174 protein-coding genes, 4 tRNA genes, 2 pseudogenes and 1 riboswitch (1 of these 181 cut by a window edge) are annotated in these 194,178 nt (G+C 59.2%); of the genes and pseudogenes, 133 read left to right on the top strand and 47 right to left on the bottom strand.

Annotated elements, in window-relative coordinates; genetic code table 11:
• Positions 1-118: 118 nt before the first annotated feature.
• The 9 genes and pseudogenes from C4N23_RS02570 to C4N23_RS02530 all read right to left on the bottom strand — a co-directional run.
• Positions 119-418 (bottom strand): annotated as a pseudogene (locus tag C4N23_RS02570) (conjugal transfer protein TraG); the annotation flags it as partial.
• Positions 415-837 (bottom strand): PcfB family protein, encoded by a 423-nt coding sequence (locus C4N23_RS02565; protein ID WP_181567060.1) that lies wholly within the window; start codon positions 835-837, stop codon positions 415-417. The gene C4N23_RS02565 and the pseudogene C4N23_RS02570, both read right to left, overlap by 4 nt.
• A complete protein-coding gene (locus tag C4N23_RS02560) occupies positions 788-973 on the bottom strand; it encodes a hypothetical protein (protein ID WP_112143810.1) in 186 nt (61 codons plus the stop codon). The genes C4N23_RS02565 and C4N23_RS02560 overlap by 50 nt, the downstream gene beginning before the upstream one ends.
• Positions 974-981: 8 nt before the next feature.
• Complete coding sequence (locus tag C4N23_RS02555; protein ID WP_015565006.1) at positions 982-1,407, bottom strand: hypothetical protein; 426 nt, start codon at positions 1,405-1,407, stop codon at positions 982-984.
• 65 nt (positions 1,408-1,472) lie between these two features.
• Positions 1,473-2,507 carry a ParB/RepB/Spo0J family partition protein gene (locus C4N23_RS02550; protein ID WP_015565005.1) on the bottom strand — a complete coding sequence of 345 codons (1,035 nt, stop codon included), beginning with the start codon at positions 2,505-2,507 and terminating at the stop codon, positions 1,473-1,475.
• Positions 2,464-3,297 carry a ParA family protein gene (locus C4N23_RS02545; protein ID WP_097773643.1) on the bottom strand — a complete coding sequence of 278 codons (834 nt, stop codon included), beginning with the start codon at positions 3,295-3,297 and terminating at the stop codon, positions 2,464-2,466. The genes C4N23_RS02550 and C4N23_RS02545 overlap by 44 nt, the downstream gene beginning before the upstream one ends.
• Positions 3,297-4,166: a DUF6017 domain-containing protein gene (locus C4N23_RS02540; RefSeq protein WP_097773644.1), complete on the bottom strand. Its 870-nt coding sequence runs from the start codon at positions 4,164-4,166 to the stop codon at positions 3,297-3,299. Before C4N23_RS02540 ends, C4N23_RS02545 begins: the two co-directional genes overlap by 1 nt.
• A 770-nt stretch (positions 4,167-4,936) precedes the next feature.
• A complete protein-coding gene (gene lacZ / locus C4N23_RS02535; RefSeq protein WP_112143808.1) occupies positions 4,937-8,020 on the bottom strand; it encodes a beta-galactosidase, LacZ type in 3,084 nt (1,027 codons plus the stop codon).
• A gap of 114 nt (positions 8,021-8,134) precedes the next feature.
• A complete protein-coding gene (locus C4N23_RS02530; protein ID WP_112143806.1) occupies positions 8,135-9,505 on the bottom strand; it encodes an MFS transporter in 1,371 nt (456 codons plus the stop codon).
• Between the two features lie 249 nt (positions 9,506-9,754).
• Here C4N23_RS02530 and C4N23_RS02525 point away from each other — a divergent pair, with 249 nt between their 5' ends.
• From C4N23_RS02525 to C4N23_RS02515, 3 genes are all read left to right on the top strand, one after another.
• Entirely contained in the window at positions 9,755-10,633 is an 879-nt protein-coding gene (locus C4N23_RS02525; protein ID WP_112143804.1) for a helix-turn-helix domain-containing protein, read from the top strand.
• A gap of 125 nt (positions 10,634-10,758) precedes the next feature.
• Positions 10,759-11,250: a flavodoxin family protein BilS gene (gene bilS / locus C4N23_RS02520; RefSeq protein ID WP_112143802.1), complete on the top strand. Its 492-nt coding sequence runs from the start codon at positions 10,759-10,761 to the stop codon at positions 11,248-11,250.
• A gap of 280 nt (positions 11,251-11,530) precedes the next feature.
• Positions 11,531-11,779 carry a putative signal transducing protein gene (locus C4N23_RS02515; RefSeq protein ID WP_112143800.1) on the top strand — a complete coding sequence of 83 codons (249 nt, stop codon included), beginning with the start codon at positions 11,531-11,533 and terminating at the stop codon, positions 11,777-11,779.
• A gap of 108 nt (positions 11,780-11,887) precedes the next feature.
• Here C4N23_RS02515 and C4N23_RS02510 read toward each other — a convergent pair whose 3' ends face one another.
• Positions 11,888-12,205, bottom strand: coding sequence for a type II toxin-antitoxin system RelE/ParE family toxin (locus tag C4N23_RS02510; RefSeq protein ID WP_112143798.1), 318 nt, complete (start codon positions 12,203-12,205; stop codon positions 11,888-11,890).
• The gene (locus C4N23_RS02505; RefSeq protein ID WP_097775323.1) at positions 12,189-12,476 is read right to left on the bottom strand and encodes a type II toxin-antitoxin system Phd/YefM family antitoxin; all 288 of its coding nucleotides are present in this window, start codon (positions 12,474-12,476) and stop codon (positions 12,189-12,191) included. Before C4N23_RS02505 ends, C4N23_RS02510 begins: the two co-directional genes overlap by 17 nt.
• Positions 12,477-12,783: 307 nt before the next feature.
• Here C4N23_RS02505 and C4N23_RS13775 point away from each other — a divergent pair, with 307 nt between their 5' ends.
• Both C4N23_RS13775 and C4N23_RS02500 read left to right on the top strand, forming a co-directional pair.
• Positions 12,784-13,680 carry a hypothetical protein gene (locus C4N23_RS13775; protein WP_146746462.1) on the top strand — a complete coding sequence of 299 codons (897 nt, stop codon included), beginning with the start codon at positions 12,784-12,786 and terminating at the stop codon, positions 13,678-13,680.
• Positions 13,680-14,615, top strand: coding sequence for a DUF1848 domain-containing protein (locus C4N23_RS02500; protein ID WP_112143796.1), 936 nt, complete (start codon positions 13,680-13,682; stop codon positions 14,613-14,615). The genes C4N23_RS13775 and C4N23_RS02500 overlap by 1 nt, the downstream gene beginning before the upstream one ends.
• Positions 14,616-15,009: 394 nt before the next feature.
• Here C4N23_RS02500 and C4N23_RS02495 read toward each other — a convergent pair whose 3' ends face one another.
• Entirely contained in the window at positions 15,010-15,918 is a 909-nt protein-coding gene (locus tag C4N23_RS02495; protein WP_242983703.1) for a DUF4300 family protein, read from the bottom strand.
• 977 nt (positions 15,919-16,895) lie between these two features.
• Here C4N23_RS02495 and C4N23_RS02490 point away from each other — a divergent pair.
• The 5 genes from C4N23_RS02490 to C4N23_RS02470 all read left to right on the top strand — a co-directional run bounded on the left by C4N23_RS02490 (position 16,896) and on the right by C4N23_RS02470 (position 24,053).
• Positions 16,896-17,111, top strand: a complete 216-nt coding sequence (locus C4N23_RS02490; protein WP_242967995.1) for a hypothetical protein — start codon at positions 16,896-16,898, stop codon at positions 17,109-17,111.
• A 36-nt stretch (positions 17,112-17,147) separates the two neighbouring features.
• Complete coding sequence (locus C4N23_RS02485; RefSeq protein ID WP_242983702.1) at positions 17,148-18,122, top strand: reverse transcriptase family protein; 975 nt, start codon at positions 17,148-17,150, stop codon at positions 18,120-18,122.
• Positions 18,123-18,913: 791 nt separating this feature from the next.
• Positions 18,914-20,617 carry a diguanylate cyclase gene (locus tag C4N23_RS02480; RefSeq protein WP_242983701.1) on the top strand — a complete coding sequence of 568 codons (1,704 nt, stop codon included), beginning with the start codon at positions 18,914-18,916 and terminating at the stop codon, positions 20,615-20,617.
• 39 nt (positions 20,618-20,656) lie between these two features.
• Positions 20,657-21,484, top strand: a complete 828-nt coding sequence (locus tag C4N23_RS02475; RefSeq protein ID WP_112143790.1) for a substrate-binding periplasmic protein — start codon at positions 20,657-20,659, stop codon at positions 21,482-21,484.
• Positions 21,474-24,053 (top strand): response regulator, encoded by a 2,580-nt coding sequence (locus tag C4N23_RS02470; RefSeq protein ID WP_112143788.1) that lies wholly within the window; start codon positions 21,474-21,476, stop codon positions 24,051-24,053. The genes C4N23_RS02475 and C4N23_RS02470 overlap by 11 nt, the downstream gene beginning before the upstream one ends.
• Before the next feature lie 110 nt (positions 24,054-24,163).
• Here C4N23_RS02470 and C4N23_RS02465 read toward each other — a convergent pair whose 3' ends face one another.
• A complete protein-coding gene (locus tag C4N23_RS02465) occupies positions 24,164-27,112 on the bottom strand; it encodes a hybrid sensor histidine kinase/response regulator (RefSeq protein ID WP_112143786.1) in 2,949 nt (982 codons plus the stop codon).
• 5 nt (positions 27,113-27,117) lie between these two features.
• Positions 27,118-28,983 carry an ABC transporter substrate-binding protein gene (locus tag C4N23_RS02460; protein WP_112143784.1) on the bottom strand — a complete coding sequence of 622 codons (1,866 nt, stop codon included), beginning with the start codon at positions 28,981-28,983 and terminating at the stop codon, positions 27,118-27,120.
• Positions 28,984-29,425: 442 nt separating this feature from the next.
• On the opposite strand from C4N23_RS02460, the gene C4N23_RS14290 reads away from it, so the two are divergent.
• From C4N23_RS14290 to C4N23_RS02445, 3 genes are read left to right on the top strand one after another with little or no spacing between them, the layout of a single operon-like run.
• The gene (locus C4N23_RS14290) at positions 29,426-29,548 is read left to right on the top strand and encodes a hypothetical protein (protein ID WP_275539582.1); all 123 of its coding nucleotides are present in this window, start codon (positions 29,426-29,428) and stop codon (positions 29,546-29,548) included.
• Entirely contained in the window at positions 29,538-31,277 is a 1,740-nt protein-coding gene (locus tag C4N23_RS02450; RefSeq protein WP_112143782.1) for an ABC transporter ATP-binding protein, read from the top strand. The genes C4N23_RS14290 and C4N23_RS02450 overlap by 11 nt, the downstream gene beginning before the upstream one ends.
• The gene (locus tag C4N23_RS02445; protein WP_112143780.1) at positions 31,274-32,920 is read left to right on the top strand and encodes an ABC transporter ATP-binding protein; all 1,647 of its coding nucleotides are present in this window, start codon (positions 31,274-31,276) and stop codon (positions 32,918-32,920) included. Before C4N23_RS02450 ends, C4N23_RS02445 begins: the two co-directional genes overlap by 4 nt.
• A gap of 94 nt (positions 32,921-33,014) precedes the next feature.
• On the opposite strand, the gene C4N23_RS02440 is transcribed toward C4N23_RS02445, so the two are convergent.
• Positions 33,015-33,090 (bottom strand) — tRNA-Gly (locus tag C4N23_RS02440).
• A 140-nt stretch (positions 33,091-33,230) separates the two neighbouring features.
• Between C4N23_RS02440 and C4N23_RS02435 the strand changes: the two genes are divergently transcribed.
• From C4N23_RS02435 to C4N23_RS02375, 13 genes are all read left to right on the top strand, one after another.
• Positions 33,231-33,602 carry a hypothetical protein gene (locus C4N23_RS02435; RefSeq protein WP_055187680.1) on the top strand — a complete coding sequence of 124 codons (372 nt, stop codon included), beginning with the start codon at positions 33,231-33,233 and terminating at the stop codon, positions 33,600-33,602.
• Entirely contained in the window at positions 33,599-34,525 is a 927-nt protein-coding gene (locus C4N23_RS02430) for a DnaD domain-containing protein (protein ID WP_055187682.1), read from the top strand. The genes C4N23_RS02435 and C4N23_RS02430 overlap by 4 nt, the downstream gene beginning before the upstream one ends.
• A 9-nt stretch (positions 34,526-34,534) precedes the next feature.
• Positions 34,535-35,518 (top strand): ATP-binding protein, encoded by a 984-nt coding sequence (locus C4N23_RS02425; protein ID WP_112143778.1) that lies wholly within the window; start codon positions 34,535-34,537, stop codon positions 35,516-35,518.
• Between the two features lie 47 nt (positions 35,519-35,565).
• Positions 35,566-36,381, top strand: coding sequence for a M15 family metallopeptidase (locus C4N23_RS02420; protein ID WP_112143776.1), 816 nt, complete (start codon positions 35,566-35,568; stop codon positions 36,379-36,381).
• Positions 36,382-36,408: 27 nt separating this feature from the next.
• The gene (locus C4N23_RS02415) at positions 36,409-37,692 is read left to right on the top strand and encodes a M16 family metallopeptidase (protein WP_112143774.1); all 1,284 of its coding nucleotides are present in this window, start codon (positions 36,409-36,411) and stop codon (positions 37,690-37,692) included.
• The gene (gene yfmH, locus C4N23_RS02410) at positions 37,685-39,007 is read left to right on the top strand and encodes an EF-P 5-aminopentanol modification-associated protein YfmH (RefSeq protein WP_112143772.1); all 1,323 of its coding nucleotides are present in this window, start codon (positions 37,685-37,687) and stop codon (positions 39,005-39,007) included. Before C4N23_RS02415 ends, yfmH begins: the two co-directional genes overlap by 8 nt.
• Positions 39,004-40,038: a prolipoprotein diacylglyceryl transferase gene (lgt, locus tag C4N23_RS02405; RefSeq protein WP_112143770.1), complete on the top strand. Its 1,035-nt coding sequence runs from the start codon at positions 39,004-39,006 to the stop codon at positions 40,036-40,038. Before yfmH ends, lgt begins: the two co-directional genes overlap by 4 nt.
• Before the next feature lie 130 nt (positions 40,039-40,168).
• A complete protein-coding gene (locus C4N23_RS02400) occupies positions 40,169-40,426 on the top strand; it encodes a type II toxin-antitoxin system prevent-host-death family antitoxin (RefSeq protein ID WP_055187695.1) in 258 nt (85 codons plus the stop codon).
• Positions 40,416-40,748: a type II toxin-antitoxin system RelE/ParE family toxin gene (locus C4N23_RS02395; RefSeq protein ID WP_179858904.1), complete on the top strand. Its 333-nt coding sequence runs from the start codon at positions 40,416-40,418 to the stop codon at positions 40,746-40,748. Before C4N23_RS02400 ends, C4N23_RS02395 begins: the two co-directional genes overlap by 11 nt.
• A 161-nt stretch (positions 40,749-40,909) precedes the next feature.
• The gene (gene rplU, locus C4N23_RS02390) at positions 40,910-41,221 is read left to right on the top strand and encodes a 50S ribosomal protein L21 (RefSeq protein WP_035394408.1); all 312 of its coding nucleotides are present in this window, start codon (positions 40,910-40,912) and stop codon (positions 41,219-41,221) included.
• A gap of 14 nt (positions 41,222-41,235) precedes the next feature.
• On the top strand, positions 41,236-41,487 hold the full coding sequence (gene rpmA, locus C4N23_RS02385) for a 50S ribosomal protein L27 (protein ID WP_055187699.1): 252 nt from the start codon (positions 41,236-41,238) through the stop codon (positions 41,485-41,487).
• Positions 41,488-41,620: 133 nt separating this feature from the next.
• Entirely contained in the window at positions 41,621-42,904 is a 1,284-nt protein-coding gene (obgE, locus tag C4N23_RS02380; protein WP_112143768.1) for a GTPase ObgE, read from the top strand.
• Positions 42,905-42,916: 12 nt separating this feature from the next.
• Positions 42,917-43,318: a Mini-ribonuclease 3 gene (locus C4N23_RS02375; protein WP_055187702.1), complete on the top strand. Its 402-nt coding sequence runs from the start codon at positions 42,917-42,919 to the stop codon at positions 43,316-43,318.
• A gap of 75 nt (positions 43,319-43,393) precedes the next feature.
• Here the strand turns inward: C4N23_RS02375 and C4N23_RS13940 are convergent, their stop codons facing one another.
• Positions 43,394-43,561, bottom strand: coding sequence for a hypothetical protein (locus tag C4N23_RS13940; protein WP_181567059.1), 168 nt, complete (start codon positions 43,559-43,561; stop codon positions 43,394-43,396).
• A gap of 89 nt (positions 43,562-43,650) precedes the next feature.
• Between C4N23_RS13940 and C4N23_RS02370 the strand changes: the two genes are divergently transcribed.
• The 4 genes from C4N23_RS02370 to C4N23_RS02355 all read left to right on the top strand — a co-directional run bounded on the left by C4N23_RS02370 (position 43,651) and on the right by C4N23_RS02355 (position 50,331).
• The gene (locus C4N23_RS02370; protein ID WP_112143766.1) at positions 43,651-45,204 is read left to right on the top strand and encodes an RsmB/NOP family class I SAM-dependent RNA methyltransferase; all 1,554 of its coding nucleotides are present in this window, start codon (positions 43,651-43,653) and stop codon (positions 45,202-45,204) included.
• 180 nt (positions 45,205-45,384) lie between these two features.
• Entirely contained in the window at positions 45,385-46,122 is a 738-nt protein-coding gene (locus tag C4N23_RS02365) for a YebC/PmpR family DNA-binding transcriptional regulator (protein WP_055187708.1), read from the top strand.
• Between the two features lie 124 nt (positions 46,123-46,246).
• On the top strand, positions 46,247-47,953 hold the full coding sequence (locus C4N23_RS02360) for a PASTA domain-containing protein (protein WP_112143764.1): 1,707 nt from the start codon (positions 46,247-46,249) through the stop codon (positions 47,951-47,953).
• A 205-nt stretch (positions 47,954-48,158) separates the two neighbouring features.
• A riboswitch (cyclic di-GMP riboswitch) is annotated at positions 48,159-48,234 on the top strand.
• A 126-nt stretch (positions 48,235-48,360) separates the two neighbouring features.
• On the top strand, positions 48,361-50,331 hold the full coding sequence (locus C4N23_RS02355; protein ID WP_112143762.1) for a hypothetical protein: 1,971 nt from the start codon (positions 48,361-48,363) through the stop codon (positions 50,329-50,331).
• A 123-nt stretch (positions 50,332-50,454) separates the two neighbouring features.
• On the opposite strand, the gene C4N23_RS02350 is transcribed toward C4N23_RS02355, so the two are convergent.
• From C4N23_RS02350 to C4N23_RS02320, 7 genes are all read right to left on the bottom strand, one after another.
• Positions 50,455-51,933, bottom strand: coding sequence for a glutamate synthase subunit beta (locus C4N23_RS02350; protein ID WP_112143760.1), 1,479 nt, complete (start codon positions 51,931-51,933; stop codon positions 50,455-50,457).
• A gap of 13 nt (positions 51,934-51,946) precedes the next feature.
• Complete coding sequence (gene gltB / locus C4N23_RS02345; protein WP_097838818.1) at positions 51,947-56,482, bottom strand: glutamate synthase large subunit; 4,536 nt, start codon at positions 56,480-56,482, stop codon at positions 51,947-51,949.
• Between the two features lie 247 nt (positions 56,483-56,729).
• Positions 56,730-58,301 (bottom strand): hydroxylamine reductase, encoded by a 1,572-nt coding sequence (gene hcp / locus C4N23_RS02340; RefSeq protein WP_112143758.1) that lies wholly within the window; start codon positions 58,299-58,301, stop codon positions 56,730-56,732.
• Between the two features lie 128 nt (positions 58,302-58,429).
• Positions 58,430-58,954 carry a hypothetical protein gene (locus C4N23_RS02335; RefSeq protein ID WP_112143756.1) on the bottom strand — a complete coding sequence of 175 codons (525 nt, stop codon included), beginning with the start codon at positions 58,952-58,954 and terminating at the stop codon, positions 58,430-58,432.
• 3 nt (positions 58,955-58,957) lie between these two features.
• Positions 58,958-59,137, bottom strand: coding sequence for a hypothetical protein (locus tag C4N23_RS02330; RefSeq protein ID WP_055187719.1), 180 nt, complete (start codon positions 59,135-59,137; stop codon positions 58,958-58,960).
• Positions 59,138-59,255: 118 nt separating this feature from the next.
• Positions 59,256-60,608 carry an NADP-specific glutamate dehydrogenase gene (gdhA, locus tag C4N23_RS02325; protein ID WP_097838817.1) on the bottom strand — a complete coding sequence of 451 codons (1,353 nt, stop codon included), beginning with the start codon at positions 60,606-60,608 and terminating at the stop codon, positions 59,256-59,258.
• A gap of 419 nt (positions 60,609-61,027) precedes the next feature.
• Entirely contained in the window at positions 61,028-61,861 is an 834-nt protein-coding gene (locus tag C4N23_RS02320; RefSeq protein ID WP_181567058.1) for an Mrp/NBP35 family ATP-binding protein, read from the bottom strand.
• 181 nt (positions 61,862-62,042) lie between these two features.
• Here C4N23_RS02320 and C4N23_RS02315 point away from each other — a divergent pair, with 181 nt between their 5' ends.
• The 5 genes from C4N23_RS02315 (at position 62,043) to C4N23_RS02295 (ending at position 67,985) form a co-directional block, all read left to right on the top strand.
• Positions 62,043-63,650 (top strand): oligosaccharide flippase family protein, encoded by a 1,608-nt coding sequence (locus C4N23_RS02315; RefSeq protein WP_112143754.1) that lies wholly within the window; start codon positions 62,043-62,045, stop codon positions 63,648-63,650.
• 93 nt (positions 63,651-63,743) lie between these two features.
• Entirely contained in the window at positions 63,744-65,642 is a 1,899-nt protein-coding gene (locus C4N23_RS02310) for a nucleoside-diphosphate sugar epimerase/dehydratase (RefSeq protein WP_097838815.1), read from the top strand.
• A gap of 48 nt (positions 65,643-65,690) precedes the next feature.
• Positions 65,691-66,986, top strand: coding sequence for a diaminopimelate decarboxylase (locus C4N23_RS02305; protein WP_112143752.1), 1,296 nt, complete (start codon positions 65,691-65,693; stop codon positions 66,984-66,986).
• Between the two features lie 18 nt (positions 66,987-67,004).
• The gene (locus C4N23_RS02300) at positions 67,005-67,385 is read left to right on the top strand and encodes a hypothetical protein (protein WP_112143750.1); all 381 of its coding nucleotides are present in this window, start codon (positions 67,005-67,007) and stop codon (positions 67,383-67,385) included.
• 156 nt (positions 67,386-67,541) lie between these two features.
• Positions 67,542-67,985, top strand: a complete 444-nt coding sequence (locus tag C4N23_RS02295; protein WP_112143748.1) for a hypothetical protein — start codon at positions 67,542-67,544, stop codon at positions 67,983-67,985.
• A gap of 257 nt (positions 67,986-68,242) precedes the next feature.
• Here C4N23_RS02295 and C4N23_RS02290 read toward each other — a convergent pair.
• A tRNA-Gly gene (locus C4N23_RS02290) sits at positions 68,243-68,317 on the bottom strand.
• Positions 68,318-68,499: 182 nt separating this feature from the next.
• Here C4N23_RS02290 and pyrH point away from each other — a divergent pair.
• From pyrH to C4N23_RS02240, 10 genes are all read left to right on the top strand, one after another.
• Positions 68,500-69,210: a UMP kinase gene (gene pyrH / locus C4N23_RS02285; RefSeq protein WP_055187740.1), complete on the top strand. Its 711-nt coding sequence runs from the start codon at positions 68,500-68,502 to the stop codon at positions 69,208-69,210.
• Positions 69,211-69,295: 85 nt separating this feature from the next.
• Positions 69,296-69,850 carry a ribosome recycling factor gene (gene frr, locus C4N23_RS02280; RefSeq protein WP_055187742.1) on the top strand — a complete coding sequence of 185 codons (555 nt, stop codon included), beginning with the start codon at positions 69,296-69,298 and terminating at the stop codon, positions 69,848-69,850.
• A gap of 110 nt (positions 69,851-69,960) precedes the next feature.
• Positions 69,961-70,674 (top strand): polyprenyl diphosphate synthase, encoded by a 714-nt coding sequence (uppS, locus tag C4N23_RS02275; RefSeq protein WP_112143746.1) that lies wholly within the window; start codon positions 69,961-69,963, stop codon positions 70,672-70,674.
• A gap of 36 nt (positions 70,675-70,710) precedes the next feature.
• Positions 70,711-71,571 carry a phosphatidate cytidylyltransferase gene (locus C4N23_RS02270; protein WP_112143744.1) on the top strand — a complete coding sequence of 287 codons (861 nt, stop codon included), beginning with the start codon at positions 70,711-70,713 and terminating at the stop codon, positions 71,569-71,571.
• A gap of 25 nt (positions 71,572-71,596) precedes the next feature.
• On the top strand, positions 71,597-72,748 hold the full coding sequence (gene dxr / locus C4N23_RS02265) for a 1-deoxy-D-xylulose-5-phosphate reductoisomerase (RefSeq protein WP_055187747.1): 1,152 nt from the start codon (positions 71,597-71,599) through the stop codon (positions 72,746-72,748).
• 37 nt (positions 72,749-72,785) lie between these two features.
• A complete protein-coding gene (locus C4N23_RS02260) occupies positions 72,786-73,946 on the top strand; it encodes a M50 family metallopeptidase (RefSeq protein WP_112143742.1) in 1,161 nt (386 codons plus the stop codon).
• Positions 73,947-73,957: 11 nt separating this feature from the next.
• Positions 73,958-75,010 carry a flavodoxin-dependent (E)-4-hydroxy-3-methylbut-2-enyl-diphosphate synthase gene (ispG, locus tag C4N23_RS02255; protein WP_275539581.1) on the top strand — a complete coding sequence of 351 codons (1,053 nt, stop codon included), beginning with the start codon at positions 73,958-73,960 and terminating at the stop codon, positions 75,008-75,010.
• Positions 75,011-75,176: 166 nt separating this feature from the next.
• Positions 75,177-79,430, top strand: coding sequence for a PolC-type DNA polymerase III (locus C4N23_RS02250; protein WP_112143740.1), 4,254 nt, complete (start codon positions 75,177-75,179; stop codon positions 79,428-79,430).
• Positions 79,431-79,482: 52 nt separating this feature from the next.
• Entirely contained in the window at positions 79,483-79,740 is a 258-nt protein-coding gene (locus C4N23_RS02245) for a type II toxin-antitoxin system HicA family toxin (protein ID WP_055187756.1), read from the top strand.
• Positions 79,724-80,086, top strand: coding sequence for a type II toxin-antitoxin system HicB family antitoxin (locus tag C4N23_RS02240; protein ID WP_097838809.1), 363 nt, complete (start codon positions 79,724-79,726; stop codon positions 80,084-80,086). The genes C4N23_RS02245 and C4N23_RS02240 overlap by 17 nt, the downstream gene beginning before the upstream one ends.
• Positions 80,087-80,175: 89 nt before the next feature.
• Here C4N23_RS02240 and C4N23_RS02235 read toward each other — a convergent pair whose 3' ends face one another.
• Together C4N23_RS02235 and C4N23_RS02230 are read right to left on the bottom strand one after the other, a co-directional pair.
• A complete protein-coding gene (locus tag C4N23_RS02235; RefSeq protein ID WP_112143738.1) occupies positions 80,176-81,870 on the bottom strand; it encodes a DAK2 domain-containing protein in 1,695 nt (564 codons plus the stop codon).
• 29 nt (positions 81,871-81,899) lie between these two features.
• Positions 81,900-82,250 carry an Asp23/Gls24 family envelope stress response protein gene (locus C4N23_RS02230; RefSeq protein ID WP_055187762.1) on the bottom strand — a complete coding sequence of 117 codons (351 nt, stop codon included), beginning with the start codon at positions 82,248-82,250 and terminating at the stop codon, positions 81,900-81,902.
• A 421-nt stretch (positions 82,251-82,671) separates the two neighbouring features.
• On the opposite strand from C4N23_RS02230, the gene C4N23_RS02225 reads away from it, so the two are divergent.
• Complete coding sequence (locus tag C4N23_RS02225; protein ID WP_055187764.1) at positions 82,672-83,133, top strand: CBS domain-containing protein; 462 nt, start codon at positions 82,672-82,674, stop codon at positions 83,131-83,133.
• A 223-nt stretch (positions 83,134-83,356) separates the two neighbouring features.
• Positions 83,357-85,135: a Na/Pi cotransporter family protein gene (locus tag C4N23_RS02220; RefSeq protein WP_112143736.1), complete on the top strand. Its 1,779-nt coding sequence runs from the start codon at positions 83,357-83,359 to the stop codon at positions 85,133-85,135.
• A gap of 76 nt (positions 85,136-85,211) precedes the next feature.
• Here C4N23_RS02220 and C4N23_RS02215 read toward each other — a convergent pair whose 3' ends face one another.
• Entirely contained in the window at positions 85,212-85,580 is a 369-nt protein-coding gene (locus tag C4N23_RS02215; protein WP_097838807.1) for a hypothetical protein, read from the bottom strand.
• A gap of 288 nt (positions 85,581-85,868) precedes the next feature.
• Here C4N23_RS02215 and C4N23_RS02210 point away from each other — a divergent pair, with 288 nt between their 5' ends.
• From C4N23_RS02210 to groL, 12 genes are all read left to right on the top strand, one after another.
• Complete coding sequence (locus tag C4N23_RS02210; RefSeq protein ID WP_112143734.1) at positions 85,869-88,307, top strand: transglycosylase domain-containing protein; 2,439 nt, start codon at positions 85,869-85,871, stop codon at positions 88,305-88,307.
• Between the two features lie 163 nt (positions 88,308-88,470).
• A complete protein-coding gene (locus C4N23_RS02205) occupies positions 88,471-88,911 on the top strand; it encodes an ACT domain-containing protein (RefSeq protein ID WP_055187772.1) in 441 nt (146 codons plus the stop codon).
• 33 nt (positions 88,912-88,944) lie between these two features.
• Positions 88,945-90,180 (top strand): homoserine dehydrogenase, encoded by a 1,236-nt coding sequence (locus tag C4N23_RS02200; RefSeq protein WP_112143732.1) that lies wholly within the window; start codon positions 88,945-88,947, stop codon positions 90,178-90,180.
• 16 nt (positions 90,181-90,196) lie between these two features.
• Positions 90,197-91,102, top strand: coding sequence for a homoserine kinase (gene thrB, locus C4N23_RS02195; protein WP_055187776.1), 906 nt, complete (start codon positions 90,197-90,199; stop codon positions 91,100-91,102).
• Between the two features lie 59 nt (positions 91,103-91,161).
• Positions 91,162-92,358 carry an aspartate kinase gene (locus C4N23_RS02190; protein WP_112143730.1) on the top strand — a complete coding sequence of 399 codons (1,197 nt, stop codon included), beginning with the start codon at positions 91,162-91,164 and terminating at the stop codon, positions 92,356-92,358.
• Positions 92,359-92,768: 410 nt separating this feature from the next.
• On the top strand, positions 92,769-95,045 hold the full coding sequence (locus C4N23_RS02185) for a hydratase (protein ID WP_112143728.1): 2,277 nt from the start codon (positions 92,769-92,771) through the stop codon (positions 95,043-95,045).
• A 66-nt stretch (positions 95,046-95,111) separates the two neighbouring features.
• Complete coding sequence (locus C4N23_RS02180) at positions 95,112-95,960, top strand: PHP domain-containing protein (protein WP_112143726.1); 849 nt, start codon at positions 95,112-95,114, stop codon at positions 95,958-95,960.
• A 40-nt stretch (positions 95,961-96,000) separates the two neighbouring features.
• Positions 96,001-96,261, top strand: coding sequence for a TIGR03905 family TSCPD domain-containing protein (locus tag C4N23_RS02175; protein WP_112143724.1), 261 nt, complete (start codon positions 96,001-96,003; stop codon positions 96,259-96,261).
• Between the two features lie 122 nt (positions 96,262-96,383).
• Positions 96,384-98,696 (top strand): ATP-dependent Clp protease ATP-binding subunit, encoded by a 2,313-nt coding sequence (locus C4N23_RS02170; protein ID WP_112143722.1) that lies wholly within the window; start codon positions 96,384-96,386, stop codon positions 98,694-98,696.
• Positions 98,697-98,870: 174 nt separating this feature from the next.
• Entirely contained in the window at positions 98,871-99,851 is a 981-nt protein-coding gene (locus C4N23_RS02165) for a diacylglycerol/lipid kinase family protein (RefSeq protein WP_112143720.1), read from the top strand.
• A 209-nt stretch (positions 99,852-100,060) separates the two neighbouring features.
• Positions 100,061-100,348 carry a co-chaperone GroES gene (locus C4N23_RS02160; RefSeq protein ID WP_055187788.1) on the top strand — a complete coding sequence of 96 codons (288 nt, stop codon included), beginning with the start codon at positions 100,061-100,063 and terminating at the stop codon, positions 100,346-100,348.
• Positions 100,349-100,397: 49 nt separating this feature from the next.
• Positions 100,398-102,038: a chaperonin GroEL gene (groL, locus tag C4N23_RS02155; RefSeq protein ID WP_097838799.1), complete on the top strand. Its 1,641-nt coding sequence runs from the start codon at positions 100,398-100,400 to the stop codon at positions 102,036-102,038.
• A gap of 295 nt (positions 102,039-102,333) precedes the next feature.
• Here groL and C4N23_RS02150 read toward each other — a convergent pair whose 3' ends face one another.
• A complete protein-coding gene (locus tag C4N23_RS02150; RefSeq protein ID WP_112143718.1) occupies positions 102,334-102,552 on the bottom strand; it encodes a helix-turn-helix domain-containing protein in 219 nt (72 codons plus the stop codon).
• A 149-nt stretch (positions 102,553-102,701) separates the two neighbouring features.
• On the opposite strand from C4N23_RS02150, the gene C4N23_RS02145 reads away from it, so the two are divergent.
• From C4N23_RS02145 to C4N23_RS02115, 7 genes are all read left to right on the top strand, one after another.
• Complete coding sequence (locus tag C4N23_RS02145; RefSeq protein WP_112143716.1) at positions 102,702-103,652, top strand: hypothetical protein; 951 nt, start codon at positions 102,702-102,704, stop codon at positions 103,650-103,652.
• Positions 103,653-103,745: 93 nt separating this feature from the next.
• Positions 103,746-104,027 (top strand): DUF2508 domain-containing protein, encoded by a 282-nt coding sequence (locus tag C4N23_RS02140; RefSeq protein WP_097838798.1) that lies wholly within the window; start codon positions 103,746-103,748, stop codon positions 104,025-104,027.
• A 131-nt stretch (positions 104,028-104,158) separates the two neighbouring features.
• Positions 104,159-104,305: a six-cysteine ranthipeptide SCIFF gene (gene scfA, locus C4N23_RS02135; protein ID WP_015563834.1), complete on the top strand. Its 147-nt coding sequence runs from the start codon at positions 104,159-104,161 to the stop codon at positions 104,303-104,305.
• Positions 104,306-104,373: 68 nt separating this feature from the next.
• Positions 104,374-105,825 carry a thioether cross-link-forming SCIFF peptide maturase gene (scfB, locus tag C4N23_RS02130; RefSeq protein ID WP_112143714.1) on the top strand — a complete coding sequence of 484 codons (1,452 nt, stop codon included), beginning with the start codon at positions 104,374-104,376 and terminating at the stop codon, positions 105,823-105,825.
• Complete coding sequence (locus C4N23_RS02125; RefSeq protein WP_112143712.1) at positions 105,822-107,243, top strand: aminotransferase class I/II-fold pyridoxal phosphate-dependent enzyme; 1,422 nt, start codon at positions 105,822-105,824, stop codon at positions 107,241-107,243. The genes scfB and C4N23_RS02125 overlap by 4 nt, the downstream gene beginning before the upstream one ends.
• Before the next feature lie 130 nt (positions 107,244-107,373).
• Entirely contained in the window at positions 107,374-108,093 is a 720-nt protein-coding gene (locus tag C4N23_RS02120) for an ABC transporter ATP-binding protein (RefSeq protein WP_055187799.1), read from the top strand.
• A complete protein-coding gene (locus C4N23_RS02115; protein WP_112143710.1) occupies positions 108,083-109,693 on the top strand; it encodes a hypothetical protein in 1,611 nt (536 codons plus the stop codon). The genes C4N23_RS02120 and C4N23_RS02115 overlap by 11 nt, the downstream gene beginning before the upstream one ends.
• 62 nt (positions 109,694-109,755) lie before the next feature.
• Here the strand turns inward: C4N23_RS02115 and C4N23_RS02110 are convergent, their stop codons facing one another.
• The 6 genes from C4N23_RS02110 to rpmB form a co-directional block, all read right to left on the bottom strand.
• Positions 109,756-112,323, bottom strand: a complete 2,568-nt coding sequence (locus tag C4N23_RS02110; RefSeq protein WP_112143708.1) for a heavy metal translocating P-type ATPase — start codon at positions 112,321-112,323, stop codon at positions 109,756-109,758.
• Between the two features lie 41 nt (positions 112,324-112,364).
• Positions 112,365-112,748, bottom strand: a complete 384-nt coding sequence (locus C4N23_RS02105) for a metal-sensing transcriptional repressor (protein WP_112143706.1) — start codon at positions 112,746-112,748, stop codon at positions 112,365-112,367.
• A gap of 204 nt (positions 112,749-112,952) precedes the next feature.
• Positions 112,953-113,789 (bottom strand): sugar phosphate isomerase/epimerase family protein, encoded by an 837-nt coding sequence (locus C4N23_RS02100; protein WP_112143704.1) that lies wholly within the window; start codon positions 113,787-113,789, stop codon positions 112,953-112,955.
• Positions 113,782-114,552, bottom strand: a complete 771-nt coding sequence (locus C4N23_RS02095; RefSeq protein ID WP_112143702.1) for an alpha/beta hydrolase-fold protein — start codon at positions 114,550-114,552, stop codon at positions 113,782-113,784. Before C4N23_RS02095 ends, C4N23_RS02100 begins: the two co-directional genes overlap by 8 nt.
• An 18-nt stretch (positions 114,553-114,570) precedes the next feature.
• On the bottom strand, positions 114,571-114,747 hold the full coding sequence (locus C4N23_RS02090; protein WP_070099933.1) for a DUF4250 domain-containing protein: 177 nt from the start codon (positions 114,745-114,747) through the stop codon (positions 114,571-114,573).
• Between the two features lie 67 nt (positions 114,748-114,814).
• On the bottom strand, positions 114,815-115,003 hold the full coding sequence (rpmB, locus tag C4N23_RS02085; protein WP_005932647.1) for a 50S ribosomal protein L28: 189 nt from the start codon (positions 115,001-115,003) through the stop codon (positions 114,815-114,817).
• Positions 115,004-115,195: 192 nt separating this feature from the next.
• On the opposite strand from rpmB, the gene C4N23_RS02080 reads away from it, so the two are divergent.
• The 22 genes and pseudogenes from C4N23_RS02080 (at position 115,196) to C4N23_RS01980 (ending at position 134,995) form a co-directional block, all read left to right on the top strand.
• Positions 115,196-115,870, top strand: a complete 675-nt coding sequence (locus tag C4N23_RS02080) for a site-2 protease family protein (protein WP_097838790.1) — start codon at positions 115,196-115,198, stop codon at positions 115,868-115,870.
• Complete coding sequence (locus C4N23_RS02075) at positions 115,871-116,599, top strand: segregation and condensation protein A (protein ID WP_112143700.1); 729 nt, start codon at positions 115,871-115,873, stop codon at positions 116,597-116,599.
• Positions 116,596-117,132, top strand: a complete 537-nt coding sequence (gene scpB, locus C4N23_RS02070) for an SMC-Scp complex subunit ScpB (protein ID WP_112143698.1) — start codon at positions 116,596-116,598, stop codon at positions 117,130-117,132. The genes C4N23_RS02075 and scpB overlap by 4 nt, the downstream gene beginning before the upstream one ends.
• Positions 117,129-117,803 carry a DUF2953 domain-containing protein gene (locus C4N23_RS02065; RefSeq protein ID WP_112143697.1) on the top strand — a complete coding sequence of 225 codons (675 nt, stop codon included), beginning with the start codon at positions 117,129-117,131 and terminating at the stop codon, positions 117,801-117,803. Before scpB ends, C4N23_RS02065 begins: the two co-directional genes overlap by 4 nt.
• Before the next feature lie 103 nt (positions 117,804-117,906).
• Entirely contained in the window at positions 117,907-118,317 is a 411-nt protein-coding gene (gene ytfJ, locus C4N23_RS02060; protein WP_112143695.1) for a GerW family sporulation protein, read from the top strand.
• An 85-nt stretch (positions 118,318-118,402) separates the two neighbouring features.
• A complete protein-coding gene (locus C4N23_RS02055) occupies positions 118,403-119,245 on the top strand; it encodes a pseudouridine synthase (RefSeq protein WP_055187822.1) in 843 nt (280 codons plus the stop codon).
• 181 nt (positions 119,246-119,426) lie between these two features.
• Positions 119,427-120,746 carry a carboxyl transferase domain-containing protein gene (locus tag C4N23_RS02050; protein ID WP_112143693.1) on the top strand — a complete coding sequence of 440 codons (1,320 nt, stop codon included), beginning with the start codon at positions 119,427-119,429 and terminating at the stop codon, positions 120,744-120,746.
• Positions 120,747-120,803: 57 nt separating this feature from the next.
• Positions 120,804-121,178 (top strand): biotin/lipoyl-containing protein, encoded by a 375-nt coding sequence (locus C4N23_RS02045; RefSeq protein ID WP_055187826.1) that lies wholly within the window; start codon positions 120,804-120,806, stop codon positions 121,176-121,178.
• 23 nt (positions 121,179-121,201) lie between these two features.
• Positions 121,202-122,605: an oxaloacetate decarboxylase subunit alpha gene (locus tag C4N23_RS02040; protein WP_055187828.1), complete on the top strand. Its 1,404-nt coding sequence runs from the start codon at positions 121,202-121,204 to the stop codon at positions 122,603-122,605.
• Positions 122,606-122,834: 229 nt separating this feature from the next.
• Complete coding sequence (locus C4N23_RS02035) at positions 122,835-123,713, top strand: YicC/YloC family endoribonuclease (protein WP_112143691.1); 879 nt, start codon at positions 122,835-122,837, stop codon at positions 123,711-123,713.
• A gap of 30 nt (positions 123,714-123,743) precedes the next feature.
• On the top strand, positions 123,744-124,013 hold the full coding sequence (locus C4N23_RS02030) for a DUF370 domain-containing protein (RefSeq protein ID WP_055187832.1): 270 nt from the start codon (positions 123,744-123,746) through the stop codon (positions 124,011-124,013).
• 1 nt (position 124,014) lies between these two features.
• Positions 124,015-124,587, top strand: a complete 573-nt coding sequence (gene gmk / locus C4N23_RS02025; RefSeq protein ID WP_055187834.1) for a guanylate kinase — start codon at positions 124,015-124,017, stop codon at positions 124,585-124,587.
• Positions 124,588-124,609: 22 nt separating this feature from the next.
• A pseudogene (locus C4N23_RS14430) lies at positions 124,610-124,867 on the top strand (primosomal protein N' family DNA-binding protein); the annotation flags it as partial.
• Positions 124,868-125,074: 207 nt separating this feature from the next.
• Positions 125,075-126,871: a replication restart helicase PriA gene (priA, locus tag C4N23_RS02020; RefSeq protein ID WP_425349569.1), complete on the top strand. Its 1,797-nt coding sequence runs from the start codon at positions 125,075-125,077 to the stop codon at positions 126,869-126,871.
• A gap of 33 nt (positions 126,872-126,904) precedes the next feature.
• Positions 126,905-127,441: a peptide deformylase gene (def, locus tag C4N23_RS02015; RefSeq protein ID WP_055187838.1), complete on the top strand. Its 537-nt coding sequence runs from the start codon at positions 126,905-126,907 to the stop codon at positions 127,439-127,441.
• Positions 127,441-128,358 (top strand): methionyl-tRNA formyltransferase, encoded by a 918-nt coding sequence (gene fmt, locus C4N23_RS02010; protein ID WP_112143687.1) that lies wholly within the window; start codon positions 127,441-127,443, stop codon positions 128,356-128,358. The genes def and fmt overlap by 1 nt, the downstream gene beginning before the upstream one ends.
• On the top strand, positions 128,355-129,677 hold the full coding sequence (gene rsmB / locus C4N23_RS02005) for a 16S rRNA (cytosine(967)-C(5))-methyltransferase RsmB (protein WP_112143685.1): 1,323 nt from the start codon (positions 128,355-128,357) through the stop codon (positions 129,675-129,677). The genes fmt and rsmB overlap by 4 nt, the downstream gene beginning before the upstream one ends.
• 35 nt (positions 129,678-129,712) lie before the next feature.
• The gene (rlmN, locus tag C4N23_RS02000; protein ID WP_055187843.1) at positions 129,713-130,753 is read left to right on the top strand and encodes a dual-specificity RNA methyltransferase RlmN; all 1,041 of its coding nucleotides are present in this window, start codon (positions 129,713-129,715) and stop codon (positions 130,751-130,753) included.
• 15 nt (positions 130,754-130,768) lie between these two features.
• Positions 130,769-131,518, top strand: coding sequence for a Stp1/IreP family PP2C-type Ser/Thr phosphatase (locus C4N23_RS01995; protein ID WP_112143683.1), 750 nt, complete (start codon positions 130,769-130,771; stop codon positions 131,516-131,518).
• Complete coding sequence (gene pknB, locus C4N23_RS01990; RefSeq protein ID WP_055187846.1) at positions 131,511-133,376, top strand: Stk1 family PASTA domain-containing Ser/Thr kinase; 1,866 nt, start codon at positions 131,511-131,513, stop codon at positions 133,374-133,376. The genes C4N23_RS01995 and pknB overlap by 8 nt, the downstream gene beginning before the upstream one ends.
• Positions 133,377-133,387: 11 nt before the next feature.
• Complete coding sequence (rsgA, locus tag C4N23_RS01985) at positions 133,388-134,266, top strand: ribosome small subunit-dependent GTPase A (protein WP_055187848.1); 879 nt, start codon at positions 133,388-133,390, stop codon at positions 134,264-134,266.
• Between the two features lie 78 nt (positions 134,267-134,344).
• On the top strand, positions 134,345-134,995 hold the full coding sequence (locus C4N23_RS01980; protein ID WP_112143681.1) for a thiamine diphosphokinase: 651 nt from the start codon (positions 134,345-134,347) through the stop codon (positions 134,993-134,995).
• A gap of 197 nt (positions 134,996-135,192) precedes the next feature.
• Here C4N23_RS01980 and C4N23_RS01975 read toward each other — a convergent pair whose 3' ends face one another.
• Complete coding sequence (locus tag C4N23_RS01975; protein WP_112143679.1) at positions 135,193-136,752, bottom strand: peptide ABC transporter substrate-binding protein; 1,560 nt, start codon at positions 136,750-136,752, stop codon at positions 135,193-135,195.
• Positions 136,753-136,962: 210 nt separating this feature from the next.
• Between C4N23_RS01975 and murD the strand changes: the two genes are divergently transcribed.
• From murD to C4N23_RS01950, 5 genes are all read left to right on the top strand, one after another.
• Entirely contained in the window at positions 136,963-138,360 is a 1,398-nt protein-coding gene (gene murD, locus C4N23_RS01970; RefSeq protein WP_112143677.1) for a UDP-N-acetylmuramoyl-L-alanine--D-glutamate ligase, read from the top strand.
• Positions 138,357-139,121 carry a GNAT family N-acetyltransferase gene (locus C4N23_RS01965; protein WP_112143675.1) on the top strand — a complete coding sequence of 255 codons (765 nt, stop codon included), beginning with the start codon at positions 138,357-138,359 and terminating at the stop codon, positions 139,119-139,121. The genes murD and C4N23_RS01965 overlap by 4 nt, the downstream gene beginning before the upstream one ends.
• 219 nt (positions 139,122-139,340) lie before the next feature.
• The gene (locus C4N23_RS01960) at positions 139,341-140,603 is read left to right on the top strand and encodes a methionine gamma-lyase family protein (RefSeq protein WP_112143673.1); all 1,263 of its coding nucleotides are present in this window, start codon (positions 139,341-139,343) and stop codon (positions 140,601-140,603) included.
• 87 nt (positions 140,604-140,690) lie between these two features.
• On the top strand, positions 140,691-141,869 hold the full coding sequence (locus C4N23_RS01955; protein ID WP_112143671.1) for a pyridoxal phosphate-dependent aminotransferase: 1,179 nt from the start codon (positions 140,691-140,693) through the stop codon (positions 141,867-141,869).
• Positions 141,870-141,889: 20 nt separating this feature from the next.
• Positions 141,890-143,206, top strand: a complete 1,317-nt coding sequence (locus tag C4N23_RS01950) for a C1 family peptidase (protein WP_181567057.1) — start codon at positions 141,890-141,892, stop codon at positions 143,204-143,206.
• A gap of 57 nt (positions 143,207-143,263) precedes the next feature.
• Here the strand turns inward: C4N23_RS01950 and C4N23_RS01945 are convergent, their stop codons facing one another.
• The gene (locus C4N23_RS01945) at positions 143,264-144,802 is read right to left on the bottom strand and encodes a sensor histidine kinase (RefSeq protein ID WP_112143667.1); all 1,539 of its coding nucleotides are present in this window, start codon (positions 144,800-144,802) and stop codon (positions 143,264-143,266) included.
• Between the two features lie 127 nt (positions 144,803-144,929).
• Here C4N23_RS01945 and C4N23_RS01940 point away from each other — a divergent pair, with 127 nt between their 5' ends.
• The 4 genes from C4N23_RS01940 to C4N23_RS01925 all read left to right on the top strand — a co-directional run bounded on the left by C4N23_RS01940 (position 144,930) and on the right by C4N23_RS01925 (position 148,603).
• Positions 144,930-145,628: a response regulator transcription factor gene (locus C4N23_RS01940; RefSeq protein ID WP_097838769.1), complete on the top strand. Its 699-nt coding sequence runs from the start codon at positions 144,930-144,932 to the stop codon at positions 145,626-145,628.
• Positions 145,629-145,699: 71 nt separating this feature from the next.
• Complete coding sequence (locus C4N23_RS01935) at positions 145,700-145,966, top strand: DUF4160 domain-containing protein (protein ID WP_097838768.1); 267 nt, start codon at positions 145,700-145,702, stop codon at positions 145,964-145,966.
• Positions 145,967-145,978: 12 nt separating this feature from the next.
• Entirely contained in the window at positions 145,979-146,236 is a 258-nt protein-coding gene (locus tag C4N23_RS01930; RefSeq protein ID WP_055187867.1) for a DUF2442 domain-containing protein, read from the top strand.
• Positions 146,237-146,566: 330 nt separating this feature from the next.
• Positions 146,567-148,603 (top strand): FAD-binding protein, encoded by a 2,037-nt coding sequence (locus C4N23_RS01925; RefSeq protein ID WP_112143665.1) that lies wholly within the window; start codon positions 146,567-146,569, stop codon positions 148,601-148,603.
• A gap of 108 nt (positions 148,604-148,711) precedes the next feature.
• Here C4N23_RS01925 and C4N23_RS01920 read toward each other — a convergent pair whose 3' ends face one another.
• The 4 genes from C4N23_RS01920 to proC all read right to left on the bottom strand — a co-directional run bounded on the left by C4N23_RS01920 (position 148,712) and on the right by proC (position 152,385).
• Complete coding sequence (locus C4N23_RS01920) at positions 148,712-149,152, bottom strand: methylglyoxal synthase (protein WP_112143663.1); 441 nt, start codon at positions 149,150-149,152, stop codon at positions 148,712-148,714.
• 379 nt (positions 149,153-149,531) lie between these two features.
• Positions 149,532-150,794 (bottom strand): glutamate-5-semialdehyde dehydrogenase, encoded by a 1,263-nt coding sequence (locus C4N23_RS01915; RefSeq protein ID WP_112143661.1) that lies wholly within the window; start codon positions 150,792-150,794, stop codon positions 149,532-149,534.
• A 3-nt stretch (positions 150,795-150,797) separates the two neighbouring features.
• Complete coding sequence (proB, locus tag C4N23_RS01910) at positions 150,798-151,574, bottom strand: glutamate 5-kinase (protein ID WP_112143659.1); 777 nt, start codon at positions 151,572-151,574, stop codon at positions 150,798-150,800.
• A 4-nt stretch (positions 151,575-151,578) separates the two neighbouring features.
• Complete coding sequence (proC, locus tag C4N23_RS01905; RefSeq protein WP_055187877.1) at positions 151,579-152,385, bottom strand: pyrroline-5-carboxylate reductase; 807 nt, start codon at positions 152,383-152,385, stop codon at positions 151,579-151,581.
• Positions 152,386-152,720: 335 nt separating this feature from the next.
• Here proC and C4N23_RS01900 point away from each other — a divergent pair, with 335 nt between their 5' ends.
• The 3 genes from C4N23_RS01900 to C4N23_RS01890 all read left to right on the top strand — a co-directional run bounded on the left by C4N23_RS01900 (position 152,721) and on the right by C4N23_RS01890 (position 156,710).
• Positions 152,721-153,302, top strand: a complete 582-nt coding sequence (locus C4N23_RS01900; protein WP_112143822.1) for a TetR-like C-terminal domain-containing protein — start codon at positions 152,721-152,723, stop codon at positions 153,300-153,302.
• Between the two features lie 142 nt (positions 153,303-153,444).
• On the top strand, positions 153,445-155,220 hold the full coding sequence (locus tag C4N23_RS01895; protein ID WP_112143657.1) for an oleate hydratase: 1,776 nt from the start codon (positions 153,445-153,447) through the stop codon (positions 155,218-155,220).
• Positions 155,221-155,285: 65 nt separating this feature from the next.
• Positions 155,286-156,710, top strand: coding sequence for a radical SAM/SPASM domain-containing protein (locus C4N23_RS01890; RefSeq protein ID WP_112143655.1), 1,425 nt, complete (start codon positions 155,286-155,288; stop codon positions 156,708-156,710).
• A 110-nt stretch (positions 156,711-156,820) separates the two neighbouring features.
• Here the strand turns inward: C4N23_RS01890 and C4N23_RS01885 are convergent, their stop codons facing one another.
• Together C4N23_RS01885 and C4N23_RS01880 are read right to left on the bottom strand one after the other, a co-directional pair.
• Positions 156,821-158,047, bottom strand: a complete 1,227-nt coding sequence (locus C4N23_RS01885) for an AI-2E family transporter (RefSeq protein WP_242983699.1) — start codon at positions 158,045-158,047, stop codon at positions 156,821-156,823.
• A gap of 36 nt (positions 158,048-158,083) precedes the next feature.
• A complete protein-coding gene (locus C4N23_RS01880; protein ID WP_112143653.1) occupies positions 158,084-159,430 on the bottom strand; it encodes a butyryl-CoA:acetate CoA-transferase in 1,347 nt (448 codons plus the stop codon).
• A gap of 395 nt (positions 159,431-159,825) precedes the next feature.
• On the opposite strand from C4N23_RS01880, the gene coaD reads away from it, so the two are divergent.
• From coaD to C4N23_RS01835, 9 genes are all read left to right on the top strand, one after another.
• The gene (coaD, locus tag C4N23_RS01875; RefSeq protein WP_055187885.1) at positions 159,826-160,329 is read left to right on the top strand and encodes a pantetheine-phosphate adenylyltransferase; all 504 of its coding nucleotides are present in this window, start codon (positions 159,826-159,828) and stop codon (positions 160,327-160,329) included.
• Positions 160,330-160,420: 91 nt separating this feature from the next.
• Positions 160,421-161,638: an acetyl-CoA C-acetyltransferase gene (locus C4N23_RS01870; protein WP_055187887.1), complete on the top strand. Its 1,218-nt coding sequence runs from the start codon at positions 160,421-160,423 to the stop codon at positions 161,636-161,638.
• A gap of 105 nt (positions 161,639-161,743) precedes the next feature.
• Positions 161,744-162,529, top strand: coding sequence for an enoyl-CoA hydratase-related protein (locus C4N23_RS01865; protein ID WP_112143651.1), 786 nt, complete (start codon positions 161,744-161,746; stop codon positions 162,527-162,529).
• A gap of 93 nt (positions 162,530-162,622) precedes the next feature.
• Complete coding sequence (locus C4N23_RS01860) at positions 162,623-163,495, top strand: 3-hydroxyacyl-CoA dehydrogenase family protein (protein ID WP_055187891.1); 873 nt, start codon at positions 162,623-162,625, stop codon at positions 163,493-163,495.
• Positions 163,496-163,615: 120 nt separating this feature from the next.
• A complete protein-coding gene (locus tag C4N23_RS01855; RefSeq protein ID WP_055187892.1) occupies positions 163,616-164,785 on the top strand; it encodes an acyl-CoA dehydrogenase in 1,170 nt (389 codons plus the stop codon).
• 17 nt (positions 164,786-164,802) lie between these two features.
• Positions 164,803-165,597 carry an acryloyl-CoA reductase electron transfer subunit gamma gene (acrB, locus tag C4N23_RS01850; RefSeq protein ID WP_055187894.1) on the top strand — a complete coding sequence of 265 codons (795 nt, stop codon included), beginning with the start codon at positions 164,803-164,805 and terminating at the stop codon, positions 165,595-165,597.
• 21 nt (positions 165,598-165,618) lie between these two features.
• Positions 165,619-166,713 carry an acryloyl-CoA reductase electron transfer subunit beta gene (acrA, locus tag C4N23_RS01845; protein WP_112143649.1) on the top strand — a complete coding sequence of 365 codons (1,095 nt, stop codon included), beginning with the start codon at positions 165,619-165,621 and terminating at the stop codon, positions 166,711-166,713.
• 144 nt (positions 166,714-166,857) lie between these two features.
• The gene (locus C4N23_RS01840) at positions 166,858-168,378 is read left to right on the top strand and encodes a DUF3794 and LysM peptidoglycan-binding domain-containing protein (RefSeq protein WP_112143647.1); all 1,521 of its coding nucleotides are present in this window, start codon (positions 166,858-166,860) and stop codon (positions 168,376-168,378) included.
• Between the two features lie 169 nt (positions 168,379-168,547).
• Positions 168,548-169,942, top strand: coding sequence for a uracil-xanthine permease family protein (locus tag C4N23_RS01835; protein WP_112143645.1), 1,395 nt, complete (start codon positions 168,548-168,550; stop codon positions 169,940-169,942).
• Here C4N23_RS01835 and C4N23_RS01830 read toward each other — a convergent pair.
• On the bottom strand, positions 169,919-170,575 hold the full coding sequence (locus tag C4N23_RS01830; RefSeq protein WP_242983698.1) for a nucleotidyltransferase family protein: 657 nt from the start codon (positions 170,573-170,575) through the stop codon (positions 169,919-169,921). The two genes, C4N23_RS01835 and C4N23_RS01830, sit on opposite strands and share 24 nt — an antisense overlap.
• A gap of 114 nt (positions 170,576-170,689) precedes the next feature.
• Here C4N23_RS01830 and C4N23_RS01825 point away from each other — a divergent pair, with 114 nt between their 5' ends.
• From C4N23_RS01825 to yqeB, 10 genes are read left to right on the top strand one after another with little or no spacing between them, the layout of a single operon-like run.
• Complete coding sequence (locus tag C4N23_RS01825; RefSeq protein WP_055187904.1) at positions 170,690-171,469, top strand: FAD binding domain-containing protein; 780 nt, start codon at positions 170,690-170,692, stop codon at positions 171,467-171,469.
• 14 nt (positions 171,470-171,483) lie between these two features.
• Complete coding sequence (locus C4N23_RS01820; RefSeq protein ID WP_055187907.1) at positions 171,484-171,954, top strand: (2Fe-2S)-binding protein; 471 nt, start codon at positions 171,484-171,486, stop codon at positions 171,952-171,954.
• Positions 171,951-174,239 (top strand): xanthine dehydrogenase family protein molybdopterin-binding subunit, encoded by a 2,289-nt coding sequence (locus C4N23_RS01815; RefSeq protein WP_112143643.1) that lies wholly within the window; start codon positions 171,951-171,953, stop codon positions 174,237-174,239. The genes C4N23_RS01820 and C4N23_RS01815 overlap by 4 nt, the downstream gene beginning before the upstream one ends.
• Complete coding sequence (gene yqeC, locus C4N23_RS01810; protein WP_112143641.1) at positions 174,240-174,944, top strand: selenium cofactor biosynthesis protein YqeC; 705 nt, start codon at positions 174,240-174,242, stop codon at positions 174,942-174,944. It begins immediately after the preceding gene.
• Entirely contained in the window at positions 174,944-175,978 is a 1,035-nt protein-coding gene (selD, locus tag C4N23_RS01805; RefSeq protein ID WP_097838752.1) for a selenide, water dikinase SelD, read from the top strand. Before yqeC ends, selD begins: the two co-directional genes overlap by 1 nt.
• A 15-nt stretch (positions 175,979-175,993) precedes the next feature.
• Positions 175,994-176,596: a sulfurtransferase-like selenium metabolism protein YedF gene (yedF, locus tag C4N23_RS01800; protein ID WP_112143639.1), complete on the top strand. Its 603-nt coding sequence runs from the start codon at positions 175,994-175,996 to the stop codon at positions 176,594-176,596.
• The gene (locus C4N23_RS01795; RefSeq protein WP_112143637.1) at positions 176,593-177,729 is read left to right on the top strand and encodes an aminotransferase class V-fold PLP-dependent enzyme; all 1,137 of its coding nucleotides are present in this window, start codon (positions 176,593-176,595) and stop codon (positions 177,727-177,729) included. Before yedF ends, C4N23_RS01795 begins: the two co-directional genes overlap by 4 nt.
• A 1-nt stretch (position 177,730) precedes the next feature.
• Positions 177,731-177,961, top strand: coding sequence for a putative Se/S carrier protein (locus C4N23_RS01790; RefSeq protein ID WP_112143635.1), 231 nt, complete (start codon positions 177,731-177,733; stop codon positions 177,959-177,961).
• 17 nt (positions 177,962-177,978) lie between these two features.
• On the top strand, positions 177,979-179,025 hold the full coding sequence (locus tag C4N23_RS01785) for an XdhC family protein (RefSeq protein WP_112143633.1): 1,047 nt from the start codon (positions 177,979-177,981) through the stop codon (positions 179,023-179,025).
• Complete coding sequence (yqeB, locus tag C4N23_RS01780; RefSeq protein WP_112143631.1) at positions 179,015-179,830, top strand: selenium-dependent molybdenum cofactor biosynthesis protein YqeB; 816 nt, start codon at positions 179,015-179,017, stop codon at positions 179,828-179,830. Before C4N23_RS01785 ends, yqeB begins: the two co-directional genes overlap by 11 nt.
• A gap of 56 nt (positions 179,831-179,886) precedes the next feature.
• On the opposite strand, the gene C4N23_RS01775 is transcribed toward yqeB, so the two are convergent.
• Together C4N23_RS01775 and C4N23_RS01770 are read right to left on the bottom strand one after the other, a co-directional pair.
• Positions 179,887-180,438: a DUF4364 family protein gene (locus tag C4N23_RS01775; RefSeq protein WP_055187925.1), complete on the bottom strand. Its 552-nt coding sequence runs from the start codon at positions 180,436-180,438 to the stop codon at positions 179,887-179,889.
• A 68-nt stretch (positions 180,439-180,506) separates the two neighbouring features.
• Entirely contained in the window at positions 180,507-181,442 is a 936-nt protein-coding gene (locus tag C4N23_RS01770; protein WP_112143629.1) for a S1 RNA-binding domain-containing protein, read from the bottom strand.
• Positions 181,443-181,635: 193 nt separating this feature from the next.
• On the opposite strand from C4N23_RS01770, the gene C4N23_RS01765 reads away from it, so the two are divergent.
• The 7 genes from C4N23_RS01765 to C4N23_RS01735 all read left to right on the top strand — a co-directional run bounded on the left by C4N23_RS01765 (position 181,636) and on the right by C4N23_RS01735 (position 187,602).
• On the top strand, positions 181,636-181,845 hold the full coding sequence (locus C4N23_RS01765; RefSeq protein ID WP_112143627.1) for a DUF951 domain-containing protein: 210 nt from the start codon (positions 181,636-181,638) through the stop codon (positions 181,843-181,845).
• Between the two features lie 25 nt (positions 181,846-181,870).
• Positions 181,871-182,965 carry a peptide chain release factor 1 gene (gene prfA / locus C4N23_RS01760; RefSeq protein ID WP_112143625.1) on the top strand — a complete coding sequence of 365 codons (1,095 nt, stop codon included), beginning with the start codon at positions 181,871-181,873 and terminating at the stop codon, positions 182,963-182,965.
• Positions 182,966-183,014: 49 nt separating this feature from the next.
• On the top strand, positions 183,015-184,049 hold the full coding sequence (locus tag C4N23_RS01755; protein ID WP_242983697.1) for an L-threonylcarbamoyladenylate synthase: 1,035 nt from the start codon (positions 183,015-183,017) through the stop codon (positions 184,047-184,049).
• Positions 184,046-184,675: a dephospho-CoA kinase gene (coaE, locus tag C4N23_RS01750; protein WP_112143623.1), complete on the top strand. Its 630-nt coding sequence runs from the start codon at positions 184,046-184,048 to the stop codon at positions 184,673-184,675. Before C4N23_RS01755 ends, coaE begins: the two co-directional genes overlap by 4 nt.
• A 2-nt stretch (positions 184,676-184,677) precedes the next feature.
• Positions 184,678-185,250, top strand: coding sequence for a lytic transglycosylase domain-containing protein (locus tag C4N23_RS01745; protein ID WP_242983696.1), 573 nt, complete (start codon positions 184,678-184,680; stop codon positions 185,248-185,250).
• Positions 185,251-185,310: 60 nt separating this feature from the next.
• Positions 185,311-186,711: an aminopeptidase gene (locus tag C4N23_RS01740; RefSeq protein ID WP_112143621.1), complete on the top strand. Its 1,401-nt coding sequence runs from the start codon at positions 185,311-185,313 to the stop codon at positions 186,709-186,711.
• A 120-nt stretch (positions 186,712-186,831) separates the two neighbouring features.
• A complete protein-coding gene (locus C4N23_RS01735; protein WP_242852762.1) occupies positions 186,832-187,602 on the top strand; it encodes a MerR family transcriptional regulator in 771 nt (256 codons plus the stop codon).
• Positions 187,603-187,859: 257 nt separating this feature from the next.
• Here C4N23_RS01735 and C4N23_RS01730 read toward each other — a convergent pair.
• A tRNA-Leu gene (locus C4N23_RS01730) sits at positions 187,860-187,943 on the bottom strand.
• Between the two features lie 220 nt (positions 187,944-188,163).
• On the opposite strand from C4N23_RS01730, the gene C4N23_RS01725 reads away from it, so the two are divergent.
• Positions 188,164-188,955, top strand: a complete 792-nt coding sequence (locus C4N23_RS01725; protein ID WP_112143619.1) for a polysaccharide deacetylase family protein — start codon at positions 188,164-188,166, stop codon at positions 188,953-188,955.
• A 73-nt stretch (positions 188,956-189,028) separates the two neighbouring features.
• Here the strand turns inward: C4N23_RS01725 and C4N23_RS01720 are convergent.
• Positions 189,029-189,110 (bottom strand) — tRNA-Leu (locus tag C4N23_RS01720).
• A gap of 119 nt (positions 189,111-189,229) precedes the next feature.
• Between C4N23_RS01720 and spoIVB the strand changes: the two genes are divergently transcribed.
• The 6 genes from spoIVB to C4N23_RS01690 all read left to right on the top strand — a co-directional run.
• The gene (spoIVB, locus tag C4N23_RS01715; RefSeq protein ID WP_242983695.1) at positions 189,230-190,483 is read left to right on the top strand and encodes a SpoIVB peptidase; all 1,254 of its coding nucleotides are present in this window, start codon (positions 189,230-189,232) and stop codon (positions 190,481-190,483) included.
• A 117-nt stretch (positions 190,484-190,600) separates the two neighbouring features.
• Entirely contained in the window at positions 190,601-191,359 is a 759-nt protein-coding gene (spo0A, locus tag C4N23_RS01710) for a sporulation transcription factor Spo0A (RefSeq protein ID WP_055187944.1), read from the top strand.
• 175 nt (positions 191,360-191,534) lie between these two features.
• Positions 191,535-191,735 carry a 50S ribosomal protein L31 gene (gene rpmE / locus C4N23_RS01705; protein ID WP_005926533.1) on the top strand — a complete coding sequence of 67 codons (201 nt, stop codon included), beginning with the start codon at positions 191,535-191,537 and terminating at the stop codon, positions 191,733-191,735.
• Positions 191,736-191,928: 193 nt separating this feature from the next.
• Positions 191,929-192,672, top strand: coding sequence for an ABC transporter ATP-binding protein (locus C4N23_RS01700; RefSeq protein WP_112143615.1), 744 nt, complete (start codon positions 191,929-191,931; stop codon positions 192,670-192,672).
• Positions 192,669-193,541 carry an ABC transporter permease gene (locus C4N23_RS01695; protein ID WP_055187949.1) on the top strand — a complete coding sequence of 291 codons (873 nt, stop codon included), beginning with the start codon at positions 192,669-192,671 and terminating at the stop codon, positions 193,539-193,541. The genes C4N23_RS01700 and C4N23_RS01695 overlap by 4 nt, the downstream gene beginning before the upstream one ends.
• A gap of 16 nt (positions 193,542-193,557) precedes the next feature.
• On the top strand, positions 193,558-194,178 hold the 5' end (the start) of the coding sequence (locus tag C4N23_RS01690; RefSeq protein WP_112143613.1) for a DUF7088 domain-containing protein. It continues 822 nt past the right edge of the window; the window shows 621 of its 1,443 coding nt (coding positions 1-621); the start codon lies at positions 193,558-193,560; its stop codon lies beyond the right edge, outside the window.

Below are 194,178 nucleotides of genomic sequence, written 5' to 3'. Positions count from 1 at the left end.
CTATCCTCGTCGCCCACGGAAAGGCGGGAGTAAAGGGCTGTAATTTTGCTATAATCAGTCATGTGCATAACCTCCTGTGCGTCCATGTATGTGTCATTTACACTTAAAATTATGCACTCCACCGAGCAGAGCCGTACTCCATGCCGTGCCGGTACTTCTTAGCGTTTTTGCCACGCAAATAGACGGCAAGCCGTAATCCTGCGCCGCAGCACAAACCCACCAGCAAATCAAGCGGATGCAGGCTGGGCAGAGGGTTTGCAAACGCCATCGGGATGGTGCCCATCATGGACATGATCTTATCACCCAGTTCCTTGCCCTCGGCAAGCCGCCACGCTTCGCCAAAGTTGGTTGCCACCAGCCCCAGCAAAATATAGGGCAGATACAGTGCCATCAGCTTTGTCAGCTTTTTCGTGGTCACAGTCCACGCTCCTGTTCCTTATGCCGGACTTTGCCGGGGAGTTCTGCCGCCGCCTGCACCAGTTCATGCAGTTTTGCCAGCACCGAGGGGCGTTTGTCCTTGTTCAGCAGGGATGCCGAATACTCTTTGAACGCCGAGTTGAAGGCTTCTGCGTCCGGGGCTTTGAAAAAGACCAGATACCGGGGCGGCACCTCGGAGGTGTCCTTACGGATGGCGTAGTCGATGCCGTACTTTTTGGCATAGCGTTCCAGACCACGGATGCCGGTCTTGCTGATCTCCACGCTGGACACGCCCCGGTTCTGCCGCAGAAGAGTGCGGACGCTCTGCTTACCTTGGGATGCCTTGGACTGGTACAGCCGAAACGCCGCTTTAACTGCCCGCAGGACAGTCCGGGCAGACAGCTTCGTGGTGGAGATCATAATGTTGAATGTCTTTTGTTCGATTTCTTCCTGCAATTTCACCACCATCCCTTGCCGCCTGCATCAGCGCAGCCACGAAGAAGCCGCAGAGTGCGCCGAACTCAAAAAATGCGAAACCGATGAAAAAATTCAGCATAACACACCTCAGACGATGCAAATGCAGGGCAGCTTCTGATCGTCTGCCATGAGTGTAACGCTGTGGCTCGCCAGAAACTTCTGGAAACGGTACACGTCATCAATGGTAAGCGAAATGAAGTTCCCGTCCATGTTGGTGCGTACCAGAATGACCGGGCCAGTCAGGTAACGCTTGCCCGCCATCTTTAGAACCTGTGCCGGATTGTAGCAGAGCAGCAGCGAAGTGTCGGGAAGATGGATGCTGGCATCGCTTTCATCGAAGCAGGGCAGAATGTCAGGGGCTTCATCCAGAGTAATAACCGTCAGTTCCATATCCGGCGCAATGGCGGCAAAGTAGACTTCACCGGGCTTCTTGCCACCTGCCAGAATGGTGCAGATGCGCATATCAATGGTGATCTCCTCGGAACGAATCATACGAGTAGCGGTGTTGTTCATAGGCTTTTTCCTCCATGTTTGCAAAAGAAAAAGACCCAAAGTGGGTCTTGCGTTTTATCTGATTGTCAGCGTTCAGCTTCATGCTTGCGCTTTTTCATGCGCTGGTCGAGCATCTTGAGAATTGAATTTTCGATTTGTTCTGACGAATAGTTGCTCGGAAAATATTTTTTGATAGAATCGCTCCTGAATACAACTTTTTCGGTTTTACTTTCTTCCAAAAGCCCAATGATTTTTTCTTCCATCTCTCTCGGAGTAGAGCTTTCGGGAAAATATTTCCGCAGGGTATCGTTTTTGATAACAACTTTGTCCAATTCGTCCTTTTTCGGTTCACCCATCACGGCAAAGGCAACGTCATACGAGAAATGACCTTCCTGCGCCAGCTTTTTGAGCCGTTGCGCCTGTGAAAGCGATGGGGCGTTTTGCGTGTCAGCCATAGCTTCAAGAAAATCTCGCTGCTGGCTTTCATCAAGATAAGAGAGTTCCACCGCAGGGTTAAATGAGATTTTCTTTTCGTCTACCATGTCCAGCAGTTCCGGGATAAGATTGGTTAAGCGGATAAAACGGTGTACTTGGTTGCGGCTATCACCAGCTTCTTGTCCAACAATATCAAGAGCTTGCAACTTCATCCCAACTTGGGATGAAGTTAAATCTGACCTAGCACCTTGCCTTTTCAGTGCATCCAGTTTCATCTTATAGGCAAATGCCCGCTCACTCGGCAAAATCTGTTCGCGCTGAAGATTGGAATCAACCATGAGCAGAACAGCGGCATCGTCCGACATATCACGGACGATAACCGGCAGGGTTTTCAGTCTAGCAAGCTGTGCAGCGTGTTGGCGGCGATGGCCGGAAATGATTTCGTAGCCACCATCCGGGCGCGGACGAGCAATCAGCGGATTTGTGACACCCAACTGCTTTATGCTTTCTACTGTGCGCTGCATAGCTTCATCATCAAGCACCTTAAAGGGATGGTCTTTGAACGGATACAGCTCATCAATGGGAATTTGCTGTACCTGTTCGCGCTGTTCTTCCTGCCGCGTTTCTTCGGTGGAAAAAATATCATCGTAGCTGTTCAAACTGACGTTTAAGCCGTTTTTCGGCATCGGCCAACACCCCCTTTGCGATGGAATGATAGGCTTCTGCCACTTTGCCTTTCGGGTCATACTGGAAAATGCTTTTTCCGGTCGTGCTGGTTTCGGCAGCGCGGACAGAACGGGGAATTGTCTGGTCAAACACTTTCAAATGCTTTCCGTAGGCTTGCCGAATTAGATTGCTGATTTGCTGCCCATAGATGGTGCGGCTGTCCGTCATGGTGAGCAGGATGCCCTCAATTTTCAGTTTCGGGTTTATCTGCCGCCTTACTTTCTGCACTGTTTGAAGCAACTGCTCCAGCCCTTTTGCCGAAAGATATTGTGCTTGCACCGGAATCAGTGCGGAATCTGCCGCTGCCAGCGCATTGACCGTCAGCATACCGAGAGAGGGAGTGCAGTCAATCAGAATATAGTCGTACTCGCGTTTTGCGCTTTCCAACACCTGTTTCATCACTTTCTCCCGGCTCATGGTATTCACCAGAGCCACTTCCAGTCCGGCCAGTTCGATGTTGGCCGGGATAAGGTCAACGCCCTCCGCATGGTGCAGAATCCCTTCGCCGGGTGGAATACACTGGTCGTTCATGGCTTTCTGCATAAGAGTGGAGAGTGTAGTGGGCAGTGCATCCGGGTCTTGCCAGCCCATACTGACAGTAAGCGAACCCTGTGGGTCAGCGTCCACAAGCAGAACTTTCTTGCCCTCCATTGCAAGCCCTACGCCCAAATTTTCACAGGTGGTGGTTTTGCCCGTGCCGCCTTTCTGGTTGATAACGGCTATCGTTGTTGCCTTTTTGGAAATTTTCATCACCTCCGAGCTGCTAAATCATGGTTGACTTTGTTTTGATAATAGAGCTGTATTGTGGTTGGAGCATTGAATAGTGCGGCCAGAAGGTACTGCTTCATATTCCGTATCGGGGAAGTGTTCGCTGCCAGACAGTCCAGTACGAAGCGGATGTGGTCTGCATTCAACTTTTTTAGCCGACTGAGCACAACTTCGGCGGGCTTATCATCGCCAGCGATTCTTATGAGGTTACGCTTGCTGTCACAGGTGTCCACCAGCAAATCTACGATCTGATAGATGGTATCTTCATCATCCGGGTAAAGCCGGAGAAGAAGTTCTATCTCCAAAGAACGTGAAAAATATTCTTCGAGCAGTTTACGATTCTTCATTTTCTCCAATTCATCGGAAAGGATAGGATTCGTATTATTCCGCTCTGTCTTACTCTTTTTATTCTTATTACATCGTGATTTGGGCGGGTCTTGACAAGCGTTTTTAGGACTTCCAGATTCGTGATTTTCACGATTCTGGACACGCTCATTTGAAAGGTCTGACGAAAAGTTTTTCACATACACCAAACTCGGTTTGCCCAGTCCACGGCGTTTTCGTTCAATTAAACCAAAATTTTCAAGTTCCCGGAGTAGCTTGGTCGCTTTGTTGTCTGCGCAACACAAAGCCCTCTTGACATCCTCGATCGTGAAAATGATGAACACCCGGCCTTGCTTGTCGAACCATTCATTTTTAACAGAAAGGCTCATGCGGTCAAGCAGGATGCCGTAGAGTGTTTTGGCATCGGTTGACAGATTTTGAAACCGCTGCTCCTGAAACAGTGCTTTGGGGATGCGATAGAACGAAAAAAGTTTTCCGGCCTGTCCATAGAAGTAGTCGAGCGTCATACAGTTCTGTCAAGGATGAAAAAATGACGATGTTTCATTGACATGGTTGACAAATCCTCCTTATGAATAATTCGTGCAAACAAAAAAGCGCAATCTCGATTTTTGAAAATCGGAATTGCGCCATGTAACTTAGTAGGGGAGAATGGTCATTTGTCAGGGTCGGTTGACCACAATTTGACCACAAAAGAAACGAAACATCTTGACATCTAACGAAACAGAATGATAAAATAATTTTGAAATTTGATGATACTGCGTACAAGTGGTATCGGAGTGTCCATTGCGTTTTTGAGAGAAGCACAATGGGGTTCAAGAGGCCGTGAGTTCGATTCTCGCCACTCGGACCATAAATCCAACGATTTCACGTTAGAAATCGTTGGATTTTTTTATTTTTGTATACTTCAATACGTTAAAGAAAGTTTGGAGAACCATTCAAAGAAATGCTCCAAACAAAAGCGGAATACAGTTATTTTGACATAGCAACGCTACTTATATAGAGCGAAGCACTACTTATAAATAGTGGTGTCAGGAATTGAGATTTTGTGATGCCAAAAAAGACACCCTCGCTTTTGATAGGAATCTCATGCAGGGATGTCCATATCTCAATGCGAAGGTGTCTTAATAACGAGGGTCATCTCATCACGGCTACGATCTCTTTTATGATGTTTAGCAGCCGATGAAATTGTTCTGGGGAAAGATCACGGGTAATCTGAGAGAAATACTGCAATGCGGCAGTATTCATATCAACCGTTGCGCTTTTTTGCGGGCAATCATCAGATGCCACGGAACGTAAAGGTGAACTCCACAGGCTTAGTCACATCAGGAATATACTCCGGGTGGACATTGGCACCCCAGCTGTCATCGCCGCCAACGCCCATCTGCTCGCCCATAGCACGAATCACCGTGTAATGGACCGGGGGCAGCTCGTAGGGATGCTTGGCACTCTCCATTTCATGGGGGGTGTAGGGCAGCGCAGAGAAGAACATGGGCTTTGCGGCATCTGCGGTAAACAGCAGCCCGCGACCCTTGCGGTCCACTACCTTTGCCCAGCGCACAGCGGTCTTTGCACCGCACTCCTGCGGCACAAGGTACTGTGCCATGTTGTCTGCGACCTTGTTCTGGTAAATGCCCAGCTTTGCACCATGCTGACGATCCCAGTAGGTCTCCGCAGGGCCGTTTCCGTACCACTCCACCGTGTCGTAGTCAGCGTCGATCTTGAACAGTACGCCGAACTCCGGCATTGCTGCAAGTCCTTCCACCGGGTCATAGTGCAGGGTGGTCTGGATGCGGCCATCACCGAACACACGGTACTGCAGGCTGCACTCTGCTGCGGGGCTGGTCTGGAGGTTATAGAGATAGGTCACGACCACGCTGTCGGCTTCCACCTCGCAGGTGGGATTCTGGAGGATGGTGCCGCCGTGAACAGACGGAATCTCCTTGCCGATGCCCTTGGCGGTAGCGTACAGGCTTGCCAGCTTCCACTGGCCGCGAACGCCGCCCATGTTGTTGCCGCAGTCGTTGTCGGTGGGAGCGCGCCAGAAGTTGGGCCGGGGGATCTCCTGAATCATCTCCTTGCCGGCATAGCGGTAGGAAGTCAGGCCGCCGTTCAGATCGGAGAACAAAACATCGAAATTCTCACCACGGACACCGATGTTGTGTGTACCGTGCGTAACGGTAAACGGCGTGACCTTCTTGCTGGGAATGGAACGGACCACAGCGACCACACCCTGTCCAAAGGCGACTTCATGACCCTTCTTTGCCCAGCTGGTGTCCTCCTTCAAACGGAAGCTGATGGTCACTGCATATTCACCGGGGAGCGCAGGAACCATAAACGGCAGCGGGAAGCTGGAACGCTCTTCGGGAGCAACATCAATATTGGGCAGTTCCTGCTGCTGATACAGCTTTCCATCACGGTGCAGCAGAGCAACGCAGTCGAAGGCACCCGTAGAGGTGAACAGATTCTTATTCCAGACTTCGAAGCCAGAGTTGTCGATGGAAATGGCGATGTTCTGATAGCAGAACTTGACCTCCTGCATCTTGGGAGAAGGAGCACGGTCACCACCGTAGGCTATGCCGTTTCCGCTGAAATTATAGTCGGTAGGACGCTCACCGAAGTCGCCGCCGTAGGCTTGGAACCACTTGCCGTAGCGGTCTTTTTTCCAGATGGACTGGTCGATGTAATCCCAGATGAAGCCGCCCTGATAGCCGCAGTCCTTCTGGTCGGCAAGTTCCGTGTATTTGTGCAAAGCACCGTTGGAGTTGCCCATAGCATGAGAATATTCGCACTCGATATAAGGCCGCTTATCGCCCTGTGCCAGATACTCTTTAATGTCCTTCACCGTGCTGTACATATGGCTCTCGATATCGGTGGTTTCGAGGAAGCGGGGATCATTGACCACACCTTCGTAATGCACCAGACGGGTGTCATCAAAGCGGCGGACCATCTCTGCCATCTGGAGCAGGGTCTCACCACCAAACGATTCGTTGCCCAGAGACCAGATCAGAACAGCAGGATGGTTTTTGTCACGCTGGTAAGTGGAATTCATGCGGTCAAACAAGACAGCTTTCCACTCCGGCTTATCATTGGGCAAAACGCCCTCGATGCCGCGAATGCCCGACTGATGGATGTCCCATGTGCCATGGGATTCCAGATTGTTCTCTGCGATCAGATACAGACCATACTCGTCGCACAGGTCGTACAGTGCATCCTGATTCTGGTAATGGCTGGTACGGATGGCATTGATGTTGTTCTGCTTCATGGTGATGATATCCCGAAGCAGTTCCTCATGGGTGTGTACGCCCACAGCACGACCCGTAATGGAGCTGAACTCATGACGGTTGGCACCCTTGAACACGATGCGCTTGCCGTTGAGCAGCATCCGATTGTTCTTCAATTCGAACTTGCGGAAACCGACTTTCTGCCCAGTCACCTCTACCAGATGGCCTGCATCGTCCAGCAGCTCAATTTCCAGTTCATACAGAGCCGGGTCCTCTGCACTCCACAGGTGGGGGTTCTCTACCGCATGGCTGAACAGAGCAGAGCCGCCGTTCAGCGGGATTTTTTCGGAGAACACTTCCAGTTCACTGCGGCGCAGGGTCAGACGGGCTGCGCCCTTACCCTCCACCTGCAGTGCAACTTCCAGCGTGGAATGAGTAAAATCATCCCCGGCAAACAGCGTTTTGACGGATACATCTTCCAGATGCACGGTGGGGATGGCGTACAGCCACACGCTGCGGAAGATGCCGGAGAAGCGGAAGAAGTCCTGATCTTCGCACCAGCTGGAGGAAGTCCACTTGAACACCTGCACAGCAAGTTTGTTCACGCCCGGCTGGAGATGGGGAGTCAGATCGAATGCGTGTGCGGAGAAGCTGTCCTCGGTGTAACCTACATAAGACCCGTTCAGCCAAAGAGCCATGCCGCTTTCCACACCCTCGAACTCGATGTGGACGGGCTTGCCCTGCATGGATTCCGGCAGTTCGAAGTATTTTACATAGCTTGCCACCGGATTGAACCGCTGCGGGATCTCACCCGGCTGTACTTCTTCACGGCCATCCCACGGATACTGAACATTCGCGTACTGGGGAATGTCGTAGCCCTCCATCTGGATGTGTGCCGGAACATGAATGTCATCCCAGCCGCTGCAATCGTAATCCGTCTTTTCAAAGCCGGGGATGGCACTGGTGTAGTTCTTTGCGTAGGCGAATTTCCAGATACCGTCCAGCTTCAGCGCAAGCGAAGATTCTCCTGCAAGATATTCTTCGCGGGAAGCGTAAGTACGGAAACTTGCATGAGCATTCAGCACGTTTTCCTTGAAAAAGGTGGGGTCTTTTACTTTTGCAAAATCAAATGCAGCCATAGTATTTCCTCATTTACCTTTTATAATTTTATAATATTTCTCCAGCCTCCCCGGAGGAATCGCTGGATTCCTCCGGGGAACAGCAGATGAAGGAGAAATGATAATGGCTTGTTATCAGACTGCTGCACGCAGTTTTTCATTTGCTTCTTCGACCTTCATACGGGAAAGGATAAAGGTGATAACTGCATCCAGAGCAAACGGAATCACCAGATACATGATCTTCAGCATCGAGATGCAGGATTCGGGCTGGACAGCCAGCGCACTATCGAAATGGCTTGCTGCCAGCAGCCAGCCGGTGATGGCGGTGCCAAGGCCGCCGCCCAGCTTCACACCGAGAGAAGTGCAGGAGTACATCGTTCCGTCCACGCGCTTATGCTTCGTCAGCCAAGTGTACTCGGAGCAGGCTGCGATCACGGCGTTCATGTCGCCCTGCCAAGGACCCTGACCAAGAGCTGCGATTGCAGTAAAGAGCAGCATCAAGGTCACATTGCCGCTGCCCATGTAACCAGCTACAGCAACCAGTGCACGAGAAATCGTTGCCAGAGTATAGCTCATGACGTTCAGCTTGTACATTCCATTCCACTTTGCAACCAAGGTCGGGGTGAATACCAGAGCGATGATCAGAGGAATATTGACTGCCCAAGAGAACACGCCAAACAGATTCTGGTTGCCGAGAATGTAGGTTGCATAGTAGGTGCCCATGCTGATCATGGCACCGTAGATCTGCTGCAAAATGTAGGTGACGCAAATCATCATATAATATTTGTTACCAGCCAGCAGCTTTGCAGCCTGAACCAGATTGTACTTTTCGTCCTGCTCGATTTCCTTTTTGTCGGTGGTATCCACCAATTCGCCTTCCGGCAGTTCCTTCACGGAGAAAACGGAGAGGGTGTTGACAAGCAGACCGATGATGGCGTAGATGATTGCAACAGTGCGCCAACCGGCAGCACCACCGCCCAATGCCGTAACAGCACCCAGCGTGATGGACTGGATGAGCAGACTGGTGGCAAAGGCGAACATGAAACGCCAAGAACCCATCTCGACCTGTTCGGCACTGTTCTTCGTGACGAGAGCAGTCAGTGCAGAGTAAGCAATGTTGTTGGCAGTGTAGAATACAGCGTTCAGCAGAGTATATGCGATCAGGAACCATGCGTACTGTGCAAACTGTCCCAGATTGGTCGGGATGGCGAAAATTGCCACCAGCGTAATAGCACAGCCAATGTAGCCGTACAGCATCCAAGGACGGGCTTTGCCCATCTTAGAATGCGTTTTGTCAATCAGAGAGCCAAAGAAAATGTCCGTCACACCGTCCAGCAGTTTGGAAATTGCAATCAAAGTGCCGACAATACCGGGGTTCAGGCCAACGGTGTTGGTCAGATAGATCATGACGAAGGAGGACAGGAATGCATACACCACGTTGCCTGCAATATCGCCTGAACCATAGCCGACTTTATTATACCACTTTAGATAACGTTTCTCAGTCATTGTGCTTTCTCCCATCTTGCTTGTTTTGTGTGGGCGCGACCAATCTGCTGCGCACTTCAGACTGGAATCCTCATCACGCAAGTTGCCCAAATCTCTTGCGTTTCGTCTGAAAATATTATAAAATCTAATGGAGCGAAAAGACATAGACAAGATGGAACAAAATATGCACAAAATCAAAGAGTTTGTAATTTTTTGATAGAACATTTCCCAAATCACTGTAAAATCTCTGAAGATGAGGAGGACGCAGGGATGTATTTCAACTCAGGATATTTGAACAACTCCCGTTTGGATTTCAAAGACTACTCAAAGCCGCTGGTCGTAGGCAGCTGCGGCACTTATCGCTTGAAAAAACGCCCTAAGCTACCTACTTTTTGGGCAAAGGGTCGCAGAGACTATCAAATTCTCTATGTGGCATCTGGTAAAGCACACTTCTGGTTCGATGGTGTTGAGGAAGTGGTGACTTCTGGACACATGGTGCTTTATCAGCCGAAAGAAATCCAGAAGTATGTCTACTATGTAGAAGATCATCCAGAGGTGTTCTGGATTCACTTTACAGGATATGATGTCAAAAACATCCTGAACTATCACGGAATACCCTTGGACAAGCACGTTTTTTACAGCGGCACACTGCCGGATTACAAAATGCTGTTCCGAAAGATCATCCGGGAACTGCAACAATGTGAATATGGCTATGAAGACTATATTGCTTCTCTCTTCAACATCATTCTGCTTTTAGTAAGCAGGCAACAGCAGGAAAGCGAGAGAACAACTACAAGCATCCCCGAAGAAATCGAAGCCGCCGCTGCCTACTTTAACGAGAATTATAATACAAAGGTCAGTGTGGACGATTACGCAGAATCGCTGCATATCAGTACGAACTGGTTTATCCGTAATTTTAAGCAGTACATGAAAATAAGCCCTGCACAATACATCCTGTCCCTTCGGATGGTAAATGCACAAAGCTTATTGGAGAACACCGAATACAATATTGGAGAAATTGCAGAGATCGTAGGGTATGATAACCCACTCTATTTTAGCCGGGTATTCAAGAAAGAGTATGGTGTCAGTCCGGCACAGTACCGAAAGAATCTGGAAGAATCTGCTGAAAATGAGAAAGGTTCCTTATAAATAAGGAGAGTAGAACCATGCCGATAAAAAATGCGATCCACAGCCAACAAGTCTACGACCCAACGGATGAATCCATCTGGGAAACATTATAACATCAGAGAGCCAACGGCTCCAAAGGAGAAGCTATGAGTTACGCAATCGTATTCAGCAGTAAAACAGGCAACACGGAATTACTGGCAGACACACTGCACAATTACCTGCCGCAGGCAGATTGCTGTTATTTTGGCAGCCCGAACCCTGCCGCCATGGAAGCGGACACCCTTTATGTAGGCTTCTGGACGGACAAGGGAAAAGCGGATGAAAGTTCTTCGGACTTTTTGAAGCAGCTGCGGGGAAAGCAGGTGTTTTTGTTTGGTACCGCTGGTTTTGGCGGCAGCGAAGAATATTTTAACAAGATCCTGAAAGCTGTGCAGAAAGAGCTGCACAGCAGCAATACGGTGATCGGCAGCTTCATGTGTCAGGGAAAGATGCCGATGTCGGTACGCCAGCGATATGAGAACATGAAAAAACAGCCGCTTCATCTGCCCAATCTGGACGCAATGATCGAGAATTTCGACAAGGCCCTTTCTCACCCGGATGCAGATGATCTGGAGCGGCTGAAACAGGCTGTGAAGTGATTTTATGGATGCGTTCATCGGTTTGAACTTTGGTACACTCCGTATCCCTATAAGAGACATCTCTAAAATAACGACATATCGAAAATCGAATGCGGAACGATAGACGGCGGCGTTCTCATTTTCGCTTTTGCAAAATCAGAACGCCGCTTTTTTGTACCATCATTTGTGCTATCGTTTTCTGTGTACTTAACTGTCCTTGAAGATAAAAGCGACGAAGAACAATTTATAGACGCATATAATACCTACAAGCGGCTGGTCTATCATACGAGGAGGCCTCTTTATGTTAGAGCATTTTTTCAAATCGCTAGTTGCAACAGTTTCTGACCCTTACCAATGCAATCGCATCACGGATGCGTTGGCGGCAGCTGGAATTAAATTCTATTGCAAATCCAAAGATGTCAATCGGCGTAACACATTTGACCAAGCGAGAATTGGAACCCTCGGCATAAAACCGAGGTATGTCACAGAGGTGTTTGTGGACAAAGAAAATGCTGATATGGCTCTGCACATTATACATACCCTGTCATAAGCCCAGAGTTTCCCTGCGAACCAAATATTCCGATAATTTCTGACTTTTACACAGACGCAGCAAAAGGCGGTGGTCTCCCACAATAAGGGAAGCCACCGCCTTTGTTGATTATCGGACGAGCCAGCCGTAATCCTGTCTGCAATCTACCACATAATCCGCATAAACCGTATTATCTACGATCTGGAAGATGAGCATATAGCGTTTTTCAAACAAGATGAATCGGTAAGCATTTTTAGGAATGTATTCGCCTTTGAGCCACGGGCAGCGCTGCGGCATCTGCTCCAAAGATTTTGCAGACTTTTCAAATTCGACCGTAAGCCGCTCTGCTGCCGCAGGGCTGACCTGTGCCAGAAATGCAGCATGGGACACCAGCATCTGAGCGGCCCGTGCTGACACAACCACGCGGTATTTATTTTGCTGCTCCATGTCCGGCGGCCTCCTTGATCGCGCTGCGCATCATTGAAGTGACCTCGTCAATCGAATAGCCCTCGCTTCCACGCATCCGGTCCTCTTCCACGGAAAGTAGCTCCTCACGGAGCTTCAGCATTTTTTCACGGCGATTGTAGGTTTCGATGTCCATGACGACTAAATCACCCTCGCCGTTCTTGGTGAGAAAAATCGGCTCAGCGGTTTCTCTGCACAAATCAGCAATCTCGTTGTAGTTCTGGCGAATCGCTGCAGATGGACGGATATTCATAAAAGCACCTCCTGCTCCTATGTGGCCTAAACATAATAGTAAAATTCTAATTATATTATATCTATATTGTGCAATGAAGTCAATGCAGACAACTGCCACTTCGTTCTCCATTTCCACAACTTTACAACCATTATGACAACAGCAACCACGAAAACAGCTATGAACAATACCAAAGATAGTTTGTTTCTGCTTAAAGAGGAAAAATAACCTCGCTACAAAATGTACTATGCAGGCTTTTTCAAATGTGTTATACTAAACATATATTCACGCTGAGTCGATGTTTGATTTTGGGAGGATTGTACATAAAATGAGTTTGATTCATTATTTGACTGAATTTTGTGATCAAGAGTATAAACCACATTGTCAAAACGATCCCTGTCCTGATTGTACTCACCCTTCTGGGAAATGCAGTGGATCTTGTCTTAAGTGTTCGAAGCAAATCAACTATCATACAGAAGGTGGGCGATCTTTATATAACTGTCAAAATTATATCTATTACTACACAGTAAAATACTCTTGGAAATATGCCTCGGAAATCATGTATGCACTAAAAATGCTAGACTTGTCAAAATACCCACAGTATCAAATTCTGTCTCTTGGGTGCGGAAATGCACCTGATTTGATGGCTTTTGACGCACTTCGATTTACTTATAGTAATAAAAATTTTTCTTATAGAGGATATGATATTAGTGATTGCTGGCAAACTATTCATCGAAAAATCATTGATTATTCGGCAATATATCCAAATGCGACAGTTCAATTTGAAATTTCTGATGTATTCGATGGATTAGTTGTAAACAATATTTATAAATTTTCTTATAATATTGTCGTAATCAATTATTTGCTTTCTCATTTTCCAAACGAAAATCGTTCTATATTTGTCAATCAGATATTTGATGATATTATAAGCTATATCCTACCGTTTAGAGTTCCTAATTCACCCTTTCTTATCATAATAAATGATATCGATCATTGGGAAATTCGACAATATTTTGACTCTTTTATTGAAAAACTTTCAAAAGCAGGGTATGGCGAAACAGGGTCATATTACCATTTTAAAGACAGAAATTTTGAGGCTAACGATGGGTCGGCTCGTCATGAATTGAACGGAAATCTTTTTGTAATTCCAGAAGAATACAAAAAGAAGTTTCACTGCGCAATTGTTTGCACAGGCGCGCAAGCAATAATTGAGGTAAAGCCATAATGATTATAAGCGCAAGTAGGCGGACAGATATTCCAACATACTATTCTGACTGGTTTTTCAATCGTATAAAAGAAGGCTTTCTTTTCGTTCGAAATCCAATGAATGCGCATCAAATTAGCCGCATAGATTTGCGTCCTGATGTCGTAGATGGAATTGTTTTTTGGACAAAAAACCCATTGCCTATGTTGGACAGACTGGATTTATTAAAAGAATATACTTATTATTTTCAGTTCACGTTGACCTCTTACGGTGAAGATGTCGAGAGCAATATACCTTCCAAAAGCGATGTTATTATTCCCTCATTTCAACGCCTTTCAGACAAACTTGGATCCGAAAGAGTAATTTGGAGATATGATCCGATTTTTCTGAGCCAAAAGTATTCCATCGACTATCATATTCACTATTTTGAAATGCTCGCTAAAAGGCTTTCCCCCTATACAAAAAAATGCACAATCAGTTTTCTCGATTATTACCGTAACACTGAAAAAAAACTTTCAACTTTAGGCATACAACCTTTTCCAATCGAATCACAAATTTTTATAGCAAAAAAAATAAGCGAAATCGCACATTCTTACGGGTTGTCAGTTGATACTTGTGCAGAAAAAATTGATCTTCAGAATTATGGCATTCAGCACGCTCATTGTATCGATGAAAAACTATTTGAAAAGCTTTTGGGGTGTCCCCTTAAAATTGGAAAGGACAAAAATCAACGCATGGAATGTGGCTGTATAGAAAGCATAGACATTGGTGTATATAATACTTGTCGAAATGGTTGTAAATACTGTTATGCCAATTATAATAATGCTGCTGTATCCAATAATTCTAGTAAGCATGATGTTTACTCGCCAATACTTGTCGGAAACATCATGCCTACAGATAAAATAAGCATACGAAACATGAAATCATGTCAATATGGTCAGCTATCATTCGATTAAAGTCAGATAACGAAATTTAAGCTCAATTTATTTCGCTTGTCCATAGAATTTCTCAAAATTGTATAACTGTACATAAATTTTTTGAAAACTTACTGCATAATCACAGCTTTTTGCGGACAAAGCCGTTCAAAAGGAAGCGCCAACAGCACAGTCGGACACTTGACTGACTGCGCTGTTGTCAACTCCGATATTTTAGTACGCAGACTTCCTGCTGATCCTCGCCCCAAAGAACCAGTGTTCACCGCATACCTTGTCACAAGCCTAGAGTTTCCCTGCAAACATTCCGATATAAAAAAGGACGCTGCCGCCTCTGGGTGAGAGGTTGCAGCGTCTTTTTAGCATCAGAGGGCGAATGGTCTGTCAGACCGAACGGCTCTCAGCGAATTGGATACTTTTAGCTTGCGTCTTTCTGTTCGTCAAGAATGCGCCAGCCGTCCATCAGGTCTGAATTTTCCATAATAAAGGTGTGGGCAGTATCCTGTCCCCACGAGTTGTCGTATTTCAGCATCAGATAATCGCTCAACTCGGTTCGATTTTTGAACTTCAACAAGCGATACGGCTCCTGAAAAGCGACCTTTTCAACGAAATATACTGCATCCGATGTGGGAAGCATAACGCCGACATGACCGATCATAAGAGAATTGTCCGTTTCAGAGAACTGATCGTGCAGAACCACGGAGACGAGACGGATCTTATCATCTTCCGCGAAAGAGAGACCGCGTTTCTTCCATTCCTGTTGAATCGTTTTCAAATGGGTAGGGATATCGGTCGTATTGGTGGTTTTAACCGGGGCGAACAGTGCATCAAACTTTTGCCGTTCGTCGCCGCAAAGGGATTCCGGGTCAGAATCCAGTGTTTCATAGTCCATAAACAGGGTGTCCTCGGCTGAGTCAAGGTCTGCCTTGCCCGTGACAGTGATAAAATCACCGAACAGCCCACAAGCGGTAATCCGACAGTTCCAGCCGGGAAAGGTATCGTATTTTTCTGTCCATGCGTCCTGCATGGAGTAAGGATCGTATTTCAGATCCGAAGGCTTGGCATTTTCAAACCCTGTGGTGAGCCATGTCGGGTCCACAGCATTGTTGAACTTTTGCACATGATCAAAGAAGGTCTGTATCCGTAGGTCGGATACGCCGGCATCCTGCAAAAGTTTGGAAAGAAGAGCTTGCGTATCCGAATCTGCTAAATTGGAGTATTCGATTTGCTGAAGGACGGGCTGAGAGGTTTTTTGAGTGCAGCCCACTGCCAGAAACGCACTGCAAAAAAGTGCAGCGGCGCAGACAAGAAAAGTTCGACGTTTCAAAAATAGTCACCTCGTTGTGTTTTTCGGAAAATTTCTTTGAGTGCCGGAGTCTCCACCATAGGCGAAGAGAGCAACGCCGTTGGTCTCGTAACGAATGGTATCACAGATAAACAAAGAAAATCAATGACTTTTGTCGTATTTGACCATATATAATGTTGCAGTATCCATATCCCATACGGCTAACGCCCATTTGGGGAAAGACAATGCGGCAGTTTTCTGAACGATTTTCTTCATGTCGGACACAACAGGAGTATACCCAAGTTGGAATAAGAATTTTCCGTTTTTCCGAATGGAAGGTTCAAATCGCTTTCCAGATAGACGGAGGATACCAACCTGCGAAGCGCGGAGCGGCAATCCCATAGATTTCCCCATGCTGCAGTGGGAGTTTGAAGAAACGCCTCGTCCACATTATAATAGGCCGTAATCGTGATATGACATGCTACCCCCAGAGTATTCAGAGTTTTTGTTTTTACTCTGTCTACTTTAGGGGTAGCATATCAAAACGGCGAATGAAATCTTATATTATTTTTTCTGTCTACTTGACGGAGTGCACCTCACTCTCTGGGTGAAATTTACAATTTATTGTTTTCTTTTTTGACCTATTGTGATATAATTACGTCGTCAGTACGAGCGGTCAGATCAGACTTCGTTTGGCTCGTGATCAAAAAGCGGGCGGCGTCGTACCTACGGGTACAGACACATTTTTTCCGGCAGAAGTGCCATCAGCACCCGTCCACCCCGACACTGTGACACACGGACACGGCGACACAGTAGCTGGCCATGTAGCCAGTGTGTATGCGTGTCTCGTTGTGGCGGTGTATGGTGATTGGGTGTTGAGCTGAACAGTATAAAGCTGTTTGGGAAGTCGGATTTGTGCTGGTGCGAATTAGGATATAAGGCTGCAATATCTCCTTGTTATTGGCGGACGGGAAGTCCCCTCAGTTTTGGGGGCCAATAATAACAAGGAGGTGAATTCCGTGAAGAAAACGGACAAGCCAAGTGTTGTCATCAACATCTACGGTGACAATAACAAGGTTTACCTGAATGAGACTCGCTCTCATGTCCCTGCTGTCGCAATCGGCGTGATCATCGTTGCGTTGGTTGCGGTGGCCGTACTGGCTGTATCCTGCTGCTGCCCTGAACTACTTCCCGATTTTGTCCGTTGGATAATCGGTAAAGTAGTCAACAGCTAACACCAGCACATTTTAAGAATTGAGGTGTAACGCCTTTTGAAATATGCCGATTGTCCACTGTACGGAATTCAATCCAAAAAAATGTTGAAATATGTTCTACATATTAAAAATGGTGATTTATTGAAACAAGACTACGTTGTTTCAATGATTGGTCCCTATATTGATAAAACTAAAAAACCTCGACTCATTGAGCCCCCGCAGGCTGAATTGAAAACTGTGCAAAAACGAATGAAAACATTATTGGGAAAAATCCAAGTGCCCGATAATGTTTTTTCTGGTATTAAGGGAAGATCATATTCTGATAATGCTTGTCTCCATTTGGGTAAGAGTAAGCGGAACTTATACAAAATTGATTTGACCGCTTTTTTCCCCTCGATCAGTAGAGAAACAGTCTACTGTTTTTTCTTTGAAGATTTGTGCTGCTCTCCTGATGTTGCTGAGATATTGACGAATTTAACTACCGTCGACCTTAAAAAGCTCAACCAAAGCAGTCTGTTGGAAGTTTATGATTTCTTGGCTAACAAAGGGGTTAAATGCTATAACCATTTGATTTCCGGGGCACCGACAAGCCAAATCCTTTCATACTTGGTTAATCACAAAATGTTTGATGAATTGCAGTCTTTATCAGATAAAAGCAATGTGACGATGACGATTTATGTAGATGATGTGGTGTTTTCAAGCGAACATAAGATTTCATCCGAATTTAGACAATCTGTACTGTCCCTTATCAAAAAATATAATTACCAAGTATCTCGAAAAAAGGTAAAAGGATATTCCAAAACATATCCAAAATTAGTAACAGGGGTTATAATCAATAGCGAGGGCAGGGCTACAATCAAAAATGCGCTCCGAAAAAAGATTATGGTAGAATACGAGCACCTTCGCAATAATCCAGATGACATTAAGAGTCGTCAGCGGTTGCGAGGTTTGGTAACTGCTGCCCGTCAGGTTGATAAATCAGCTTATCCTAATATCCGAAAATTTGCCTTTGACAATCCTGCCAAAAGCTAAAGCCACCGCATTGAATTAAACGGTGGCTTTAGCTTTATGATTATTTTAAGATGAAAGCCTTGCTTGCTGCTTGCAAACCATTGATATTACTGGATTTCCACAGATCCTTTAATGACACTCGGGCCAAACAGAAATGATCCGAACTTGTTTCCGATAGGAGATGGGTTCGGATTATTTGTTTTCTTCGGAAAATTAGCGTTTGCGAAGCAATGAAAGCCCTAGTGGGGCTTTTAAGCGACGGAACGGCGGGTGCTGCACCAGAACGGACACGTCTCCAAACAGCTCAAATTCTTTTAAATTATTGCAGGAAGGTCAAAATCAGCTTGAAACATTTTTAACATAATGATAAAATAATAACACTACTTTCATAGGAAAATCAGCGTGCTGGAACAGACCGTCAAGCGCTTCCGCGTTACCCCCGAAAATAAATAGTGGAATCGCACGGTTTCGCAGATGACCGACACCCACGACCTAGCAGGGCCGCCCATTTGCGGCCCAGCTCTTTTTTGTGAGAGAGCAATCGTGATGAATCAATGTATTGGATGGTATTGTGTATGGAACAACAGCCAAATAAAATCCGGCCTATGTTGCTATCGGCACTTGCCCAATTGAGCGTCTGCCTGATCGTCTGGAATTTTCATATTCCAAATCCAAATATCCTGCTTTTTGTTGTTCTTTCTGCTGCGCTCGTGAAATGCGGCTATGCAGCAGGAATCGTAAGCGGCCTCATTGCATTCCTATACTCCGCGTTTTTCTTTTCTACCGACCACAGCTTTTTTCTTTACACCTCTTTGAACCTTCAAAAGCTCATCGTGATCGGCCTTGGTATCGCTGCGAACATTCTGCTGATCGGTCGTCTGCAATGGCAGTTCGAGCGCTCCAGCATGGAAAAGATGCAGGCCGAAGCCGAGGAAAAGCTTCAAGAAACAACAGAGAGCTACCGTGCAAAACTTTACCAAGATGTCTTGACTGGCACATACAACCGCCGCTACTATGAGGATATCGCATCCCGTATGGTCGGCCCGGCAGGGATCGCGCTGATCGATGTGGACGATTTCAAAATCTGCAACGACACCTATGGGCATTACGCCGGAGATATGGCACTGGAAACAGCGGCAAATGCCATCCGCTCCTGCATCCGAAACGCCGACCTGCTCATCCGCTACGGCGGGGATGAATTTCTGCTGGTGCTGCCCGGCATTCCGAGCGACACCCTGCAAGCCAAGCTGGAGCAGATCAGAGCCGCCGTGCAACAGGCTACTGTACCCGGCTATTCGCATTTTCGCCTCTCACTGAGCATCGGCGGAACGATGCAGTCCATCACCGACCCGATGGAGAATGCGGTTCGCCGTGCCGATTGGCTGATGTATCAGGCAAAGGGCCACAAGAATGCTGTCATGGTGGAGGTTCCGGGGCATAGTCTTGCAGCGCTGGAAAAACTTTTACAGAATAAATCCCAGATCCTACTTGTGGATGACTCCGCAATGAACCGCATGATGCTGGCAGAGATCTTGGGGGACAGTTACCACATTCTAGAAGCGGAAAACGGACGGGAATGCTTGGAAACATTGCAGACGGAAGCCGGGAACATTGCACTGGTGCTGCTGGACATCAACATGCCCGTGATGGACGGCTTTGAAGTGCTGAAGGCCATGAACGCCAACCACACCATTGAGGATACCCCGGTCATCATGATCTCCAGCGACGACTCCGACGCCGCGATCCGGCGCTCCTATGAGCTGGGAGCCAGCGATTACGTCAACCGCCCCTTCGATGCGCGCATCGTGTACCGCCGCGTGACCAACACCATCAAGCTGTACGCCAAGCAGCGGCGGCTGGTGCAGATGGTCTCGGACCAGATCCGCGCCCGTGAAAATAATACGGATACGCTGGTGGGTGTCCTGAGCCATATCGTAGAATTCCGCAATGGAGAGAGCGGTGCCCATGTGCGGCACATCCGTACCATTACAGAGATGCTGCTCCACCGTCTATTGGAGAACAGCAACAAGTACTCGATTTCTGCAGAACAGCAGGATGAGATCCCGCTGGCCTCTGCCCTGCATGACATCGGGAAAATCGGCATTGACGAAAAGATCCTCAACAAGCCCGGCAAACTGACCCCGGAGGAGTTTGAGGTCATGAAGACCCATAGTATGCTGGGAGCCGAGATGCTGCACGATCTGGATAATTTTGGCGAGCAGCCGCTGCTGCAAACGGCCTACGAGATCGCCCGCTGGCATCATGAACGCTGGGATGGGCGCGGTTACCCGGATGGGCTGAAGGGCGATGAGATCCCCATCAGCGCACAACTGGTCTCACTGGCCGACGTATACGATGCACTGACCAGCGAACGCTGCTATAAGAAAGCCTTTTCCCACGAAAAAGCCGTGCAGATGATCCTGAACGGCGAGTGCGGAGCGTTCAACCCGCTGCTGCTGCAATGCCTGACCGACGTGCAGACCGACCTGAAAGAAGAATTACGGCAGCATGACTGAGCAGCGGATGCAATAAAAACAGGAGAACGAAAAGCCCAAATGAAACACAGAATCTCACGCCGTGCATTTCTGCGCGGCTGCACGCTGCTGGCGGCATCTGCTGCCGTCGGCAGTCTGACTTCCTGCGGCGGAACGGACGCGAAGGACAGCGGCCTTCCGACGATCATTGTGGGGAGCGATACCTATCCGCCCTATATTTACCTGAACAATGACGGTGTTCCCGCCGGGATCGACGTGGAGATCGCCACCGAAGCATTCCGCCGCATGGGATATGCTGCCCGGTTTGAATCGATCGATTGGGAGCAAAAAACAAATCTGGTGGAAAGCGGCACCATCGACTGCATCTGGGGCTGCTTTTCCATGGATGGGCGCGAGGAGGTCTACCGCTGGGCGGGGCCCTACATGGTGAGCCGTCAGGTGGTCGCTGTGGATGCCGACAGCAGCATCCGGACATTCAGCGACCTTGCCAGAAAGACCATTGCCGTGCAGAGCACCGGCAAGCCGGAGGAGCTTTTTCTCAGCGGCTCCGATCCGCGGCTCCCGCAGACGGTGGAGGTGTTCAGCATCGAAGACCGCAACGTGCAGTACGCGATGATGGCCTGCGGCTATGTGGATGCGATCGCTGCCCATGAGACAGGCATCCTGCAATACATGAAGGACAATTCCGTGGAGTTCCGCATCCTCGAAGAACCACTGCTGGTCACCGGGCTGGGCGTCGCCTTTGCCAAAAACGACAGCCGCGGGCTGGACCACCAACTGAACGATACCTTTGCGCAGATGCGCACAGACGGCACGCTGGAGCAGATCCTTGGGAAATATCTTGAACATGCTTCGCAGTATCTGGAGGTGGACACCCTTGGCGCATAAAAACAGAACCCTCCCGGATACATGGAGATGGGGGCTCCATCTGATCGTCGGCGTGCTTTTTATGGTCGGCATCGTTTTTCTCTCAGGTTGGCGGGCACTGCGCACAACGGAGGAACGTTTCTGCCAGACCCTTGGTTTTGTCAAATCGCAATCCGCCAACTTTGAAAAGTACAACGATACGGTTGCGGCCAAAGCGCTCCGCCGCGCAGCGGTGTCGGTGCATCAGCTGGCGCAGGACCCGGCGCTGGACCTTTCCGACCCGCAGTGCCTGAAAAAGCAGACAGAGGCCCTCTGGCTCACAGGGATCTCGGTTCTGGCCCCGGACGGTACGCTCCTGTGCGAATCCACAACGAATGGCATCGGCTACGCCCGGTTTGGAGAACAGCTCAAAAATGACGCCGTTCTGGACGTTTTCTCTTACCCGCAAAAGACTTACCTGAAGCGGGTCCTGCTGGAAGATGGGTCTGCCGTGGATGTTGCGGCATATCGGGCAGAAGAAAAAGATGAGATCCTGCTTGCCTACCGCTATACCCCGGCAGAATCTGTTGAGGGAACGGCCCTGTCCATCCAGAGTATACTGGACGGCTACTCGGCTGAGACCAGCGGCACCTTGTTCATCGTGCAGGACGATCAGGTCATTGCCTCCAACCGCCCGGAGCTGATCGGGCAGGATGTTGCAGACAGTCCGCTGGTGCAGGGGATCCGCAAGGTCGTGACCGCCGAAACGCTGACCCATACCCGCGGTTGGAACGGCTCCGGCTGCTATTTTGGGATGTACTGCCATGGAAGATCGTTCGATCTCTATGCGTATACGGATGAAAGATCGGTCTTCCGGGAATCCCTTCCGGTGATCCTGATGGCGCTGGTCGGCTACATCCTGCTTGTAATGATCCTTCAGGTGCTGCGCAGACGCTCCGTGCGGGAGATGGAGCAGCAGAAGAAAGAACAGGAGAAGAAGTATCAGGCTCAGCTGGAGGAACAAAACCGCAAGCTGGAGATCGCACTCCAGCACGAGGGGGCGGCAAACCGTGCGAAGCGGGAGTTCCTGTTCAATATGAGCCACGATATCCGCACCCCCATGAACGCCATCATCGGCTTCACTTCGCTGGCTGCGACCCATATCGACAATAAGGAACAGGTGCTGGACTACCTGAAAAAGATCTCTACCTCCAGCCAGCATCTGCTTTCCCTCATCAATGATGTGCTGGATATGAGCCGCATCGAGAGCGGAAAGGTAAAAATTGAAGAAAAAGCGGTGCATCTGCCGGATCTCGTCCACGATGTGCGCTCCATCATCCAGCCCAATGTTTCGGCAAAGCGGCTGTCGCTTTTCATCGATACCATGGATGTGGAGAATGAGGACATCATCACCGACCCGCTGCGGTTGAACCAGATCTTGCTGAACATTTTGTCCAACGCCGTCAAGTTCACCCCCACAGGCGGCATGATCAGCATCCGCATTGCCCAGAAAAACGGTGCGCCCAAGGGCCGTGGCTGCTATGAGTTCCGCATCAAGGACAATGGCATCGGCATGAGCGAGGAGTTCCAGAAGCACATTTTTGAGGCGTTCAGCAGGGAAGAGAGCTCCACTGTCAGCGGCATTCAGGGCACCGGTCTGGGCATGTCCATCACCAAGAACATTGTGGACCTGATGGGCGGCACCATCGCCATTGAAAGCGAACCGGGCAAGGGCAGCGAATTCATCGTAGACCTCTGCTTCGCACTCAGCGGACAAAAGGTGGAGCCAAAGCCGCTCCCGCAGCTGGAAGGGCTGCGTGCGCTGGTGGCAGACGATGATACCGACACCTGCCTGAGCGTCAGCACCATGCTGTCCAAGATCGGGATGCGGCCGGAGTGGACGATCTCCGGCAGGGAAGCGGTGATCCGCACCCGGTACGCCATGGAACAGGGCGACGAGTTCAGCGTCTACATCATCGACTGGCTGATCCCCGATATGAACGGCATCGAGGTCGTGCGGCAGATCCGCAAGGTGATCGGGAAAACCTGCCCCATCATCATCCTGACGGCCTACGACTGGGCAGATATCGAAGAGGAAGCCCGCGCTGCTGGTGTGACTGCCTTCTGCGAAAAGCCGCTGTTCCTTTCCGAACTGCGCAAAGTGCTGGCAGAACCCTTCTGCGCAGAGTCTGCCCCCGAACCATCGCAGCCAAATGCCGCCGATCTCAAGGGAAAGAACCTTTTGCTGGTGGAGGACAATGCGCTGAACCGTGAGCTTGCACAGGAGATTTTGAAGGAAGCGGGCTTTGCGGTGGACACTGCTGAGGATGGTGAAATCGCCGTCCGGAAGATGAAGCAGGCAGTCCCCGGGCAGTACGACCTGATTTTAATGGACATCCAGATGCCCAAGATGGACGGCTACGAGGCGACGCGGCAGATCCGTGCCCTGCCGGATGCTGCAAAGGCAGACATTCCCATCTTTGCCATGACGGCAAACGCCTTTGAAGAAGACCGTCAGAATGCTTTGAAGGCCGGGATGAACGGCCACATTGCAAAACCGCTGGATATCCCGCATCTGCTGCAGGTCCTTGCAGATGTACTAAAATCATAACACCAGCCGACAAAAACAAAAGCACCCGCAGCAAACTTCGCAGAGGTTCTTGACCTCCGAATGCGAATGGCTGCGGGTGCTTTATTTTTTATGCCTGACAGGCGGTTGGGTCACAGGATCTTGTGCAGCTCCTGCACCAAGTCGCCGATGACGATGGGCTTGGACAAAAAGCCGTTCATGCCGCTTTCCATGGCGTTGCGGCGATCCTCATCGAAGGCATTGGCGGTCATGGCAAGGATCGGAATTCCGGCCAGAGCGGGATCTTTCAGAGCGCGGATCTGCCGGGTGGCGGTATAGCCGTCCATGACCGGCATCTGCACATCCATCAGCACCAGATCATAGCTGCCCGGCGCGGCGGTGCGGACCTTTTCCACCGCCACGGCACCATTTTCAGCCGTATCGACCCGGAAGCCGTACTCCCGCAGAATTTCCTGCGCGATCTCGCGGTTCAGCTCGTTGTCCTCCACCAGCAGGATGTGTCTGTCCTTGAAGTCGGCGTCCTCTTCCGGCAGAAATTCCTGCGACGCATCCGTCAGCTTCTGGCCGAGGGCACTCATCAGGGTCTCGCGCAGGTCGGACATGAACATGGGCTTGGAACAGAAGGCGGTCACACCGGCAGCCTTTGCCTCCACTTCAATATCCGACCAATCGTAGGCCGTCAGGATGATGATGGGCGTATCATCGTGCAGGCTGCGGATCTGGCGGGTGACCTCGATGCCGTTCATATCCGGCAAGCGCCAGTCGATGATATAGGCGTGGTAGACATCGCTCATCTCGATGGACTGCCGCGCGCGCAGCACCGCTTCCTTGCCGGAAAGGGTCCACTCGGCGCGCATCCCCACCTTGACCAGCATCTTTGTCACGCTGTCGCAGGTGTTGAAATCGTCGTCCACCACCAGCGCCTTCAGGCCCTCCAGCTCGGTGATCTTTTCCACCGGGCGGTGCTCGTCCTGAGTGCGCATGGGCAGACAGATGATAAACTCGCTGCCCTTGCCCTGCGCCGTCTGCACCTCGATGGTGCCGCCCATCATATCCACGATGTTCTTGGTGATCGCCATGCCAAGGCCGGTGCCTTGTATCCGGCTGACCGTGGAGGTGCGCTCCCGCTCGAAGGGCTCAAAGATCTTTTTGGCGAACTCTGGGCTCATGCCGATGCCGTTATCCTTGATGCGGAACTCGTACTGCCCGCAGCCGTGCACTTTACCGGCAAGCTGCCGCACCCGCACCGAGACTGTGCCGCCCGCCGGGGTAAACTTGATGGCGTTGGACAGCAGGTTCAGCAGGATCTGGTTCAACCGGGTCTTGTCGCAGTAGACGTCCTCGTCGGTCACATCCGTGGCGTCCATATAAAGTTCCAGCTGCTTTGCGTAAATCTGCCCGCTGACGATGGTTTTCAGGTCGTGCAGCACATCCGAAAGGTTGACTTCCACCTCTTCCAGATGGATCTTTCCGCTTTCGATGCGGCTCATATCCAGCACATCGTTGATGAGGGAGAGCAGATGGTTGCTGGATGCAAGGGTCTTTGCCAGATAATCCTTTACCCGCTCCTTGTCGTCGATATTGCTGAGCGCCAAGGTAGTAAAGCCGATGATGGCGTTCATGGGGGTGCGGATATCGTGGGACATATTGGAAAGGAAGGTGCTCTTGGCGCGGTTGGCGGTCTCGGCGGCAGCAACGGCATCGGAAAGGGCTTGGTTGATCTGTTTGTCGGCGGTGCGGTCAGACATGACAAGGATATACTTGGTTCTGCCTTCTACCTCGCTGCCCATGGCAATGATGTGGAACCAACGCAGCTCTCTGGTCTCCTGATGCAGATACGCCGCATCCCACTCGCGCTGTTCCCCGCGGGAAAGCCCCTCCAAAAAGTTCTTGTCGCGGTCCGGGTCGTTCTGGGGGACCAGTTCCGCAAGAGCATGGACATCCTGCCGGACTTTTTTCCACGGGATGCCCAGCAGACGCCCAATGTTCGGACTGACATAATCCGTCTTGGAAGTTTTTGCGTCCAGCATCAGAAAAACATCGTCCACATTCAGCGAGAGCTTTCGGAATAATTCATCCCGGTACAGGATCTCGGTGTTCTTCCGGCGCACAGTAGCACGGTTTCTGCGCACAATGAGCAGAATGACCAGCACCGCAAGGCCGAAGGCGATGCCTACCACGATCTGTATCGTATAGGACCACAGCTTATCCAGACTGGCATTGACGATGCTGACCGGGACAAGCCCCAGCATCGTCCAGCTCGGAACCTCTGTGCCCTCGTAAACCAGATAATAGCTGGTATCGCCCAGCTTTACCTTCATGTTTCCGCTTCTGCCCTGCGTAAAGGCATTGGACAGATCAAGGATCTGCTCCTCGGTAAGATCGGAGTGGTCGCGCAGCATCGCAATGAAGTTGTAGATCGTTTCCTTGCGGTTTACGGAATTGTCGATCACCACCCGCCCATCCGAGTAGATCACATAGTTGCTGGCATTGCCCTGAAAAGCAGAGTTGTCCAGCAGCCGCAGCACAGCATCGTTATAATAGGAAATGGCAATGGCATCGTAGGCAAAGCCCCGGTAGCTGCCCTGCGTTTCGGGGCAGACAAACACAAGCAGCTGGGGTTTGCCGGGCAGCGCTGAGTTCATGACGATATCATCGCCGTCGGCAAGCATTTCGTCCAGATTGGTCTGCAAGCCGAGGTAGCCGGTTTCCCCGGTCACGGTCGTATAGTTGCCGTCGTAGGAAAGGAAGTAAAAGCTGGCAAATCCGGTGTCCTGCTGCGCTTTCTCGATATACGCCTGAATCTCTGCTTCATCGGAAGTGCTTTCCAGAAAGCGGTTGTACAGATGCAGATAGGTCAGGTTCTTGCGCACCATCTGGTTCAGCATGTTGTTGGATTTGTGCAGCACTTCTTCCAGATGCGAGGTGCTTTCCTGATAGATGATCTGCGACACAAACGAGAGGTACCGGACGCAGAAGCCAGCCGCCAGAAAGACCAGCAGAAGGATGGCACAAGCGGCAGAGAGCCATTTTTGCCGGAGACGGCGGTTTCGTTTGATTTCGTGGGTTTTGTCTGCCATTCCGCTCACCTCAACGTGATGTAGTTTTCAGGTTCTGCAAGCGCTGCGCCGCCGCCGGAGACGTGATCACGCCATCTGTCTTTTACCCATGTATCTTCGGCCAAAGGTGTGCCGCCTCCGCTTGCAAGCAGCGCTTCCATCTGTTTTTCCGTGGCCAGACAGGTCACGGTAACGGTGTCGTCGTCCTTCAGCGGCTGCCCGTTCCGGGTGATGCCGGTCAGGGTATAGCTGCCGCTTGCCTCTTTTACCTCCACGGCAATGCCGCTGACCACCGGCAGAGAACCGCGGTTGAAGGGCACAAAGCCGCCCTCGCAGCCCTCCACAAAGGCGCGGACGGCCGCTTTCAGCTCGGCACCGGTCATGGTGCGCTGGCGAGACATCAGACTGTTGGGCATGATCATGGAAGCCGCCATCTTTTGGGGATAGTCCGCCTGCAGCACACTGCCGGTAAAGCTGTTGGCGGTGGCGATGAGTACATCGGTGCCATAAACGCCCCGCAGTGTGTTGGCCATAACGGAGAAGGAAGCGTTGCCGCCGTTTGCGTGGAACACGTTGGAATAGCTTTGCCCGGAGGTCAGCACGATCTCCTCATGGGCAGACCCATCCTCGGCAAGGAGTTGGGAATTGAATGCCTGATACGCTTGCGGTGCCGTGTACTCGCCCGCGATCATTTTGGAGACCACATCCTTGGAGACGGCAAAGAAATCGTTGGAGGCGATGCGGATATACATGTGGTTCTCTTCCACAACGCTGCGCACATCCTTCAGATACTCGGTCAGGCGCAGGGGGACGTTCTGGCTGTAGCTCAGCATATCCTGCCCGTCGGAGATAATGCGGTTCTGCGCCTCCTCGGAGAGCATGACGTTCAGCACCTTCATGGCTTTTTCGCGGCGCGCGGCGTCCTGCTCCAGATCACGGTTCAGGGCAACTTGGAAATAGGGGGTGGTCATGATCCACTTTTCGCCGTTCTGACTGAAGAAGGGCAGGAAGATCGTGTCGATGCCCTCGTCCCGAAACATCTTGACACCGGCAGAGGTGCCAAAGTACATGGCGACCTCTCCGTTCCGAAACATCCCGGTCACATCGTCGTAATTCAACACAAGGTCGTCTGCCGTAAGGTGGGTATCCTGAATGAACTGCGCCATCCGTTCAAATGCCCCCGGCCACACGGTGTCGTCCAGACCCATCCGTGTGGTGCTGGCAGGGTCGCTGTAAGCAGTGCGCCACTTGCGCCCTTCCGTCGTGGTAAGCTCGGCAGCGGAAAGCCCCTGCAGGGTTTCCATGCAGGTGTAGTCGTAGGTATAATCGGCGGTAAAGCCCCGGATGCCCAGCGCTTCAAACGCCTGACAGGCGGAAACAAAGCTTGCGTAATCGGTGGGCAGGGGGATATCGTATTGCTCAAAAAGGCTGCGGTTGACCACAAAGCCGTGGGCATCGGCGCAGACCGGCAGCCAGTTCACGCTGCCGTCCTCGTTTTTGAAGCTGTTGAGGTAGGCGTTGTACACAGCACCCGCCTCGTTGGTCATGGCAAGGTTCATCAAACTGTCCTTCAAAGGAGCTGCATCGTGCAGCGAGAAGCGGCAGCAGGTGATGATATCCGGCAGACCGCCGTTCTCTTGCAAAAATTTATAAAAATCCAGATCGTTGTTGCCTACGATGAACTCGATGTTCACATCCGGCAGTTGGGACTGAACATAGGGGGCATAGGTCTCGTACAGGCTGGTGCTCCACAGATACACCTGAATGGTCTGGGCATCTTCCTGCTCCTGTACCTGTTCTGGGTTTTTTGCGCCGCAGCCGGTCAGCAGGAAAAGCCCCATCGCCAGTGCTGCCAGCACGGATATCAGGCGGCGCAATGTTCTTTTGTGCATCAAATCCTTCTCCTCACAACTCTTGGTCAGCCGCCGTTTTGCGGCAAAGCTGCTGCGGCTTATGGATCCTACATCGCTGCCCGCAGGAGTGTGCGCGGTAAAACCTGCCCACGGAAATGCGTGCGTCCTGTTTTGCGGTCCCGAATACCACAAAAGGTACCTGAAAAGGCGTAGGCACAGCAGGACAGAGACATAAAAATATTCTACCACCACCATGAAGGCTTTTCAATATAATTTCATGTATTTCGTCATAAAAGCAACGTGTGTCCTGTTTCTTTGAGCCAGTGGATGCTGCTTTTTGCATCAACGCACAGGGTGGGCGAAAAACTGTGGAACAGCCGGTGTTCCTGCACCGCGCTCTTGACACACCCATCCCTTCTGGTACAATGGTTGTACCTACAACGTTGTATCTACATCATTCCAACAGATCCCGGAGGCATTTATGGACATTGCAGAGATCGAGGCGGCGCTGAAAAAGCTGTACGTCGTTTCCAAGACCGAGAGCCGGGCGGGCTTCCCGCACTTCCGGAACGCAGCAGAAGGGGAGACCACCGATGAAGCCTGAGAAAAACTTCTGCCCTGACCGGGTCCTTTCCTACTTCCGGCTGGAGTGGCTGCCGCTGGCCTTCGTGACCCTTTCGGGCCTTGTGTATAACATCGGTCTGCTGGCGACGCCGTGGTTCGAGGGCCGTCTGGCCCAGTGCCTTGCCGACATCCTCGGCGGCAGCGAGACTGCGGCAAAGATGGCGATGCTGGTGCCGGCCTACATCCTCGTCACCTTGCTGGTGCAGGCGGCGCGGTTCGTCAAGCGGTTCTACGTCCGCCGGTTCGCCAACAACATCGACCGCCGGATGAAGGGCATCCTCTACGCCAATCTGGTGCGCCAGAGCCGCGCCGCCCTCGAAAAAGAGGGGGCCGGGGAGCTGATGACCAAAGCCATCTCCGACGTGGACGACTGCGTGGAGGGAATGCGGAAATTTACCACCGAGGTCTTCGACACCGGCGTGGCGCTGGTGGGCTATGCGGTCATGCTGCTGGTGTACGATTGGCGGCTGGCCCTGCTCAGCCTGCTCTTCACGCCGGTATCCTACGTCTGCGCCGCGTGGATGAAAAAGCCGGTGCAGCGCGCCGGAGCGGCCTATAAAAAGGCGGCCGGTGCCCTGAGCGCCGCCACGCTGGATCGCGCCCAGAACGCGGTTACTTACCGCATCTACGGCTGCGAGGACGCCCGCGCGGAAAAATACGAGGACGCCCTGAACACCTACGAAAAGACCGCCGTCCGCAGCAACGTCTGGCAGTCGGCCCTGCCGCCCCTCTATCTGGCGGCGTCGGAGGCGGGCGTGCTCTTCATCCTCTGGTTCGGCGCCAAGAACGTCCTCGGCACCGGGTGGAGCGTGTGGGACATCGCGGCCTTTACCACCTTCCTGTCCTGCTTCACCAAACTGGTGGTCAAGTCCTCCAAGGCAGCCAAGCTCTTCAACGCGGTGCAGAAGGCCGAAGTCTCGTGGACGCGGATCAAGCCCCTGATGAAGCAGCCGGAACAGCTGGCTCCTCTCCGCATCCCGGAACCGGCGGATGTGACGCTGGAAAACCTCTCCTTTGCCTATGGCGGGGAGCCTGTTTTCACCGGCCTGAGCCTGACGGCCCGCCCCGGCGATATCATCGGCATCACCGGCCCGGTGGCCTGTGGCAAATCGACGCTGGGCCGTGTTTTCCTCTGTGAGGCTCCCTACGGCGGCTCGGCCCGGTTTGGCGGGACCGAGTTCTCCGCACTGACGCCCCGGCAGATCTCCGCCACCGTCGGCTATCTGGGCCATGACCCGGAGCTGAGCGCCGACACGGTGCAGAACAACGTCCTCTGCGGCAGCGAACAGGAGGCTGAACCCTATCTGGCTGAGGCTGCGCTGGACGACGAGGTGCGCCGGATGGAGCAGGGGCTGGAGACTGTCATCGGCCCCGGCGGCACCCGCCTTTCGGGCGGTCAGGCGCAGCGGCTGGCGCTGGCACGGACGCTGGCTCATCCGCGCCCGGTGCTGGTCCTCGACGACCCCTTCTCCGCACTGGACCGCAATACCGAGGACATCGTCTTCCGAAATTTGCAGGAGTACGCCAAAGATAAGGTGGTGTTCCTGATCTCCCACCGGCTGTACCACTTCCCTCAGATGCAGCAGGTGATCTTCATGGACGGCGGCAAGACCACCGTCGGCACCCACGCCGAGCTGATGGCTGCGGAGCCGGTCTACCGCCAGCTTTACGAAAGCCAGACCAGCCAGAAAGGAGGCGGGGGAGCATGAAGACCGACTGCAAAAATGGCGTGTTCACGGCCATTCGGATGGCAGCTGCGTCCCATCCGCTCCTCACGGCGGGCACGCTGCTCTGCGTGGCAGCGTCGGTGGCGGCATCGCTGCTGCCGCCGCTGCTGCTGGCCCGCGTCATCGACAAGCTCACCGCCGGCCTCCCGCTGACGTTCTGGGCCGTGGTGGCCTACTTCGGCAGCCTTGCACTGGAGGGCGGGTTCTCCTCGGCGCAGGAAAGTCTGCTGGTCCTCTTCGGCCAGAAAATGACCCACGCCCTCCGCTCGGAGATGTCCCGGAAACTGACCCGGCTGCCCGCCAGCACGCTGGCGGCCCAGAACCCCGGCGAGGTGGCGGCCCGCTTTTCGGGCGATGTGGACACTGTGGAAGCGTTGTTCACCTCCGGCATCATCAGCATGGTGGCCGATGCGTGCCGCATCCTCTCGATCCTCGCGGTCATCGCCGTGAAGAACTCCGGCCTTGCGGTGATCCTGCTGCTGGTGCTGCCGCTGTTCGCGGTGTTCACCCGCCATGTGCAGAAGCGGATGCTGGCCGCCCAGCTGGACAACCGCCGGGCCGTGGCCGCTGTTTCCGGTCAGGTGCCGGAGACGCTGCACAACATCCGCACCATCCGGGCGCTGGGGCTGGAGGACTACATGGAGCGCCGGTATGACCGCTGCATCGGGGCCGGCTACGCCGCCATGGAGCGCACCAACTTCTACGACGCCCTCTATTCGCCGGTGGTGCTGGTGCTGAACGCCGTGGTGGTGGGCATCGTCATGCTCCTGTCCGCCTCCGGCAATCCGACGGTCCTGACCTTCTTCGGCATGTCGGTGGGCACCTCGGTGGCCGTCATCAACTACATTTCCCGCATCTTTGCCCCCATCGAGAGCCTCGGCATGGAAATCCAGACCATCCAGTCGGCCATGGCGGGCGTTGAGCGGATCGATGCCTTCCTCGGCCAGCCGGAGCGCACTGCCTCTGCCGCGCAGCCCAGCGCCGGGCGGGGGGATGTGGAGCTCTCCCATGTGACCTTCGGCTACGGCGAAAAAGAAGTCCTGCACGATCTCTCCATGACGGTCAAACAGGGCGAGCAGATCACCCTCATCGGCCGGACAGGCGCGGGCAAGAGCACGGTGTTCAAGCTCCTGCTGGGCCTTTACCCGCCGCAGGAGGGCACGGTGACCATCGGCGGCGTGCCGGTGGCAGCCATCACCGACCGGGAGCGCCGCAGCTGCATCGGCTGTGTGGAACAGCATTTTGCCCGTGTACCGGGCACGGTGCTGGAGCAGATCACCCTCGGCGACCCGCAGATCACGGAAGAGATGGCAAAGCGTGCCGCCGTTCTGGCGGGCATCGACGGAGCCATCCAGACCCTGCCACAGGGCTACGGCACCCCGTGCACCGACGGCATGTTCTCGCAGGGCGAGTGGCAGCTTTTGTCCATCGCCCGCGCCGTCGCCGCCGACCCGGCAGTGCTGCTGCTGGACGAGATCACCGCCAACCTCGACGCCGAGACCGAGGCCCGCGTGCTGGAAGCCCTCCGCCGCGCCTCCGCGGGCCGCACCGTCCTCTCCGTCTCCCACCGCATCTATGAGGACCTTGGTGGAAGAACGGTGGAGATCAAGACGAGGACGGAGTGAAAAGATCTTCCTGCCGGGAAACTTTGGCTGGAAGAAAGCTCGCGCAAAAACGACAAAAAGCCCGCCCAGCATATCACTGGACGGGCTTTTCACTTGGAGCAGGATACGGGACTCGAACCCGCCGCCTACTGCTTGGGAAGCAGTCGCTCTACCGGATGAGCTAACCCTGCAAGTGCGCTATTAGTGTAGCAAAGGCGGGCGGATTTGTCAACTGTTTTTTGTGGAAGGTTTTGTCGGCGGGCAAAAAAACTTGCATTTTGCGCCGCTTGCTTTATAATGATAGTATCTGTATTGTTGGAAAGGACGCAACATGATCTTTGTGCCATTGCTGCACTACTTCAAGTGCAAAAATCTTTACAGCGGCAACGAGGCCGGGATGCGCTATCTGCTCACGCCGACGAAGCGCACCGTGCCGGACCCGGAAGGCGGGGAGGGGGCCGAAAAAGAAGAGGCCATCCTTGCAGTGGACATCTGGCCTGATCCGTGGGCGCTGGACAAGACCGATCCTGCCCTGCGCCGCCACGAGGAGTTCCCACTGAGCGACGAGGGCCGCGCAGCCGCCGCTCAGTGCTTGGAGGAAGCCTACAACGCCGAGCCGGACCGTTGGAAAAACCTCCCCTCCATCCTCGATTGTGAGCCGTGGGCCCCGCCCGCAGAGCCGGAGGAGGGCAAAGCCGAATGATCTACCGCTTAAAAGAGCAGAAGGGCGATGCCATCGCCGTGCCGCAGCTCGTGTTCGCGAAGCTGGGCATCGCGGAGGAATACAATGTGCGGGTGGCGCTGTATGTGCTGGCCACCGGCGTCACCGACCCGGAGAAGATCTGCGCGGACCTCAAACTGCGCAGCAAGATGACCGCCGAGAGCGCGCTGGCCTTCTGGGCCGGTGCCGGGCTGCTGGAGCGCTATGAGGAGAATGCAGCCCCCGGCGAAGAGCCCAGCGCCCCGGCCCCAATGACGTGGGCCGAGATCGCGGCGGCATCCCGCACCGACCCGATGATCTCCAGCCTCATCGACTGCGCACAGGCGGGGTTTGCCCGCCCGCTGACCCACAGCGAGATGGAAAAGCTGGTCAACCTGTACATCATCGACGGGTTTGCGCCGGAGACGGTCATGCTCTGCGTGGCCTATGTCGCCAGCAAGGGCAAGCGGACCATGGGCGCGGTCAGCCACGAGCTGAAAGTCTGGCGCGCCGAGGGCGTGGAGACCGGCGAACAGGCGGACACGCATCTGCAGCTGCTGGCCCTTCGTGCCCAGCGCGAACAGTATGTCAGCGGGCTGCTGGGCATTGCAGAAAGCGAGCTGACCCTCGGCGGGCGGAAAGCCATTGCCCGCTGGTACGAGGTGTACGGCTACGACGACGCCATGGTGCAGGAGGCGGCTGTGCAAGCGGGCCCCAAGCGCGATTTGTGGTACTGGAACAGCATCCTCAAAACGTGGAACGCCAAAGGTCTGCGCACCGTCCACGATGTGCGCGGGCCGGTGGCCGGGGCGGGGGCCAGTCGGAACATCCGGGTGGACCGCGAAACACCCAGTGGGAACGATTTCCTCAAAAACGCCGTCCGCCGCCGTTCGCTGCGAAAAAAATCGGACGAGACATCGCAATAAGGAGAAGCTATGCGTACCAAACGTGAACTGTATCAGGAGGCAATGCGCACCGTGGCGCTGCGGCGGCAGGCCGCCCGCGCCAACGCCGAGGATGCCCGCGCCGAGGCGGAAGCGGCCATCCCGGCCCTCCGCCATGCCGAAGAAGAGGTGCGGGTGCGGGGCGTGCGGTGTGCGCTGGCCGGAGCCTCCGGCGGGGACCGCACCGCTGCGGCCGCTGCGCTGACCAAGGCCAAACAGGAGCTTGCCGCGCTCTTGGCGTCCAGCGGCCGCCCAGCCGATGCGCTGGAGCCGCATTTCACCTGCAAAAAGTGTCAGGATACCGGTTCATTTGAGGGGCACACCTGCGAGTGCATCCACAAACTGATGCAGAAACTCCGCCGCGAGGAGATCGAGAAGCTGTCCAGCCTGTCCGTTTCCAGCTTCGACACGATGGAGCTGCGCTACTACCCCAACACAATGGACGAGAAGCTGGGGGAGCCGGTCCGGACGTACATGGGGGGACTTCTGGAAGAACTGCGTGCCTACGCAGAAGAATTCGACCGCAGCAGCGAAAGTCTGATGCTGTTCGGCAATGCGGGCCTTGGCAAGACCCATGCGGCCCTTGCCATTGCGGGCATCGTGCTGGCGAAGGACATGGACGTGATCTATGTTTCCAGCCCCGATTTTTTTGCCAAACTGGAAGCGCTGCACTTCGGCTCGGACCCCTCCGGGGAGGAGGAGACCCTGCTGCAAACGGCAGCCGGGGCAGACCTGCTCATCCTCGATGATCTGGGCACGGAATTCAACTCCAGTTTCTTCCTCAGCACCCTGTACAGTCTGCTGAACAACCGCCTCGGTGCGCATCTGCCCACCATCGTCACGACGAACATCACGGACGGGGCGCTGCTGGAGAAACTCTACACCGAAAAAATTTCCAGCCGCCTTTCCTCCTTTGTGCCCTGCCTGTTCGTGGGCAAGGATATCCGCGGCCAAAAGGCACGGGAAGAGTCATAAAACGCGGCAAACGCTGCGATACGATAGAATAAAGTGAGGAACCTTACATGAACCAACAAAGAACCCCGGCCAAACGGATGTCGTACCGGGAGTGGAAGATCCGCAAATGTCTGCGGCTGGCGCGGAACTGGGTGCTGTTTCTGGCCGCGTGCGGCGGGGCTGTGGCGCTGATGTCCACCGGCATCCTGTGGCTGCTGCCGAAAGCCCACGCCCTTATCGCGGGGCCGGTGCCCTTTGCGGCGCGGGCCTACAGCGCCGACGGATATGTGTGCGACACGGACGATGCCCGCTTGGTGGTGGTGAACGCCAACCTCCCGCTGGAAAGCGAACCGGCCCCGGAGCTGGCCGTGGCGGACGACGCCACCGGTGAACAATTGGAAACGGAGGCCGCTGCGGCTTACCGCAGCATGGCCGAGGCCGCACAGGCCGCCGGTGTGGAGCTGAACCTTGTCACGGGCTGGCAGGATGCCGACACCCGCACCGCCGCGTATGAAGCCCTGCTGACGGCCTATCAGGCCGAGAACAGCCGCCTTACCGGCGAGACGGCAGCGGCGCACACTGCGTCGCTGCAGCCCACGGCAAGCACCAGCGAGCAGGGAACCGGCTACTGCGCCGATATCCTCTCGCCGGACTGCACGGAGCGCTCGGAGGCTTTTGCCGAGACCCGCGCCTACGAGTGGCTGACCGCGTATGCCGCGGACTATGGCTTCATCCTCCGCTGGCCGGAGGAGCGCCAGAGTGCCACCGGCATGGTCTATGCACCGTGGCACTGGCGGTATGTGGGGGTCGAGAACGCCCGCGCCATCCGCGAAAGCGGCCTTTCCTTGGAAGAATTCCTCGCGCTGGAACGCGCAAAACAATAAATTTGCAAAAAATCGAAGGAGAAACCATTGAAACGAACCGAGATCGCGCCCGGCGTCCATCTGCTGTGGGACCCGGCGCCTAAATTCAACCGCTGCCGCATCAGCATCCACTTCGCCTTCCCGGCCAAGCGGGAGACGGCTACCGCCCACGCGCTGCTGCCCTTGGTGATGGAGCGCGGCTATGCGGACTGCCCCGACATGACCCAGATGACCAAAACGCTGGCCCGCCTCTATGGGGCGGATCTGACCGTGGACGCCCGGCCCTTCGGCGCGAACCATAACCTCTGTGTCAGCGCCACCGGCATCAAGGACCGCTTTGCGCTGGAAGGGGAACCGCTGACCCGCGAATACGCTGGACTGGCGCTGGGCACGGCCTTCCACCCCGCCTTTGTGGGCGGCGTTTTCGACCCGGAGGCGGTCGGCATCGAAAAGCAGATGCTCCGCAAAGCGCTGGAAGACGAAGTAAATGAAAAGCGCATCTACTGCCAGCGTCAGGCTAACCGGGAATTCTTCGGCGACAGCCCCGCCGGCATTCGGCAGGAGGGCTATCTGGAAGAGGTGGACGCCCTGACGCCGGAGGCCCTGACCGCTGCCTACCGGGAGATGCTGGAAACGGCGCAGATCGAGCTGCTGATCCTTGGCTGCGAAGAAGCGGAGACGGAGCAGGTCAAAGACGCATTGCTCCGGGAGCTTTCGGCGGTGGAACGCCGCCCGGCCCCCCTGTGCGGGAACATGGCAATGCCCCGGCGGGAACCAGCCCGGAAGGTGGAGTGCTTCGACACCGTACAGGCCAAGCTCTGTATGCTGTTCACCCTCGGTGAGCCGATGCGCCCCGACCAGATAGCAGCGGTCCGGCTTGCTATGGCCTTGTACGGCGGCAGCGTGACCAGCCGCCTCTTCCTCAACGTCCGGGAGCGGGATCACCTGTGCTACTACTGCGCGTCCAGCTTCCAGAGCTTCACGGGGAGCATGGCTGTCAACAGCGGCGTGGAGCACGCCGACGCGGCCCGCGCGGAAGCGGCCATCCTGAAGGAGCTGGACGACCTGCGCAACGGGCCCATCACCGACGAGGAACTGGAAGACTGCCGCCTGTCCCTGCTCAGCGGGATGGCGGGCATTGAGGACAGCCTTGGCGGCATCGAGACGTGGTATTATATGGAAGTGCTGCGGGGCAGCGGGCTGCAAACGCCCGACGAAGCCCGCGCCGCCCTGCGCGCCGTGACCAAAGAGGATGTTCGCGCCATTCTGCGGCAGCTGAGCCTGTCGGTCAGTTATCTGTTGACGAGAGAGGAGGGGACTGCCGATGTCTGAACTGCGCAGCCAAGCGCTTGCCGATGCCGCCGCGGATCAGTGGAAGATCCTGCCCTCCGGCCTGACCGTCCTTGTGCAGCCCATGCCGGGGTATTCCGGCACCCATGTCATCTATGCCACCCGCTTCGGCTCCATTGACCGGGACTTCCGGCTCAATGGGCGGGAGGTGCATCTGCCCGCAGGTGTGGCGCATTTTCTGGAACACAAGATGTTCGAGGATCAGGACGGCGACGCCTTTGCAAAGTTCGCGAAGACGGGGGCCAACGCCAACGCCTTTACCAGCTTTGACCGCACCTGTTACCTCTTCACCGCCACGCAGCAGCTGGACGAAAGCCTCGATGTGCTGCTGGGGATGGTGGGGCACCCCTACTTCACCGAGCAGACCATCGCCAAGGAGCAGGGCATCATCGGGCAGGAGATCAAGATGTACGACGACAGCGCCGACTGGCGGCTGATCACCGGCCTGTGTGAGTGCCTGTACCACAGCCACCCCATCCGCAGCGACATCGCGGGCACCTGCGAGAGCATTGCTGAGATCACCCCGAAGATGCTCTATGACTGCTGCGAGGCGTTCTATGCACCGGGAAATATGGTGCTGGCCGCAGCGGGCAATATCACCATGGAGCAGATCTTGGCCGCGTGCGAACGCCATGGCCTGATGGAACTCCGCCCCGAAGAGCGGGTGCAGCGGCTCTGGGCCGAGGAACCCATGACGCTGGCAGCAACGGAAAAACGGATCCGGATGCCGGTGTCAAAGCCCTGCTTTGGCCTCGGCTTCAAGGAAACGCCCCTCGCCCCGGATGATCTGCGCAGCGAGCTGCTGTACGACCTCATCCTTTGCTGCGTCTGCGGCGGGATGTCGCCGCTCTACCGCCGCCTGTACGACTCCGGCCTGACCAACCCCGGTTTCGGTGGGGAAGTGCTGCGGGTGGACGGCTGCTGCTGCATCCTCTTCACCGGCGAGAGTGACGAGCCCGACACGGTGAAACAAATGCTGCTGGGCGAGATCGAGCGGGTCCGGCGCGAGGGCATCGATCGGGAGGTCTTTACCCTCTGCAAGAACGAAAAGTACGGCCAACTGATCGAAAACCTCGAAAACGTGGAGGACTCGGCCAGCCAGATGGCGGACTTCGCCCTCTCCGGGCAGACGGTGGTGCAGCAGATCGAGGCACTTGCGGCCCTGACGGCGGACGACGCCGACGCAGCCCTGCAGCACATCTTACAGCCCGCCCGGATGGCGATGATGTACATCGAGCCGGACGGCACGGCGGACCTGCCCGAAGCAGATGACGAAGAGACGGAGGACGAAGAATGACGAATCTGGTACAATTTCCGGCGCTGGGCCTGAGTTTCACGCTGAACCGCGTGGCCTTTTCCATCGGCGGCATCAACATTTATTGGTATGGCGTCTGCATCGCCGTGGGCATGTGCCTTGCGCTGGTGTTTGCGTTCCGGCATGGCGTCGAGTTCGGCGTGGACGCCGACGCGATGGTGGATGTCATCCTCATCGGCGTGGTGATGGGCATCCTCTGCGCCCGGCTCTACTATGTGGCCTTGTCCCCCTACAATTACAGCAGCCTGTGGGACGTGCTGGCCATCCGGGACGGCGGCCTTGCCATCTACGGTGGCGTCATCGGCGGCTTTTTGTTCGGCGGCCTTGCCTGTAAATGGCGCAGGGTGCCGGTGCTGCCCATGTTCGACCTTGCGGCCATGGGCTTCCTCATCGGGCAGGGCTGCGGCCGCTGGGGCAACTTCTTCAATCAGGAGGCATTCGGCTGCAACACGACCCTGCCGTGGGGCATGTACAGCGAAGCGACCCGCGACTACCTGCTCAGCAGCGTGGTCACAGCCCCCAAGGGCGCCGTCATCGACCCGAACCTGCCGGTCCACCCTACGTTCTTATATGAGAGCATCTGGTGCTTCGTGGGCCTGTTCCTGCTGGTGAAGTATATCAAAAAGCGGAAGTTTGCGGGCGACATCGCCCTGCGCTACCTCATCTGGTATGGTGCGGGCCGGTTCTGGATCGAGGCCCTGCGCACGGACAGTCTGCTTCTGGTGCCCTCCATCGGGCTGCGGGTGTCGCAGGTGGTGGCGGCGGTGGCCGTGGTTGGCGGCATCATCGCAGAGGTCATCCTGACCAAGCGATACAAGGATGAGCCGCTCATGGTCAAGCTGGCCCTCAACAGCGAGGGCCGCACCCTCGCCGCCAAGGCGAAAAAGGCTGACCCCGCGTTCCGGCTGGAGGAAGAAGAACTTGTGGCCTCCTCGCCCCGGAAGCTCTTTGTGGAGCGGACCGAAGCCTATAATAAGCGGGTGAAGGAAGAGCTGAGCGCACAACAGCAGTAATAAAACGCTGATACAGAAAAAACAGAAGCTGCAGGGCGGAGAAGTCGGAAGGCAACTCTTGCCCTGTGGCTTTTTTTGATGTATAATAAAGCCACAAAAAGAGCCGCGAGATATCTGGGAGGGTGAATGTATGCAGATCATTCCGATGCGTGAACTAAAAAATACGGTGGAGATCGAGCGCCGCTGCGCCGAGGAGAATGGCCCGGTCTTTGTGACGAAAAACGGATACGGCCGCCTTGTGGTCATGGACATCGAGTACTACGAGCGCACCATGAAGGAGATGGAAGAGGCAAAACTCATCATGGAAGGGTTGAGAGATGTTGATGAGGGCCGCGTGGTGGATGGTCCGACGGCACTGGAAGAGATCAGGAGGGAATATGGACTGTGAATATCATTTCCAATTGACTGAACGTGCGCGGCGGGATGTGCGAGAAACGGTAAACTACATCCGAAATGAGCTTGATAATGAGAAGGCAGCAAAAACGCTGCTGGGCGACATCAACAAATGTATGGAAAAGGTCTGTGCTTTTCCTGCAAGTGGGGCATTGGTCGTGAATGATTTTCTCCCAAGGATGATAATCCGCAAGAAAGTCGTTGGAAATTATGTTCTATACTATATGGTGGAGAAGGAAAAGAAAATGATTTGGGTGCTCCGCATCGTCTATGGAGCCCGGAATATGGAAGCGGTGCTCAAAAATCTGAGCAATTGACGGCAGAGCTTGAAAAAACTTTGCCGCAATACGCAAAAACCCCTTGAAATCAGCTTGCTTTTCTGCTATACTATTCTAGCCGCTTGGTGTGGGCGCCGCAAATGGCCCCTGTAGGGGTCTGCCTTTACGACCAGCGAGTACAACGAAAAGGAATGAAACAAATGTACGCAATCATTGTTACCGGCGGTAAGCAGTACCGCGTGGAGCAGGGCGACATCGTCTACATCGAAAAGCTGGACGTTGAAGCTGACTCCGAAGTGAAGTTTGATCAGGTTCTCGCTATTGGCGAGGAGGGTTCGGTCAAGGTTGGCGCTCCTGTTGTTGAGGGCGCTTCCGTTTCTGCCAAGGTCATCAAGAATGGCAAGGGCAAGAAGCTGAACATCATCACCTATCGCGCAAAGAAGCACAGTGCTCGCCGCATGGGCCATCGTCAGCCCTATACCAAGGTTGAGATCACTGCGATCAACGGCTAAGGAGGAAAATTACAATGGCACATAAAAAGGGCGTAGGCAGCACCAAGAACGGCCGTGATTCCGCGGCTCAGCGTCTGGGCGCAAAGCGTGCAGATGGTCAGTTCGTTCTGGCCGGCAACATCCTCGTTCGTCAGCGTGGCACCCACATTCAGCCGGGTGAGAACGTTGGCAAGGGCAGCGATGATACCCTGTTTGCTCTGGTTGACGGCACTGTCCGTTTCGAGCGCGTGGGCAAGAGCGGCAAGAAGTGCAGCGTGAAGCAGTAACTTCTGCCTGAAAAACTGCAACCCAAAGAGCCGGACCCTCGTGGCCCGGCTCTTTTTGATGAAAGGAAGAAACCTCTCCGTCCATGCTTCGCATTGCCGGAGAGGTTGAATCGCTAAACATAGGAGGAGCTCTATGGCAGCACAAACCAACTTTATCGACATCGCAACCATCTGGCTCCATGCGGGCAAGGGCGGCGATGGCGCGGTGAGCTTTCACCGCGAGAAATTCGTGGCGGCGGGCGGCCCGGACGGCGGCGACGGCGGCCGCGGCGGCGACATCATCTTTGTGGTGGATGACCACCTGACCACCCTGATGGACTTCCGTTACAAGCGCAAGTATACCGCCGACGAAGGCGGCAAGGGCGGCGCAAGCCTCTGCCACGGCAAGAACGCCGAAAACCTCGTCATCAAGGTGCCGCTGGGCACCGTCATCAAGGACGCCGAGAGCGGTCTTGTCATTGCAGACCTGTCCGACCACACCCCCGTTACCGTGGCCAAGGGCGGCCGCGGCGGCTACGGCAATGCACACTTTGCCACGCCGACCCGCCAGATCCCCAAGTTCGCCAAGCCCGGTATGCCCGGCGAGGACATTCAGGTGACGCTGGAGCTGAAGCTGATCGCGGACGTGGGCCTGATCGGTTTCCCGAACGTGGGCAAGTCCACCCTTATCTCCACCATCAGCGCGGCCAAGCCCAAGATCGCGAACTACCACTTCACCACCCTCGTGCCCACGCTGGGCGTCGTGTCGGTGGGCGAAGGCGCCAGCTTCGTCTGCGCCGACATCCCCGGCCTGATCGAGGGTGCCAGCGAGGGCATCGGCCTTGGCCATGACTTCCTGCGCCATGTGGAACGCTGCCGCTTGCTGCTGCATGTGGTGGATGTCTCCGGCAGCGAGTGCCGCGACCCCATCGAGGACTTCGAGAAGATCAACGAGGAGCTGGCCAAGTTCAGCCCCGCGCTGGCTGAGCGTCCGCAGATCGTGGTGGGCAACAAGTGTGACCTTGCCACCGAGGAGCAGATCGAAAGCTTCCAGAATTATATCGAGGGCAAGGGTCTGACCTTCGTGCCCATCTCTGCCGCCACCATGCAGGGCGTGCGGGAGCTGCCGGGTCTGGTCTACAACCGCCTGAAGGATATCCCGGCCATCCCGGTCTTCGCTCCGGAGTACAAGAAGCCCGAACCCAAGGCCAACGACCGCGCCTTTACCATCAAGCGGATGGAAGCCCACGTCTGGAGCGTTGAGGCACCGTGGCTGGAGTATATCCTCGCGGGCAGCAATGTGGACGACTACGAGAGTCTGCAGTTCTTCCAGCGCCAGCTGGATGAAAGCGGCATCCTGACCGCTCTGGTGGACAAGGGCGTTCAGGAGAACGACACCATCCTCATCGGCGATTATCAGTTCGATTATATCTTCTAAGGGAGAAATACCATGCAGGAAGAAACCATCGACCCCCGCGAGCTCAACCCGCTGGCGCTGGCTTTTGTGGGCGACAGCGTGCTGGAACTGCTGGTACGCACCCGTTTGGCGCAGCATCATCGGCTCTCGGCCGGGAAGCTGAACACCGAAAAGGTCAAGTACGTCTCTGCGCGGGCACAGTTCCGCGAGGAGCAGCTGCTGGAACCCCTCTTCACCGAGGAGGAGCTGGCCGTTTTCAAGCGGGGCCGCAACGCCAGCAAGGCCAGCGTGTCGAAACATGCTTCCCCCGAAGAGTACCGCGCCTCCACCGGCTTCGAGTGCCTGTTGGGGTGGCTGTACCTCACCGGCCGGAAGGACCGTGTCGAGGAATTGTTCGACAAACTCTGGGAAGATTTTGACCCGAATCAGAAATAAAACACGCGAAAGCCCGCTGCTTTCCGCACTGGAAAACAGTGCAGGGAAGGCAGCGGGCTTTCTTAATGAGAGAGGTTACTTGTCTTCGTCATCGGCACCCTTGGTGTACTGGTTGGGGTGCTTGTGCTCGTTGGTGGCGCGGTTCTCCGTGCGGTTGTCGGTCCGATTCTCGGTGCGGTTCTGGCTCTGGTTTTTGCAGTTGTTGGTGCGGTTGCTGGAACGGTTTTCGGTACGGTCGGTCATCGTAATATCTCCTTTCGCGAGGGAGGTCGTGCCCCTCACACCCCTTAGTCTTGCCGCCGCGCGCGGCTTTATACATGGGAGGAACGTTCATGTCTACGGAATATTTTGAGCACCGGGAACGTGCGCTGCTGGGCGAGCGGTACGATGCACTGTACGCTGCCCCCAGCGAGAGCGCTGCCCGCGGCGTGACGGTCTCGGCCCTGCGCACCACGCCGGAGGCCTTTGCCGCACAGGCGGACTTCCCGGTGGAGCCGTCGCCCTTTTGCAGGGCGGGCTTTGTGGTGAAAGATGCGGCCTTCAAGCCGGGGCGGCACCCCTACCACCACGCGGGCGTCTTCTACTCGCAGGAGCCGTCGGCGTCCTCTGCTGCGCCGCTGCTGGGGGTCCGGCCGGGGATGCGGGTGCTGGACCTGTGCGCGGCTCCCGGCGGCAAAAGCAGCCAGCTTGCCGCTGCGCTGGGTGGGCAAGGGCTGCTGGTGAGCAACGAGTTCGTGGCCGCCCGCGCCGAGGTGCTCAAGAGCAATCTGGAACGGATGGGCGTGGCCAATGCGGTCGTCCTCAACGAGGATACGGGCCGCATTGCCGCCGCTCTGCCGGAATTTTTTGACCGCGTCCTTGTGGATGCTCCCTGTTCCGGCGAGGGGATGTTCCGCAAGGAAGCTGTGGCCGTCACCCAGCACTGCGAAGCGCTGGTGAAGCAGTGCGCCGAACTGGGCGCACAGATCCTCGACAACGCCGCCGCTCTCCTTGCGCCGGGCGGGGAGATGATCTATTCCACCTGTACCTTCGCTCCGGAAGAGGACGAGGGGCAGGTGGCGGCCTTCCTCGCACGGCATCCGGAGTTTGCGCTGGCCGATGTGTTCGGTCGTGTGGACTATAGCTTCGGCAGCGCGGGCGAAGCCAACCGCACCGGCGGTCTGCCGCTGGATGTGAGCAAGGTGCGCCGCATCTGGCCCTGTCAGGGCGGCGAGGGCCATTTCATTGCCCGGCTGGTCAAAGCGGGCACGCCGCGCACCCTGCCCGCGCCGGGGGAGTACACGCCCGAAGAGCAGCTCTGGCTGGCGGCAGCTGCGGAGCAGAGCAAAAAGCAGAAGCCGGGCAAGGGCAAGCCTGCCCGCGCGGAATCCAGAGATGCCCGTGCTTCCCGCCGGGAAAACGCCCGTGTCCTCCGCGAGGAAGTGCAGGGCAAGCGGGGCCGCCGGGCCGGTGACAGCGGGGCAGGGGAGAGCGCCTCTCCCGCCCAGAGCCTCGCCGCGTGGCACGAGTTTGCCGCCCGGTATTTCCCGGCGCTGGCCGACCGCCCCGCCGTCGTCCACGGCGGGGGTGTGCTGCTGCCGGTGCCCTTCCCTCAGACGGGGCTTCACGTCCTGCGGGCGGGCGTCTTCGTGGGCAGTGTGCAGAAGGGCCGCTTCATCCCCGAACACCACCTCTTCACGGCTTTCGGGGCCCGGTGCACGAACCGGGAGGAGCTGACCCTTGCCGACCCGCGGGTGACCGACTATCTGTCGGGCCGGGAGATGGCGGCCTCCACTGCGGCGGACGGCTGGTGCTGCGTTACGGTGGACGGCTACCCCCTCGGCGGCGGCAAAGTGTCCGCCGGGCGGGTCAAAAACCACTACCCCAAAGCCCTGCGGTTGCTGTAAAAGAGGCGTCAAACCCCGCTTTTTTGCTGGATTTCGTGCAGAATCCCCCGGATAAGGCTTGAACGCCGTTGGGGATTGTGCTACAATAATAGAGTTAGATTTTGTGTGCTGCCACAAGCGGGCGACCACAGCCCGTCTGCCCGCAGGCGGAGATTTTCGATAAACTTTAGGAGGTTCCCCATGTCTGGACATAGCAAATGGAACAACATCAAGCGTAAGAAGGAAAAGACCGATGGCGCCAAGGCAAAGGTCTTTACCAAGATCGGCCGCGAGATCAGCGTCGCCGTCCGTACCGGCGGCCCGAACCCGGCTTCCAACAGCAAGCTGGCTGACCTGATCGCCAAGGCAAAGCGCATGAGTGTGCCCAACGATAATATTCAGCGCATCATCAAGAAGGCTGAGGGCGGCGATAAGACCGAGTACGAGGCGATCACCTACGAAGGCTACGGTCCCGGCGGCGTTGCCGTCATGGTCGAGACCCTGACCGACAACCGCAACCGTACCGCTGCCGACCTGCGCCACTACTTCGACAAGAACGGCGGCAATCTGGGCGCTATGGGCTGCGTCTCCTTCCTGTTCAGCCAGAAGGGCGTCATCGACATCTCTCTGGAAGACAAGGATGCCGACGAGGCCATGATGGACGCTCTGGACGCCGGTGCGGAGGATTTCGATGCCGGTGAAGAGGCAGCGGAGATCACCACCGATCCGGACAACTACTCTGCTGTGGTCAAGGCCATGGAGGAGAAGGGCTACGAGATCCTGAGCGATGACCTCGCCATGGTCCCCATGACCACCACCCGCCTGACGGACCCCGATCAGCTCAAGCTCATGGGCAAGCTGCTCGACGCTCTGGAGGACAACGATGATGTCCAGAACGTCTGGCACTCTCTGGAGAACGAGGAAGACCTGCCGGAATGATCGGCGGAGACCGAATCTGAAAAATCACGAAGCCCTGCTGCTCCAACCGAGCTGCGGGGCTTTTGTTATGCCCGGAACTGTGCTATAATAAAAAAACAACACGACCACAAAAGGAGGTTTTCCCATGTCCATCATCTGCCCTTACTGCCTTTCGGAGCTGCACGAGCGCGCGGCGGCTTGCCCGCATTGCGGCGGGGTGTTCGCGGGGCGTAATCCGGCGGGCAGTCTGCCGGTGGGCACGGTGCTGGGCGGGCGGTATACCGTCGGCGAGATCGAACGGATCGACGGTGAGGGCATCCTGTACCGGGGCGCGGAGAACGTCGGGCGCTTCCGAGTGACCATCAAGGAGTATATGCCCCTGACGCTGGCGGCGGAGCGGGGGATGGACGCCACCCTGCGGCCCAAACTGGGCAGCGAGGTGCTGTTCAAGACCACCCGGATGGACTTTGCCGACCTTTACCGCTCCATCCAGCGCATCACCCCGGCCAACGGTTTGGAGGCGGTGCTGGACGTGTTCGAGGAAAACAACACCGTCTACGCCGTGATGGAGAACCCCGGCGGCGTGCCGCTGGGCCGCTGGCTGGATCAGCATCCCGGCCCGCTGCCGTCGGAGCAGGTCTGCGCCATGTTGCAGCCGGTGTTCGACGGCGTGGCCGCCATGCACCAAGTCGGCCTTGTGCACCGGGGCATCTGCCCGGAGAACATCCGGGTGCTGGAAAACGGCCGCGCCCGGCTGACCGGCTACGCGACGGTGGGGCTGCGCACGGCGGGCAGCGGCTTGCACGAGCAGCTGTACGAGGGTTACTCGGCCCCGGAGCAGTATTCCACCGCCGAGTTTGAGGGTCGCTACACCGATGAATACAGCCTTGCGGCGGTGGTCTACCGGATGGTCTGCGGCCAGAGTCCGGTCCCGGCGGCGCAGCGGCTGGTGTCGGACTCCAACCCCCGCGCCCGGACAGTGAACCCCGCCGTGCCGGAGTACTTTTCCGACGTGCTCTGGATGGGCCTGAAGCTGAAGCCGGTGGAGCGCATCCAGACCGTGCCCCAGCTCTTCAAGGCGCTGACCTCGCAGGAGTACACCGCCGAGCTGACCCGGAACCTGCCCCGCCCCGAATCCCGGTCCCTGACGCTGCCGGAGAACGACTCCAAGCAGCATCTGCTGGGTCTGCGCAATCTGCTGGCGGCAATTTTGATCCTGTTGGCGATTCTGATCCTGCTCATCGTGTGGGGGCTGGTGAATCAGGGGCTGCACACGTCGGAAGCGCCCTCCTCGTCGGTGCCGGAGCCGGAAAGCGTCGAGCTGGACGAGCCGGTGACCCTGACGCCCGACTTTGTGGGGATGGATTATGACACGCAGGTGCGCAACAATCACAAATACGTGGGCGATTACCTCTTCTATGTGACGCTGGAGTACAGCGACACGGTGGAGAAGGGCAAGATCATCCGCCAAGAACCGGCGGCGGGCGATGTGGTCGAAAAGGGCGGCACCATCAGCCTTGTGGTCAGCAAAGGCCCGCAGATGGTGGAGATGCCCGACGTCATCGGCTTCACGCAGGAGGGAGCCGTCAGCGAGCTGGAAGCCCGCGGCCTGATGCCGAGCTGCTTCATGGTGGTCAACGATGGTTCCTATGCGGCGGGCTGTGTCGTCTCGTGCAGCGCGGAAGCCGGAGCCGCCGTAGAGGTGGGCAGCGTCATCACCGTATATATCGCCGCCGACCCAAGCGTGGCGATCACCACCGAACCGCCCGCCGCCTCCGATTCCGGCAGCGGCGAAAGCGCTTCCTCTTCGGAGGAGACCGCGCCGGATGATACGGTGCATGATACGGACTAAGATTCATCGAGCGGCTGTTGCACAACTCCCTCAGTCACGGCTCCGCCGTGCCTGAAGGAGTCAGCAACAGCCCTCTTTTTTACGCCTTTTTGTTCAAACGGGACAACTAACATTCTATATTTTCGTGATAATTGCCGAAATTTTTAAAAAACCTTGATTATTTTAATCGGGGGGGGGGGTATAATGAACCAAAGACCCCGCAAAATTGAAGAACCGGCAAACCAGCCGAAAGGCTGCGACGCGAAGCTATAGGGCCTGTAAGATGGCAGCCAGTTGTATTTCATCCGCTCCCGCAGGAGCATCTTAAAGTGTCAACCAGAGCGTTGCATCCGCCAGACGGCAGGTGCGGCGCTTTTTGTTTTGCCGGGAAAAGTCTTTGGGAAAGTTTCTTTAGGAGGATGGTTATTATGAAATGTAAAAAGCTTGCATTGCGGGTCCTGTCCACAGCGGCAGTGCTCTCCATCGTCAGTTCCATCGCCGCCCCAGCCTTTGCGGATGTGTATGACCTGACCAAGGGCGATATCAGCGTTGGATTCAAAAACAATCAACAGACCGTGACACAGAAGGATGGTGATGGCAATTACGTTTCAGACGATAAGGGCGCAATCAATGATCGTCCGGATAACGACGTGGTAATTACCACCAAGGATGCCAAGACCAGTGAAGTGAAAACTGCGGACAATACCGTAAAGATTGATGCTGCTAAGGATTCCGAAGCAAACGTGACTCTGCGCGATACGAGCATTGATGTGTCTGGCAAAGAGAAAGCGGCAATCAGTATATCCGGCGACGGAAAAGTTAACCTTGAACTGGACGGTAAGAACACCGTTATCAGCGGCGATGGACACGCCGGCATTGAAAAGGGTGCTCCGGGAACTTTGACCATCAAGGACGAAAAGAATGATGATGGCACTCAAAAGACCGAAGATAAAAATGATACCGGTCACTTGACCGCAAACGGCGGTGAAGGTGGTGCTGGTATCGGTGGCAGCAAAGATAAGGCCCATACTAGAGGAGTTTCGATCACTGGCGGTGAGGTCACTGCGAATGGTGGCGAAGGTGGCGCTGGTATTGGTGGCGGTAAAAATGGCAGTTTGATCAATGCAGGTGGCGAGATTTCTGGCGGCAAGGTGACTGCAACTGGTGGCAAAGGAGCCGCTGGCATCGGCGGCGGCGAAGGCAGCTATGTGAACGGCCTTACCATTACAGGTGGTGAAGTGACTGCAAACGGCGGCGAAGGTGGCGCTGGTATTGGAAGCGGCAAAGGAAGCTGGTCGATTGATGTGAAAATCACCGGAGGTAAGGTAACTGCGACCGGTAATGGTGGCGGTGCCGGAATTGGTGGCGGTGACGGTAGTGCGGGCATGAAATTCCTTATTGATGGCAAAGATACCGTTGTAACTGCAATCGGTAATGGTGGTGGTGCTGGTATCGGCGGCGGCAACGGCAACTTCTCCGGTTCGTCCAACGCCAGCAGAATTACCGAAATCAAAAATGGCACAGTGACCGCGATTTCCAACGGCGGCGGTGCTGGCATTGGTGGTGGCAAGGGAAGCTATGCGAAAAATGACATCAAAATCACTGGCGGCACGGTAACAGCAGAGAGCCCGGATGGTGGCGCTGGTATCGGGAGCGGTAAGGATGGTTCTGAGAGTACCGCTGAGATCACGCTTGGTTCCGCAACGGATGCAAAAATTGATAGCGTGATTTCCTCGAATGATGGTTCCGCATATGCAAAAATCAAATACACGACCTCTACAGGAAATACCTACACTTCAACAGCACCCGCGGAGGAACACCGGGAAGAGCCTACCTGTGAAGCAAACGGAAAAATCTACTACACCATTACCTATATGAATGCAGAAGGGCAGACTGTGACCGAAAACTTCGATGGTGCCATTCTCACGGCAACGGGTCATAACTGGGTCGTCAATAAAGACGGCACGATGAAAGAGTGCAGTATCTGCCACAAGCAGGAAGTAATTACGCAGGAAAAATCCGACGAGACCCCCGACACCACGCCGAGCGGGGACTCCACCACCGAAACGGGCAGCACCGCAGGAGAGACCGCTTCCTATGCCCCCCTGCGGGTGGAGGGTGCCCCGGCCTATGAGCAGACCGTGAAGGACGGCCGCGTGCTGATCGCGGTCCCGGCCCAGAGCGCAAGCCTGACCGGCAGCCTGCACGCCCTGAAGGAGCTCAAGGCCAAGGGTGCCGAGGTGCTGGTGTTCCGCACTCAGCTTTGCGAGAGCACCGTCTCCATCGACACGCTGCTGGCGCAGGGCACCGATGCGACCATCTTCACCCTGACCCACACCGAAGGTGCCGCAAGCCTGACCGTGGGCGGCGCAGACCATACCGATCTGCTGAATAAATAAGCAGTCGGCAAACCGGCCGTTCGCATCGTTTCAATATCCCAAAAACAGCAGAAGCGGGAGCCTTTTAACGGGCTCCCGCTTCTGCTGTTTAGGATAGGAAAAGAGGATGGTAAGGTTGATGGCTCAGAGGTTCGTGTAGCCCATGAGGTAGCGGTCTACCTCGGCGGCACAGTCGCGGCCCTCCCGCAGACCCCAGACCACAAGGCTCTGGCCCCGGCGCATATCGCCGCAGGCAAAGACCTTCTGCACATTGGTGCGGAAGTGGTCGGTGTCCACACAGCCACGGCCCGTGAGCTGGACGCCAAAAGCATCGGCCACATAGGCTTCGCAGCCGACGAAGCCCGCCGCGATGAGGGCCAGCTGGCAGTCGTAGGTGAACTCCTCGCCGGTGGGCACCATGTTGGTGCGGCCGGTCTCCGGGTCGCGCTCCGGCTTCAGGTAGGAAATGACCGCGCCGGTCAGGTTTCCGGCATCGTCGGTCAAAAACTCTTTCACGGTGGTCTGGTACACGCGGGGGTCCTTGCCGAACTTGGCAAGGCTCTCGGTCTGGCCGTAGTCCACCTTGAGGACCTTCGGCCACTCCGGCCACGGGTTCGAGGCGGCGCGCTCCTTGGGCGGCTGGGGCATCATCTCCAGCGCCACAAGGTCGGTGCAGCCCTGCCGCAGGGCGGTGCCTTGGCAGTCGTTGCCGGTGTCGCCGCCGCCGATGACGAGGACATTCTTGCCCGCCGCGCTCAGAGCCCTGCCGTCGGCGAACTGGCTGTCCAGCAAGCTCTTGGTCACGCTGGTCAGGTAGTCCACGGCGAAGTGGACGCCCTTGGCGTCCCGGCCGGGAACATTCAGGTCGCGGGCCTTTTTCGCGCCGCAGCAGAGCACCACGGCATCGTAGCTGTTCAGGATGTCCTCTGCGGCCACGGCCCCGCCGATGTCCATGTTGGTGCGGAACTCCACGCCCTCGGTCTGCATGATCTTGATGCGGCGCTCGATGACGGATTTGTCCAGCTTCATGTTGGGGATGCCGTACATCAGCAAGCCGCCCACCCGGTCGGCCCGCTCGAAAACGGTGACAGCGTGGCCCCGGATGTTGAGGTATTCGGCCACGGAAAGGCCGGCCGGGCCGCTGCCGATGACGGCGACGCTTTTGCCGGTGCGGGCGGGGGGCGGGGCGGCGTGGAGCCAGCCCTTTGCGTAGCCCGTTTCCACGATGGCGTGTTCGTTCTCGCGGACGGTGACGCTGCTGCCGGTCACGTCGCCGCAGGTGCACGCCGCCTCACACAGGGCGGGGCAGACCCGGCTCGTGAACTCCGGGAAGCGGTTGGTGGCACGCAGCCGGTGGAGTGCCAGCTCCCATTTGCCCTGATAGATCAGGTCGTTCCACTCCGGGATCAGGTTGTTCAGCGGGCAGCCGGAGGCCATGCCGCCGATCATCATGCCCGCCTGACAGAAGGGAACGCCGCAGTCCATGCAGCGGGCCGCCTGTGTCTGCTGCTCCTCGCGGGAGAGCCAGATGTGAAATTCGTTGAAGTTTTCGATGCGCTCCAGCGGCGGAACATCGCTGCTGGTCTTGCGCGTATAATCCATAAATCCAGTGGTCTTGCCCATGATGTTCCCCTCCTTACTTCTTCTTCTGCACAGCGTAGAATGCTTCGATCTGTGCCTGTTCGCCGTCGAGGCCGCGCTCCTCCATGGAGGCGATCACCCGCAGCATCCGGTCGTAGTCGTAGGGAAGGACCTTCTTGAACTTGGGCAGATAGTCGCTGAAATGCTCCAAGATCTCCTTGCCGCGAGGGGAGCCGGTGGCTTCCACGTGCTCGCGGATGAGTTCTTTCAGGGTGGCAACGTCGTATTTGTGCTCCACGGGTTCGAGGCTGACGGTCTCTTTGTTCACCCGCTGGTAGAAATCCCAGTTCTCGTCCAGCACGTAGGCGATGCCGCCGGTCATACCGGCTGCAAAGTTCTTGCCCGTCTGGCCGAGGACGACGACAGTGCCGCCGGTCATATACTCGCAGCCGTGGTCGCCCACGCCCTCGACAACGGCGGTGGCGCCGGAGTTGCGGACGCAGAAGCGCTCGCCGGCCACGCCGCAGACAAAGGCCTTGCCGCTGGTGGCACCGTACAGGGCCACGTTGCCGGTGATGATGTTCTCTTCGGGTTTGTAGAGGATGCCCTCCGGCGGGCGGACGATGATCTTGCCGCCGGAAAGGCCCTTGCCCATGTAGTCGTTGCAGTCGCCGGTCAGCATCAGGGTCAGGCCGTGGGGGATGAACGCACCGAAGCTCTGGCCGCCCGCACCGCTGCAGTTGGCAGTGTAGACATCATCGGGCAGGGAATCGCCGTATTTGCGGGTGATCTCGCTGCCGAAGATGGCACCGAAGGCGCGGTCGGTGTTGGAGACGTCCAGCGTCACGCTCTGGGGCGTTTTGCTGTTCAGCTTGAACTTCTTCATCAGCACCTTCATGTCGAGGGTGTTTTCGAGGTGGAAGTCGTAGGTGTCGGCGGGCACAAAGTGGATGTTGCTGTTGGGGATGGCGGGGTTGTGCAGGATGCAGTCGAGGTTCATCTTGGCCGTGCGGCTGCCGGGGGTGCTGGGCTTGACATGGAGCAGGTCGGTGCGGCCCACCAGTTCGTCGATGGTGCGGACGCCGAGTTTCGCCATATACTCCCGCAGCTCCTGTGCCACGAAGGTCAGGTAGTTGATGATGTATTCCGGCTTGCCCTTGAAGCGCTTGCGCAGCTCCGGGTTCTGGGTGCAGATGCCCATGGGGCAGGTGTCGAGGTTGCAGACCCGCATCATGACGCAGCCTTCGCACATCAGCAGGGAAGTGCCGAAGCCGAATTCCTCCGCGCCCAGCATACAGCTGATGGCCACATCGCGACCGGAGAGCAGCTTCGAGTCGCTCTCGATGCGGACGCGGCTGCGCAGACCGTTCAGGATCAGGGTCTGGTGGGTCTCGGCGATGCCCAGCTCCCACGGCAGACCGGCGTTCTTGATGGAGGTGCGGGGTGCCGCGCCGGTGCCGCCGTCGTAGCCGGAAACGAGGATGACCTGTGCGCCGCCCTTGGCAACACCGGCGGCAATGGTGCCGACACCGGCCTCGCTGACCAGCTTCACGTTGATGTTGGCGTGGCGGTTGGCGTTCTTCAGGTCATAGATGAGCTCGGCCAAGTCCTCGATGGAGTAGATGTCGTGGTGGGGCGGGGGAGAGATCAGGCCCACACCGGTGGTGCTGTGGCGGGTCTTTGCGATCCACGGGTACACCTTGGCGCCGGGCAGGTTGCCGCCCTCACCGGGCTTTGCGCCCTGCGCCAGCTTGATCTGGATCTCCTCGGCGGAGACGAGATACTTGCTGGTGACGCCGAAGCGGGCGGAGGCCACCTGCTTGATCTTGGAATTGCTCTCGCTGTGGTAGCGCTCTTCGGGTTCGCCGCCCTCGCCGGTGTTGCTTCGGCCGCCCAGACGGTTTAGTGCGATGGCGATGGTCTCGTGGGCCTCGCTGCTCAGCGCGCCGTAGCTCATGGCTGCGGCCTTGAACCGCTTGACGATGGCCGACACCGGCTCGACCTCCTCGATGGGGATGCCGCCGTTGGGATCATAGTTGAAGTCCAGCAGACTGCGCAGATGCACGCCCTCCTCGCCCATGTTGTCCACGGTGCGGGTGAAGTCCTTGAAGGCTTTGTAGTCGCCCGTGAAGCACGCTTTCTGGAACAGGTGGATGGTCTGGGGGTTGAACAGGTGCTCTTCTTTGCCGCTGCGGAACTTGTGGGCACCGCCGTCGGAAAGCTCCATGTTGATATCCAGACCCAGCGGGTCGAAGGCCGCGTTGTGCTGCGCCTCGACGTCGGCCTGAATGTCCTCAAGGTCGATGCCGCCCACCCGGCTGACCGTGCCGGTGAAGTACTTGTCGATGACTTCCTTCGAGATGCCGACAGCCTCGAAGATCTGGCTGCTCTGGTAGCTCTGGATCGTGGAGATGCCCATCTTGGAGGCGATCTTCACGATGCCGTTGAGGATGGCCTTGTTGTAGTCGTCCACGGCGGCGTAGTAGTCCTTATCCAGCAGACCCTGATCGATGAGCTGGCCGATGGTCTCATGGGCCAGATAGGGGTTGACGGCACAGGCACCATAGCCCAGCAGGGTGGCGAAGTGGTGCACCTCGTGGGGTTCGGCGCTTTCCAGAATGAGGGCCAGCGCGGTGCTTTTCTTGGTGCGGATGAGGTACTGGGACACTGCGGACACCGCCAGCAGACTGGGGATGGCGACATGGTACTCGTCGATGTCGCGGTCGGACAGGATGATGATGTTTGCCCCGTCCTTGTAGGCGCGGTCCACTTCGAGGAAGACGCGGTCGATGGCCTTTTCGAGGCTGGTGTTCTTATAGTAGTTGATGGAAACGGTCGCGACCTTGAAGCCCGGCACATTCATGTGCTTGATCTTGAGCAGATCGGTGGAGGTCAGGATCGGGTTGTGGACCTTGAGCACCTTGCAGTTCTCGGGCTTGTCCTCCAGCAGGTTGCCGTGGGCACCCACATAGACGCTGGTGGAGGTGACGACCTTCTCGCGGATGGCGTCGATGGGGGGATTCGTCACCTGCGCGAACCGCTGCTTGAAGTAGTTGAACAGCGGCGGGTGCTGGCCGCTCAGGACCGCCAGCGGGGTGTCGGTGCCCATGGCGCCGGAAGGCTCCGCACCAAGCCGGGCCATGGGCAGGATGAGCTCCTTGACCTCTTCGTATTTGTAGCCGAACACCTTCTGCAGCCGGGTCAGCTCATCGCCGGTGTAGTTCGGCACCTTGATGTTCGGGATCTTCAGGTCTTTCAACTGGACGAGGTTCCGGTCGATCCACTCGCCGTAGGGTTCGCGGCTGGCGTAGTATTCCTTCAGGTTTTCGTCGTCCACCACTTCGCCCTTGACGGTATCCACCAGCAGCATCTTGCCGGGGCGGAGCCGATCCTTGACCTCGATCTCCGCGGGGTCACAGGGCAGCACGCCTACCTCGGAGGAGAGGATCATCCGGCCGTCCTTGGTGATGTAGTAGCGGCTGGGGCGCAGACCGTTGCGGTCCAGCACCGCGCCCACCACGTCGCCGTCGGAGAAGAGGATGGCCGCCGGGCCGTCCCAAGGCTCCAGCATGGTGGCGTAATACTGGTAGAAATCCCGCTTTTTCTGGCTGATGTGCTTGTTGTTCTCCCAAGGCTCCGGGATGGTGATCATGACGGCCAGCGGCAGGTCCATGCCGTTCATCACCATGAACTCCAAGGCGTTATCCAGCATGGCGGAGTCGGAGCCGGAGGTGTTGATGATGGGCAGGATCTTGTTCATGTCGTCCTGCATGATGGGGCTGGAGATGGACTCCTCGCGGGCCAGCATGGCGTCCGTATTGCCCTTGATGGTGTTGATCTCGCCGTTGTGCAGGATGAAGCGGTTGGGGTGGGCGCGCATCCAACTGGGGTTGGTGTTGGTCGAAAAACGGCTGTGCACCATGCCGATGGCGGATTCGTAGTCCTCGTCCTGCAAGTCGAGGTAGAACAGGCGCAGGTCGTGGACGAGGAACATCCCCTTGTACACGATGGTGCGGCTGGACAGGCTGGGCACATAGGTGCCGTTGCTGGCTTGTTCGAACACCCGGCGGATGATATAGAGCTTGCGGTCAAAGTCGATGCCCTTGCTCACCTTGGCGGGCTTTTTGATGAAGCACTGCCAGATGGAGGGCATACAGTCGCGGGCTTTCTGGCCCACGGCGTCGGGGTTGACGGGCACCTCGCGCCATGCGAGGAACTCCAGCCCTTCCTTGCGGGTGACCAGCTCGAACAGCTTCATAGCCTGTGCCCGCAGATGCTCGTTCTGGGGGAAGAAGAACATGCCCACACCGTATTCGCGTTCGTTGCCCAAGGAGATGTTCATCTCGTCGGCGACTTTGGAGAAGAACTTGTGGCTGATCTGTAACATGATGCCTACGCCGTCGCCGGTCTTGCCCTCAGCGTCCTTGCCGGCGCGGTGCTCCAGACGCTCCACGATGGAGAGCGCATCGCTGACGGTCTGGTGGCTTTTGCGGCCCTTGATATCCACCACCGCGCCGATGCCGCAGGCGTCGTGCTCGAACTGGGGATCATACAGGCCGAGAGGCGTGGCGTTTTCCGTAAATTTTTCCATTGCCATTCCCATCCTTGTTCTCTAAAATGAAAATCCTTCGGCTGCGGCACCTTCCGCAGCGCATCCTCAAAACACGGAAAAACAAAAAAGACGCCCCAGATGGGCAGACTCTGCCCATCTGGAACGCCTTTGTTCCGTTACCTCTTATTATACTGACGGCTGAAAAATTTTCAAGCGACAGTTGCGCCAAACGTAAAAGCCAAAATTCCGCCCTTCTTGTGCGGTTTGATGGAGAGGTGAAAGTGTTTCACTTCGAACCAAGGATCGCGTTCAGGTCTTCCTCCGGGGTGGTCACAGCCATGAGGCCATACTTCTCCTGCAGCACCTTCACTACGCCCGGCGAGAGGAAGGCGGGCAGGGTGGGGCCGAGTCGGATGTTTTGAATGCCCAGCGCCAGCAGCGCAATGAGAATGCAGACGGCTTTCTGCTCGAACCAGCAGAGCACGAGGGAAAGGGGCAGGTCGTTCACGCTGCACTGGAAGGCATCGGCCAGCGCCAGCGCGATCTGGATGGCGCTGTAGGCGTCGTTGCACTGGCCCACATCGAGGATGCGGGGCAGCCCCGCCACCGTGCCAAGGTCGAGATCGTTCAGCCGGAACTTGCCGCACGCCAGTGTCAGGAGGACGGTATCCGGCGGGGTGAGCTTCGCAAACTCGGTGTAGTACCGGCGGGAGGGGCGGGTGCCGTCGCAGCCGCCCACAAGGAAGAAGTGCCGGATCTGCCCAGCCCGCACCGCAGCCACGATCTCGCCCGCGTGGGAGAGGACGGCATTCCGCGCAAAGCCGGTCACGACACTGCGTCCGCCGTTCATGCCGGGCATGGCGGTGTCTTCCTTGTAGCCGCCCAGCTCCAAGGCTTTGGCGATGAGGGGTGAGAAATCCCGGTCCGGCCCGATGTGCTGGATGCCGGGGTAGGAGACGACCGAGGTGGTGTACACCCGGTCGGCGTAGCTGGCCCGCAGGGGCATGATGCAGTTGGTGGTGAACAGGATGGGCGCGGGAATGTCCTCAAACTCCCGTTGCTGGTTCTGCCACGCGGTGCCGAAGTTGCCCTTCAGGTGGGGGTAGCGCTGCTTCAGCTCCGGGTAGCCGTGGGCGGGCAGCATCTCCGAGTGGGTGTACACGTTGATGCCTTTGCCCGCAGTCTGTTCCAACAGGCATTTCATATCGTAGAGATCGTGGCCGGAAATAACGATGAAGGGCCCTTTCTCGATGACCAGCGGCACCTCCACCGGTTCCGGCTGGCCGAAGGCACCGGTGTTGGCGGCGTCCAGCAGCTCCATGCAGCGGTAGCTGGCCTCGCCGGTCTTCTGCACCAGCGCCCAGAGTGCGTCGATGGAGCACTCGCTCCCGATGGCTTGCAGCGCCTCACAGAAAAAGCGGTCCAGCTCCGGGTCGATGCGGCCCAGCACCCGCGCGTGGTAGTTGTAGGCCCCCATCCCGCGCAGACTGAACAGCACGAAGGACTTTAGGCTGCGGATGTCTTCGTCCGGTTCGTGCCAGAGCTTCTGCATATCGTAGTCGAACCCGATGCCGGGGCACGCGGCGTGGACGGTCTCGGTCAGTTGGTCCACAGTCTGCGGGTCAAAGTTTACGTTGGTGATGGTGGTGAACAGCCCTTCCATCAGCAGCAGGGCCTGTTCCGGGGCCGGGGCCCGCCCTTCGCCGACAAGCTGCCCGGCGTAGGAGATGAGTGCGCCGGTCAGCCGGTCCTGCGCCGCTGCGGTCTCGGCGCTTTTGCCGCAGACCCCGGCTTTCCCCGTACAGGCCGTGCAGTTGGCCGCTTGTTCACATTGAAAACAAAACATCGCTTCGTCCATTTCAAAGCCCTCTCTTCGTTTGATGTGGTCAGTATGGACGGGGTGGCGGGGCTTTATACAGGCCGGGAGGGGCAGGACAGCGGATAGATACAAAAAGAGCCGCGCTCTTGCGAACGCAGCTCCTGAATTTAATAATCGAGCGGGAGATATAATGGAATGCACTCACCCTCGCCTTCGCTCAGGCTGAAAGTCAAGTCGTCGTCAAGGTCAAGGAAATCGTGTTTGCGGTATAGATGCTCACCGGCTTCAGAAGAGGCCAGTGTTACAACAGCGGCGCCTACAAAGCCCTCCCGAATTTGTTCGATACGGTCAAGACATTCGATCAATAAATAATCACCGAGATAAAGATTGGTGCCGTCAGGCATCTGCCCTTGAAATTGATGCTGCGCACGCTCATCCAGTGCAAAATAACCGATATGGATTGCGCCGCCGGATTTTACCCGAAAACCATTTTCTAGCTGATCCACAGAACCGGCACTGATGTTATAATAACCTAAAATACAGTCGTTTGCTTCGGTCAGATAAACATAAGTCTTGCCGATGCTGGAGTTTAAAGCATCCGGACTGCGTAAAAACAGATTAAGATAGGGATTGCCGCAATCAAAATTTCGTGCTAATGGTGTGAGCGTGTGAGTGTACTCCACAACATTCATGACTTATTTTTCACCCGGCCCCTGAATTTTGAAAACAATCTTACCATCGGTGCTTTTTGAGGCGGAAAGCGGATGCGACAGGCAATAATTTCGAATCTCCATGGCCTCTTTGGAGGGAACACGCTTTTTCAAAATTTTCTTCTTGCTGCAAAATGTGCCATTGTACGGTACAGTGTAATTCATGCTTGGCACCTCCTGTCTATCATTGTGCTTTTATTATAAACGATACACCGCACTTTGTCAAACACACAAAAAGAGCCGCGCTCTTGCGAACACGGCTCTTGAAAATGCTATGGAACAATTAGTAGGTGATGCCCTGTGCCATCATAGCGGTAGCAACCTTCAAGAAGCCGGCGCAGTTTGCACCGACCATCAGGTTGCCCTCGGAACCGGCGGCAACGGAAGCGTCATAGGAAGCGTGGAAGATGCCCTCCATGATGCCCTTCAGCTTTGCATCGACCTCTTCGAAGGTCCAGCTCAGACGCTCGGAGTTCTGGCTCATCTCCAGACCGGAGGTTGCGACACCACCGGCGTTGGCTGCCTTTGCGGGTCCGTACAGAACGCCGTTGGACAGGTAGACCTCGATGGCCTCCGGGGTGCTGGGCATGTTAGCGCCCTCGCAGACGACGGTGCAGCCATTCTTGACCAGAGCCTCAGCGGACTCCTTGTTAATCTCGTTCTGGGTCGCGCAGGGCAGGGCAATGTCGCAGGGGACAGTCCAGACCTTGCTGCAATCGGCAACATAGGTCGCACCCTCGTGGGTCTCGGCATACTCCTTGATGCGGCCGCGGCGGACTTCCTTCAGATCCTTGACGTAAGCCAGATCGATGCCGTTGGGATCGTAGACATAGCCATTGGAGTCGGACATGGTGACGACCTTGCCGCCCAGCTGGGTTGCCTTCTCGCAAGCGTAGATGGCGACATTGCCGGAACCGGAGATGACCACGGTCTTGCCGGCGAAGCTGTCGTTGCGCATGCACTTCAGAGCCTCAGCGGTGAAGTAGCACAGGCCGTAGCCGGTAGCCTCGGTACGAGCCAGAGAACCGCCGAAGGTCAGGCCCTTGCCGGTGAGCATACCGCCTTGGAAGCTGTTGGTCAGGCGCTTGTACTGGCCGAACAGGTAACCGACCTCGCGGCCGCCGACACCGATATCACCGGCGGGGCAGTCCACGAACTGACCGATGTGGCGGTACAGCTCGGTCATGAAGCTCTGGCAGAAGCGCATGACTTCCATGTCGCTCTTGCCCTTGGGGTTGAAGTCAGAACCGCCCTTGCCGCCGCCCATGGGCAGGGTGGTCAGGCTGTTCTTGAAGGTCTGCTCAAAGCCGAGGAACTTCAGGATGCCCTGATTGACAGAGGGGTGGAAGCGCAGACCGCCCTTGTAGGGGCCGATGGCGCTGTTGAACTGGATACGGTAGCCGCGGTTGACCTGAACCTTGCCCGCATCATCGACCCAAGGCACACGGAAGGTGATGATGCGCTCCGGCTCCACCAGACGCTCGATCAGGCCAGCCTTCTCGTATTCGGGGTGCTTCTCCACGACGGGCTGGATGCTCTCCAGAACCTCGCGGACAGCCTGCAGGAATTCGGGCTCGTTTGCATTGCGCTGAGCCAGACCATCATAAACACGTTTCAGGTATTCATTCGTCAACATAATCGAATACTCCTTTTCCCATTTATACTTTCACCCGTTCTGTCCCAATATCACAGAACGCTTTACCATTATAAAGCTTTCTGTACGGATTTACAAGAGAGCGGAACCAGAAAATCTTTCAAAAAAACAGAAGAAAAGATGAACCTACTTCACAAAAACATTTCGCTCTCCCGAAAAACTGCGTAACATCTTGCTTTCTATAGCAATTCAACTTTTTAATGCAACAGCAACAACGTTGAATTGCATATCGCAACTATGCTGTTTGAATGTTGCGCTAATTTCTTGACTTGCGATAATGCTTCACCGTGGGCATAGGAGCCCAACAGGAGCACATCATTGCATCATGAAATGAGCGGAAAGCAAATAAAAAATCCCCTGCGTGCTCAAGAGGAACACGGACAGGGGAAGGAACGATTGCTTTACTTCTTCAGCAGCTTCTCACAGGCGTCGGCGGCACCTTCCAGATACTGACCGGGATAGGTCTCGATCAGACCGGCGTCGGACAGGGAGGCCAACTGGGGGTCGATGGGGCACTTGGCCAGCACGGGCAGGTGGTGCTTGGCGGCGACCTCGTCCACATGGCTGTCGCCGAAGATGTTGATGTGCTTGCCGCAGTCAGGGCAGACGACATAGCTCATGTTCTCGACGATGCCGAGCATGGGCACCTTCATCATCTCGGCCATATTCACGGCCTTGGCCACGATCATGCTGACCAGTTCCTGCGGGCTTGCCACGACCACGATGCCGTCCACGGGCAGACTCTGGAAGACGGTCAGAGGCACATCGCCGGTTCCCGGAGGCATGTCCACGAACAGGAAATCGACGTCCTTCCAGACCACATCGGTCCAGAACTGCTTCACCGCACCGGCGATGACAGGGCCGCGCCAGACGACGGGGTCCTCTTCGTTCTCCACCAGCAGGTTGATGCTCATCACGTCGATGCCCATCCGGCTCTGGATGGGCCAGCAGCCCTTCTCGTCAGCCATGGCGCGGCCATGGATGCCGAACAGCTTCGGGATGGACGGGCCGGTGATGTCGGCGTCCAGAATGCCGCAGTGGTAGCCGCGGCGGGCCATAGCACAGGCCAGCAGGGCGCTGGTCATGCTCTTGCCGACGCCGCCCTTGCCGGACACGACGCCGATCACTTTCTTGACACTGCTGTTGGGGTTGGGGGCGTCATGCTGCGGGGCAGCATCGCGGGAAGAACATGCTGCCCCGCAGTTGGAGCAGTCATGGGTACATTCTTCGCTCATACTCTCATAAGGCCGGGCCAGACAGGGGCAGCGGCCTTTCCTCCTTCGTTGATGTTTGGACAAAAAGTCTTGACCGGCTCCTATCATATCATAAAACTAGGAAAGAAACAACCCACGGCCCAACTCATATTTTGCAAAGCCGCCTTCATATAGTAAAAGCGAAGATGGGGGAGGTGGGGCAATGCGGCAGAGCTACCTGAAAAACGCAGCCTTGCTCACGGGGGCGGACATCGTGCTCCGGCTGGCAGGGATGGGGTTGCGCATCTGGCTGGCCAACGCCTTGGGCGGCGAGGGGATGGGCCTGTACCAGTTGGTGCTGGCGGTGTATTCGCTCTTTGTCACGCTGGCGACGTCCGGCGTTTCGGTGGCGGCCACCCGCCTGATGGCCGAGGAGCTGAGCCGCAGCCGGGCCGAAGCACGGGGGATGCTGGTGCGTCTGCTGGGGGCGGCGCTGCTGCTGGGCAGTGCAGCGCTGGCCGCTCAGTTCGGGCTGGCGGTCTTGGCCGCAAAATGGTGGCTGGGGGATGTCCGGGCCACTGGGGCGCTGCGGGTATCGGCCTTCGGGATGCCGTGGATGGCGGTCTCGGCGGTGCTGCGCGGCTTTTTTATTGCGCGGCGGCGGGTGTCGCCCAACGTGGTGAGCCAGCTGGCCGAGCAGACGGTCCGGATCGGGGCCATCTGGTTCGCCCTGAGCCGGGGCGCGGCGCTGGACGTGGGCGGCAAATGCACCGCCGTCCTCGCGGCAACGGCCCTGAGTGAAGCCGTCTCCTGCGGGATGATGGCCCTGTTTTACCGGCAGGAGGCGGTATCCGCATTCGGTGCGGGCCCTGCCCGACGCCCGGCGGACCCGGCGAAGCGGCTGTGGGAGATCCTGTGGCCGGTGGAGGGCGGGCGCTGCCTTGCCAGCGCGCTCCATACCGCCGAAAACATGCTGGTGCCCGCGTGCCTGACGGTATATCTGCTGGCTGCCGGGGGCCGCAGCGCCGCCGTGGCCCAATACGGCAATTTGAAAGGTATGGCCCTGCCGCTGCTGACCTTTCCCTTCGGGCTGCTGGGGAGCTTATCCGTTCTGCTGATGCCGGAGATCACCCAAGCCCACATCCGGGGCGAGAAGAAGCGGCTTTCGGCTTTGCTGGACCGGATGCTGCGGCTGACGGGTTACTTCTCTGCGCTGGCGGGGGCGGTGTTCTGGGTGTGGGGCGGCCCGCTGGCAGACCTTCTGTACGGAGAAAACGGGGCCGAGGCGGGCTTTTATCTGACAGTCCTCGGCCCGGCCATGCCGCTGATGTACCTTGAAAGCATGGTGGACGGCGCAATGAAGGGGATGGGAGAGCAGAAGGCCGTCTTCCGCTACAGCCTGTGGGACGCTGTGCTCCGCATTGCGGGGGTCATGCTGCTGCTGCCCCGCTTCGGGATGCGGGGCTTTCTCTTCGTCATTCTGCTGTCCAGCGTTTATACCTGTCTGGCGAACACCGGGCGGCTGCTGCGCGTCAGCGGGGTGCGCCCGGCGGTGTGGCGCTGGCTGGGGGCTCCGGTGCTGGCGGCAGCCGTCTCGGCGGGGGCGGGGATGGTTTTCCGGGAAATGCTGGCAGCGTGGTCTGCCGGGGAGCTGCCGCTCCGTCTCGCCGCGCTGGCCGCGGGCGGCGGCGGGATGGGGCTCGTCGGGGCTGCGGCGGCGTGGCCGCTGGGCCTTGGGGAGGAAGTGCGGGCCATCCTTGGTGCGGAAAAAGCGGGGAAATCCGCCCGAAAGATGAAATCTTCTGGACACAGCGGCGGGAAACGAGTATAATACAATGGATACCATGGCGGAACAGGCTCTTTTCTGCCGCTGTGGCGAATAAACCGGCGCCGGACAAGACGCCGAAGGTAAAGAGGACTTTTTGTGAAGGATATCAAAAAAATCACGCCGCAGGTCTGGCTGCGCCGGGCGATTCTGGTGGTGCTGGATGCGGCGCTCATCCTGTTCAGCTTTTACTTTGCGCTGCTGCTCCGTGCCGATGGTGCGGTGGAAGCGGCGTGGTGGCCCCATAACCGGGCGCTGCTCTATGATAATCTGCCGTGGATCGTGGCCCTTTACCTCATCAGCTTTCTGGTGGGCGGGCTGTACTCGACCTTGTGGAAGTACGCGGGCGAGCGGGATCTCATCCGCCTCGGCGGCATGATCGCCGTGCCCACCGGCATCGTCTATTTCGTGAACCACGGCCTCATCCACGGCGTGCTGTTCGACTCCGCCAACGCGATGGCAGCGGTGCTCATCTTTTTGCTGGTGGGCGGGAGCCGTCTGGCGTGGCGGCTCTTCCTGAACCATCCCATCGGCGAGCGGATGCGCGGTGTCCCTGCCAAGGACCCCAACCGCCCGGTGCTGATCGTCGGCGCGGGCGAAGCCGGTGCGTGGGCCATCAATGTCTGCAAGTCCAACGAAAGCTATGGCCATCCCGTCGTTGCCGTGGACGATAATCCCGCCAAGTTCGGCCAGACCATCCACGGCGTGCCGGTGCGGGGTACGCTGGAGCAGATCCCGCAGATCTGCGAAAAGTACAACATCCACAGCATCATCATCGCCATCCCGACGCTGGGGGGCAGCAAGCTGAACCATGTCATCGACCTCTGTGTCTCCACCCACTGCGCGGTCCAGATCTTGAGCGACCCGCAGCTGGTCGGGGCCGGCGCACCGCAGCAGGAGGCATTCCGCGAACTGAACACCGCCGACTTCCTCTCCCGTGAGGAGGTCACGCTGGATATCGGGAAGATCTCCGGCTACCTGACCGGTAAGACCGTCCTCGTCACAGGCGGCGGCGGGTCCATCGGCAGCGAGCTCTGCCGTCAGGTCATGCGGTTCCAGCCCGGCAAGCTGCTCATCTTCGATATCTACGAAAACTGTGCCTACGAGCTGCTGATGGAGCTGCAGCAGAAGTACGGCCGGGATATCCCGGTCACGGTGCTCATCGGCTCCATCCGGGACAAAAAGCGCCTCGATGAAGTGTTCGAGACCTATCACCCCACCGTGGTCTTCCACGCAGCGGCCCACAAGCATGTGCCGCTGATGGAGGTCAGCCCGGCGGAGGCGGTCAAGAACAACGTCCTTGGCACCAAGAACCTGCTCACCAGTGCCAGCGAGCACGGGGTGGAGCGGTTCGTCCAGCTCTCCACCGATAAGGCCGTCAACCCCACCAGCGTCATGGGCTGCACCAAGCGCATCTGTGAAATGCTGATCCAGACCTTCGCGGGCAACACCGACATGAAGTGTGTGGCTGTCCGCTTCGGCAACGTGCTGGGCAGCCACGGCAGCGTCATCCCGCTGTTTGAGGCGCAGATCAAAAAGGGCGGCCCCGTCACCCTGACCGACCCCAACATCGAGCGCTACTTCATGACCATCCCGGAAGCGGCTCAGCTCGTGCTGCAGGCCGGTGCGCTGGCTGAGAGCGGCAGTATCTACGTCCTCGATATGGGCGAGCCGGTCAAGATCATGGATCTTGCCAAGCAGCTGATCCGCTTTTATGGCTATGAGCCGGGCGTGAACATGGAGATCAAGATCGTGGGCCTCCGCCCCGGCGAAAAGCTCTACGAAGAGCTGATGATGGACGAGGAGCAGGACAAGATGCGCCGCACCGAGCACAACAAGATCTTTGTGGCTCCGCCGCGCCAGATCGACCTTGCCGACTTCTACAGCCAATTGCAGACGCTGGCCGCTGCGGCAGAACACAACGACGAGGGCGTGGTGAAGCAGCTGGCGGAGATGATCCCCACCTTCACCCCCACCCGCAGCAACCTCAAGACCTGAACCCGCACCGCACGGCGGTGACGCTATAGAATAAGAGGGAAGTATATTATGGAAAAGAAACCGTTTCTGACCGAAGAACAGGCGCAGGAGATCATTCAGGATGTTCCTACCCCGTTCCATGTCTACGATGAAAAGGGCATCCGCGAGAACGTCCGCCGCATCAATAAGGCCTTCAGCTGGAACAAGGGCTTCCGGGAGTATTTTGCCGTCAAGGCGCTGCCCAACCCCATCATCCTCCAGATCCTGAAGGAAGAGGGCTGCGGTGTGGACTGCTCCTCTCTGACCGAGCTGATGCTCAGCGAAGTCTGCGGCTTTACCGGCAGCGACATCATGTTCTCCTCCAACCAGACCCCCGTGGAGGACATGAAGAAAGCCTATGAGCTGGGCGCTTACATCAACCTCGACGACGCCACCATGGTGGACTTCCTCGACCGTGTGGCCGGTGTGCCGGAGAACATCTTCTGCCGCTACAATCCGGGCGGAACGTTCCAACTGGGTGCGAGCGAAGAAGGCTTTCAGGTTATGGACAAGCCCGGCGACGCCAAGTATGGCATGACCGAGGAGCAGATGATCGACAGCTATAAGAAGCTGATGGCAAAGGGGGCCAAGAACTTTGGCATCCACGCCTTCCTTGCCTCCAACACCATCTCCGATGCCTATTATCCGGAGCTGGCGGGCATCCTGTTCCAACTGGCCGTCCGGGTCCAGAAGGCGACCGGTGCCCACATCTCCTACATCAACCTGTCCGGCGGCGTCGGCATCCCGTACCGCCCGGAGCAGACCGAAAACGACATCATGGCCATCGGCGAGGGCGTCCGCAAGAAGTTTGAGGAGATCCTCGTCCCCGCCGGGATGGGCGATGTGTCCATCTTCACCGAGATGGGCCGCTTCACCACCGGCCCCTACGGCGCACTGGTGGCAACGGCCATCCACGAGAAGCACATCTATAAGGAATACATCGGTCTGGACGCCTGTGCAGCCAACCTGATGCGCCCGGCCATGTACGGCGCTTACCATCACATCACCGTGTTGGGCAAGGAGAACGCCCCCTGCGACCACAAGTATGACGTGGTCGGCGGCCTGTGCGAGAATAACGATAAGTTCGCCATCGACCGGATGCTTCCCAAGATCGACATCGGCGACCTGATCTACATCCACGACACCGGCGCTCACGGCTCGGCCATGGGCTATAACTACAACGGCAAGCTGCGCAGCGCCGAGGTCCTGCTCTGCGAGGACGGCTCCCACCGTCTCATCCGCCGCGCCGAGACCCCGCGCGACTACTTTGCAACGCTGGACTTCCTGCCTATGATGAAGCCCCTGTTTGAGGAGTACGACGACTAAACACGGACGAGGTGCGCTATGTTTTTCGGATTTCAATTGACCTGCGGCCTGATGATGGTCTTCTACGGGTATTCGGTCATGAAGAACCCCCGTGTCTGGGGCGACCAAGGCCGACAGGCGGTCAAGGCGGAGAACTTTGCCGAATACTGCCGCCAGAACGGCCTGTTCTTCCTGAAAGCGGGCTGCATCATGGCAGTCATTGCCGCGCTGGATGCACTGTTCACGCTGGACGCAGTGCTGTACGTTCTGCTGTACCTGTTCGGGTTGGCGTTTTCTTTCTCCCCGCTGGTCAGGTGGTGCCGCGAGAACGAGGGCTTCTCGTGGCCGTGGCCCCATGTGGAAAGCGAGAAAAAGCGGATCAGGAAGCTGCGAAAAGAACAAGAAGACCAGAAGAAGTGAACTTCTGGTGAAAAGCGCGCACACGATGTGAAAACCATCGCTGTGCGGTGCTTTTGCGTCTGCACGGAAAAGTTTCGTCTCTTGACAGAAGTTTCCACTGCCTCTATAATGAAAGAAAAGACGACCTTCGTACCGTATCATTCTGGAGGTAGAACAATGATGACTTTGACCTATCCTGAAAATTATGCACTCCTCACCATGGAGGAAATGACGTATACCACAGGCGGCGATGCCGAAGGCAAAAACAAAGGCAGCTGGGTCCGGACGGCATTCAATATCGGCATGGGTGCGCTGGCAGCAGTGAGCATCGTGAAAGCCGTCGGGAGCGCCATCAGCAGCGGCTCGATCACCGGCCTGATGGCAACGGTGTGCGGCCTTGGCACGACTGTGCTGGGTTACCTGAACATTTCCAGCATCGGTGCCATCGCCGGCCAGATCCAGAAGGCCTATCCGGAGCAGTACCCGGAAGAGGGCACCACCCTCAACGGCACCCTGATCCGGGATTCGGCCCTTGTCTACTTCTCTTCGCCCATCGGCGCTCTGCTGGGCCTCGCCAATATCGGCACGGCCGCCGGTTATGTGTACTGCATGCTCAAATGAGCGGAACTAGAACCATAAGATGACCCCACCCCCGGCGCGGAACCTTCTGCGCCGGGGGTGATTTTGTACACGGTGGAATGATTGCATTTTTCGTGGGAATGAGATGTACGAATGGTACAAACTGATGCCGTATAAAATTACATATACCAAGCGCATGCAAGGAACAACGGGTCGGTTCTGAGTTAGTTGCTGTTAAGCTTAAAACAAAAATCCCACACTGTGCCAATCAGAACACAGTGTGGGATTTTTTGTTTGCATGGAGCGGGCAATGGGAATCGAACCCACCTCCTCAGCTTGGAAGGCTGATATACTAGCCGATGTACGATGCCCGCGAATGCAAGAGATAGTATAGCAGGTTTTACGCGAAATGTCCAGAGAAAATTTTACTTTTGCGCTGTTTGGCGGGACAAATTGCTTTTTCTGTTTACAATACCGGCATTTTATTGTAAAATAGACAGGAGAAACAAAGCTGCCGGTCAAGGCGGCACAAATATTATAGGTGGTGTATTGAATTATGGCATTGAAATATCAGCGTATCCTGCTCAAGATCAGTGGTGAGGCCCTTGGCGGCGAGAAGGGCACCGGCTTTGATGAGCCGACCATGGACGCCATCTGCGGCGGCGTCAAGAAGGCACACGACCTCGGCGTGCAGATCGGCATCGTTGTGGGCGGCGGTAACTTCTGGCGCGGCCGCTCCAGCGGCAAGATGGAGCGTACCCTCGCCGACAAGATCGGGATGCTGGCGACCGTGATGAACGCGCTGGCTGTTTCCGACAAGCTGGAGCAGCTGGGCGTGCCCACCGAGGTGTTCACCTCCATCACGATGCCGCAGGTGGCCCCGGCCTTTACCCGCAAGGACGCACTGCGCGCCATGGAAGAGGGCAAAATCGCGGTCTTCGGCGGCGGCACGGGCAACCCCTTCTTCTCCACCGATACGGCCACCGCACTGCGCGCTGTGGAAGTCTCGGCGGACGTGATGTTCAAGGCGACGATGGTGGACGGCGTCTACGATAAGGATCCCCACAAGTACCCTGACGCCAAAAAGTACGATACCCTGACCTTCACCAAGGTTCTGGAAGATCAACTGGCCGTCATGGACGGCACCGCTGCCACCCTCTGCCGGGACAACAAGCTCCCGATTCTGGTCTTCGATCTGGCTGAACCGGACAACATCGCGAAGGCCGTGCAGGGCGAGAACGTTGGTACGCTGGTCTACGAGGGCTGAGCATAGCCCGCAGCCCATTACAATAGAATGAAACAGGCGGCACCCGCAGCCTGTGCAGAATAAGTACAAACAGGAGACAAGGACAATGAGCAGCAACACGAAGGCATTTGAAGAAAAGATGAAGAGCACGGTCGAGCATCTGAACCGTGAGCTGGCAGCCGTTCGCGCAGGCCGTGCGAATCCCGCCGTTCTGGACAAGGTGAGCGTGGATTACTACGGTGCCCCCACCCCGATCCAGCAGGTCGCATCCGTGGCCGTCAGCGAGGCCCGCACCCTGACCATCACCCCGTGGGACCGCACCCTGCTGCGCGCCATCAGCAAGGCCATTATGGCCAGCGATGTGGGCATCACCCCCATTGATGATGGCTCGACCATCCGCCTGAACTTCCCGGCTCCCACCGAGGAGCGCCGCAAGCAGCTGGCAAAGGAAGTCTCCAAGCTGGGTGAGGACGCTAAGGTGGCGACCCGCAACATCCGCCGCGAGGCCATGGATAAGGCCAAGGCCATGAAGAAGACCGGTGAGCTGACCGAGGATACCCAGAAGACCATGGAAGAGGATGTCCAGAAGCTGACCGATAAGTATATCAAGATCATCGATGCAGCCGTTGAGGAAAAGCAGAAGGAGATCATGTCCGTCTGATCGCCGCGGCGAGTGGAACCCTTCAAAGTGCCGTGTGCTGGACGTAGTGCGCGGCACTTTTTGCCGACCGGCAGGGGAAAAGATCCTTTGCCGCAGATAGGAGAACAACAATGGAACATCCCAAAGAATTCGCCGAGGGCCTTTCCATCGGCATCATCATGGACGGCAACGGCCGCTGGGCCAAACAGCGCGGTCTGCCCCGCACGGCGGGCCACAAAAAGGGCGCAGCCGTTTTTCAGGATATCGCAAACTACTGCGATGAGCTGGGCGTGTCGTCGGTGTATTTCTACGCCTTTTCGACCGAAAACTGGAAGCGCCCCCTCGAAGAGGTCAACGCCATCATGAAGCTGTTCGGCGAGTATCTGCTGAAAGGCTTCAACTATAAGGACCGCAACATCCGCATGAAGTTCATCGGCGACCGCACGGCGCTGGACCCCAAGCTCCAGAAGCTGATGAATGAGCTGGAAGAGGACTCCGCGGGCAAGACCGGCATGACCCTGAACATCGCGGTCAACTACGGCGGCCGCCCGGAGATCGTCCGCGCCGCGCAGCAGCTGGCTGCCAAAGCGGTGGCAGGGGAGCTGAAGCCCGAAGACATCACCGAAGAGATGATGTCCGACGCCATGTACACCACCGGCCAGAAGGACCCGGACTTCATCCTGCGCCCCAGCGGAGAGAAGCGCCTGTCCAACTTCATGCTCTGGCAGGCGGCTTATTCGGAACTGGTGGAAATGGACGTTCTGTGGCCTGATTTCACCCGTGACGACCTCGATGCGGCCATCATGGAGTTCAATAAGCGCTCCCGCCGGTTCGGCGGCATCTAAACCGCCCCGGCAAACAAAACCAAGGAGAAACACTGTATGAAAACACGAATCATAACCGCAGTCGTGGGCATCCTCGTCCTCATCGGCGTGCTGTTCACCTTCGACACGATGGTCTTCAACCTCGTGGTTGCGGCCATCACCCTCATCGCTATCCATGAGATCTATACGGCTCTCGGCTTTGACAAAAAGGATTGGCTGCTGTACGCAGTCACGGTGCCATACACTTTGCTCATCATGCTGTCCAGCTACTCGGTCTGCCGGGCGCTGGTCATGCCGGCTTCCTTTTTGCTCGTGCTGTTCTATGCCATCTACCTCGTGGTCCGCAACGGCACCGTCAGCTTTGCGAAAACCAGCGGTCTCGTGATGTTTTCGGGCATCGTGATCTTCTGCTTCTATTCGTTCGTCCGGCTGAAGGAATTGCTGCCTGTGGAAAAATACGGCTATGATGCGATCTTTTTCATCCTGCTGAGCCTCTGCTTCGCATGGGGCGGCGATACCTGCGCCTACTTCGCGGGCCGCGCCTTCGGCAAGCATAAGCTCTGCCCCGTGGTCAGCCCCAAAAAGACGGTGGAAGGTGCCATCGGCGGCGTGCTGGGCACGATGGTCTGCGGCGTGGCCGTCACGCTGGTCTACTCCATCGCAGCCGACCGGATGGAGGCGTTCACCCGCTCCAACATCGGCGTCTCGATGTACGTTGTCATTGCGCTGCTGGCCTGTGTGGCGGCGGTACTTGGCATTTACGGAGACCTGTTCGCCAGCGTCGTCAAGCGCCAGTGCGGCATCAAGGATTACGGCACCATTTTCCCCGGCCACGGCGGCATTCTGGATCGTTTTGACAGCGTGATGTTCATTGCGCCCTTCGTCACCATGGTCATCATTGCCGTCTTCTATCGCTGATTCGCTCATTTTAGGAGGAAACACGATGTCTAAAAAAATTACGCTTCTGGGCTCCACCGGTTCCATCGGCACGCAGAGTCTGGATGTCATCCGCGCACAGGGCTATGAGGTCTTCGGTCTGTCGGCCCACAGTCATGTGGATAAGATTCTGGAGCAGATCGAGGAATTTCACCCGAAATACGTCTGTATGACGAACCCCGATGCCGCCGCCAAGCTGGATGCCGCGCTGGCGGGCCGCGCCAATGCGCCCAAGCTGCTGACCGGCCCGGAGGGCCTGAAGGAACTGGCGGCCATGGATGGCCCGGACGTAGTGCTGAACAGTGTGGTGGGCATCGCCGGTCTGGGGGCCAGCCTGACCGCTATCGAGAGCGGCCACGACCTCGCCCTTGCCAACAAGGAGAGCCTTGTCACCGGCGGCCATCTGGTCACGCAGGCGGTGGCAAAGCACGGCGTCAAGCTGCTGCCCGTGGACAGCGAGCACTCCGCCATCTTCCAGTGCTTGCAGGATAAGGAGAGCGCCAAGAGCCTGACCAAGATCCTGCTCACCGCATCCGGCGGCCCCTTCTTCGGGATGAAGACCGAGGAGCTGCGGGGCAAGACCAAGGCCGACGCCCTGAAGCACCCCAACTGGAACATGGGTGCGAAGATCACCATCGACTCCGCCACCCTGATGAACAAGGGTCTGGAACTGATCGAAGCCGTCTGGCTGTTCGGTCTGCCCCCGGAGAAGATCCAGATCGTCGTCCAGCGCCAGAGCATCGTCCACTCTGCCGTCCAGTACAGCGACAACTCCATCATTGCGCAGCTGGGCGTGCCCGATATGCGCATCCCCATCCAGTACGCGCTGACCTACCCGGCCCGTGTGCCGGGCGTGGTGCCGGAGCTGGATTTCACCACCCTCAAGATGCTGACCTTCGATGTGGCAGACGAAGAGACCTTCCGCTGCCTTGCGGCCTGCAAAAAGGCCATCAAGAAGGGCGGCCTTGGCCCCTGCGCCGCCAATGGCGCCAACGAAGAAGCCGTCAAGCTCTTCCTCGAAGACAAGATCGGTTTCCTCGACATCGGCCGCTTGGTGGAAGCCGTCGTGGACAGCGACAGCTTCGGCGGCAGCTACACGCTGGCCGACGTGTATGAGTGCGACAAGATGGCCCGCGCCTTCGTGCGCAGCCACCTGTAAGCATATCCGGCGTACTATATAAATTTTTGGAGAAGCTATGTCTTTTATCATTACCCTTTTGGCTGCGGTGTTTGTGTTCAGTGCGGTGATCGCCATCCATGAATTCGGCCACTTTGCGGTGGCCAAACTCTGTGGAGTGCAGGTCAACGAGTTTTCCATCGGCATGGGGCCGGTGCTGCTCAAAAAGATGCACCACGGCACCCAGTACAGCCTCCGGGCCCTGCCGGTGGGCGGTTTCGTCGCGCTGGAAGGGGAGGAGAGCCCGGAAAGCCAACAGGCCGAAGGAGAGGAACGCTCGGATCTAGAAGAGCAGCCTCTCAGCCAGCGCTCTGGCGCGGACGGCTCCCCTGACGGGGGAGCCTCAAAAGAGGAGGAACTTTCCCAGCCCACCGGCAAGCCCCTCAACGAGGCTCCGGTCTGGCAGCGGGCGCTCATCATGGCAGCGGGTGCCTGTATGAACTTTCTGCTGGGTTTTGTGGTCATGGCGATCGTGCTTACGGCGCAGAACGAGCCTATCACCAGCCGGGTCATCTACGCCGTCGAGGACGGCGCGCTCTGCGGCCAGACGGGTCTGGAAGCGGGGGACAAGGTACTGGCCGTCAACGGCCGCCGCTGCTTTGTGGCCAACGATATGCTCTATGAGCTGATGCGCACCGAGGATTACTCCGCCAGCTTCACCGTCCTGCGGGACGGCAAAAAGGTGGAGCTGCCTTGCGTGCAGTTCGACACATGGCAGGACGAGGACGGCGAGACCCACATGAGCCTCGGTTTTACGGTCTACGGCATCAGAAAAACGCCGGTCAACGTGATAAAAGAGGCGTGGAACAGCGTGCTCTATTATGGGCGCATCATCTTCACCTCGCTGATGGACCTGCTGCGCGGGCGGGAGAGCATCAACGACCTGTCCGGCCCGGTGGGCATCGTGACGGCCATCGGTCAGGCGGCCAGCTACGGCTGGCAGGACCTGCTGGAACTGCTCGCGCTCATCACGGTCAACGTTGGCATCTTCAATCTGCTGCCCTTCCCGGCGCTGGATGGCGGCAAGGTGGTGTTCCTGCTCATCGAGGGCGTCACGGGCCATGCCGTGCCCGAAAAGATCCAGAGTGGTCTGACGCTGGCGGCATTCGCCCTCCTCTTCGCCCTGATGATCTTTGCAACGTACAATGATATCGTCCGGCTCGTGACCGGTGCGATCTAAAGAAAGGAAAAATGACCATGCGGCAGCTGAAACGAGAAGTAAAAATCGGCAACGTGACCATCGGCGGCAACAACCCCATCGCGGTGCAGACCATGCTGAATGTCCCGGTGGAGGACATCGAGGGCAATGTGGCACAGGCCAAGCGGTGCGAGGCGGCGGGCTGCCAGATCCTGCGTGTGACCTGCCCCAGCGCAGCGGACGCCAAGTGCATCGAGGCCGTCAAGAACGCGGTGAACATCCCCATCGTGGCGGATATCCACTTCGATTACAAGGCCGCGCTGGCGTGCGCTGATGTGGGCGTGGATAAGATCCGCATCAACCCCGGCAACATCGGCGATGACGACCGCGTGAAGGCTGTGGTTCAGGCGTGCCAGCAGAAGAATATCCCCATCCGCATCGGCGTCAACGGCGGCAGTCTGGAAAAGCACATCCTCGCCAAGTACGGTGCCCCCGTCCCCGAAGCCATGGTGGAGAGCGCGCTGTACCATGTCCGTCTGCTGGAGAAGTTCGATTTCAACAACATCGTCATCTCCATCAAAAACTCCAACGTGCCCCGCATGATGGAGGCCTACCGCCAGCTCAGCGCTGTCACCGACTACCCGCTGCATGTGGGCGTCACCGAGGCGGGCACCTATCAGATGGGTCTGCTCAAGTCCGGCATGGGTATCGGCGGGATGCTGCTGGAAGGCATCGGCGATACCATCCGTGTTTCGCTGGCGGCTGAGCCGGAGAAGGAAGTGGAAGCGGGCTACAACATCCTGCGCGCTGTGGGCTTCCCGGTCGCCGGCCCGGAGGTCATCACCTGCCCGACCTGCGGCCGCACCCAGTACCCCTGCACCGAGATCGCCAACGAGGTGGAAAAGCGGCTGCAGGGCTACAAAAAGTCCATCAAGGTCGCCGTCATGGGCTGCGTCGTCAACGGCCCCGGTGAGGCCCGCGAAGCTGACATCGGCATTGCCGGCGGCAAAGGGGAGGCCGTCCTGTTTATCCACGGCGAGCCCATCAAGAAGCTGACCGGCGATCATATCCTCGATCAGTTCATGGATGAGATCTACAAGATCTGACGGAGAGGTTCTATTACGAGGGTTCCCACGTCTTCAAGACGGGGGATCTCGGCTGAATTGCAGACGGCTGCTGCCCGTTTCACACCGAGACGGAGCACAGCCGTTTTTCGAGTAAAAAAGGAGTACCATTGTGACACCACTCGTATCCCAGCTATGGCCGCAGTTCATGGCGGACCCGGACTTTGCGTCCTGTTTTGGGCGCGTCGTTGTCGAGCACGCCCAGATGCTGCGGCAGGAGCGGCAGGTCATCTTTACCCTGCGCAGTGCCGCCCCGCTGGACAAGGGGCTGTGTGCGCGGCTGCTGGCTTCGCTCCAGCCCGATTATGAGGGCTTTGAACTGCGCATCCAGAACCTGTTCGGCTACGCGACGCTGGACGAAGCCGCCCTGCGGGAGCTGATGGAGGAGATGAAGCGGGACGGCGTGCCCATCAACGGCTTTCTGGATCGCTGCACCATCCAGATCACCGGCCAGAACATCACCATCGGCGTCTGCCACGGCACCAAGTTTTTGCAGGAGATGGAGTTCGAGCGGCTGCTGGCCGAGCGGGTCGCGGCTCACACCGGCGTCAAACCCAAGGTGACCCTGCAAAGTGCGGTGGGCGAGGCCGAACAGCGCCAGATGGAAGAGAAATTGGAGCGGAAGATCGCGCCGCCGGTGGTCAAGTTCGAGAAGAAGAACACGGCCCCGTCCATCAAGGTGGAGGGCCTCGATCTGACCGACAAGCCCGTGACCATCTTCCACGGCAAGATGTTCACCCCCAAGAACCTGACGCCGCTGAAGGACCTCGGCGGCGAGGGCGGCAAGTGCATGATCTGGGGCGATGTCTTCTTCACCGAGGTCAAGGGCAACTACCGCAAGATCTATACCGTTTCCATCACCGATTACACCGGCTCCATCAACCTGAAGATCCGGGCGCAGGAAGGGGAGGACTGCTCCAAGTGGGAGTCCATCTCCAAGGGCACCACCGTCATCGTCCGGGGCGACTGCTCCTACGACAAATACGAGCATGACTACATCGTCTACCCCTACGATGTCCTCTTCGTCGAGCGCAAGAAGCGGGAAGACCATGCCCCGGTCAAGCGGGTGGAGCTGCATCTGCATACCAAGCTGTCCAGCATGGACGCCTTCTGCGACCCCGGCGGGATCGTCCGGCTGGCGCACCGGATGGGCCACCCGGCCATTGCCATCACCGACCACGGTGTCTGCCAAGGCTACCCCGAAGCCATGCTGGCGGCGGATGACATCCGCAAGAGCGACCCGGATTTCAAGCTCATCTACGGCTGCGAAGCCTACTTCGTGGACGATATGATCCCCTGCGTCTACGGTGTGCAGGATGCCCCGCTGAGCGGCGAGTTCTGCGTCTTTGACACCGAGACCACCGGCCTTGACCCCAACGTGGAGTATCTGACCGAGATCGGCGGCGTCATCGTGAAAAACGGCGAAGTCGTGGAGGAATTTGACACTTTCGTCAAACCCGGCAAGCCCATCACCCCCAAGATCACCGAGCTGACCGGCATCACCAACGAGATGGTCGCCGACGCCCCCGGTGAGGCCGAAGCGCTGCAAGCCTTCCTCAACTTTGCGGCCGGGCGGATCCTCGTGGCCCACAACGCCCGCTCCTTCGATATCCGCTTCCTCCGTATTGCGGCCAAGCGGAGCGGCATCGAGTTCGAGCCAACGTATATTGACACCCTGACCATGGCGCAGGCGATGTACCCCGGCCTCCACAACTACAAGCAGGGCACCATCAACAAGCACTTGGAGCTGCCCGCCTACGAGGCTCACCGCGCCTGTGAGGATGCCGGTGCGCTGGGACGCATTTTCTGCGTCATGCTGAAGGATCTGGAGGAAAAGCAGGTCACTGCGGTCAGCGGAATCAACACCGGCCTTGGCGGCAACCGCGAGGTGCTGAAAAAGAAATATTACCACCTCATCATCCTTGTCAAGAATCAGATGGGCCTGAAAAACCTGTACAAGATCGTCAGCGAGGCCCACGTCAACTACTTCTTCAAAAAGCCCCGCGTGCCCCGCAGCTTGCTCAACAAGTACCGCGACGGCTTGATTTTGACCTCCGCCTGTGAGGCGGGCGAACTCTACCGCGCCATCGTGGAAGGACGTTCCTACGAGGAATTGAAGAAGATCGCCGCCTATTACGACGTGCTGGAAATCCAGCCGCTTGGCAACAACGCCTATATGGTGCGCGAGGGCAAGGTGGACAGCGAAGAGGTCATCAAGGACTTCAACCGCACGGTCATCCAACTGGGCGAAGACCTCCACAAGCCGGTCATCGCCACGGGCGACGTCCATTTCACCGAGCCGGAGGACGCTGTCTACCGCGCGGTCCTTCAGGCGGGCAACGGTTTCAAGGATGCCGACAACCAGCCGCCGCTGTTCTACCGCACCACCGAGGATATGCTGAACCAGTTCAGCTACCTCCCCAAAGAAAAAGCCTATGAGATCGTTGTGACGAACCCGCGCAAGATCGCGGCGTCCATCGACAACAACGTCCGCGCCATCCCGCGGGGCACCTACCCGCCCAGCATTGAGGGCGCAGAGCAGCAATTGCGCGATGCCACGTGGGAACACGCCAAGCGCGACTATGGCGACCCGCTGCCGGAGATCGTGGAGAAACGCTTGCAAAAAGAGCTGGACTCCATCTGCGGCCACGGCTACGCGGTCCTGTATGTCATTGCGGTCAAGCTGGTGGCCTACTCCAACGCGGGCGGCTATCAGGTGGGCAGCCGTGGCTCAGTCGGCTCATCGGCTGTGGCCCACTTCTCCGGCATCTCGGAAGTCAACAGTCTGCCGCCCCACTACCGCTGCCCCAAGTGCAAATACAGCGAGTTCATCACCGACGGCAGCGTGGACGACGGCTTCGACCTGCCCGATAAAAACTGCCCCCACTGCGGCACCCGGATGTTGGTGGACGGCCACGACATCCCCTTCGAGACCTTCCTCGGCTTCTACGGCGATAAGGAACCCGATATCGACCTGAACTTTTCCGGTGAGTATCAGTCCAACGTCCATCGCTACACCGAGGAACTTTTCGGCAAAGCGAACGTCTTCAAGGCGGGCACGGTGTCCGGTATTCAGGACAAAACGGCCTATGGCTACGTCAAAAAATATCTGGAAGAGCGGGGAAGGACCGTCAACCACGCTGAGGAGAACCGCCTGACGCTGGGCTGCACCGGCGTTAAGCGCACCACCGGCCAGCATCCCGGCGGCATGGTCGTCGTGCCCGACACCTACGAGATCTACGATTTCTGCCCCATCCAGCATCCGGCGGACGATGTGGCGGGCGGTCTGCTGACCACCCACTTCGAATTCAAATATCTCCACGACACCCTGCTCAAGCTGGATGAGCTGGGCCACGATATGCCCACCTTCTACAAGTATTTCGAGGAGTACACCGGCATCCCCATCGACTCCATCCCCATGAACGACCCCAAGGTGTACAGTCTGCTGACCAGCCCGGAAGCGCTGGGCGTGACGCCGGAGCAGATCGACAGCCAGACCGGCACCTTCGGCATCCCGGAAATGGGCACGAACTTCGTGCGCGGAATGCTGGTGGAGGCGCGGCCCAAGAATTTCTCCGAGCTGATCCAGATCTCCGGCCTGTCTCACGGCACCGACGTCTGGACCAACAACGCCGATGAACTCATCCGGGACGGAACCTGCACCATCGCGGAGGTCATCGGCTGCCGTGACAGCATCATGCTTTACCTGCTCCGCAAGGGGCTGGAACCAAAGATGGCCTTCGATATCATGGAGGCCGTCCGTAAAGGTAAGGTGGCAAAGGGCGGCTTCAAGCCCGGCTGGGAGGAAGCCATGCGGGAGCACGAGGTCCCGGACTGGTATATTGAATCCTGCCGAAAGATCAAGTATATGTTCCCCAAGGCCCACGCCGTCGCCTACCTGATGTCGGCCATTCGGTTGATGTGGTTCAAAATTTATCGTCCCCAAGCGTTTTATGCGGTGTACTTTACCGTCCGCGGTGACGACATCGACTATGAGGCTGCCGTAGGCGGCGCTGCCGTTGCCCGCGCCCACATGAACGAGGTCAAGCGCCGCCTGAAAGAGGAAAAGAACGCCAAGGATGAAGACGTTCTGGTCTCGCTCCAGCTGGTCAACGAGATGCTGGTGCGGGGCTACGAATTCCTGCCCATCGAGCTGGGCAAGAGCCGCGGCTCCAGTTATATCGTGGAGGACGGCAAGGTGCGGCTGCCTTTCTCGTCCCTGAAGGGCCTTGGCGGTGCCGCTGCCGATGCGCTGGAAAAGGCCACCCTCAACGGGCAGGAGTACCTCTCCATCGAGGAGCTTCAGCAAGCCTCCGGCGTCAGCAACGCCATCCTTGACCGTCTGCGCCAAGTCGGCGCCCTCGGCGATCTGCCGGAGAGCAGTCAGGTGAGTTTCTTCTAAAAACGCTTGACACCATATGCGACACCATATATAATGAAAGTAGGAAATCGAGATGTCAAAATGGGATAAGTTGCTTGCAAGGATCTGCGCGTTATCGAAGGATCTTCGATTTGAAGAACTTCGCAAGGTGCTGGAAAGCTATGGCTACGAAATGACTGCCCCCCGAAGCGGGAGCAGCCATTATACGTTCCGAAAAGCGGGGTGTATGCCCATTACGATTCCCAAGCATGAACCAATCAAAAAGGTTTATGTAGAAATGGTGCGGCAAATTGTAGAGAGTGAGGCGAAGAACGATGAAGACGCTGAATGAATATCTGAAAATGCCTTACCGGATGGAAGTTGTGGAAGACCCGGAGGAGGGAGGATTTGTGGTCTCTTATCCAGACCTGCCGGGCTGTATCACCTGCGGCGAGACCATGGAATCTGCGATTGCAAACGCAAAGGATGCCCAAAAAGCTTGGTTGGAAGCGGCTTTGGAGGATGGTATCAAAATCCCGGAGCCGGACAGCCTTTCGGATTATTCCGGGCAGTTCAAGCTCCGCCTTCCCCGCAGTCTGCATCGTTCTCTTGCAGAGCATTCCCAAAGAGAAGGGATCAGCATGAATCAGTATTGTGTTTATCTTCTGGCGAAGAATGATGCGATTTATGCAAAGTAAAATTTAAGACGCAAAACAACAAGGCCCCCTGCATCAACGATCCGATGCAGGGGGCCTTGGTCATTCTTGATTGCAAGTCAGGGGAGTGCTTACTCCACGCTGATCATATAATAATACACGGGCTGGCCGCCGCGGATGTGGCTGACCTCGACGTGGTTCGGGCACTTTGCCTTGACGATCTCGGTCACCTTCTCGGCATCCTCGTCGGAGACATCGCAGCCGGAGATGATGGTCACAAAGCTGGAGTCCTTCTTGCACATGCTGCGGGCCAGACGGTAGGTGGCCTTGATCAGGTCGTTGGAGGTGGCGACGATCTTGCCGTTCTCCAGCGCCATGATCTCGCCCTTCTTGATCCGCTTGCCGTCGAACTCGCTGTCGCGGGCGGCGTAGGTGATCAGGCCGGTGGAGACCTTGTCAGCAGCCGCCATCATGTTGATGGTGTTGGTCTCGACGTTGGCGGAGGGGTCGAAGTTCAGCAGGGCGGTGATGCCCATGGGCACCGTGCGGGTGGGCAGGACGACCACCTGACGGTCGGCCAGCTTCTGTGCCTGTTCCGCAGCCATGATGATGTTCTTGTTGTTGGGCAGAACGAAGACGGTCTTAGCCGGGACGCTTTGAACCGCAGCGAGGATGTCCTCGGTGGCGGGGTTCATGGTCTGGCCGCCGGAGACCACAGCGTCGGCTGCCAGATCGGTGAAGACAGCCTTCAGGCCCTCACCGGCGGCCACGGCGACGAAGCCGTACTCGCGGTCAGGATCGACGGCAGCATAGATGAACTCGGCGGTCGGGTCGGGCTTCTTCTCGGCGGAGGCCTGTTTCTCAAGGCTCTTGCCCTGCTTCTGGCGGGCGAGGAACTGCTCGTGCATGTTCTCGATCTTGAAGTTGGTCAGGTAGCCGTACTTGATGGCCTCGCTCAGGATCTTGCCGGGGTCGGCGGTATGGACATGCAGGTTGATGACGTCATCATCCTCGATGCAGACCACGCTGTCGCCGTTGGATTCGGCGAAGGCACGCATCTTTGCGGCGCTGGCACCCTCATTCTTGTTGATGAGGAACTGGGTGCAGTAGCCGTTCTTGATGTCCTCGACCTTCATCAGGTCATCGGTGAAGACGCCCTTGCCCGCATTCTCGGTGGAGAGCTTGGCCTTGTTGGGGACAGCCTCGCCGCCCGCGACGATGCCCTCGCCGTGGAAGACCTTGCTCATGCCCTCGAAGATGATCATGATGCCCTGACCACCGGCGTCCACGACACCGGCCTTCTTCAGGACGGGCAGCAGGTTGGGGGTGTCGTCCAGCGCCTTCTGGCCGGCGGTCAGAACGACCTCCCACAGGGCGGGTACTTCGGCAGCGCCGCAGGCGGCGGCTTCCTCGGAAGCCACGCGGGCGACGGTGAGAATGGTGCCTTCGGTGGGCTTCATGACGGCCTTGTAAGCGCCCTCAACGCCCTTCTTCAGGGCCTCCACGAGGTCGTCGGCACCGGCTTCCTTCTTGCCTTCCAGCGCCTTGGAGAAGCCGCGGAACAGCAGGCTGGTGATGACGCCGGAGTTGCCGCGCGCGCCGCGCAGCATGGCAGAAGCGGCAGTCTTGGCAGCCTCGCCGACGGTGCAGTTGTCGTCCAGAGCTTCCAGCTCACGGACGGAGGCGCCGATGGTCATGCCCATGTTGGTACCGGTGTCGCCATCGGGGACGGGGAAGACGTTCAGCTCGTCCACGCGGGAGCGCTGATTGTTGATGTTGTTCGCGCCGGAGATGATCGCGTCGCGCAGGATCTTACCAGAAATCATTTGAATTTACTCCTTATTATCTTGTCCGATCAGGCGATCACGTCATCAACGGAGACGATCACGCGGGCAACCTTCAGGCCGGTGGCCTGTTCGACTTCATCCTTGACGCGGTGCGAGATGCTGCGCGCGGCGGTCGAGATGTTCAGCCCATAGCTGACGGCAATGTGCAGCTCGATCACGAGACGGCCCTCTTCCTGCGTGACGCGGACGCCTTTTGCAGAAAAATCGGCACCGTGCACCATGCTGCGGACCTTGTCGGTCAGATCGCGGGGCGTCATCGCAGCCACACCGTAGCATTGTTTGGTTGCTTCGCCCACCAGTGTCGAGAAATACTCGGCGGAGAAGCTGACATCTCCCAGCGGAAAACGGGAAGTGATCATAGTCGCTCTGCTCCTTTTTACTATGTTGTTGGTTTGCCCCGGCGAACCGAGGAAGGAATCTTACGCTACCTATTATACCTCTTTAGAGGCCCGCTGTACAGCGGAAAATTCAAGCGGCTGCCCCAAGCAGCGCCGGATTGCGCAGGATTTCGCCCCCGGAAGCGGGTATCCTGTTGGAGTACGACCGCTGCGCCGAAGGGCCGGTGGGGCAGCCCCCTTTCTGTTAGTATAGCACAAAACGCGGGAATGTGCACCGATTTTACGCATCTTTTAAAAGAGGATGAAATATGACTGTGAATAAAATCTAAAAAGTATGATTTTTCCCTTTATCTCGCTGTGAAAAAGTGCTAAAATCAAAGCAGGAAAAAAGGGGAGCTGCGCCCAGAACGGCAGACAATTGTTTTCGATAGGAGAGCTGATGATGAACATTTTGTTTTTCCTTTCCCCCAAGCAGGATCTGATGTATGTTTACGACGATTTCACCCTGCGGCAGACGTTGGAAAAATGGGAGAACAACCGCTACGCATCCATTCCGGTGCTCAACCGCAAGGGCGAGTATGTGGGCACCCTGACCGAAGGGGACATCCTCTGGGGCCTGAAAAAGACCCACGGCCTTGATCTGGAAGCCGCCGAGGACGTGCCCATTTCCAGCTTTGCCCACAAGCGGGATTACAAGGCTGTGACGGTCTCCACCAGCATGGACCAGCTGATCGAAGCGGCCATGAACCAGAACTTCGTGCCCGTCGTGGATGACCGGGGCATGTTCATCGGCATCGTCCGGCGGCAGGCCATCATCCGCTATTGCTACGATAAGGCGCGGAGCGAACAGGCTGGGGCCAAGACGGCCCGGCGGCGGGAAACGGTGTCTGCTGTGGCAAACTGAACGTTTTGTAAAATCAATGTAAAATCTGCGAAAAGAACCGGATAAGGCTGGGCCGGAAAAGGCAAAAATGTATCAAAAACGCAAAAAACATGTAAAATAAGGCTTGTTGAAACAGGCCGCGCAATGCTATAATAAAAAGGACGGCGTTCGGGCAGAGAAAGCCTGACAGCCGTCCTTTGTTGGTTTCAAAAGCAAAAGGAAGATCAATTTTAGGAGTATCGAGATGGATATCACACACATCACCTCTCTGTTGGGCGGTATTGCGCTGTTCCTGTACGGCATGTCGATCATGGGTGCCGGTTTGGAGAAGCTGGCGGGCGGCAAGATGCAGGGCGTTCTGCAAAAACTGACCTCTTCCACCATCAAGGGTGTTATTTTCGGCACCCTCATCACCGGCGTCATCCAGTCGTCGGCGGGTACGGTCGTCATTTGCGTCGGCCTTGTCAACTCCGGCATCATGACCCTCACGCAGTCGGTAGGCGTGATCATGGGTGCGAACATTGGTACGACTGTCACCGGCCAGCTCATCCGCATGGCGGATATCTCCGGCGACAGCCTGTGGCTGACATTGATCCAGCCCAAGACCTTTGCGCCCGTGGTCGCGTTTATTGGTTGCATTTTTTATGTGTTCCTGCGCAACGCAAAAAAGAAGAACATCGGCCAGATCATGCTGGGCTTCGGCATTCTGTTCACGGGCATGAGCCTGATGGACTCCGGCGTTTCGCCCCTGCGGGAGAGCGCCGCGTTCCAAGAGCTGTTTGTCAGCATGACCAATCCCATCCTCGGCATTCTGGTCGGCGTGGTGGCCACGGTCATTATCCAGTCGTCCTCGGCCTCGGTCGGCATCCTGCAGGCGTTGTCCAGCACCGGCCTTGTCACCTTCGGGTCCGCCATCCCCATCATTCTGGGTGCCCACATCGGCACGGCGTTCACTCCGCTGCTGACCATCGGCGGCTCCTCCAAGGACGGTAAGCGCACCGCCCTGATCCACCTTTATTTCAATATCATCGGCAGCGTAGTGCTGCTGGCGGCCATCTATGCGGTGCGCTACACCATCGGCATCCCGGTCTGGAACGATGTGATGAACAAGAGCTCCATCGCAAACATCCACACCCTGTCCAGCGTGGCGGCGATGATTCTCTTCCTGCCGTTCAGCCGGGTGCTGTCCCGCTTGGCTGTCCTGACTGTGCCGGACAGCGCTGAGGAAGCACAGGAGCTGAGTATGCCTGTGCTGGATGAACGCCTGTTCAAGAGCCCGGCGGTGGCTTTGCAGCAAGCAAAGAACGCCGTCGTCAAGATGTCCCGCCGTGCGGCCCGCAACGTGAATCTGGCTGCGCCGCTGCTGATCAAGATGGACGAGGATGTGGTGAGCGCCATCAACGTCCGTGAGAACCTCATCGACCGGATGGAGGTCGAGGTCTCCAACTACCTCATCAAGATGACCGATCAGGAGCTGGGCGATGACGAGAGCCACGCCGTGACCGAGCTGCTGAACTTCGTCACCGAGTACGAGCGCATCGGCGACTACGCCGTGAACATCATGGAGAAATCCGAGGAGCTGTACGAGAAGGAAGCCTCCTTCAGCGACCACGCCAAGGAGCAGCTCAAGCTCCTCACCAGCGCCATGGAGCGCATCCTTGACCTGACCAACGACGCCTTCGAGAACGACGACCTCGCCTTGGCCCGTCAGGTGGAGCCGCTGGAAGAGGTCATCGACATCATGGTGGAAAAGCTCCGCGACCAGCACATCAAGCGCCTGAAGGAGGGCATCTGTTCCATCGATACCGGCGTTGTCTTCCTCGATGTGCTGAACAATGCGGAGCGCATCTCGGACCACTGCTCCAACATCGCGGCCCGTCTGGTCGGCATGAGCGAGGGCGACGATTACGACTCCCACACCCTCAAGAGCCTGATGCACCACAACCCCACCAAGGATTATTCGCTCCATTACGAACAGTGCTGCAAGGAATACCTTGTCCCGCTGGAAGCCATGGAAGCGTAAGCAGCCTCACTCAAAGCCTGACGGCTTTGCCAGCTCCCCCGGAGTGGGAGATTCTGGCAGGTCGGTCAGGCTTTTTTCATTCGCCCAGATCCTCCAAGACCGTGCGCAGTTCGGTTTCGCTGTAGACGGAAAGCCCCTGCTTGATCCGCAGGGCATCGTTTTCGGGCAGGAGGTTGACGTAGATGCCGGTCTCCTCCAGCCGGTCGGCGGGCTGGCCGTCGGCCCCACAGGCGTAAACGGTCAGCATCCCGCCCTCGTCGCAGAGGTAATAGAGAGCCGTCCGCTCCGGCAGAGCCTGTGCGGCGAGGCTCAGCGGCACCGAGTCTGCCTCGTCCTGCGGGGCGGGGGAGCGGGCATTGAGCCGAGGCAGGGCCATCCAGAACAGACTGAAGGCGATGGTAAAAGTGCAAAGCGCATAAAACAGACAGAGCGCAAGCTTGCGCATGGCAAAATCACTCCTTTGCAGGGAAGGTTTCAAACGGTAGTATGTGCAAAAACGGAGAAAGGCAGACGGCCGGCAAGAATTTTCACACCGGAATGCTGTACTTTCCGGGGCCAAATGTGCTATACTATCCCTATCTGGGGAGAATTCTGTCCTTTTGCCGGAAAAACCGGCGGGGCGGTCCACGTATAACCACAGCAAATCATCGGCCTACGGGCCGGTCAGGAGGCGATCCTTATCGAACCGAGAAAGATCCACCAAGGCGGGGCCAAGCGTGACCCGCAGCCCGCAGTGGGACGTCAAGTCAATCTGAACAACAGCCGCAGAGCCCCGGCATCCAGCCCGCGGCCCGCCAAGGAGCCGAAGGAGCCGCGGGAAAAGAGCAAGCACCCGGTGCTGAAATTCATCGGCCGCACCTTTGCCACCCTGCTCTGCTTGGGCATCATGGTGGGCAGTCTGGTGGCGGTGGGCGCCGTGTACTACGTGGTACAGGCCACTGCCAACGACGGTGACCTGCTGGACCTTGACAACATCGAGCTGAGCCAGTCCAGCACCGTGGTGGCCACCGACCCCGACACCGGCGCACAGGTGGAATACGAGACCCTGCGCTCCTCCAACAGCCACCGCGTCTGGGCGGATCTGGAACAGATCCCCGCCAACCTACAGTATGCGTTCATCTGCACCGAGGATAAAGACTTTTACAATGAGCCGGGCGTCAACTTCAAGCGCACCATCGGCGCAATGATCAATGAGTATATCCTGCCCATCTACAGCTCCAAGCAGGGCGCATCCACGCTGGAGCAGCAGCTCATCAAAAACCTGACCTCAGATAAGAGCGCCAGCGGCATCGAGGGTGCTCTGCGCAAGCTGCGGGAGATCTACCGCGCCCTCTGCCTGAGCCGCACCTACTCCAAAGAGACGGTCCTCGAAGCCTACCTGAACACCATCAGCTTTACCGGCACCATCCAAGGCGTTCAGACGGCGGCCAACGAGTACTTCAATAAGGACGTCAGCCAGCTCACCCTCTGGGAGTGTGCCTCGATCGCGTCCATCACCAAGAACCCCACCAACTACAACCCCTACACCAACCCCGAAAACCTGATCCACCGCCGCAACTTTATCCTGTATAATATGTGGCAGCAGGGGGTCATCACGGAAGAGGATTACCGCAACGCTGCCGCGCAGCCGCTGGTGCTGGCGGAGGATACCAGCAAGAAGAATACCTCCTCCGTGACCAGCTACTTCACCGATGCTCTCTTCAATGAGGTCGTCCGCGACATCATGGCCAAGGAGGGCGTGGACGAAGCCACAGCGCAGAACATGCTCTACACCGGCGGCTATACCATCGAGGCCACCGTCAACCCCAAGATGCAGACGGCCATGGAGAACCTGATGCTCAACACCGGCGACGCCTATTTCCCGGCGGGCTGGCATGAGGAAGAGGTGACCTCCATCTCGGACGACGATGTGCAGGTCATGAACGAGGACGGCACCCCCAAGACCCGCACCGGCGACGACGGCACCGTCTACTATTACCGCAACGTCCGCACACAGGCGGCCATGGTCACGCTGGACTATGACGGCAACGTGCTGGCCATGGTGGGCGGTCTGGGCCAGAAGACCAAGAGCCTCGCCCTGAACCGCGCTTACAGTGTGACCCGGCAGACCGGTTCGACCATCAAGCCCATCGGCGCTTACGCGCTGGGCATCGAGTACGGTCTGGTCAACTGGTCCACCATGCTCAACAACTCGCCCCTCTACCTCAAGCAGGATATGGTCATCCGCGATGAGGATTACTGCCGCAAGAACGGCCTGATGGGCATGTCCGACACCCAGCTGAAAGCCTACCCGAACGCATGGCGCAGCTGGCCCCGCAACTACGGCGGCAACTACGGCGACAACTCCGATATCCCGCTGTGGAACGGTCTGGCCCGCTCGCTGAACACCATTGCCATCCGCGTGGGCGACCTTGTGGGCGCAAGCAACATCTTCAACTTCGTCTATAACACCCTGCAATTGAATACGCTGGACCCCACCAGCGATGTGGGCCTCGCCCAGATGGTCATGGGCAGCCAGACCCACGGCGTTACGCCTACGGCACTGGCCGCTGCCTTCCAGATCTTCTATGACGGCGGGTACACCACCCCGCACCTGTACACCCGTGTGCTGGACCGGGACGGCAACATCTATCTGGAAAACAACGCCACCAGCTATCAGGCCCTGACCCCGCAGACGGCCTATGTCATGAACCGGCTGCTCAAGAATGTCCTGTACTCCAACGTCGGTACCGCCAGCGGCCGCTACCCCAACTCCAACGGCATGGAATCCTTCGGTAAGACCGGTACTGCCAGCGACGAAAAGGATCTGTGGTTCGTGGGCGGCACGCCCTATTACGTCACCGCCGTGTGGTGGGGCTACGATGCGCCCTATGACATGACCAACACCCTCTCCAAGGATCAGGCCAAGACCCGCACCTGCGTCATGGCGTGGAAGGCCTATATGGAGCAGGTTCAGGCGAACCTGCCCTATAAGGCATTCCCGGCCGCCGACGGCGTGGTGGAGCGTGCTTACTGCACCCAGAGCGGTCTGCTGGCCGGCCCCAACTGCCCCAGCCGCGCAACGGGCTATTACCGCGCCGACGACCTGCCCGATACCTGCAACTACTCCCACTCTTCGGGCATCGTCGCACAGACGGTGGAGCCGGACACCACCAACCTCGACACCGACTGACCGAAAAACTCATACTTTTTCGGTCTGCGGGTGCCATTCCGGCAAGGTGACCCGTCACTTCACGCATCAAAACTGGACAATCTGCCAAAAGTACATCCGGCCTCTTGCAATGCAGGGGACCGGATGTTATTATATTTTCTGCAAGAACACTTGTGTTTGTGAGGTGAACAAGTTGGAACGCCGCTTTTATCTGGTGGACGCACAGGTCCTGCCGGAGGTTTTCCTCAAGGTCGTCAAGGCCAAGGAGCTTCTGGCCAGCGGAGAAGCCCGCAGCATTTCGGCTGCGACCCGCAGCGTGGACTTGTCGCGCAGCGCCTTCTATAAGTATAAGGACTGCATCTTTGATTCCGAGAACGGCCGCGAGGTCATCACCGTGATGGCAACATTGCGGGACGAGACCGGTGCGCTGCAAAGTCTGCTGGCCGGCATCAGCGCCGCAGGAGCCAGCATCGTGACCATCAACCAGTCCACGCCGGAAAACGGTGCGGCGCTGGTGGCCGTCACCATCCGCACCGACACCATGCAGATGACCCCGGAGGAACTCACGGAAAAGCTCTCCCGGCAGCGGATGGTCGTCGGCGTGCACTGCGGGTATAATCTGTAAGTTTGAATTTAGTGATAGGAACGAGGGTTTACCATGGCAAAAATTGCGATCTTAGGCTTTGGCACGGTGGGCAGCGGCGTGTACGAGGTACTCTGCCGCAACGCAGCGGGCGTGTCCCGCCGGGCGGGGGAACCCGTTGAGGTGAAGTACATCCTCGACCCCAAGGACTTCTCCAACCATCCCGCCGCCCATCTTTTCGTCAAGAACTTCGACACCATTCTGGAAGATCCGGAGATCAAGGTGGTCGTCGAGACCATCGGTGGCACCCGCTTCGCTTACCCGTATGTAAAGGCGTGCCTCGAAAGCGGCCGCAGCGTCTGTACCTCCAACAAGGAGATGGTGGCGACCTACGGCGCCGAGCTGCTGGGGCTGGCCAAGGCGCACAACTGCGCGTTCCTGTTTGAGGCGTCCGTCGGCGGCGGCACCCCCATCATCACCCCCATGCACCAGTGCCTCGCGGCCAACGTCATCACCGAGGTGGAGGGCATCGTCAACGGCACCACCAACTTTATGCTGACCAAGATGGTGCGTGAGAATCTGGGCTTTGATGAGGCCCTGAAGATCGCGCAGGAACTGGGCTACGCCGAGACCAAGGACCCCGGCGACGATGTGGACGGCCGCGACGCCTGCCGCAAGATCGCCATCCTGTCCTCGCTGGTCTGCGGCCATCAGATCTATCCCCAGAACATCCCCACCCGCGGCATCCGGGATATCACGGTGGCCGATGTGGCCTCCGCCGAGAAGCTGGGCTGCGTCATCAAGCTCATCGCGTGGATGAAGCGGGGAGACGATGGCAGCGTGGCTGCGGGCGTGGAACCCTGCCTTGTGCCCAAGTCGAACCAGCTGGCCGGTGTGGATGACGTCTTCAACGCCGTCCTCGTCAAGGGCGACATGCTGGGCGATGTGGTCTTCTACGGCAAGGGCGCGGGCAAGCTGCCCACCGCCAGCGCCGTGGTGGCCGATGTGGTGGATGCCCTCAAAAACGGCTCCAAGGTCCACGACAGCCTGTTCTGGCAGCCCGCAGAGCCTGTGGAAGGGCTGCTCACCGACCCTGCGCCCGCCGCATATTATGTGCGTGTAGCGGGCATTGCTCCGGCCGTCGTGGAGGCCATCTACGGCACCGGCAAGGTCGTGGAGGAACGGTTCGACGGGTGCGCCTACTTCGTGGAACAGGCCGACGAAAAGGCCTTGGCCGAGGCAGCCCGGAAGGTGGAGGCTGTGGGCGGCAGCGTGAAGCTGGTGCTCAAGCGTCTGCCGGAGGAAGCATAAAAGGAAAGGGACAGCTATGAAGATCAAGGTCTCTGTTCCGGCCACCAGCGCCAACGTCGGCTCCGGCTTCGACGCGCTGGGTCTGGCCGTCACGTTGTACAACACGGTCACCTTTGAGGAGAGCGACAAGCTGGATATCTCGGCGGCGGACGGCACCCGCATCCCCCGCAACGAGTCCAATCTGGTCTACCGCTCGGCCAAGGGGCTGTTCGATAAAGTCGGCAAGAAGATCCCGCCGCTGAAGATCGTCCAGACCAACCCCATCCCCATGGCCCGGGGCCTTGGCTCCTCCTCGGCGTGCATCATCGCCGGTCTGCTGGGCGCGAACCGGATGCTGGGCGATATCCTGAACACGCAGGAGCTGCTCACGCTGGCCACCAGCATCGAGGGCCACCCGGACAACGTGGCTCCGGCTCTGCTGGGCGGTCTGACCAGCAGCGTCTATGAGGACGGCGTGGTCTATTCCGTCAAGCGGGATGTGGACCAGAGCCTCTGCTTTGCGGCCATCGTGCCGGATTATAAGCTGCTGACCGAGGCGGCCCGTGCGGCGCTGCCGAAGGAAGTGTCCCACAAGGATGCCGTTTACAATCTGTCGCGTGCCGCGCTGGTGCCCGCTGCCTTCTGCGAGGGCCGCCACGAGCTGCTGGCCATTGCGACGGAAGATAAGCTGCACCAGCCCTACCGGATGCCCCTGATGCCCGGCTCAAAGGAAGCCTTCGCGCTGGCAAAGCAGTGCGGGGCCAAGGCCGTGTATGTGTCCGGTGCCGGTTCCACCGTCATGGCGGTGGCCGAGCGGGCCGACGCAGAGGGATTTTACAAGGGCCTTGAAACGGGCCTCGAACAGCTGGAAGGGCTGGACGGATGTGAAGCATTTACGCTGCTGCGCTTGGATGCAGACAATACCGGCGCAACCGTGGAATGATATAAGGCGTACTCCCTGCGCAAAAGCGGCAGGGCAGAAAAAGAGGAGAGTGACAAACTATGGCGTTGATCGTACAGAAGTTCGGCGGTTCTTCCGTGAAGGACCGTGACCGTATTTTCAACGTGGCCCGCATCGTGGCCAATACCCACAACGCAGGCAATGACGTGGTGGTCGTGGTGTCCGCACAGGGCGACACCACCGACGACCTGATCGCAAAGGCGGCGGAGATCAGCCATGACCCGTCGGCCCGTGAGATGGATATGCTGCTGGCCACCGGCGAGCAGATCAGCATCTCGCTGCTGTCCATGGCCCTGAACGAGATCGGCTGCCATGCCATCAGCCTGACCGGCTGGCAGGCAGGCTTCCGCACCGACCGTGCCTACACCAAGGCCCGCATCACCCGGCTGGAGACGGAGCGCATCTCCTCTGAGCTGGAGCGCAACCGCGTGGTGGTCGTGGCGGGCTTCCAAGGCCTGAACAAGCTGGACGACATCACCACGCTGGGCCGCGGCGGCTCCGATACCAGTGCGGTCGCCATTGCGGCGGCTCTGCACGCGGACCGCTGCCAGATCTTCACCGATGTGGAGGGCGTTTACACCGCCGACCCGCGCAAGGTGCGCAACACCCGCAAGCTGCAGGAGATCACCTTCGACGAGATGCTGGAACTGGCATCCCTCGGCGCACAGGTGCTGAACAACCGCAGCGTGGAGCTGGCTAAAAAGTATAACGTGGAGCTGGAAGTGCTTTCCAGCCTGAACCCTGTTCCGGGTACGGTCGTCAAGGAGGTTGCAAAAATGGAAGGTATGCTGATCAAGGGCGTCGCAAAGGACACCGACGTTGCTGTTATTACGATTCTGAATGTTCCCGATGAGCCGGGCACGAGCTTCAAGATCTTCGGTCTGCTGGCCCAGAAGAACATCAACGTGGACATCATTCTGCAGTCCACCGGCCGCGACGGCAAGAAGGATATCTCCTTCACCTGCGCACAGGGCGAGGCAGAGACCGCTCTGCGTGTCCTGAAGGAAAGCGCTCATTACGCCGACGTCAGCGTGGACACCACCTGCGCCAAGGTCTCCATCGTGGGTGCCGGTATGCAGAGCCACAGCGGCGTTGCTTCCAAGATGTTTGAGGCTATGTCCAACAACAACATCAACATCAAGATGATCTCCACCAGTGAGATCAAGATCTCCTGCATCATCGACCGCGACGACGCCGATAAGGCTGTCAGCGCCATCCACGATATGCTGTTCGATTAAGCCTTCTCAGGCGCTCTTGGCAAGCCGGTCTTGGCTGTGGGAAACGCTGAACGCTTGAACCATCGTAAAAAGAAGTGCTCCGCTGTCTTTGGCGGAGCACTCTTTTGGCTTACTTCCAGAACGTTGCAATTTCGGCTTTCACCAGCTCGATCTGGAGCGGATTTTCGGATGTTTTGGCACCGGCCAGAAGCGGAAAGATGAATTTTGTTGATTTTTGAAAGCGAAGAGGTGACTTTTTTGCCGTTCGCTTTCGCAATTCAATCTGGAAAAGTGCTTTTCCTTTCCTTTTGCTCGTGCTATACTAAAACCTATAGGGAGCGCGGGGCCGCGGTGTAAGGGTCTCCGGCTCCGGGGCATCCGCAGGGAAAGCCGGGGAAATGCCCCAATCTGATAGAGAGAGGCGAAGGAATATGTTGGAATCGATCAAATGCAGCACGGGCGGCGCATACTATCTGCGCGGCCAGTGGGTCCAAGCAGATGCAGACGCCCCGGCGGCGCTGGCCGCACAGGGGATTGACGCCGCCGCTGCGGCAGAAGCCTACAAGGGCACCATGGCCTATGGCATCCTGACGGCACACAATACCAGCGGCGACGACGAGAACCTGAAGATCAAGTTCGACGCCATGGCCAGCCACGACATCACGTTCGTTGGCATCATCCAGACGGCCCGCGCGTCGGGTCTGGAAAAGTTTCCCATCCCGTATGTGCTCACCAACTGCCACAACAGTTTGTGCGCGGTGGGCGGCACCATCAACGAGGATGACCACCGCTTCGGCCTGTCCGCCGCGAAGAAATACGGCGGCATCTTCGTGCCGCCCCACCTCGCCGTCATCCACCAGTATATGCGGGAGCGGTTCGCGGGCTGCGGCAAGATGATCCTCGGCTCCGACTCCCACACCCGCTACGGCGCGCTGGGCACCATGGCCATCGGCGAGGGCGGCGGCGAGCTGGCAAAACAGCTTCTGGGACGCACCTATGATGTGGCCCGCCCCGGTGTGGTGGCCATCTACCTGACCGGCTCTCTGCCTGCCGGCTGCGGTCCCCACGATGTGGCCATCGCCTTGGTGGGCGAGCTGTTCAAGAGCGGCTACGTCAAGAACAAGGTGATGGAGTTCGTCGGCCCCGGCATCGCCTCCCTGCGGCAGGATACCCGCAACGCCATCGACGCCATGACCACCGAGACCACTTGCCTGTCCTCCATCTGGGAGACAGACGAGAAGACCAAGACCTTCCTCACGGTCCATGGCCGGGCAGGGGACTACAAGCCCTTGAGACCCGCAGACCTTGCCTATTATGACGGCGTGGTGAGCGTGGATCTTTCGAAGATCCGCCCGATGATTGCGCTGCCGATGCACCCCTCGAATGCCTTCACCATCGAGGAGCTGAACGCCAACCTCTGCGACATCCTCCACGACTGTGAGGAGAATGTCCAGAAGCTTGTGGGCCGGAAGGACGTCAAGCTGGATCTGTGCAGCAAGATCGAAAACGGAAAGCTCCGGGTGGATCAGGGCGTCATTGCGGGCTGCGCGGGCGGTCTGTTCGACAGCATCTATGAGGCCGCCGCCATCCTCAAGGGCCATACCGGCGGCTGCGGCGACTACGCCCTCAGCGTTTACCCCGGCAGCCAGCCCATCATGATGGAACTGGCCCGTACCGGTGTCCTCACCGACCTGATGGCCAGCGGTGCCACCATCCGCACCGCCTTCTGCGGCCCCTGCTTCGGCGCGGGTGATGTACCCGCCAATGGAGCGCTGTCCATCCGCCACACCACCCGCAACTTCCCCAGCCGTGAGGGCTCCAAGCCCGGCAGCGGCCAGCTTTCCGGCGTGGCTTTGATGGATGCCCGCAGCATTGCGGCCACCACGGCCAACGGCGGCATCCTGACCCCGGCCACCGCCATCGACTATGACCCCACCGTGCCGGAGTACCACTACGATGCTTCCAGCTACGACACCCGCGTGTATCAGGGTTTTGGCCACGGCGACTACGACGCTCTGCTCAAGTTCGGCCCCAACATCAAGGATTGGCCGGAGATCGCTCCGCTGGGGGACAATCTGCTGCTGAAGGTGGCGTCCTACATCACCGACCCTGTGACCACCACCGATGAGCTCATTCCCTCCGGCGAGACGTCCTCTTACCGTTCCAACCCCTTGGGTCTGGCCGAGTTCACCCTCAGCCGCAAGGACCCGGCCTACGTGGGCCGCGCCAAGGCCGTTCAGGCCGAGGAAGCCGCCCGCCGCGCCGGGAACGGAGACGCCGCCCTGCTGGAAAAAGTTCACGCTGTGCCCGGCTGTGAAAAGCTGACGTGGAACGATATCCAGCTTTCGTCTACCATCTTCGCGGTCAAGCCCGGCGACGGCTCCGCCCGCGAACAGGCGGCGTCCTGCCAGCGCGTGCTGGGGGCTGGGGCGAATATCGCGGTGGAGTACGCCACCAAGCGCTACCGCTCCAACCTCATCAACTGGGGAATGCTGCCCTTCCAGCTGGCCGGGGCAACGCCCTTCGGGCTGGGGGATTACATCCTCATCCCGAACATCCGTGAGGTGCTCAAGGGCGATCTGCAGAACATCCCGGCCTATGTGCTGGGGGAGGAAGTCAAGCCCTTTGCCCTCTATATGGCACCGCTGACGGCCGATGAACGTCAGATTCTGGCCGACGGCTGCCTCATCAATTTCTACAAACACTAAAAATAAGCCCAAAAGCATTCGCCCTTTTGAGACGAATGCTTTTTGGGCTTTCTTGGAGGAAAGAAAATGCCCGGCGATCTGCATAACCACTCGACCTGTTCCGATGGCTCCGTCCCCATCCAGCGTCTGCCCGTCCTCGCAGCGCGGGTGGGGCTGGATACTATGGCCATCTCCGACCACGACACGCTGCTCAGCGTCCAATACGGTTACGACCACCCCACACAGGACGGCGTAAAACTCATCCCGGCCACCGAGCTGACCGGCTACGACTACGAGCGCCAGCACCGGGTGCATCTGCTGGCCTTCTGGCCCGACCCGGAGAGCCCGGCCCTGCGCCGCCACTGCGATCTCATGCGCCAGCGCCGGAACGAGTGCTGCTTGCAGAGCGCACGGGAGATCGAGGCCATCTACCCCCAGTTCCGCACCGAACAGGCGCTGGAATACGCCAAGGACAGCGGCGTGCTTTACAAAAGCGGCATTATGCAGGCGCTGCGGGAACTGGGGCTGGCCGACAGCATCTACGGCGAGACCTACCACTACCTGTTCGGCTGGAACCCGCGGGGCGTCGTGCTCCACTCGCCGGAATATATTCCGGTGCAGGAAGTGCTGGCCACGGCCAAGGCGGCGGGGGCTGTCGTCGTGTTTGCCCACCCCACCGTGTACAAGAGTATGCCGCTGCTGCGGGAGCTGGTGAAAGAGGGAATGGTGGACGGCATCGAGATCGATCACCCCAGCAACAGCCCCGAAGACCGCGCCGAGTGCATCGCCCTGTGTGAGCAGTACGGCCTCATCCGCACCGGCGGCACCGATTTCCACGGGGCCAACCACAAAAAGGTCCATCCTGTCGGCACCTGCACCACGCCGGACGACCAGATCGCCCGGATCGAGGAACTTGCACACAAACGGAAAAAATAGTATAATGAAAAAACTCAAGAAAAAGAGAGGATGTACCGAAATGAGCAAATCGTTTGAGTTTCCCAACGTGGGCACCTGCTCAAAGCTGACCAAGATCGTCCTGAACGAGGATCACACCATTGAATCCATCGAGGTCGTCGGCGGCTGCAATGGCAACCTGAAGGGCATCAGCCGTCTGCTGAAGGGCATGAAGGCCGAGGACGCCATCGAGCGGATGGAGGGCACCACCTGCGGCCCCCGCCCCACCAGCTGCCCCGACCAGATCGCCAAGAACCTGAAAAAGGCGCTGGCTGAGCTGTAACCCCAAAAATCGCACCCCTGCCGAATTGCACGTTTTGTGTGGTTCGGCTTTTTTGTTGATTTTTTTCTCTCCGGTCAGTCTATACTTCTGCTGTATAGGATTAAACAGCAAGGAGCAGACAAATGAGCATTTGGGAAGCATTCGGCATGGGCAGATACAAGGGCTTTTCGCGGGAGGCGGGGCTGTTGCTGGACGAGGCGGTGGAGCTGGCGGGCGGCTTCGGCTGCAAAAAAGCCGATACAGGGCATCTTTTGCTGGCAATGCTCCAAATCGACCATGGGGCTGCCGGGCGGTTCTTGGCCGGAAAGAACATCACCGAGCTGGCCGTGCGGCGGCAGCTGGCCGAGGAACGCAGCGGCCCGGCGCAGCATCTCGACCGTCATGCGATGGCTCCGGACCTGCGCCGCGCCATGGACTATGCTCTCATTGGGGCGCAGAACGCCCACCAGTCCCGCGCAGAACCGGAACACCTGCTCTGCGCCATGCTGGAGGATACCGACTGCGCTGCCGGGGTGCTGCTGGCGTCTATGGGGGTCCAACTCACCGAGGCCGTGCGGGAGTGCCGCCAGCTTTCGGGTCAGTTCATCCTGCCCAGCCAGCCCCGCGCTTCGGCTATGCCCCGCGGCAGCCGCGCCAGCGACAAATACTGCCGTGACCTGACCCGCCGCGCCGCCGATGGTGAGCTGGACCCGGTCTTCTGCCGGGAAAAGGAGCTGGATCGGATGGTGGAAATTTTGTGTCGCCGCCAGAAGAACAACCCCTGCCTTGTGGGGGAGCCGGGCGTGGGCAAGACCGCGCTGGCCGAAGGGCTGGCGCAGCGCATTGCCGCCCACGAGGTGCCCCGGATGCTCCAAGGCCGACGGCTGCTGGCGCTGGATATGGCCAGCCTTGTGGCGGGCACGAAGTACCGGGGCGACTTTGAGGAACGGTTCAAGAACCTGCTCGAAGAGCTGGTGCGGGATGGTTCCGCCATCCTGTTCGTGGACGAATTCCACACCATCGTCGGAGCCGGGGCGGCGGAAGGCGCCATCGACGCGGCCAGCATCTTAAAGCCGGTGCTGGCGCGGGGCGAGCTGCAAATGATCGGTGCCACGACGAATCAGGAGTTTCGCAGCCACATCCAGAAGGATGCCGCGCTGGAGCGCCGGTTTGGCCGGGTGCAGATCGAAGAGCCTACCCCGGAACAGGCCGCCGCCATTCTGGAAGGGCTGGCTCCCCGGTACGAGCGGTATCACAATGTGCGTCTGCCCGCCGAGACGCTGCGGGAGGCGGTGGAACTGTCGGTGCGGTATCTGCCGGGGCGGTGTCTGCCCGATAAGGCCATCGACCTTGTGGACGAAGCCTGTGCCGCCGCCCGCATCCGGGCCGAGCGGGAGGGCATCACGAACCCCACGCTGACGCGGGAAGAGATCGCCCATGTGGTCGCACAGGCCAGCGGCGTGCCCGCCGAGCGGGTGGGGGAGAAGGAGCGCGATCGGCTGGACAAACTGGAAACCCGCCTCAACGCCGAGATCGTCGGCCAGCAAAAGGCGGTGGCGGCAGTCGCCGGTGCCATCCGCCGCAGCCGCACCGGGCTGGGGGAGCCGGGCCGGCCCATCGGGGCGCTGCTCTTTCTGGGGCCCACCGGTGTGGGCAAGACCGCGCTGGCCAAGGCGCTGGCCCGCAGTTGGTTCGGCAGCGAGAAGGCTCTGCTCAAGTTCGATATGTCGGAGTATCAGGAGCAGCACACCACGGCCCGCCTCCTCGGTGCGCCGCCGGGCTACCTCGGCCACGACGAGGGCGGGCAGCTGACCGAAGCCGTCCGCCGCCGCCCTTACAGCGTCGTTCTTTTCGACGAGATCGAAAAGGCCCACCCGGATATCCAGAACATCCTGCTGCAGATTCTGGAGGACGGCCAGCTCACCGATGCCATGGGCCGCAAAGCCGATTTCCGAAACACCATCGTCCTGCTGACATCGAACCTTGGTGCGCGGTTCTTGGCCGGGCAGAGCGCTCCGCTGGGCTTTGCGGCGGGCAGCGAGGTGCTGTTCGAAAAGCAGTCGGCACAGGCCATCGAAGAGGCAAAAAAGTGGTTTCGGCCGGAGCTGGTGGGGCGGCTGGATGAGCTGATCGTCTTCCGCCCGCTGGCCGATGAGAGCCTGTGCGCCATTGCCGAAAAGCTGCTGGGCCAATTGGAGGAGCGGGCCGCCCACAACGGCTACCAGCTCACCCACACGCCACGCGTCGGCCCGGCGCTGGCGGCGCGGGCACGGTCGCCCTACGGAGCCCGTGAACTGCGGCGGCAGGTGGACCGGGCCGTGGAACAGGCCCTCGCAGACCAGATCGCCGCCGGGGCGGCTCACACCGGCCAGCACTGGACGGCGGACTGCACCGGAGATGGTTCCGTTGTGCTGCGGGAAGGAACGATCGAGCCGGTAGGGCAGGGCATCGGGTAGCTTTCCCACGCAAGTGAAACGGGGATTCCATACCCCGCCCTATTGCCTTCGGCAACAGGGTCCCACCCGTCGGACACTTGCTTTGGGAAACTACCCGATACCCTGTCGGGAAAGCACTTGATTCTCCTGTGAATTCTGTTATCATAAGGATAAAAGAATTTCAGGAGGACGCCAATGCGCACATTGTTTTTGTTGAACCCGGCGGCGGGCAAGCAGGACTGCACCGCTTCCCTCATCCCGCAGATCGAGGCGGCGGCCCGGCGCGCGGGGCTGGCAGAGGGAGAATACACGGTCTGTGTGACCGAATATGCGGGCCACGCGCGGGAGCTGGCCCATGCGGCGGCACAGGAGACGGCCCAGAGCGGCGAGCCGCTCCGCATCTACACGGCGGGCGGCGACGGCACTTTTATGGAGGCCATGACCGGCGTGCAGGGCTTCCCCCACGCGGCGGTGGGCTGTCTGCCCTACGGCAGCGGCAACGATTTCCTGCGCACCTACGGCACGAAAGAGGAGTTTGCCGACCTTGACGCCCAGCTTGCGGGCGGGGAAGTGACCATCGACCTGCTGGAAACGAATCTGGGCCTGTCCGCTACCATCTGCGCGGCGGGGCTGGACGCACAGGTGGCCTACGGCATCCCGAAGTTCCGGCGCATCCCGCTGTGCGGCGGTGAGGTGGCCTATCTGCTCTCCATCGTGGAGCAGCTCTGCGGACACATCGGCCGGAAGCTGACCTTCACCATCGACGGCGAGGAGCTGACGGTGGACTGCCTGATGTGCGCCATCTGCAACGGCAAGGCCTACGGCGGCGGTTTCCTCGCCGGGCCGGAAGCAGTCCCGGATGACGGCTGGCTGGACGTTTTCATTGTCCGCAAAGTCGGGCGGCTGACCATTGCAAAGCTGCTGGGCATGTACAAGAAGGGCCGCCATTTTGCCCATGGCCAGTTGACCGAGGAGGCAAAGCCGTACTTCATTTACCGCCGCGCCAGATGTGTAGCCCTCCGCCCGGTGGATGGCCGCGGCCCCATCGTCGCGACTGCTGACGGCGAGTGCGCCCCCTGCGATACCGTCACGGCGGCCCTTCAGCCGCTGGCGGGCCGCATCCTCCTGCCGAAACCGGCTTACGAAAGATTTTTGAAAAAACACGCGGTCGTATGATGAAAAGCGGCTCTTCGCAAGAAGAGCCGCTTTTCTGTCATAAAATCTTAACAAAAAAATGCCGCAAACCTCTTGATTTTTGCAGTCGAGATGAGTACAATACACTTAGCACTCAGAGAAATGGAGTGCTAAACACCGGGAACGAAGAAAACGAGAGCTTCCGGGCCAAAAAAGTTTATCATTATATTTATTATAGGAGGGCAAGAACTATGAAGATCATTCCTCTTGCAGACCGTGTTGTTATCAAGACTGTTGAGGTCGAGGAGACCACCAAGGGCGGCCTGATCCTGACCGGCAGTGCCAAGGAGAAGCCTCAGGTATGTGAGGTCATCGCTGTCGGCCCCGGCGGCGTTGTGGACGGCAAGGAAGTCAAGATGACCGTGAAGGTCGGCGATAAGGTCCTCACCAGCAAGTATTCCGGCACCGAAGTCAAGGTGGATGGCGAGGAGTGTACCATCGTCCGTCAGGGCGACATTCTGGCCGTTGTGGAAGACTGAGATCTTCCCCTCTATTTTTGAAATTGAGCTTTAAAGGAGCGATTTGATTATGGCTAAACAGATCAAGCAGGGCGAGGAAGCCCGCAAGGCGCTGTGCGCCGGTATTGACACGCTGGCAAATACCGTGAAGATTACCCTTGGCCCCAAGGGCCGCAACGTGGTGCTGGGCAAGAAGTTCGGCGCCCCGGTCATCACCAACGATGGTGTCACCATCGCCAAGGAGATCGAGCTGAAGGACGAGTTCGAGAACATGGGCGCACAGCTGGTGCGTGAGGTCGCCACCAAGACCAACGATGCAGCAGGTGACGGCACCACCACCGCAACCGTTCTGGCACAGGCCATGGTCACCGAGGGCATGAAGAATGTCACCGCCGGTGCAAACCCGATGGACATCCGCCGCGGCATGAGCAAGGCAGTCACCAAGGCGGTGGAGGCCATCAAGGCCCACAGCCAGAAGGTCAAGGACTCCAACGACATCGCCCGCGTCGGCACCATTTCTGCCGGTGACCCGGAGATTGGCCGCCTGATCGCAGAGGCTATGGAGAAGGTTACTTCCGACGGCGTCATCACCATCGAGGAGAACAAGACCACCGCTGAGACCTACAACGAGATCGTCGAAGGTATGCAGTTTGACCGCGGCTACCTGACCCCGTATATGGTCACCGATACCGATAAGATGGTGGCTGATCTGGACAACGCCGCCATCCTGATCACCGATAAGAAGATCAGCGTCATTCAGGATCTGGTCCCCCTGCTGGAGCAGGTCATGCAGAACGGCATGAAGCTGCTGATCGTGGCGGAGGACATCGAGGGCGAGGCTCTGTCCACCCTGATCGTCAACCGTCTGCGCGGCACCCTGAATGTCTGCGCCGTCAAGGCTCCCGGCTTCGGCGACCGCCGCAAGGAGATGCTGCAGGATATCGCTACCCTGACCGGCGGCACTGTCGTGTCCTCCGATCTGGGCTATGAGCTGAAGGACGCCACCGTTCAGATGCTGGGTCATGCCCGTCAGGTCAAGGTCACCAAGGAGAACACCACCATCGTCGGCGGCGCTGGCGACAAGGACGCTATCGCAGCCCGCATCGCCCAGATCCGCAACCAGATCGAGGCAGCCACCAGCGATTTCGACCGCGAGAAGCTGCAGGAGCGTCTGGCAAAGCTGGCGGGCGGTGTGGCCGTCATCAAGGTCGGCGCTGCCACCGAAGTTGAGATGAAGGACAAGAAGCTCCGCATCGAGGATGCTCTGAACGCTACCAAGGCAGCCGTTCAGGAAGGCGTTGTCGCTGGCGGCGGCACCGCTCCCATCAACGCCATCCCCGCTGTCCGTGAGCTGTGCGACACGCTGGAAGGCGACGAGCGCACCGGCGCAAAGATCGTCCTGAAGGCTCTGGAGGCTCCTCTGCGCCAGATCGCCAAGAACGCCGGTCTGGAAGGCAGCGTCATCATCGACAAGATCATTTCTGCCAACAAGCCCAACTATGGCTTCGATGCCCAGAACGAGGTCTTCGTGGACGACATGATCGCCGCCGGCATCGTGGACCCGACCAAGGTCACCCGTTCCGCTCTGGAGAACGCAGCTTCCGTCGCTGAGATGGTCCTGACCACCGAGAGCCTCGTGGCTGACCTGCCGGAACCTCCGGCTGCCCCCGCCGCTGGCGGTGACATGGGCGGTATGGGCGGCATGTACTAATAACTGCCAAAAAACCGCATGAATCCTTGATTTTTGGAGCGCTCAAAAGCGGATTTACGCCAAAGCTGCGCCAAAAATCAAAGCAATGATAGGGTAACAAAATCGGCACTCGCTGAAAAGCGGGTGCCGATTTTTTGTGTCCGGGGGACTTGAAAAAGAGGAAACGCGCTGGTGATTCTGTGTAAGGCAGACGGTCAGCGGCTTTATTGTTGACGAAAAAGTAGAGGAATACAGGAATCAAAAATCTTTTTTGTTTGAGGTGAACTCGATGAATTTCGATGGAGTTTTTGTAAATTCAATTCGAGAAATCTGCTTCGTCGGGGAGATAGACAGCGACTTCTTCAAGTTTGCAATCTAAAATAGAGCAAAGCATATCCAAGGTGTTAGTGCTTACGCTGTCGTTTTTGCGTAAGCGGTCGAGTTGGCCGGTGCTGAAATGGTAATCCTTGATAAGTTTGTATTGTGAAATTCCACGATTTTTCATCGTAGCCCAAAGCGGTTGATAGGAAATCATAGAATACACCATCCAAAAGTTACTTTAATTGAATGGTAAGACCATAGCCGTACATTGACAATTGCCCGACATCGGGCTATACTAAAGAAAACATAGCCCGAATTTGGGCTGTTATACAATTTTGGGGCTAAAGAAAAGGATGGTGTCAAATGACAGCGGCAGCAATTAAAGAATATCTTGGTATGGTCGTCGAGTTGGAAAAAGAGGTGTACACGCAAAATGGAGTGATTGCATCGTTAGAGTACAAGCTTTCTACATTACCGGGCTATCGCCAGTATACAAAACCGGTTTATGACAAAGTGACATTATCTCATTATGACGGTGGTACGGCTGATATGGTTGCATTTATGTGTCTGCCGGGAGCAGTATTATTATTTGTACTTGGATTGATTTTACAGTTTTTTAGGGAGTTCTTTTGGGAAATTGCTGCTTTTGCACTCATTGTTGGACTGATTGCACTTGCCATCAGTATGGTAAATGCAGCTGATGCGCAGCATGGTGCAGATGTCCAATCGAAAAAGAATTATGATAATGCTGTAAAAGCGTATAATGAGGCCGTTAAGCTGGAAAAACTGCGTGTGCAAAGGGAACTTCCGAGAAAAACGCTGCTTCAAGAACAGTTAAAAGAGATGAAGGATGCAAATCGGAAAACAAAAGCGACTTTGGAGAAATTGTACGAAAAGAATATCATTCATAAGAACTACTGGGGATTTGTTCCGATATGTTCTTTGTATGGCTATTTTGATACAGGCGTATGCACCCAACTGGAAGGTCATGAAGGTGCATACAATAAATATGATATGGAAAGTCGGTTGGATCGAATTATTGTAAAATTGGATGAAGTTATCCGACATTTGGAAGAAATCAAAGAAAATCAATGGATGCTTTATGATGCGATTCAGGAATCAAATCAAAAAATTGATAAAGTTATTCGTAATTGCAATCAGCTATCAAACAAAATGGATGGCATTCAGGCACAGGGTGCAGAACTGAATGCGCGTGTTGCACAACTGCAAACCACATCTGACCTGAACCTGTATGTGAATACCTGCGCAAAGCGCGAACTCGAATACATGAACCGCGCCAATCGCATTTTCTAAATCAGCTCTCCAAACCGTCATCCTTTGCGCTCTCCCTGCATATACTGAAAACCAAAGCGTAAAGTTTTCAGCGTACAAAGAGGAGGAAGCTGCATGATGACGACCCAGCAAAAACCGCAAACGTATCTTTCAAACCGCATCCCGCGGGATTCGGAGCATGAGCGCTACCACCCGGAATTGGAGGAGGAGCTGAAGGAGTGCCTGTTCTGTCTACACCGCAACGAGATGATGTTTGACTTGGAGGTGGACACCGACCTGATCGAACAGCGCATCTACGAGCGTCAGGCGCTGTTGTGCCGCTACCGGTACTTACTGGCCAAAGCGCGGGAGCTGGGGCTCCACACGATTTTGAAAAAATACCAGCCTTTAGAATGATGGAGCATATCCCCGCTTTCTGCGACAAAAATCTTGACATTGGGTAGGATGTGTGCTATCCTACATAAAGGTAATATCGTGTGCGGATGGTTCCGCGCATAAAACTTTATGATCTAGTGAGGTTATATATTATGGAACGTATCAAGACGATCGCTACTCGTGACCTGACCAAGAGCGTTGTGACCGGTGGCTGCGGCGAGTGCCAGACTTCCTGCCAGTCCGCTTGCAAGACTTCCTGCGGCGTGGCAAACCAGAAGTGCGAGAACAGCAACAAGTAATTTCTGCCAATCGGATGCCGCCTTTGCCGGGCGGCATTTTTTTATGGAATAATGGAATGGAGAGTAAAATGGTACATCAGTATCAATTGAACGGTTATAACATCGTGCTGGATACCTGCAGCGGCTCGGTGCATGTGGTGGATGATGTGGCGTATGACGTCATCGCAATGTACAAGGAGCACTCCGCGGACGAGATCGTGGCCGCCATGCTCGAAAAGTACGGCGACCGCCCCGATGTGACCGAGGCCGACCTGCGTCAGTGCTTGGAGGATGTGGCCTCGCTGGAACAGGCGGGCAAGCTGTGGAGCCCTGACACCTACGCCGACATGGCCTTCGATTTCAAGAACCGCAACACTGTGGTCAAGGCGCTGTGTCTGCATGTGGCTCATACCTGCAACCTGAACTGCTCCTACTGCTTCGCTTCGCAGGGCCGCTATCAGGGCGACCGCGCCCTGATGAGCTTTGAGGTCGGCAAACGGGCCATGGATTTCCTGATCGAGAACTCCGGCACCCGCCGAAACCTCGAAGTCGATTTCTTCGGCGGCGAGCCGCTGATGAACTTCGACATGGTGAAAAAGCTGGTGGCCTACTGCCGCGAGCAGGAGAAAATCCACAACAAAAACTTCCGTTTCACCATGACCACCAACGGGATGCTGATCGACGATGACGTCATCGACTTCTGCAACAAGGAGTGCCACAACGTCGTTTTGAGCCTCGACGGCCGCAAGGAAGTGCACGACCGCTTCCGCAAGGACTACGCGGGCCACGGCAGCTATGATACCATCGTGCCCAAGTTCCAGAAGTTCGTGGAGAAGCGCGGCGACAAGGGCTACTACATGCGCGGTACCTACACCCATTTCAACACCGATTTCACCAACGATATCTTCCATATGGCCGATCTCGGCTTCACCGAGCTGAGCATGGAGCCGGTGGTCTGCAAGCCGGATGACCCCAGCGCTCTGACCGCCGAGGACCTGCCCATCCTGAAGGAGCAGTACGAGATCCTCGCCAAGGAGATGATCAAGCGCGACCGCGAGGGCCGCGGCTTCACCTTCTACCATTACATGATCGACCTGACCGGCGGCCCCTGCATCTACAAGCGCATTTCCGGCTGCGGTTCCGGCACCGAGTACATGGCCGTCACCCCGTGGGGCGACCTGTACCCCTGCCACCAGTTCGTCGGCGATCCCAAGTACCTGATGGGCGACATCTGGAAGGGCGTCACCAACACCGCCGTGCGGGATGAGTTCAAGCACTGCAACGCCTACGCCCGCCCGGAGTGCAAGGACTGCTGGGCCAAGCTCTACTGCTCCGGCGGCTGCGCGGCCAATGCCTACCACGCCACCGGCAGCATCACCGGCGTGTACGAGTACGGCTGTGAGCTGTTCCGTAAGCGGATGGAGTGCGCCATCATGATCCAAGTGGCGAAGAATCAGGAGCTGGCAGCACAGGGCATCGAAGTGCCCATCGAGCTGGGTTCCACCTGCAATGCCTGTGCCGACGGCGAAGCCTGCGAATGAGCATGACCACACCCATCGTGGACTTTGTGCGCAGCTACGCCAAGTCCGGCACCTCCCGGCTCCACATGCCCGGCCACAAGGGCCAGAAGCTGCTGGGCTTTGAGGAGGCCGATATCACCGAGATCAAGGGCGCCGACGAGCTGTACGAGGCCGAGGGCATCATCGCGGAGAGCGAAGCCAACGCCACCAAGCTGTTCGGCACGGCCCACACCTATTACAGCACCGAGGGCTCATCCCAGTGCATCCGGGCCATGCTCTGCCTTGCGCTGCAAGCGGCCCCGGCGGGGCAGCGGCCCGTTCTGCTGGCCGCCCGCAACGCCCACAAGGCGTTGCTCTACGCCGCCGCCCTCCTCGATTTCGACATCGAGTGGCTCTGGCCCGCGCCGGAAGCTGCCGGGGCGCTGTGCAGCTGCCCGGTGACGGCGGGGCAGTTGGAACAGGCGCTGGAGCGGCTTTCCGGGCAGGGGAGAACCCCCTTTGGCGTCTACGTCACCAGCCCGGACTACCTCGGCGGGATGCAGGATATCGCGGCCCTTTCCAAGGTCTGCGACGCCCATGGTGCTCCGCTTCTGGTGGACAACGCCCACGGCGCGTACCTGAACTTTCTGGTCGGCGGCAGCAAGCACCCCATGGCGCTGGGGGCCGCGATGTGCTGCGACTCCGGCCACAAGACCCTGCCCGTCCTCACCGGCGGGGCCTACCTGCACCTCGGCCTCAAGGCTCCGGTGCAGGACGAAACGGCGGTGCGCAATGCGCTGGCGCTCTTCGGTTCCACCAGCCCTTCTTACCTGATCTTGCAGTCCCTCGACCGGTGCAACCGGTATCTGTCTGAGGGGTATCCGCTGCGGCTCTACTCCTGCTGTGGGCAGTTGACGCGGCTGCGGCGGGTGCTGAACGAGGCGGCGGCTGCGGCGGGGAGCAAGCTTTCGTTGGCCGTGGACGACCCGGCCCGCGAACCCCTCAAGCTGACGCTAGACGCCGCCGCACTGGGCCTGACCGGCACGGCATTGGCTGAGGCACTGCGCAAGTATGCCATCGAGTGCGAGTATGCCGACCCCCGCTATGTGGTGCTGATGTTCACACCCGAAAATCCGGCGCAGGACTACGACCGGCTGGAAGAAGCCGTTGCAGCGATCTGCGCGGCACTGCCCGGTGTACCGGAATGCCCTGAGCCGGAAGGGGACACCTTCACCGCATTGGCGGCAGAAGCGGAACCGGTCTGCTCTGTGCGCGCGGCAGTCTTCGCCCCGCAGCAGACCATCCCCGCCGCCGAGGCGCTGGGCCGGGTCTGCGCGATGCCCACCGTCTCCTGCCCGCCCGCGATCCCCATCGTGGTCAGCGGGGAGCGGGTCGGCCCGGCTGCGATCGAGCTTTTTGCACGCTACCACGTTGAAACGGTGGCCGTCATCCGAGAATAAAATGCAGGGTCAAAAGCTGTAAAAAGCATATGCTTTACAGATTTTGGCCCTCTTTTTGTGTCGCAAAACCTTGACAGCGCCCGCCGAATGTGGGATGATTTCTACAAATGGGATCAAAGGGGGAAGCGGAATGCTTCAGATTCAGCAGTTGACCAAGCGCTACGGGGAGAAGACGGCGGTGGACGCCCTGACGCTGACCATCCGGCCCGGCGAAATCTTCGGCTTTATCGGGCCGAACGGTGCGGGCAAGACCACTACCCTGAAATGCTGCTGCGGCATCCTCCAGCCGGACAGCGGCGAGGTGCGGGTGGACGGCATCTCGGTGCGGGAGGATCCGCTTGCCGCCAAGCGGAAGCTGGCCTATCTGCCCGATAACCCCGACCTTTACCATTACATGACCGGCATCCAGTACCTCGATTTCATCGCGGACATCTTCGGGGTGTCGGACGCGGCCCGCGCCGAGCGGGTGCGGGGGTACGGGGAGCGCTTCGGCCTGACCGGGGCGCTGGCCCAGCCCATCGGGGACTACTCCCACGGCATGAAGCAGAAGCTGGCCATCATCGCGGCGCTGCTCCATGCGCCCAAACTGATCTTGATGGATGAACCCTTCGTCGGGCTGGACCCGCTGGCGGCGCACCAGCTCAAGCAGACCATGCGGGCCTTCTGCGACACGGGCGGGGCCATCTTTTTCTCGACGCATGTGCTGGAAGTGGCGGAAAAGCTCTGCGATCAGGTGGCCATCATCAAAAACGGCAAGCTCATCCGGGCGGGCTCCATGGCCGAGGTGCGGGGCGACGCCTCGCTGGAAACGGTCTTCTTAGAGTTGGAGGGCGGCGCCGATGAACGCTGAGACGAAACGCTGCTTTGCCGCCCTGCTGCACAAACAGCGGCGGGAGCAGAGCGCCTTTTTGAACCGGAGCGCCCGCACCGGGAAGCAGCGCACCCAAACGGGAAAGCTTGCCTTCGGGGCGTTGTATGGGGCCATTGCGCTGGTGCTGATGGCGAGTTTTGCTTCGCTGTCGTGGCCGCTGGCGCAGCTTCTTCTGCCGGCCGGCTGGGAGACCCTCTATTTCCTCGTGCTGGAACTGCTGGCCCTCCTTGTCAGCGTGCTGGCCGGGGCGCTTTCCAGCTATAACCGCCTTTTTCAGGCCAAGGACAACGACCTTTTGCTGGCTCTGCCCATCCCGCCGTGGATGATCTTTGCGGTGCGGCTGAGCGGCCTGTATGAGATGAGCCTGTTCTATCTGCTCCTCGTCTGGGTGCCCGCCGAAGCGGCCTATGCGCGGTTCGCGCCGCATCCGCTGGGCGGCATCCTGAGCGCTGTGCCGATGGCCCTGCTGCTGGCCGGGGCGGCGTCGGTGCTGGCGGCGCTGCTGGGCTGGGCGGTGGCTCTGCTCGTGGCGAAGGCCGGGCGGCATAAAGCGCTCTTCACCGTGGCGGCGTCGCTGGGCTTCCTTGCCCTTTATTTCCTCGGCTATCAAAAGAGCGGTGCGCTGCTGAACGCCCTGCTCTCCTCGGCGCTGTGGGGCGGCGGGGAAGGGCTGCCGCAGGGCGGCTGGCTGCTGCTGGGCCGGGCTGCGTGCGGAGATATCCCGGTGCTGCTGGGGCTGTTGATCTCGCTGGCGGCGGTCTGCGCCGCGCTGGGAAAGCTTCTTTCCGGCCCCTACCTCCGCCTGATGACCACCCGCACCGGCGGCGCGGCATCGAAAATGAAGGCAGCGCCCAGCCGCCGCGTCTCGGTGCGGCGGGCCCTGCTGCGGCGGGAGCTGCTCCATCTGGCGGGCAGCCCCACCTACCTGCTCAACTGCGCCATGGGGTCGCTGGGGCTGGTGGTGCTCAGCGTGCTGGCTTTGTACAAAGCAGGGGAGATCCGGCTGCTGGCGGTCCAGCTGCTTCCGCCGGGGCTGGCGGGTGCGGCGGCAGCATTCGCCGCAGCCCTTGGGGCGGGCACGAACTGCCTGACGGCCCCCTCCGTCTCGCTGGAAGGGGAGAGCCTTTGGCGTATCCGGAGCTTGCCGGTCTCGCCGTGGCAGACCCTGCGCGCCAAGCTGGAACTGCATCTGGCGGTGACGCTGCCGCCCGCCCTGCTCTGCGCGGGGGTGCTGCTGGCTGTGGTGCGGGCCGCTCTGCCCATGGTGCTGCTGGGCCTTCTGGCGGTGGCGCTCTTCGTGGTGTTGTCGGCGGCGGTGGGGCTGGTGCTGGGGGTGCTGATGCCCAGCTTCCACTGGACCAGCGAAACGGCGGTCATCAAGCAAAGCCCCTTCTGTCTGCTGGCCATGCTCCTGAGCTGGGGCGCGGCCCTTGCGCTGTTTGCGGGGACGGCGGCGCTGTCCCATAGGATGCCGCCCGCCGTCAGCCTGAGCCTTGCCTGTCTGCTGCTGGCGGGGGCCGATGCCCTTGCACTGCGCTGGCTGAAGACAAAAGGTGCCGCACGATTCGAAACGACCTGACAAAAAAACGGGAGCTGCCCACATTGTGCGGACAGCTCCCGTTTCTGATTTGGGAAACCGGCTCACTCGATGCCGGTGACCTTGTAATCCTGATCCTCGACGGCCTTCTTCAGGGTCTCGTCGGAGACGTCGGCGCTCAGGGTGACGATGGCGGTGCCGGCCTCGTGGCTGACCACGGCCTCGCTGACTTCGGGCAGAGCTTCCAGTGCCTTCTTCACGCGGGCCTCGCAGTGGCCGCACATCATGCCCTCAACATGCAGGGTCTTTTTCATAACGTTATCCTCCTTGACATTGGATGTGGTATGGTCTTCGACTGCGGGCTGCACGGGGGCAGCGGGCAGGGAAACGGCATTCTTGGCTTTGTGGTCGTGCTTGGTGCTGTGCAGGTCGAACAGGTTCAACCGCAGTGCGTTGCTGACCACGCAGAAGCTGGACAGGCTCATGGCCGCTGCACCGAACATGGGGTTCAGGGTCAGGCCGAAGGGGATGAACACACCGGCGGCCAGCGGGATGCCGATGGTGTTGTAGAGGAACGCCCAGAACAGGTTCTCGTGGATGTTGCGCAGGGTGGCGCGGCTGAGCCGGATGGCGGCGGGCACATCGGAGAGCTTGGAGTTCATCAGGACGACATCCGCCGCGTCGATGGCGACGTCGGTGCCCGCACCGATGGCGATGCCGGTGTCGGCACGGGTCAGGGCCGGGGCGTCGTTGATGCCGTCGCCGACCATGGCTACCTTACCGGAAGCTTGCAGCTGGCGGATGACGGCTTCCTTGCCGTCGGGCAGGACGCCCGCGATGACTTCATCCACGCCCGCTTGCTTGCCGATGGCGTCGGCGGTGCGCTGGTTGTCCCCCGTGAGCATCACGACCCGGATGCCCATGTTCTGCAGCTCGCGGATGGCGCGGGGGCTGTCCTCCTTGATGGTGTCGGCCACGGCGACCACACCCAGCAGTCTGCCCGCGCCGCCGAAGTAGAGCGGGGTCTTGCCTTCCTTTGCAAGGGCGGCGGCCTTTTCCTTCAGCACGGCAGGGACGGCGGCCTTGGTTTCGATCAGGGCTGCGTTGCCGCCGAAGATCTCCGCTCCGTCCAGCCTTGCGGACAGGCCGTTGCCGGGCAGGGCGGAAAAGTCGGAAACTTCGGGCGCGTCAATGGCGTTTGCTTCGGTGTAAGCGAGGACGGCCTTGGCCAGCGGGTGTTCGCTCCTGCGCTCCAGTGCGGCGGCAAGGGTCAGCAGCTCGGTCTCGGAAACGCCCTCGGCGGGCAGGATGTCGGTGACCTTCGGCTCGCCGCTGGTGATGGTGCCGGTCTTATCCAACGCAACGATCTGGGTGCGGCCCGCGGCTTCCAGCGAAGCGGCGGTCTTGAACAGGATGCCGTTCTTGGCGCCGAGGCCGTTGCCGACCATGATGGCGACCGGCGTGGCCAGACCCAGCGCACAGGGGCAGCTGATGACCAGCACCGAGATGCCGCGGGCCAGTGCGTAGCCCAACTCCCGGCCCAGCAGCAGCCAGACCATCGTGGTGACCACGGCGATGGAGATGACGGCGGGCACGAAGAAGCCGGACACGGTGTCGGCGATCTTGGCGATGGGAGCCTTGGTGGCGGCGGCGTCGCTGACCATCTTGATGATTTGGGCCAGCGTGGTGTCCTCGCCCACGCGGGTGGCCTCGCACCGCAGGAAGCCGGACTGGTTGGTGGTGGCGGCAGAGACTTTGTCGCCCTCGGCCTTGTCCACCGGGATGCTCTCGCCGGTCAGAGCGCTTTCGTTCACGGCGCTGGAACCTTCCAGCACGATGCCGTCCACGGGGATGTTCTCACCGGGGCGGACGACGAAAATATCGCCCTTGCGCACTTCCGCGATGGGCACGCTGACCTCGGCACCGCCCCGCAGCAGGGTGGCGGTCTTGGGGGCCAGCTTCATCAGGCTCTTGAGTGCATCGGTGGTCTTGCCCTTGGAGCGGGCCTCCAGCATCTTGCCCACGGTGATGAGGGTCAGGATCATGGCAGCGGACTCGAAGTAGAACTCCATCATATAGTGCATGACCAGTTCCTCGTTGCCGTCCACCTGTGCGCGGGTCATGGCGAAGAGGGCGTAGGTGCTCCAGACAAAGCTGGCCGAGGAACCCAGCGCCACCAGCGTATCCATGTTGGGGGCGCGGTGGATCAGCCCCTTGAAGCCGCTGATGAAGAACTTCTGGTTAATGACCATGACGATGCCCGCCAGCAGCAGCTGAACAAGGCCCATGGCGACGTGGTTGCCGTCGAACCAATGGGGGAGCGGCCAGCCCCACATCATGTGCCCCATGGAAAAGTACATCAGAACGATGAGAAAGATCAGTGAGGCGATGAGCCGCTTTTTCAGTTTCGGGGTCTCGTGGTCGGCCAGTGCGTCAAGGTCGGAACTGGAGTCCGGCGCAGCGGAAGCGCTGCTGGATTTGGGGCTGGCACCGTAGCCCGCATCCTGTACCGCCTTGACGATGGCGGCGGCGCTGGCGGTGCCCTCCACGCCCATGGAGTTCGTCAGCAGACTGACCGAGCAGCTTGTGACGCCGGGAACAGCGTTCACGGCCTTTTCCACCCGTGCAGAGCAGGCCGCGCAGCTCATGCCGGTAACATTGTATTGTTCCATAATCGTACTCCTGAAGATCGGTTGGCTTGCCCGCAAGAGGGTCATTTCATAAGCTTTGGCAGCAATTTGATCAGCTCGTCCAGCTTTTCTTCGCTGCCCGCCCGCAGATCGTCCGCCACGCAGGTGCGCACATGCTGGGCCAGCAGCTCCTTGGAAAAGCCGTTCAGCGCCGAGTTCACCGCCGCCACCTGCACCAGAATGTCGGCGCAGTAGATATCCTTTTCCACCATGCCGCGGATGCCGCGGATCTGGCCCTCAATGCGGTTCAGCCGGTGGATGAGGCTCTTGTACTCCTCCTCGCTCCGCTTTTTGTGGCGGCAGCAGCAGGAAGAACTTTCCGTTTCTGCTTCGGCTTCCCGCACTTCGCGGTCGTCCGCGTTTGCAGTGTCACAGCAGCGGGGACATTTCTCGGTTGCTTCACGCATGGGAACGACTCCTTTCAAATTACCCCTTGGGGGTATCTTTCGTACAAGAGGATTGTAGCACAGTTTGTCCTACAAGACAAGTAGGGATTGAACCTTCAAATGTTAACTTTTTGTGAACGAGCGAGAACAAAAAAGAACTGCTGCGACTCCCTTCGTCATCGCTGACGCGATGCCGGAAGGAGTTGCAGCAGTCGGTTCAAAAAATCAGATGCAGAAACGGCGGATGAACGCAATATCGCTGGCCGCGCGGGCGGGGACGGCTTCCTCCCGCAGAACGGGAAGGGCCGCTTGCGGCATCGCCTTGAGCATGGCAAAGCCGCCCGCATAGTCCACGCAGGAATCTTCCAGTGAGGTGGAGTAGAGGGTGCCGTCGGGCTGGAAGTTCTGGCCCTTGAAGTGGACGGCGGCGATCTTGTCGCCGTACCAGCTGCCGACCTGATCCCAGATGCGGCGCTGGGCGTCCACAGAAGCGTTTTCCGGGCCCACGTAGTTTGCAAAATCGCAGATGACCCGCAGATTCGGGCTGGCCATGGTGTCCAGCACCATCTTGACGGCCTCCGGGGTGTTCATGGCGTGGTAGTAGACGCATTCCACGGCAAACAGCACCCCCTGCTCCTCGCAGAGGGGCAGGATCTCGCCGAGGCTGCGGAGCAGCGCTTCCTGCGCTTCCTTTCGGGTGACGCCGGGCTGCTTTGCCATGTTGGTGGTCTCGCTGCCCATGCAGCCTGCACCCAGCGCCTTGGCGACGGGGATCTGGCTCAGCACTTTGGCGACCTCGGCGCGGCGCTTGTCCTCGTCAGCATAGCTCAGCTCAACGTAGGTGCCGTCCACGGCGATGGAAACGCCGGAGGCAGCGACAGCGGCCTTGGTGGCTTCCACTAGCTCCGGCGTGATGTCGGCGTAGCTCTTCACGTCCTCAATGGCCTTGGTGTAGGCCAACTGGGTGCAGCGGAAGCCCGCCTTGCCGATGGAAGTGAGCAGCTCTTCGGGGGTATGGCGGCCGAAATCATGGCCGCGGGCACCGATGATGAATTCAGGCATTTGTTTTCTCCTGACCTCGGCCGAAGACGCGCTCGGCGAAGATGTTCAGCTCCTTGCCCCACCAGTACCAGTCGTGGGAAACATCGTTGCCCCAGATCTCGCAGTGGGCAGGGATGCTGGCGGCGGCCAGCGCGGCGGCGAGGGCGCGGGTGTCGGCCTGTGAGTCCTCCTCGTAGCTGCCCTGCCCGGCGCAGAGGAGCAGATGGTTCTCCTCAGCCTTGGCAAAGGCCTTGGCGTCCACGATCCCTTCGGGCAGGTAAGCGATGGGCGCGTTCCGCAGTACGAGGTCGTCCTCTGCGCTGCCGAGGAAGCGGCAGACATCGTACAGGCCGGACAGGCCGATGGCCCCGGCAAAGACCTCCGGGCGGCGCAGACGGCAGTTGACCGCCTGAACGGCACCGGTGTCCACGCCCACGCACCACAGCGGAGCGTCGGCATCTCCGTTCAGCTCCCGGATGCGGGCAGCCAGCTCGCCGGTGAGGTAGCAGAAATATTTTTCCTGCAGCTCGGCGCGGCGGCGGGGCGAGACGTCCCCGGTCCGCAGACATTCGGCGTCAATGCTGTCGGCGGTGAAGAGCTGGACCTTGCCCGTGTTCAGCAGGGAAGCCACCGCATCGGGCATCCCATTGTTCTCCCAGTCGTAAAAGCGGCCGCCCCGTGCGGGCAGCGCCAGAACCGGCACACCGGCAGTGCCGTAGACCTTGAACTCCATCTCGCGGCCGAGCACCCGGCTCCACTCTTTGTAATAGGTACCTTGCATCATGGAAGCAACCTCCTGAATTTATACGAATTGATTTCGCGCGGGGTCGTACTCATACCCGGCGGCAGCAAGCTTTGCGCACAGTGCGGTCTTATCCTCATCCAAATCGTCGCACAGTGCGTCGAGGGTGGGGTAAAAATCGCGCAGCTTCAGGTTCACCATGCTCAGCAGCATGATGGGGTCATTGGGCAGTGCCATGCAAAAACCTCCTCACGGATAACAAAAAAGCCGGCCACTCGACAAAGTGACCGGCAGATGCAGCTACTTAGACAGCGCGGGTAACTTTGCCAGCGCGCAGGCAACGGGAGCATGCGTAGATATACTTGGGAGAACCCTCCACGACCGCCTTGACACGACGGACATTCGGCTTCCAAGTACGGTTGGAACGGCGATGAGAGTGGGAAACCTTGATACCAAAGGTAACGCCCTTGCCGCAGCATTCACACTTAGCCATGGTACTTGCACCTCCTAGCAGTGAAGTAAGGAATTCAAAATAATCAGCTTGACTATTGTACCAGAGATACGGGGAAAATGCAAGCATTTTTTCAAATTTTCTGCAACCTTTTTCATCTGTGCGCCAAACCCTTGTCGGAACACGAAAAAAATAGTACAATAAATGAAAATCATCCACTGACAGGAGAATGACATGAGCTCACGCGGAATCTATTATCTTATCCGAACGCTGGTGGCGCTGGTCGCCATCCCATTCCACGAGGCGGGGCACGCACTGGCGGCGTGGCTGCTGGGGGATCCCACAGCGAAGCAGGAGGGGCGGCTGAGCCTGAACCCCTTCAAGCACTTCGACCTGCTGGGTACGCTGTGCATGGTGTTTGCGGGCGTGGGCTGGGCAAAACCTGTCTCCACCGACCCGCGCAACTTCAAAAACCCGAAGCGGGGCATGGCGCTCACCGCGCTGGCGGGCCCTGTGGCCAACCTGATCCTTGCCTACCTCGCCATGGTGGTGTGGAAGCTGCTGTACTACTGGGCGCCCATCACGGAGCTGACGATTTTTGCGGCCCGGTTCCTCCAATACTTAGTCATGATGGACGTCAGCCTTGCGGTGTTCAACCTCATCCCGGTTCCGCCGCTGGACGGCAGCCGGGTGCTGCTGGCCGTCCTGCCGGAGCGCATCTACTTCGGCATGATGAAGTATGAGCGGGTCATCCTGATCGTGATGCTGGCGGTGGTGTGGGGCGGCTTCCTCGACGGGCCCCTCACGGTGCTGAACAATGTGGTCTGGGATCTGCTGGACCTCGGCACCGGCTACATCGACCAGATCGCCCTTTCGGCCTACTACGCATCCATCGGGACGGTGATCTGAGTGGCAGAGGAGCTGACGTTTCGCCTCGAAGACTTTGAGGGGCCGCTGGAGCTTTTGCTGACGCTGGTGCAAAAGCACAAGATGGACCTGCACAACATCCCCATTCTGGAACTCATCGACCAATACACCGCCGCAGTGGCCTCGGCAGACGATGCCGACCCGGAGACGGCCAGCGCTTTCATCGAGATGGCGGCGCATTTGGTAGAGATGAAGAGCTATCTGCTGCTGCCCCGCAGCGAAGAGGGTGAGCGGATGAAGCAGGAGTTTACCGGGCGGCTGATCGAATACGACCAGTGCCGCCGGATGGCTGCCCAACTGCGGGAAAAAGCCGAAGCAGCCCCGGTCTTTGTCCGCGCGCCCTTGCAGATGGAGTGGGACAATACCTATGACCTGTTCCACTCGCCGCAGATGCTGGCCGATTGCTGGCAAGCACTCTCCGGCCGGACGCCCCTCGTCCGCAAGGAGCCGACCCAGCAGCAGTTCGAGCCGCTGGTCTCCGCGCCGCAGGTATCGGTCAGCAGCCGGGTGGTCTACATCCTGCGTCAGCTCATAGCGGGCGGGGCGCAGCGGATGGGGCAGCTCTTTTCCCGCCGCCAGAGCCGGGGCGCGAACGTCGCCACCTTTTTGGCCCTGCTGGAGCTGGTGCGCGGCGGGCGGGTGACGCTGGGCCCGGAAGGGAAGCTGACCATGCGCCGGGGCCGCTTGGAACGCACAAAGGAGAACAAATGAACCAGAAAACGATACGAGCCGCCGTGGAGGCGATGCTCTTTGCCTACGGGGAGCCCGTCGGGGCCGACAAGCTGGCACAGGCGCTGCAGCTGCCGACGGCGAGCGTGGAAGAGGCGCTGGAAGACCTGCACGCCCGCTATGCCCGCGAGGACAGCGGCCTTTGTCTGCTCCACCTGAACACCCACTGGCAGCTGGCCACCAAGACCGATTTCGCGGAGCCGGTCCGCCGGGTGCTGGACACCCGCCGCTCGGTGCCGCTGGGCCCGGCGGCCATGGAGACGCTGACCGTTATTGCGTACAACCAGCCGGTCTCCCGTGCCTTCATCGAGCAGGTGCGCGGCGTGGATTCCTCGTCCAGCGTGTCCGGTCTGCTGGAAAAGGGACTCATCGAGGAGGCGGGCCGCCTCGACCTGCCGGGCCGCCCGGTGGCGTTCCGGACAACGGATGTCTTTCTGCGGTGTTTTGGCCTGTCCAGTCTGGATGACCTGCCGCCCATCCATAACGATCAGGAAGAAAGCGGGGGAGCGGTATGAGCGTGGTGCTGAGCATTCTGGGCGTCGTGGGCGGCGTGCTGCTCTTCCTATTAAAGTGCATCGGCATCCTGCTGCTGGTGGTTCTGGTGCTGGCGGTGCTGCTGATGCTCTGCCCCTTCTGCGCGGATGTGCTGTGGGAGAACGAGACCCTGACCGTCAAGGCCGGTGCGCTGGGCATCACCTTCCCGGTGTTCCGGTATCCCGCGCCGGAAAAGCCGAAGAAGGAGAAAAAGAAGAAGTCCAAAAAGAAACCGGAAGCGGAATCGAAGCCGAAGCCGGAAGCGACGCCCCGCAAAAAGGCAAAGCTGACCTTAAACATCGTCTGCACCATCCTGCGGGGGGCGGGCAAGTTAACCAAGGCCGTTTTTGGGGCGCTGCGGATCACCAAGATCAACATCTGCCTCGGCGTCCGGGGCGAGGACCCCGCCGACGTGGCCCGCAGCTACGGCAAGCTGAACGCATGGCTCGGCGGTGCGCTGGGCCTTTTGGACCGCTTTCTTTACCTTGATTTTGAGCAGCTCCGCCTTGTGCCGGATCTCGGTCCCGACCAGCCCACCGTGGAAGACCGGGTGTCCTTCCGGGTGACGGCACAGGCCTATGCGATCGTTTTTACCGCTTTGCGTGTTCTTTACGAATTCTGGCACGAAAAAGTACTGGATTTGTTCCTTTGATTCCGCTATAATATATCTGTATGGCGTGTCCCGCTTGTCCGCTGCGGCGGGGGAGTGGTTCCGGGGAGAACTTCCCCAGTATCGAAATAAGGAGGCCGATTTTATGGCTGAGCATCCGATTCAAGATTTAATGAACGTCACGATGGACAAGGTCCGGCAGATGGTGGATTCCAACACCATCATCGGCAAACCGATCACCACCGAGGACGGCATCACCATTCTCCCGGTGTCCAAGGTGAGCTTCGGCTTCGCCTCCGGCGGCACCGATTTCGACGGCAAGAATGCTGCCAACAAGGACCTGTTCGGCGGCGGCTCCGGCGCGGGTGTCAACATTCAGCCTGTGGCGTTTCTGGTCGTCAAGGATGGCTGCGTGCGCACCATCCAGCTGTCCGACAGCAGCAACACAGTGGACCGCGCCCTGACCATGATCCCCGAACTGGTGGAAAAGGTCAGCGCCCTCCTCAACAAAAAAGAAGCTCCCGCCGCCCCGGCGGAGGAAAAGCCCCGGCCGTAACTGCGGACTTCCAACCCGCAGTTTTGATAGAGCACGTTGCAACGTGCGTTTTGAGCGCCGGGAGGCGCACAAGGAGTGAACAACTATGGCAGAAGAACGTATTCAGAAGATCATGAGCGAGCAGGGCCTGTGTTCCCGCCGCGCGGCGGAGCAGATCATTGCCGAGGGCCGCGTCAAGGTGAACGGCCACCCGGTCAAGGTGGGCGACAAGATGGACCCCAACCGCGATGTGCTGCATGTGGATGACGAGCGCATCTACATCCAGAAGAACCAGCAGCTCTACTATCTGGCCCTGTACAAGCCCCGCGGCTATGTTACCACCGCCAGCGATGAGCTGGGCCGCAAGACCGTCATGGAGCTTGTCAGCGACATCCCCGCCCGCCTTTACCCGGTGGGCCGCCTTGATAAGGACAGCGAGGGTCTGCTGCTGATGACCAACGATGGCGCCTTTGCACAGGCCGTCACCCATCCGTCCGGCGGCATCTCCAAGCTCTACCGCGTCACCGTCCAGCCCCGCGCGGACGAAGCGCAGATCCTGAAGATGAGCTCCGGCGTCGTGCTGGACGACGGCACCAAGACCATGCCCTGCGCCATCAACGTCGTGACCGACGAGCCGGGCCGCACCGTCATGGAGATGACCCTGAAAGAGGGCAAGAACCGCGAGATCCGCCGGATGTGCGAAGCCGTCGGGCTGGAGGTCGTCCGCCTGAAGCGGAACGCCGAGGGTGTCGTCAAGCTGGGAATGCTCAAGCCCGGCACCTACCGTGAGCTGACCAAGGCGGAAGTCAACGGTCTGCGCGCCGCAGCGGCCAAGGGCCGTGCCCAGACCCGCTCGGCTGCGCTGCAGTCCAAAGCGGCAGAGCGCCGCCCCCGCGGCCCCGTGGGCCAGAAGGGGAGAGACGGCGCCCCGGCCAAGCGGAGAAAGTGATACGCTTTCCCGATATTTCCCGCCTTTCGGCGGCCAGAACAAGGCGGCCGACCCTGCACCGGAAAAGATTGTGAAATTTTTCCCGGAAAATGGGCCGGTCGGTACTTGAGAAATTTAGGGAAATACGGTATAATAATACTAATTTTGAAAGCTCAAAATAGACAAAGCAGGAGGTCTTACCATGGCTTCAAAGATCAACAAAGGAGAAATCCTCGCCAAGTTTTTCGATGACGGGGAATACACCGCACTGTTTGCGGACGGCGCGGTAAGCGCCGCTTGCGGCTATGCGGCTGGCCAGCAGGCCTATGCCGTTTACCAGAACGGCGAGGCTGTCACCGTCAAGGACGTTGAAAAGAACATCAAGGTTCTCGAAATGGCTGCTCAGACGGGCTGCCCGGTGGTCACGTTCTACAACTCCGTCGGCGCAAAGCTGGCTGAGGGTCTGGACGTGCTGACCGCAAGTGCCAAGCTGAACGCGACCATCGCTAAGGTGTCCGGCGTTGTGCCGCAGGTGGCAGTGGTCACCGGCGTGTGCGGCGGTACCAGCGCTCTGAGCGCTGCCAGCGCAGATGTCTGCGTGATGGCAAAGGATGCGGAGCTGTTCTTCACCGCCCCCTTCACCTCTGCCGCCAAGGGCGACAAGGTCCCCGGCGCCGGTTCTGCTGAGGCTGCTGCCAAGGCTGGCGTGGCTGCCATCGTGGCCGATACCGCCGAGGATGCTGCCGAGAAGGCTGCTCACATCGTGGGTCTGCTGCCCGCCAACAACCTGACCGGCCCCGCTATCTTCGAGTTCGAGCAGCCCACCGCTGTTCTGGCTGCCGGTGCCGCTCCGGAGAAGGTGGCCGCTGCCCTGATCGATAAGGACAGCGCCGTGGAGCTCTTTGCCGGTTTCGGCAAGCATGTCTACACTGCCTTTGCTACCATCGGCGGCAACGCTGTGGGTGTGGTGGCTGCCGGTGAGCAGCTGTGCCACAACTGCGTGTCCAAGGCTTCCCGCTTTGTCCGCCTGTGCGACGCCTTCAGCGTCCCCGTGCTGACCATCGTGGACACCAACGGCTTCGTGCCCAGCGCCACCGATGACATCGCCGGCGGCATCCGCGAGGCTGCCCGTCTGGCTGCTACTTATGCAGACGCTACCACCGCAAAGGTCGCTCTGCTGGCTGGCAAGGCAGTCGGCCCTGTCTACACCGCTCTGGCCAACGCCGACCTGAAGATCGCCGTCAACGGCTGCACCGTCAGCGCTCTGGAGCCGAATGCTGCCGTCTCTGTCCTGTACAAGGAAGAGATCGACGCTTCTGACAACATCATCTCTGCGACCAACGCCAAGGCTGCTGCTTATGCCGCTGAGGTGTGCAGCGCTTCCAGCGCAGTTGCAGCGGGCGCCGCCGACATGGTCTGCGATGCCGCCAATGCACGCGCAAGCGTCGTGGCTGCCTTTGAACTGCTGAGCACCAAGCGTGCTGCCCGTCTGCCCAAGAAGCATGGCAACATGGCTCTGTAAGCATTTTATACCGTACATAAAGTGAAACGAACTGATTTTGTTCAGGAGGATTCTTCCATGAAGTACTACAATATTACCGTCAATGGCGTTGCTTACAGCGTCTCCGTTGAGGAGACCGCCGCCGGTGCAGCTCCTGTTGCTGCTGCTCCCGCTGCTCCCAAGGCTCCGGCTGCTCCTGCTGCCGCTCCTAAGGCTGCTGCTCCCGCCGGTGCTGCCGGTGCCGTCAGTGTCAAGGCTCCCATGCCCGGCAACATTCTGGATGTCAAGGTCGCTGCCGGCGCATCCGTGAAGGCCGGTGACGTTCTGGTCATTCTGGAGGCCATGAAGATGGAGAACGAGATCGTCGCCCCGCAGGACGGCACCGTTGCTTCCGTCAATGTCCACAAGGGCGACACCGTCAACTCCGGTGACGTTCTGGTCTCCATGAACTGAGAACGAAGGGAGAGGTGACAACCATGGCGAAAAAGCCGATCAAGATCACGGAAGTCGTCCTGCGTGATGCACACCAGTCTCTGCTGGCTACCCGCATGACGATGGATGAGATGCGTCCCATCCTGCCCGAAATGGATAAGATCCCCTACTTCTCTGTCGAGTGCTGGGGCGGCGCTACCTTTGATAGCTGCATCCGCTTCCTCGACGAGGATCCGTGGGAGCGTCTGCGCATCCTGCGCAAGGAGCTGCCCCACCAGAAGCTGCAGATGCTGTTCCGCGGCCAGAACATGCTGGGCTACCGCCCCTACGCAGATGACGCCGTCGAGTACTTCGTTCAGAAGTCCGTTGCCAACGGCATCGACGTCATCCGTATTTTCGACGCACTGAACGACCCGCGCAACCTGCAGACTGCCATCAAGGCTGCCAACAAGGAAGGCGCACACGTTCAGGGTTGCATCAGCTACACCCTGAGCCCGGTCCACAACAACGAGTACTATGTCAAGTACGCCAAGACCCTTGAGGAGATGGGCGCAAACTCCATCTGCATCAAGGATATGGCGGGTCTGCTGACTCCGTACACCTGCTACGATCTGGTCAAGGAGCTGAAGAACACCCTGTCCATCCCTGTGGATATCCACAGCCACTACACCGCCGGTCTGGCATCCATGTCCCTGCTGAAGGGCATCGAGGCCGGTGCCGACATCGTTGATACCGCTATGAGCCCCCTGAGCGGCGGTACCAGCCACATGGCCACCGAGAGCCTCGTCGCTGCCCTGCAGGGCACCGATTACGATACTGGTCTGGATCTGAAGCAGCTGAATGTCGTCCGCGCATACTTTGCAAAGCTGCGCGAGAAGTACATCGCCAACGGCCAGATCAGCCCCAAGTCTCTGGGCGTCGATGCCAACACCCTGCTGTATCAGGTGCCGGGCGGCATGTTCTCCAACATGCTCAAGCAGCTGAAGGACGCCGGCAAGGAGGACAAGCTGGACGAAGTGCTGGCTGAGATCCCCCGTGTCCGTGAGGATGCCGGTTATCCTCCGCTGGTCACCCCCACCAGCCAGATCGTTGGCACGCAGGCTGTCTTCAACGTCATCCTCGGCGAGCGCTACAAGATGGTCACCAAGGAGTTCAAGGGTCTGGTCCACGGCGATTACGGCAAGACCCCCGCTCCCATCAAGCCGGAGTTCACCAAGAAGATCCTCGGCGACGAGCAGCCCATCACCTGCCGCTTTGCGGATACCCTTGCTCCTGAGATGGACAAGCTGAAGGCAGAAGCCGCCAAGTGGGCAACGCAGGAAGAGGACGTGCTGACCTACGCCATGTTCCCGCAGGTCGCACCCAAGTTCTTCGAAAAGCGCAACGCTAAGAAGCAGGGCGTGGATGCAGATCATGCAGATTACGCCAACAAGTCCCACATTGTCTAATTAGAGCACCCTCGGCCCCTCGCAGTTTTGCGGGGGGCCTTTTGCATTGTGTCGGATGTGTGACTTTTTCGGGGCAAAAGCTGATTTTTTCGCCGCATTGCTTGCAAAAACGGGGCTATCAGAGTAAAATGATAACATATGTATCGTAACATGGGCGGGTGTGCCCAAAGGCGGATACATATACTGAAATTTGTCCGCAAAAAACCTTTGTCAGAAGAGGAAATTGACCATGATTTTGAGTATGACCGGTTTTGGCCGGGGCACTGCGGTGCGCAATGGCCGTGAGATCACGGTGGAGCTGCGCAGCGTCAACTCCCGGTACTTCGAGTATTCGTCCCGGATGCCCCGGACCTGCAGCTACATGGACAGCCGCCTGAAAAAGCAGCTGAACGAGCAGATCACCCGCGGCAAGGTAGAACTGAGCCTGACCGTGCAGAACGTGGACGCCGCCGATACGGTCGTCACCGTGAACAAGGAGTTGGCCCGCAGCTACCAGCAGGCCCTGCGGGATCTGTCCGAGGAGCTGTGCATCAAGAACGACACCACCGCCAGCCTGATCGCCCGCTTCCCGGACGTCCTCGCCACCCGCCACGCGGATGTGGACGAGGAAAAGCTGTGGGAGGACGTCTCCGCCGTCACCGCACAGGCACTGGAAAAGTTCGTGCAGATGCGCGCGGCGGAGGGTGCCAAGATGAAGGCCGACGTCGAAAGCCGCCTGTGCTTCCTTGAAGAGTGCGTGGGTAAGGTGGAGGCCCTGAGCGCGGGCCGGGTGGAGGCTTACACCAACCGCCTGTACGAAAAGCTCAAGGTTATTCTGGAGGACCGGAACATCGACGATGCCCGTGTCCTGACCGAGGCTGCCATCTTCGGCGACAAGACCGCTGTGGACGAGGAGACCGTTCGTCTGCGCAGCCACATTGCGCAGTATCGTTCGATTCTGGAGCTGGACGAGCCGGTGGGCCGCAAGCTGGACTTCCTGACGCAGGAACTGAACCGCGAGACCAATACCATCGGTTCCAAGTGCCAAGACCTTGACATCACCCGCGTGGTGGTGGATATGAAGGCGGAGATCGAGAAGATCCGCGAGCAGATCCAGAACCTTGAGTGACCGTTTGACACATTCGGATCGGAGGCAGACATGAAGCTCATCAACATCGGCTTTGGCAATCTGGTCAGCGCGGGGCGCGTGGTGGCAGTCGTCAGCCCGGACTCCGCGCCGGTCAAGCGTCTGGTCAAGGAAGCCCGCGAGCGCGGGATGCTGATCGACGCTTCCTATGGGCGCAGCACACGCGCCGTGCTCATCATGGACTCCGACCATGTCGTTCTATCTGCCCTTCAGCCCGAAACGGTGGCCAGCCGCGCCGCCGGTCAGGCCGAGGGCAAAGGTTCAGAGGAGGAGCAAAAGTAATATGGAAAACGAAAAGTATCTGTTTGTGGTATCCGGTGCCGCCGGTACCGGAAAGGACAGCGTGGTCAAAGCGCTGCGCACCGCCCACCCGGAGATCGAGAAGACCGTCTCCGCCACCACCCGCGCACCCCGCCCCGGCGAGCAGGAGGGCATCGACTACTACTACCGCACCACCGAGCAGTTCCAGCAGCTCATCGCCAACGACGAGGTGGTGGAGTATAACTTCTACAACGGCAACTACTACGGCACCCTGAAGGAAGAAGTGAACAAGCGCTTGGCGGCGGGCAAGCTGGTCGTCCTCGTCATCGACGTCCATGGAGCCGCCAACATCCGCCGGATGTTCCCCGGCGCAACCACGGTCTTCCTGCTGCCGCCGTCGGTGGAGGAGCTGGAGCGCCGTCTGCGGGGCCGCGGCACCGAGACCGAGGAAAGCATCCGCGAGCGCCTTGCCACCGCCCAGAACGAGCTGGCCGAGCAGGACAACTTCACCCTGAAACTGGTCAACAATGAGGTGGAGGCCTGTGCCGACGAGCTGTATCAGGTCATCTGCCAGCGCGCGGGCCTCGCACACTGAACCATCTGGAGGAACTGCCTGAATGCCAAAAACGGTCGGGGTCGCCGTGAGCAATGCGACCTTCCACTTCGATAAACTGTACACCTACGCGGTCATGCCCGACCAGCAGAATGCCGTCCGTCTGGGCAGCATGGTGCTGGTGCCCTTCGGGCGGGGGAGCCGCGCCCGGATGGGCGTGGTGCTGGCCTGTGACGAAGAGCCGGAAAGCTCCAAGCTGAAGTTCCTCTTCGATGTGGCCCCCGCCTCCGCCTGTCTGACGCCGGAGCTGCTGCGGCTGGTGCATTTTTTGAAGGAGCGGACCTTCTGCACCTACTACGAGGCCGTCAAGGCGGTCATCCCATATGGGGCGCAGTACAAGCCCGCCGTCGCGGCCGATGGGGTGACGCCGGTACTCCAGAAGCAGCTCACCCGCCACACCGAAAATTCTTATAAGCTGGCGGGCACCCTCCCGGCCAAGCCCAAGCCGACGGCAAAGCAATTGGCCGCCGTGGCGCTGCTGGGCGGGGGAGAGCGGACCCAGACGGAACTGGAAGAAAAGGGAATCAGCCGGGCCGTGCTCGATAACCTTTGCGCCAAGGGCGTGCTGGAATGCAGCAAGGTGAACAAATCCATCGACCTGTATTCGAGCATCCCGCTGAAAAACGAGCCGATCCGGCTGACGGCGGAGCAGCAAGCGGCCTATGAGGCACTGCTGCCTCATCTCGAAGATGCCGCCCCCCATGGGGCCCTGCTCTACGGCGTGACCGGCAGCGGCAAAACGCTGGTGTTCTTGAAGCTCATCGAGCGGTGCTTGCAGCTGGGCAGGCGGGCACTGGTGCTGGTGCCGGAGATCAGCCTGACGCCCCAGATGATCCTGCGGCTGAAGAGCCGGTTCGGCAAGCGGGTGGCCGTGCAGCATTCAGCCCTCAACCATACCGAGCGGCTTTTGCAGTGGCAGATGATCCAAGACGGCGGTGCCGATATCGTGGTGGGCACCCGCAGCGCGATCTTCTCGCCGCTGGAAAACATCGGCCTCGTCATCATCGACGAGGAGCAGGAGCACACCTACCGCTCTGAATCCGCGCCCCGCTACTCGGCCCACGAGGTCGCCCGGCAGCGCGCGGCGGAGAACGGAGCCCTGCTGCTGCTGGCCAGCGCGACCCCCAGCACCGAGAGCTATTTTGCCGCCCAGCATGGCCGCACCCAGCTCGTGCGGCTGACCCAGCGGTACGGCGGCAACCCGCTGCCCCATGTGGAGATCGTGGATATGCGGGCGGAACTGGCTTCCGGCAACCCGCGGGAGATCAGTCTCGCGCTGGAAGACGCCATCCGCCGCAATCTGGATGCAGGGAAGCAGACCATCCTGCTGCTCAACCGCCGGGGCTACCAGACCATCGCCCAGTGCGAAGACTGCCGCGAGGTACTCAAGTGCCAAAAGTGCAGCGTTCCGATGGTCTACCATAAGTCGGCCCACAAGCTGCTCTGCCATTACTGCGGCAGCCAGATGGACCCGCCGCCCCAGAAGTGCCCCACCTGCGGCGGAAAACTGCAATACCGCGGGTTCGGCACCCAGAAGGCCGAGGAGGAGCTGGCCAAGCTCTTCCCGGAAGCCCGCATCCTGCGGATGGATCAGGACTCCACTGCCGCCAAGGATGCCCACGAAAAGCTGCTGGCAAAGTTTGCCCGCCACGAATACGACATCATGGTGGGCACCCAGATGGTCGCCAAGGGGCTGGATTTTGAGGATGTGACCCTTGTGGGCGTCCTCGGCATCGATTCGCTCCTGTTTGCGCAGGGATTCCGCGCCTACGAGACCGTGTTCAGCCTTGTGACGCAGGTGGTGGGCCGGAGCGGCCGGGCCAAGGATCCCGGTTTTGCCATCATCCAGACCACCGACCCCAACAACCCGGTGTTGAACCTTGCCGCCGCGCAGGACTACGACGCTTTCTTCGAGCAGGAGATCGCCTACCGGAAGCTGGGGCTTTACCCGCCCTTCTGCGGGCTGTGCGTCGTGGGGTTTGCGGGCCCGAAGGAGATCGAGGTGGCCCGCGCCGCCGCCCGGTTCGCCGCCTTGCTGGGGCAGCAGGCGGCCAAGCAGCCGGACCTGCCCCTCCGCGTTCTCGGCCCCACCCCCGGCAACATCGAAAAGATCAACGAAGCCTATCGCTATAAGCTCACCGTCAAGTGCCGCAACGACCGCCGCTTCCGCGACCTGATGCGGGAGACCCTCGGCCTCTATGAGCAGGAAAAACTGCCCGGTAAGGCCACCGTCGTTGTCGATCTGCACTCGGACGGAGATATCTGATATACCACAACAACTGATTTGGGAGGTACCATAATGGCTATCCGTAACATTGTAAAAGAGGGCGACCCCATCCTGAACAAGGTCTGCCGCCCCGTGACCAACTTTGACGACCGTCTGGCTACCCTGCTGGACGATATGCGCGAGACGATGATCGACGCCGACGGCGTGGGTCTGGCCGGCCCGCAGGTGGGCATGCTCCGCCGCCTGTTTGTCGTGTGGGACACCACCGACGCTCCAGAGGAGATCCCCGAAGATTACGAGTACAAGTTCATCGACTTCGTGAACCCGGAGATCCTCGCAGTGTCCGAGGAGGAGGAGACCGCCTACGAGGGTTGCCTGTCCTTCCCCGGCCACAACGGCGCTGTGACCCGCCCGGAGGCCGTCAAGGTCCGCGCACAGGATCGCAACGGCAACTGGTTCGAGCTGGAGGCCGAAGGTCTGCTGGCCCGCTGCATCCAGCACGAGAATGACCATCTGGATGGCATCACCATCATGCAGTCCAGCGAGTATTTCTATGAGGACACCGAGGAGGGCAAGAAGGCTGCCCGCGAAGCGAAAGGAAACAAGTAATGCGCATTTTGTTCATGGGGACCCCGGATATCGCTGCCGAGTGCCTGAAAGCCCTCTATGCCGCCGGGCATGAGATCTGCGGCGTGTATACCCGCCGGGATAAGCCGGTGGGCCGCAAGCAGGTGCTCACCGCGCCGCCGGTGAAGGAAGTGGCTTTGGAGCACGGCACCCCGGTCTTCCAGCCCCGCACCCTGCGGGACGGCAGCGAGGACGCCAACATTCAGGCCCTTGCGCCGGAACTGATCGTGGTGGTGGCCTATGGCTGCATTCTGCCGAGATCGGTGCTGGAAGCACCCAAGTACGGCTGCATCAACCTCCACGTCTCACTGCTGCCCAAGTACCGCGGCAGCGCCCCGGTGCAGTGGGCCGTGCTAAACGGCGATGCCGAGACCGGCGTCTCCATCATGCAGATGGACGAAGGGCTGGACACCGGAGATGTCCTCGTCTGCGAGAAGATGGCCATCGACCCAGAAGAGACCAGCGGTGAGCTGTTTGACCGGGTGACGGCTGCCGGTGCCCGCGTTCTGTGCGAGACCATTCCCCAGATCGCGGCAGGGACCCTGAAGCCCCAGCCGCAGGATCACGCAAACGCCACCCTCGCGCCTATGCTCGATAAGGAGCTGGCTGAGTTCCACCTGACCGACAGCGCCGCCCACATCCACAACTGGGTGCGGGGCATGAATCCGTGGCCGATGGCATGGTTCACGACGGGCGGCAAGAAGGTCAAGGTGACGGAGTGCCGCGCTGTGGCTTCCAACGGGGAAGCCCCCGGCACTGTGCTGGCCACCAAGCCCCTGACCGTGGCGTGCGCGGATGGGGCCATCCAACTGCTGCATGTGGTGCCGGAAGGCAAAAAACCCATGGACGGCACCTCGTTCGCAGCGGGTCTGCGGCTCAAAGCGGGGGATACCCTGTGAGCGGGCCGAACCCCCGCGCGGCGGCAGTTTCGGCGCTGGTGCGGCAGGAGCAGGACGGGTTCTCAAACCTCGTTCTGGATGCCGAGCTCAAGCGGCAGAAGCTGGAAGGCCGCGACAAAGCTTTTGCCAGCGCGATCTTTTACACCGTGCTGGAACACCGGGGCACGCTGGACTATATCCTAGCACAGTTCCTGCCCAAGGGCCTTGCCAAGCTGGATGCGCCGGTCCGGGAGATCCTGCGTTCGGCGCTGGCACAGGCCCGCTATATGCAGGTGCCGGTGTCGGCGGCGGTCAACGAGGCCGTCAAGCTGACCCGCGCCTTCAAAAAATCCAGCGCGTCGGGGCTGGTCAATGCGGTGCTGCGCCGCGCGTGTGTCTACGACCTGAGCAAGGCCCGGTTCCAAAATGAGACCGAACGGCTCATGGTGCTGGGTTCGGCAGGGCAGGACGTAGCGGAGTTTCTCCGCAGCCGCTACCCGGACGAAGCGCTGGGCATCCTGACCTACGCGGCAGACGGCGGCAGAACGAGCCTCCGGGCGAACCCCCTCAAGGCCGATGTGCCCACCCTCTGCGAAAAGCTGAACGCGCTGGGCGCTGCAGCCCAGCCGGGCGTCGTGCGGGGCAGCGTCCTCGCAAAATTCGAGGGCAGCCCCGCCGACAACGACCTGTTCCGGGCGGGGTGCTACCACGTGGAAGGTCAGGCCAGCCAGCTGGCCGCCCTCTGCGTGGAGGCAAAGCCCGGCGAAACGGTGCTGGACCTCTGCGCGGCTCCCGGCGGCAAGACCATCCTGCTGGCCGAGGAGATGCAGGGTACCGGCAGACTCATCAGCTGCGACGCGGCGGAAAACCGCGTCCGGCTGATTCGGACGGCGGTGGAGCGGATGGGCTTTGCAAACGTCGAAGCCCTTTGCAACGACGCGACGAGGCCGAATCCGAAGCTTCCCGCAGCGGACCGCATCTTGGTGGATGCCCCCTGCAGCGGCCTCGGCATTCTGGCAAAAAAGCCGGATATCCGTTACAAAACTCTGCCGAAAGACCGCCACGATGAATTATTGGCCACCCAGTCGGCCATTCTGGACACAGCGGCTTCGCTGCTGAAAGCCGGCGGACGGCTGGTCTACTCCACCTGCACCATCGACCCGGCTGAGAACGAGGATCAAGTGGCGGCGTTCCTTGCCCGCCATCCGGAATTCTCAGTCGTCACGCCGGAGGTGCCCTTCCCGGCAGGGATGACGGTGGGGGAGCACGGGGCCCTTTCGGTGCCTACCCGCACTGGTATGGACGGCTTTTTCCTCTGCGCGATGCAGAAAGCGCAATGAAAACGCCGCCCGAATCGTATCAATAGGAGAACACCATGGAACAAAAACGCTGTATTTCCTCCCTGACGCTGGCCGAGCTTTCTGCAGAGCTCAAGGCGCTGGGTCAGCCCGGCTTCCGGGCAAAGCAGATCTTCCACTGGGTCCATCAGAAGCTGGTCACGGAGTTTTCCGCCATGACCGACCAGCCCAAGACCCTGCTGGCCAAGCTGGAGGAACACTTTTATATTGCCGCCCCGCAGATCGAGCGGCGTCAGGAGGCCAAGGACGGCACCGTGAAGTATCTGCTGCGGATGGCCGACGGCAACTGCATCGAAACGGTCGTTATGCGCTACCACTACGGCAACACGGTCTGCGTCTCCACGCAGGTGGGCTGCCGGATGGGCTGCCGGTTCTGCGCCTCTACGCAGGCGGGCCGCGTCCGCAACTTGGAGGCGGGCGAGATCTGTTCGGAAATTTATACCGCCCAGAAGGATATCGGCGAGCGCATCTCGCATATCGTTCTGATGGGCATCGGCGAGCCGCTGGATAATTTCGACGAGGTCATGCGCTTCCTCGAAAACATCACCTCGCCCGAAGGCGTCAATATCGGGATGCGGAACATCAGCCTTTCCACCTGCGGTCTGGTCCCCAAGATCGACCAATTGGCCGAGAAGAAGCTGCAGCTTACCCTTTCCGTCTCCCTCCACGCACCCAACAACGAGATCCGCAGCGGGATGATGCCCGTCAACGATGCCTACCCCGTGGAGCAGCTCATGGAGACGGTCCGCCGTTATCAGGACACTACGGGCCGCCGGGTCAGCTTCGAATATTCGATGGTGCGCGGCGTCAATGATTCCGATGCCTGTGCAAAGCAGCTGGCAAACCTCATCCGGGGCATGGGGGCGCATGTGAACCTCATCCCCATCAACCCGGTGGACGGGAGCCCCTACTCCGCCACCGATGCCGCCAACGTCCGCCGGTTCCAGCAGAAGCTGGAGAGCCTCGGCGTCAACGCGACGGTCCGCCGCCGTCTGGGCAGCGAGATCAGCGCCGCCTGCGGCCAGTTGCGCCGCGACGAGATGAACGGCAAAGCCTGACAGAAGGAGAAGCCTATGAAACTTGCAGGAAAAACGGATGTCGGCCGCGTCCGTCAGGAAAATCAGGACGATTACCGGGCCGGGGAACTGCCCGGCGGGGCGGTATGGGCGCTGGTCTGTGACGGTATGGGCGGCGCAAGAGGCGGCCGCGAAGCCTCGCAGGGGGCGTGCAACGTCATTGAGAACGTCTTTCAGGAGCAGTACGCCCAGTGCGGGGCGGGGCAGGAGGAAGCTTTTCTGAAAAAGGCCCTCATCTACGCCAACCGCTTTGTGTTCCAGAAAGCTTCCCACGAGGAATCGCTGGCCGGGATGGGCACCACGGCGGTCTGCGCACTGGTGCGGGGCGGCACGGTCTACCTCTGCCATGCGGGCGACTCCCGCGCCTACCTCTTCCGGGCGGGGAAGCTTACCCAGCTCACCCATGACCACTCCTATGTGCAGGAGCTGGTGGACTGCGGCACCATCACGGTGGAAGAGGCCGAGCACCACCCCCAAAAGAACATCATCACCAAGGCGCTGGGCGTGGATTACCGCTTGGAGCCGGAGTTCACCTCCGAAAAGCTCCAGAAGGGGGATGTCCTGCTGCTGTGCACCGACGGGCTGACCAACATGGTCCCGGTGGATCAGATGGAAAAGCTCCTTGTGCAGGGGCCCTTCTACGACACGCCCGACCGGCTGATCGAAGCGGCCAACGCGAACGGCGGTTCGGACAACATCACTGCCCTGCTGCTGGCCGTGGAGCCGACGGAGGTGGAGCATGGATAATCTGATCGGCAAGACCCTCGATGGCCTGTACACCGTCCGGGAGCTGATCGGCACCGGCGGCATGGCCAATGTCTACAAGGCGGTGGTAGGGCCCGGCGGCCCGGTGCCGGAGGGCACGGTTGTGGCCGTCAAGGTGCTGCGGCAGGAGCTTATGCACGACCCCGACCTCGTCCGCCGCTTCAAGAATGAATCCAAGGCCATCTCGCTGCTCAACCACCCCAACATCGTCAAGGTGTACGATGTCTCGGTGAGTGAGAATTTACAGTATATCGTCATGGAATATGTGGACGGTATGACCCTGCGGGAGTATCTGAACGAGCGCGGCGGCAAGCTGACCAGCCGGGAGACGGTGCACTTCATCTCCCAGATCCTGAAAGCGCTGGATCACGCCCACCGCAACGGCGTGGTGCACCGGGACATCAAGCCCCAGAACATCATGCTGCTGGACAACGGCCAGCTTCGGATGATGGATTTCGGCATCGCGCGCATTTCCCGCGCCGAGAACCAGCTCACCGGCGGCAAAGCCATGGGCAGCGTCCATTATATCAGCCCCGAACAGGCCAAGGGCGACGAGACCGACTTCACCAGCGACATCTACTCGGTCGGTGTCATGATGTACGAGATGCTTTCGGGGCATCTGCCCTTTGATGCGGACGATGTGGTGGAAGTGGCCATCAAGCAGATCTCGGACAAGCCCCAGAGCTTGCAGGAGCTGGCCCCCAATGTGCCCCACGGCCTTGTGGAGATCACCGAGCGGGCCATGGCAAAGCGCCCGGACAACCGTTACGCCAGCGCTGCCGAGATGCTGAACGCCCTGAATGCCTACGTCGAAAACCCAGCCATCGTGTTCAATTACACCTATCTCCCCGACGAAATTCCTGAAAAGGTGGTGGAACGCCCCATGAAAACCCAAAAAGATGCTCCGGAACCGAAAAAAGCCCGCAAGGGCAAAAAGAAGCGCACCGTCTTCCTGCCGGTGCTGTTCGGCATCACGGTGGCCTTTGCGCTGGCCTGTCTGGCCCTGTGCTGGGCCATCCTCAACGACTCCAGCACCCTGATGAGCGAGAAGGCCGACGTCGTGCTGGCCGATTACAGCGGCATGACGCAGGACGAGGTGAACGCCCAGCCGCAGGTCTCCTCCGGCCAGATCACCGTGAACTGGGAGCAGTCCTACAGCAACGATTACGCTGCCGGTTACGTCTACAAGCAGTCGCCGGTGGCGGGCCGCACCGTCCGTGAGGGCCAGAGCGTGACCCTGACCGTCAGCCTCGGCATCCAGTCCGTTACCGTGCCGGATGTGACCAACTACCTGCAGGCCGATGCGGAGCAGCAGCTCAAGAACCTCGGCGTCTCGGTGCTGGTCACACAGGCGGTGGAACCCACCGTGGCCTCCGGCTCAGTCATTCGCACCGACCCCGCCGCGGGCAGTCAGGTGGCGGCGGGCTCCACGGTCGTGGTCTACGTCAGCCGCCCGCAGGTCAGCACCACGGCCAAGGTGCCGTCGCTGGTGGGCCTTTCCAGCGTGAACGACGCCCGCACCCTGCTGGTGCAGAATAAGCTGGGCCTCGGCAGCACCACCGAGCAGTACAGCGACAAGCCCGCCGGTACCATCATTGGGCAGAACCCCGCAGCGGGCTCTACCGTCAAGGTCAACAGCCGCGTCAGCGTCACCGTCAGCGCAGGCCCCGAACCCGAACCGGAAGTCCCGGAGGAACCGGCATCCTCGGCGGAGAGCAGCGATTCCGCCAGCAGCTCCGGCGATTGGTGGAGCGGCCTCGTCGGCGGTTCGTCTTCCAGCGGGAGTTCCAGCACCGGCAGCTCGCCCCTGACCGACTGGTGGACCTCGCTGCTGTCGTAACGGAGGAGCAGATGAAAGGCTATATTGTAAAAGGCATCGGCGGCTTCTATTACGTCAAGACCGAAGAAGGCATCGTCGAGTGCAAGCCGCGCGGCATCTTCCGCAAACAGAAGATCGCCCCCGTGGCGGGCGACGAGGTGACGGTGGAGACCGAGAACGGTGCCTCCGTCATCGCCGAGATCGCACCCCGCAAAAATGTCTTCGTCCGCCCGCCGATGGCGAACCTCGATGTGCTCTTCCTTGTGGCCAGCACCACCCAGCCTACCCCCAGCACCTTGGTGCTGGATAAGCTGTCCGCCATTGCGGTGGATAAAGGGGTGCAGCCGGTCATCGTCTGCACCAAGGCCGACCTCGGCGAGGCGGAGTTCCTCCGCAGCGCTTACGAAAGATCGACCCTGCCCTTCATCGCCATCCACTACGATACCGGCGAGGGGCTGGACGAGGTGAAACAGTGGATCGATGGGCGGCTCTGCGCCTTCTGCGGCAACTCCGGCGTGGGCAAGTCCACGCTGTTGAACGCGCTGCTGCCGGAGGCCGAGCGGGAGACCAGCGCCATCAGCCAGAAGCTTGGCCGCGGCCGCCACACCACCCGCGAAGTGACCATCTTCGAGGCGTTTGGCGGGCGCATCGCCGACACCCCCGGCTTCGCCAGCTTGGAGGCCAACCGCGCCGGGTTCATCCCCAAGGAGAATCTGGAGCATGTCTTCCCGGAGTTCGGGCCTTATCTCGGCGAGTGTCAGTTCACGGGCTGCTCTCACCGGTCGGAGAAGGGCTGTGCCGTCCGTGCCGCGCTGGCCGAGGGCAAGCTCTCTCAGACCCGGTACGACAGCTACTGCGCCATGTATGAGGAAGTCAAGGACGTCAAGGACTGGCAGCGCCCCAAAGTTTAACCTCTCACCGCTGGGTCTGGCAGCGCCAGCGCCTTGCGGAGTTCCCCTAGCAGGGGAGCCAAGAATAAAGGAGTTCTTATGTCACGCTGTGTGATCCTTTCCGCGTGCCCGGTCTCGCCGGAGCTGAAACGTCTGCTCCGCCCCGAGGACTTCATCATTGCGTGCGATGCGGGCTACCGCAACTGCGAGCCGCTGGGCTGCAAGCCGAACATCATCGTCGGCGACTTCGATACCGCGCCCTGCCCGGCGCAGGAGGATGATGTCATCATCCTGCCCCACGTCAAGGACGATACCGATACCGAATATGCGGCGAAGCTCGCTTCGGAAAAGGGTTTTTCCGAGGTACTGCTGCTGGGGGCGCTGGGCGGCAAACGGCTGGAGCACACGCTGTCGAACCTCTGCACCGGCCTTGGGCTGGAAGAGCGGGGCGTCCGCGTCACCCTCCAGAACGAGCGCAGCCGCATCACCTTCGTCCGCCCCGGTGAGGAACGCCGTTACCCGAAAGAGGAATTTTTCTACTTTTCCGTCTTCCCCATGGAGGGCAGGGCCGAGGGCGTCTGCGAAGGCGGCTCCTACTACGAGCTGACCGATGCGGCCCTCACGGCGGGCTACCCGCTGGGCGTCAGCAATGAGTACGCCGAAGGCTCGGACTGTATCACCGTCTCGACCCGGAAGGGAACCCTCGTTGTGGTGGAGACCGTGGCCGATACGCCCATTCTGACGACCTGACAGCCAAACCGGCTGCACATTCTGTGCTCCAACCGCTTATACTGTGGTATCACAGAACGAAAGGCGGGAAGAGGATGCAGGTGGTCGTCATCAAAAGCCCGAAGTGTCTGCGCGGGATCCTGCGCCGGTTGTTCGGCATCAAGAAATAGGCAGAACAAGACCCTCTGTGCCGCAGCACAGAGGGTCTTGCGTTTTCCTTATTCTTTGGTGGTGTAGGTCAGGTCCAGCACCGGGCCAAAGGGGTCGAAGATGAGGCCCTTGATGCCGGAGGCCACCAGCAGCCGCTTTTGCTGGGAGAAGAGGGGAACGGCCACGCAATCGCTCAGCAGCTGGCGCTCACACTCGCCCAGCAGCCGGCAGCGGGCCGCGCCGGTGGCGTGGGTGCTGGCCTCCAGCTGGGTGGCGTAAAGGGCATTGGCGTAGCCGGTCAAATTCCCGCCCGCCGTGGTGAACTGGGCCAGCATACTGTACACGCTGTCGCTTTCGGCGCTGATGGGGGCCAGCGCGATGGTGTAATCGCCCTCGGAAAGGCGCTTCTGGAAGGTCTCCTCGTCCACCTCCTCAATGGAGAAGAAGAGGGAAAGTTCCTTCTGCCATGCGCCGTTGATGGTCTCGGCGGCTTCGGTCAGGCCGGACCCGGCGGGGATCATCAGGGTGACTTTGTTGAAGTCGGAGTTCGCCATGCCCTGCCGCGCAGAAAGGTAGAGGGCTCTGACATCCACGGCAGCGGGGGAGACATTGCCGACGGTGCTGCGGTAGTTCATGCCGTCCACGTTCAGTCCGTCCGGGATGAGACCGTCCGCTGCGGCGAAGAGTCCGGTGGAGGGAACCACGGCGGCCTCCCGCGCTACCCCGGCCAGCGACTGCCGCAGCTCGGTGGAGGAGAAGAGGGTGCTGCAGTTGAAGAGCAGCGCCCACGTCGTGTCGGAGTAGGAGATGGAGGACAGGGAGGTGGTGCTGCCGGTGTCATCCAGCGCGGCAGAGCACTTTTCCCCGTTGACGAGCTCGACGGCGGACTGGTCGGCGTTGTTGGTGTTCTGAACCAGACGGAGGCTGTCGATGAGGGTGCCGGAGGGTTCCCGCCGCAAGAACAGGCCGCTGGACGTCCAGTTGTAAAGGTAGAAGGGCCCGCTGGAAAGGGTGGTCTTGGCGGTCAGACCGTAGGTGCCGCGGGTGGAGTTGAAGAACTCCTCATCGCAGGGCATGGCACCGGGCAGCGTCAGCTTGGAGAGAAAGTTCTCGTCCGCACTGTTCAGGCGGAACACCAGCGTCAGCGGGCCGCTGGCGGAGACCCCCAGCGCGCTTTCCGGCATCTGCCCGGCCAGCACTTCGGCGCTGTTCTCAAGGGCCGAGAACTCCACCGCGTAGGGGGAATTGGTGTCGGCCCGGAACATCCGCCGGAACGCGAAGACGAAGTCTTCGGCGGTGATGGCGTACTCGGCGGCGGTGCCCTTGGCGGCGGTGTAGGTCAGGCCGTCCTTCAGATAAAAGGTGTAAGTCCTGCCGTCGGCGGATCGTTCCCACCGCTCGCAGAGGGCAGGCTCGATTTCGCCGTCCGGGTCCTTTCGGACAAGGCCGCTGTATAAATTTTCACAGGCGATGACGTCCGACGCCGTGGACGCCACCTGCGGGTCGAGGTTCGCGGGGATGGTATCCACGAACCATGTGAAGCTGTTGGAACCCGAACCGCAGCCGGTCAGGGCAAGCAGCAGAAGGACCGTCAGAAACGCGGCGGTCAAGCGGAATGGGTGCTTCAAAAAACATGCGCTCCTTGCAGAATTTGATGGATACGTCCAGTATACCGGAAAGCGTCGAAAAAGACAATTATTTTTTTGTGAATTTCGATGACCTTTCGGTGCAAATCGTGCACCGAGCGGGTTTGGCGTTGCGTATTGCGCGGAAATGGTGTAGAATGGGGAACGGCAAGAAGTTTTACAGAAACACTTTATAGAGGAGGTTCTGTTTTTATGCAGAAAGAACAGCAGCAGCTTGCAGAGCTGGTCAAGGGCAAGAAAGTCGCATTCATCGGTGCGGGCGTCAGCCACAAGACCTTGATCGAAGAGTTCGTGGGTCTGGGCGCACAGGTCACCCTCTGCGATAAGAAGAACAGCGTGGAGGACTTCGGCGACTATGCCGATACCATCCGCCGTCTGGGCATCGACCTGAGCCTTGGCGAGCACTACATGGACGGCTTCAAGGGGCAGGACATCATCCTGCGCACCCCCGGCTTCGAGTATTATCAGAAGCCGCTGCAGGATGCCATTGCGGCGGGCACCATGGTCACCAGCGAAGTCGAACTCTTCTTCGACTACTGCCCCTGTGAGATCGTGGGCGTGACCGGCTCCGATGGCAAGACCACCACCACCACCCTGATCTCCAAGTTCTATGAGGCGGCGGGCCGCAAAGTGCACCTCGGCGGCAACATCGGCGCAGCGCTGCTGCCCATGCTGCCGGACGTGGCTCCAGAGGATGTGGCTGTGGTGGAGCTGTCCAGCTTCCAGCTCATCAGCATGCACAAGAGCCCGAAGATCGCGGTCGTCACCAACGTGACCCCCAACCACCTCGACCACCACAAGGATATGCAGGAGTACATCGACGCCAAGCGGAACATCCTGCTCCATCAGGTGCCGCCCTGCCGCGAAGTGCTGGGCTTTGAGAACGACATCACCCGCGGCATGGTGCCCGACTGCAAGGGCAAGCAGGTCTGGTTCACCCGTCTGCACGACACCGACAACGGTGCCTTCCTGCGGGAAGACGGGATGCTCTGCATGGCCGAGGACGGCGTGGTGACCCCCTTCCTCGCTCAGAAGGACGTCAAGCTGCGCGGTCTGCACAACATCGAAAACCTGCTGGCCGCTGCCGCCGCCGTCTGGGGTGAAGTGCCCGTTGAGGTCATCCAGAAGGTCGGCAGCACCTTCACCGGCGTCGAGCACCGCATCGAGCCGGTCCGTGTGCTGGACGGCGTGACCTACTACAACGACTCCATCGGCACCAGCCCAACCCGCACCATCGCCGGTCTGCGCAGCTTTGACCAGAAGGTGATCCTCATTGCGGGCGGTTACGATAAGCACATCCCCTATGAGCCGCTGGCCCCGGAGGTCATCGCTCACGTCAAGAACCTCGTGCTGATGGGTGCCACCGGCCCCCGCATCGAGAAGGCTGTCCGTGAGCACCCGGACTTTGCCGCATCCGGCCTTGCCATCCAGCATGCTGACAATATGCAGCACGCCGTGGAGTTGGCCCGCGCCGCCGCACAGCCGGGGGATATCATCATCCTGTCCCCGGCCAGCGCTTCCTTCGACCTTTACCCCAACTTTGAGGTGCGTGGCCGCGAGTTCAAGAGCATCGTCAACGCGCTGAAATGATCAAACAGGTCACGACACAGAAGGAACGGCGGCGCTTTTACAACGTCTGCCGAGGCAAGCTCTGCATGGGGGCGACCCTGCCGCTGGCGCTGGAACTGTTCGGCAAAAGCCAGCCGGGCCGCTTCTTTGCCGGGCCGACGCTGGCGCTGGATATCGGCGGCAGCACCGCTTGGATGGCGGGCCATGCAAACCCCGAAGAGCTGGCTGGATTTCTCCGCTTTTGCGGGTGCCGGGCCGTCATCCTCGACGAAGCCGAGGCCGCCCCGCCCGCCGGGTGGACCCGTGCGAGAACCCACAGCATCTTCGGCCTCACACCGGGGCGGCAGCTGCCGCAGCCCCATGCGGACGAAACGCTCTGGGCCTCCCTGCGCTTGGAACGGGAGCCGTCGGCGTACCCGGTGGCGGAGGAGCTTTTCCCGGACCGCCCCGCCCGGCGGGATGATTTCTACTCCGAGCTGTGCTCCAAGCGCAGCCGGGGAAAAGCCCGCGTCTGGGCCCTGATGCAGGGGGAAGAGATCGCTTGCACCGTGGGAGCCTATGCCATTGCGAACGGGCAGGCCTACATGGCCTGTGGGCAGACGGCAGAGGAACTGCGCGGCAAAGGCATCGGCGGGCGGCTCATCGTCCAATTGGCGAACGAGCTTTCCGCCGAGGGCTTGCAGCCCGTCTTCCTGTGCAGCCCGGAGCGTGTGCACTTTTATACCCGCCTCGGCTTCGAGAAACTCGGAGAATATGCACGGTATGAGCAAACAGAAAATTAAAATCGGCTGAATCAGAAAATCGGAAAAGCGTTTGCGCCGACTGGCGCACCGCCCGATTTTCTGGTGAAGCCAACTGCTTTGGGGTTATTAGGGGCGAGCAGCCCCTGATTCGTGCCCGCGCCTCGAAAAAGCGGTGCTTTTCTGGTACTCTTTTGGCAAGCAAAAGAGTACATACTCTACGTAAAAAATAAAACGAAAACCTAAGGATTCGATATGTCAATGTTAAGCCACTTTTTTGATTTCAAACCCGAAGTGCTGGCCCTCGATGAAAAAGCCATGGAACTCTGCCAGCCCTACTTCAGACACATGGAAGAGATCCGCGATTACAACCAGCTCAAGATGCTGAAAGCCTTTGCGGATACCCAGATGTCCTCCACCGATATGCTGGGCACCACCGGCTACGGCCTGTGGGATACCGGCCGCGCCAAGCTGGAGCAGATCTTTGCCGAGGTGATGGGGGCGGAGGACGCCCTCGTCCGCAGCCAGTTCCAGAGCGGCACGCATACGCTGGCCGTGGCGCTGTTCGGTCTGCTGCGGGCAGGGGACACCCTGCTGGCTGCCACCGGCCGCCCCTACGATACGCTGGAAGGCGTCATCGGGTTGGACGGCAAGGGCAAGGGCACCGGCACCCTGATGGACTACGGCGTCAAGTACGACGAAGCCCCCCTCAAGGCCGACTTCACCCCGGATTACGACCGGATCGCTCAGAAGGCACCGGGGGCCAAGGTCTGCCACATCCAGCGCAGCCGCGGCTATCTGCAGCGGAATGCCTTTGACCTCGCCACCATCCGAAAGATCGCCGATACCGCCCGCGCCGCCAACCCGGAGATCATCATCTTCGTGGATAACTGCTACGGCGAGTTCACCCAGACGGAGGAACCCTGTCAGGCAGGGGCCGACCTCGTGGTCGGCAGCCTCATCAAGAACCCCGGCGGCGGCATCGCCCCCACCGGCGGCTACATCGCGGGCCGCCGCGACCTCGTGGAGCTGTGCGCCTACCGGCTGAACGCCCCCGGCCTCGGCAAGGATCTGGGCTGTACACTGGACACCCCGCGCGACATGTATCTGGGCTTTTACTATGCGCCCGGCGTCGTCTGTGAGGCCATCAAGACCGCCATCTACGCCCAGTGTCTGCTGGAGCTGGTGGGGAAAAAGCCCATCCCGCGCTACTGCGAGGATCACAACGACATCGTGACCTGCTTCGACGCGGGCACCGCCGATGCCCTCATCGGCTTCTGCCGCGGCGTTCAGGCGGCCAGCCCCGTGGACAGCTACGCCGCCCCGGAACCCTCGCCGGAACCGGGCTATACCGATGAAGTCATCATGGCCAGCGGCAGCTTTACACAGGGCAGCACCATTGAGCTCTCCTGCGACGGCCCCCTGCGCGAGCCTTATACTTGCTACTTACAGGGCGGCCTGAACTTCGCCGCCAGCCGCGCGGGTGTGCTGCTGGCTGTGCAGAATGCTTACTTTAAGGAGTAACTCTTCCCGTCATTGCCCACGTGATAAGGCCCCCTCTGAGGGGGGCTTTCGCCGAAGGCGGACTGGGAGAGTTTACAGGAGAAAGTTATGCCTGTTTTAAGCGATCGTGTCGGCACGTTTACCGACTCCGTCATCCGCCGTATGACCCGGATCAACAACCAATATCACTCCATCAATTTGTCACAGGGGTTCCCGGATTTTGACCCGCCGAAGGAACTGCTGGACACACTGGCTCAAACGGCTTACAAAGGCCCGCACCAGTACGCCGTGACCTTCGGCGCCCAGAATTTCCGCGAAGCACTGGCGAAAAAGACGAGCCCCGCCCTCCATCATGAAGTGGACCCCAACACCGAGGTCTGCGTCACCTGCGGCGGCACCGAGGCCATGATGGCCGCGATGATGACCATCTGCAACCCCGGTGATAAGGTCATGATCTTCTCGCCGTTTTACGAAAACTACGGCGCAGATGCCATCCTCTCCGGGGCGGAACCCATCTATATCCCGCTGGTCCCGCCGACTTATGAGTTTGACCTCAGCCTCATTGAAAAGGGCTTTGCAGAGGGGGCCAAGGCGCTGATCCTCTGCAACCCCTCGAACCCCTGCGGCAAGGTCTTCCGCCGTGATGAGCTGGAGGCCATCGCAAAGCTCGCGCTGAAGTACGATGCCTTTGTCGTCACCGACGAGGTGTATGAGCACATCGTCTACGCCCCCAACGAGCATATCTGCATGGCCAGTCTGCCCGGTATGTTCGAGCACACCATCACCTGCAATTCGCTCTCCAAGACCTACTCCATCACCGGCTGGCGTCTGGGCTACCTCATCGGCCCGGCCGAGGTCATCGAAGGGGCTCGCAAGGTCCACGATTTCCTCACGGTGGGCGCGGCGGCTCCCTTGCAGGAAGCTGCCGTTGCCGGGCTGGAAATGCCGCAGAGTTACTACGAGAATTTGTGTGCGCTTTATACCGAAAAGCGCGACCATTTCCTCGCCGGGCTCGACCGCATCGGCCTGAAGCACAATGTCCCGCAGGGCACATATTTCGTGATGATCGACATCTCGGACTTCCTCGCCCTGCCGCAGTTTGCGGGTTGGACGGACTTGCAGTTCTGCGAGTGGATGATCCGCGAGGTCGGCGTAGCCGCCGTGCCCGGTTCCAGCTTCTTCCGGGAGCCGGTGAACCACCTCATTCGGATGCACTTTGCAAGAGGAACGGACGTCCTCGATGAAGCGGTTCGCCGCATGGAAAAGTTGACAGCGCTTTTGAAATGAAGACAGAAAGTGTGAAAACAATGAACAAGGTAACTCCCATTGACTCTGAAATGCTGGCCCGTTTTGAGCAGGGCTACGAAGCACGCCCCGGGCTGCAGGTGATGTCCAACGCCATCTCCCGCACCGCCCTGCCGGATGCCGCCTTTGTGCCCGCCGCTGCGGCCAAGCTCCAGATGGACTTCTCCGTTCTGGTCAAGACCAACAACATCACCAACCAGAAGCAGAGCGGCCGCTGCTGGATGTTCTCCACCCTGAACGTCCTGCGTCAGCGGGTCATCGAGAAGTGCAAGCTGGAGGATTTCTCCATCTCGCCCACCTATCTGGCCTTCTATGACAAGCTGGAAAAGGCAAACCTCTTCTTTGAGAACATCATCCACTTCGCCGGTCAGGAACTGGACGACCGCGAGACCTTTACCCTGATGGGCAATCCGCTGCCGGACGGCGGCCAGTGGGATATGGCCATCAGCCTGATTAAAAAGTACGGCGTCGTGCCCTCTTGGGTCATGCCGGAAACGGTCCACTCCACCGGCACGGCCAAGTATCTGCCTATCCTGACCCGCAAGATGCGGGAGGATGCGCTGGAACTGCGCGCCCTCGTCCGCGCGGGCAAGGACCCCGCCGCCCGCCGCGAGGAGATGCTGGCGGAGATCTACAACGCCCTGCGCATCCTCTACGGTCAGCCGCCCAAGACCTTCGACTTTGAGTACACCGATACCGACAAAGTTTACCACTGCGACCGCGGCCTGACCCCGAAGAGCTTCCTTGAAAAGTACGTGGGCAACGATTTTGACGATTACGTCGTCATCATCTCTTCGCCCATCCACGAGATCAACCGCACCTACTGCCAGCCGTTCATGGGCGACGTGGTGGAGGACAATATGTTCTGGCTCAACCTGTCGCAGGAAGAGCTGGAAGACCTGACCATCCGCCAGCTTCAGGCCGGGGAGGGCGTCATGTTCAGCTGCGACTGCCACCCGGACGGCGACCGTGCCAACGGCTATTGGGACCCCGACTGCTTCCAGTACGGCGAAGTGCTGGGCGGCCTGACCTTCCATATGACCAAGGCCGAGCGGCTGCTCACCCGCGACAGCACCATGAACCACTGCATGATGTTCTGCGGCGTCAATCTGGAGGAGAACGGCACCGCGAACCGCTGGAAGATCGAGAACAGCTGGGGCGATGCCTCCGGCCAGAAGGGCTACTTCATCGGCAGCGAGAAGTGGTTCAAGGCCAACGTCTATCAGGTCACGGTCCGCAAGAGCCTGCTGAGCGATGCCCAGCGCGCCCTGCTGGATCAGGAGCCTCTGCCCATGAAGCTGTGGGACCCGCTGGCATAAACTTACGTATGAAAAAATGCTCTGCCATTTCTGCGTGGCAGAGCATTTTTTGTGTCCTCAATCTTCCAGCAGGGGCAGCGCCAAGGTAAAACAGCTCCCTTTGCCCACTTCGCTTTCCAGCGTGATCTCGCCGTGGTGCAGGTGGGCCAGCTCCTGCGCGATGGTCAGGCCAAGGCCGGTGGAATCGTGCTTGGTGTCAGCGGTGGTGTGGAAGTAGCGGTCAAAGACGGCGGCTTGGTCTTCGGGAGCGATGCCGCAGCCGGTGTCCTGCACAAGGACGAGGGCGCGGCCCTCCGCAGCGAAGCTGTGGACCGTGATGGTGCCGCCGGCGGGGGTGTAGTGGATGGCGTTGGTTACGAGGTTCTGGACGATCTGCTGCAGCCGCATGGCGTCGCCCCAGATGGGCAGCTCGGCGTCGAACCGGGTCGTCAGCGTGACGCCTTTTTTCGCGGCCTCGTTTTGGCAGCTCTCACAGACGGCCGCAGCAGCCTCGCTGAGGGAGACGCGGTCTTCGTTGAGCATCACCTGCTTCTGCTCCAGCTTAGCGGCGAGGAACAGGTCCTCCGTCAGCCGCCGCAGAAAGCTCATCCGCTGCTGCATGGCGGGCAGAAGGGCGGGCAGGGCGTCAGGGGCAGCTTCCAGCGTGTCAAGCCCGCTGGACACCGCGAACAGCGGGCTGCGCAGGTCGTGGAAGATGTTCAGCATCATGCTCTTGCGGGCTTCACTCTCCTCGGTCAGGGCGCGGGTGCGCTGGACCACCCGCTCATCTAGCTCCCGCGCCAGATGCTCGGTGCGGTCGAACTGCAATGCGAACCGGCGGCAGACGAAGGTCATGCAGCCCAGCGTGAAGGGAATGTCGTAGATGCGGGCGCAGCGCACCAGATAAAACTGGATACTCTCCGAAAAGAAGGGAAGATCCAGCCCCGGCAGGATGACCCATATCCGCAGCCCGGCGGTTACCGCGTAGGGGAAGAGCAGCAGCAAAACGGAAGCGGAGCCTTTGGCGTAAGCAAGAAGGAGCAGTCCCATGCAGTAGATCATGCCGCCGAACAGGGCCGCAGCACGCACACGGGCGTCGGAGTGGAGCGCGATCGGGAAATAGCCCATGGTCAATACCAGCACCAGCAGCTTTTGGGTTCGGCTGACGGGGGCGACGCCGGTGAGCGCGGAGCTCAGCAGGATGGGGGCCAGCACGGTCAGCGGGAAAAAACAGCGCTTCAATGCCGCAGCCACAGGGTCAAGGCTGATGGGGGAGAGGATGATCGCCGCGCCCCATGCGATGAGCACCGCGAGATAGAGCAGGAAATACCCCAGCTCCCGCTGGTGCTTATAATAATAGAGCGCCAGCACCACCGCCGCGAGGGTGCAGAAGACCGTGACGGCCAGCCATTGCAATGTGGTGCGCAGGGTGAGCGCAGTCTGCCCCTCTGCCGGGTAACGGTCGGCCCATGTGGTGAACAGGATCTCAGCGTCTTGGGCCGGGGCACCCGGATAGGCCAGCGGCGGCAGCTGTGCATTGTACCAGATGCCCGCCAGCGCGATGCCCACGGCCAACACGATGGCCCCCAGCATTACCAGAACCTTTTTTCTTGTCATGATCGTCCTCCCGAAAAGCCGCAAACTTCCCCGAACCAGTTGAGCCAAAACGGTTGAGAAAGAGTGCGAAATAAGGTATACTAAAATCAGTATATCAGATTTTCGTGAAAAAGGGGAGAGCAAAAGGATGATCCGTGTGCTTTTGGTGGAGGATGACCCGGTGATCCGGGATACGACCTGCTACTTTTTGAAAAGCCGGCAGAATTTTGAGGTCGTCTGTGCCGAGACGGGCGGCGAGGCGCTGAGCCATGCCCGCGAAAACTTCGATGTGATCCTGATGGACATCCTGCTGCCGGATACCAATGGCATGGACCTATGCCAGCGGCTGCGAAGCTGGCACCACTGCCCCATCATCTTTACTTCCTGCCTTGATGACACGGATACTGTGGTACGTGCGCTGGAATTGGGCGGCGACGATTTTCTGACCAAACCTTATAACAACAAGGTCCTGCTGGCCCGCATCATGGCGAACATCCGCCGGGTGCAGATGGATGCCGCCGAACCCAGCGTCAACGGCTACCACTGCGCGGCTTTTACGCTGGATTCCAACAGCCACTGTGTCGAAAAGGACGGCCAGAGCATCCATCTGGCGGATATGGAGTTCCGCATCCTGTCGCTTTTTGTCCGGTACCCGAACAATTTCTTCACAGCCAACGAGCTGTACCAGAAGATCTGGGGCAAGGACAGCCTCGGCGATGTGCGCACGGTGCAGGTGCACATCCACAATCTGCGCAGCAAGATCGAGCCGGACCCGGCCAAACCCATCTACCTGAAAAATGTCTGGGGCAAAGGCTATGTCTTCCGCCCGGATGGGCGGGAAGAATGACGCGGGCTCTTTCTTTTTGCAGGGATATTTGGTATAATGCAATTGGAAGAAATGGCAGGAGGTGTTTGAAAATGCCGGTGCTGTGCATGTTTTATGGGATCATTGTGCGAATGTATAAAGAAATAGGCGGAAAACACAACATGCCGCATATTCATGTCGAATATTCGGGGCAGGAAGCCGTGATTGCATTGGATGGAACCGTGCTGGAAGGAAAACTTCCGAAAGCCCAGATGAAGCTTGTGGATGCTTGGATGGAAATCCATAAAGATGACTTGGCTGCGAACTGGACACTGTTGTCCAACGGCGAACAGTTTTTTCGCATTGACCCGCTGAAGTAAGGAGGGATGGAAATGCTGCAACCGAGACTGGTAAAAGTGGAACCGCTTCCTCAAATGAAACTGCGCCTGTCATATGAAACCGGGGAAATAAAGGTGTTTGATGTGGAACCCTATGCGATGGGTTCGTGGTTTAGCAAACTGAAGGATGATAACTACTTCAAAACGGTTCAGATGCTGCCCGGCGGAATTGGAATCGAATGGCCGGAAGGACAAGATATTGCCCCGCATGAACTTTATGAAAATAGTATCGCAGTGAAAAAAACTGCCTGATAAATTCGGAAAAAGGAAAGAGCTTGATTTCCAAGGCCAAAAAATCGTTAACTGAAAAGCGCCCACTTCTTAAAGAAATTTAAGCGGTGGGCGCTTTGCTTTCCATGAATTTGACTGTTATTTGACAAACGAAGAGCAAAAGCAGCATTTTATGGCAAGGAAGCGGCTGAGAACCTTAAAGATTCTTAAAGGACATGGGGTAAACTTTGTGTTAAATTATTATCGAACGAAGTGCGCGCGGCCCCAGATGCCGCGCGATTCGATTGAAGTAGAAGGTAAACGAAGAACACAAGAAGAACACACGAAGAAGAGAAGAAAGGAACTCCCGCAATGAACAAGATCTCGCGCAAAGGTTTTCTGAAGATCGCGGCCGCTGCGGCCATGTCCGGTGTTACCGCCGGTGCACTGGCTGCCTGCAACTCCGCCAGCTCCTCCACCGCCGCTTCCAGCGCAGCGGCCCCCGCCGGCACCTACATCCCCGGCACCTATGAGGGCACCGCAGAGGGCATTTCCTCCACCGTCAAGGTCACCATGACCTTCTCCGACAGCGCTGTGACCAATGTGGTGGTCGATACCTCCGGCGAGACCGCTTCCTACGGCGCTGCCGCTGCAGACCAGCTCAAGGAGCAGCTGCTGGCTGCCGGTTCTGCCGAGATCGACGGCGTGTCCGGCTCCACCGTGACCTCCGAGGCTGTCATGAAGGCCGCCAAGAGCTGCTTTGCACAGGCCAAGGGCGAAGCTACCGTGTCCAGCGTCCAACTGCCCACCGGCGACGAGACCGATTGGCTGGGCAAGGAGCCTGATATCGACGAGGCCGCCATCACCGAGACCGTGGACACCGACATCCTCATCGTGGGCGCAGGCAACGGCGGTATGTTTGCTGCCGCTTATGCAGCCGCCAACGGCCTGAACTTCCGCATCATCGAGCAGAATGCTGTAGTGCAGGACACCCGCCACTGGTACGGCGCCATCGACTCCGCTGCTGCCAAAGCCGCCGGTGCCCCCGCGACCGATAAGGCCAAGCTGCTGAGCGAGATCTCCCGCTATGCTTCCGGCAAGTGTGACCAGCGCGTTGTCAAGACTTGGATCAACGAGTCTGCTGCCATGCACGATTTCATGCGCAGCATTCTGGAAGATAAGTTCGGCTGGGAGTGCGAGTTTACTTCTGGTGCTGAGGCTGCTTGGCCCGCCGAGAACGCCGAGCACAACACCGATTATCTCTACCCCGTGCAGGAGCACAACTACCGCGCCAGCGAGTCTGCTGCCGGGCTGCAGCGCAACGAAGCCCTGCAGCAGTACATTGAGGAGCTGGGCTACGGCATCGACTTCAAGACCAGCCTTGCCAAGCTGGAGAAGGATTCCTCCGGCCGCATCACCGGTGTCATCGCCCAGAGCACTGAGGACGACCACTTCATCCGCTACAACGCCAATCAGGGTGTGCTGCTGGCCTGCGGCGGCTTCCCCGGCAACCCCTACATGATGGAGCAGCTGGACCCGCTGGGTACCTCCGTCACCACCGCTTGTTCCTACTCTCCGGCCGATAAGGGCTACGGCATCCGTGCCGCCGTCTGGGCCGGTGCAAACCTCGACAAGGAAGCCGCTCCCATGCTGTTCGACCGCGGCATCGTGGCCCCCGGCGTGGATGCTGGCTATGTGGACAGCGAGAACGCTTTTGGAGGCAAGGCCTTCCCCGGCAAGATCCGCCAGTACAACCCCGGTACCCAGCCCTTCCTGAAGGTCAACCGGGACGGCGAGCGTTTTGCCAATGAGAGCTGCCCCTACAACGATATCGTCTACGCCGCTGCCCACCAGCCGGGCCACGTCTACGCACAGATCTGCGACGCCAACATTCTGGAAGACGTCAAGCGCTTCCACACCATCGGCTGCTCCGCACAGACCCGCAACGCCGGTGAGGACTACATCAAGAGCCAGATGGAGAATGCAGAAAAAGAGGGCTGCTTCTTCAAGGCGGACACCATCGAGGAGCTGGCGGACAAGCTTGGCTTCACGGGTGAGGCTAAGGAGACCTTCCTTGCCACCGTGGACCGCTACAACGAGCTGTACGACCAGCAGAACGACGAGGATTTCGGCAAGCCCGCTTACCGCCTGAGCGCCATCCGCACCGCACCCTTCTATGGCTGCTGGCTGGGCGCCTCTCTGCTGACTACCGAGCAGGGCATTGCCATCAACGAGAAGGGTCAGGCACTGGACAGCGACAATAAGCCCATGCCCGGCCTGTATGTCACCGGCGATATGTCCGGCTCCTTCTTCGCCAACAACTACCCCTGCCTCATGGCAGGCGTGGCCATGGGCCGCACCCTGACCTTCGCCATGAAGGCCGTCAAGCAGATGGCTGGTCTGGAGTAAGCATTCTCTCCAAAACCGCATAAAAACGCAGCGCCGCAGAAGACCAAAAACCTTCTGCGGCGCTGTTTCTTTTCCCTCTATACACAAAAATCAAAGGCAAGCGGCTTTTCAGCACACGGCGCGGGTGACCGGGGCCAGCGGCTCGACAATAGCGGGGTGCATCCCTTCGCGGTAGTCGAGGTCGCCCTGATCCAAGCCGCGCAGCAGCACTTCGGCGGTTGCGATGTTGGTGGCGATGGGCACGCTGTGCATATCGCACAGGCGGAGCAGATTCTGCTCGATGGAGCTGCCGCTGTCCGCCTTGAGCGGGTCGCGGAAGAAGAGGACCAGATCCACTTCATCACAGGCGACGCGGGCGGCGATCTGCTGGATACCGCCCAGACGGCCGGAGAGGTAGCAATGGACCGGGAGGCCGGTGGTCTGATTCAGCATCCGGCCGGTGGTGCCGGTGGCGATGACCGTGTTGCGGGAAAGGATCCCACTGTAGGCGGTACAGAACTGAAGCGCGAGTTCTTTGCGGGAATCGTGTGCGAGGATTGCGATCGTCATATTCACTCTCTCCCTTTCCTAATGTCTGAAGGCGGATATGCTTTTTTGAACTGAAGTTCAGGGAAGAACAATTTCAAATTTGAACAATTCAACCTATAAAACTGATTCCATATGTTCCAATATAGTTTTACCGCGCCAAAATAGGCCTTGTCAAGAGAAAAATCGTCTTTTTTGATGGTTTATATCCCGAAAGTATGACTTTGTTTTTGTGGAGAATAGAGAAAACTTGGATGCAACCATCCATAAATACGAAAAATACTTTTGAAGCATCGAGCGAAACTGTTTTCGATGAAAAAACAGTCCATGGGACAAAACAAAAGTGCAAAACAACAAAACTCCCCCGGCCACTGCTTTGCGGTGGCTGGGGGAGTAAGATCGATCACCGGATCTGTCCATCTCCATGGATGACATACTTATAGCTGCACAGCTCCTGCAAGCCCATGGGGCCGCGGGCGTGGAGTTTCTGGGTGGAGATGCCCATCTCACAGCCAAGGCCGAACTCGCCGCCGTCGGTGAAGCGGGTGGAGCAGTTGACATAGACCGCCGCGCTGTCCACGGCCGCCGTGAAGAGGGAAGCGTGGGCCTCGTTCTGGGTCAGGATGGCTTCGCTGTGGCCGGTGGAGTGCTCGGCGATGTGGCCAATGGCTTCCTCCACACTGTCCACGACCTTGACGGCCAGAATGTAGTCGAGGAATTCGGTGTCGAAGTCCTGCGGCCCGGCGGGGGTGCCGGGGATAAGGGCCGCTGCCCGCTGGTCCAACCGCAGCTCCACCGGGTGCAGCCCTTTGGCCGTGCGCTCCTCGCCCAGACGCTTGGCGAGCTTGGGCAGGAACTGGGCGGCGATGGCGGAATGCACAAGGCAGACTTCCTCGGCGTTGCAGACGCTGGGGCGGCTGGCCTTGGCGTTCTCAATGATGTTCAGCGCCTTGTCCTGATCGGCGGAATCGTCCACGAAGATGTGGCAGATGCCGGTGCCGGTCTGGATACAGGGAACCTTGGCGTTTTCCACACAGGCGCGGATCAGCCCGGCCCCGCCGCGGGGGATGAGCAGATCCACATAGCCCACCGCCGTCATCAGGGCGTTGGCGGAGGCGTGGGTGGTGTCCTCGATGAGGGAGACGGCGGTTTCGGGCAGACCATTCTCCTGCAGCCCCTTCCGCAGCGCCTCCACGATGGCGTGGGCCGAGCGCCAAGCCTCCTTGCCGCAGCGCAGCACACAGGCGTTGCCGCTCTTGATGGCAAGGGCGGCGGCGTCGCTGGTCACGTTGGGGCGGCTCTCGTAGATGATGGCAATGACGCCCATGGGCACGGCGATCTTTTCGATCAGCAGCCCGTTGGGGCGCTGGATGCGGTTCAGCACGGCTCCCACCGGGTCGGGCAGGGCGGCAACGTCCAGAATGCCCCGCGCCATGGCGCCGATGCGCTCCGGCGTCAGGGCCAAGCGGTCCAGCATCACGTCGGAAATGTGCCCCTTGGCGGCGGCCATGTCCTCCGCGTTGGCGGCGAGGATGGCGTCCATCTGGTCAGGGTGGCAGAGCCAGTCCGCCATGCCCCAGAGCGCCTGTGTCCGGGTCTGGCCGTCCGCCAGCGCCAGTGCGGATCTTGCTGCGCGGGCAGCTTCCAGAATTTCCTGTGTCGTCATGGTTCAGCCCTCCTTATGGCCCGCAAAGCGGGTGCCCGCAGGTTTGCCCTCGGCAATATCGTACAGCAGCTCCGGGTGGGAGCCGTTGGCGATGACCATATCGGCCCCGTCTGCCGTCACGAGCTTTGCGGCGCGGAGCTTGGTGGACATGCCGCCGGTGCCCAGCGCCGAACCAGCCCCATCGGCCAGCGCGAGGATCTCCGGCGTGATCTCCTCCACCAGCGGGACGAGCTGGGCCTCCGGGTGAGTGTGGGGGTTCGCGGTGTAAAGGCCGTCGATGTCGCTCAGCAGGACCAGCAGGTCGGCGTGGATGCAGTGGCTGACGATGGCGGCCAGCGTGTCGTTGTCGCCGATGGAGGTGATCTCATCGGTGGACACGGTGTCGTTTTCGTTGATGATGGGCAGGGCCCCCATTTCCAGCAGCCGGGTCAGGGTGTTCTGGAAATTCTGCCGCCGGTCGGGCGTTTCCATGTCCGCGCCGGTCAGCAGGATCTGCGCAACGGTGTGGTTGTAGACCGTGAACAGCCGGTCGTAGGTGTACATCAGCTCACACTGGCCCACAGCGGCGCACGCCTGTTTCACCGACATCTCGGTGGGGCGGGAGGGGAGCAGCAGCTTGCCGAACCCCACTGCGATGGCACCGGAGGAGACGAGGATGATCTCGTGCCCGGCGTTCTTCAGGTCGCTCAGGACCTTGACGAGGGTTTCGGTCAGCCGGATGTTCAGCCGCCCGGTGGGGTATGCGAGGGTGGATGTGCCGATTTTGACGACGATTCGCATAAACTTAACCCTTTCCCATCTCTTTTGTCTTGTCGTAGGCCGCGAGGACGGCGTCCGTCACCGCGCCGCGGAACCCGCGCTCTTCCAGCACCCGGACGCCCTGAATGGTGCTGCCGCCGGGGCTGCACACGGCGTCCTTCAGCTCGCCGGGGTGCTTGCCGCTTTCCAGCACCAGCTTTGCGCTGCCCAGCACCATCTGGGCGGCGTATTCCTGCGCCTTGGCGCGGGGCAGCCCACAGGCTACGCCGCCGTCTGCCAGCGCTTCGATGAATTGATACACCCATGCCGGGCCGCAGCCGGAAACACAGCTGGCCGCGTCGATGAGGGCTTCCGGTACCGGGTCCAGCCGGCCGGCGGGGGCCATCAGCTTGCAGAATTCAGCCTCTTCCTCGGCGGTGACATGGCTGGAACAATACTGGATCATCCCTTCGCCCACGGAGGCCGGGGTGTTGGGCATGATGCGGATGACCGGGTAATCTTCGCCCGCCATCTCCTGAATCCGTGGGATGGAAAGGCCAGCTGCCATGCTGCATAAAATGAACCGGCCGGGCCGCTCGTTCAGCGTGAACTTCAGCGGGGCCAGCAGGGCTTCCATCATCTGCGGCTTGACCGCGAGGAAGATCAGGTCGCACCGCCCGGCGACCTCGTCGTTGACGGTGGTCTTGCAGCCCAGTTCCTCGGCCAGTGCCTCGGCCTTGGCGGCAGTGCGGTTGGCCAGATAAACGTTCTGCGGGTCGGTCGCTTTGCAGACGGCGCGCGCGATGGCACCGCCCATATTCCCACAGCCTAAAAATCCAATGGTCCTGATCATATCAAAAACCTTCTTTCCGTGTTCCGCTCTATCGCGGGAGACACCATTCGTCTCCCGTCTCCATTGTATGCACACCGGGGCCGAAAATCAAGAGGGAAGGGCGGATTCTGCAGGAAGAATGCTCCGGAAACGGGACGAAAAAGCGAGCAGAATGGTGAAAATTTCGCAGAAGGGAGACTTTGCAACAGAAAATTTGCCTAAAAAGTGAAACTTTCACTTGCCAAAAGCCCCCCGGAGGCGGTATATTATAAAGGAAGTGTTCTCACTTCTCTGGCCGAACGGCCAGCCACCACGGACAGCGGTGCGCGCGGCGCTGCTGGGAAAGGATGGAATTTGTGTCACAGACGACAAAGAGAGCGCTGGAGGCATCGCTGAAAAAGCTGCTGCTCCAGAAACCGCTGAACAAGATCACGATCAACGATATCACCGAGGATTGCGGTGTCAACCGGATGACGTTCTATTACCACTTCAAGGATATCTACGACCTTGTGGATTGGATCATGGTCGAGGATGCTGCGAAGGCGCTGGAGGAAAAGCCCACGTTCGATACGTGGTCGGAGGCTTACCTCGATCTCCTGCGTCAGGTGCAGGAGAACAAGGTTCTGGTCATGAACGTCTACCGCTCGATGAGCCGGGAGCAGGTGGAACAGTACTTATATAGGATACTGGACCCCATGCTGCGGGAGTTTCTGGACCGGGGGATGCAGGGCATCACGGTGCAGGACGCCGACGAACAGTTCATCGTAGACTTCTATAAGTACGCCTTGGTGGGCATGACGCTGGAATGGATCCGCAGGGACATGAAGGAGGACCCCGTCCGGATGACGGAACGGCTGAACATCCTTCTCCACGGCGAATTCCAGCGGGCGCTGCGCCGGTTCCGCACGGACCGCAGTCCGTCGGATCTGGACGATTGATGAAAATTTGAGCAGAAGAAGCATTGTGATGGGTTTTCCATCACGGTGCTTTTTCTGTTTATGGAACCTTTTTTGATAAAATGATACAGTGTTATCAGCGCAAACTATACCCAACGAAACCACAACAAACGGAGGGAATAACATGTATTATTCCAGTGGTAACTACGAAGCATTTGCGCGTCCGCTGAAACCAAAAGATGTAGACCGCAAGTCGGCCTACCTCGTCGGCACCGGGCTGGCCGCGTTGACTGCGGCGTGCTATCTGGTGCGGGACGGCCAGATGAAGGGCGAACATGTCCACATCTTTGAAAAAGGGCCCATCCCCGGCGGCGCATGCGACGGTTATCAATACCCCGGCATCGGCTATGTGATGCGCGGCGGGCGGGAGATGGACAACCATTTCGAGGTGATGTGGGATCTGCTGCGCTCCATCCCGTCCATCGAGACCGATGGCGTGAGCGTGCTGGATGAGTATTATTGGCTGAACAAAAAGGACCCGAATTACTCGCTCTGCCGCGTGACGGAAAAGCAGGGGCAGGACGCCCACACCGACGGCAGGTTCGGCCTGTCGGACAGGGGCTGCATGGAGATCATGAAGCTCTTCTTCACCCCGGACGAGCAACTGTACGAAAAGCGCATCACCGATGTGTTCGACGATGAGGTGTTTTCCTCGAACTTCTGGCTCTACTGGCGCACCATGTTCGCCTTTGAAAACTGGCACAGCGCCTTGGAGATGAAGCTCTACCTCAAGCGCTACATCCACCATGTCGGAGGGCTTCCGGATCTCCGGGCGCTTCGGTTCACCAAGTACAACCAGTACGAGTCGATGATCCTGCCCATGATCCGCTATCTGGAAGGGTACGGCGTCCGGTTCCATTACAACACCAAGGTCACGAACATTGAGTTCGAGATCGCGGAGGGCCGCAAACAGGCCAAGACCATCTGCCTGTTGGTGGACGAGCACGAGGAGCGGGTGGACCTGACCGAAAACGATCTGGTCTTCATCACCAACGGCGGCTGCGTCGAGAGCACCTCCATCGGTGCGCAGGATCAGCCCGCAGACTTCGACCCTGCTCTGCGCCCCGGCAGCGGCTGGGACCTGTGGAAGAAGATCGCCGCGCAGGATGAAGCCTTCGGCCATCCGGAGGTCTTCTGCTCCGACCCGGAGCAGACCAACTGGATGAGCGCTACGATCACCACGCTGGACGAGCGGATCGTGCCCTACATCCAGAACATCTGCCAGCGCGACCCCTTCAGCGGCGGTGTCGTCACCGGCGGCATCGTGACCGCGCGGGACTCGAACTGGCTGCTCAGCTGGACCTTCAACCGCCAGCCCCAGTTCCGCGATCAGCCGAAAGGGCAGCTCGTGGGCTGGCTCTACGGCCTGTTCAGCGATAAGCCCGGCAACTACGTCAAAAAGCCCATGCGGGACTGCACCGGCAAGGAGATCTGCATGGAGTGGCTGTATCACCTCGGCGTGCCGGAATCCCAGATCGAGGATCTGGCAGAGCACAGCGCCAACACTGTGCCGGTGATGATGCCCTACATCACGGCGTTCTTCATGCCGCGCAAGGCGGGGGACCGCCCGGCGGTGGTGCCGGAGGGTGCGGTCAACTTTGCCTTCCTCGGCCAGTTCGCCGAAACGCCGCGGGATACCATCTTCACCACCGAGTATTCGATGCGCACCGGCATGGAAGCGGTCTATACGCTGCTGGACATCGACCGCGGCGTGCCGGAAGTCTGGGGCAGCACCTACGACGTCCGCGACCTGCTGAACGCCGCTGTCCAGCTCCGGGACGGCCGCCCGCTGAGTGACCTGAAAATGAGCTGGGCCAAGCGGTTCGCGCTGGACAAAGTGCTCGACAAACTGCAGGAGACCGACCTCGGCCGCTTGCTGCAGGAATATAAGATCATTTGACCGCCGGATTTGGATTCCGGCAGGGGAGACTCTTCCCCGTATCAAAAGCATTGGAGGAAATTGGAATGAATACCGCATTTGATTCGTTGACGCACAAGATGCAGCGTGCTGCACTGGGCAAGACTGTAGATCTCGTGCTTTCCCACGCCGAGAAAGACCCCGCTAAGACCGTTGGTCAGATCGTCGATCTCTCCAAGCAGTTCTACGGCAATTCCTTCAGCGACGAGACCTACGCACACGCCAAGCAGACCCTGACGGACCCGGACAGCAAGTGGTCTAAGCTCATCAACTGTGTGCTGAACCAGCTGAACCCCAATGTGGCCCGCACCACGGCCCTGAACCTCGGCTACGAGGCTTTCTTCCGCGGCACCAAGACCATCCGCGAGAACCGCGTCAAGTACCAATGCAATGTACCTTGGCTGATCCTGTTTGACCCCACCTCTGCCTGCAACATGCACTGTGTCGGCTGCTGGGCCGGTGAGTACGGCAACAAGAACAACCTGAGCTTTGACGATATGGACAAGATCGTTTCGCAGGGCAAGGAGCTGGGGGTGTACCTCTATATGCTGACCGGCGGCGAGCCGCTGGTGCGCAAGGCTGATATCCTGAAGCTGGCCGAGAAGCACAACGACGTCCAGTTCGCCATCTACACCAACTCCACCCTGATCGACGAGCCCTTCTGCAAAGAAGTCGTCCGTCTGGGCAACATCGCCTTCATGCTGTCCATTGAGGGCACCCCGGAGACCAACGATGCCCGCCGTGGGGAGGGCCACTACGCTGCCGTCATGCACGCCATGGATCTGCTCAAGCAGTACGGTATCCTGTTCGGCACCTCCATCTGCTACACCAGCGCCAACATTGAGGCTGTCACCAATGATGACTTCATGCGCTTCCTCTGCGACAAGGGTGCCCACTTCGGCTTCTACTTCCACTACATGCCCGTGGGCAACGAGGCCGCCCCTGAACTGATGCCCACCCCGGAGCAGCGCAAGTACATGATCGACCGCATCCGTTACCTGCGCAGCGAGGCATGCGACATCCCGTTCTACCCGATGGACTTCCAGAACGACGGCGAGTTCGTCGGCGGCTGCATCGCGGGCGGCCGCAACTACTTCCACATCAACTCGGCCGGTGATGCAGAGCCCTGCGTCTTCATCCACTACTCCAATGCCAATATCCACGACAGCAGCATTCTGGAGATCCTGCAGAGCCCGCTGTTCATGGCTTACCACAACGGCCAGCCCTTCAACAAGAACCACCTGCGTCCCTGCCCCATGCTGGAAAACCCCGAACTGCTGAAGAAGATGGTCCACGAGACCGGTGCCCACAGCACCGACCTCCAGAGCCCGGAGACGGTGGATCACCTGTGTGACAAGTGCAAGGCCTACGCCGACAACTGGCAGCCCATGGCAGACGAGATCTGGTCTCACACCAAGATCCGCGAGAGCCGCTACGAGAACTATAAAGATTGGAAGCCCAATCAGCAGTAAGTTCACCGGAAACTGCAATGCCCCGCCGTCCTATATGGGATGGCGGGGCATTTTTGCGTCAAAAACGCTCTGCCGTCGGGTGGGCGGCAGAGCGTTGAAAGAAAACCGTGTTATTCGTCTTCGGGGTCGCCGAAGTGGTCGTGGTAGGTGGTGACCATTTCCAGCTCTTCGTTGCGTTTCAGGCCGTGGAGGACCAGTTTCTTGATGACGTCATAGATGACGGCAAAGAGCGGCACGCCGATGATCATGCCCACAAAGCCCCACAGGCCGCCGAACAGCAGGATGGCGAAGAGCACCCAGAAGCTCGAAAGGCCGGTGGTGTTGCCGAGGATCTTGGGTCCGATGATGTTGCCGTCCACCTGCTGCAGAACCAGCACGAAGAGAACGAACCAGAGCGCCTTGATGGGATTCTGGATCAGGATGAGCAGGGTGGCAGGAATGGCACCGATGAAGGGACCGAAGAAGGGGATGACATTCGTCACACCGATGATGACGGAGACGAGCAGGGCACTGGGGAACTTGAAGATCAGACAGGCGATGTAGCACAGCACGCCGATGATCGCGGAATCCAAGATCTTGCCATTGATGAAGCCGCCGAACATCTTATCGGCGTAGCAGATCTCGTCCAGAAAGAGGTCGGCCCAGCGGCGCTTGACAAGGCTGTAGAGGATCAGCTTGCCCTGCTGGCCGAACTTCTTCCGGCTGGCCAGCAGATAGACCGAGACAATCAGGCCGATGACAAGGTTCTTCAGGAAGGCCACGAAGCTCATCACGCCGACGGCTGCACCGCTCAGGATGCTCTGCATGGAGGGGAGAACGGTCTCCTTCACCCATGTGTCCAGATTGGCCTGCAATTTGTCGTAGGAGGTCTCAATGAAGTCCAGCAGCTGTTCGTTGCTGGCGATGATCTCCTGCTTGGAGGCCCAGTCCACAAAGTCCCGGATGTTGTTCCGCGCGGTGTAATACAGCGTGGTCACGCTGGTAACGAGCTGCGGCACGATCATCATGAACAGGGCGTAGACAACGAGGATGCCGAACAGCAGCGAGAACGCCACGGCCAGCATATTGGCTGTGCTGCCCATCTTCTCCGGCAGCAAGCGGCGGAGAAAATTCTCCACCGTGTTGCAGACCGGCTTGAGCAGGTAGGCGATCACCGCGCCGTAGATGAAGGGCATCAGGATGCCCGTCACCTTGGAGATCGCGTTCCCAAAGCCCTGAAAACGGTAGATCAGGAAGAAGAAGATGATGCTCAGTGCAATGGCACCGAACCCCGCGAGCATCCCGTAAAGGTATGGCTTGATGTGTGGCTTTTTGTCCATCATGTTTGCAAACTCCATTCCTGCCGCGGGCAGCAGGAACTCCCGCGGCGTCGCTCAGCGCTTGTTGCTCCGGCGCCAAATGTGCATTTTTTCAGCTTCGGCGATCAGCTCATCCCGGAAATCGGGGTGTGCAACACTGATCAGAGCTTCTGCCTTTTCCCAACTGGTCAGACCCTTCAGGTTTACGCAGCCGTACTCGGTGCACAGATAGTGGATGTTGGCACGGGTATCGGTGACGATGCTGCCGTTTTCCAGCGTGGGGCGGATGCGGCTCTCGACCTTGCCGGTCTTCTTGTTCATAAAGGTAGAGGACAGGCAGATGAAGCTCTTGCCGCCGTTGGAAAGGTATGCGCCCAGAACGAAGTCCAACTGGCCGCCTGCGCCGGAGATGTGCTTGATGCCCGCGCTCTCGGCGTTAACCTGACCGAACAGGTCGATATCGACGGCGTTGTTGATGGAGATGAAGTTGTCGAGGGCAGAGATGCTGCGGATGTCGTTGGTGTACTCCACGGGAGCGGCCATGCACTCCGGGTTGTTGTCGAGGTAATCGTACATCTTCTGGGTGCCGGCACCGAAGGCGTAGACCTGACGGCCCTTGTCCAGATTCTTGTGGCGGCCGGTGATCTTGCCCGCCTTGGCGATATCCACAAAGGCGTCCACATACATTTCGGTGTGCACGCCGAGGTCCTTCAGGTCACTCTGAGCGATCAGGTTGCCGATGGCGTTGGGCATACCGCCGATGCCCAGCTGCAAGCAAGCGCCGTTGGGGATCTGCGGGACGATGAGGTTTGCCACGGCGAGATCGACCTCGGTGGCTGCACCGGGAGCGGCCATCTGGCCCAGCGGCGGGTTATTGCCCTCCACCACACCGGCCACCTGCGAGATGTGCACCCAGTTCTCGGTGCCGCCGAGGCAGCGCGGCATATTGGTGTTGATTTCCACGATGATCTTCTTGGCCTTTTCGCAGACGGCACCCAGATGGGAAGCACTGGGGCCGAAGTTGAAATAGCCGTGCTCGTCCATCGGGGTCACCTGAAAGACCGCCACATCCACGGGGTCCGTGCTGTCGCGGTAGTAGCGGGGCAGCTCGGAATAGCGGATGGGGGAGTAGAAGGAGAAGCCCTGCGCAATGGCCTTGCGCTCGATGCCGCTCATGTGCCAGCTGTTCCATGTCATATGGGCAGCGGGGTCGTCGATCTGGAAGATCTCCGGCACCCACATCAGGATGCCGCCGCGGAAGTTGACGTTCTCCAATTCAGGCAGACGCTTTGCGATGGCAGCATCCACAGCCACCGGGGTGTTCACGGCCCAGCCATAATCCACCCAGTCGCCGCTCTTGACCAAAGCAGCGGCCTGCTCGGCGGTCATTTTCTTCTGCGCATACAATTCCGTGTAATCCATTATAAACCATCCTCTCCTACAATAACATAAAGGAATTGTAAACTCTTACAATCCGATAACTTAGTTATAACATTAACAAAAAGGAGAATCAATACTTTCGCGCCAATTCGGTGCAAAAAAGTAGCTGGATGGCAACATAACTAAAATTCTTAGCGATTCAACCGGATTCTTTGGTACAGGGGAAACAAATTTTTTGAAAAATGACTTGATAAAATTTTGACGATATGGTTTACTTATAGCGTAGCAGGGCGCAGTGCGGACGCACGGCATGAATCGTTTAAAAATTAACGATGATGTGTGCCGCAGGAAAGCGCCCCTTGCACCCGGAACTGGAAAGTGCTATCATGACAAAACCAAACGCGCTTTTCATACGAGAGCGCATCAAGGAGGACACGATGGCAACAGCAGTTTATCCCGGATCCTTTGATCCGGTCACCAAAGGACATCTCGATATCATCAAGCGTGCCGCGAAGATCAACGATCACCTGATCGTGGCGGTGCTCATCAACAGCGCGAAGCATCCTCTGTTTACCGTAGAGGAGCGGGTGGTGCTGTTGCAGGAGTGCTGCAAGGACATCCCGAACGTCTCCGTGGAGAGCTTCGACGGCCTGACCGTGGAGTTCGCAAAAAAGCGCCACGCTTCGGTTATGGTGCGGGGGCTGCGGGCGGTCACGGATTTCGAAGACGAGATCCAGCTTGCTCAGACCAATCACGCATTGATGCCCGGCATCGAGACGATGTTCCTTGCGACCAGCATCAAATGGAGCTATCTTTCCTCGACGATCGTGAAAGAAGCTGCCCGCTACGGCAGCAGCATCTCCAAGTTCGTCACCCCGAATGTCGAGGCCGCCGTCATCAAGAAGATGGCCGAGCGCCGGGCGAACGGGGAAGAGCCTTGAAGGCTTGATCCTTATGTGCAAACGCTTCGGGCGTTTCGATAAACTAGGTTCCTAAAATTCACCAACATACACAAATCAGGAGGCTACTAACATGAAGAAAGTTGTTATCGCATCTGCATGCCGTACCGCGATCGGTAAATTCGGCGGCACTCTTGCCAACGTCCCCGCAGCAGAGCTGGGCTCCATCGTTATCAAGGAGGCACTGGAGCGTGCACATGTCGCACCGGAGCAGGTGGATCATGTTTACATGGGCTGCGTCATTCAGGCTGGTCTGGGCCAGAACGTTGCACGTCAGGCTTCCCTGAAGGCTGGTCTGCCCATCGAGACTCCTGCCGTCACCGTCAACGTGGTCTGCGGCTCCGGTCTGAACTGCGTCAACATGGCTGCCCAGATGATCGAGGCTGGCGATGCGGATATCGTGGTCGCCGGTGGTATGGAGAACATGGACATGGCTCCCTTCGCAATGATGAAGGGCCGCTACGGCTACCGCATGGGCGCCCCCATGGGTAAGAGCGAGCTGGTCGATACCATGGTCAACGATGCACTGTGGGATGCAACCGGTTTCAACAAGCACATGGGCATGACCGCTGAGAACGTCTGCACCAACGAGACCTATCAGAAAAAGTACGGCTACAACCCCATCACCCGTGAGGAGCTGGATCAGTTCTCCTACAACAGTCAGGTCAAGGCTGACAAGGCCATCAAGGACGGCGCTTTCAAGGACGAGATCGTTCCTGTCGTCATCAAGGGCAAGAAGGGCGACACCGTGTTCGATACCGATGAAGGCCCCCGTCTGACCCCGGTCGAGAAGCTGGGTACCCTGAAGCCCGCTTTCACCAAGGACGGCATCGTGACCGCCGGCAACTCTTCCGCTATCAACGATGGCGCTGCTGCTCTGGTCGTCATGAGCGAGGAGAAGGCTAAGGAGCTGGGTGTCACCCCGCTGGCAACTTGGGTCGCTGGTGCTTTGGCTGGCGTCGAGCCCGAAGTCATGGGTCTGGGCCCCATCGCTGCTACCAAGAAGGTCATGAAGAAGACCGGCCTGACCGTTGCTGATATGGATCTGATCGAGGCCAATGAGGCCTTCGCTGCTCAGTCTGTGGCCGTCAGTCAGGCACTGAACTTCGACATGAGCAAGGTGAACGTCAACGGCGGCGCAATCGCTCTGGGCCACCCGGTCGGCGCTTCCGGCGCTCGTATCCTCGTCACCCTGCTGTATGCGATGAAGCACCGCGGCGCTCACAAGGGTCTGGCTACCCTGTGCATCGGCGGCGGCATGGGCTGCGCTACCATCGTCGAGATGGACTAATTACTGGAGGCACTCCAGATTTCAGAACGGCCCGTGCAGGAGCAACTCCTCCTGCACGGGGGCTGTTCTTGGCTGAGAATAAGACTTTGAATGGAGGTCTTCACAATGGCATTTGTTAAAACCGAGGTGCAGGGCGCCGTCGAGATCATCACCATCGACCGCCCGAAGGCACTGAATGCGCTGAACCCCGAAGTTCTGGCTGACCTGAAGGCTGCTTTTGAGGCAGTGGATCAGGAAACCATCCGCTGCATCGTCCTGACCGGCGAAGGCGACAAGAGTTTCGTGGCCGGTGCGGACATCGGCTCCATGAGCACCATGACCAAGGCAGAAGGCGAGGCCTTCGGCAAGCTGGGCAACGATGTGTTCCTGATGATCGAGAGCTTCCCGATCCCCGTCATTGCAGCCGTCAACGGCTTCGCACTGGGCGGCGGCAACGAGCTGGCTATGAGCTGCGACATCCGCATCTGCTCCGATAACGCTGTGTTCGGCCAGCCGGAAGTCGGCCTCGGCATCACGCCGGGCTTCGGCGGCACCCAGCGTCTGGCTCGTCTGGTCGGCATGGGCATGGCAAAGCAGCTGGTCTACTCCGCTCTGAACATCAAGGCGGATGAGGCTTACCGCATCGGTCTGGTCAACGCCGTGTATCCTCAGGCTGAGCTGATGGAGAACGTCCTGAAGCTGGCGGGCAAGATCGCAAAGAACGCACCCATTGCAGTGCGTAACTGCAAGAAGGCCATCAACGGCGGCATCAGCCTCCCCATCGAGAAGGCAGTCGAAGTTGAGGAAAAGCTGTTCGGCGACTGCTTCGAGACCCACGACCAGAAGGAAGGCATGGCATGCTTCCTTTCCCGTGAGAAACCGAAGCCCAAGGCTGTTTTTACCAACAACTAATTTGAATTTGTAATTTTAAGCTTCTGCTGCCCGGTTCCTGCCGGAGAGGGAGCCGGGGAACGGAAGTTCAATGAAATAAAGGAGAGATATCCTATGAAGATCGGTGTTATTGGCGCTGGCACGATGGGTCAGGGCATTGCAAAGGCATTCGCTCAGGTCGAGGGCAACACCGTTGCTCTGTGCGACATCAAGCAGGAGTGGGCCGAGAAGGGCCTCGCTAAGATCAAGGCTGGCTACGACAAGCTGGTTGCGAAGGGCAAGATCCCGCAGGAGAAGGCAGACGCGATCGTCGCTGCCATCACTCCGGGCCTGAAGGAAGACCTGTGCGCAGACTGCGATCTGGTCGTTGAGGCTGCGTTCGAGGATATGAAGGTCAAGCAGACCACGTTCGGTGAGCTGGATAAGATCTGCAAGCCGGAGTGCGTCTTCGCTTCCAACACTTCTTCTCTGTCCATCACCGAGATCGGCAAGGGCCTGAGCCGCCCGCTGGTCGGTATGCACTTCTTCAACCCCGCTGACCGCATGAAGCTGATCGAGGTCATCGCTGGCTGCAACACTCCCGCTGAGACCGTCGAGAAGATCAAGGAGATCTCCGTCGCTATCGGCAAGAACCCTGTTCAGGTCAACGAGGCTGCCGGCTTCGTCGTCAACCGCATCCTGATCCCGATGATCAACGAAGCAGCCTTCATCAAGATGGAGGGCGTTTCCGATATCGCTGGCATCGACACCGCCATGAAGCTGGGTGCAAATCACCCCATGGGCCCGCTGGAGCTGGGCGACTTCATCGGTCTGGACATCTGCCTCGCCATCATGGACGTTCTGTACCACGAGACCGGCGACAGCAAGTATCGTGCTTGCCCGCTGATCCGCAAGATGGTCCGCGGCGGCAATCTGGGCTGCAAGACCGGCAAGGGCTTCTACGTTTATAACGCAGACCGCACCAAGACCCCGGTCGATCAGCTGTAATCTTTGAAAACATTTCTCCCGGCTGCGGGGAAAGCGGTCGGGAGGAATTTGTTTGCAAACCGGGTTCGCCATAAAAAGCGCCCGGCCTATGAAAAATAGACCCGTTAGGAGGATATAGCGATGGATTTTACTCTGTCCAAGCAGCAGCAGATGGTGCAGAAAATGTACCGCGAGTTTGCTGAGAACGAAGTCAAGCCTCTGGCTAAGAAAGTTGATGCAGAAGAGTACTTCCCCAAAGAGACCGTCGAGAAGATGGGCAAGCTGGGCATGATGGGTATTTATTTCCCCACCTCTGTCGGCGGCGCCGGCGGCGATGTGCTGTCCTACGTCATGGCAGTGGAAGAGCTGAGCAAGGTCTGCGGCACCACCGGTGTCATCGTCTCTGCTCACACCAGCCTGTGTGCTGCTCCCATTTATGAGAATGGTACCCCGGAGCAGAAGGCTAAGTACCTGCCCAAGCTCTGCAGCGGCGAGTGGCTGGGCGCTTTCGGCCTGACCGAGCCGGGTGCCGGCACCGATGCACAGGGCCAGCAGACCATTGCAAAGGAAGAGGACGATTGCTGGGTGCTGAACGGCTCCAAGATCTTCATCACCAATGCAGGTTTCGCTGATGTCTTCATCGTCATCGCTGTCACCGACCACGTGCTCGACAAGAAGGGCCGTCCCACCAAGCTGTGCTCCGCCTTCATCGTGGAGCGCACCGATCCGGGCTTCTCCGTCGGCAAGGCTGAGGACAAGATGGGCATCCGCGGTTCTTCCACCTGTGAGCTGATCTTCGAGGACTGCAAGATCCCGAAGGATCGTATGCTGGGCGTGCGCGGCAAGGGCTTCCAGCTGGCTATGGCTACGCTGGACGGCGGCCGTATCGGCATCGCTTCTCAGGCTCTGGGCATCGCCGAGGGCGCTCTGGAAGAGACCGTTGCTTACGTCAAGGAGCGCAAGCAGTTCGGCCGCAGCATCTCCGCTTTCCAGAACACCCAGTTCGAGCTGGCTGAGATGAAGGCCCGCGTCGAGGCTGCCAAGTATCTGGTCTACGCTGCCGCTCTGAAGAAGCAGGAGGCCATGGACGGCAAGAAGGTCCGCTACAGCGTCGAGGCTGCTCAGGCAAAGCTGATCGCCGCCCGCACCGCAAGCGACGTGACCCGCCGCTGCCTGCAGCTGTTCGGTGGTTACGGCTACACCCGTGACTATCCCATCGAGCGCATGATGCGTGATGCCAAGATCACGGAGATCTACGAGGGCACCAGCGAAGTGCAGATGATGGTCATTTCCGGCGCGCTGCTGAAGTAAGGGAGGTAAGATTTACAATGAAAGCAATCGTTTGTGTAAAGCAGGTTCCTGATACCTCCGGTAAGGTGGCCGTCAAGGCGGATGGCACGCTGGATCGTGCCTCTATGGCCACTATTACCAACCCCGATGACCTGAACGCTCTGGAGGCTGCCCTGAAGCTCAAGGACGCCACCGGCTGCGAAGTCGTTGTTGTTACCATGGGTCCTCCTCCGGCCGAAGGCATGCTGCGTGAGCTGCTGGCCCGCGGTGCGGACAAGGCTGTTCTGGTCTCCGGCCGTGAGTTCGGCGGTTCCGATACCTTCGCAACCAGCCAGATCCTTGCTGCGGCTGTCAACAAGATCGGCGTTGGCCCGGAGGATGTCGTCTTCTGCGGCCGTCAGGCAATCGATGGCGATACCGCACAGGTCGGCCCCCAGATCGCTGAAAAGCTGCATCTGCCGCAGGTCACCTACGTTGCCGACATCCAGAAGGATGGCAACACCCTGACCGTGAAGCGTATGCTGGAAGACGGCTACATGATGGTCAAGGTCCAGACTCCCTGCCTGCTGACCTGCATCAAGGAGCTGAACCAGCCCCGTTACATGAGCGTCAACGGCATCTTCACCTGCTACGACAAGCCCATGGAAGTGTTTGATTACAACGCTCTGAAGGACGATCCGCTGATCGAGGTCGATACCATCGGCCTGAAGGGCTCGCCGACGAACGTCTTTAAGTCCTTCACTCCTCCGCAGAAGGGCGCAGGCACCATGCTGACGGGCGACGACACCGCCGCACAGCTGGCTGGTATTCTGGCCAAGAAGCACCTGATCTGATGAAAGGAGCATAGGAATACAATGGCTGATTTTAACGATTACAAGGGCGTGTGGGTATTCTGTGAGCAGCGCCAAGGCAAACTGATGTCCACCGATTTTGAGCTGGTCAGCGAGGCTCGCAAGCTGGCTGACGAGCTGGGCTGCGAAGTCACCGGTCTGCTGCTGGGCGACAACGTGGACGGCATTGCAAAAGAGCTGGGCGGCTATGGTGCCGATAAGGTCATGGTCTGCGACAGCCCGCTGCTGAAGGACTACACCACTGACGCATACGCCAAGGTCGTCTGCGACATGGTCAACGAGTACAAGCCTGAGGTCCTGCTGATCGGTGCGACCAACATTGGCCGTGATCTGGGCCCCCGTTGCGCAGCTCGTCTGCACACCGGCCTGACTGCGGATGCCACCCATCTGGACATCGACACCGCAAAGTATGTCGAGTTCCTGAAGGAGAGCTCCACCATCGACCTGTCCAAGCAGAAATTCGATTATGAGGATCGCAACCTGAAGATGACCCGTCCTGCATTCGGCGGTCACCTGATGGCTACCATCATCTGCCCCCGTTTCCGTCCCCAGATGTCCACCGTCCGTCCCGGTGTCATGAAGAAGGCTCCCTTCGATCAGGCCAAGGCAGACGCTTGCCAGATCGTGAAGCCCGCCTTCGAGCTGGCCGCTTCCGACATCAAGACCGAGGTCCTGAGCGTCGAGAAGGCTGCTGAGAAGCTGGTCGATCTGATCGGTGCAGATGTCATCGTCTCCGTTGGCCGTGGCATCAGCAAGGACGTCAACAAGGGCATCGAGCTGGCTGAGCAGCTGGCTGCCGCTCTGGGCGGCGGTGTTGTCGGCGCATCCCGTGCCGTCACCGATGCTGGCTGGATGAGCGCTGACCATCAGGTTGGTCAGACCGGTAAGACCGTCCACCCCAAGATCTACGTTGCTCTGGGTATTTCCGGTGCCATCCAGCACACTGCTGGTATGCAGGATTCCGAGTGCATCATCGCCGTCAACAAGAACGAGTCCGCTCCCATCTTCGGTGTGGCTGACTACGGCATCGTCGGCGATCTGTTCAAGGTCGTGCCTGAGCTGATCAAGCAGGTCGAGGCAGCAAAGGCCGCTGAATAATTCAGGGTTTCTCATTTCCTGATTTGTGAAACGCCGCCGCGCAGTGGAAACGCTGTGCGGCGGCGTTTTTGCGCATAGCGGCGGGGAAACGCGCATATGCTCTGGTATGTGCTATGCCAAACGGACAGGAAAGGAGCGCACAGGATGGAACTGAAGATCTTTCGGGACGCGCTGCCGGCGGCGGGGGCAGACTGCACCGTCAAAGCGGAGCTCCCGCTGGAAACAGAAATTCTGATTTCCGATTATCTGCCGCCGGTGTTCAAGCTGGTCAAATGCTTTGCGAAGCCGGTGGTGCTGCAAAAGCAATTGCAGACCGGCAAGCTGACGCTGGAGGGCTATCTGCGCTGCATCGTTTATTATCAGGGCGAGGAGGATGCGGGCCTTTGCCAGACCGAGCAGAAGCTGCCCTTCAATAAGGTGCTGGAGCTGCCGGAGTTCACCTTTACGGCATGGACGGCGCAGGTGGAAGGGCAGACGGAATATCTGAACTGCCGTTCGGTCACGCCCCGCCGTGTAGAGGTGCGGGGAGCTTTCGGGCTGGTGGCGTCGGTCTACACCCAACTGAAAACCGAGGTCATCACGGCCCTGTCGGACGGCGGCATCGAGCAGCGGCTGACCACGCTGGAAGGAGTCCGCCGCACCGCCGTGCTGGATAAGCTGGTCACGGTGGAAGGGGAGCTGGCCTTTCCGTCGCTGCCCGCCGCGATTCTGGACCTTGCGGGGACCGTGTCCGTCCATGACCTGAAGGTGCTCAACGCCAAGGCCGTGGCCAAGGGAACGCTCTCCGTTCTCTGTGCGTGGCGGGCCGAGGGGGACAACACCTTGCAGAGTCAGAGTGTGGAGCTGCCGTTCAATCAGGTGCTGGATGTGGAGGGCCTCAGCGAGGACTGCCGCTGCCTTTGCGTGGCCGAGCCGGTGGGCTTTACGGTCACGCAGGGGGAGGGGGATGCGCCCAGTGCCCTCAGCGCAACGGTCATGCTCCGGCTGCGGGCGTGGCGGCCCTACCAGCTGCAATGCGTGGCGGATGCCTTTTCGACCCAGTACGAAACAGACCCGGTTCCCCAGACGGTGCCCACCGAATCGCTGCTCTGCGCCCTGAACGAAACAACGACCCTGACCGGTTCCGGCCCGCTGCCGGATGCCGGGGCAAAGATCCTTGCGTGCTTTGCCTCCATCGGCCCGGCGCAGCTTCTCTGGCAGGGGAAATCTTGGGCGCTGACGGCGCGGGTCGTGGTGACGGCCTTTGGGGAGAACAGCCTTGCCGAGTTGGAAAGCTACGAGAAGACTTTGGAGCTTGCGCTGCCGCTGCCGACGGATGCGCCGGAGGAGGCCGTGCTCTACCCGGAGTGCTGGCTGAGCACAGAGAACCTGCAATGCAGATGCACGGGCGGGGCACTGGATGTCTCGGTGACCGTGCGGGTGGAAGGTGCTGTGCTCCGCCGCAGTGTGAGCAGCTGCGTGGGCAACCTTGCGCTGGGGGAGAAGCTGGCCCCCGCCGACCCGGAGATCTCCCTCCGCATCTACTACGCCCAAGCGGGGGAGGAACTGTTCGCCATCGCGAAGCACTACCATGTTTCGCCGGGGCAGATGCTCGCAGCCAACGACCTCGCCGAGGGGACGACCACCATCGACAAAGCCCGGCGTCTGCTGGTGCCGGGTGCATAACAGGCAAAAATGTCCGCACTTGTATCCCATACGCGGACATTTTTGCTGATGAAGTATGACTTATGAACGAAAAATGAACAAAAGTCGGTCTAAACCTCTCCCAATTCCACACGTCCTTTGCTATAATTTTTCGTGTCGTTAAAAAACCTATTCGTTAAAGGAGAAGGGTATGATCAAAACTATCGATTTGGAGAAGGGTGCGTACGAGTTTGACGCGAAGATGCCCCTTCGACAGGCCATTCCGCTGGGCTTGCAGCATGTATTTGCCATGTTCGTCGGCAACTTGACCCCGCTGCTCATCATCACGAGCGCATGCGGTCTGGCGGGTGGTGAATTCGCCGACCTTCAGGTCAGTCTGCTGCAGAACGCCATGTTCGTGGCCGGTGTGGTCACGCTGGTGCAGCTGTTTTCCATCGGCCCCGTGGGCGGTCAGGTCCCCATCATCATGGGCACCTCGTCCGGCTTCCTCGGCGTCTTCAACAGCGTGGCGGCTTCCATGGGCGGCGGCGTGCTGGCCTACGGCGCCATTATGGGCGCGTCCATTCTGGGAGGCCTGTTCGAAACGGTGCTGGGCTTCTTCCTCAAGCCCCTGCGCAAGTTCTTCCCCTCGGTGGTCACAGGCACGGTGGTGCTGTCCATCGGTCTGTCGTTGATCTCGGTGGGCGTCAACTCCTTTGGCGGTGGCAATGCGGCCAAGGACTTCGGCTCCATGGAGAACCTGCTGCTGGCCGTCTTCGTGCTGGTGGTCATCCTCTTCTTCAAGCACTGGACCAAGGGCTTTTTGAGTTCTTCCGCCATCCTCATCGGCATCGTGGCCGGTTACATCGCCGCGTTCATCATGGGCTTTGTCCTGCCCACCACCGGCGTCACGGCCGACGGTGTGGAGTTCACGAAGGCATGGGTGCTGAACTGGGATAAGGTGGCACAGGCCAGTTGGTTTGCCATCCCCAAGCTCGTCCCGGTCAAGATCGTCTTTGATATGCGCGCCATCCTGCCGGTGCTGATCATGTTCATCGTCACCGCCGTCGAGACGGTGGGCGACATCTCCGGCGTCATGGAGGGCGGCATGGGCCGCGAGGCCACCGATAAGGAGCTGTCCGGCGGCGTCATCTGCGACGGTCTGGGCTCTTCCTTCGCCGCTTGCTTCGGCGTCCTGCCCAACACTTCCTTCAGCCAGAACGTCGGTCTGGTGGCGATGACCAAGGTTGTCAACCGCGGCGCATTGGCCACCGGTGCCATCTTCCTGATCCTCTGCGGCCTCATCCCCAAGCTGGGCGCACTGGTCTCCATCATGCCGCAGGCCGTTCTGGGCGGTGCCGCTGTCATGATGTTCTCCTCCATCGTTGTGTCGGGCATCCAGCTCATCACCAAGGAAAAGATGACCCCGCGCACCCTGACCATCGTTTCGGTGGCTCTGGGCGTGGGCTACGGCATGGGCGCAAACGCCAGCATTCTGGCCAAGACCCCGCAGTTGTTCCAGCTCGTCTGCGGTGAGTCCGGCATCGTGCCCGCCGCCTTTGTGGCCATCGTGCTGAATGTGTTACTGCCGAAGGATGCGGAGTAATTCCGCCAGCGCTTCGGGTGTGTCCGCATCTAATAGCTCGTTCCGGTCCCCAATGAAAATGTTGTGGACCCGCTCCGGGTATTTCCGGAGCAATACGCTGCCGCCTTTGCCTTCGGGCAGGATGCGCAGCTCCGAAAAATAACGTTTGCTGAACAGAACGGGGCTTCCGACCAGCGGGTTCGGGTCATTTATGAACCGATGAGCCAGCCGGAAGATCTCCCGTTCTGTTTCTTTTTGCCGTTCGATGCGGGTCTTCGTATCCCAGCCGAAGATGCCCACCATGCTCTCCACGGTCTCCCGCTGAAGCAGGGGCTGGTCGCCGGGCAGGAACATACAGCCCGCAAGGTCGGGCCGCGCCGCCAGCAGGGCGTCCAGCCCAAGCCGCACCGTGTCGTTCCGGCCCGGCAGTGCGTGGACGAGGCAGGGGACGCCCTCCGCTTTGCAGAGTGCTTCCACCTCCGCCGAGCGGGTCACGACGATGCGGGCAGCAAGTTGGGGCGTGTTGGTGGCGTCCAATGCGCGGCAGAGCAGGGGACGCCCGCCGAAATCGGCCAAGAGCTTATTGGAACCGAACCGCCGGGCCAGCCCCGACGCCATGATGACACACCCAACGGGAAGAAGCTGCTGCTCCATCTTTTGAACACCTCGCACAAAATGACGGCCCCTTGGCAGGGGGCTCTTTTAGTGGTATTTTAGCAGAAAATATGTTAAAATAAAAGTAATCAGGGAAAAAGAGAGGTACTGCGTATGATGACGATCCGGGAATACAAGCGCGCGGAAAGTCTGGAAGAAGCTTGGCAGCTCAACCAGAAAAAGAACAATCGGGTCCTCGGCGGCATGATCTGGCTCAAAATGGAGAAGCTCAATGTCGGCACCGCCATCGACCTGTCGGGTCTGGGGCTGGACACCGTGGAAGAGACGGACGAGGGCTTTTCCATCGGCGCGATGGTCACGTTGCGCCAATTGGAGCTGCACGAGGGGCTGGCTGCTTACACCGGCGGTGCCGTGCGGGAATCGGTGCGGCATATCGTGGGCGTCCAGCTGCGGAACCTTGCCACCGTGGGCGGCAGCATCTACAGCCGCTTCGGCTTCTCCGACGTGCTGACCATGTTCCTTGCACTGAACGCCTCGGTGGAGCTGTACAAGGGCGGCATCGTGCCGCTGGCCGAGTACGCCGCCCGCCCCTATGACCGGGACATCCTTGTGCGGGTGCTGGTGCCGAAGGAAGCGGCCTCGTTCTGCTACCAGTCGGTGCGGAACAGCCAGACGGACTTCCCGGTGCTGACCTGCGCCGCCGCCAAAACGGCGGAGGGCTACCGGTTTGTCATCGGGGCCCGGCCGGGCAAGGCAATGCTCTTTGCCCTCAAGCCCAATGGGGCTGAGACGCCGGAGCTGACGGCGGATCGCTTCGCCGCCGAAGTGCGGGCTCAGATCAAGACCGAGAGCAATCTGCGCGGCAGCGCCGAATACCGCAACCATCTGGCGGGCGTGCTGGTCAAGCGCGCCGTGCGCCGGCTGGAAGCCTGAGGGAGGGGAATACGATGCAGATCACGATCACATTGAACGGGAAAAAGGTGTCCGCCGATGTTGCGCCGGACGCCCTGCTCATCGACTTTGTCCGCAGCCACGGCTGCTACAGCGTCAAGCGCGGCTGTGAGACCTCCAACTGTGGGCTGTGCACGGTCTTTCTGGATGAAAAGCCGGTGCTGTCCTGCTCGGTGCTGGCGGCCCGCGCCGACGGCCACCGTGTCACCACGCTGGAAGGCTTGCAGGAGGAGGCCGCTGAGTTCGGCGGCTTCATCGCCGATCAGGGCGCGGAGCAGTGCGGCTTCTGCAACCCCGGCTTTATCATGAACGCGCTGGCCCTTTTCCGCGAGAATCCGTACCCCTCCGAGGAGGAGATCAAGGAATATCTCGCGGGCAACCTCTGCCGCTGCTCCGGCTACGAGGGCCAGCTGCGGGGCATTCAGGCGTTCCTCGCATGGAAAAAATCGAAGGAGGCAGCCGAATGAAAAACGTCAACCAACCGTTCCGCAAAAAGGACGCGATGCAGCTGGTCACCGGCAAGCCCGTCTACATGGACGACCTTGCCCCCGCCGACTGCCTCATTGTAAAGCTTCTGCGCTCGCCCCACCCCAATGCCATCGTCAAGACCATCAACACCACCGTCGCCAAGAAGGTGCCCGGCATCGAGGCCATCTTCACGTGGGAGGATGTGGATCAGAATGGCCGCCGCTACACCCAAGCGGGCCAGACCTACCCCGAAGCCAGCCCCTACGACCGGCTGGTCATTGACCGCCATGTTCGCTTTGTGGGCGATGTGGTCGCCATCGTGGCCGGTGTGGACGATCGGTGCGTGGACAAGGCCATGAAGCTCATCAAGGTGGAGTACGAGGTGCTGGAACCGGTGCTGGACTTCCATACCGCCAAGGATAACCCCATCCTCGTCCACCCGGAGGATAACTGGGAGAGCCTGTGCCCGGTGGGCGCGGACAACAAGCGGAACCTCTGCGCCCACGACGAGTGCGGCAGCGGCGATATCGACGCCGTGCTGGCGAACTGCGATGTGGTCATCGACCATGTCTACCACACCAAGGCGTGCCAACAGGCCATGATGGAGACCTTCCGCACCTGCTGCTATATGGATCTGTACGGGCGGCTGAACATCCTCAGCTCCACCCAGATCGTCTTCCACACCCGCCGCAACGTGGCGAATGCTTTGCACATCCCCAAATCCATGATCCGCGTCATCAAGCCCCGCGTCGGCGGCGGCTTCGGTGCCAAGCAGACGGCCGTCTCCGCCATCTACCCGGCCTTTGTGACGTGGAAGACCAAAAAGCCCTGCAAACTCCTCTTCACCCGCGAGGAGAGCCAGACCGCTTCCTCGCCCCGGCACGAGATGGAGATGCACGTCCGCCTCGGTGCCACCAAAGAGGGCATCGTGAAGGGCATCGACCTCTACACCCTGTCCAATACGGGCGCCTACGGCGAGCACGGCCCCACGACGGTGGGCCTGTCGGGCCACAAGTCCATCCCGCTGTACGGCAAGGCCGAGGCGTTCCGCTTCGTCAGCGACGTGGTCTATACCAACCATATGTCTGCCGGCGCTTACCGCGGCTACGGTGCAACGCAGGGCCTGTTTGCGGTGGAATCCGCCGTGAACGAGCTGGCCGCCAAGCTCCACATGGACCCCTTCAAGATCCGTGAGATGAACATCGTTAAGGAGGGCGACGTGATGCCCGCCTACTACGGCGCGGTGAACACCAGCTGTGCGCTGGATCGCTGCCTGAAAAAGGTCCACGAGATGATCGACTGGGATCACAAGTATCCCGTCCGGGACCTCGGCAACGGGAAAGTCCGCGCCGTGGGCATGGGCATGGCGATGCAGGGCTCCGGCATTTCCGGCATGGACGTCGGCAGCGCGACCCTCAAGGTCAACGATGAAGGGTTCTACTCCCTCATCATCGGCGCGGCGGATATGGGTACCGGCTGCGACACCACCCTAGCGCAGATCGCCGCCGAGGTACTGGACTGCGGGCTGGACGACATCACCGTCTTCGGTGCGGATACCGATGTTTCGCCCTACGATTCCGGCTCCTATGCCTCCAGCACGACCTACGTTACCGGCAAGGCCGTTGAAAAGTGCGCCATGAAGCTGCGGGCACAGATCTGCAAACTGGGCGCGGAACTGCTCCACTGCGAGGAAGCGGACGTTGCCTTTGACGGCAAAAATGTCTTTGTGGATGCCGACCCGGAGCAGAAAGTCTCCCTCAGCGAGGTCGCCTCGGCCTCTCAGTTCGGCCATATGGTGCCGCTGGAAGTCACCGAGACCCATACTTCGCCCTTGTCGCCCCCGCCGTACATGGTGGGCGCGGCTGAAATTGAGCTGGACAAGGAGACCGGTGAAGTCAAGGTGGTGGATTATGCCGCCTGTGTGGACTGCGGTACCCCCATCAACCCGAACCTGACCCGCGTGCAGGCCGAGGGCGGCTTGTTGCAGGGCATCGGCATGGCGCTGACCGAGAACATCACCTACGATTCCAAGGGCTGCCCCATGGAAAATTCGTTCATGCAGTATAAGATCCCCGCCCGCGTGGACATCGGAAAGATCCGGGTGGAGTTTGAAAACAGCTACGAGCCCAACGGCCCCTTTGGTGCAAAGTCCATCGGCGAAGTGGTCATCAACACGCCGCTGCCCGCCATTGCGGATGCGGTGTACAACGCCATCGGCACCCGGTTCTACGAGCTGCCCATCACCCCGGAGCAGATTGCCATGGCCGTGGAGGAGAACCGCTGAATGGTCACGGAAGCGCAGTTCCCGTTTCTGGCTGAGAAGGGGCATGTCGTCTCGCTGGTGGGCGGTGGGGGAAAGACCACCCTGCTCTATGCCCTGAGTGAGCATTGCGCCCGCAGGGGCTGGCGTGTGCTGGCCGGGACGACCACCCACATCCGGCAGCCGAAGCAGAACTTCGCCGCCGCCGACGCGGACGTAAAAGCCCTTTGGGCGGCAGGAGCGTTTGCCGTCCTCGGCACGCCGGACGGCAGCGGCAAGCTGACCGCCCCGCCGCCCCGGCAGTTGGAACACTGGATGGAACAGGCCGACGCCGTTTTTCTGGAAGCGGACGGGGCCAAGCGCTTGCCCTGCAAGGCCCCGGCGGCGCACGAGCCGGTGATCCTGCCGGAAAGTGATATCGTGCTGGCCGTGGCCGGGCTTTCGGCGGTGGGAAAACCGCTGGAAACCGTCTGCTTCCGGCTGGAAACCGCCTGTGCGCTGCTGGGCGCGGCACCGGAGACCCTGCTGACGCCGGAACTGCTGGCACGGCTTCTGGCCAGCGAGGCCGGGGGACGCAAGCGGGTGGGGGAGCGGCAGTTTTACGCCGTCCTCAACCAAGCGGACGATGCTGTCCGCCGGGCGCTGGGCGAAGAGACACAGAAACTTTTATGGGAGCGCTTCCGGGTGCGAAGCGTTCTGACACGATTTTCAGAAGGAGAACGAGCGTAATGGCAGGATCGGAAAAGATCGTGTTCTGCACGGGCGGCGGCTGCACGGCCAAGCTCGGCGCGGGGGTGCTGAGCCGCATCCTCGAAAAGCTGCCGCGCGGCGAACAGGATCCGAACCTTTTGGTCGGCTACGACAGCAAGGATGACGCTGCCGTTTACCGCATCACCGATGAACTGGCCTTCGTGCAGACGGTGGACTTTTTCCCACCCATGGTGGACGACCCCTATACCTTCGGGCAGATCGCTGCTGCCAACGCCCTGAGCGATATCTACGCCATGGGCGGCGAAGTGAAGACGGCGCTGAATCTCGTTTGCTTTCCGGAAAGCATGGATCTGAATGTTCTGGGCGAGATCCTGCGCGGCGGGGCCGAAAAGGTCGCCGAAGCGGGGGGCAGCCTCGCGGGCGGGCATTCCATCGCCGACACCGGCGTGAAGTACGGCCTTTCGGTGACGGGCCTTGTGGATCCGCGCCGGATGACGGCCAACGATACCGGCCGCCCCGGCGACAAGCTGCTCTTGACCAAGGCGCTGGGCGTCGGGCTCATCTGCACGGCCAACCGGGTAGGCGAAGCCGCCCCGGACCAGATGGAAGGTGCCATCCGCTCCATGACCACCCTGAATAAGACGGCGGCAGAGATCGCGCACAAGTATGAGGTCCACGCCGCTACCGACGTGACCGGGTTCAGCTTTCTGGGCCATCTGCACGAGATGATGGGAGACAAACTCTCCTGCGTCATCGATGCCCATGCGGTGCCGGTGCTGCCCGGCGCGTGGGAAGCCGCCGATGCGTGCCTGTACACGGCGGCGGGCCAGCGGAACCGCAACCACACCGGGCCCTTCGTCCGGTTTGAAAATGTCCCATTTCCGATGGAAGAAATTCTGTTCGACCCGCAGACCTCCGGCGGGCTGCTGTTGGCCGCTGCGCCGCAGGACGCCGCCGCGCTGGAGCAGGAACTCCGGGCGGCAGGTCTGCCCGCCGCCATCGTGGGCGAGATTTTGGAGAAGCAAACCACGGAGATCACAGTGAATTATTAAATGGAGATATGAACGATGCTGAAAGTTGATGCACGCGGGGATGCTTGCCCGCTTCCTGTTGTCAAAGCCAAGAAGGCCATTGCCGAATTAAACGGTGCCGGTGAAGTGGAGGTCCTTGTGGATAACGAGATCGCCGTCCAAAACCTGACCAAGATGGCCCAGCAGAAGGGCTATGCGTCCAAGGCCGAGAAATTGGCGGAGCGGGAGTACCGCGTTTTGTTCACGGTGGGCGACGCCCCCGCCGAGGCCGAGGAGGCCCCGGTCTGCGCACCGGACGCCCGCACCGATACGGTGGTGGTCATTGCGTCCGATCAGATGGGCGATGGAGCCGAGGAGCTGGGCAAGACCCTGCTCAAGGCCTTCGTCTTCTCGCTGACCCAGCAGGACAAGCTGCCCAAGACCATCCTCTTCTACAACGGCGGTGCTCACCTGACCTGTGAGGGTTCGCCCATGCTGGAAGATCTCAAGGCGCTGGAAGCCGAGGGCGTGGAGATCGTGACCTGCGGCACCTGCCTGAATTTCTACGGTCTGACGGAGAAGCTGCAGGTCGGCACTGTGACGAATATGTACGTCATTGCGGAAAAAATGCTGAACGCCGGGAACGTGGTCAAGCCGTGATCTACCTCGACAATGCGGCTACCACGCTGCAAAAACCGCCCGTGGTAGGCGAAGCGATGCTGGAAGCGCTGCAAACAGCGGGCAACCCCGGCCGCGGTGCCCACGAGCCGACCCTTCATGCGGCGCGGCTGGTCTACGACGCCCGCGCCGGGCTGGCCGAACTGTTCGGCGCGGAGAGTCCGGCGTGCATCGCCTTTGCCTCCAACGCGACCCAAGCGCTGAACACGGCCATCGGCGGGCTGATCGGCCCGGCGGATCATGTCATTACCACGGTCTGTGAGCACAACTCGGTCCTGCGGCCCCTATACCGCTTGCGGGAGCAGGGAACACAGCTCAGCTTTGTGGGGGTGGATGACCGCGCCGTGCTGCGCTATGAGCAGTTCGAGGAGCTGCTGCGGCCCAACACCAAGGCAGTGGTCGTCACCGGGGCGTCCAACGTCACCGGCAACACCACCGACCTCGCGTTTGTTGCCCAATTTGCAAAAAAACACGGTCTGCTGTTGATCGTGGACGCGGCGCAGACAGCGGGGGCTTGCCCTATCCCGGTGCAAAAGCTGGGCATCGATGTGCTCTGCTTTACCGGCCACAAGGGGCTGCTGGGTCCGCAGGGCACCGGCGGGCTGTACGTCCGCCCCGGCTTGCGGGCGGCACCTCTGGTGGTAGGCGGCAGCGGCGTCCACAGCTTCGACGAGCGCCACCCCGCCGAAATGCCCACTGCGCTGGAAGCCGGGACGCTGAACGTCCCCGGCATCGCGGGCCTTGGGGCCGGGGTGCGGTGGATCTTGGAACAGGGCGTGGAAACGCTCCAAGCAAAGGAAACTGCGCTGGCACGGCTGTTTTATGAGGCCGTCCGGGAAATCCCCGGTGTGGTGGTCTACGGCAGCTTTGCGGAACCCCGTGCACCCATCGTTTCGCTGAACCTTGCCGGGGAGGACTCCGCCCGCGTGGCGGACGCCCTCTGGGAGGAGTTCGGCATCTGCGTGCGGGCCGGGGCCCACTGCGCCCCGCTCATGCACAAGGCGCTGGGCACCGTAGAGCAGGGCATGGTGCGGTTCAGCTTTTCGCACCAAAACACCGAGGCCGAGGCCCTTGCGGCGGCACAGGCTCTGCGTGCCTTGGCGCTGGAGGAGTAAGATGCGAGCAAAACGACCGTATATCGTTCTTTCGTTCCGGGCCACCGTGGATGCGATGGCGTGGGAAAAACGCTGCATCGCGGAACAGATCCCCGGCCGGCTCATTCCGCTGCCGCGGGAGCTGTCCGCCGGGTGCGGCCTTGCGTGGCGGATGCTTCCGGAGGACTGGGAGTGCTGGCGGGAACGATTTGATCCCGCCGAATACGCCGCCGCCGCGCAGGTAGAACAATGAATCAAAAGGAGACCCGAATGGAACCCCGAACTTTTTTGGATGCGTTACACCATGCGGCGGGTGATACCTTGCTGGCCACCGTGCTGGAAGGTGAAGCGCCGGGTGCGCAGCTTTTGCTGCGCGGCGGTGTGCCGCTCTGGCCGGAACATCCGGCACCGTGCCTGAGCGGGCGGCTGCCTGCGCTGCGGCAGATCACGTCCAGCGGCGTGCAGGAGCTGGAGGGGCTCCGCGTGTTTGCGGAGCGGTTCGGCGCTTCCCCGCGGCTCGTGGTCTGCGGCGGCGGCCATGTGGGCGCTTCGGTGGTGCGGCTGGCAAGGCTTCTGGGGCTGCCCGTTTGTGCGCTGGAGGACCGGCCGGATTTTGCCGACGATCTGCGGGACGCCGGGGCGGAGGAAGTGCTTTGCGCCCCCTTTTCGGAGAGCCTTGCCAAAATTTCCGGCGGTGCGGAATGCTATTTTGTGGTCGTCACCCGCGCGCACAACTGCGACTTGGAGTGCCTGACCGCTATTCTGCAAAAGCCCGCCGCGTATGTCGGTATGATGGGCAGCCGGGGCCGTACCGCGCTGGTGTGCCGCCAATTGACCGAGGCCGGACTCGACCCCGCGCGGGTGGAAGCGCTCCACGCGCCCATCGGCCTTGCCATTGGGGCTAAGACGGCGGAGGAGATTGCGCTGTCCATTCTGGCCGAGATCGTTCAGATCAAGAGTGCCCGCCCGCTGACCGAGGGCTTTTCCCCGGCGATTTTGGCAGCGCTGGGGGCGCTGGATACGCCCGCCGTCCTTGCCACCATCGTTTCGCGCCACGGCTCGACCCCCCGCGAAGTCGGCTCCAAAATGCTGCTTCTGCCCGATGGCCGGACCGTCGGCAGCGTGGGCGGCGGCATCATGGAATACCGGGTGCAGCAGCTTGCTGCAAAAATGCTGGCGTGGGAGGAACCGCCCACGAAGCTTGCCGCCTTTACCACGGACGGCACCGGCGAGGACGCCGCCATTGCAGCCTGCGGCGGCTCGATGAACGTGCTGCTGCAACGCATGGAGCCGGAGGAAAACAGCGATGAAGCGTGAGGAACTGATCGTGGTGCGCGGCGGCGGCGACCTTGCCACCGGCACCATCCACCGGCTGTGGTCGGCGGGGCTGCGGGTGCTGGTACTGGAAGCCGAACACCCCGCCGCCATCCGCCGCCAAGTCTCCCTCTGCGAAGCAGTCTACGAGGGCGAAACGACCGTGGAAGGTCTGCGGGCCGTGCGGGCGGCATCGCTGGCCGAGGCGGAGGCCGTCTGGGCCGAGAACGCCGTGCCCGTCCTCGTGGACCCGAAGGGGGCCTGTCTGCCAAAAGCAAAGCCCGCCGTGCTGATCGACGCCATCATCGCGAAGAAAAACCTCGGCACCACGAGGGCGATGGCCCCGCTGACCATCGCCCTCGGCCCCGGCTTCGTGGCCGGGCGGGATGTGGATGTGGTGGTGGAGACCAAGCGCGGCCACAAGCTTGGCCGGATCATCCGGGAGGGGGCGGCGGCCCCGAACTCCGGCGTGCCGGGCATCATCGGCGGCTACGGGGCCGAGCGGGTCATCCATTCCCCGGCTGCGGGAATATTCCGAAATTGTCACGCCATCGCCGATTTTGTCGAGGCAGGGGAGACCATCGCGGAGCTGGAAACGTCGGAGGGGGGGCGCATCCCTGTGAAAACGCAGATCTCCGGCATCCTGCGGGGGCTTTTGCGGGACGGCTATCCGGTGACGAAGGGCTTCAAGGTGGCCGATGTGGACCCCCGGCGCGAGGAACTGGAAAACTGCTTTCTCATTTCGGACAAGGCCCGATGCATCGCGGGCAGTGTGCTCGAACTGGTGGCCGCCCAGCTCTGGAAATGAAAAAATGCCGCTGTCCGGTTTTTCTTTCCGGAACAGCGGCATTTTTATCGCTTGGGTTATTCGGTCTCCTCCGTCAGCTTGGTGATGAGCATCTGGTAGATCTCGTTGCCTTTGAGGATGAATTGCTTTTTCACGAGGTCGGCGCTCAGCCGGTCGGGCGTGCCGATGTCGAGGCAGAACAGCTCCTGATCCAGCGCCTTGATGGTGCAGCGGATGGAGCAGTGGCCGTCCGGCTTTTCGGTGATGCGGGCGGCGTATTGGGCCTCCTTGCGGGCCCATGTCTGGCTGCGCAGCACGGCGGCCACGGCGCGTTCCCGCACGCTGCGGGGCAGGTCAAAGGCCAGTTCCTGCGCGACCTTGCGTCCTTTTTCCGTGATGGAATAGCGTCCATCGCTCAGCGTGACCAGCTTTTGCTGGGTGATGTCATCAAGGCAGGAGCCGATCTCAAAATAATTGACCAGCGCTTCCTCCATCAAGGCATTTTCGATCTCGGTGCGGGTGATCGGCCCGGCGTTTTTCACGAGATAACACAACAGCAACCGGATCTCGGTGCTGTCGGTCAGCCCGCCGGGGCGGACACCGGCGGTAAAAGCATCGTTGGCGGCCATCGTTCTGCACATCCCCTTCAATTTTCAAATGGCTGATTTGGAATCGTTCACCTATAGTATAAAGGCTTTTACGCCGGATTGCAAGCCGCAACCGCAAAATCCGTCTCGATCCGCTTGTGGCTTTCCGGCGTGGAGTAGAGCCAGTGGTCGATATGGCCCTCGGTGATAAAATAATGCAGCTCGAACCGATGGCTCTGCCCAAGGCTGTGGTTCACGATGACCAGCTTGATCTTCATCTTTTCGGGCAGGATGTTCTTGATGTAGACGCTGACCGCCTGTCCGGGGCGGAGGTCAGGGCAGCTCTCGGCAAGGCCCGCGAGGTTGGGCGCGATCTCGATGAAGGTGCCATAATCCTCCACGCTCCGCACGATGCCTACCACGGTCTCACCGACCGTAAAAGCGGCGGCGTTCTCGGCCCATGTGCCCAGCAGTTCCCGGATGGTCAGAACGAACCGGCCCTGTACGTCCCGGTTCTTGATGGCGCAGAGGATCTGCTGCCCGACGCTGACCCGGTCGGCGGGGGAAGAGATGCGGCTGACCGACATGCAGTCGATGGGCAGCAGAGCGCTGATGCCGCATCCCACGTCGCAGAAGGCCCCGAAGGGTTCGATGTGGGTCACGGTGCAGGGGAGGATATCGCCGGGCTGGAGCGTGTCGAGGTAATCGGCCTTGCACATCCGCTGTGCTTCGGCGCGGGAGAGGCGGTAGACCGGCTGACCGGTCTCGTCGGTGTCCATTCCCTCGATGACAAAGCAGGTGGGCCGCCCGACCCGCGTCAGGATCGCAATGTCCCGCACGCTGCCGGTCTCGGCTCCGTCGGCACACTGTTCAAAGGGCATCACGGCCCGCAGCCCGCCAAACTCAAACCGCAGCTGGCGGGCGGTATCGAACGCCAGTGCCGTGCTCTGCAAAATTTCGCGGCTGGCCATCGCCGCCCGCAGCTCCGCAGCCGAAAGCCGGTCGGCACTGCGGTAATTTCCTTCGGTACGAAATGTCTGCATCATTGTTCATTCCTCTTTCTGTGCTGTTTTTTGTCGTGCGCACCGCCGCGTTGGGTGCGGCGGCAGTAAAACCATATGCGCGGACAATTGCATTTTATACGAGTTTGGTTTATACTATATCTGTATGCGGCAGCCGGAACAAACCGCTGGCCGCAGCGCCTGTGCCGGGAGGGCACAGGCAGGAGGGAGAGTGTCTATGGATATCGCAGTGGGAGATACCATCCTGACCCGCAAGAAGCATCCCTGCGGAGCTTCCAGCTTCGAGGTGCTGCGGGTGGGCATGGACTTCAAGATCCGCTGCACGGGCTGTGGCCGCGAGGTCATGCTGCCCCGCGCGAAGATCGAAAAGAACATCAAAAAGGTCGTGAGACCTGACCCTGCCGCGCAAACCGGCCCCATCCATTGAGAACGATAAGGAGAACTGCACAAGTATGTCAAAACTGTTTTCTCAGATGGAAGCGGTCTGCCACCGGTTCGAGGAGCTTTCGATCCGCCTGAACCAGCCCGAAACCGCGGCGGATCCCCCTCTGTTTCGCCGCCTGATGCAGGAATACCACGAAGCCGAGCCAGTGGTGCAGGCCTATCAGGCCTTGACAACGGCGCAGGATCATCTTGCTCAGGCAAAAGCCCTGCTCGAAGGCGAAACCCTCGACCCGGACTTTAAGGAGATGGTACAGCAGGAAATCAGCGAAAAAAGTCACGATGTGGAAGAACTGGAAAATTCTCTCAAAATTCTGCTACTGCCCAAGGATGTCAATGACGGCAAAAGCGTCATCATGGAGATCCGCGGCGGCGCGGGCGGCGAGGAAGCGGCCCTGTTCGCCCACAGTCTGCTTCGGATGTACACGATGTACGTCCAGAGCCGCGGCTGGGAGCTGGAAACACTGAACCTCAACGAAACTGAGCTGGGCGGCGTGAAGGAAGCCATCGTCGCGGTGAACGGCGCGGGGGCCTACAACCGCCTCAAGTATGAGAGCGGCGTCCACCGGGTCCAGCGGGTGCCGGAGACCGAGACGCAGGGCCGTATCCACACCTCTACCGCCACCGTGGCCGTGATGCCGCAGGCGGAGGAAGTGGACTTTGAGCTGGACCCCAAGGACCTGCGCATCGACACCTTCCGCTCCTCCGGCGCGGGCGGCCAGCACATCAACAAGACGTCCAGTGCCATCCGGGTGACCCACATCCCCACCGGCACGGTGGTCGAGTGCCAGAACGAGCGCAGCCAGTTCCAGAACAAGGATAAGGCGCTGGAGATCCTCCGCAGCCGCTTGCTGGCCCAGAAGCAGAAGGAGCAGCAGGACGCCATCAACGCCAACCGCCAAGGGCAGGTGGGCACCGGCGACCGCAGCGAGAAGATCCGCACCTACAATTTCCCGCAGGATCGCTGCACCGACCATCGCATCGGCCTGACCGTGCACAATCTGGATAAGATCATGGACGGCAATCTGGACGAGATCATCGATGCCCTCGCCACCCATGAGCAAGCGGAAAAGCTCCAGCAGCTCAACGCACAAACCGACAAATAATGCGCCTGAAATGGCGTAAAGAACATATACTTTACAGATAGAAAGAACGATGAATCGCATGGAAATGAAAACTGAGATCCTACGCGCTGAAGGCGACGCCATCGCCAAAGCAGCGGAACTTCTGCGCAAAGGTGAGCTGGTCGCCCTGCCGACTGAGACGGTCTACGGCATTGCGGCGGACGCCCGCAACGGCGAAGCGGTGGCCAAGATCTTCGTGGCAAAGGGCCGCCCGCAGGATAACCCCCTGATCGTCCACGTCACCGGCCCGGAGATGCTGCCCGGCCTCGTCAGCGAGGTGCCGGAGCGTGCCCAGCTGCTGATGGCAGCGTTCTGCCCCGGCCCCCTGACCATCATCATGCCCCGCGGCCCGGAAGTGGCGGCGGAGTGCTGCGCCGGGCTGGATACCGTCGGCATTCGGATGCCCAGCCACCCGGTGGCCCGCGCGGTCATCGAGCAGAGCGGCTGTGCCTTTGCGGCCCCGTCGGCAAACCTTTCCGGCAAACCCAGCCCCACCAACGCGCAGGATGTCTTTACCGATATGAACGGCCGGCTGCCCCTCATTCTGGACGGCGGCGAGTGCGATGTGGGCGTGGAGTCTACGGTCATCTCGGTGGTGGGCGAGAAGCCGACTCTGTTCCGCCCCGGCCACATTACATTGGAGGACTTGGAACGTGCCCTCGGCGAGGAAGTCGAGGTCTCGAAGGCCATCCTCGAAAAGCTGCCGGAGGGCGCAGTGGTCCGCAGCCCCGGCATGAAGTACAAACACTACGCGCCCAAGGCGGACGTCACCCTGCTGGACGGCACCTTTGAACAGTTCAAAGCCTATGTGGAGGCCCACATGGACCAGAACCCCAGCTGCCTTTGCTTTACGGGCGAAGCGGAAAAGCTCGGCGTGCCCTGCGTGGAATATGGCCGCGAGGGGGACGGTGCCGATCAGGCAAAGCACATCTTCCGCAGCCTCCGTGCGCTGGATGAGCAGGGCGACGGCATCGTGTACGCCCGCTGCCCGAAGAAGGACGGCCTGAGCATGGCCGTGTACAACCGCTTGATCCGCGCAGCCGCGTTCCGGGTGATCGCCCTATGATCACGCTGGGCATTACAGGCCGCAGCGGCTGCGGCAAATCCACCGTGACGGCGGTCTTTTCTGCCCACGGTGTTCCGCTGGCCGATGCCGACCAGCTCTCGCGGGAGATCCTGCTCCCGTCTTCGCCGTTGCTGCCGGTGCTGGCGGAGCGGTTCGGGGAAGAGATCCTCCGCCCGGACGGTTCGCTGGACCGTCGGCTTCTGGCCGACCGCGCCTTCGCAACGCCGGAAGGAAAGGCGGCGCTGGATCTCATCACCCACCCGGAGATCGTCCGCCGCATCCGGCTGGCCAAACAGGCCGCGCAGGAAGCCGGGGCACCGCTCTTCGTGTTGGATGGCGCAGTCATCGTCGGGACTGCGGCGGAAGCGGAATGCGACCGTCTGGCAGTGGTCACAGCTCCCTTTGAAACGAGCGTGGCCCGCATCGCCCAGCGGGACGGCATCGCGCCTGATATGGCAGCCCGCCGCCTGAACGCTCAGACGCCGGAAAGCGTTCTGCTGGCCCGCGCGGATTATGTGCTGTGCAACGACGCCGACCTTGCCTCGCTGGAAGCTGCCGCGTCGGCGCTCTGCGAACAGCTGCTGGCCGAGGGCCGCAGGAAAGGTGGTGCCGAAGCTTCGGTTTGAACGTGAAGAAATTGCTGAACAGCCTTGTGCTGGTGTTTTTGCTGGTGCTTGGCGTGTTGTGTCTGCCTCCGGTGCGCACGCAAATGGAAAAGGCATTCTACCCCTGCAAATATTCCGCCCTCGTGGAGCAGTACGCCGCCGAGTATGACCTTGACCCGCTGCTGGTCTATTCCTTCATCCGGACCGAGAGCGGGTTTGACCCGGCAGCGACTTCCAGCGTCAACGCCCGTGGCTTGATGCAGATGACCGAGGAGACCTTCCTCTGGATGCGCAGCAAGCTTGCGGCAGGGGAGAAGGTCACCTTTGACGACCTCTACGACCCCGCCGTCAGCCTCCGATACGGCTGCTATTATCTGCATCTCTGTCTGCAACGCTACAACGGCGATGTGGCTACGGCAGCGGCGGCTTACCACAGCGGCTGGGGTACGGTGGACACCCTTTTGCAGATGGAAGAACACTCCGCCGACGGCGTTACATTGCAGGGATTTCCCTATAACCAGATGCACCACTACGTCGAAAAGATCACCGCGTGCTACGCGGTCTACACTCGCCTGTATGGCACGAACCAAGATTAAAGGGCAATGGACCCTTTAAAATATTTAGGAATAAGGAAACAGAAAGGCAGGAGAAATTCTATGGCAGAAAAGACTCCGAATCAGCAGCTTGCTGAAAAGCTGCTCTATAAGCCCGCTTACGTCACCGACAAGGATGCAGACGTCAAGCAGAAGGCCCACGACTTTGCCGAGGGCTACAAGAAGTTCCTCGACAATGGCAAGACCGAGCGCGAGGTCGCCGCAGAAAGCGAGCAGATGCTCAAAGATGCCGGCTACGTCGAGTTCGACCCCAAGAAGACCTACAAGCCCGGCGACAAGGTCTACTTCGTCCAGTTCAAGAAGGCGGTCGTGGCCGCCACCATCGGCACTCGCAGCTTTGAGGACGGCTTCCGTCTGGTCATCGCCCACACCGACAGCCCCCGTCTGGACCTGCGCCCGACCCCGCTGTACGAGTCCGACCACCTGAGCTACTTCAAGACCCACTACTACGGCGGCGTCCGCAAGTATCAGTGGGGCACCATGCCGCTGTCCATCCACGGTGTCTTCACCCGCGACGACGGCTCCACGGTGACCGTCCGCGTCGGCGAGGACGAGAACGACCCCGTCTTCTGCATCACCGACCTGCTGCCCCATCTGGGTGCCGAGCAGAATGCCCGCACCCTGAAGGACGGCATCAAGGCCGAGGAGCTGAACATCCTGATCGGTTCCGACGCTGTTGAGGATGAGGAAGTGAAGGAAGCCGTCAAGCTGAACACCATGATCCTCCTCAACGAGAAGTACGGCATCACCGAGAAGGAGTTCATGCGTGCTGAGATCGAGATCACCCCGGCTTACAAGAGCCGCGATGTCGGCTTCGACCGCTCCATGGTCGGCAGCTATGGCCACGATGACCGTGTGGACGCTTACCCCGCACTGGTGGCTGAGATCGAGACCAAGAACCCGGCCTACACCACCGTCTGCGTCCTCACGGATAAGGAAGAGATCGGCTCCGACGGCGTGACCGGTATGCAGAGCATGTATGCCTTCCACTTCATGCAGGAGCTGTGCCGCGCTGCCGGTCAGGACGATATCATCGCCTTCCGCAACAGCGTCTGCCTGTCTGCTGACGTCACCGCTGCTTACGATCCCTCTTGGGCCAGCGCCTTCGAGCCGATGAATGGCACCTATGCGGGCCGCGGCATTGCCATCTTCAAGTATACCGGCAGCGGCAGCAAGGGCTCCGCAAGCGATGCCTGTGCCGAGCTGGTCAGCGACATCACCCGGATGCTGGACAAGGGCAACGTGGCATGGCAGATCGGTGAACTGGGCCGTTTGGATCTGGGCGGCGGCGGCACCATCGCCAAGTATGTCGCCAACCGCGGCATCCCCGTGCTGGATATCGGTGTGCCCGTGCTATCCATGCACTCTCCGTTCGAGGTCATCCACAAGAGCGACCTGTACATGGCTTACCGCGCCTTCACCCTGTTCAACAACGCTCAGTAAGCAAAACAAGGAATGCCCCGGCAGGTTTTGTGCCCGCCGGGGCATTTTTGCGCTATTTTTTGAAAAATGCTTGACCTTCAACCGACTTTATGGTGTAGTGTAAGGGCGGAGGTGAAGCAAATGAACATCAAACAGGCTGCGGAACAGAGTGGAGTTTCCAGCCCCAACATCCGCTTCTACGAAAAAGAAGGGCTGATGACCCCTGCCCGTAACCGTGGCAACGCCTACCGGGATTACACCGCCGAGGATATCCGGACCCTGAAACTGATTCGGATGCTTCGGATGCTGGATATGCCGCTGCCCGTAATACAGAGGGTCCTCAACGGGGAACAGCCGCTGACCGAAGCGCTTCGGGCGCAGCAGACGGTACTGGAGCAGCAGGCAGCGCAGCTGGCGGGTTCGATCCGCTTTTGCGCAGAGCTGACCCAACAGGCTCCTCAGGTGGATCAGCTGGATGTGGACGATTGTCTGAAACGGATGCAGGACCCGCAGGAGCCGGGTGGATTTTTCTCCGGCTGGCTCAGGGATTACCGTACCGTGGCAGAAAACGAGCAGAAAAAGCGCTTTTCCATCGTATCGGAACAGTCCATCAACACCCCGGAGGATTTTGCTGCCGTACTGCTGCGCTATGGGGAAGCTCAGGGAAGCCCCATCCGCATCACAAAAGGGGGAATGTACCCGGAGTTTGAGTGGAACGGCATCCGATATAAGGCATGGCGCGGGCAGGGACGTTATTGCGATTCTGTTTGCTGCGAAGCATTCTTCCCGGAATCTCTCCAAACGGGACTCCCGCCAAGGCGGGAACGCCTGCTGCGTTGGTTGCGGCGGCTGCTCCCTGTGGCAGTCGCCGTTATAGTGCTGGGAGCACTTGTTCTACGCGGCAGAATGTGAACCCCTGATCCAGACACCGCGAACTTTTACGCAGACCTCGACGCCGCCTTTCTGACGGACAAGGACGCCGCGCCCGGCAAGATCGTGGAGTACTGGGAGACTATCGCGGGCGGCTGAAGTGAGTGACCATATTTTGACGACTTTGGGAGTGCAAAAGCCGCAAATAACCGTTACTATCTGCGAGTATCTGCAAGCGAACAAAACAAAGAAAACCCGCATGAACACTAAATTTTCAGCATTCATGCGGGTTTTCGTCATGGTGCGAAGGAGGGGATTTGAACCCCCAAGGATAAACCACACGCACCTCAAACGTGCGCGTCTGCCAGTTCCGCCACCTTCGCATATTCTGTTGTGTGCAATCCTAAGTTCCTGAGGTTTGAAACCGTCGTGCGGACTGCTCCAGTATAGTACCATAAACCCCCGCGAAAGTCAAGCGTTTTTCATAGATTTTTTCGCCCGTCATATCCTGTACAGAGCCGCTTTTTCATAAAATTACCGTACAAGGAGGTTTTTGGCGTGAAGGTGGAGAAAAAGATTTTATTTCGTAGTGGAATTCTCTTGATGTTGGGGCTGGCCGCCGGTTTTCTGCTGGGGAGTTTCTATGCGGCCGCGCCGGTCATCGGCTGCCGGGAGAGCGATCTGACCCCGGTTCCGGACACGGAATTCCTGACACCGACTGAAAGTGAGGCCCCGGCGGCCTCGGTGCCGGAAAAACTCCCTGCGCCGCCGGAAAAATGGGTCTGCCTGACCTTCGACGATGGGCCCAGCAAAACGACACCGGATGTGCTGGCGGCGCTGAATGCTGCCGGGGTCAAGGCGACCTTCTTTGTGGTGGCGACGGGCTACAACGAAAAGTATCTGCCCCTCATCGCGGAGGCTGCGGCGGCGGGGCACCAGATCGCGTTCCACTCCGCCTCCCACGAGTACAGTGACATCTACCAGAGCCCGGACGCCTACTGGGAGGACATCGCGCTGCTGCAAGAACGCATTTCGCCCTATATCCTGACCGACGGCATCCACTATCTCCGCTTTCCGGGCGGCAGCACCAATACCGTCAGCCGACGCTACGGCGGAAAGGGGATCATGTCGGAGTTGAAAGCACAGGCGGAGGAAAAAGGCTATACGTATGTGGATTGGAATGTCTGTGCCGAGGATGCCGTGGGCGGCAAGCCCAGCGCCAACACCATCTACCGCAATGTTGTGCGGGAGACCGGCGAGCAGACCCAGTGCATCGTTCTGATGCACGATTCCGCCACGACCCGCACCACCGCTGAGGCGCTGCCGGATATCATCCAATGGTACAAGGATCAGGGATTTGCATTCTGCACGGTGGAACAGGTGCTCAAACCCTAGAAAGGGTCTCCTGAAAACAAACAGCCCTCTTCGGCAGTTCCATAGAACCGGACCGAAGAGGGCTGTTTTCGGATGCGGGTAGTGGGGGTCGAACCCACACGCCTTGCGGCACAGGAACCTAAATCCTGCGCGTCTGCCAATTCCACCATACCCGCAGATTGACTTTACTAGTGTACCAAGTTCGAACCAAAAAGTCAATTCCCGCGGCCCACTTTTATAAAAGCTCCCGGTGCGGCGCATACTAGCCCCAAAAAGATTCGGGGAGATGGAACACGTGAAACAGCAGAACAGAGGCCGCCGCAGTTGGCGTCAGAGGGGCAAACGAGCAGCGGCGATGCTGGCGCTTCTGCCGCTGGCGGCGCTGGGGTGGCTGTACAGCCGTCTGCCGGACCGCGTCTATCTGGAACCCGGACAGACGCTGGCCCTGCCGCGTTTTGCGTGGGTGGAGCCACTGGGAGCCCGTGGAAGCCAGAATGTTGCCAGCACCCGCGCGGTGGGCAGCTATCAGACCACCCTCTCGCTGGGCGGCTGGCTGCCCATCAAGACCATCCGCACCATCGTCACGGAGCGTCGGCAGGTGACCGTCTGCGGGACGCCGTTCGGCGTCAAGATGTTTTCGGAGGGGGCGCTGATCGTCGGCTTCTCGGATGTGGAAAAGGCCAGCGGCGGCACGACGAACCCCGCCAAGGGGGCCGGGCTGCGCCTTGGAGACCGGGTCATCCGGATCGGTGCAACGGCGACGGAGGACAACGACGCGGTCAAGGCGGCGCTGGAAGCGGCGCAGGGGAACGCCGTGGAGGTGGTCTATATCCGAAACGGAGAGCAGCTGCAAACGAGCCTGACGCCCATCTGGGATGAGTCTGTGGGCCAGTGGCGGGCAGGAATGTGGGTGCGGGACTCCTCGGCAGGGGTCGGCACGCTGACCTTTGCGGATGAGGAACGGGGCACCTTTGCGGGGCTGGGCCACCCCATCAGCGACAGCGACACCGGCGAAAGCATTGCGCTGCGCAGCGGGGAAATCGTCCCCTGTGAGATCACCGGCTGCAGCAAAGGCACGGCGGGCAGCCCCGGCGAGCTGAAGGGCCGCTTCCTGAGCAGCCGGGCCATCGGCAGCATCCGCATCAACGGAGAAAACGGGGTCTACGGCACCACCCGCACCCCGTTCACCGGGCAGACGATGGAAGTTGCCTTTGCGCAGGAGGTCGAGACCGGCAGCGCCGAGATCTGGTCTACCGTGTCGGGCGGGGCGCCGCGGGCCTACCGGGTCCAGATCGAGCGGATCAGCGACGCCGACGCCAAGCGGAACATGGTCCTTCGGGTCACAGACCCGGCCCTTCTGGCCCAGACGGGCGGCATCGTGCAGGGGATGAGTGGCAGCCCCATCGTACAGAATGGGCGTCTGGTGGGCGCAGTGACCCATGTCCTTGTCAACGACCCGACACGCGGTTACGGAATTTTCGCCCAGACCATGCTGGAACAGGCCGAAATCGTGGCGCAGAGGGCGCAGGAGCCGGAATTGGCAAAATAAATAATTCGAACTCGACCTCAAATGTCAAAAACTGGCAAAAATAACCGTTGAAATAGATGGGAAAATATGGTAAAATCAAAAGCGTTAAGAGAACTGCACACTTTGGAGGAATGAACGATGGAAAAAATTCGGTTTTTGATGTCGGATACCAGTGCGGAGATCACGGAGGCTTGCCGCGAAGCGCTGGAACAAAAAGGCGTGGAAGTTACGGTCGTCGAGAAAGACGGACAGAAGGTACTTCAGAAAATGCTCTCGGTGCGGCCGCAGGTGGTGCTGCTGGACGCATTCATGCCGGGACTGGATGCGCTGGCCGTCAAACAGAAGTACAATGCGGCGGGGGAGCGGCACACCTCGTTCTTCGTGACCGGCGCGTTCCAGAGTGAGGAAATGGTTCAGGAGCTGCTGGACGAAGGCTTTGCCTACTATTTCGTCAAGCCGTTTGATGAAAATGTCCTCGCCAGCCGCGTGGTCAAAGTGGCTATGGGGAAGGAAAAGCACCATCTGCCCACCAGTGTGGACAGCGACGAGCTGACGGTGACCGAGATCCTGCACCAGATCGGCGTTCCCGCCCACATCAAGGGCTACCAGTTCCTGCGGGATGCCATCCTGCTTACCATGAACGAGCCGGAGTACATCAACGCCGTCACCAAGCGGCTCTACCCGGAGATCGCCAAGAAAAACGGCACCACCGCCAGCCGGGTGGAGCGCGCCATCCGTCACGCCATCGAGGTGGCATGGGACCGGGGCGACGTGGACACCCTCAACAGCTACTTCGGTTACACCATCCACAACCTGCGGGGCAAGCCTACAAACTCGGAGTTCATCGCGATGATCGCGGATAAGATGCGGCTGGATAAGAGGCAGCGGGTGGGGTGACGTAGTAGCTAAAAAATTTATTTTCCCTCTTGCATTTTTGAAAATCCGTGATATAATATTAAGGCAATCGTTTCCAAGGCCGCTCGCGGGGGTAGCCGATATTGAAGGTTGTGATGGGCACATACATTTATAATATGGCCCCAATAAGTCAGAACCAGAAATGAGGTGAAAAAGAATGAAGCAGGGTATCCATCCGAATTACGTTGACTGCACCATCACCTGCGCTTGCGGTAACGTCATCAAGACTCGTTCCACCAAGCCGGAGATCCACGTCGAAGTTTGCTCCAAGTGCCATCCTTTCTACACTGGTAAGCAGAAGCTGGTTGACACCGGCGGACGTGTTGAGCGCTTCAACAAGCGTTTCGGCCGTAAGTAATTTACAGGTCTTTCAAAGCGTCGTCTCCTTTGCGGAGGCGGCGCTTTTTTGTGCATCTGCGCGGAAAAGTGCGGAAAAGGAGTCCTTGCGAATCTTACACACGGTTCCCTTATTTTGAACACATTTCCGGACTAAAATAAACCAGCGATCTAAAATTTTGGGTTCTGCACGGCCCTTGAGAGGAGCGTTCTTTGTGATCGAAGTTTCACACCTTACCAAAACGTATGGCCGACACCTTGCGGTGGACGATGTTTCATTCACCGTGGAGGATGGGCAGATCTGCGGTCTGCTGGGGCCGAACGGTGCGGGCAAGTCCACTATCATGAACATTCTGACCGGCTACCTGTCCGCTACCGGCGGCCTTGTCACGGTGGCGGGGCACCCACTGCCGGAGGAAGCCGATGCCGCCAAGGCGTGCGTGGGCTACCTGCCGGAGCAGCCGCCGCTCTACCCGGAGATGACGGTGGAGGAGTATCTGCTCTTCGCGGCCGAGCTCAAGGGTGTGAAGCGGGCCGACCGGAAGGAACAAGTGCGGAAAGCGGCCCATCGGACCGGGCTGGATAACGTGATGCCCCGGCTCATCCGCAGCCTGTCCAATGGCTACCGGCAGCGGGTCGGCATTGCACAGGCCCTGCTGGGCAGCCCGAAGCTGATCATCCTCGACGAGCCCACGGTCGGCCTTGACCCCGCACAGGTGGTCGAGATCCGCAAGCTCATCCGGGAGCTGGGCAAGGCGCACACCGTCATCCTGTCCAGCCACATCCTGAGCGAGGTGCAGGCCGTCTGCCAACAGGTGCTGATCCTGTCCAAGGGGAAGCTGGCGGCATCCGGCACGCTGGAAGAGCTGACCGCCGGAGACCGGAGCCTTGAGGAAGTCTTTATGGAGCTGACGGGCGGAAATGCCGAGGAAGAAACAGGGGAGGAGGAAGCGGAATGACAGCCATCTTCAAGCGGGAACTCCGCAGCTATTTTCACGGGATGCTGGGCTATGTGCTCACGGCCTTTCTGCTGGCCTCGTCGGGCATCTATTTTCTGGCGCTGAACCTCGGCTATGGGCTGACGGATTTCGGCTACTACACGTTATACCGCACGATTTTCATGCTGCTGCTCTACATCCCGGTGCTGACGATGCGTTCGCTGGCCGAGGAGCGCCGCAGCCGCACCGACCAACTGCTGCTGACCAGCCCGGTCCCTGTCTGGGGCATCGTGCTGGGCAAGTTCTTTGCCATGTGCGCCGTCTTTGCGCTGCCCTGCCTTATGGATGTGGTCATGATCCTCATCCTCTGGGCGCTGGGCGGCACTGTCCCGGCACTTGCCGCCAATTTTGCCGCGTTGCTGTGCTATTTCCTGCTGGGCTGTGCAGCCATCGCTATGGGGGAGTTCCTCTCCGGCCTGACCGAAAACCCCATCATCGCGGCGGTGGCGGGCTTCTCTGTGCTGCTGCTGGCCTACATGATGCCCAGTCTCCGCAGCCTGTTCAACGCGGGCAGCGCTGTGGCGCTGGCGGTCTTCACGGCCATTGCGGGAGCGGCTTCCCTGATGGCCGGGCTGCGCACCCGGAGCTTCATCCTCGGCTGCCTGACCTTTGCGGCCCTCTGCCTTGGGTTGACGGGCCTGTTCCTTTTGCAGAGCGCATGGCTGACCGAGGCTTTCAGCGCAGTGCTGAGCGTCCTATGCTTTTTTACCCCCTTTGAGGATTTCGTCAACAACAGTTTCTCCCTCCCGACGCTGGTCTATTACCTGACCGTGACGGGAATGTTCCTGTTCTTCACGGCGCAGAGCATCGAGAAGCGCCGCTGGAACTGAAAGGAGGGGCAGAGCAATGAAATTTTTGAAATCGAAAAAATCCGCGTCGGACGGAAAAGTGTTCCGCAGCGGCCTGTATTCTGCTGCCATTACAGCAGCGGTGATCGCGGCGGTGGTGCTGCTGAATCTGCTGGTGCGGGCCATCCCGTCCAAGTACACCGAATTCGACCTCTCGGAGGCTGGGCTCTACACCCTCGGCGACAGCTCCAAGCAGGTGGCACGGGAGCTTTCGCAGGATGTGACCATCTACTACCTCTGCGAGACCGGCAATGAAGATCAGATCATCTCCAAGCTGCTGGATAAATACGCTGCCGAGAGCAGCCACATTACGTGGGAGCTGAAGGACCCGGCAGTCTACCCCACCTTTGCGGCCCAGTACGGCGCACAGGAGGCCTCTTCCGGCAGTGTGATCCTCGTTTCCGGGGACCAGAATGTTGTGCTGGATGCATCCGACCTCTACGATTACGACTACTCCGACTACTACACCACCGGAACCTACAGCGTGACCTTTGCGGGCGAAAACGAGATCACCTCGGCCATCTACCGCCTGACCAGCGGGGAGCAGAAGCACGCCTACTACACCACCAACCACGGCGAGCAGACCCTGACCGACACCCTGACCGATGCGCTGGAAAGC

This window comes from Faecalibacterium hattorii (assembly GCF_003287455.1).
GTDB lineage: Bacteria > Bacillota > Clostridia > Oscillospirales > Ruminococcaceae > Faecalibacterium > Faecalibacterium hattorii.
This window is presented reverse-complemented; position numbering and strand designations above follow the sequence as displayed.

Excerpts from the sequence above, each read along its gene's own strand:
- C4N23_RS01995 (WP_112143683.1), top strand. The coding sequence starts at position 130,769 with ATGAAACTTGCAGGAAAAACGGATGTCGGCCGCGTCCGTCAGGAAAAT.
- def (WP_055187838.1), top strand. The coding sequence starts at position 126,905 with ATGGCTATCCGTAACATTGTAAAAGAGGGCGACCCCATCCTGAACAAG.
- hcp (WP_112143758.1), bottom strand. The coding sequence starts at position 58,301 with ATGGACGAAGCGATGTTTTGTTTTCAATGTGAACAAGCGGCCAACTGC.
- C4N23_RS02300 (WP_112143750.1), top strand. The coding sequence starts at position 67,005 with ATGTTTTTCGGATTTCAATTGACCTGCGGCCTGATGATGGTCTTCTAC.
- C4N23_RS02175 (WP_112143724.1), top strand. The coding sequence starts at position 96,001 with ATGAGCAAATCGTTTGAGTTTCCCAACGTGGGCACCTGCTCAAAGCTG.
- C4N23_RS01920 (WP_112143663.1), bottom strand. The coding sequence starts at position 149,152 with ATGACGATCGCAATCCTCGCACACGATTCCCGCAAAGAACTCGCGCTT.
- C4N23_RS01885 (WP_242983699.1), bottom strand. The coding sequence starts at position 158,047 with ATGGAGTTTGCAAACATGATGGACAAAAAGCCACACATCAAGCCATAC.
- yqeB (WP_112143631.1), top strand. The coding sequence starts at position 179,015 with ATGAAGCGTGAGGAACTGATCGTGGTGCGCGGCGGCGGCGACCTTGCC.
- frr (WP_055187742.1), top strand. The coding sequence starts at position 69,296 with ATGAGCAGCAACACGAAGGCATTTGAAGAAAAGATGAAGAGCACGGTC.
- C4N23_RS02055 (WP_055187822.1), top strand. The coding sequence starts at position 118,403 with ATGGCAGAAGAACGTATTCAGAAGATCATGAGCGAGCAGGGCCTGTGT.
- C4N23_RS02235 (WP_112143738.1), bottom strand. The coding sequence starts at position 81,870 with ATGATTTCTGGTAAGATCCTGCGCGACGCGATCATCTCCGGCGCGAAC.
- uppS (WP_112143746.1), top strand. The coding sequence starts at position 69,961 with ATGGAACATCCCAAAGAATTCGCCGAGGGCCTTTCCATCGGCATCATC.
- C4N23_RS02215 (WP_097838807.1), bottom strand. The coding sequence starts at position 85,580 with ATGCGCAAGCTTGCGCTCTGTCTGTTTTATGCGCTTTGCACTTTTACC.
- C4N23_RS02270 (WP_112143744.1), top strand. The coding sequence starts at position 70,711 with ATGAAAACACGAATCATAACCGCAGTCGTGGGCATCCTCGTCCTCATC.
- C4N23_RS02555 (WP_015565006.1), bottom strand. The coding sequence starts at position 1,407 with ATGAACAACACCGCTACTCGTATGATTCGTTCCGAGGAGATCACCATT.
- C4N23_RS01775 (WP_055187925.1), bottom strand. The coding sequence starts at position 180,438 with ATGGCCGCCAACGATGCTTTTACCGCCGGTGTCCGCCCCGGCGGGCTG.
- C4N23_RS01930 (WP_055187867.1), top strand. The coding sequence starts at position 145,979 with ATGCTGCAACCGAGACTGGTAAAAGTGGAACCGCTTCCTCAAATGAAA.
- C4N23_RS02430 (WP_055187682.1), top strand. The coding sequence starts at position 33,599 with ATGATCTACCGCTTAAAAGAGCAGAAGGGCGATGCCATCGCCGTGCCG.
- rpmE (WP_005926533.1), top strand. The coding sequence starts at position 191,535 with ATGAAGCAGGGTATCCATCCGAATTACGTTGACTGCACCATCACCTGC.
- C4N23_RS02515 (WP_112143800.1), top strand. The coding sequence starts at position 11,531 with ATGTTAGAGCATTTTTTCAAATCGCTAGTTGCAACAGTTTCTGACCCT.
- C4N23_RS02500 (WP_112143796.1), top strand. The coding sequence starts at position 13,680 with ATGATTATAAGCGCAAGTAGGCGGACAGATATTCCAACATACTATTCT.
- C4N23_RS02080 (WP_097838790.1), top strand. The coding sequence starts at position 115,196 with ATGAGCTCACGCGGAATCTATTATCTTATCCGAACGCTGGTGGCGCTG.
- C4N23_RS02110 (WP_112143708.1), bottom strand. The coding sequence starts at position 112,323 with ATGGAACAATACAATGTTACCGGCATGAGCTGCGCGGCCTGCTCTGCA.
- rpmA (WP_055187699.1), top strand. The coding sequence starts at position 41,236 with ATGGCACATAAAAAGGGCGTAGGCAGCACCAAGAACGGCCGTGATTCC.
- scfB (WP_112143714.1), top strand. The coding sequence starts at position 104,374 with ATGGTACATCAGTATCAATTGAACGGTTATAACATCGTGCTGGATACC.
- C4N23_RS02295 (WP_112143748.1), top strand. The coding sequence starts at position 67,542 with ATGATGACTTTGACCTATCCTGAAAATTATGCACTCCTCACCATGGAG.
- C4N23_RS02170 (WP_112143722.1), top strand. The coding sequence starts at position 96,384 with ATGAGCATTTGGGAAGCATTCGGCATGGGCAGATACAAGGGCTTTTCG.
- C4N23_RS02100 (WP_112143704.1), bottom strand. The coding sequence starts at position 113,789 with ATGCCTGAATTCATCATCGGTGCCCGCGGCCATGATTTCGGCCGCCAT.
- groL (WP_097838799.1), top strand. The coding sequence starts at position 100,398 with ATGGCTAAACAGATCAAGCAGGGCGAGGAAGCCCGCAAGGCGCTGTGC.
- rsgA (WP_055187848.1), top strand. The coding sequence starts at position 133,388 with ATGAAAGGCTATATTGTAAAAGGCATCGGCGGCTTCTATTACGTCAAG.
- C4N23_RS01725 (WP_112143619.1), top strand. The coding sequence starts at position 188,164 with ATGTTGGGGCTGGCCGCCGGTTTTCTGCTGGGGAGTTTCTATGCGGCC.
- C4N23_RS02400 (WP_055187695.1), top strand. The coding sequence starts at position 40,169 with ATGCAGATCATTCCGATGCGTGAACTAAAAAATACGGTGGAGATCGAG.
- scpB (WP_112143698.1), top strand. The coding sequence starts at position 116,596 with ATGAACCAGAAAACGATACGAGCCGCCGTGGAGGCGATGCTCTTTGCC.
- C4N23_RS01950 (WP_181567057.1), top strand. The coding sequence starts at position 141,890 with ATGAACAAGGTAACTCCCATTGACTCTGAAATGCTGGCCCGTTTTGAG.
- C4N23_RS02225 (WP_055187764.1), top strand. The coding sequence starts at position 82,672 with ATGAACATTTTGTTTTTCCTTTCCCCCAAGCAGGATCTGATGTATGTT.
- C4N23_RS02465 (WP_112143786.1), bottom strand. The coding sequence starts at position 27,112 with ATGGCAGACAAAACCCACGAAATCAAACGAAACCGCCGTCTCCGGCAA.
- C4N23_RS01830 (WP_242983698.1), bottom strand. The coding sequence starts at position 170,575 with ATGGAGCAGCAGCTTCTTCCCGTTGGGTGTGTCATCATGGCGTCGGGG.
- C4N23_RS02540 (WP_097773644.1), bottom strand. The coding sequence starts at position 4,166 with ATGACGCTCGACTACTTCTATGGACAGGCCGGAAAACTTTTTTCGTTC.
- yedF (WP_112143639.1), top strand. The coding sequence starts at position 175,994 with ATGCTGAAAGTTGATGCACGCGGGGATGCTTGCCCGCTTCCTGTTGTC.
- C4N23_RS02165 (WP_112143720.1), top strand. The coding sequence starts at position 98,871 with ATGCGCACATTGTTTTTGTTGAACCCGGCGGCGGGCAAGCAGGACTGC.
- proB (WP_112143659.1), bottom strand. The coding sequence starts at position 151,574 with ATGCGAATCGTCGTCAAAATCGGCACATCCACCCTCGCATACCCCACC.
- C4N23_RS01945 (WP_112143667.1), bottom strand. The coding sequence starts at position 144,802 with ATGACAAGAAAAAAGGTTCTGGTAATGCTGGGGGCCATCGTGTTGGCC.
- C4N23_RS14290 (WP_275539582.1), top strand. The coding sequence starts at position 29,426 with ATGGACATTGCAGAGATCGAGGCGGCGCTGAAAAAGCTGTACGTCGTT.
- C4N23_RS02305 (WP_112143752.1), top strand. The coding sequence starts at position 65,691 with ATGGAAAAGAAACCGTTTCTGACCGAAGAACAGGCGCAGGAGATCATT.
- C4N23_RS02425 (WP_112143778.1), top strand. The coding sequence starts at position 34,535 with ATGCGTACCAAACGTGAACTGTATCAGGAGGCAATGCGCACCGTGGCG.
- thrB (WP_055187776.1), top strand. The coding sequence starts at position 90,197 with ATGAAGATCAAGGTCTCTGTTCCGGCCACCAGCGCCAACGTCGGCTCC.
- C4N23_RS01935 (WP_097838768.1), top strand. The coding sequence starts at position 145,700 with ATGCCGGTGCTGTGCATGTTTTATGGGATCATTGTGCGAATGTATAAA.
- C4N23_RS02240 (WP_097838809.1), top strand. The coding sequence starts at position 79,724 with ATGAAGACGCTGAATGAATATCTGAAAATGCCTTACCGGATGGAAGTT.
- C4N23_RS01790 (WP_112143635.1), top strand. The coding sequence starts at position 177,731 with ATGCGAGCAAAACGACCGTATATCGTTCTTTCGTTCCGGGCCACCGTG.
- C4N23_RS02250 (WP_112143740.1), top strand. The coding sequence starts at position 75,177 with ATGGCGGACCCGGACTTTGCGTCCTGTTTTGGGCGCGTCGTTGTCGAG.
- C4N23_RS01695 (WP_055187949.1), top strand. The coding sequence starts at position 192,669 with ATGACAGCCATCTTCAAGCGGGAACTCCGCAGCTATTTTCACGGGATG.
- C4N23_RS02435 (WP_055187680.1), top strand. The coding sequence starts at position 33,231 with ATGATCTTTGTGCCATTGCTGCACTACTTCAAGTGCAAAAATCTTTAC.
- rpmB (WP_005932647.1), bottom strand. The coding sequence starts at position 115,003 with ATGGCTAAGTGTGAATGCTGCGGCAAGGGCGTTACCTTTGGTATCAAG.
- C4N23_RS02140 (WP_097838798.1), top strand. The coding sequence starts at position 103,746 with ATGATGACGACCCAGCAAAAACCGCAAACGTATCTTTCAAACCGCATC.
- C4N23_RS01735 (WP_242852762.1), top strand. The coding sequence starts at position 186,832 with ATGAACATCAAACAGGCTGCGGAACAGAGTGGAGTTTCCAGCCCCAAC.
- coaD (WP_055187885.1), top strand. The coding sequence starts at position 159,826 with ATGGCAACAGCAGTTTATCCCGGATCCTTTGATCCGGTCACCAAAGGA.
- C4N23_RS02360 (WP_112143764.1), top strand. The coding sequence starts at position 46,247 with ATGTCCATCATCTGCCCTTACTGCCTTTCGGAGCTGCACGAGCGCGCG.
- C4N23_RS01740 (WP_112143621.1), top strand. The coding sequence starts at position 185,311 with ATGGCAGAAAAGACTCCGAATCAGCAGCTTGCTGAAAAGCTGCTCTAT.
- C4N23_RS02120 (WP_055187799.1), top strand. The coding sequence starts at position 107,374 with ATGCTTCAGATTCAGCAGTTGACCAAGCGCTACGGGGAGAAGACGGCG.
- acrA (WP_112143649.1), top strand. The coding sequence starts at position 165,619 with ATGGCTGATTTTAACGATTACAAGGGCGTGTGGGTATTCTGTGAGCAG.
- C4N23_RS02150 (WP_112143718.1), bottom strand. The coding sequence starts at position 102,552 with ATGATTTCCTATCAACCGCTTTGGGCTACGATGAAAAATCGTGGAATT.
- C4N23_RS02560 (WP_112143810.1), bottom strand. The coding sequence starts at position 973 with ATGCTGAATTTTTTCATCGGTTTCGCATTTTTTGAGTTCGGCGCACTC.
- C4N23_RS02185 (WP_112143728.1), top strand. The coding sequence starts at position 92,769 with ATGTTGGAATCGATCAAATGCAGCACGGGCGGCGCATACTATCTGCGC.
- C4N23_RS02565 (WP_181567060.1), bottom strand. The coding sequence starts at position 837 with ATGATCTCCACCACGAAGCTGTCTGCCCGGACTGTCCTGCGGGCAGTT.
- C4N23_RS02550 (WP_015565005.1), bottom strand. The coding sequence starts at position 2,507 with ATGCCGAAAAACGGCTTAAACGTCAGTTTGAACAGCTACGATGATATT.
- C4N23_RS02125 (WP_112143712.1), top strand. The coding sequence starts at position 105,822 with ATGAGCATGACCACACCCATCGTGGACTTTGTGCGCAGCTACGCCAAG.
- C4N23_RS02365 (WP_055187708.1), top strand. The coding sequence starts at position 45,385 with ATGTCTGGACATAGCAAATGGAACAACATCAAGCGTAAGAAGGAAAAG.
- C4N23_RS13940 (WP_181567059.1), bottom strand. The coding sequence starts at position 43,561 with ATGACCGACCGTACCGAAAACCGTTCCAGCAACCGCACCAACAACTGC.
- C4N23_RS02160 (WP_055187788.1), top strand. The coding sequence starts at position 100,061 with ATGAAGATCATTCCTCTTGCAGACCGTGTTGTTATCAAGACTGTTGAG.
- C4N23_RS13775 (WP_146746462.1), top strand. The coding sequence starts at position 12,784 with ATGAGTTTGATTCATTATTTGACTGAATTTTGTGATCAAGAGTATAAA.
- C4N23_RS02245 (WP_055187756.1), top strand. The coding sequence starts at position 79,483 with ATGTCAAAATGGGATAAGTTGCTTGCAAGGATCTGCGCGTTATCGAAG.
- lgt (WP_112143770.1), top strand. The coding sequence starts at position 39,004 with ATGACGAATCTGGTACAATTTCCGGCGCTGGGCCTGAGTTTCACGCTG.
- gdhA (WP_097838817.1), bottom strand. The coding sequence starts at position 60,608 with ATGTTGACGAATGAATACCTGAAACGTGTTTATGATGGTCTGGCTCAG.
- C4N23_RS02320 (WP_181567058.1), bottom strand. The coding sequence starts at position 61,861 with ATGAGCGAAGAATGTACCCATGACTGCTCCAACTGCGGGGCAGCATGT.
- C4N23_RS02180 (WP_112143726.1), top strand. The coding sequence starts at position 95,112 with ATGCCCGGCGATCTGCATAACCACTCGACCTGTTCCGATGGCTCCGTC.
- C4N23_RS01895 (WP_112143657.1), top strand. The coding sequence starts at position 153,445 with ATGTATTATTCCAGTGGTAACTACGAAGCATTTGCGCGTCCGCTGAAA.
- C4N23_RS02335 (WP_112143756.1), bottom strand. The coding sequence starts at position 58,954 with ATGAATGTTGTGGAGTACACTCACACGCTCACACCATTAGCACGAAAT.
- yqeC (WP_112143641.1), top strand. The coding sequence starts at position 174,240 with ATGGTCACGGAAGCGCAGTTCCCGTTTCTGGCTGAGAAGGGGCATGTC.
- C4N23_RS02045 (WP_055187826.1), top strand. The coding sequence starts at position 120,804 with ATGAAGTACTACAATATTACCGTCAATGGCGTTGCTTACAGCGTCTCC.
- C4N23_RS01765 (WP_112143627.1), top strand. The coding sequence starts at position 181,636 with ATGGATATCGCAGTGGGAGATACCATCCTGACCCGCAAGAAGCATCCC.
- C4N23_RS02090 (WP_070099933.1), bottom strand. The coding sequence starts at position 114,747 with ATGGCACTGCCCAATGACCCCATCATGCTGCTGAGCATGGTGAACCTG.
- C4N23_RS01840 (WP_112143647.1), top strand. The coding sequence starts at position 166,858 with ATGGAACTGAAGATCTTTCGGGACGCGCTGCCGGCGGCGGGGGCAGAC.
- C4N23_RS01955 (WP_112143671.1), top strand. The coding sequence starts at position 140,691 with ATGCCTGTTTTAAGCGATCGTGTCGGCACGTTTACCGACTCCGTCATC.
- prfA (WP_112143625.1), top strand. The coding sequence starts at position 181,871 with ATGTCAAAACTGTTTTCTCAGATGGAAGCGGTCTGCCACCGGTTCGAG.
- C4N23_RS02145 (WP_112143716.1), top strand. The coding sequence starts at position 102,702 with ATGACAGCGGCAGCAATTAAAGAATATCTTGGTATGGTCGTCGAGTTG.
- coaE (WP_112143623.1), top strand. The coding sequence starts at position 184,046 with ATGATCACGCTGGGCATTACAGGCCGCAGCGGCTGCGGCAAATCCACC.
- bilS (WP_112143802.1), top strand. The coding sequence starts at position 10,759 with ATGAGTTACGCAATCGTATTCAGCAGTAAAACAGGCAACACGGAATTA.
- C4N23_RS02050 (WP_112143693.1), top strand. The coding sequence starts at position 119,427 with ATGGCTTCAAAGATCAACAAAGGAGAAATCCTCGCCAAGTTTTTCGAT.
- yfmH (WP_112143772.1), top strand. The coding sequence starts at position 37,685 with ATGTCTGAACTGCGCAGCCAAGCGCTTGCCGATGCCGCCGCGGATCAG.
- C4N23_RS02445 (WP_112143780.1), top strand. The coding sequence starts at position 31,274 with ATGAAGACCGACTGCAAAAATGGCGTGTTCACGGCCATTCGGATGGCA.
- C4N23_RS01860 (WP_055187891.1), top strand. The coding sequence starts at position 162,623 with ATGAAGATCGGTGTTATTGGCGCTGGCACGATGGGTCAGGGCATTGCA.
- C4N23_RS02350 (WP_112143760.1), bottom strand. The coding sequence starts at position 51,933 with ATGGGCAAGACCACTGGATTTATGGATTATACGCGCAAGACCAGCAGC.
- selD (WP_097838752.1), top strand. The coding sequence starts at position 174,944 with ATGGCAGGATCGGAAAAGATCGTGTTCTGCACGGGCGGCGGCTGCACG.
- rlmN (WP_055187843.1), top strand. The coding sequence starts at position 129,713 with ATGGAACAAAAACGCTGTATTTCCTCCCTGACGCTGGCCGAGCTTTCT.
- C4N23_RS02420 (WP_112143776.1), top strand. The coding sequence starts at position 35,566 with ATGAACCAACAAAGAACCCCGGCCAAACGGATGTCGTACCGGGAGTGG.
- C4N23_RS01825 (WP_055187904.1), top strand. The coding sequence starts at position 170,690 with ATGATGACGATCCGGGAATACAAGCGCGCGGAAAGTCTGGAAGAAGCT.
- C4N23_RS01880 (WP_112143653.1), bottom strand. The coding sequence starts at position 159,430 with ATGGATTACACGGAATTGTATGCGCAGAAGAAAATGACCGCCGAGCAG.
- C4N23_RS02505 (WP_097775323.1), bottom strand. The coding sequence starts at position 12,476 with ATGAATATCCGTCCATCTGCAGCGATTCGCCAGAACTACAACGAGATT.
- C4N23_RS01940 (WP_097838769.1), top strand. The coding sequence starts at position 144,930 with ATGATCCGTGTGCTTTTGGTGGAGGATGACCCGGTGATCCGGGATACG.
- C4N23_RS01890 (WP_112143655.1), top strand. The coding sequence starts at position 155,286 with ATGAATACCGCATTTGATTCGTTGACGCACAAGATGCAGCGTGCTGCA.
- C4N23_RS01865 (WP_112143651.1), top strand. The coding sequence starts at position 161,744 with ATGGCATTTGTTAAAACCGAGGTGCAGGGCGCCGTCGAGATCATCACC.
- C4N23_RS01835 (WP_112143645.1), top strand. The coding sequence starts at position 168,548 with ATGATCAAAACTATCGATTTGGAGAAGGGTGCGTACGAGTTTGACGCG.
- C4N23_RS01815 (WP_112143643.1), top strand. The coding sequence starts at position 171,951 with ATGAAAAACGTCAACCAACCGTTCCGCAAAAAGGACGCGATGCAGCTG.
- C4N23_RS02355 (WP_112143762.1), top strand. The coding sequence starts at position 48,361 with ATGAAATGTAAAAAGCTTGCATTGCGGGTCCTGTCCACAGCGGCAGTG.
- C4N23_RS01820 (WP_055187907.1), top strand. The coding sequence starts at position 171,484 with ATGCAGATCACGATCACATTGAACGGGAAAAAGGTGTCCGCCGATGTT.
- C4N23_RS02370 (WP_112143766.1), top strand. The coding sequence starts at position 43,651 with ATGTCTACGGAATATTTTGAGCACCGGGAACGTGCGCTGCTGGGCGAG.
- fmt (WP_112143687.1), top strand. The coding sequence starts at position 127,441 with ATGCGCATTTTGTTCATGGGGACCCCGGATATCGCTGCCGAGTGCCTG.
- lacZ (WP_112143808.1), bottom strand. The coding sequence starts at position 8,020 with ATGGCTGCATTTGATTTTGCAAAAGTAAAAGACCCCACCTTTTTCAAG.
- C4N23_RS01855 (WP_055187892.1), top strand. The coding sequence starts at position 163,616 with ATGGATTTTACTCTGTCCAAGCAGCAGCAGATGGTGCAGAAAATGTAC.
- C4N23_RS02065 (WP_112143697.1), top strand. The coding sequence starts at position 117,129 with ATGAGCGTGGTGCTGAGCATTCTGGGCGTCGTGGGCGGCGTGCTGCTC.
- C4N23_RS02035 (WP_112143691.1), top strand. The coding sequence starts at position 122,835 with ATGATTTTGAGTATGACCGGTTTTGGCCGGGGCACTGCGGTGCGCAAT.
- C4N23_RS02460 (WP_112143784.1), bottom strand. The coding sequence starts at position 28,983 with ATGCACAAAAGAACATTGCGCCGCCTGATATCCGTGCTGGCAGCACTG.
- C4N23_RS01755 (WP_242983697.1), top strand. The coding sequence starts at position 183,015 with ATGAATCGCATGGAAATGAAAACTGAGATCCTACGCGCTGAAGGCGAC.
- C4N23_RS02525 (WP_112143804.1), top strand. The coding sequence starts at position 9,755 with ATGTATTTCAACTCAGGATATTTGAACAACTCCCGTTTGGATTTCAAA.
- C4N23_RS01785 (WP_112143633.1), top strand. The coding sequence starts at position 177,979 with ATGGAACCCCGAACTTTTTTGGATGCGTTACACCATGCGGCGGGTGAT.
- gmk (WP_055187834.1), top strand. The coding sequence starts at position 124,015 with ATGGAAAACGAAAAGTATCTGTTTGTGGTATCCGGTGCCGCCGGTACC.
- dxr (WP_055187747.1), top strand. The coding sequence starts at position 71,597 with ATGTCTAAAAAAATTACGCTTCTGGGCTCCACCGGTTCCATCGGCACG.
- pknB (WP_055187846.1), top strand. The coding sequence starts at position 131,511 with ATGGATAATCTGATCGGCAAGACCCTCGATGGCCTGTACACCGTCCGG.
- C4N23_RS01925 (WP_112143665.1), top strand. The coding sequence starts at position 146,567 with ATGAACAAGATCTCGCGCAAAGGTTTTCTGAAGATCGCGGCCGCTGCG.
- C4N23_RS02105 (WP_112143706.1), bottom strand. The coding sequence starts at position 112,748 with ATGCGTGAAGCAACCGAGAAATGTCCCCGCTGCTGTGACACTGCAAAC.
- gltB (WP_097838818.1), bottom strand. The coding sequence starts at position 56,482 with ATGGAAAAATTTACGGAAAACGCCACGCCTCTCGGCCTGTATGATCCC.
- C4N23_RS02395 (WP_179858904.1), top strand. The coding sequence starts at position 40,416 with ATGGACTGTGAATATCATTTCCAATTGACTGAACGTGCGCGGCGGGAT.
- C4N23_RS01870 (WP_055187887.1), top strand. The coding sequence starts at position 160,421 with ATGAAGAAAGTTGTTATCGCATCTGCATGCCGTACCGCGATCGGTAAA.
- ispG (WP_275539581.1), top strand. The coding sequence starts at position 73,958 with ATGACCATGCGGCAGCTGAAACGAGAAGTAAAAATCGGCAACGTGACC.
- C4N23_RS02220 (WP_112143736.1), top strand. The coding sequence starts at position 83,357 with ATGGATATCACACACATCACCTCTCTGTTGGGCGGTATTGCGCTGTTC.
- spo0A (WP_055187944.1), top strand. The coding sequence starts at position 190,601 with ATGGAAAAAATTCGGTTTTTGATGTCGGATACCAGTGCGGAGATCACG.
- C4N23_RS02230 (WP_055187762.1), bottom strand. The coding sequence starts at position 82,250 with ATGATCACTTCCCGTTTTCCGCTGGGAGATGTCAGCTTCTCCGCCGAG.
- C4N23_RS02115 (WP_112143710.1), top strand. The coding sequence starts at position 108,083 with ATGAACGCTGAGACGAAACGCTGCTTTGCCGCCCTGCTGCACAAACAG.
- C4N23_RS01965 (WP_112143675.1), top strand. The coding sequence starts at position 138,357 with ATGATCAAACAGGTCACGACACAGAAGGAACGGCGGCGCTTTTACAAC.
- C4N23_RS02330 (WP_055187719.1), bottom strand. The coding sequence starts at position 59,137 with ATGAATTACACTGTACCGTACAATGGCACATTTTGCAGCAAGAAGAAA.
- C4N23_RS02475 (WP_112143790.1), top strand. The coding sequence starts at position 20,657 with ATGAAACACAGAATCTCACGCCGTGCATTTCTGCGCGGCTGCACGCTG.
- acrB (WP_055187894.1), top strand. The coding sequence starts at position 164,803 with ATGAAAGCAATCGTTTGTGTAAAGCAGGTTCCTGATACCTCCGGTAAG.
- C4N23_RS02260 (WP_112143742.1), top strand. The coding sequence starts at position 72,786 with ATGTCTTTTATCATTACCCTTTTGGCTGCGGTGTTTGTGTTCAGTGCG.
- C4N23_RS02530 (WP_112143806.1), bottom strand. The coding sequence starts at position 9,505 with ATGACTGAGAAACGTTATCTAAAGTGGTATAATAAAGTCGGCTATGGT.
- C4N23_RS01960 (WP_112143673.1), top strand. The coding sequence starts at position 139,341 with ATGTTAAGCCACTTTTTTGATTTCAAACCCGAAGTGCTGGCCCTCGAT.
- C4N23_RS02190 (WP_112143730.1), top strand. The coding sequence starts at position 91,162 with ATGGCGTTGATCGTACAGAAGTTCGGCGGTTCTTCCGTGAAGGACCGT.
- C4N23_RS02030 (WP_055187832.1), top strand. The coding sequence starts at position 123,744 with ATGAAGCTCATCAACATCGGCTTTGGCAATCTGGTCAGCGCGGGGCGC.
- C4N23_RS02200 (WP_112143732.1), top strand. The coding sequence starts at position 88,945 with ATGGCAAAAATTGCGATCTTAGGCTTTGGCACGGTGGGCAGCGGCGTG.
- proC (WP_055187877.1), bottom strand. The coding sequence starts at position 152,385 with ATGATCAGGACCATTGGATTTTTAGGCTGTGGGAATATGGGCGGTGCC.
- C4N23_RS02040 (WP_055187828.1), top strand. The coding sequence starts at position 121,202 with ATGGCGAAAAAGCCGATCAAGATCACGGAAGTCGTCCTGCGTGATGCA.
- C4N23_RS02315 (WP_112143754.1), top strand. The coding sequence starts at position 62,043 with ATGCGGCAGAGCTACCTGAAAAACGCAGCCTTGCTCACGGGGGCGGAC.
- C4N23_RS02510 (WP_112143798.1), bottom strand. The coding sequence starts at position 12,205 with ATGGAGCAGCAAAATAAATACCGCGTGGTTGTGTCAGCACGGGCCGCT.
- pyrH (WP_055187740.1), top strand. The coding sequence starts at position 68,500 with ATGGCATTGAAATATCAGCGTATCCTGCTCAAGATCAGTGGTGAGGCC.
- C4N23_RS02545 (WP_097773643.1), bottom strand. The coding sequence starts at position 3,297 with ATGAAAATTTCCAAAAAGGCAACAACGATAGCCGTTATCAACCAGAAA.
- C4N23_RS01770 (WP_112143629.1), bottom strand. The coding sequence starts at position 181,442 with ATGATGCAGACATTTCGTACCGAAGGAAATTACCGCAGTGCCGACCGG.
- C4N23_RS02375 (WP_055187702.1), top strand. The coding sequence starts at position 42,917 with ATGCAGGAAGAAACCATCGACCCCCGCGAGCTCAACCCGCTGGCGCTG.
- C4N23_RS01915 (WP_112143661.1), bottom strand. The coding sequence starts at position 150,794 with ATGACGACACAGGAAATTCTGGAAGCTGCCCGCGCAGCAAGATCCGCA.
- obgE (WP_112143768.1), top strand. The coding sequence starts at position 41,621 with ATGGCAGCACAAACCAACTTTATCGACATCGCAACCATCTGGCTCCAT.
- scfA (WP_015563834.1), top strand. The coding sequence starts at position 104,159 with ATGGAACGTATCAAGACGATCGCTACTCGTGACCTGACCAAGAGCGTT.
- C4N23_RS02095 (WP_112143702.1), bottom strand. The coding sequence starts at position 114,552 with ATGATGCAAGGTACCTATTACAAAGAGTGGAGCCGGGTGCTCGGCCGC.
- murD (WP_112143677.1), top strand. The coding sequence starts at position 136,963 with ATGCAGAAAGAACAGCAGCAGCTTGCAGAGCTGGTCAAGGGCAAGAAA.
- ytfJ (WP_112143695.1), top strand. The coding sequence starts at position 117,907 with ATGGCTGAGCATCCGATTCAAGATTTAATGAACGTCACGATGGACAAG.
- C4N23_RS01980 (WP_112143681.1), top strand. The coding sequence starts at position 134,345 with ATGTCACGCTGTGTGATCCTTTCCGCGTGCCCGGTCTCGCCGGAGCTG.
- C4N23_RS02450 (WP_112143782.1), top strand. The coding sequence starts at position 29,538 with ATGAAGCCTGAGAAAAACTTCTGCCCTGACCGGGTCCTTTCCTACTTC.
- rplU (WP_035394408.1), top strand. The coding sequence starts at position 40,910 with ATGTACGCAATCATTGTTACCGGCGGTAAGCAGTACCGCGTGGAGCAG.